A 226,781-nucleotide genomic window follows, 5' to 3' on the forward strand; every position below is an offset into this window, starting at 1 on the left:
CGGGGACGTCACCGACGCCGTGTACCGGCTGGTCGAGGACACCTGGCTGGACAACTGGTCCGCCGAGAAGTACGTCGGCACCATATTCAGGGACTCGGGCGAGGCCGCGCTCGTCGACGTCGCGGTGCTGCGGGTGCTGCGGATCATGCACCAGGTCGGCCCGGACGCCCCGGTCTCCGCGTACATGGGTCACCACGGCTGGCCGGAGGCCGTACGGGCCGCCCGCGACGCCCACGTACGGCTGGCCGTCAACGACGGCGAGGACCCCGACGTGCCGCCGCGCTCGCTGGACGTACTGCGGATCATGACCCGGTCCGTGTGACGGACCGGCGTCCTGCCGCCCGCCCCGAATGTGGCATCCTGCCAGGATGACCGACCAGTACGTCCTCACGCTCTCCTGCCCGGACAAGCAGGGCATCGTGCACGCCGTTTCGAGTTACCTGTTCATCACCGGCTGCAACATCGAGGACAGTCAGCAGTTCGGGGACCGGGACACCGGCCTGTTCTTCATGCGGGTCCACTTCTCGGCCGAGGCCCCGGTCACGGTCGACAAGCTGCGCGCGAGCTTCGCGGCGGTCGGTGACTCCTTCGCGATGGACTGGCACATCAACCGGGCCGACGAGCGCATGCGCGTCGTGCTCATGGTGTCGAAGTTCGGGCACTGCCTGAACGACCTGCTGTTCCGCACGCGGATCGGCGCGCTGCCGGTCGACATCGTGGCCGTGGTCTCCAACCACACCGACTTCGCCGAACTGGTCGCCTCGTACGACATCCCGTTCCACCACATCCCGGTCACCAAGGACACCAAGGCCCAGGCCGAGGCGGAGCTGCTGGAGCTGGTGCGCGCCGAGGACGTCGAACTGGTCGTCCTCGCCCGGTACATGCAGGTCCTGTCGGACGACCTGTGCAAGCAGCTGAGCGGCCGGATCATCAACATCCACCACTCCTTCCTCCCGAGCTTCAAGGGCGCCAAGCCCTACCACCAGGCGCACGCGCGGGGCGTGAAGCTGATCGGCGCGACGGCCCACTACGTGACGGCCGACCTCGACGAGGGCCCGATCATCGAGCAGGAGGTCGAGCGGGTCGGCCACGAGGTCACCCCGGAGCAGTTGGTCGCCATCGGCCGTGACGTCGAGTGCCAGGCGCTGGCGCGGGCGGTCAAATGGCACGCGGAGCGCCGCATCCTGCTGAACGGCCGCCGCACGGTCGTCTTCACGTAGGGGCTCCCGCCCCCGCGGACCCCTTGCCCCGTGGGCCGACCGGGTACCCGCCGCGAGGGCGCGCCCGCCCGGTCGCCCCGGGCGGGGGTGGTTTCCGCCGGCGCCCGGCTACAGGCGGCTGAGTGAGGCCGCGGCGAACAGGACGTCGCGGATGGCCTCGCGGTCGCCGTCCTGGCCGGCGGCGGCTTCCTCCGGGGCGATGTGCCCCGCCACCAGCTGGCAGAACTCCACGCCGTCCAGCGCCACCTGCGCGACCTTCCGGTCCCGGGAGCCGACGGCCGCCGGGGAGTCCAGGGCGATGTACCAGTCGCCGCCGCCCGAGCCCTCGACCTCCAGGTGGAGCGAACGGCCCGGCGCGCCCGCCGTCACTAGATGGCGTGCCGGGGCGGCGAGGCCCGCGCGGCGCCGCTGGGCGAGGGCCGCCGGCAGCAGGCGGGCCGCCAGGTCGATCATGCCGTGCAGGTGCGCGCCGCTGGGCGGTTCGTACGGGTAGTCCACGGCGTTCGCGATGTCGTCCGCGTGGACCCAGCACTCGAAGGCCCGGTCCACCAGCGCGTCCCGCAGCGGGAGCGAGAAGTCGCCGTAGGACACGGACAGTTCGGCCACGCCGCGACCCGCGAAGGACACCGTGCGGATCAGCGTGTGGGCCTGGTCCCGCCATGGTCCGCGGACCGCTCTGGTGGGCGGGTGGTGCGCGCCCCGCCAGTGGTCCTCGGTGCGCTCGGTGGGGGTCTTCGACGAGAGCGAGTCGTCCAGGCCGATCGCCGTCGCGACGAGACCGTCGACCGCCTGGAGGTGACCGATCACCCCCGCGACGGTGGTCCGGCGGCTCACGCTCCGGTCGCCCTCGAACCACTTGAGCCGCACCGGCGCGTGCCACTCGGAATCGCCGATGTCCCGCAGCAGCGCGTCCAGCCGGGCGGTCTCCGCGTCGTACGGGCCGGCCCAGTCGGGCACCGGGATACGCGCGGGGCGGCGGCCCAGGCAGTTCTCCAGCACCCGGGATCGCAGCAGCGGATCGAGGTCCAGGTCCCGCTCGTGGTGGAGCAGCCCCACCGCGTCCCGCAGCCGTAGGGCCTCCTCCGCGCAGGGGGCGCACTCGGTGAGGTGCTCCTCGACGGCGGTCGTCTCCTCGGGCGAGCACGCGGACAGCGCCCACGCCCCGAGCAGCGACTGGAGCACCTTGTGCGGCAGGGGCGGCGGCGCGCCCTCCGGCGCGGGCAGCGCCTCGTAGTTGTCGGCGGCCCGCCTGGGGGACGGTATGCGGGGCACTCCGCCCACCTCCTCGCGGCCCTCGTCGGGGCCACCGCCGTCGAGCGGCCCGGTCACAGCGCCCGCCCGTCCACCGGCCGGCTGTTCGCGGTGGCCAGCAGCTGGAGCCCGAGCCGCAGCCGGCGCCGCGCCTCGTCCTCGGTCACGCCCAGGTCCGCGGCGGTCTGGCGGTAGTCACGGCGCTGGAAGTAGGCCAGCTCCAGCGCGGCGCGCAGCGGCGCCGGCATGGACTGGACGATGAAGTCGGCGCGGGCGGACACCGCCGCGCGGCGCACCTTCTGCTCCAGCTCCTCCGGGGACCCGCCGCCCCGCTCCGCGTACGCCTTGGCCTCCGCCTGGCGCAGGCGGTGCACGGCCTGGCGGCGGGTCAGCTTCGCGATCCAGGAGCGCATGGAGCCCTCGCGCCGGGGGTCGTAGGCGTCCGGGTTCTCCCACACGTATCCGAACACCTCGCGGGTGACCTGGTCGGCGGCCGACTCGTCGTCGAGGACGCGGTGGGCGGTGTTGTGCACGAGGGAGGCGAAGCGGTCGTACAGCTCGCCGAGGGCGGCCGCCTCGCCGCGCGCCAGCCGCTGCTGCATCTTGCGGTCCCAGCGCGGCGGTGTGTCCTTCGCCATCCGGTGTGCCCTCCCGACCCGACTCCTCACGAATGTAGTGCGCCGTACCGACAACGCGCCCTTCTTTGTGCCAAGTGCCCCGCGTGCCGGTGCCGGATGGTAAGGAAATCGTCACTACGGGTGGATCGTGTTTCATGGGGGGACGATGGGGCAGCAGCGGCGCAAAGGAAGCACCGCTTCCGGTTCGGGGCCCGAGGGGATCGGCGAAGGGTGGGCGTGTGACGCTGACGGTGGACGAAGCCGAGCACGGTGCCTGGACGGTGCTGAGCATCCGGGGCGAACTGGACCTGGTGTCCTCGCCGGTCGTCCGCAGACGTGTGCACGACGCGGTCGCCGACGGCAGGCACGAGGTGGTCCTGGACCTGTCCGACGTGCTGTTCTGCGACTCCAGCGGCGTGGGCGTGCTGATCGCGTCCCGCCGGCTGCTGCACTCCTGCCGGGGCCGGCTGCGGCTGATCCTGCCCGCGCGGGGCGCCGTGGAGGGCTCGCACGTCAACCGGGTCCTGGCGGCCCTCGGCGTACGGCGCCTGTTCGCGGTGTACGCGGACGTCGCCTCGGCCACCGGCGAGGAGGACGAGCAGCTCTCCGCGTGACGGCGCTCCCTTCCCGTCGTACCCTCCCGGCATGGACGCAGAGGAGTTGTACCAGCACCGGATCGCCTCGCGGTTCGCCGCCTTCGACCAGGACGGCAACGGCTATGTCTCCCGCGAGGACTTCACCTCCGCGGCGGGCCGCCTGCTCGAGGAGTTCGGCACCTCGTTCCGCTCGGACAAGGGGCAGGCGCTGGCCGCCGGGGCCGAGGCATTCTGGCAGGGGCTGGCCGGCATGGCGGACGTGGACGGCGACCAGCGGGTGACGCGGGGCGAGTTCGTGGGTGCCGCGGTGAAGCGGCTGCGTGACGACCCCGGCCGGTTCGCGGAGATCGCCCGCCCCTTCGTGAGCGCGGCGCTCGCCGTCGCCGGCGGGGACGGCGACGGGAAGGCGGGGACGGCGGAGGTGGAGCGCGCGCTGCGGGTGCTGGGCGTCGAGGCGCACACCGCCGCGCTCGCCGCGGAGTCGCTGGACCTGGACCGCGGTGGGGTGGTCGACGAGGAGGAGGCCGTCACGGCCTTCGCGCGGTACTTCATGACCCAGGAGCCGTGAGCCCGGCTCGGTGCGCCCACGCGTGCTGACGAGCCGTCAGGTGGGCTGCCGGCCGCCGCGGGGCGGGTAACGGGCGGCGGCGCGGTGGGCGGCCGTCCGGGCCCGCGGCGGGGGTGGTCACGCAGCGTCGTCGCCGGGTCGTTGCCCCGGTGCGGCTCGTCACAACCCGGAGTCGGTGCCCGCCTCCGGTACTCTCCGTGGCGTGCGCGTGGTGCGGAGGCCGGGATGTTCCGGGGATGCCCGTGCGGCGGCCCCACGCCCGGGAGTGCCCGCCGCTCGTGCCCTCGGGCGGCGCTGTGCGCCCCTCTGTTCGACTACTCGCAGGGCGCGTCGCACAGTATGCAGGACGCGTACTCCTTCACGCGGGAATATGCCCGAAGCGCTTGTTGCGGTGACTGTACGTCAACCATGCTGTGCCACAGGGAAATCACGTTCAGTGACGACTGTTAAGGCTGTGGTCGCTGTGAGTCGCGAGGCGTTGTGTCCGCCGGTTCGGATGGTGTGAGCGGTGCAGGTGCTTCAGGTGCAGTTGGAGATCGGCCCGGATCCGGCAGAGGTCGGACGTGCCCGGAGATGGGCGCGTTCACGGCTCGCCGGTTCCGGGATAGGGGATGACGAGCCGCTGGCCGAGACGCTGGTGCTGCTCATCTCGGAACTCGTCACCAATGCCGTGGTGCACACCGGTTGTCCGGCGGTGCTGCGGATGCTCTTCGGCGCGGGCGCCGCGGAGGCGGGGACGGTGCGCGTGGAGGTCACGGACAGTAGTGCCCGCCCGCCGCGCCCCCGTCATGCCGACGGTGACGACACCAACGGCCGGGGGCTGGAGCTGGTCGACGGGCTCGCCGACCGGTGGGGGTGGCAGCGGGAAGGTGCCGGCAAGAGCATCTGGTGCGAAGTGGACCGGGGGGCTCCGGTGGTGACGGGGGTGGTGCGTGAGGCCGGGGGGTACGCGCCGTCGTGCGCCATCACAAATCTGGCATAACGGACGTATACCGGAATGGGTGTTGACGACCGGTGTGCGGTTGATCACCCTTGGAGCAGCGATTCGTGGCGAGGGGACGCCGAGGGCTTGACGCCCTCGGCGAGTGCGGGTCGCGGCTCGGTGGAGGCTCCGTGTCGGGGCCCTCAAGGGTGACACCCGCCGGAGCCGGGTGGCGGCCGCCGTGCCGTGCTCGGGGCGCGCATGTGTGCGCCGCCACCCACGATGCGCGCTCCCGGTCCGGATTCCGAAGACATGGAGCGCGCACCTCCGCTTCTGTGCACAGGCTGTGGACAGGGCGGATGGCGTGAAGAGGGTGGACGGGGGTGGGCCGTCCGAGCCGATCCGGCTGCGGCCCCGACGTCACAGGCTGCGGGCCGTGATGTCGCCGTACGCGGTGGTCGCGTGGATGCTGAGACCGGCGGCGGCACCGTCGGCGTTCCTGAGCGCGTTGTGGACCCGGCCGCAGGTGGTGCCGGCGTCCAGTGAGGCGGAGGCACCGCGCGCAGCGCCGACCGAGATCCCGCCGTGCTGGGTGCGGAGCGTGACCGTGCCGCGCACGGCCTCGGTGATGCGGAGGTCGCCCTTCTGGGTGCTGATCTCCGCCGGGCCGCCCAGGCGGCCGACCGAGACGTCGCCGGACTGGAGGGTCAGGCGGGCGCTCGCGGCCTCGTCGAGCTTGACCGAGCCCAGCGCGCTCTCGAAGGTGACGTCGCCGAGTCGCCCCACGCCCCGGAACTCGGCGCCGGCGGCCTTGCCCTCGATCCGGGAGCCGGCGGGCAGCTGGACCGTCACCTCGACCGAACCGGAGGGGCCGAAGAGCTGGTTCTTCGCCGCCGGGGACTCGATCCGCAGGACGCCGTCGCCGTACGCGACCTGGATCTCCTCCGCCGCCTTCACATCACGGCTCCTGGAGGCGTCCGCGGGCCGGGTGTCGACCGTGGTGTCGGTCCGGTCGGCGGCGATGAACTGGATGCGCCCGGCGGGGATGTCGAGGACGACGGAGACCGGGGCGGGGGTGGCGAACGTCTGCATGGTGGGCTCCTTGGGTGTCGCGCACCTTCGCGGTGCGCTGCGTGTTGTTTCCAACAAGAGAAAAGCTACGTTGCGTTCATGAATGCAGCAACGGTCTTGTTGCGACGAATTCGGGTATATGCAGGTCACTGGAGATTTTTCATTGCAATGGCTTGCCGTGTAACGCAACAGGCAGGAGGGTCGTCGTTGCAATGGTTGGTGGATGAACGCTATGGTGGGGCCACCATGGACCCGAAAGGAGACACGCGATGCCGGGAGGCAGGCTCACCCAGCAGGAGCGCCAGCAGATCGCGCTGGGACTGGCCGACGGCCTCGCCTACGCGGAGATCGCCCGACGCCTCGACCGCCCCACCTCCACCGTGACGCGTGAGGTGATGCGCAACGGCGGTCCCACCGCCTACCGTGCCGACCTCGCCCACCGCGCCACCGAACGCCGCGCGCAGCGCCGCAGGAAGACCGCGCCCCGGGCGCCCGGACGCACGCCCCGGCCCGCCGACGGGCGCGACGCCGAGGAGGTGCGGGAGTACGAGGAGACGTTCACCACCGTCTTCATGCAGTCTGGCCTGCCCAAGATGACGGCCCGCGTGCTGGCCGGCCTCTACATGACCGACGCCGGCAGCCTCACCGCCTCGGAGCTCGCCGGGCGCCTCCAGGTCAGTCCCGCGTCCGTCTCCAAGGCCGTCTCGTTCCTCGAAGGACAGGGCCTCATCCGGCGCGAGCGCGACGAGGGCCGGCGCGAGCGGTACGTCGTCGACGACGACGTCCTGTACCAGTCGACGATGGCCAGCGCCCGGTCCACCGCCCACCTCGGCGAGATCGCCCGCCAGGGCGTGCACGTCCTCGGCCCCGGCACCCCGGCCGCCGCCCGCCTGGAGAACATCGCCCGCTTCGTCGACTTCGTCTCCGAGAGCATCGCCCGCGCCGCGATCCAGGCCCGCGACGTCCTCCACGCGAAGCCCCAAGCACCCCAAGCGCCCCAAGCGCCCTCGGACGGCGCCCGGTAGGCCCGCTACGACCGGCCGGCCGGCGTGCGGCGGGTGTTCGCGGCGGGCGTGGCGCCCGTGCGGCCGGTGCGGAAGGTGCGGCGATAGGCGATGGGCGGGACACCGAGCGTGGCCTGAAGGTGTTGCCGCATCGACTGGGCGGTGCCGAACCCGGCGTCGGCCGCGACCCGGTCGACCGGCAGGTCGGTGGACTCCAGCAGGTGCCGGGCGCGCTCCACCCGCTGCTGGGTGAGCCACTGGCCGGGGCTGAGCCCCACCTCCTCGCGGAAGCGGCGCGTGAACGTCCGTACGCTCATGGCCTCCCGCTCCGCCATGTCCCGCAGCCGGATGGGCTCGTGGAGGTGCTCCAGGGCCCAGGCGCGTGCCTTGGTCGTGGTGGCGACCTGCGGCTCCGGCACGGGCCGGCGCACGTACTGCGCCTGGCCGCCGTCCCGGTGCGGCGGCACCACGGTGCGCCGCGCGACCTCGTTGGCCACCGCCGACCCGTGGTCGCGGCGCACGATGTGCAGGCACAGGTCGATCCCGGCGGCGACCCCGGCGGAGGTGAGGACGTCACCGTCGTCGATGAACAGCACGTCCGCGTCGACCGAGACCGCCGGGAACAGCCGCTGGAAGTGCTCGGCCGAGGCCCAGTGGGTCGTCGCCGGCCGGCCGTCGAGGAAGCCGGCGGCGGCCAGGACGTACGCGCCGGTGCAGATGGAGACCAGCCGGGTGCCGGGCCGGATGCGGGCGAGCGCGGCGGCCAGCTCGTCGGTGAGCCTGCCCTCCTCGTGGACGGGCCCGAGCTCGTACGAGGCGGGCACGACGACCGTGTCGGCGGTGGCGAGCACCTCGGGGCCGTGCTCGACGGAGATGAGGAAGTCCGCGTCGGTCGCGACCGTTCCCGCGGCCACCCCGCACGTGAGGATCTCGTACAGGGGGTGGCCCCGGGCGTCCTTCGCGCGGCCGAAGATGCGGTGCGGAATGCCCAGCTCAAAGGGGAGGAGCCCGGCGAGGGCGAGGACGACGACGCGGTGCGGGACGGGCCGGCTCATGGCCCGATCCTAGCGATGGACGTCATTCGGGCCACTGGTACGGTGCCCGCGCGCTCGCGATCCTGACTGACGTGACCCAGACAACGCCCACCCCCGCTCCGGCCGTCCCTGCCCCCGGCCGGCCGCCCGTGCGTCCGTCGCGCGTCCACCGCGCCTGGTTCGTCGCCGCCGTCACGTTCGTGACGATCATCGGTGCGGCGGGCTTCATCTCGTTGCCCGGTCTGCTGATCGAACCGCTGCACGGGGAGTTCGGCTGGTCGCGCGGCACCATCGGGTTCGCCGTCTCGGTCAACCTCGCGCTGTACGGCCTGACGGCGCCGTTCGCCGCCGCCCTCATGGACCGGTTCGGCGTCCGCCAGGTCGTGGCGCTGGCCCTGACGGTCATCGCCGTCGGTTCGCTGCTGACCGTGTGGATGACGGCGGCCTGGCAACTCGTCCTCTACTGGGGCGTCCTCGTGGGGCTCGGCGGCGGCTCCATGGCTCTCGCCTTCGCCGCCACCGTCACCAACCGGTGGTTCACGGCCCGGCGCGGCCTGGTGACCGGCATCCTCACCGCCGCCGGCGCCTCGGGCCAACTGGTGTTCCTGCCCCTGCTGTCGTGGCTCGTCACCCACCACGGCTGGCGCCCCGCCGCCGTCACGGTCGCCCTGTCCGCGCTCGTCGTCGTCCCGCTCGTGTGGCTCCTGTTGCGCGACCACCCGGCGGACGTGGGCCTCAAGCCGTACGGCGCCGACGACTTCGTACCCAAGCCCCCGCCCGTGCCGGGCGCGGCGCGGCGCGCGGTCACGGTGCTGGCCTCCGCGGCCCGCACCGGCCCGTTCTGGCTGCTGGCCGGTACCTTCGCCATCTGCGGCGCCTCGACGAACGGCCTCATCAAGACCCACTTCGTGCCCGCCGCCCACGACCACGGCATGCCGATGACGGCCGCCGCTTCGCTCCTCGCCGTGATCGGCGTCTTCGACGTCGTCGGCACCATCGCCTCCGGCTGGTTCACCGATCGCTTCGAGACGCGGCGGCTGCTCGCCGTGTACTACGCGCTGCGCGGTGTCTCGCTGCTGTTCCTGCCCATGCTGCTGGCGCCGTCGGTGCACCCGCCGATGGTCTTCTTCATCGTCTTCTACGGGCTCGACTGGGTCGCCACGGTGCCGCCGACGATCGCCCTGTGCCGCGAGCACTACGGCGACGACTCGGCGATCGTCTTCGGCTGGGTCCTCGCCTCCCACCAGGTCGGCGCGGCGGTCGTCGCCTTCGCGGGCGGGTGGGCGCGGGACGTCTTCGGCTCGTACGACGTGGTCTGGTACGCCTCGGGCGCGCTGTGCGCGGCCGCCGCCCTGATGGCCCTGGTCATCCGCCGACGTCGGCCGGCCCCGGCCTGAGGTCCCCGGCGGCGTACCGCGTGGCCGTTCCGGCCGGCTGGCCGGTGACGTCCACCGCCGTCCCGTACAGGCGGCCCACCCGCAGGCGTACGACCACGCGCCGTTCGGCGACCCGGTCCTCGAGGAACTCCTCCGAGGAAGCGTGGTGCGGGACCTTGGGTCATGACGTGGCCGACTCCCTCTCCGCGGCCGGGTGTTCCGTGCTCACCCCTCAGGTCGGCGGCAGGCACAACTGTGCCGTGACGATCTCGTGGAGCAGGTCCGGGTCCACGAACTCACCCGCGACGGGCGGGCCGCAGCGCCAGGACAGCGGATACGTGTTGCCGTGCGGTGCCGGAATGCCCACGTACTGGTCCCGCGCGCACGGCCCGAAGCAGGCGGCACCCGGCGGCCAGTCGTACTCCTTGCTGCTGCCCGGCGGGATCAGGAAGTACGTCCACCGACCACCGGAGACCTCCCGCACCACGGGGCCGGGCCGCCCGTCGGTGGCGTCGGCCAGGTGGTGCAGCACGGCCTCGCCCCGGACGCCGCGTACGCGGACGGCGTCGAAGTGGATGCCGGCGAGGCGGAGTCGCAGGCCGGACGCGGGGACCCAATCGGGCACATTGTTGCTCGTCATGGCCACGAGCATCGCGGCGGTCGCTTAGCGTGACCAGGGGGACACGATCCACTTCGGGGCGGTGTGGGAAGGACGGTGGCGGTTGTGGGGTCGAGTGGTGAGCCCTCGCCGGCGCGGCGGCACGTGGGCGAGCTGGTGAAGAAGTTCCGGAGCATGGCGGACCTGACGCAGAAGGACCTCGCGGACCGGCTGCTGATGTCGGAGTCGCTGGTGGGCGCGTATGAGCGGGCCGAGCGCATCCCGACGACGGCGTTCCTGGTCGACGCGGACGGGGCGCTGGGCGCGCAGGGGGTCCTGCGGTCGTGCGTGGAGCTGATGGAGGAGGAGAAGTACTCGCCGAAGTTCCTCAACTGGAAGCGCACGGAGGCGGACGCGGCGAGCATCAGCGCGTACGAGTGCATGGTCGTGCCGGGGTTGTTGCAGACCCCGGCCTATGTGCGGGCGCTGTACGAGACGCGGGTGCCGATGTACGAGCCGGACGAGATCGACCGGCATGTGCAGGCGAGGCTGGAACGGCAGGAGGTGCTGGACCGCAGGCCCAAGGCGATCGTCAGTTACGTGGTCGAGGAGTCGGTGTTCCAGCGGCCGATCGGCGGGGAGGCGGTGCTCAAGGAGCAGCTCCGGCATGTGCTGGACTCGGTCCGGGCCAGGAACCACCTGACGGTGCAGGTGATGCCGACGCAGCGGTCGGTGCACGCGGGGCTGATGGGCTCGCTGCAACTGCTGAGCACCCGGGAAGGACGGAATCTCGGGTACACGGCGGCGCATGGCGGCGATACGTTGATCTCGAAACCCGACGAGGTCAACCGGCTCAATGACCTCTTCGGTGCGCTGCGGGCCCAGGCACTCACGCCCTGGGAGTCCGTGGAACTGATCGAGAGGATGGCGGCGAAGCTATGACCCCCGGCCTGGTCTGGTTCAAGAGCAGCTACAGCGGCAACGAGGGCGACGCGTGCGTCGAAGTCGCCTACGCCTGGCGCAAGTCCAGCTACAGCGGCAACGAGGGCGGCGCGTGCGTCGAGGTCGCCGCCTGCCCGCACGCCGTGCATGTGCGCGACTCCAAGGTCACCGACGGGCCCACCTTCGCGGTGGGGGCGGACGCGTGGGCGGCGTTCGTGGCGGGGGCGGCGAGTCGCTGACTCGGGGGCGTCAGCCGCAGTCGCGGACCGGGCACAGGTCGACGCGGCTGACGCCCGGCAGCTTCTCCAGCTCCCGTTTCAGGGCCGCCCGTCGCTCCTCGGGCAGGTCGTCGGGGAAGCGGACCGCCAGGTAGAGCAGGTCCTCCGACGCGGTGCCCGTCACGCTCGTCGCCCCGAAGCGCTTCAGGTGGGCGTCGTGCTTCCCGAGGTCGGCGTAGAAGGTGTCGGGGTCGCTCACCGCGCGGTAGGTGTGCGGCTCCGCGAGGGCGGGGGCGACGGTGCAGTGCCAGTAGAAGGACCCGAAGGCGGCGAGGAACCACGCCAGGGCCAGCCCGCCGGCCGCGCCCATGATCCGGGCGCTCACGGGGCGGGCGTGGGGGTCGGCGAAGGCGGCCAGGAGCAGCAGCAGGGCCGACGGCCAGAAGAGGAACATGCCGAACAGGAACCCCGGCAGTCCGAGCGCCAGGAGCCCCAGTGCCAGGATCGCGGCCGCGCGGGCGAACGCCGGCGGGCGGCGCGGCAGGAACAGGGGGATCGCCACGGACAGGGCCGTCAGCACGAACAGCGGGAGCAGGTGGCTCGTCACCGTCCAGAGCAGAACCGGCACCGTGGCGACGACCGCGCCCGCGGCGAGTGCCATCTGGAGCGGGTGCACCCGCTCGTCCCGTGCCGCCATGGCCCACCGCCTCGTGTTGAACGCGTTCAGTCGAACGCGTTCAACCTATCCCACGGCCGGTCGGCGTTCGAGGTCCGGGTAGCCCCAGTCCAGGACGACCCTCGCTCCCGGGGCGGCCTCCTCGACCGCGAACCTGACATGGCTCTCGAAGTCCGGCTGCCACTGGTGGAACCGGCTGATGCTCAGCGGGAAGTCGGTCTCCCCGGACACGAACGCCGTTCCGTCCCCGTCCCAGGCGACGCCGAGGTTGACCTGGTCCTGGATGCGCTCGTCCTCCATGACCTCGTCCAGCGAGCGCACCACCTCCCGTGCCTGGGCCTCGTCGCGGAGGGCTGTGACGGTGAGGGTGAAGGTGATGTTGACCGACATGGCTGAAGCGTACGAGGTGGCCTAGAGGACCACGGTGGCGGCGGTCGCCGCGGTGATCGCGACCATCGCGGCCTGCATGTTCCGGATCGCCTCGCGCACCCCGTCGCCCGCCCACTGGCCCTCGGCGATCTTCGCCATGCGGGGCGCGACCAGCTTGCGCGGGATGTCGGGAAAGGCCAGCCGGTCCAGCTTGGCCGCGTGCAGCAGGGCGACGAGCCCGGACGTGCGGTCGTCCGGCTCCATGCCGTGCACGACGACCGACGTCAGCCGTGCGCGCAGCTCCCGCTCCACCGAGCCGTCCGCCTCCGGGTAGCGGCGTACGGGGAACAGGCCGAGCACCTTGCCGCGCTCCTCCACGACGAGGCCGCGCTCACAGAGGCTCTCCACGGTCGCGGCGACCGCCTTCGACTGGTCCTTCGTCAGCCAGTCGGCCACCTTGCGCGGGCTCTTGCGCCGGGTCCACTCCTCCAGTCGCGCGAGCCGTCCGTCGAGCAGCGCGTTGCCGGTGGGCGTCGGGTCGGTCACCGCCAGGCGGCCGTCCGACACGGTCACCCGCCCGGCCATCGCCAGCTCCAGCAGGATGCCGCCCGCGACGGCCCATCCGGCCGAGGACTGTTCCTTCGCGGCCCCCGACGCGTCGTCCAGCGACAGCAGTGCGACTTCCTCGGCCAGCGTGACGGTCATGGTCGTCTCCCCCTTGATCGTGTTCGGTCATCCGTATGAACGCGTCCACGATCCCACGGGGTTCCGCACCCGGCCCTTGGGCGGGTCTTTCGGATCTTGCCGGGCTCGCGTGCCCCGGCACGCGCGTCTGCGGCGTCGTCGCCGGTCGCCCATGCTCCGCGGTGGCTCCCTCCTCCGCCTTGCACCCGCACGCACCAGACCCCTCTTCCCGATCCGGCCTGATCGAAGGACACTCCCTAGGGCCAGAGCAAGTCACGGTCCCAGCGGCCGCCGGGAGCGCGGCGGTACCGGAGCCGGACGTGCCGGCGCAGGGCGTCGCCCTGGAAGAACTCGGCCTCGTCCGGTTCGAGCACGTACCGGGTCCAGGTCTCGACGTCCGCGTCCGGCTCCGCCTCGGCGCGCCGCCAGGCCGCCGCGCCGGCCCGCTCCAGCTCCTCCAGGGAGGGCAGCACCTCGCTCTGCCGCCCCACCAGCGCGGCGGCCAGCGCGCCTGTCGAGCGGGCGTGCAGGTCGGCGTACGCCTCCTCGGGCGTGCCGGACGAGACCCGTCCGCGCAGCCGCACCTGGCGGCCCTGGACCGGCCAGTAGAAGTGGAGCGCCGCGTGCGGATCGGCGGCGAGCTGGCGGCCCTTGGCGCTGGTGGCATGGGACGCGAAGTGCCAGCCCCGCTCGTCCGCGTCGTGCAGCATCACCGTCCGGACGTCGGGCCGCCCGGCCGCGTCGACGGTGGCCAGCGCCATGGTGTGCGGCTCCGTCTGTCCGGCCCGCGCGGCGGACGTGAACCACTCGCGGAAGAGGGGCAGGGGGTCGGCGGGCGCGGAGCCCGGGTCGAACGGGGGCAGCTCGGTGTCCCAGACGCGCAGGGCGCGGAGCGTTTCGTGGAAGCCGGTCATCGAACCATCATCCGCCTTCCGGTCCTGTCCGCCGCCGGACGCGCCCCGGGCACAGGCGCCGGTGACCGGGGGCGCCGCACCGGGAAAGGGAACGCCGACGGCGGTCGACGAGGTGGACCGCCATCGGCGCGACAGGACGTGAACGGGTGCGGGGTTACTTCGGCGGCTTCCTGCCGGTGATGCCCAGGTGGACCAACAGGGCGAGGTTCGGGCGGAGTTCGGCCGGCTTGACGCCCCAGGTCTGGAAGCCCTTCTGGTGCGAGGCGACCGCCGCCAGCATGGCGACCAGGGAGCCCGCCATGGCCGCCGGATTGACGTCCTTGTCGACCTTGTTCTTGGACTGGAGCTCCTTGACCGCGTCCGTCAGGGAGTTGGTGACCGAGTTGAGGATCTTCATGCGGATCTTGTAGAACCGCTTGTCGCCCTCGGCGGCACCCAGATCGATCACGCGGAGGATGGCGTCGTGCTTGCGCCAGAAGTCGAGGAAGCCCTCGACCAGTTCCTCCGAGGTCTGCCAGGCCGCCTTGCCGACCCAGGTGCGGCCGGAGACCAGTTCCGTCAACCCGGCGCCCTCTTTGGCCATTTCTTCCGCGATTTCGAGGACCGCGCCCTCGACGTCCGGGAAGTACTGGTAGAACGTCGCCGGGGAAGTGCCCGCCTTCCGGGCCACGTCGATGACTTTGACGTCCCGGTACGGCGAGGAGCTGAGCATCTCGCTGAGGCAGTCGAGCAGCTTCTGCCGCGTCGCCTGTCCGCGCCGACCGGCCACGCGGCCGTCGACGGTGCGTACTTGTCCTGTCATGCCGTCAGCTTACCGAGGGGTGATCTGCGCGCGATTCGGCCGACTGCAAATGGGGTGACGGCCCCGCGCGCGGGGCTTCCGGACGGACCTTTTCGGGCGTCCGCCCCTTGTCGGAGCCGGGTTGGGCGCAAGGTGCGGCGCGCATCGCGCGGAGGACTCCGTACGGCGCTTTTCGGCCACTTTTGGAGCCCCGCGTCACCCCGATAGGCTTATTAACAGCCTGTGGAAAACTTCGGTGGACAACGCACGCGGTCGCAGGCGGACGGCGGTCGTCCGGCCTCTCCATCGAACTCGTGCTCGAATTCTTTTCCTGCGCGGAACGCCCGGCGCCACTAGCGTGACCGTGACGGGCACCACACGCCCCGCCCGTACACGGAAAGGGACCAGGCCCATGTCCGCATTCACAGAGGGCACGCCCTGCTGGGCGGATGCGATGCTCCCCGACCTCGAAGCCGGCAAGCGCTTCTACGGGGAGCTCTTCGGCTGGACGTTCGAGGACGGCGACCCGGCCTACGGCAGCTACACCAACGCCTTCAGCGACGGCAGACGCGTCGCCGGTCTGGCCCCCAAGCGGGACGGCCGCATGCCCACCGTCTGGGGCGTCTACTTCGCCACCCCCGACGCCGTCGCCACCACCCGCAGGATCCGGGAGGCGGGCGGCCAGATGGTGACGGACCCCATGTCCATCGGCTCCTTCGGCACCATGGCCCAGGCCGTCGACCCCGGCGGCGCCGTCTTCGGCCTCTGGGAGGCCGGCGACCACAAGGGCTTCGAGAAGCAGGGCGAACCGTGCTCCTTCTGCTGGACCGAGGTCTACACGCGGGAGAAGGACGCCGTGGACTCCTTCTACGAGACGGTCTTCGGCTTCCAGGTCCGCGACCTCGACGACGCCGCGATCGACTTCCGCGTCTGGTCGCCCGCCGGCACACGGGCGAGCGACGAGACGGCCATCGGCGGCCGGAGCGTGATCACCGACGCCTTCCCCGCCGAGATGCCCGCCCACTTCCTCATCTACTTCGCGGTCGAGGACTGCGACGACACGGCCGCCCTCGCCACCGGCCTCGGCGGACGGGTCACCGAGGAACCCTTCGACACTCCGTACGGCAGGATCGCCCTGATCGCCGACAACCAGGGGGCCGTCTTCGCCGTCCTCGCGGAGCCGAAGGCCGCCTGAGAACACCCGCGGAGGTGTCCGGATCGAGGTGAGACACCCCGATCCGCCCCCGGGTTCGCAACCACCGCCCCGGACAGGAAGAATCAGGGGGCATGGGGCCGTACTCTCATGGCCCTGACGGGGAGGTGGCAGGCAAGTGGAACAGCTGACGCAGCACGACCCGAGACGGATCGGCCCGTTCGAGGTGCTGGGCCGGCTCGGTGCCGGAGGCATGGGCCTGGTCTATCTCGCACGATCGGCGTCGGGGCGGCGCGTGGCGATCAAGACGGTGCGGACCGAGCTCGCCGAGGACCAGCTGTTCCGCGTCCGCTTCACGCGCGAGGTGGAGGCCGCACGGGCGGTGTCCGGCTTCTACACCGCGGCCGTCGTGGACGCCGATCCCCGGGCGGCGGTGCCGTGGCTGGCGACCGCGTACGTCCCGGCCCCCTCGCTCGAAGAGATAGTGAATGAGTGCGGGCCGCTCCCGGCCCAGGCGGTGCGCTGGCTGGCCGCCGGGATCGCCGAGGCCCTCCAGTCCATCCACGGCGCCGGCCTGGTCCACCGCGACCTCAAGCCGTCCAACGTGCTCGTCGTCGAGGACGGGCCGCGCGTCATCGACTTCGGCATCGCGTCCGGCGTCTCCAACACCCGGCTGACGATGACCAACGTCGCCGTGGGCACGCCCGCCTACATGTCACCCGAACAGGCGAAGGACTCCCGCAGCGTGACCGGCGCGAGCGACGTCTTCTCGCTCGGCTCCACGCTGGTCTTCGCGGCCACCGGACACGCCCCCTATCACGGGGCCAACCCGGTCGAGACGGTCTTCATGCTGCTGCGCGAGGGCCCCGACCTGGAGGGACTGCCGGACGAGCTGCGGCCCCTGATCGAGGCGTGCATGCAGATGGAGGCGGGGCTGCGGCCCTCGCCCGCCGACCTCCAGGCGCAACTGGCGCCGCACCTCTTCTCCGGCAGCGACGACAGCGGTACGGCGTCGGCCTGGCTGCCCTCCCGGGCGACCGCCATGATCGAGACCCGCAGGGGTGGGCGCCCCAGCGCCCCGCCGCCGCTCCCCGCGCCGCCCACCGCCCCGCCCCCGGCGCCGCCGACCGCGCCGCCTCCCGGCCCCCGGCACGGCCGCGAGTGGGACCCCCCGCACCGGGGCGGAAACGGCGACCCCCGGACCGGGCAGGCGGCGCCCGCCGCTCCCGTACGGCTGCCCGGCGCCCCGCTGCCGATCGGCCCCGGGCCGCGCGTCGCCGACACCCGCGCCGCGATCGCGGTGGACGCCGGGCCGACCACCGGCTGGATCCGCCGCCCGCCGGGCGGCCCCGCCGGCAACGACCCGGCCCCCTCCGCCCCGGCCAGCCCCGCCCCGCCGACGGGCCCGCCCGTCCCCGCCCCCGCCCAGGAGCCCGCCGGGCCCGGGCACTGGCGGCCGTGGCGGTTCCGGATGTCCAACGACGTGTGGGGCACCCCGGTCGTCTCCGGCGACCTGCTGTACGTCACGTCCTTCGAGGTCCACGCGCTGGACGTGGGCACCGGCCGCCGCCAGTTCAAGACCCGGGACGTCGCCTGGTCCATGGCGGTGGCCGACGGGCGCATCCACGCCTCGGACGGGCCGTCGCTGTACGCCCTCGACGCCCTCGACGGCGGTGAGCGGTGGCGGCTGCGGACGGACGCCTGGGTGTACAGCCTCCGGGTCGACCGGGGCACCGTCGTCACCGGCACGCGCGGCGGCGGCGTACAGGGCTGGGAGGCCGCCAACGGCGCCCGGCTCTGGGAGATCGCCGGCGCGCAGACGGACTTCGAGACGCCCGAGGGCGGCCCGGTCATCCACGGTGACACCGTGTACGTGTGGCAGGACGCGCGGCTGCGCGCCCTGGACGCCCGCACGGGCACCGAGCGCTGGTCGTACCCGATCGGCGACGCCGCCTCCTGCGGCGGGGTCCCCGTGCGCGTCACCCCCGCCGAGGACGGTTACGTGTACGTGGCCGCCGGCACCCGGGTGCTGTCCGTCGACGTCATGTCCGGTCACGTCCGCTGGCACTTCGAGGCCCCGGCGGTCTTCCTCTCGCCCCCCGCCTTCGCCCCCGGGCCGGCGGTCACCGGCGGCGGCGTCTACCTCGCCGACTACCTGGGCACGGTGTACGCGCTGGACGCCACGACCGGCAAGGACCGCTGGCGCATCGCCACCGAGTCCCGGCAGTCGGCCGAACCGGTGCTCGTCGCGGACGGCAACGTCCACGTGGGCAGCGGCAGCGCGGTGTACACGCTCGACGCGGTGACCGGCACCCCGAAGTGGCGGTTCCCGGCGGGCGGGCCGATCATCGGCGCCCCGGTCGTGGCGGACGGCCGCCTGCACTTCGGGTCGGCCGACCACGTCCTGTACACGCTCGACGCGAGCGGCGGCCAGCTGCGCTGGAAGCTCACCACGGGCGGCGAGATCACCGGCTCACTGGTCGCGCGGGCGGGTGTCGTCTACGCGTGCAGCAAGGACCGCTGCGTCTACGCGCTGGACGCCGTCAAGGGCACGGCGACCGGCCGGGGCGCCGGCCGCTAGCGCCGCCCGGGGGGCGGTCCGTCGTCCGGACGGCCCGGCCGGTCGTCGTACCGGTCGTCAGGGCGCGGGTCGTCGTAGCGCTGGTCGTGCCGCTGGTCGTCGTACCGCCCGTCCTGGCGGGGGTACTCGGCGGTCGGGGCGTCGCCCGCGTACGGGCGCTGCCCGTACGGCTCCCGGCCGGGCTCGGCGTACGGCTCGCCGTAGGGGTCCGTGTACGGCTCCCCGTGGTGGTCGGGCTCGCCCGCCGGCCGACCGCGCCGCCCGTGGCCGTGCAGCCGGCCGTGCCCGCGCGGTTCACCGGTGTCGTGCGCCAGACGTCGGCGCCCGGCCATCAGCGCGGCGCCCAGCAGCAGCAGGACCCCGCCGGCCGCCGCCAGGGCGACGCCCTGGCCGAGGCCCGAGCCGTCGGACTCGACGCTCAGCCCGCCGGCCTTCTGGCCCTGGCGGACCATCCACAGGACGGTGAAGCCGAGCACGATCAGCCCGGCGAGGGCGACGAGGACGCGGGACCGCAGGACCAGTCCCACCAGCGTCACCAGCGCGGCGAAGGCGAACGGCAGCAGGAGCGAGGTCCACAGGTCGGCGTTCGCGCCGGTGATGCCGCCGAACAGGTCGGCGATGCGGTAATCACGTCCGTGACGGCCGTCGTACCAGGCACGGAAGGGGCTCCAGACGGCGGCCGCCGCTCCGACGAGAGCGAGGATCGAGCCGATGACATTACGGATCATGCTCGGCCTCCCAGGGGGGTGCGGCTCTCGATCACGACGCTACGCCGCCCGGGGGAGGGGCGCCACACGGCGGGCGCGCCCGGCCGCCCGCCCCGGTCTCCGGCGGACCGGAGGTGTCCCGGGGCGCTGCTAGGGTGACGTGCGCCCGTCAAGATCGGGCACCACTCACTCACACTTCAACGGGGGTTGAACGTGAAGCTCCGCCATGTCCGCGCCGTCGCCGTCTTCGGTATCGCGATCGTCGCACTCACCGGGGCCCGTGGCTCCGGCGGTGGTTGCAGCAGCAACAGCGGTAGCGGCAGCCACAGCTCGGGCTCCGACTCCGGCAGCAGCACCACCGGAGGCGGCCACGACAACGACGGCAGCGGCAGCTCGGGCGGCGTCTCCGTCCCCGGCGGTTCCAGCAGCGCCGACAAGGCCGCGCGCGACATCAAGATCGACGAGTGCCGGATGGACGACTCGGGCAAGAACCTCGTCGCCCGGCTCACGGTCACCAACAGCGGGTCGCTCGACTACACGTACAACATCACGATGAAGTTCCGCGGCGACGCGACCTCCGGCACGACGACGGCACGCGCCGACGTGACCGGTGTGACCGTCAAGGCCGGCGCCTCCCAGCAGGCCGAGGCCACGACCACGTACACCGGCACGGGCAACGGCAGCGAGTACAAGGAGTGCGTCGTCGACAGGGCGACGAAGACCGCCCTCTGACGGCAGTCCGCCGCCGGGGCCCCGCCCCACCGCACGCCGAAGGGCACCGGACCACCACGGTCCGGTGCCCTTCTCGCGCTCAGCCCCGCGGGGGCGCCGGCAGGTGGTTGTCACCCAGGGTCGTCATGCCCCCGAGGGCAGCCGGTGCCGGTACCGGTGCCGTGTCGGCGCGGCCGGCCGCCGCGATCGTCGCGGTGCCCGCGGCGACCACCGCGGCGATCACCGCGACCGCCAGCAGGCGCGTGGTGCGAGTCATTCCTTCTCCACTCGGATGATGTGCCGGGCATGTCGCGGCCGCGACGGCTCCCCCTCCGCGCCGCCGCGGCCGCACCCCCGTCGGGACGTACGGATCAGGAGCCGGCGGGCGGGGCCGGCATGTGGTTGTCACCCATCGTCGTGAACTCGCCGTCCTTGGGCGGGGCGGGCATGTGGTTGTCCCCCATGGTGACGAGGGCGCCGTCCTTGGGCGGGGCCGGCATGTGGTTGTCCCCCATCGTCACGAGGGCGCCGTCCTTCGGCGGGGCCGGCATGTGGTTGTCGCCCATCGTGACGATCTCTTCGCTCTTGATCGCGTCGCTCATGGTCATCTCCCCGTTGTCCTTGCGCGGTGCGGTGATGGAATGCGCCCGCTCGGCCACTCCCCCGAGGATTTCCGAACGGGCGCACCAGGACCGCTCACCCTAGCGGTGGTGATCCCGCGATCCGTCTGCCCCCCGACGCGACGGACCGATGGGTAAGAGAGTGCCGGACGGGCATAAACAAACGCTGAACGCCGCCGTCGCCGCAGCTCAGGCCGCTGCCGACAGAGCCAGCAGGGACCGCACCTCGGCGGCCTCCGACACGTCCGACTCCTGGTAGAGCGCGAGCGCCTCCTGCCAGCAGGCCCGCGCGCGGTCGCTCTGGCCGAGGGCGTCGAGAGCCTTGCCGAGCACGGTCAGGGAGTTGCCGCGCATGCGGTCACCGCCGATGCAGCCCATCGCCAGGGCCTGTTCGGCGTGCTGGGCGGCGTGAGCCGGGCGCCGGGACTTCAGGTGGGCCTCCGCCAGCCGGAAGTGTGTGGCGCCCTCCCAGAGCCGCTGACGGTTCTTGGCGAAGATGCGCAGGGCCTCGAACAGCTCCTTGAGCGCCTCGGCGTTGCGGTTGGCGTGGGTGAGCGCGACCCCCAGCGCGTAGCGGCCGTTGGCGAGCCGCAGCGCGAGGTCCATGCGGTCGTAGATCTCGATGCCCTGACGCGCCAGGTCGATGGCCGTCGCCGTACGACCGGTGAGCAGGTGCAACCGGGAGAGGTTGCACAGGGCGCTCGCGGCACCGGGCAGGTTCCCGTCCGCGCGGGACCCCTCCACCGCCGAGGCCAGGTGCTCCTCGGCTTCCTGGTGCCGGCCACGGATGGCGGCGATGATCCCCCGGTCGTTGTCCGCCCAGTACACCGGCGCCGTGTCGCCCACCCCGACGGCCAGCGCCCGCGCGTTGCGCGCCTCCTCGTCGGCCTCGTCGTACCGGCCCGCCACCAGGTGGACGTTGGTGAGGGCCGTACGGGCACGCGCCTCGGCGCGGAGGTCGCCGGCGCGGCGGGCCGCCTCGCGGGCGGCCACCGCGGCGGCTTCGTACTGCTTGGAGTTGGCGCCCGACTCCGCGAGGTCCTTCGCCGCCCACAGCAGGTCCACCGCGCGGCGCAGGCCGGTGCCGGCCGTCGACTGGCGGGCGCACGCGAGGAGGCAGTTGGCCTCCGTGTAGAGCCAGTCGAGGGCCGCGTGGCGGTCGGTGAAGGTCAGACCGGCGTACGTGGTCGGTTCCAGGTGGTCGACCAGGCGGTCGCCCGGGCGCTCGATGGCGTAGACCCGGGCCGCCGTCGCGAGGTAGAAGTCCAGCAGCCGGGAGAGGGCCGACAGGCGCTCCGTGGGCGGCTGTTCGTCGCGGTCGGCGCATGCACGCGCGTAGAGGCGGACCAGGTCGTGGTAGCGGTAGCGGCCGGGCGCGGCCGACTCCAGGAGGGACGTGTCGACCAGGGACTCCAGGAGGTCCTCCGCCTCGTGGAGGGGGAGGTCCAGGACGGCCGCCGCCGCCGCGAGGGAGATGTCCGGGCCGTCGGCGAGGCCCAGCAGGCGGAACGCGCGCGCCTGGGCGGGCTCCAGCTGGCCGTAGCCCAGTTCGAAGGTGGCCTTGACGGCGAGGTCGCCCGCCTGGAGCTCGTCCAGACGGCGGCGCTCGTCGGCGAGCTTGGCCGCGAGCACGGTGACCGTCCACGTGCGGCGCGCCGCCAGGCGGGACGCGGCGATACGGATGGCCAGCGGTAGGAAGCCGCACGCGGCGACCACGTCCAGCGCCGCCTCCCGCTCCGCCTGCACCCGCTCGGCGCCCACGATCCTGGTGAAGAGCTGGAGCGCCTCCTCGGGCGACATCACGTCCAGGTCCACCAGGTGCGCGCCCGCCAGGTCGACCATCCGGACCCGGCTGGTGACCAGCGCGGCACACCCGGCCGTACCCGGCAGCAGCGGCCTGACCTGCGCGGCGTCCCGCGCGTTGTCCAGCAGGACCAGCACCCGCCGCCCGGCGAGCGTGGACCGGTACAGCGCGGCCCGCTCGTCGAGGGTGTCGGGGACGGCCGAGTCCTGGATGCCCAGCGCCCGCAGGAAGGCGCCCAGCACGGTCTCGGGCTCCGCCGCCCGTGCCCCCGCGCCCTGGAGGTCCACGTACAGCTGCCCGTCCGGGAAGCGGGGGCGTGCCGCGTGCGCGACGTGCACGGCGAGCGTCGTCTTGCCGACCCCGCCGATGCCCGCCAGCGCCGACACGGCCATCACCGAGCCCTCCGCGGTGACCAGCCGGTCGCTCAGCTCCCGTACGAACGCCACCCGCCCGGTGAAGTCCGGGACCGTGGCGGGCAGTTGCGCGGGGCGTGAGACGGCGGGGGCGGGGGAGGGGTCCTCGACCGGGCGGGCCAGCTCCGCGTCCGCCCGCAGGATGCGCTGCTGGAGCCGTGCCAGCTCCGGGCGAGGATCGACGCCCAGCTCGTCGGCGAGGAGCCGGCGCGTGTCGGCGTACACGGCGAGCGCCTCCGCCTGCCGCCCGCTGCGGTACAGGGCCAGCATCAGCAGCTCCCGCAGCCGCTCGCGCAGGGGGTGCGCCGCGGTGAGAGCCGTCAGCTCGGACACCGCCTCCGCGTGGTGCCCGCACTCCAGGTCCAGGTCGAGCCGGGTCTCCAGCAGCTGGAGCCGCCACTCCTCCAGGCGGGCGCGCTGCGTCTCCGCGTAGGGACCGGGCACGGACGCGAGGGGCTCGCCGTCCCACAGGCCGAGCGACTCGTCGATCAGCACCCGGGCCCGCACCCGGTCGCCGCCCACCCGCGCCTTCTCCGCCTCGGCGGCCAGCTCCTGCGCGACGCTCAGGTCCAGGGCGTCGGAGCGGCCCCGGATCGCGTACCCGCCCGACTCGCTGACGAGCACGCCCGGCGGGAGGACCTTGCGCAGCCGGGAGGCGTACGTCCGTACCGCCGCGAGGGCCTGCGAGGGCGGCTCGTCGCCCCAGATGGCGTCGATCAGCTCGGCGGCCGTCGCCGTGCGCCCGTCGCGCAGCAGCAGCGCGGCCAGCAGGGCCCGCTGCTGCGGGGAGCCGGACGGCAGGGCCGCGTCGTCGCGCCAGGCGCGTACCGGACCGAGCACGGCGAACCGCAGGTCGGCGTGCGCGTCCTGCCCGTCGCCGCGCGGGCCGTCGCCCTGGTCGCCGCCCACGCGCGGGCCGTCGTGCTCGCCGTGCGGGCCGCCGCGCCGGCCGCGCGCGCCGGCGTCGCCGCCCGCGGCGGGACCCGGCTGCGGAGCGCGCTGCTCCGGCACTCGTGGCCCGTCTTCACGGTCCATAGCTCCCCCTGCCCGTACCCCGCTGGTTCCGCCCTCGACAGTCTGCCTTGTCGATGGCGTTTGCGTCAGCAGTGGGTGACGCTCTGCACAAGGTCGTGACACGATCTCCCGGCCATTGACCTGACGATCCGTCAGGGCGAACCCGGCGCGGGCCCGGTCCTCGTTGTCGGTGGCGGCCGCTTCAATGGGCCGCATGGTGAACGCACGCGATCTCGTCGTCCGTGGTGAGGACTGGTACGCCCGGAAGCTGGGCCCCGGTACCGCGTACACGGGCTGCACCTTCTACGACACGGACTGGACGGAGGTCGTGAACGAGGGGGCGGTCTTCGACGAGTGCGTCTTCTCCGGCGTGCGGTTCAACGCCTCGCGCCACACGGGCGCCGCCTTCACCAACTGCACCTTCCGCACGTGCGGCTTCTTCGACGCGCGCTTCGAGCGGTGCAAGGTCGTCGGCAGCCGTTTCGAGCGGTCGACGTTCGGGCTCCTGGGGGTCTCCGGCGGCGACTGGTCGTTCGCCGGCTTGCGGGGCGCCGACCTGCGGAAGGCCGACTTCGACGGCGTGCGGCTCCGGGAGGCGGACCTGACCGGCGCCCGGCTGGACGGGGCGACCCTCGTCCGCTGCGACCTGTCCGGTGCGGCCCTCCACGGCGCCCGGCTGAAGGGCGCGGACCTCCGGGGCAGCGACCTGTCGTCGCTGGACCCCCTGACGGTGGAGCCGGCGGGCGCCCGGATCGACCTGGAACAGGCGGCGGTCATCGCCACGGCGCTGGGGTTCGAACTGGGCTGACGTACGCCTCGGCCGGTTTCGGCGGCGGGCCGCGGCGGCAGCATCCCGGCATGACTCTCACGCTCGCCGAAGCCGACAAGATCCTCGCCGACAACTTCGCCCCCTGGGTGCTGGAGCTGGGGCTGTCCGTCGTGGAGGCGGGCGAGGCGCACGCCGTCCTGCGGCTGCCGTGGGACGGACGGCTGGCGCGCGAAGGGGGCGGGCTGTCGGGGCAGGCCCTCATGGCGGCCGCCGACACCGCCACGGTGATCGCGGTGTCCTCGGCGCGCGGGGCGTTCGTGCCCATGACCACCGTGCAGCAGTCCACCAGCTTCATGCGGGCGGTGACCGGCGCGGACGTCCTGGTGGACGCGCGGATCACCAAGCTGGGCCGGCGGATGGCGTTCGCGGACATCACCATGACCGCGGAGGGTGCGGCGGAGCCCGCCGCCCGTTCCTCCACGGTGTACGCGCTGCTCGGCTGATCCCCGCCGCCCGGCGGGCGGCGGGCGGGCCTCATCGGCCGGGGCGGCCGGGGCGGCCGGTCGGCCGGAGGGCGTACACGATCGGGCGTACCCCGGCAGGGTGGTTCGGGGCGGTCGGCGGCGGCCCGGAAGGGCGGTGCGGGGCGGGGCGCCGGGCCCCGCCCCGCGTACGCGCACGGCGAGCGGCGGGCGGTCGTGTGGCCCGGCCGAAAACAGCGCGGGAAAATTTGGAAACGGGCAAAACGGGCGCGGCTGCGGTTCCCGCATATCGAACGGTGCGGTTTTCACCTACCAATCGGTCGGCGTGGGTCGGAGGCAATCTTTCATTCGTTGTCAGAAGGGGCCTCCACCCCCCGCAATGCAAGGAAAAGATCGCGGAGTTCCTTCTTCCGGATGTGGAAACCGCAGCACCTAACGTCCTCTGCATGACTCAGGTAGAAGCGCGGCCCCAGGCCGGAGACACGGTAAGGGGCGTCACCATGTCGGGTGGCACCGGTGACGTACGAACCAAGGGACTCGGCGGCAACTCCGTCGGACTGGTGGGCAGTGCCGTCATCGGCATCTCGACTGTCGCCCCCGTCTACTGCCTGACCTCCACGCTGGGCTCCACGGCCGGAGAGGTCGGCGTGCAGATGCCCGCCGTCTTCCTGGCCGGATTCCTGCCCATGCTGCTGGTGGCGTTCGCGTACCGCGAGCTCAACAAGGCCATGCCGGACTGCGGCACCTCCTTCACCTGGACGGTCAAGGCCTTCGGCCCCAAGGTCGGCTGGATGTGCGGCTGGGGCCTCGTCATCGCGACGATCATCGTCCTGTCCAACCTGGCGGGCGTCGCGACCTCCTACTTCTGGCTCCTGGCCGGTGAGATCAGCGGCAATCCGGACGTCGCCGCACTGGACGACAACAAGGGCGTCCACATCCTCACCACCCTGATCCTCATCGCCATCGCGACCGCGATCAGCTACCGGGGCATGACGGCCACCAAGAGCGTGCAGTACACGCTCGTCGGCCTCCAGCTGGTCGTGCTGGGCGTCTTCGTGGCCCTGGCCTTCTCCAAGGTCGGCAGCCCGGAGTTCCCCACCGGCACGGAGTTCTCCTGGTCCTGGCTGGACCCCTTCGCCGTGGAGTCCTTCTCCGCCTTCACCGCGGGACTCTCCCTCGCCATCTTCATATACTGGGGCTGGGACGCCTGTATGGCGACCAACGAGGAGACGACCGGCAGCGCCAAGACCCCCGGCCGCGCCGCGCTGATCACGATGATCGTCCTCATCGGCTCCTACCTGGCCACCGGCATCGCCGCCCAGATGGTCGTCGGCGCCGGCGACAAGGGCCTCGGCCTGGCCAACCCCGAGACCTCCGACAACGTCTTCGCCGCCCTCGCCGGCCCGGTCATGGGCAGCGCCCTCGGCGTCGCCCTCTTCGTCGCCGTCTTCGCCTCCGCCACCGCGAGCCTCCAGACCACCTTCATCCCGGTGGCGCGCACGGTCCTCGCGATGTCGACGTACGAGGCCCTGCCGCACTCCTTCACCAAGGTCCACCCCCGGTTCAAGACCCCGGGCCTGGCCACGGTCGTCGCGGGTGCGGCCACCGGTGTCTTCTACGCGGTGATGACCCTGGCCAGCGAGAACGTCCTGGTCGACACCATCTACGCGCTCGGCCTGATGATCTGCTTCTACTACGCGCTGACCGCCTTCGCCTGCGTGTGGTTCTTCCGCCGGGAGCTCACGAACTCCGTGAAGGACGCGCTCTTCAAGGGCGTCCTGCCGGCCCTCGGCGGCCTGATGCTCACCGCCGTCTTCGCCAAGACGCTGTACGACATGTGGGACCCGGCCTACGGCTCCGGCTCCTCCGTCCTCGGCATGGGCTCCGTGTTCGTGATCGGCGTCGGCCTGCTGCTGCTCGGCGTGGTGATCATGCTGGTGATGCAGCGCCGCAGCCCCGCGTTCTTCCGGGGCGAGGTGCTCAAGAAGGAGACCCCGTCGCTGATCGTCGCGGACTGACGCACACCTGAGCCGGAAGGGCGGGCACCGTGGGACGGCACGGTGCCCGCCCTTCCGTATGCGTACGTTCCGGCAGCGGGGCAAGGTGGACGGTATGTACGACCTCAACGCCATCGCCGAGGAACACCTCGTCAACGCCCACGCCGACGAGCACGGCCGCAGCGCCAACCTGATCCTGCGCGACCCGCCGCTGCGGCAGAGCGTCATCGCCCTCACCGCCGGCACCTCGCTCGACGAGCACAACACCCCGCCCGCCGCGTCCCTCCAGGTCCTGCGCGGCGTGGTGCGGGTGACGGCCCAGTCCGGTGACACGGAGCTGAGCATGGGCTCCCTGTACCTGCTGCCGCCCGAACGGCACGGCGTGACGGCGGTGACCGACGCGGCGGTCCTGCTCACCGCCGTCAACGACTGAGGCGCCGCCCGCCGGGCGGGCGGCACCCTGGGCCGGGCGCGCCGCCGGCCGCCCCGCCGGCCGGCGTCAGTCCCGCGGGCTCAGCTCGGCCATGGCGTTCCAGCCGTGCTGGTCCGGCAGCTCGACGTTGACGATCTCCGGCGTGGCGGCGATGGCACCGGCCATCGCCTCCAGCCCGGCCGCGAAGTGGTCCGAGGCGACGTGCGCCGCGCCCGCCTCCCCGTCGGCGAAGGCCTCCAGCAGCACGAACCGGTTCGGGTCCTCGACGTCGCGCGACCAGTCGAAGAAGAGGTTCCCGGGCTCGGCGCGGGTGGCCCGGGTGAAGTCGCCGACCAGCGTGAGCCACTGCTCGGCGTACTCGGGGCGGACGGTGAACCTCACGGCGATGAAGATCATGCCGTCACGGTGCTCCCCGCCCGGCCCGCCGTCCAGCTCACGCGCCCGTGTTTCCGGCAGCGTCGGAAAAGGCCCGCACCGAGCGGGCCACCGCCGCGCGCACCCGACCGTGCCGGTGGCGGAACTCCGCCGTCGGCAGCGACACCGACAGGGCGTGCCGCACCTCCGCGGCACCGGGCAGCACCATCGCCAGGCAGGTGTACGCCGGGTCCGCCTCCCCCACCGACACGGCGAACCCCCGCCCCCGCACCCGCGCCAGCTCCGCCTCGAACCGCTCCGCCACCGTGATCGTCCGGTCGGTGAAGCGGGCCATCCCGTGCTCGTCCAGGTACCGCCGCCGCACGCCCCGCGGCACCTGTGCCAGCAGCGCCTTGCCGTGCGCCGTGGCGTGCGCCCGCATCTCCGGGCCGGGTACGAAGGGGTGCGCCGTGTCCGTGACGGGCGCCGTGCTGTCCACCACGGTGATCCGCCCGTCCCGGTACGCGGAGAAGTACGCCTCCGCCCCGCTCTCCCGCCGCAGCCGCGCCAGCACCTCGGCCACGCCCGGGGCGACCCCCACGTGCCGCTGGAACGCCCGGTGCAGTGCCGCGACCCGGGGCCCCGGCGCGTACCCGCCGCCCTCCGCGCGTACCAGGTGCCCGCGCGCCACCAGCGGCCCCAGCAGGTGGTACACGGTCGACAGCGAACACCCCAGCCGTCGCGCCAGCGCCTGCGCCCCGACGGGCCCGGCCGCGTCGGCCACCACGTCGAGGATCTCCAGCGCGCGGTCGACGGACCGGGGACCGGGGGTCGTGCTGCTCATGCGCACGACCTTACGGGGCCGCTCCCAGGAACACCGGGTTGGTGAACGCCGCCAGGGCTCCCGGCAGCCCCGGCAGCGCGGGCGGGTGGCGGACCTCGGCGCGGACGTGGGCGGCGTACGCGGCCGTGGTCGTCCACTCCACCGCGCCCGTGCCCGACGCGGGCAGCGGCGCCGTGTGCAGGAGGCCCTGGTCCGTGACCAGGTGGGCCGTGCAGCCGGGGGCGCCCGTCACCTCCAGGCGGACCGTCACCGGGGCGCCGGGCGGGGCGGGGAGCCGGTCGCCGATGCCCGCGCGGGCGCCGCGTCCGCCCGTCGCGGAGAACGCCAGGGACACGGCGGCCGACTCGGCGACGTAGGAGCGGCCCGCCCGCAGGCCGGCCAGGACCGCCTCACGGGTCAGGTCGTCGGCGAGGACGACCGTCTGCGGTTCGCCCACCGCCTGCGGCTCGCGGTGCGCGTCGCTGCCGCCCATCGCGGGGACCCAGCGGCCCCGGCCGGTGAGCGTGGCGTCCCAGTCGGCCAGCGTGACCTCGTCGTCCGGGGTGTAGGGGCCGTTCCACACTTCCACCGCGTCCGCCTCGCCGAAGCCGAACCTCCAGGAGCAGCCGACGCACGTGGCGTGCGGGTGCGCCGGCACGACCAGGCCCCCGGCCCGCCGGATCTCGCGCGCGAAGTGCCCGAAGCGGTTGTCGCGGGCCCGGTAGCGCCAGTCGACGAACGTTCCGGGGTCGGTGCCGACCGCGACGACGTGACCGGTGCGCGTGGTGACCTCCTCGCCGGTGAGGATCAGCAGGTCGTCGCCCCACAGCCCGTCCCACGCCCGGTGGGCGGCGTGCGTGTTGTGCTCGGAGCTGTTGATGAAGTCGAGACCGGCGGCCCGTGCGGCGGCGGCGACCTCGGCCGGCGTGCGCCGCCCGTCGGAGTACACCGTGTGCAGGTGGCAGTCGCCGCGGTACCAGGCCCGGCCCCGCCCCCTGGCCCGCCCCGGCGGGTACACCGGGCGCGGCGTCCGCCCGGCGGGTCCGTACGCGAGGCGGACCGTCACCGTGTACGCCAGGCCCCCGGGCGCGACGGTGTAGGGGCCGAGCGCCAGGTGCCAGGTGCCCGCGCGGACCGGCCCCGGGAGGTAGCCGGGCGTGGCGTCGTCGGCGCGGAGGAAGAACTCGGCGCGGGCGCCGCCCGACCAGCCCCGGAAGCCGCGCCCGCCCAGCTCGGTGCCGCGCTCGTCGAACACGCCGATGTCCAGGGCGTTGCCCCGCGTGCCCGGCGGCACGGCGGGCCGCTCGTACGCGTACGAGACCCGGATCTCCCGCACCCCGTGCGGCACCTCGACCGGCAGGTACACGTAGTCGGGCGAACCGGGCGGCAGGGTGCCGCGCAGCACCCGCTCGGTCCGCCCGGCGGCGAAGCTCACGCCCGGCGTCACGAACGCGTCCGCCGCCAACGCCCCTGCCGTTCCCGCCGTTCCCGCCACGAACCCTCGCCTGCTCAACATGGCTTCCACCCTCCTCGCGGCCGGTGAACTCCCCGCCGATCCAGGGCGACGGTCTCGGAATTCGGCGCCGAGCGCCATACGTTGGGCCGTCATGCGCATCGCGACGACGATTTTCCTCACCGACCAGACCATCACCCCGGTACGGCTCGCGCGCGAACTGGAGCAGCGCGGCTTCGCCGGCCTCTACCTCCCGGAGCACACCCACATCCCGGTCGAACGCACCAGCCCCTACCCGGCGGGCGGCGACCTGCCGCCCGAGTACGGCCGGACCCTCGACCCCTTCGTCGCGCTCGGTCAGGCGGCGGCCGTCACCGAGCGGCTCGGGCTGGGCACCGGCATCACGCTCGTCGCCCAGCACGACCCGATCGACCTCGCCAAGCAGGTCGCCACCCTCGACCACCTCTCCGGTGGCCGCTTCACCCTCGGGGTCGGGTACGGCTGGAACCGCGAGGAGGCCGAGGACCACGGCGTGCCCTGGGCCACCCGCCGCGAGCGCACCCGCGACCGGATGGCCCTGATGCGCGCCCTGTGGGCCGCCGAACCCACCGCGTACCAGGGCTCGACCGCCTCCGTGCGCGCCTCCCACGCCTTCCCCAAGCCCGCCGGCGGCGCCCCCCGCACCCTGATCGGCGGCGCGGCGGGACCGAAGCTGTTCGCCCACATCGCCGCGTACGCGGACGGATGGCTGCCCATCGGCGGCCGGGGCCTGGGCGAGGCGCTCCCGGTGCTGCGCGAGACGTGGGAGAAGGCGGGCCGCGATCCCGGCGCCCTCCAGGTCGTCCCGTACGCCGTCCGCCCCTCGGAGGGCAAACTCGCCCGCTTCGCCGACCTCGGGATCACGGAGACCGTCGTCCAACTCCCGCCGGCGGGAGAGGCCGAGGTGCTGCGGACGCTGGACGAGTACGCGCGGTACGTGTAGACGCCCCGCACTCGTATGCTCGGGGCCATGACCGATGACCAGCCCGGACGTCCCACCGCCAACGCCATGCGACGCGCCCTGAAGCGGGCCAGGGACGGGGTGGCGCTGGACGTCACCGAGGCCGCCGTCCTGCTCCGGGCGCGGGGCGCGGACCTGGAGGACCTGGCCGCGTCGGCCGGGCGGGTGCGGGACGCCGGGCTGGCGGCGGCGGGGCGGCCCGGCGTCATCACGTACTCGAAGAGCGTGTTCGTCCCCCTCACCCGGCTGTGCCGGGACACGTGCCACTACTGCACGTTCGTCACCGTGCCCGGCAAGCTGCGGCGCGCCGGGCACGGGATGTTCATGTCACCCGACGAGGTGCTGGACATCGCGCGCCGGGGCGCCGCGCTCGGCTGCAAGGAAGCGCTGATCACCCTGGGCGACAAGCCCGAGGACCGCTGGCCCGAGGCGCGGGAGTGGCTGGACGCGCACGGCTACGACGACACGATCGCGTACGTGCGCGCCATGGCGATCCGCGTCCTGGAGGAGACCGGGCTGCTGCCCCACCTCAACCCCGGCGTGCTGTCGTGGACCGACTTCCAGCGGCTGAAGCCCGTCGCGCCGTCCATGGGCATGATGCTGGAGACGACGGCGACCCGCCTGTGGTCCGAGCCCGGTGGCCCCCACCACGGCTCGCCCGACAAGGAGCCCGCCGTGCGGCTGCGGGTGCTGGAGGACGCGGGCCGCTCGTCGGTGCCGTTCACCAGCGGGCTGCTCATCGGGATCGGCGAGACGTACGAGGAGCGGGCGGAGTCGCTGTTCGCGCTGCGCCGGGTGGCGCGGGCGTACCACGGCATCCAGGAGCTGATCATCCAGAACTTCCGCGCCAAGCCGGACACGGCGATGCGGGGCATGCCGGACGCCGACCTGGACGACCTCGTCGCCACCGTCGCCGTCGCCCGGCACATCATGGGCCCCTCCGCCTGCCTCCAGGCTCCGCCGAACCTGGTCGACGGGGAGTACGGGCGGCTGATCGCGGCGGGCATCGACGACTGGGGCGGGGTGTCACCCGTCACCATCGACCACGTCAACCCCGAGCGCCCCTGGCCGGCGATCGAGGCGCTGGCGGAGAAGTCGGCCGCCGCCGGGTTCGCACTGCGCGAACGGCTGTGCGTCTACCCCGAGTTCGTGACGCGCGGCGAGCCCTGGCTCGACCCGCGCCTGCTGCCGCACGTCCGCGCGCTCGCCGACCCGGAGACCGGCCTCGCCGACCCGGACGCGCCGGTGCGGGGCCTGCCGTGGCAGGAGCCCGACGAGGGCTTCACCACCACCGGCCGCACCGACCTGCACCGCACCATCGACACCACCGGCCGCACCACCGACCGGCGCGACGACTTCGACGAGGTGTACGGCGACTGGGAGGCGCTGCGGGAGGCCGCCGCACCCGGCATGGTGCCGCAGCGCATCGACACCGACGTACGCGAGGCCCTCGCGGTCGCCGCCGGCGACCCGACCCGCCTCACCGACGACCAGGCCCTCGCCCTGCTGCACGCCGACGGGCCGGCGCTGGACGCACTGTGCCGGATCGCCGACGACATCCGCCGGGACGCAGTCGGCGACGACGTGACGTACATCGTCACCCGCAACATCAACTTCACCAACGTCTGTTACACCGGCTGCCGGTTCTGCGCCTTCGCCCAGCGCCGCACCGACGCCGACGCCTACACCCTGTCCCTGGACCAGGTCGCCGACCGCGCCCAGCAGGCGTGGGACGTCGGCGCGGTCGAGGTCTGCATGCAGGGCGGCATCCACCCGGACCTGCCGGGCACGGCGTACTTCGACATCGCCCGCGCCGTGAAGGCCCGCGTCCCCGGCATCCACGTGCACGCCTTCTCGCCGATGGAGGTCGTCAACGGCGCCACGCGCACCGGCCTGTCGATCCGCGAGTGGCTGACGGCGGCCAAGGAGGCCGGACTGGACTCCATCCCCGGCACCGCCGCCGAGATCCTCGACGACGAGGTGCGCTGGGTCCTCACCAAGGGCAAGCTGCCGGCGGCGACCTGGACCGAGGTGGTGCGGACCGCGCACGAGCTGGGCATCCGCTCGTCCTCGACGATGATGTACGGCCATGTCGACCAGCCCCGCCACTGGCTCGGCCACTTCCGCACGCTCGTGGAGATCCAGCGGGAGACCGGCGGCTTCACCGAGTTCGTCACCCTGCCCTTCATCCACACCAACGCCCCCGTCTACCTCGCGGGCATCGCCCGCCCCGGCCCCACCACCCGCGACAACCGGGCCGTCACCGCCATGGCCCGCGTCCTGCTCCACCCGTACATCCCCCACATCCAGACGAGCTGGGTGAAGCTCGGCACCGAGGGCGCCGCCGAGATGCTCCGCTCCGGCGCCGACGACCTGGGCGGCACCCTCATGGAGGAGACCATCTCCCGTATGGCGGGCTCCGGTTACGGCTCGTACCGCTCGGTCAAGGACCTGGTCGCCATCGCCGAGGCCGCCGGCCGCCCGGCCCGGCCCCGCACCACCCTGTACGGCGAGGTTCCCGAGGAGCGGCGGCGGGCGGCGGCGGCGTCCGACGGGCACCTCCCCGAACTGCTGCCCGTACTGGAGTGAACTTTGCGAGACTGACCCCATGGCCAGGGGCTCCCGATCCAGACCGTCGATGTCGCAGCTGCTCCAGCAGCACCAGCGGGCCGGGTTCGTCGGTCGGCAGCGCGAACTGTCCCTGTTCACGGGCAACTTCGCCGTGCCACCGGAGGACCCCGGGCACCGGTTCGTCTTCCATGTGCGCGGCATGGCGGGGGTCGGCAAGACCACGCTGGTCCGGCGGCTGGAGGAAGCCGCGCGCGAACACGGCGCGCTGACCGCGTACGCCGACGAGACCGCGCACGACGTCCCCGCCGTGATGGCGGCGATCAGCGGCTGCCTGGACCGGCAGGGGCACCCGCTCAAGGCGCTGGACCGCCGGCTCGCCGCCTACCACCGCTCCCGCCACGAGGCCGAACTCGCCGCGCTCGCCGCACCGGAGGAGGGCCCGCCGGGCGGCGCCGCCGTCCCGCCCGGCCCGCCAGGTGGCGCGCCCGGCGTTCCGGCCGGTCCGTCGGCCGGCAGCCTGGCCGCCGCGCAGGCCGGCCTGATCGGCGTCGGCATGCTGCCGGTCGTCGGGGCCTTCGCCGGCGGCGTCGACCCCGCGCTCGTGGCCCGGGGCGCCGACCGGCTGCGGGCGTCGCTCGGCCCGCGATCCCGGTCGCGCGCCGCCGACGACACCCGGCTCGCCCTCGACCCGGTACCGGTCCTCGCCCCGCTGCTGGTCGCCGAACTGAACCGGGTCGCCGGGAGCGTCCCGTGGATCGCGCTCTTCCTCGACACCTACGAACGCACCGGACCGGTCCTCGACACCTGGCTGCCGGACCTGATCGCGGGCGAGCGGTACGGCCCGCTGCCGGGGAACACCGTCCTCACCCTGGCCGGGCGCGACCGCCTGGACCCCGGCCGCTGGGCGCGGCTGTCCCACGCCGTGCGGGACCTGCCGCTGGAGCCCTTCACCGAACCGGAGACGCGGCACCTGCTGACGGCACGGGGCGTCGTCGACGAACCGGTCGTCCAGGACGTCCTGCGCCTGTCCGGCGGCCTCCCGGTCCTGGTCTCCACCCTGGCCCAGCACCCGGGCGAGCCGAACAGCGCGGGCGCCACCGCCGTCGACCGGTTCCTGAGGTGGGAGGACGACCCGGCCCGCCGCGCCGCCGCGCTCGCCTGCGCGCTGCCCCGCCGGCTGAACGAGGACGTCTTCGCGGTGGCCGTCCCCGGCGGCACGGACCCGGCGGAGCTGTACGGGTGGCTGCGCACCCTGCCGTTCGTGGGCGAGCGCGACGACCACGCCCAGTACCACGACGTCGTGCGCGCCCCCATGCTGCGCCTCCAGCGGACCGGCTCCCCGCAGCGCTGGCGCGAGGCGCACACCCGGCTCGCCGACGCCTACGCGGCGTGGGCGGCGGCGGCCGGGCGGGGCGTGGCCGCGTACGAGCGGTGGGAGCACGAGGACTGGCGCGCCCTGCGGCTGGAGGAGCTGTACCACCGGCTGTGCGCCGACCCGCGCACGGCGGTCGAGGACGCGGTGCGCGACGGGATCGGGGCGTGCCACGAGGGTCCGGTCCAGGCCCGCCGCTGGGCGCGGACGCTCGCCGAGGCGGGCGAGGACACCGGCGACGCGGCCGCGCACCGTCTCGGCGCGGCCTGCCTGGAGGCGCTGGACGACCCGGCCCGGTCGGTCGTCGGCGTACTGGACCTGCTGGTCGCCGGCGCCCGTGCCGACGACCGCGCGTACGCCCTGACCTCCCGCGGCCGGGCGCTGCACGACGCGGGCCGGTACGACGAGGCGCTCGCCGACTTCGACCGGGCGATCGGCCTCGGCGCCTCCGCCCGGGCGTACACCGGGCGGGCCCTGGCCCACCGCGCGCGCGGTGACTTCGACCGGGCCCTGGAGGACCACGACCGGGCCGTCGAAGCGGCGGTGACCCCGGTGCGTCCCCTCGCCCACCGGGGCGAGACGTACCGCAGGACGGGCCGGTACGCCGAGGCCCTCGCGGACCTGGACCGGGTGGTCGCGCTGGACCCGGCATGGGTGTGGCCCCGGGCGAGCCGCGCCCAGGTCCGGCACGCCCTGGGCCGGCCCGCCGAGGCGCTGGCGGACCTGGACATCGCCCTGAGCCTGGACCCGGACCACCGCTGGAGCCGGGTGCGCAGGGCGCAGGTCCGCCGCGCGCTGGGCGACGTGGCGGGCGCGCTGCGCGACCTGGACCACGCGCGGGCCCTCGCCCCGGCCGACCCCTGGATCCTGGGCGAACGGGGCGAGGCGCTGCGGGCGTCGGGGCGCCACGCGGACGCAGTGGCCGCGTACACCCGGGCCCTGGACCTCGATCCCGGCTACGCCTGGGCGCTGGGCAGCCGCGCGCTCGCCCACGAGGCGCTGGGCGACACGGCGGAGGCGCTGGCGGACCTGGACCGGGCGCTGGCGATGGACCCGCGCTACGTGTGGGCCGCCGAGCAGCGCGAGCGCATCGCCACCGCCGCCGCGCTCGCCGGGAGCAACGCGGAACCGGGGCCGAACAACGAGCAAAACCCCACCTGACGGGCGTCCGCACCCATAACACTCCGGGCCCGGGGCGCCCCGTTTCCTTCGATTACAGTGCTGCGCGCCGGACGTACGACGACGGGCGAGGGAGGGACGCGAGGTGAGTGCAGCAGCCGCGGCTGTCTGGGGCCGGGCCGAGCAGCAGGACTTCCGCGCCCGGGTGCGGGGCTGTCTCCTGGGCGCCGCGATCGGGGACGCCCTCGGGGCGGGGGTCTCCGCGCTGTCCGTCGAGGCGATCCGGGCGGCGCACGGGCCGGACGGGCCTGCGGACCTGGCGCCCGCGTACGGGCGGCGCGGGGCCGTGACGTCCGCGACCCAGCTGTCGCTGTTCACCGTGGACGGCCTGATACGCGCCCAGGTGCGCCGCGACACCGGCGCCTGGCACCCGCCCACCGACGTGCACCGCGCCCATCTGCGGTGGGCCGCCACCCAGCGCGACTGGGGTCCGGACGAGCGCCGCAAGGACAACGGCTGGCTGGCCTGCGAGGAGTGGCTGTACGCCCGCCGCGGCCCCGCGCTCGCCACCCTCACCGGGCTGGGCGACGAGATCCTCGGCACCCTCGACCGACCGAAGAACCCGACCGCCCGGGACGCCGGCGCCCTTGTGCGGTCCGCCCCCTACGGGCTGCTCGTCGGCTGGGAACCGCAGCTGGTGTGCCAGCTGGCCGTCGAGTGCGCGGTGCAGACCCACGGGCACCCCACCGCCTACCTGTCGGCCGGTGCCTTCGCCGTCGTCGTCCACGGCCTGGCGCGCGGCGAGTCCGTCGACGGCTCGGTGCAGCGGGCGCTCGCCCTGCTGGCGGCCCGCCCCGGCCACGAGCCGGTCAGCGAGGCGCTGAAGCACGCCCTCGGCGCCGTACGCCAGGGCATCCCCGGCCCCGCCAGGATCGCCTCGCTGGGGGACACCGACGGGGAGCACGCCGAGGACGCCCTGGCCATCGCGGTCTACTGCGCGCTCGTCGGCGAGGACGTGCGGCACGGGCTGCGCCTCGCGGTGAACCACGACGGCCCGTCGGAGACCACCGGCACCCTCACCGGCGCGCTGCTCGGCGCCCTGCACGGCGAGACCGCCCTCCCGCCGGCCTGGCTGGCCGAGCTGGAGGGGCGGCCCACGATCCTGGAGCTGGCGGACGACTTCGCCATGGAGATGACGCAGGGCCCGGCCCTGCACAGCCCGGCCGCCTCCGCGCCGGGCTGGCTGGCCCGCTACCCCAGGGGCTGACGCGCGGGGGCCGCCGCCGGGCTGCCGTCGTCGGAGTGCAGCTTGTCCAGCACCGCGTCCCGTTCCGGGGTGTCCTCCGGCTTGACGAAGCCGATGACCACGTACAGGACCAGCGAGGTCGCCAGTGGCGAGACGATCTGGATCTGGAGCTCGACGCCGTCGAGGCCGTAGTTCGTCAGCCAGAACGCGAACAGTCCGGCCGCCCACGACACCAGCGCCGCCGTCGGCCCGGACCTGCGGAACGACCGCAGCAGGCCGAGCATGAACGGGATGGCGATGGGCCCCATCAGACCGGCCACCCACTTGATGACGACGGTGATGATGTCCTTAAACGCGGGGGAGTTGACCTGCGTGGCGACCGCCATGGACAGGGCGAGGAACGCGACGGTGGACCAGCGGGCCGCCAGCAGCCCCGCCCGGTGCGACCAGCCACGTGCCGACTTGCTCAGCGCCGGGGCGATGTCACGGGTGAAGACGGCGGCGATGGCGTTGGCGTCGGAGGAGCACATGGCCATGGTGTGGGAGAAGAAGCCGACGATGACCAGACCCAGCAGTCCGTGCGGCAGCAGCTGTTCCGTCATCAGCGCGTAGGAGTCGGAGGCGTCCGGCTTCTCGGGCTTCACCAGCAGCGGGGCGCACCACATCGGGAAGAACAGCACCAGCGGCCAGACGAACCACAGCAGCGCCGACAGCCGCCCGGAGCGGGTGGCCTCCCGGGCGGTGGGCGTGGCCATGTACCGCTGCGCCTGGTTCCACATGCCGCCGCTGTACTCGAAGGTCTTGATGAAGAGGTACGCGAGGAGGAAGGTCACCGTGTACGGGCCGGCGGTCGGCTCGGTGTGCCCCTGGAGCTCGGGCCGGTCCCACACGGTCCACAGCGCGCTGAAGCCGCCGAGCTTCGCCATGACGGCGACGAGCATCGCGACACCGGCGAACAACTGGATGATGAACTGCCCGAGTTCGGTCAGGGCGTCGGCCCACAGCCCGCCGACGGTGCAGTAGATGCCGGTGATGACACCGGTGATGAGGATGCCCTGGTTGAGCGAGATCCCGGTGAACACGGACAACAGGGTGGCGATGGCCGCCCACTTGGCCCCGACGTCGACGATCTTCAGCAGCACGCCGGACCAGGCGAGGGCCTGCTGGGTGGGCAGGTCGTAACGGTTCTTCAGGTACTCCAGCGGCGAGGCCACGTGCAGGCGCGAGCGCAGGCGGTTGAGCCGGGGCGCGAAGAGGTGGGCACCGATGGCGATGCCGATGGCGATGGGGAAGGACCAGGTGACGTAGGACGTGACGCCGTACGTGTAGGCGATGCCCGCGTAACCGGTGAACATCACCGCGCTGTAGCCGGACATGTGGTGGGAGATGCCCGACAGCCACCACGGCATCCTGCCGCCCGCGGTGAAGAAGTCGCTGACGTTGTCGACGCGTTTGTGCGACCAGACGCCGATCGCGACCATCACACCGAAGTAGCCGATGAGCACGGCCCAGTCGAGACTGTTCATGTGCCCCCTCCAGGGGTCCGCCTTGTGAACGTCGAAGCGCGTCGTCAGTACGTCCGGTCAGCGGCGCCCCCGTGCGGGAGCGGGGACTTCGGGGATTGAACCGTCAGTTCGGGCGGACGGTCAAGGGTTCGATTGGTCACGAATATGAACGCAGATCAGAACGTCGAACGTTTTTACTCGTTCTTGACCTTCCGGCCCGTTGTCGCGCCCGTGATGGCGGCCACACGATGATCGGGCGCTTCGTCAGGTCCGTACGCCACGCCACACGACACAGCGACCGCACGGGACGCGGGTCCCGTGCGGTCGGCGAAGGGAGGGGTCGCCACGGCGCATCACAGGGGCACCGCCACGCTGTTCGCCGGTACTGCCGGTACTGCCGGTACAGCCGGTACTGCCGGTACAGCCCGGGGGTCACCACCCCGTCGGCTCGTCCGTGTCGTCCGCGTTCCCGTGTCGACCGCCGGCGGCCGGCCTCGCGCGGGGTCCGTCCCCGCCGGGCGGCGCGCTGTCGCCCCACATCCGCTACGGCCCCCGGCGTGCCCGCCGGCGAGTGCCCCGCGTACCGGCGCCTGTCCGTCGGCGGCGCCCCCGGGGAGCGGGAGCCTCACCCCCCGGGGTCGCTGCCCGCCGTCCGCGGAGGCGGCGGCAGCACATGACCGAGCCCCCTCGGCCGGGACGGCGGACCAGTCGAGAGGGCTCATCGGTGACGCGTGGGAAGGCTCAGAGGGCTCCCGTGCCCACTTCGCGCACGAACGCGTTCCATGTCTCGGGGACGAACGTGATCGACGGACCGGCGGGGACCTTCGAGTCCCGAACCGCGATCGACGCGACGACGGGGGACTTGACCTCGACGCACGCGCCGTTCCCGCCGGAATACGAGGACTTGGTCCAGGTGTCCGTGGCGCCCTGAATGATTGCCATCTTCTCCGCTCCGGTTCTCGACAGTGACAGCAGTGACTCACACCGGCCTGACCTGCAGGCTGGCGTGATCGACGCTACTCGTCGGGATCTCCGCGCGGGACGGACGTTCACTCGACTGGATGGCATATTCCATGCGGGTCTTCCGCTGGAAGCCGGCCGGGGTGTACCGTACCGGCTTCTTCCCCGGCGGGCCGGGCGAACCCCCGCTATCACGGGCGAAACCGGCATGCGCGAAGGATCGTTACGAAAGCCGCGTCAACGTGTCGCGTCCGTGTAGTCCTTGATGACCTCGCCGATGAACTGCCGCGTCTGCTCCACGTTCAGCGCCTGAGCCCGCAGGTGCTCGTACATCACGCTGTACCGCTGCACGTCGTTCGCCTTCTCCAGGTACAGGTCACTGGTGACCCCCTCGATGTAGACGACCGAGGAGTCGGAGGCGTCCGGGAACTCCAGGATCGCGTAATGACCGCTGATGCCGGGGTGCGCGCCCATGTCGAACGGCAGCACCTGCACGGTGACGTGCGGCAGGTGGGACTGCTCGACCAGGTGCTCCAACTGCTCGATCATCAGCTGCCGGTCGCCGACCACCCGGCGCAGGGCCGACTCGTCGATCACCGCCCACAGCCGCAGAGGCGTCTCCGCGTCCCGGATGCGCTCCTGGCGCCGCGCGCGGACGTTGACCCGCTTCTCGATGTCGGCGGCCGACGACTCCGGCAGCGCGCCGGTGATCAGCGCCTCGGCGTACTGCCGGGTCTGGAGCAGACCCGGCACGACCTGGGGCTCGTACACCCGCAGCGATGCCGCGTCCGTCTCCAGGCCGATGTAGACGCTGTACGGGATGTCTCCGAACGCGTGCCACCAGCCCTGCTGGCGCGAGTCCTTCGCCATCTGCATCAGCGAATCGACGATACGGTGGTCCTCGACCTCGTACACCCCGCACAAGTCACGGACATCGCGCTGGCTGATGGACCGGCGGCCGTTCTCAAGGCGGCTGATCTTCGACTGCGAGACGAGCAGGCGCTCCGCCACCTCCTCCGCCGTCATGCCCTTGAGCTCACGCAGCCGGCGCAACTCCTGGCCCAATCTGCGTCGCCTGACGGTGGGGTTGACGTTGGACGCCACGGGAAACTGCACCTCCGGCTGTTCGGCTGCATAGCTGGCGTAGCTCTGCGTATCTACTGCTCAGCAGACTGCCACCAATGGGCTTTGCGCGCTGGAAAACGGCCACACGCGCCCCACGCCGTACTCACGTGCGGGCACGCGAGCGCGCGGGGCGGCATGATGACCGCCCCGCGCGCGATGCGGCTCCCGAACCGGGCCGTGGGGTGTGTTGCCTGGTGCTCGTGCGGTGCGCGTGCCCAGCCTTGCTCATGGGGTTTCGGGGTCCCTGCGGTTCCCCTAGGTGGCCCGCGTGCCGCTCAGTGCGCCACGGCGCGGGCCATCGGCCCGCTGCGTGACTGCGGCTGCATCGGTACGGCCGTGGCCGGGCGGCCACCACCTCCCGTGCCGGGGTTGCGGCGGGGCTGTGCGCCCACGCCGTTCTGGACGTCCATCACGGCGTGTGCCACGAGTCCGCCCATCGGGTCGTGCCGGATCAGATCCCGGAGCCGGGAGCGCGAGGAACGCCCCTCGTTGCCGGGATAGAGGTGCTTGCCTAGACCGACCGCGTGGGCCAGCGCGGCGAGCGCCGCGGTCCGCGGGTCCGGCGGTACACCGGTGCGGATCGCACTGTCGAGCCGGGCTCTGATCTCCCGGCTGATCGCCGTCTCCGTCGCCTGGTAGCGCGTCGTCGGCAGCACCCCGCACATCTGGCCCTCGACGGCATGCACCATGCCGCACCGTTCCAGATGCGAGAGATACGTCTGGCGCAGCCCCAGTCGGGGCCCGCCGATCCAGTGGACGGCCCGCACCGGACTGCCACGCCTGCGCAGCAGCTCGAGCGCGGAGTCCAGTGTCGGATCTCCGGTCGGCCGTGGCATCACCACGGCGATACGATCCCCGTCAGGGGCTATCCGTCCTGCCAGAGCCAGCTCCACTAGCTGTGCTCCGGCCAGGCCGAGGTCGAGCGACTGCGGCTGCGCTGTGGTACCCGTGGCCGGGTCCAGAGCGAGCAGCAGAAGCTCCTCCGGAAGTGTTCTGCGGCTCCTGCCCATCCATGCCTCCCCGCGTGGATGAATGACAGGGTGACCCCTCTCACATTGGTCTGTCGAGAGCGCCTGGGTGCTTCGGGCGGGAACCGGTAGGTATGTCGTTCTCGTCTTGCACGGGAGCCAAGCGCTCACACAGGACACTGGTACATGGTTCGGGCAGTGCGTTGATTGAAGGAGGCACGGTGGCGGGCGAGTCCCCCGACAAGTCGGAGCAGCAGAAGTCGTCGGGGGAGACGGCTTCGGGCGAGCGCGATCCGAGGCTTGCCGTACGTGGTGACACCGCGTCGCCGGACGGGGACGCGAAGCGGCCGGTCGACCAGCCGGCAGCGGTGTTCAAGGCGGTCCCGAACGACCGTGACGGCGACGCCCGTCTCCGGGACGCCGTCGCGGCCTGGGTCACCAAGGGGGACGAGCCGGACGAGTCTGACGAGTCTGACGAGTCGGTGGGGCCGGCCGGGTCGGGTAAGCCGGTGGGTTCGGGCGGGTCCGGCGAGTCGGGTACGTCCGGTGAGGCGGCGGGTTCGGCCGAGCCGAAGCGGTCGGGTACGTCCGGTGAGCCGGTGAAGCCGGGCGGAAACGACCCTGCTGCCTCCGAGGACGCGGTTTCCGAGGCTGTCGAGCCGGCGGCCGAGCCTGTGAAGTCCGTCGAGCCGGCTGCCGCTGCCCTGGAGCCCGGCCGGTCACCTGCGAAGGGTGCGGTGCCGGCCGCCGAGCGCCCGGCGGACGCGGACGAGGCGGACGATGTGCCCGCGCCGGCGGCGGAGGCGGCTACCGAGGCCCCTGAGGCCCCTGAGGCCCCTGAGGCGCCCGAGCCCGCCGCCGGGGCCGGTGAGGCCGCCGCGAAGGGCACCGACGCCCCCGCCGACGCCCCCGCCCCCGCCGAGGCCGGCGAGCCCGCGAAGGAGGGCGCGCGCCGGCCCGTGGACCAGCCCACCGCCGTGTTCAGAGCCGTCCAGCGCAAGCCCGTGGACCAGCCGACGACCGCGCTGAAGGCCGTCACGCCCAAGGCGACGCCCGGCGGGGCTGCCGGAACGACCGACGCCGCCGGAACGGCCGACGCGGCCGAGTCCCCCGCCGAGCGGACGAGCAAGTTCGTGCCGCTGCGCCCCGACGACGTGCGCCCGGCCGGGAAGAAGCCCGGAGCGACGGCGCCCGCGCCCGCCGCCACGCCCGCGACGCCCGCCGCCACGCCCGCCGCGACGCCCGCCACGCCCGCGACGCCCGCCGCGACGCCCGCCGCGTCGGCGGCGCCCGCCGCGCTCACCGAGCCCGAGCGGACCAGGCAGCAGCCCCTGCCGCCCCGGCCTCCGCTGGACATGCTCGCCGAGCTGACGAACACGCCGCCCCCGCCGGAGACCCCGGTCCGCACGGCGGTCCGGCGCGTCAAGATCTGGACCCCGCTCGTCCTCCTCCTGGCGATCATCTTTGCGATCGTGCAGTTCGTGCGCCCGCTGCCCGCGCCCACGCTGGTGATGACCGCCAAGTCGTCGTACGCCTTCGACGGGGGCAAGCCGTCCCTGCCGTGGCCCAACGAGGGCCAGGGCTACATGTCGGCGACCGGCCTCGGCACCGTGGACTCCTTCGGCGAGCAGAAGCCCGTACCGATCGGCTCCGTCGCGAAGGCCATGACGGCCTACGTGATCCTCAAGGAGCACCCCCTGAAGAAGGGGTCCAAGGGCGAGATGATCGAGGTCGACGCCCTCGCGGAGAAGGAGGGTGGCTACGACGCGCAGAACGAGTCGACCCTCAACACGGTCAAGGCCGGCGACAAGATCTCCGAGTACGACGCCCTCGCCGCCATCATGATCCCCTCCGCCAACAACATCGCCCGGCTGCTCGCCCGCTGGGACGCCGGCTCCGAGGCCGCGTTCGTCAAGAAGATGAACGACACCGCCAAGGAACTGGGGATGAAGAACACCACGTACACCGATCCCTCGGGCCTGAACCACACCACCGTCAGCTCCGCCGAGGACCAGGTGAAGCTGGGCGAGAAGCTGGTGGAGATCCCGTCGCTGGTGGAGATCACCGCCATGCCGTGGTGGACGGACCCGTCCGGCAAGAAGTGGCGCAACTACAACGACCTCGTGCCGTACGACGGGGCGCTGGGGATCAAGACCGGCAGCACCACCAAGGCGGGCGGCAACCTGCTCTTCGCCGCGCACAAGAAGGTCGGTGACACGGACCAGCTGATCGTCGGCGCCGTCCTCGCCCAGTACAAGACGCCCATCCTGGGCAGCGCGATCGCCGCCAGCAAGGAGGCGATGCTCGCCACGCAGGAGTTGCTGGAGGACCGGACGGTCGTCAAGAAGGGTGATGTCGTCGGGCACGTCGACGACGGCCTCGGCGGTACGACACCGGTGGTCGCGACCAAGGACGTGAAGGTCGTCGGCTGGTCGGGCCTGACGGTCAGGCTGGAGCTGGGCAACGGCGGCCGCGCGCTGCCCCACTCGGCGCCCGCCGGCACGCAGGTCGGCACCCTGACCGTGGGCGAGGGTGCCAGCCAGGTCCGGGTCCCGGTGGCCCTGCGGAGCGCCCTGGCCGAACCCGGCCTCGGGGACAAGCTCACCCGTATCGGCTGAAATCTCCCTGGGCGCCCCGGTTTTCCGGGGCGCCCCCGTGTTAGCGTCCGGACACGTCCGGGCAACGGACGACGCCGGAACGACGTCTTCGCAGACAGCACGTGGCAAGGGCGTGGGGGACGACGCAGAGAGCAGAGAGCCGCAGTGACCACCACTGAGCCGACCAGCGCTGAGCCGGCCCGCGCGGAGAGCGCCTCGACGTCTCGGGCGCGAATAAGGCCACCGGCTGCGGTGCCCGAGGTGCCAGGGGTACCGGAGGTGCCGGAGGTGCGCCGGGTGCCTGAGGTGGAAGAGATGCCCGGGACGGTTCCCGACGCATCGGACGCACTCGACGCACCCCCCGTACCCGGTGGCCCCGACCGCTCCACCGCCACGCCGCCCCCCGCCCCCGCCACACCCACCGCTCCCGTACCCGTGCCGGTACCGGCGCCGGTGCGCCGGAGCCGCACCCGGGCGGAGTTCCTGCGCCACCCCGTCACGGTCGCGACGGGGCTCGCCGCGCTCACCCACGTCGTCTGGTTCTTCGTCTTCGCCAACAGCGGCGGCGACCTCGCCGCGCAGGACGCGTGGGCCGAGTTCGTCGGGCGGCACCCGGACTCCGCGTACAACTTGGCCTGGTACGGCGGGATGCACCCGGTGTCGTACAGCGTGGTGTCCCCGTACCTGATGTCGCTGCTCGGCGTCCGTACGACGATGATGATCGCCGGTACGGCGTCCGCCGCGCTGACCGCGCTGATCCTGGTGCGCGTCCGGGCGGTGCGCAATGCGGTGGCGTGCTCGCTCGCCGGGGTGTTCGCGTTCCTGTGCAACGCGCTGTCCGGCCGCGTCACCTTCGGCCTCGGCATGATGTTCGCGCTGGGCGCGGTGGCGGCCGTGTTCTGCTGGCCGTACCGGTGGCGCCGGAAGCGGTGGGCCAAGGCCGCCGTGGCCGCCCCCCTCGCGGGGCTGGCGACCGCCGCGAGTCCGGTCGCCGGGCTGTTCCTGGGGGTGGCGGCGGCGGCGCTGTTCCTCAATAAGCGGCGTCCCGGAGCGTACGCGCTCGGCCTCGCGCCGGTCGCCGTCGTGGCCCTGTCGTCGTGGCTGTTCCCCTTCTCCGGTACGCAGCCGATGTCGTTCGCGTCGACGATGCTGCCGTTCGCCTTCGGGGTGCTCGTCCTCGTCCTCGTACCGCGTGACTGGCGCACCGTCCGGACCGCCGCGGCCGTCTACGCGCTCGGCACGCTCCTCACCTGGCTGATCGACTCGCAGATCGGGTCGAACGTGTCGCGGCTGCCCATGCTGTTCGCGGGCGTCGTCCTGCTGGCCGCCCTGCCGTACACCGCCCGCCGCACCCGCAGGTGGTACGCCCTGGTCCTCGCCTTCGCCGTACTGAACGTGTGGATCGGCTTCAAGAGCGCCGACGACATCGTCCGTACCGCGCCGGACGCGTCGTGGGCGCGTGAGGCCGCGCCGCTGATCAACCAGCTCCAGCAGCTGGGCGCGGAGAAGGCGCGGGTGGAGGTGGTCCCGGCGCGCAGCCACCGCGAGGCGTCGGCGCTGACCCCGTACATCAACCTCGCCCGCGGCTGGAACCGGCAGGCGGACATGGAGCGCAACCCCGTCTTCTACGACGACACCCTCAACTCCGCCACCTACCGCGACTGGCTGCACCGCTGGGCCGTGCACTACGTGGTGCTGCCGAAGGGCGACCCGGACACCGGGGCCGAGCAGGAGGCGGAACTGGTGAAGGACGGCCAGCCGTACCTGCGCCCGGTGTGGTCCGACGCCAACTGGCGGCTGTTCGCCGTGGAGGACCCCACGCCGCTGGCCGATCCGCCGGCGACGGTGGTCCGGGCGGGCGCGGGCGAGGTGACGATCCGGGTGCGGTCGGCCGGGCGGGTGCTGATCCGCGTGCCGTACTCGCCGTGGCTCGCGCTCCTGGACGAGGAGGGCAGGAAGGTGGAGCCGCCGCGGGAGACGACGGCCTCGCAGGAGCGCGAGGGCGGCCCCAGGACCTTCCTCAACCTGCACGGCTGCGTGCTGAAGGCGGAGGAGGACCGGGAGGGCGACGAGTGGACGGAGCTGCTCGCGCCGAAGCCGGGGGTGTACCGGCTGGCCGCACCGTACAAGATCTTCCCGCGTGGCACACCGTGCCCTGAGGAACTGCGCTGACCCTCACGGTTACCGGGAGTCGCGCCGCATAGTGGTCCGGCATGGCGAGCGTACGCACTGTGTCCGCAGCGGGGTCCGTCGTGGCCGCGGGCTGCCTGATCGCTGCCGTGGCCCTGCTGGGCGGCGACGTCCTGCCGGACCCGGACCGGAACCGGGGCCCGGACCGGGGCGGGGACCGGGAGGGCGGCGGCCGGCTGCCGGAGCGGAGCCTGCCGTCCCGAATCGCCCCGCCCCGTGCCACCCCGCCCCGTGCCATCCCGTCGGGCAGCGCTCCGCCGGGCCCGCCGGTGTACGCGGTGTGGGCCGGCCCGGGATGCGCGACCGGCACCACCTACCGGGAGGGCGGCCGCGTCGAGAACGGTGACGCCGCCTGGTACACGGTGGCGTCCGGCGGCTTCCGGGACGGCGGCTGCGACGGCCGGTTCACCGCCCTGCCCATGTCCGGCAGCCCCGACAGGGACGGCACGGGCACGGCGACGTGGACCTGGCCGGTCGGCGACGCCTACACCCGGTGCGCCCTCGCGGTGTTCGTCCCGAAGGGCCCGCGCGACACCGACGTCGCCGGCGACCCCACGGTCTACCGGGTCCTCGCCGACGCGGACGACCCCACGTCCACGTACGCGGCCTTCGGCGTCCTCCAGACCGCCCACCGCGGGACCCTGGTCCAGGTCGGCACCTACCCGGTCAGGTCCTCCACCTTCACGGTCCGCCTCACCGACCGCGGGCGCGACTGGGGTGCCCGCTCCCGGCTGGGCGCCCACCACGCCGCGTCCCAACTCCGCCTCACCTGCCGGGAGTGAGCGGAGGGTCAGGAGTCCAGCAGGGTTCCCGGCAGGTCGAACCGCTTGGTCTCGCCGGTGGTGAGGTTCACCCGGGTCACCGACTCCTCGGCGTACACGAGCCAGCCGGCGGAGGTGGGGGTGATGGCCGAGGACGCGGCGAGGTCCTCGACCCGGGCGCGGCGCAGTTCCTTCCCGCCGGCCGCGTCGAGCTCCACCAGCTCGGTGTCGTTGCCCGCCGCCGCCGCGACCACGATCGACGTGTCCGTCGCCGCCACGGCATCGACCCTGCCGCCGTCCACCGTCACCACCGTGGCGGAGGTGGTGCGGTCGAGGGAGACCTTGATGCCGCCGGACTTCGCCGATGCCGGGGAACCGACGATGACGGGGTGGCCGGAGGGGCAGGCGAGGTCCTTGACGTCCAAGCCGCTCGGCACGGGCACCGGGGTGACCTTGCCGCCGGCCAGGTCCGCGACGGAGACGCGGGTGCCGGCGCGGGAGCCGTCCTCCGTCGAGCTGCCCAGGCAGACCGTGTCCGAGGCCCGGTCGGAGGCCGCGAAGTCGACGGTGCCGGGGACGGTCAGCTCGCGCTCGGTCGTCCACCGGGCGGGGTCCCGGACCAGCACGCTGGAGCGGGCGGCACCGTCGGCCGACTTGCCGTCGGGCAACCCGGCGACCTCGGCGACCAGCGTCTTGCCGGGCAGGATCCGGCGCAGCCGTCCGTCGCCGCTCATCCCGTCCAGGGTGTGGTCCTCGACGTCGAGCTCGTAGCGCCGGTCGGGCTTGCCGCCCTTGCGGGGGACGGTCACCACCCAGCGCCCGCCGGCGAGTTCCACCAGCTGCGGACTGACCGCGTCGTCGTCGTCGGCCTGCTGGGGCACGACGGCCAGGCTTTCCGCCCGAGGCTTGTCCGGGTTGATCCCGACGACCGTCACCAGTCCGTCGACGTTGGCGAGTGCGAACGTACGGGAGCCCTTCCAATCGGTGCCCAGGTCCACCCCTCCCGGCCCGGAACAGGCCGCCGTCACCGCGAGGGCGCTCAGGAGGAGGGTCGCGCGGACCGGGCCGGCCGGCCGGGTGCGGTGCGCGTTGTGCTTGCTTGTCGTGAGGTACGGCATGGGGGGTGGTTCACCAGTCCTTCATCGCATCGGTGGGGGACATGCTCGCCGCTCTGCGAGCCGGTGCCAGCGAACCCATCGCCACCACCAGCACGGTCAGGCCGAGGAGCAGAAGCAGGGTGCCCGGGGACGGCAGCAGCACCCAGCCCCTGACGTACGGCGCCAGGTCCGCGTTGCCCCGGAGCAGCGCGGCGGCACCACCGCCGAGCGCCGCGCCGAGCACGGTGCCGATCAGCGCGGCCAGGGCACCGACCAGCGCCATCTCGGTGACCAGCATCGTCAGCACCGACCTGGTGCGGAAACCCACCGCCTTGAGGACACCGATCTCCTGGGCCCGCTGCCGCGACAGCGCTCCCGTCACGGTGACCGCTCCGACGAACGCGAGCACGCCGAGGACGCCGAGCAGCACCTGGCCGACCACCCTGATCATCTCCAGCACCGCCGGGAGGGCGTCGAGCTGCTGCTGGAGGGTGATCGCCGGGTAGCCCAGGTCCTGCACCGACTTCATGACGGCCGGCACGTCCGCCGCCGACCTCGCGACGACGGTCAGCTGGTCGTAGCCGATGGTGGAGAGGTAGCTGCCCTTCGGTTCCCCGGACCGCTCCGCCGCCCACGTGATCACGGTGGCGTCGGCGGCGTACGCGGCGTCCGGGTTGTCCAGCTGCCAGGTCGGATCGTAGACCCCGACGAGGCGGGCGTGACCGCTGACGCCGGTTCCCTCGCCCTGGCGGACGTAGCGGGTGGTCTCTATGTCGATCTCCTGGCCCACGAGCGAGGTCAGGTCCACGCCCTGGGAGGCGGCCGGGGCCACGATCTCGCCGGGGCGCAGCGGGAACAGGTTCTTCCGTACGGACTTGGTGACCGGCGGGGTCAGCGCCGGCCGGTGGGTCGTCGCGTACAGGAGAACGGTGTCGCCCGCCTCGGTGAGCACACCGAACGAGACCTGGGCCCGGTGCTGCACCGACTCCACGTGCGGCAACTTGGCGAGCCGGGCGGCCGTGCCCTGCGTCAGCTGCGGTGTTCCGGGGCGTCCGTCGGGCCTGTCGACGGTGATGCTGCGGTTGGCGCTGCTCTCCTTGACGTCCGCGTCGGCCGCGCCCTGGGCCCGGTCGGCGATGCCCAGCGCGCCGAGGCAGACCGCGGCGGCCACCGAGACCAGCGCCACCAGGCCGAACAGCCGGCGGCGAAGGGCGCGGACGTTGGTCAGGGCCAGACTGAAGACGTTCATTCCGCGCTCCCCGTCTCCGTGCGCTCGGCGGCGGCCGTATCCGTCCGCACGCCCTCGGCCGGGGTCGTGAACGCCCCCTTGTCCAGGCGGTGCACGACATCCGCCGCAGCGGACACCGCCGGGTTGTGCGTCACGAGGAGTACGGCCCGGCCCTCGTCGGCCAGCTCCCGGAAGAGGCCGAGGAGCATCTCCTCGCTCTCCGTGTCGAGGTTGCCGGTCGGCTCGTCGGCCAGCACCACGGGAGGGTCGTTGACCAGCGCCCGCGCCAGAGCCACCCGCTGCTGCTCGCCGCCCGACAGCTCACCGGGCAGATGGTCGGCACGCTCGGCGAGCCCGACCCGCGCCAGCAGGGCGCGTGCCCGCGCCTCGCTCTCGTGCCGGCGGCCCAGCGACGGCAGGACGACGTTGCGCAGCGCCGTGTGCTGCGGCAGCAGGTTGTACGACTGGAAGACGAACCCGAGCCTGCTTCGGCGCAGATCGGCCAGCGCCCCGTCCGGCAGGCCCGTGGTGTCGACGGCCGGCGCGCCGTCGGCGCCCCCGATGAACACCCGACCGCCGTCGGGCGGGGTCAGCAGCCCCAGGATGTGCAGGAGGGTGGTCTTCCCGGAACCCGAGTGGCCGACCAGGGCGGTGACCTCGCCCCCTCTCACGGCGAGGTCGACGCCACGAAGCACGTCGACCCTTCTCCCGCGCAGGGTGTAGGACTTGCCCACGCCCTCGGCCCGCAACAACGTACTCACCGAAATGTCGCTCACTTTCCGTTCCTCGGGCTTCCGCTCGGCAACCACTGCATGGCGCCGTCCAGTTGCCGGTCCAGGGACCACACGCCCCAGGTGGTCTTCAGGTCGCAGGCGGAGTCGCCTCCGCCGACCTGGTACAGGTCGGGCAGCCCCGGGCACCCCCGGTACCGCGTGACGCCGCGCCCGAGGGCTTCGCTCAGCGCCGCGTCCAGTCCGCCGCCGCGGAGCACGTAGGCCCGTACGACGAGGGTGTAGTCGTAGACGGAGGTGAACCGGCCCGGATCCAGGGCCCACCGCCGCAAGGCGTCCGCGGTGATCCAGGACGGGACGGCGTCGGGGCGGCGGTTGTCGGCGAACCCCACGGCGACCGTGGCCGCGGCGACCACCCGCTCCGGGGTGTCCAGGGCCCAGGTGCCGACGTCCGGATCGGGGACCGGGGCGCCGGCGTCGGCGCAGTTGAGGGTGGTGCGCTGCCATTGGGTGGCGTTGTGCTCGGTCACGGTGGCCGGCAGCACCCGGGGGTCCGTGCACAGCCGCCGCGCCCGTTCGCTCGTGCCGCCGCCCGCGGTGACCCTGCGCAGGGCCGCCCGGTTCAGCTGCTCGGCGCCCTGCTCGCTGATGTCGCCGGACTTCTCCTCGCGGTCCAGTGCCGCCAGGAGACCGGGGTCCTTCCGTGACCAGCCGGCCGCTGCCCGCAGCCGCTGTACGAAGAGGGAGGCGTCCGGGTTGCCGATGTAGGCGTCGGGGTCACGGACCGTCCCGTCGTCGAGCCGGTCACCGTCGAGCCTCTTCAGGACCGGCGCGAACACGGACGCCGGCGAACCGGCCGCCTTCAGCACGTGGACCACTTGGTACAGCTGCTCGTGGGAGAGCGTCGCCGCGCCGTCCCGGAGCACCGCCTCCCAGACCCGGCGGTTCACGGCGGGCCGCTTCCCCGCCGCCTCCTGGATCAGTACGTGGCTGTACGTGTCGGCAAGCCGGGTCGCCCTCTCGTCGGCCGTGAGGGCCGCGAAGTCGTCCGTGCGCGGTGCCGCGATCCGGGTGAGAGCGCCTGGGACGGGTTCCCCCAGCAGCTGGAGGGAGCGGGCCAGGGCACAGCTCTGGTCGAGCGCACGGGGCTTCCCGGCCAGTGCGCGCAGCCATGTGACGGTGGCGGCCCGGTCGGCCGCCGGGAGGTCGTCCAGACGACCGAGTGCGTCGAGTACGCCGAGGGCGGCCCAGGTGGCGCCGAGGCGCGCCGCGTCGCCGTCGTCGCCGAGGGCGGAGTCCACGTACCAGCCGCCCTTGTTCCGGGAGCCGTTGACGGCCACCGCGTCGTCGTTGCCGAGCGCTTCGTCGGCACCGGCCCGGCGCAGAGGGACCAGCCACTCGCGGCCCCAGAGCGAGGACGTCTGCAGCGCTTGCCGGCGCAGCGACCTCGCCTGGTCCGGGGCAAGGCTCGTCTTCGGGGCGCGGCCCAGTTCTGAGAGCGTTCGCAGAGCGAAGGACTGCGCTTGTGCGCCGGCCGGCTGCTCACGCAGGAACGGGTGGTAGTAGTAGCCGTTCTGTTCACTGACAAGGAGGTCGAATTCCCGGCCGGGGGCGGAATCGCGCGCCCCGGACCCGCCGGAATTCGTCATGCATGACGTCATGAGGGCGGCACATGTGACCGCCCCGACAAGCCCGGACGCCAGCCTTCTGCCGCGCGTCGCCGCATCGAATTTCATTCCCACGCCCCCGTGCGTTTTTCCCAGCCCGCGAAAAAGTGCCACACCGCCGGGCCCTGGCGGTGTGACACCCCTACTCGCTCATACCGCGCATCCGTTCAGCGGAAGCGGATCAGGCGGCGCCCGCGTAGGCGCACTTCTCGCTGATGTTGATCGAGTTGGTCACCTTGGCCGAACCACAGCTCTTGGTCGACACGTAGGTGGTGGCACCGCCAGGACGCATCTGGCCGTGGGTGTCGGAGATGTTGGCGTTGGTGTTCTTCCAGCGCACCTCGCCCATGGACCGGCTCTTCATCGTGAGCGTGGCCTCGGGGTTCTTGGAGATGGTGATGGAGACACTGACGCCGTGGGCCCGCAGCTCGGCGCGGTTCTGGATCCACTTCGCCTTGCGCGGGTTCGTCCCCGACATCTTCGTGGACGCCTTCCAGTCACAGGCGGTCACGTAGAAGCCGCAGTGCCAGGCGTTGACCGAGATCTTGTTGCCGCCAGGAATGCCCACCGAAGTGGACGACGAAGTGGCGTGGGCCGGCGACGCCGTCAGCACGAGGGCCCCGGCCGCGAATGCGGCGGCGGCCCCGGACATCAGGCGCATACGTATGCCCTTGTTCATTCGATTGTCTCCCCGTGAGATACCGAGAACGGTTTCCGGATGAAACCGTAAACGCGCGGCGCCATTGAATCCCCAGGCGCAGCACGCGTTCCTTATTCGTACATGACATTGATCTTGGGGGGCAAACCGCCAGGTCGCCGACAGGGATGGGGTACATCACGACGGAAACACGGAACCGGACCCCGTGAAATAACGTCACGGTCCCGGTCGGCCTGGCGCCTTTCCCGGAAAGAGGTAATCAAGTGCCTTGCGCGTCACGCCCGTTGAAGCGAAAAGGGCGCACCCCGGCACCGCGCGCGGCACGCCCGCGCGCCGGCGCGCCGAGGACGGCATGCCCGTCCCGTCCCGGAGCCGGGGCCTGAGCACGGCGGCGATGGGGCGGCAGCCCCCCCCGGGCCTGCGACCCGGGTGCTCCACAGGCGCGGCGAGACCGGAGGCCCCGCCGTCCACTCGGACGACGGGGCCTCTGACCTGCGTTTCTCTGTGCCCCCGGCAGGATTCGAACCTGCGACACCCGCTCTAGGAGTTCGGTTGTGGGGTCCTGGCCGGGGGAGGGGCGCTGCCGACGGTTGCTGCGGCTAGCCGGGTGCGACCGCCCCCGTTCGCCGTCGTTGATGTCAGCCGTGGATGTCAGACCGGCCTGACATCCTGCGCCCGTGAGAATGACATGGGCCGACTTCTGGGCGCTGATTGCCACCCTGAACGGCGAAGCGACTGAAGAGAGCTGCCAGCGCCTCGCCGAGGAGCTGAGCCGCCGCCCCGTCTCCGACATCGTCGGCTTCGCGGAACGGCATGCCGAGGCGCTCTACCGCCTGGATCAGGAGAAGTTCGGCACTCTGCCGGTGGTCGACCTGACGGCCCGGTTCGGTAGCCCGTTCCCGCAGTCGTCCGACGTGTTCCTGTACGCGCGTTGCGCTGTGGTGGCCGCGGGGCAGGCCGTGTGGGAGAGCGTCTTCTTCGACGCCGACAAGTTCGCGCCGTACACCTCAAGCGAGTGTGAGGAGTGGGACCGCTCCACCCGGTACTGCTCCGAAAGCTACTCCGACCGGGACGGTTGGCCAGACCTGCGGGACTGAGTCGAGCTACCGCTTGATCGGGATCTCGTAGACGATCTCGCAGTGGGCGGCGGGCACGATGATGTCGGCAGTCTCGACGGGACGGCCCTCGTCGCTGTAGTACGTCCGCCGAATGTGCGTGACGAGTGCGGCCTTCTGGATCCCGAGGAGTGACGCCTCTTCGGCGGAGGCCTGCCGCGGTTCGGGCTGCTCGACGGCATGGCTGACTGCTGACCGTGCCCTAGGCCATGGCCCGGCTCAAGCTCGGACGCTCCACCGTCTACGACCTCATCCGCTCGCGCCGCCTCACCTCGATCACCGTCGGCCGCGCCCGCCGCGTCCCCGTCGACGCCGTGCGGGACTTCATCACCCACGAGATCGGAGAGGCCGCCTGATGCCCGCCAAGCGCAAGCGCAACCCGAACGGCGCTGGCACCATCACCCAGCGCAAGGACGGACGCTTCCAGGCCGCCGTCTACGTCCTCCAGCCCGACGGCACCCGCGCCCGCAAGTTCGCGTACGGCAAGACCTGGGCCGAGTGCGACGCCAAGCGCCGCGAGCTCCTCGACAAGGCCGACAACGGCATCCCCGTGCCGACCCGCTCGGCGAAGCTCTCCGAGTGGCTCCCGTACTGGCTGGACAACGTCGTCCAGCCGCGCCGCAAGCTCAGCACGTACGACAAGTACGAGACGCACGTTCGTCTCCACCTCGTCCCGGGGATCGGCTCCAAGCGGCTGGAGTCCCTGAGCGTCGCCGACGTCCGGCGTTTCCTCGTCCAGCTGGAGAAGAAGACCACCGCCGCCACCGCCAAGGAGTCCCACCGCGTCCTGCGGACCGCCCTCACCGCTGCCTGCCGCGAGGAGCTGATCACGCGCAACGTGGCCACCCTCGTCGAGCCGCCCCGGTCGAAGGCACGGGAGCTGAGTCCCTGGTCCCTGGACGAGACGCTCGATTTCCTCGCCGCCGCCCGCCGGGACCGGCTGTACGCGGCCTTCGTCCTCGCCATCGCCATGGGGCTGCGCCGGGGCGAGCTGATCGGCCTCCGCTGGGCCGATGTGGACCTGGACCGTCGCGTCCTCTGCGTTCGCCAGCAGATCCAGCAGATCCAGCAGATCCAGCGGCGCCGGGGCGTCCTGTAAGACGACGATCCCAAGGGGCGCCGCCGGCGTGCCGTACCGCTGCCCGCCATGTGCATCGCACTCCTCCGCTGGCATCGGATGCGGCAGAACGATCAGCGGGCCAAGGCGGGGGAGAAGTGGAAGGGGAGCGACTACGTCTTCACGACGCGCACGGGCAGCCCGGTCGAGCCGCGGAACGTGTACCGCTCCTTCACCCGCGTCGCCGCCTCCGCCGGGCTCCGCGTCATCCGGCTCCACGACGCTCGGCACGGGTGCGCGACCCTGCTCACCGCCGCCGGCGTCGCGCCCCGCGTGGTCATGGAGATCCTTGGGCACAGCCAGATCAGCATCATGATGGACGTCTACACGCACGTCGTCCAGGACACGCAGCGTGAGGCAATCAGTCACATGGACCGGCTTCTCAAGAGGCGGCCTGGCCGCTCTGACTGTCGAAATGAAAGCCAAAGGGCACCTCCTGAGCCAGGAGGTGCCCTTTGGCATCCGTGCCGCCTGGGAAGGAGCCGAAGTATGGCGCCCGCTAGGCTAATTGGAGTCAGGAAACGGCCAGAGAAGTGACGCTCCCACTGAACTCAAGAAATCGAATTCTTCCTGTTCGGACTGACTAAGGGCGATCACTTCAACGGGCGGCGAAAAGTTCAGCGTCCTGTATCTTTCGGCCACGCGGTGGGCCAACTTTAGTGACCCTTCTGGGTAGATGATGGCGATGTCAGTATCCTGCGGATTAGAGACCCCTCTGATTGTCGACCCGAACAGGTAGATTTTGAAATCAGGGCTCTCTTTAAGGAGTCTATCGGCGACGGTCCTCAGGTCCCGAATACTTGATGAATGCATCGCCGTCATAGTTTAGTGCCCCCATTAGCTCGCCAATTTTGAAGAGCGCTACCCCTGCATCCTTTGCGTGTCGCAGTGCGGATCCGGTTGGCCTGCCGTTAGGGTTTGAGTTCAGCACGACGTCAGCCCCCGGGTGTCGCTTGAGGGCTCGCACGAGTGCTTCTTCCGTGAACTCGTACTCGTACTCAATGGCTACCAGCTTGTCGGAAGCTCCGCCAAACCGAATGATCTTCATGCTGGCCTCGCAGCGCATTTCGAGGCGTTCTACGCGGTTGTGCTGCTCCAGTCGATCTTTTGCGTACCCTACATTCTTGTCGATATGCCCCCGAGGATCTTCCCAGCCGAGAGAAGAGTACAACTCCTTCACGGTCTGCACGTCGGATTCGAGGTCTCCGGCTCTTTCCCGAGCCTCCCAGCTGTAGTGGGAATCCTTAGGGATGAGGCAGATGACTGCCGCTTTTTCCGCCTCAAGGATTGTTTTGACGTGATCGATATCGAGCCAATCGATCGATACGGGAGCTACGACGATCGAGGGGCTATGTTTGCGTTCTAGCAGTACACAGCCGGATTGAAGCTCCGATGCGGAGGTCACGGCCGAGTGGTCGGAGATTGTGCGAATGAACCAACTAGTTGAGTACTTCACGCTGAATCTCCTTTGAAGATGTTTTCCACTTCTGAAGGAAACCTTGATGCAGGTCCTTCCAGGGTTCTATCTCGATGCTTTCGCTCAAGGTCGTCGGTATGTTGCCTGAGGAGCTCGATCGCCTCCAGGTCGTCGGTGGACGCAAATTCGCTGTTTGCATCTACCAGAGCTAGGATTAGTCGATTGTTTGGGATGATTTCGGTCCGAACGCGCCGTGACCAGGTTTGGGCTATTTCTGTAGATTCCGTAGACCCGTCTTCCGGACTCGGTCCGTACCGTTGGAAAATAATTCGATTCCGGATCAGGATGCGCTGTACTGCCTTCCGGGCTTCGGTGGCATCGGAGAATTTTTGCGCCCCTCCAATGTTTGCCACGAGCTGCTTGCGTGCCTGTTTGGCGTCCAGCAGGTCCTGCGCTGGATATTCTTCTGGGGCTTTATCTACCATGGTGTGGCAGGTCGGGCAGAGGAGTGCAATATTTTCAGGAGCTGCCCGTTCTGAATCGGCGAGCGAGGGGTCAGCCCTGGGGCCATCATCACTATGGGCGATGATGTGGGCCCGTTCTGCGATGGGAATAGACCTCTTTCTTCTTGGGTCCTTGGGGAACAGGCTCGTGGAGCAGAGAAGACAGGTGCCCGCGCTCTCTGAAAATAGTTCTCGATCTTGATCGTCGCTAAGTTTCGGTCTGCCTGATGTGCAAGCCATCAATTCCCTCCCCTTTGTCCAAGTTGGCGCCCATGCTTATGGAGCGTCATTTGTCATTATTAGCAGATGTTCCGTGGTGGCGGAGAGGGTTCGGTCATAACGTGACCCCTACCAGGGGGAGCGGTTAACTGTGTAGCTGGGCATCGCTCGTACACCGGGCCGTCGGGCGACCGGCCGCTAAGGCAGACTCGTGCTTGGTGCAGACGGCTATGAGTCGCTCGCAAACCTTGTGGGGGATGCGCATGCAACGTGGGTGAGGCCGTGACCGGCAGCCTGCTCTGTTCCCGCTGGCGTCACCGTCTCAGTCGAGCCTCGCGTTCCCCAAGTGCCGTGACGCACTGACGCGCGCCACAGTTGCGGCGGCCATCCTTGATGACGACTACCGTTCCACGCCGCATCGTCCGTGACGTGCAGTGCGAGGATCGCACGGGGGAGCTGCTCAAGGTCGCTCTTGGTGCTCTGCTGTTGATGTCAGGGGTAGATGTCAAAGCCCCGGACCATGATCGGTCCGGGGCCTTTGTGCTGGTGCCCCCGGCAGGATTCGAACCTGCGACACCCGCTTTAGGAGAGCGGTGCTCTATCCCCTGAGCTACGGAGGCGTGCGGCGCCGTGAGCGGCACCGGCGCCAGTGTACCGGGTGGCGTGCTCGGTGCACGGAGGGATATGGCCGACCGGGGATCTTGTGCCGGACTGCCGGACTGCCGGACTGCCGGACTGCCTGGGTGCGGGGTGGCGAGGGGCGGGGGACCGGCCGGGTGGTCCGGGTGCCGGGGGATCCCGTCCACCGCCGTGTGCACCTGCGCGGGGTCGGTGACATCCCGGTGGAGCCCCAGCACCCCTCGGCCGGTGAAGAGGACGTGGTCCCCACCGGGATGCTCGTGCTCGACCTCGCAGTCGGCGGACAAACGGCGCCGTCGACCAGCGCGTTGCCGGTGTGCCCGGTACGGGGCGCGGGCAGCTCCTGGGCGGCGGTGCCGCGGGGTCGGCCGTGGGAGGCGAACCGGCCGGACAACTCCTCCTGCCCGCTTCCCAGCACGTTGACGGTGAACGCCTGGTTCTGCTCCATGTGGCGGCCCGGTCGTCTGGCGGCCCCGATGCTGAGCAGGAGCAGGAGCAGGAGCAGGAGCAGGAGCAGGAGCAGGAGCAGGAGCGGGACGAGTGAGACGGATGTGACTGAGCTGACGGTCAGGATCTCGCTCTCGTCACCGGAGCCCGGGGTGATGACCGTGACTCCGGTGGGAAGCAGGCCCGTCGCCGCCCGGTAGTGAGGGCGGGCGAGGTGACGCCCGGGGCGATCTGGTCGGTCTTCAGGGACGAGTACCTGCCCAACCGGGACAACCCGTGGGCCGTATCCGGCTGCGTTCGGGTCAGAACACGATCGACAAGGACGGCACGGACGCGCTGACCGTCGAGGCGGTCGTCGACGGTGCCGAGACGGTGCTGACCGGGTCCGGCAACGGCCCGATCCCGGCGTTCTTCGCCGCGCTCCAGGCCACCGGCGTCGATGGGCGTCGATGAAGGCGTTCGTCTCGGCCGTCAACCGTTTCTACGACGGCATGCCGGGTGTGGTCCACTTCGACGCACCACGCATCAGCGCCCACACTTCCTTGGCGGCCTGATCGGCGGTGGGCCGTTCCGGGGTGGACACCCACTGGGTGAAGACCCCGACGAAGGCGCCGGCCAGGTAGTGGGCGCGCAGCCGGGCGAGCGCCTGCGCGGTCGGCGCCGCCGCGTCCGTGTCCTTCTCCCCGTGGAGCTGGGCCTCGACCTCCTGGGCCAACAGACCGCGAAGTTCGTTGATGAAGCGTGCCGCACCGCTCGGCCCGAGCATCCGCCGGTACAGCGTGGCGTTCGCCTCGACGTGGCGGAACAGCTCTACGAGCTCCGCGGGGGTGCGGCCGGCGGGGCGGGTGAGGGGGCAGCGTGCCGCCGCGTGGGCGAGCCGGCCGATCTCTTCCTCCATGGCGTCCAGCAGCAGCGCGTCACGGTCCTTGTAGTGCTGGTAGACCGTGGCACGGTTCACCGTGGCGCGCTCCGCGATGTCCGCGATCGTCAGCGTCTCCACGTCGCGTTCCGCGGCGAGTTCGAGCGCCGCGGAGCGCAGGAGGGCCCGGGTGCGACGGACCCGGGGGTCCACGCGCCGGCCGGCTTCGACAGTGGGGGTCTTCTTCGGCATGCGGCCAGCATACGTATTCCGCGACACCCGATGTGTAGCCGACGGTAGTCGCGGAACGCTCGGACAGGCCGGCTGCGGCCAGGTGATGAGACGTCTCACCCCCGCCGGTTCACCGTCGGCTGTTGTGAAAGCAACGCCTGTCGTATAACTTGCGGGGCATGCGAATCGAAATCTGGGCAGACGTGGTCTGCGCCTGGGCCTACATCGGTAAGCGCCGCCTGGAGCGGGCCCTTGAGGGGCGTGACGGCGTGGAGGTGGTCTGGCGCCCCTTCCGTATCGACCCGACGGCTCCCGCGCGGGCCATTCCCCTCGCCGAGGCGCTGCGGGACCCGCTCATGGACGAGGCGGTGCGCGCCTGCGCCCCGGACCTGACCCCGGCGGAGAACCGGGTCCGGATCTCCGCGGTCGCCGCTGCGGAGGGGCTGGGCCCCCGTTGGGGTGCTGGCTGGCGCGCCAACAGCCATGACGCTCACCGGCTCGTCGCCCTGGCCTACGACCACGGCGGCGCCACCCTTCAGGACGAGGTGGTGGAGCGCGTCCTGCACGCCTGCTTCGTCGAGGCCCTCGACATCAGTGACCGCGCCGTCCTCGCCGGGATCGCGACCGAGGCGGGCTTCTCGCAAGGTGCCGGGCTCCTCGCGACCGACGCCGGTGAGGTACGCGTCCGCGAGCTGCTCCTCGAAGGCAAGGCGCGCGGCGTCAAGACCTCACCGTCCCTGGTCGTGGGCGCCCGGGCGCTCGCCGGCGCCCAGGCGCCGGAGGTGATCCGGGACTTCCTGGACGGCTGCCACGGCGCCGCCGAGGTGCCCGCCGAGGTCGCCCGGATGCGCTGGGCGGAGGCGCTGCTGGACCTGCGCGACCCCTTGGGGGCGCTGACGATGCTCCGCCCGCTCCTGGAGGAGTTCGCCGGCGACCGCGGGGTGCGCACCGTCGCCGCACGCGCCTACTTCGCCTCGGCGCAGCTCAAGCGGGCCGAGGCGGAACTCGCGGCGCTGGTCGAGGCGTACCCGGACGACGCGTACGCCCGGCTGCTCTACGGCCGCACCCTGCAACGACAGGGCCGGACCGAGCAGGCCGAGCCGCACCTGCGGCTCGCGGTGGCCGAGAAGGTCTGAGCCGCGGGCCGGTTGCCACGTGGGTACCGGCCCCGCGACAAGCACGGTCACACGGGGGCGGACAGAGCCGGCGAGGGGCGAACGATCAGGCGGGAGGGGGCGTCGAGGACGCGTACCGCTCTCACCACCGCCGCCGCGGAGAGGTTCGCCGAGGGCGGTCGCGTGCCGGGAAGCGGGAGGGGCGCGGGGGCCGGTCCGCCGTGATGGCGAAGGTGTCGTCCGGGGTCGGCTCGTGGCGTGACGGGAACACCTGGTCCGGGTCGTCCTCGTGGGCGAGGCCCCGCGGAACCGAGGCAAGTGGTGTTCTGCGTAGGCTGCTCGCCTGCGAGGGGCAGTAATATAGCGAGCGTTCTTTTTAATGCCGACGGGTCAAGGGTGGACGCATGGGGCAGCCGAAGCAGGAACGGGCGGTGCAGACCCGTTTGGCGCTCATGCGAGCCGCCGCCGAGGTCTTCGACGAGTGCGGGTACACGGGCGCCGGGATCAACAAGATCCTCAAGCGGGCGGGGCTGACCGCGGGTGCGCTGTACTTCCACTTCGGGTCGAAGGAGGGCCTCGCGAAGGCCGTCATGAACGCCCAGCAGGACACCATCGAGCCGCTGCTCGACTCCCGGGGACTCCAGCGTCTGGTGGACATCACGCTGGTGTGGTCCCACCAGTTGGCTGCCGACCCGCTGCTGCGCGCCGGTGTGGAGCTGTCGCTGGGACACGAGAAGTTCGTGGACGAGGCGCCGTTCGAGGGCTGGCGCGAGCTGATGACCGGATACCTGCGCGAGGCGCGGGACCTGGGTGAGCTGCGCGAGGGCGTGGACCCCGAGGTCGTCGCCCGGTTCGTGGTGGGGGCGTGCACCGGCGTACAGCTGTACGCGCGGCAGGTGGACGGCCGCGCCGGCCTCCCGCGGCGCGTCACGGAGATGTGGGACTGCCTGCTGCCCGGCATCGCCGCGCCCGGTACCGCGCACACCTTCGACACCGGCGTCGCGCGCGGCAAGCGGCTCAGCCGCCGGACGGGGACGACGGGGACGGGGGCGGGGGAGTGACGGCGGACGGACGCAACCGGCCGGTGGTCGCCGTCACCGGAGCCACCGGGACCGTCGGCCGGCTCGTCGCACACGGGCTCGCCGCCGACGGGAGTGCGGAGGTACGGCTCCTCGTGCGCGACCCGGGCAAGGCGGTACGGGAAGGGCTGCCGGGTCACGCCGTCGCGGTGGACTTCGGCGAACCCGGGCCGCTCCGGGAGGCGTTGCGCGGCGCGGAGGCCGTGCTCCTCGTGACCGGCGACCCCCTGCGGCCCGAGCACGACGAGAACGCCCTCGCCGCCGCCCGCGCCGCCGGGGTGCGCCGCGTGGTCAAGCTGTCCGCCCTCGCGGTGCTCGACGCCGGAGCCCAGGACCCCCTCACGCGCTGGCAGCGCGACAACGAGGAACGGCTGCGCGCCTCGGGGCTCGACTGGACGCTGCTCCGGCCGAGGGCCTTCATGTCGAACGCCCTCGGCTGGGCCGCCTCCGTACGTCAGGAGGGTGTCGTCCGGGGGCTGTACGGCTCGGCGCGCAACGCCTGCGTCGACCCGCGCGACGTCGCCGACGCGGCGGTACGGGCGTTGCTCGACCCCGCGTGCGCCGGGCGGACCTACGCCCTGACCGGGCCCGAACCGCTGTCCGCCCGGGAGCAGACCGAGGTGCTCGGCCACGTGCTGGGCCGGAAGCTGGAGTTCGTCGAGCTGACGGAGGACCAGGCGGTGGAGCGCTGGCGCACCCGGTGGCCCGAACACATGGTGCGGGTCCTGCTCGAAGGGGCCCGGCGGCAGCGGGACGGCGCCAAGGCGGCGGTCGCCGACGGCGTACGCGAGGCCACCGGGCGGCCCCCGCGCGGCTTCGCCGACTGGGCGCGGGCGCACGCGGAGGCGTTCGGCCCCGCCGTGTGACGGCGGCGCCCGAGGGCGGACCCCGGACCGCGTTCCGCCCGCGCGGGGCGGGCGCGGTCGACTGCCGTCCGGGTGAGCGGAGGTGCCCCCCGTGGGCGCCGGGGCGGGCGGGGGCGGTGGTGATGTCGTCACGCCGGCGGGGGCGGTGGGCCCGGCGGGTGTGTGCCCCCAGGGTGCCGGGGTCGGTGACGGTGCCGGCCGGGTTGCTGGGGTCGGCGGGGGAGCAGGGGCGGGAGGGGCGGCCGGAATCGCCAAGCGGGCGGAGCCCCCGGCGGGTTGCCGGGGGCACTCGGGGCGCCGGGGCGGGGCGGAGCGGGGTGACGGGACTGCCGTTGCAGCCGCGCTCGGCGGGGTCGATGGGGCGCCCGGTGTCCCCGACGGGGTTCCTGGGGGCGACGTGGTCGTCGGGGTTGCCGGAGGCAACGGGGCGGGCGGGGCTGCCGGTTGTGGGATGGGCGCCCGTCCGCGTGACCGCCCCGGTCGTGTGAGGGGCGCCACTCCGCGCGGGTGAGGGGCGCCCTCGCCGGGGCGTGCGCGCGGCGGCGGGGGCGACGGGCGGCGGGCCGCCGCGGTCCCGCTGCCTCGGGAAAACGGCTCGTATCGGTTCGCGCGCCCTCCGGCGCCCTCCGGCGGGTCGGCGCCACGGTCACTTCGGGAAGTGGCGAAGGTCTTAACAGAACCGCGTAGATGGTTTGTTTAACTGGCCCCCAGGGTGGCAAACTGGCCTTCGGGGGTGGGTCGGCGGCCGAGTTGGCGCTGAATCTCGTCCCCGTTGTCATACCAAGAGGTTGGTTTTCACTGTCGTCCCGGCGAGAGGGGTGGGGCTGTGGCGAAGCAGGAGAGGGCCGAGCGGACCCGTGCGAATCTGATCCGGGCGGCCGCCGCCGTGTTCGACGAGGTCGGCTACGAGCGCGCGACCCTCGCGGTGATCAGTGACCACGCCCAGGTCACCAAGGGCGCCCTGTCGTTCCACTTCGCGGCCAAGTCCGATCTGGCCCGCGCCGTGCAGGCCGAGGCGTGCGCCACGTCGGGCGCGGCGCTGAAGGTGTGCGCCGAGCGTTCGGGGCCGGCCTTCCAGGCGGTGGTCGACATGACGTACACGCTCGTGGGGCTGCTGGAGAGCGATGTGGTCACCCGCGCCGGGGTGCGGCTGGCCCGCGAGCTGGAGACGCCGGAGGACCCGGCCCTGCACTGCCACGTCAACTGGCTCGGCAGCCTGTTCCAGGCCCTGCGCCGGGCCGAGGCGGACGGGACCGCGCTGCCCGGTGCCGACGCCCGCTCCGCCGCCGCGCTGGTCATGTCGGTCATCGTCGGCGCCGAGACGATGGCCCGCACGCGTGCCGACCGGGCCTTCGGCGAGGCCCGGCCCGCCCCGCGCGAGACTGCGCAGGAGTGGCTGGGGCGCATGTGGCACGTCGTACGGCCGGTGCTGGCGCCCGCCGCCTGACGCCGGCCGCCCGAGGCGCGCGACATCGCGGTCGCGGACGGGCGGGATGGGGCCGAATATAGGTGGCTGGTACACGGACCTTGACGGGGCGCGGTCGGGCGCATAGCGTCGCACGGGAGCACTGAGCGAGCGCTTAGGAAGAGGCGATCGTGCCGCACACCGATCCGTCCCCGCACCACCCGGCGTCCCCGACGACCCCGTCAGCGACCCCGCCGTCCACGGACGCGGTACTCACCGCGCCCGGCGCGCCCTTCGCCGTCGTGACGGCCGGGGACGGGCGGCCCGTGTACGCCGCCGGACCGCGCACCCTCCGGGAGTTCGCCGAGGTCACCTGGGCGTTCGGCGAGCAGCCGTTCCTCGTCGCGGAGGACCGGACGTACACGTACGGGGAGTTCTTCGCCGCCGCCTGCGTCCTCGCCCGCCGCTTCACCGACGTGTACGGGCTGCGCCCCGGCGACCGGGCCGTCGTCGCCATGCGCAACCACCCCGAGTGGCAGGTCGCGTTCTGGGCCGCCCAGCTCGCGGGGCTGGTGGCCGTCCCCCTCAACGCCTGGTGGACCGGGGACGAGTTCACCTACGCCCTCGACGACTGCCGCCCGCGCGTCCTGCTCGTCGACGGCGAGCGGGTGGAGCGCGTACGGGCCTGGGCGGCCCGCGAGCGGGTGGCCGTCCTGACGTTCCACGGGGACGCCGGGCAGGGTTTCGAGCGGTACGAGGACCTGCCCGCCCCCGATCCCGCGCTCGGCCCGCCGGACGTGGAGGTCCGGCCCGAGGACGACGCGACCATCATCTACACGTCCGGCACCACGGGGCGTCCCAAGGGCGCGGTCGCCACGCACCTCGCGCAGGCCGGCGCCGCGATGAACCCCCGCTTCCACGCCGCCGTCGCCGCGCTGGAGCGGGGGGAGGTCCCGGGCACGGGCCCGGCGCCCGTGTCGCTGACCACGTTCCCGTTCTTCCACGTCGCCGCCTTCACGTCGTTCTACTCGGTGATGGCGGCGGGCGGCACGCTCGTGCTGATGCGCAAATGGGACGCCGCGAAGGCCCTGGAGCTGATCCACCGGCACGGCGTCACCCACTACGCCGGGGTGCCGACCACCGCGCTCCAGCTGCTGGACGCGGCGGGCGACGGGGGCCTCGGACCGCTGACGCACCTCAACACCGGTGGCGCCGCCGCACCGCCCGGCCTCGTCGCCCGCTGTCCGCGGGGCGTCGAGCCGCGCAACGGCTACGGCCTCACCGAGACCAGTGGCGGCGTGCTGGCCCACTTCGGCGCCTCGTACCGGCGCTTCCCCGGCAGCGTCGGACGGCCCACCCCGGTCACCGAGGTGCGGATCGCCGCCCCCGACGGGCGGGCGCTGCCCGACGGCGAGGTGGGCGAGCTGTGGCTGCGCGGGCAGTCCCTGGTGCGGGGGTACTGGGGGGACCCGGAGGCGACCGCCGCCGCGTTCACCCCGGACGGCTGGTTCCGCACCGGTGACCTCGCCACCGTGCGCGAGGGCCGGGTCAGCGTCGTCGACCGGCTGAAGGACATGGTGATCCGGGGCGGCGAGAACGTGTACTGCGTGGAGGTCGAGGCGGTGCTGTACGACCACCCCGACGTGACCGACGCGGCCGTGCTCGGCGTCCCCCACCCCGAACTCGGGGAGGAGGTCGCCGCCGTGGTGCGGCTGCGGCGGGGCGCCACGGCGGACGCCGAGGACCTGCGGGCGCACGTGGCGCGGAGTCTGGCGGCGTTCAAGGTGCCGGCGCACGTCCTCGTCCAGGACGCGCCGCTGCCCAGGAACGCCACGGGCAAGGTGCTCAAGCGGGATCTCCGCCAGGACGTGGCGGCCCGGGTCCGGGCGCGCGGCTGAGCGTGGGCCGGTGGGGCCGGCCGGGCGGCCGGCCCGGGGGATGCGTGCTGCGGGTGCTGGGTCCGGCACCGGGTTCCCGGCGCCGGACCGTGTTCCCGGCTCGGACCGTGTTCCCGGCGCCGGACCGTGTTCCCGGCTCGGGACCGTGTTCCCGGCTCGGGACCGTGTTCCCGGCGCCGGACCGGGTCCCGGGGTCAGTCGCGAGTGACGCGGACGCGGTACGTGCCGGTGTCGGGGTCCTCGGACAGGACGGTGATCCGTACCCCGCTCTCGCGGTCGGTGAAGGACTCGCCGGGGCGGTACGGGGCGTCCGACAGTTCGGCGTGCACGTTCGGGCGGCGCGTGCAGCCGCCGCTGTCGCGGTCGCTGTCGACCACGGTGACCGGGCCCTGCCCGGTGTCCACGTCCGACTGCACGTGGTAGATCAGCACCCCGGGCTCGCACACCGCCTCGTCGTTGCCGTCGCGGGTGCGCACCTCCACCGCGTACCCGGACTCCGGCGTGAGCGGTACGAAGGCGAGCTTCGGCCCGCCCTTCCGGGCCAGTGAGGTGAGCGTGTAGTCGCGGGAGCCGGAGGCCGAGGCGCAGCGCACCTGGCTGTTGTCGAGCCAGCCCAGCTTCCACTTGTGCCAGCCCAGCAGGTCGTTGTTGGCCCCCCAGTCCTCGGACATGATGTCCCAGTGCCCCACCGCGCCGCCGCCCTCGGCGGTGTACAGGTCAGGGAGCCCGAAGACGTGGCCGTTCTCGTGCGGCAGGACCCGGAAACCGGTCTCGTGGTACGAGCCCGAGCCGTCGTCCTGGCGGCTGTAGACGAACGAGGTGTTGGCGAGCGGCGCCCCGTCGGCGTGCGGGGCCTCGCCGTTGCCGGAGAAGGTGACGGACAGGACGGTGTCCAGGGCCGAGGGGCCGGCGTTCGGGGTGACGAGGATGTTGACCAGGTCGTAGTCGCCGAAGTCGACCTTCGGGTCGGCGGCCGTCACGATGTCCTGGACGAGCTGCCGGTAGCCGGGTTCGTACGGTGAGCCGCGCCCGATCCCGTACGCGTCGAACGGCATCGGCATCCGCAGCCAGTCGCGCAGCGGTGTCTCCGGCCGGTAGCGCAGCCGGCCGTACGAGCTGATGCGGAACCAGTCGGTGGTCTGCGGGAAGAACTCGGAGAACCGGCTCATCGCCGGGCCCTCGCCAGGGGCGTCGGGGAAGTCGACCATCAGGGTCAGGGCCCGGACCTCGCCGGTGGAGCGGGCGTAGTCCGGGCCCGTGGGTATGCCTTCCGACAGCTGGATCCCCACGGCCGTCGTGATCCGGCACGGCGCGAGCCCCGGCTCGTCCGCGGCACGGGCCGCCACGGGGCCGGCCGACGCGCGGGTCGGGTCCGGGAGGGTGGAGCTCGCCGTGGCCAGGCCCGCCATGGCCAGGGTGGTGGCGGCCGCCCCCAGGGCGACCGGTCTGCGTATCCGCCGGCGCGTCTGCTGCATGCGTGCTGATCGCCTTCGGTCGGCGGCAGCCGGCCGGGTCCGGGCTGCTCTCCGTCCGATCAGCCTCTGCCGGGCCCGAGGGGGGCGCCCGCCGGGTGCGGCCGAACGTGGGTTACCCGCCGGAAAGTGAGTGGTGTACGTCACATCGTGAGCGGGATTAACCGGGGACGGTCTCCCCGTTTAACCCGGTGTCGCTGACAAACGGGGAAACCGTCCCCGGTTGGGCGCGAGGAGAGGGAGCCGACCGTGACGAGCGCGAGCCCCAGCACCAGCGGCACCACCGGCGCCGCCCCGCGCCCCGCGCCCCGCCCCCGGGCGGACGCCCTGCGCAACCGGGAGCGGATCGTGACGGCCGCCCGGGAGATGTTCGTGGAGTTCGGCCCCGACGTGCCGTTCGACGAGGTCGCCCGCCGGGCCGGGATCGGCAACGCCACGCTCTACCGGCACTTCCCCGACCGTGACGCCCTCGTCCACGAGGTCGTCCTGTCGGTCATGTCCCGCACCACCGAACGGGCCCTGGAGGCGGCCGCCGAGGAGGGCGACGCCTTCCAGGCGCTGCGCCGTTTCACCCACGCCGCCGCCGACGAGCGGATCGGCGCCCTGTGCCCTATGCTCTCCGGCGCCTTCGACCGGGAGCACCCCGAGCTGCTCGCCGAACGCGGGCGCCTGGAGGAGGCCGTACAGACCCTCTTCGACCGGGCGCAGGCCGAGGGCCGACTGCGCACCGACGTCGCCGTCGGGGACCTGCTGGTCGGGCTCTCCCAGCTGACCCGGCCGCTGCCCGGCTCGGCGTGCCCGAACTTCGACCGCTTCGTACACCGCCATCTGCAGCTGTTCCTGGACGGCCTGGAGACGCCCGCGCGCTCCGAGCTGCCCGGGGAGGCCGCGACCCTGGAGGACCTGCGGCGCGAGCTCTGAGCCCGCCGGTCCGTTCCGGACTTCTCGCCCCTGCCCCTGCCCTCACCTCTTCGTCCGTTTTCCGCCGTTCCGAGTCCCTAGGTGGCTGCTCCCATGCCGAAAACCGCTTCAGGCCCTCTCTCCGCCGACCTCGCCCCTGATCCCAGCCGCTGGAGAGCGCTGATCTTCATAGCCCTGGCCCAGCTCATGGTCGTGCTCGACGCGACCATCGTGAACATCGCGCTGCCCTCCGCCCAGCTGGACCTGGGCATCTCCGACGGCAACCGCCAGTGGGTCATCACCGCCTACGCCCTCGCCTTCGGCGGCCTGTTGCTGTTCGGCGGACGCATCGCCGACCTGTGGGGCCGCAAGCGCACCTTCGTCGTCGGCCTGCTGGGCTTCGCCGCCGCCTCCGCGCTGGGTGGCGCGGCCACCGGGGAGGCCATGCTGCTCGGCTCACGCGCCCTCCAGGGTGCCTTCGGCGCGCTGCTCGCGCCCGCCGCGCTGTCCCTGCTGGCGGTGATGTTCACCGACGCCAAGGAGCGCGCCAAGGCCTTCGGCATCTACGGTGCGATCGCCGGTGGCGGTGGCGCCGTGGGCCTGATCCTCGGCGGTGTCCTGACCGAGTACCTCGACTGGCGCTGGACGTTCTTCGTCAACATCCCCTTCGCCGTCGTCGCCGCCGCGGGCGCCTACTTCGTGATCCGTGAGCCGGCCGGCGGACGCAACCGCTCGCCGCTCGACATCCCCGGCGTCGTCCTGTCCACCCTGGGCCTGGTCTCCCTGGTGTACGGCTTCACCCGCGCCGAGTCGCACGGCTGGTCCGACGCGAGCACCGTCGGCCTGTTCGCCGCCTCCGTCGTGCTGCTCGCCGCGTTCCTCGCGGTCGAGGCGAGGGTGAAGTCGCCGCTGCTGCCCCTGCGCGTGATCACCGAGCGGAACCGGGGCGGTGTCTACCTCTCCCTGGGGCTCGCCATCATCGCGATGTTCGGCCTGTTCCTCTTCCTCACCTACTACCTCCAGGTCGTCAAGGGCTTCTCGCCGGTCAAGACCGGCTTCGCCTTCCTGCCGATGATCGCCGGCATGATCACGGGCTCGACGCAGATCGGCGCCCGCCTGATGACCCGCGTCGCGCCCCGCCTGCTGATGGGCCCCGGCTTCCTGACCGCCGCCACCGGCATGCTGCTGCTGACGCAGCTGGAGGTCGGCTCGTCGTACGCCGGGCTCATCCTGCCCGCGCAGCTCCTGCTGGGTCTCGGCATGGGCACCGCCTTCATGCCGGCCATGTCCCTGTCGACGCACGGGGTCGAGGCCCGCGACGCCGGCGTGGCCTCCGCGATGGTCAACACCTCGCAGCAGGTCGGGGGCGCCATCGGTACGGCGCTGCTCAACACCATCGCCGCGTCGGCGACCACCGCGTACATCACCGACCACGCGGCCGCCGCGACGTCCCCGCAGGCGCAGCGGCTGCTCCAGCTGCAGGGCATGGTGGAGGGCTACTCCGCCGCCATCTGGTGGGCGGTCGGCATCCTGGTCGTGTCCGCCGCGATCGCGGTGACGTTCATCAACACCGGCCGCCCGGGCGCCGGTTCGGAGCCGGTCGCGGGCGGCGGCGAGGGTGGCCTCGCCGAGGACGCGGTGCGGATCCCGGTCGTCGCGCACTGACGCCAGGGACGGATCGGCGTACGCGACGGGGTGCCGGGGTGCGGCACCACCGACGGACGGACGGACGGACGTGACGGCTTGACGACGTGACGGAAAGGGGTGTTCTCCGCCACCGCGAGTGGCGGGGAGCGCCCCTTTCCGTACCCCAATTTCCGCTTATGCTTTCGACGTGTTCGACTCCCGGTACATCAAGACCTTCCATGAAGTGGTCAGGACCGGTTCGTATACGGCGGCCGCCCGCGCCCTCGGGTACACCCAGCCGGCCGTCAGCCAGCAGATGAAGGCGCTGGAACGGGACGTCGGCACACCGCTGTTCACCCGCGTCGGGCGCGGCCTGCGGCTCACCGAGGCGGGAGAGGCCCTCACCCGGCACTCCGGGACGATCCTCGACAGCCTGTCCGCCGCGCAGCAACAGATCGACGCCATAGCCAGGTTGCGCTCCGGCCGGGTGCGCGTGTGCGCCTTCCCCAGCGCCGGAGCGACGATCCTGCCCGAGGCCATGGCCCGGATGGCGGCCCAGCACCCGGGCATCAGGGTGGAGCTTGTGGAGAGCGAACCGCCCGAGTCCCTGCGGATGGTGGCCCGGGGCGAGTGCGACATCACCCTGGCCTTCAGCTATCCGGGCCTGCGGGTCGACGTCCCCGAGGAGCTCGACGAGTTCCGGCTGCTGGAGGACCCGCTGACGGTCCTCCTGCCCACCGGGCACCCCCTGGCGCGCCGCCGCGCCGTGCAGCTGACCGACCTGACCCACGAGCGATGGATCGCCGGGTGCGCACGCTGCAACGCCAACTTCCTGCACGCCTGCGCCGAGGCGGGCTTCAGCCCCGACATCGCCTGCACCACGGACGACAACCTGGTGATGCAGAGCCTGGTGGCGGCGGGCGTCGGCATCGCCATGGTGCCCGCGCTCGTCCTGTCGTTCCTCTGCCACGACAAGGTCACCGGCCGGATCGTCGAGCCGCACACCCGGCGCCAGGTGTACGCGTACGTCCTGCGCGACCACCTCAGGATCCCCGCCACCGCCCTCATGCTCGACGAGCTCGTCGCGGTGGCCGAGTCCAAGGTCGGTTGCTGAGCCGGGACGGTCGCTGAGCCGGGACGGCTGGGCCGAGGAACTCGACCGGCCCCCCGACCCATAAGCGATCGTTGGGTACCCGGCAAAGAACCCTCCTTGGACGTGATGGGTCGGCCGGGCGGACGCTGCCGCCATGACGACGACCCCCGTTGCCGCCGCCGGCCCGACCACCGCCCGCCTGCGCGCCCTCGTCACCGCCGTACGCGAGACCGTCGACCGCGGGCTGGCGCCCGAACCGACCTCCCGGCTCGTGGCCGAGCGCATCGCCCCGCACCTCGGCGCCCCGGACCTGCTCACCCCGGAGCAGTGCGCGCCCGACCCCGTCCACTACCGCCAGCACGTCCTGCACGCCGAGCCCGACGGCAGCTTCTCCGTCGTCGCGATCGTCTGGCTCCCGGGGCAGTCCACGCCCATCCACGACCACGTCTCGTGGTGCGCGGCCGGCGTCCACCGGGGCGAGGAGCACGAGCGGCGCTACCAGCTCGTGCCGGACGGCACCTCCGCCCGGCTGGTCGCCACCGAGGACGTGGTGAACCGGGCCGGCGAGGTGGCCGCCTTCGCCCCGCCCGGCGACATCCACTCCGTACGCAACAGCGGTGACGGCACCGCCCTGTCCCTGCACGTCTACGGGGCCGACATCACCCGCCTGGGCACCAGCGTGCGGCGGCTCTACCGGCTGCCCGCGGACCGCTGATGGCGCTCGTCGGCCCGCGCCTGCGTCCGGTCGCGGCGGGTGGCCGGGTGGGGCCGGGACCCCTGCCCGGGCTGGCGCTCGCCGCCGCCGGGGTCGCCGCGGCCCGGCTGGCGCACCTCGCCGTGCCGGCCGTTCCGATGCTCACCGCCACCGTGGTCCTCGGGGTCGCCGCAGCCCATGTGCCGTGGCTGCGCGACCGCGTCCGGGGCGGCTGCCGGCCGGGGCTCACCCTGGCGGCCAAGCGCCTGATGCGCGTCGGGGTGGTCCTGCTCGGCCTGCGGCTGAGCCTCGGGGACGTCCTGGGCGTGGGCTGGTCGACCGTCGCGATGGTCCTCGGCGTCGTGGCCGCGACCTTCGGCGGGACCTGGTGGCTGGGACGCCGCCTCGGGCTGCCGGGCGACCAGCCGGTGCTCGTCGCCGCGGGGTACGCGATCTGCGGGGCGTCGGCGATCGGCGCGGTCGGCGCGGTGCGGGACAGCGACGAGGACGACGCGGCCACCTCGGTGGCCCTGGTCACCCTGTGCGGCACGCTCGCCATCGCCGTCCTTCCCCTGCTGCACGGTCCCCTGGGCCTGAGCGACGCGCAGTTCGGGCGCTGGGTGGGGGCGGGGGTGCACGACGTGGGCCAGGTGGTCGCCGCCGCGCAGACCGCCGGGTCCGGCGCGCTCGGCGAGGCGGTGCTGGTCAAGCTGATGCGGGTCGCGCTGCTGGCCCCGCTGGTCGCGGCGATGGTGGTGGCGGCGCGGCGCCGGGGGCGGGCCGCGCCGGGGGGCCGCCGCCCGCCGCTGGTGCCGCTGTTCGTGGCGGGGTTCCTCGCCATGGTGGCGCTGCGCACCACCGGGTGGCTGCCGGAGCCGGTCCTCGGGGCCGCCGGGACGGCTCAGGAACTGCTGCTGGCCGCCGCCCTGTTCGGGTTGGGCAGCGCGGTGCACCTGCCGACGCTGTCGCGGACCGGGGCGCGGGTCGCCGTGCTGGGGCTGACCGCCTGGGTGCTCGTCGCGGCGGCGTCGTACGCGGGTGTGGTGCTGACGACCTGAGGCGGCCGGCGGCCGGTCAGCGCAGCCAGGGCAGGTCGGCGTCGGGGTCCGAGGGCTGGAGGCCCTCCGCCATGAGCCGCATGATCTCGCCGAGCTGGCCGACCTGTTCGGGGCTGAGCCGGTCGAACACCGCCTGCCGGACGGCGGCGACATGGCCGGGCGCGCTGCGCTTCAGCACCTCGTAGCCCTCGTCCGTCAGGTAGGCGTTCTGGCCTCGCCTGTCGGAGGGGCAGTCCTCACGGCGTACCCAGCCGCTCCGCTCCAGCCGCGCCACGGCGTGCGACAGCCGGGACCGGGTGATCTTGGCGTCCTTGGCCAGTTCGGTCATCCGCATGCGGCGGCGCGGGGCCTGGGAGAGCTGGACCAGCAGGCCGTAGTAGATGTGCGGCATCCCGGCGTCGCGCTGGAGCTGGCGGTCGAGGTGGTCCTCCAGCAGCGTGGTGGCGTGCCGGTACGCGCGCCACACGCGCTGCTCGTCGTCGCTCAGCCAGCGCGGTCGCTCGTCCCCGCCGTTCGGTGCCGTATCCATGTATCCCACTGTACGGCTTCTTGAAAGTTGAACAAAGCCTCGGTAGGCTTGCGGCGAACCTGCTTGAAGATTCAAGTAAGTAGGATGGAAACAGCACGTCAGGAGCCGCCGTCATGACCGCCGCCTTCGAGAAGCCAGTCCAGCGCGGGACGGCGCCGACGCCCGCCCACGCGCGGATGCCCGCCCTGTACCTCTCCCACGGCGCCCCGCCGCTCGCCGACGACCCCGTCTGGCCCGGCCAGCTCGCGGCCTGGTCGACCGGCCTGCCGAAGCCCGCCGCGATCCTGATGGTCTCCGCCCACTGGGAGGAGGCCCCGCTGGCCCTCGGCGCCACCGTCACCGCGCCGCTGGTGTACGACTTCTGGGGCTTCCCCGGGCACTACTACCGGGTGCGGTACGCGGCCCCCGGCGCGCCCGCCCTCGCCGATTCGGTGCGCAAGCTGCTGCGCGGACCCGGTACGCCCGTGCAGGACCTCCCCGACCGGGGGCTGGACCACGGGGCGTACGTCCCGCTCGTCGAGATGTACCCGGACGCCGACGTGCCGGTCCTCCAGATGTCCCTGCCCACGCTGGACCCGGCCCGCCTGATGGACATCGGGCGCAGGCTGGCGCCGCTGCGCGACGAGGGCGTACTGATCGTCGGGAGCGGGTTCTTCACCCACAACCTGGCGGCGCTGCGGCACGCGGGCGTGCCGGGCTGGTCGGCCGAGTTCGACGACTGGGGCCGGCGGGCGCTGGACACCGGCGACGTGGACGCGCTGCTGGACTTCGCGCACGCCTCGCCCGCCGGTGCGCTCGCCCACCCCCGTACCGAGCACTTCGCGCCCCTGTTCGTGACCCTGGGAGCCGCCGACGCGGCCGGTGACCTGGCGGGCGGGCGCAGCGTCATCGACGGCTTCTGGATGGGCCTGGCGAAGCGGTCGGTCCAGTTCGGGTAGCGGGTGGCGTGGTTCTTCAGGTGCTCACGGTCCTCACGGTCCTCACGGTCCTCACGGTCCTCACGGTCCTCACGGTCCTCGCGATCCCTGTGTCGCGGGCGCCCAGCAGGCGGTGGGGGCCCTCCTCGGGCCGTCCTCCGGGTGGGAGCGCAGCCGGGGGCGTCGCTCCTCCGGGGTGAAGGGGACGGTGTCGAATGTGATGGCCGTCTCACGGACGTAGTGGTTGGAGATGTCCGTGAGGGCTATGAGGTCAGCGTCCGTTCCCGGTCTGACCTGCACCTCTTCGTCTTCGCGCGGCATCCGCCCTCCCCCGGTGGCGCGACAGGGTACTGCAAGATCTCGGGAATCGGCGGGCGGCATGGGAATTCTGTCCGGATTCCAGTCGTTGTTTCCGTCGGATGCAGGGCACCCGGGAGGGTGTCGCGACCTACTCAGCAAGGGAGCTCGCATGGCAACCCGTGCCGTCGCCCGTCGTCAGTCCGCCGGCAGTGAGACCAGGACCAAGGACCGGGCAAGCAGCGTGCGCGCCGTGGGCGGGGAGATCGCCGACCGCGACCTGGTCGGCATGTACCTCGACGAGATCGCGCGCACGCCCCTGCTCGACGCCGCCAAGGAGGTCGAGCTGTCCCAGACCATCGAGGCGGGCGTGTTCGCCCAGCAGATCCTCGACGGTGAGGTGGACTCCGACGCCGCGGGCGCGTCCCGCGAGGAGCTGGAGCGCCTGGTGGCCGAGGGCGAGCGCGCCAAGGACGTCTTCATCCGGTCGAACCTGCGTCTCGTCGTGGCCGTCGCCCGCCGCTATCCGCGCAGTGGCCTGCCCCTCCTCGACCTCATCCAGGAGGGCAACGCCGGCCTGGTGCGCGCCGTGGAGAAGTTCGACTACGCCAAGGGCTTCAAGTTCTCGACGTACGCGACGTGGTGGATCCGCCAGGCCATCACACGGTCGATCGCCGACCAGTCGCGCACCATCCGCCTGCCCGTGCACCTGGTGGAGGAGCTGGGCCGCATCCGCCGCGTGCAGCGGGAGTTCAACCGCGAGCACGGCCGGGACCCGGAGCCGGCGGAGGTCGCCGCCGAGCTGGGCTCCAACCCGGAACGGGTCATCGACGTGCTGGACTGGGCGCGCGACCCGGTGTCGCTGAACATGTCGGTGGACGACGCCGGTGAGACCCAGTTCGGCGACCTCCTGGAGGACACCTCCGCGGTGTCGCCGGAGCAGTCCGTGCTGACGCTGCTGCGCAGCGAGGAGCTGGACGACCTGATCGCCAAGCTGGACAACCGGACGGCCTCGATCATCCGCATGCGGTACGGCATCGAGGACGGCCGTGAGCGGACGCTGACCGAGGTCGGCAAGGAGCACGGACTGACCCGCGAGCGGATCCGCCAGATCGAGAAGCACGCGCTGCTCGAACTGAAGCGCATGGCCCGCGACACCGGTTTCGACGCGGCGGCCTGAGCCCCAGCCCCTCCGGGGGCCCGGCCCGAGCCCCTAGCGGGGCGCCGTGCCGGCGCGTCCCCCCCCCCGCTTCGTCAGCCGTGCCGACGTCTGAGTCGTACGTCTGAGTCGTACGCCTGCGACGTGCCGCCGCCTTCGCCCTGGCCCCCCGGGGCCGTCCGCGCGGCGTGCGCCGGGCGCACGCTCCGATTGGCCTGTTGGCCCCGCCCCCGTGGCGGGGCCGCCGCCGTCGTACGGCCGCCGTCGTACGGCCGCCGTCGTACGGCCGCCGTCGTACGGCGGGCGTCGTACGGCCGCCGTCGTACGGCGGGCGCGCGCCGCCCGTCGCCGCCCGTGGGCCACGGCACGCGGGCCCGGGGCCGGGATCAGGGCGCGGCGGGCACCGAGCGCGTCAGGCGGCCGGCCAGGGCGGCGACGTACCCGGCCAGCGCGTCCGGGCCGTGCACGGTGAACTCGCAGTCCACCAGCGCCAGGCGCAGCGCCAGCCACTCCACGGAGTCCGCCGACCGGGCGCGCAGCCGGCACGTGTCCTCGCCCGTCGGCGTGGGCGCGAGGTGCGCGGGCAGCCGGGCGGTGACGAACCGGGCGGGCGCCGCGAAGGTGACGTCCAGGTCGTGCTCGGGCTGCGCGCGCGACGCGGTGTGCGACAACAGCTCCGCCGCGTCGCCCGTCGGCAGCTCGCGCGGGGTGAAGCGGGCGGCCGTGGCGAACGGCTCGGTGACCCTGTCCACGCGGAACGTCCGCCAGTCCTCGCGCTCCAGGTCGTACGCCACCAGGTACCAGCGGTGGCCGGTCGACACCAGGCGGTACGGCTCCACCTGCCGCTTCGACGCGGTCCCGTCGCCCGCCCGGTAGCCGAACCGGACGCGCTCGTGGGCGGTGACCGCCGCCGCGAGGGTGGTCAGCGTCGACGGGGCGACGGTCGCGCCGTCACCGCGCGTCAGCGGGATCGTCGCGTGCTGCAGGGTGGCCACCCGGTGCCGCAGGCGGGACGGGAGCACCTGCTCCAGCTTGGCCAGCGCCCGTACCGCCGCCTCCTCCACGCCTTCGATGGCGTGGCCCGCCCCGGCGCGCAGCCCCACGGCGATGGCCACCGCCTCCTCGTCGTCCAGCAGCAGTGGCGGCATCGCGGCGCCCGCTACCAGCCGGTACCCGCCGACCGCGCCCCGGCTCGCCTCGACCGGGTAGCCGAGGTCCCGGAGCCGGTCGATGTCGCGGCGGATCGTGCGCGGGCTGACGCCCAGCCGCTCGGACAGCTCGCTGCCCGGCCACTCGCGCGGGGTCTGGAGGAGCGACAGCAGATTCAGGAGTCGTGCCGGGGTGTCCGTCATGCCTTCCAGCATGCGCGCCCACTAGGACACGAGCTGACCTATATACGGATTAGATTCCCGGTCATGACCTCCTCCACCACCAGTACCAGCAGTACCAGCGGTACGGCGCCGACGGCGGCCGATCGCCGGCGATGGCTTGCGCTCGCCATCGTCATGACGGCCGCGTTCATGGACCTCGTCGACGTCACGATCGTCAACATCGCCATTCCCAGCATCGAGCGGGACCTGTCCGCCTCGTTCGGCGCGATCCAGTGGATCACCGCCGGTTACGCGCTGGCGTTCGCCGCCGGTCTGATCACCGGTGGGCGGCTGGGCGACATCTACGGTCGCAAGCGGCTCTTCCTCCTGGGTATGGCCGGCTTCACCCTCGCGTCCGCCCTGTGCGGATTCGCCGCCGGCCCGGAGATGCTCGTCGCCTCCCGGCTGTTGCAGGGCGCGATGGCCGCGATGATGGTGCCGCAGGTGCTGGCGATCATCCACGTCACCTTCCCGGCGCACGAGCGCGGCAAGGTGTTCGGGATGTTCGGCGCGATCGTCGGGCTCGGGGCCGTCTCCGGACCGCTGCTCGGCGCGCTGCTCACCCAGTGGAACCTGTTCGGGCTGGAGTGGCGGCCGATCTTCCTCATCAACCTGCCGGTCGGTGTCGCCGGGCTGATCCTGGGCCGGAAGTTCATCACCGAGTCGCGCGCCGACCGGGCGATGCGGCTGGACCTGGTGGGCGTCGCGCTGGTCACGCTGGGCCTGCTCATGCTGATCTACCCGCTGACGCGCGGCCGCGAGCTGGGCTGGCCGCTGTGGGGCCATGTGTGCATGGTCGCCAGCCTCGCGGTGTTCGGCGCGTTCGTGGCGTACGAGAAGCACAAGACGCGCAAGGACGGGTCGCCGCTGGTCGAGCTGTCGCTGTTCCGGGTCAAGAGCTTCGCCGCGGGTATCGCGGTGCAGCTGACCTTCGGTGTCGTGATGGGCATCTTCTTCCTGGTCTGGACCCTGTACATGCAGATGGGACTGGGCTGGAGCCCGCTGAAGGCCGGTCTGACCGGAGTGCCCTTCTCGATCGCGGTGTCCGCCGCCGCCGGGATGTCCGTGCAGAAGCTGGTGCCGCGGTTCGGGCGGAAGGTGCTCCAGGCCGGCGCGCTGACGATGATCGCCGGGGTGCTCCTCTACATCTGGGCGGCCGGGCGGTACGGGACCGGGATCGAGCCCTGGCAGATGGCCGCGCCGCTGATCGTGATGGGCGCCGGCATGGGCCTGATCGTGGCGCCGCTGACGGACGCGGTGCTGTCGGACGTGCCGCGCGAGCACGCGGGGTCCGCGTCCGGCCTGATCAACACGACCGGACAGATGGGCACGGCACTGGGCCTCGGCCTGGTCTCGGTGGTGTTCTTCGGTGTGATCGACGAGGAGCGGCTCGTGCCCGCCGGGGTCGGGGCCGCGTTCGCGGACGCCTTCCGTGGCTCGCTGTGGTGGGTCGTCGCGGTTCTCGTGGTCATCTTCGCGGTGATGTTCGCCCTGCCGGGGCGCCCCAAGCAGCACGTCGAGGGCGCGGCGGTGGCCGAGGGCGCAGCGGTCGGCGAGCCGGAGCCGACGCTCACCTGGTGATCTGGCGCTCGCTGACGGGGCGACGGGGTCAGGGCTCGCCGCCCCGCCTGGCGCGGCGTCAACCGTTATGGCAATACCTCCGTTGCGGGCCGACGGGTGTGCGGCGCTCGGGGACTTGGGGGGAACTTGAGATTCAGCGGCTGAGACACATCGTCCGTTTTGCCCGATAAGACGCCCTGGCTTGTCTGCATTAGGGCTGGTTGGTCACATTCTGCGAGGAATGGGATTCGGTCATCGCCAGCTGTCGATCTTTCGTTCGAGTAATGGTGTGCATATAGTGCTTGATGCTTCGTCAAACGGATTAGGGGAGGGATTGTCTGTGTTGAAGAAGGCTCGACGTACTTCCAGTGCACTCAGTGTCGCAGCCATGGTTGTGGGTGGCGTGATGCTCAGCACGGGGTCGGCTTCGGCGGCTGCTTACTGCAGTAGCGCCGGTTACCCGGAGCCGGGTTTTCCGATGTCGCGCTGCACCGTTCTCGGTAGCGGCACGCTGTTTCATCAGAAGTTCAATGCCAGCGCGACCAAAACTCAGATTACGACCTGGTACACGAAGGACTCGGGAGACCCGATTACGGCCAAGTTCGGCTATAGCCACAGCGGTACGGATTACTGGGCTGGCAACTTCAATCAGTCGAAGGGGACGACCAAGTCGACCAGCTGGTTCAGCTACACTCCGGACTTCCGCTGCGCCACTACAGTGGGGCTGCTGAGTGTGGTGGGACAGGGTCGGTATCAGACGCCTCCCGCGAACTGTGGCTAAGGCCTCCTTCGGTCAAGCGGCGTGACCTCATAGCGTGCCCCAGGGTGTATCGGTCCTGGGGCACGCTCGCTCATGCTGTGGAAACTCGAATGGGTGAAGTTTGCTCTTCGGAACAGCTACTGGTGGGGCGTAGGGTGTTCAAGTTCTCTGGAAAACCGCTGCGTGAGCGGAAGCGCGCAGTGAAATCTGGCACGCTCTGTGGTGCGGTCCTGGCGGTCGGAATGAGTCTATTTGTTCTACTAGGCGAATCGACTCCAGCCTCCGTGGACCACTCACGGGGTAAATCGGCTAGCGAGATTTCGGTGGCTCGAAAGGAGATCCAGGCTGCCTTTGGGGATCGTTATGACGTAACGGGGGCAAAGATCATGGAGGAGGAGCCCACTGCGAAACTGCTCATCTCTTTCGATGGCCCAGGAATGGCCGAGCTGTCGTGGCCGGATGCGACCCGTCTTACAGTCCAACTTGAGGCCTCTGATATTCCGGGCCCGAACAGCTATTCCCTGGATCCGGCGCCGCCGGCCCCGAGGGGCAAGGAGGCGGCCTATAAAATAGCGGTCCAATATGTGAAAGATCGCTATCCGTGGGCTCTGACGGCTCAACATCATGAGACGCACCCCGTGGGCGAGAAGGCGGCATTCGGCTGGATTACGAGTTGGCGGTGGGTGAGGAATGATGTTCTCATGCCGCGGAGCATTGACGTGCAAGTGAATCGCGCGGGAAGAATATCGCAGCTCTTGGTAAATCAGGCTCCCGGTGAGCTCGATTTGCCGAAGCCGACCGTGACTGAAGAGGAAGTAGAAAATTTGGTGCGTCATCGTTTTGCTTCGCGCAGCAGCACCGTGAGTGCTGTGACCCTAAGGGCGGAGAAGCGGGGAGGCGCGTGGAGAGCTGAGTGGAGGGTGGCGATCACAGAGTCGAATAAGGAACCGGTTTTGGTTTGGGTGGACGCGCAGAGCGGCCGAGCATGGGAAACACCGCCCGTCTGATCTTAAGATCTAGTTGGCGCTGGGAGCGTGTTCGGCTTGCTCTGCTTTTCGAGTGACCGTGAGCACTGCACTCGGGTGACGTCCTGCTCCAGCCGAGCGGCAACCCGACCTTCTGCGCGAGCATCTTTCGCCGGCGTGCTGACCGCTGCCCCTGCTCTCTTCCTGAGGCGGCACATTCGCCGGCTTCCGACAGGGGTAACGGAGGGCGGCCCGGGGGAGGCCCCTCAGGTCGTCCCGCAGCCGGGCGGTTCCGTCGGTGCGGGCGACCGGCGCCAGGGTGTAGGGATTCGGAGGCGGGGCGCGGCCGGCGCACCCGTCAGCGCACGCGACCCCGCACCCGCGCGCGGAGCTCCATGGCTTCGCGCGCGGCGTGCTCGTCCTCGTACACCTCGCACATGTGCCGGCCGTCCGGTGTCGCCGTGTGCTCCACCTCCCAGACGCTCATCTCGCTGCCGTCCATCAGCAGGAACGCGTGCTCGTACAGCGTGAACCCGGCGTCCTTGCCGGCCACGGCGCACTGCCGGCCGAAGACCTGCTTGATGTGGTGCGCGAACGCGCCCCGCAGCCGCGCCGCCACCGCCTCGCCCGGCCGGTCCGCGTTCTCCGCGCGGCGCAGCACCCGGCGCGCGTGGTCCGCCGAGTCGTCCGGCTCGTACACCACCGGGGCCGGGGCCACCGGCCGGGTCAGTAACGCGCCCAGCAGCTCCAGGTCCGCGTCCAGGTCGACGTCCAGGTCGTCCTCCGGATCGGGGAGGCCGGCCGGCAGGCGGGAGGCGGCGAGCCGTACGTCGGTCTCGTCCGCGTACAGCTCGTGCTGCTCGCGACCGTCCCGCCCGGTGTTGTGCACCAGTTCCCAGAGCGTCAGCGACGATCCGTCGGCGAGCAGGTACGTATGCCGGTACGTCACCCGGTGGAGCGCCGCGCTGTGGTGCGACGAGTGCAGCGAACTGGCGTGCGCCAGCGCGGAGTCCAGTCGCTCGACCAGCGCGTCGGGCAGGTCGAAGGAGTTGAGCGCCCGCCCCAGGAGGCGCTCGGCGTGCATCTCGGTCGTCTCGTCGTTCGGAACGTTCAAGAGGGGTCTCCAGGCCGTCGCCGCGTGTCACTCGATGCTTGCTTAAGGTAGTGCCTGGGTCTGACAACGCGTCCGACTTCCACAAAACGAGGGGCGCGCGGCCCGGGTTCCCGCGCGCCCCGCCCGACTCCGCCCCGCGGGGCCTCAGTCGAGCCGGTACAGGTCCCGGTACGCGGGGTAGGCGCCGCCCGGCCCCGACACCGACGTCGCCGCCCGCACCGCGCGGACGATCGCCCTGGTCACGACCGTGGCCCCGGCCGCCAGCACCTCGTTCAGCGCCAGCGGTCCCCCGGTGTCCGGGAGCGGGCGCGCACCCGTCGCGAGCGTGAACACGGTGTCGCCGTCGTTGAGCAGGTGCACCGGCCGGACGGCGCGCGCGATCCCGTCGTGCGCCGTCCCCGCCAGCTTCTGCGCCTGCGCGCGGGTCAGCTCCGCGTCCGTACCGACCACCGCGAGCGTGGTGTTCAGCGGCGGCCAGTCGTTGCGCTCCAGCGCCTCGGCCAGCCGCCGTGCCGCCGCCGCGTGCACCTCCGGGTCCGGGAGCGTGACCAAACCGTCGCCGTACGCCCCGTACAGCGCGCCGGTCAGCGGATCGACCGCCGAGCCCACCGCGTTGGCCACGACCAGCGCGCCGACGGTGATCCCGGACGCCAGCACCGTGCCGGCCGTACCGACCCCGCCCTTCATCCCGCCGATCACCGCCCCGGTCCCGGCACCGACGGAACCGCACTCCACGGGCGCGCGCGGGCCCGTCGCGGCCGCCGCCTCCACCGCCGCGCGCCCGGTCGAGGCGTCCGGGCGGGCCTTCCAGTCGCCGCCGCGCCCGAGGTCGAACAGGCACGCCGCGGGGACCACCGGCACCACGTGCGACGGGTCGGGGCCGACCCGCACGCCCCGGCCGCGCTCCTCCAGCCAGGCCATCACCCCGGCCGCCGCCTCCAGCCCGTACGCGCTGCCGCCCGTCAGGACGATCGCCTCGATCCGCTGGACCAGATTGCGCGGGTCGAGCGCGTCCGTCTCCCGGGTGCCGGGCCCGCCGCCCCGGACGTCCACGGCGGCGACCGCCCCGCCCTCGGGCGCGAGGATCACCGTGGTGCCGCTGAGCGCGTTGTCGCCCGGTACGCGCGCGTGGCCGACCCGCAGGCCGGTCACATCCGTCAGTGCGTCAGTCATCCCCCTTGCGTACCACGCTCGGTACCGGCGGTGAGCGCGACTCCGACCGCGACGGCCGCCGCCGCCACGAGCCCGGCCGCGAGGACGCCCCAGCGCCCCGCGAACGTGCAGAGCAGGATCCCGAGCGCGGCGCACGGCAGCACCAACTGCTGCGCGATCCCGAACTTGAAGTGGCGCGAGTGCAGCATCCACACCACGAGCAGGAACAGCGCCGCCGGGAGCGTCACCGCGGCCGTCGCGGCGGTCGCCGACAGGTGCGCCTTGCCGACCGCCTGCTCGACCGCGACCTCGATGCCCGCGCCGATCGCCGCCGCCGACGCCAGGATCAGGTAGTGGCCGTAGCCCCACAGGAACGCCTGCCGGTTGGACAGCAGCCGCTGGTGGACAGGGACGACGAAGTAGATCCACCACGCCGCGAAGATCAGCAGCAGCCCGCCGGCCGCGACCGGCAGCAGGTCGCCCAGCGCGTCGTGCTCCTCGACGCCCGTCCGCACGGCGACGGTCGCCGCCGCGATGGTCTCGCCGAGCACGATGATGGTGAACAGCCCGTACCGCTCGGCGATGTGGTGGGCGTGCCAGCTGGAGGTGAAGTCCCGCTCGGCGAGCGGCGGTACGGCGAGCTCGGCCACCACCAGGGCCAGGAAGATCCACGGTCGGGCCTCCTCGGGCGCCGGCACCAGGGCCGTCCACCCGACCTGGCACAGTGTCACTCCGGCCGCGTACCGAAGCGCCATGGTCCGTTCCGGTCCGGTCGCCGACCGGGCGGCGCGCAGCCACTGCGAGGCGAGGGCGAGCCGCATCACCACGTAGCCGAGCCACACGAGGAGGAAGTCCTGCTCCTCGAACGCCCGGGACACCCCGGCGGCCAGGATCAGGACCCCGGCGATCTGGACGAGGGTCACCACCCGGTAGAGGGCGTCGTCGTTGTCGTACGCCGAGGCGAACCAGGTGAAGTTCATCCACGCCCACCAGATGGCGAAGAAGACCATGGCGTACCGGGCGATGCCGTCCCCGGCATGCCCCTCGGCGACGGCGTGCACCAACTGGACGCCCGCCTGGGCGACCGCCACGACGAAGCACAGGTCGAAGAACAGCTCCAGGGGCGTGGCGGCGCGGTGCGTCTCGTCGCGACGGCGTGACACCAGGGGCCGCATGGGCCGCGGGGGGCGGGGAGGAGTGGTCATCCCCCCAGGACAGCAGAGCTGCCACCGCCGGGAGCCGTCCGTGGGACGCGGTGACCCCCGAAGTCCCCACAACGGGCGAACCGTCCCGTAAGCCTCTACGGTGGCCGCGTGACCGAGCCCACCGAACCCCCGGCCCCTCGCGACGCCCCCGCTCCGGCGGACCCGGCCTCCTCCGGCCCGCCCGCCCCCGGGGGCGAGCCGGCTCCTCGCGAGGCGCCCGCGCCCACGGGTGAGCCGATCCCGGACGCCCCGCCCGCTCCCACCGGCGACCCCGATGACGACTCCGGCCTCAGCACCCCGCCCACCCCCACGGACGACCCGGCGCACCCCGCGCCGGCACCCGGCAGGGCCCCCGCCCCCACGGGCGACCCGGGTCCGCACCCATGACCGGGTCCCCGCGCAGCCGGGGCACCGGTTCCGGACCGGGCGCCGGCTCCCGTCGGCGGCCGGAGCGGTCACTCGCCCCCGACGACCGCTGAGGACCGGCGTACGCTGGGAGCATGAGGACCGCCCCCGCCCCCGGACCGCGTGCTGCGAAGACCGCATCGGCGCCGGAGGACGAGAAGAACAACCCGCAGAACCCGAACAACCAGAAGAACACGCAAGGCCCGGACAGCGAGGACGCGGACCACAACGGTCCGGACAGTCCCCGTGTCCCGGCGGGTCCCAGGAAGAGGACACCGGCGCTGATCTTCGACGATCCGCTGGACCAGCCGTCCGCGGACGATACGGACCGTGGGTGGGGCGAGCGGCCTCCGGCCGGCGACAGCGCGGCCGACCTCGCACGCTTCCTGGACGAGAAGCCGCCGCACCACCTTTGAGCCGGCGTGCTCACGAGGCGTCGCGCCCGGCTCCCCGCTGGGCGACCAGGGCGTCCCGGATGTCCTTCAGCAGCTCCAGCTCCGTGACCTCCAGGGTCTCCTCCACGCCCTGCCTCTCCTTCTGCAGGGCCGCCCGGCGGGCCAGGTACCGGGCCATCGGCAGCACCATCAGGAAGTAGACGATGGCCGCGGTGATCAGGAAGCTGAGCGTGGCACTGAGCACCGAGCCCCACAGGATCGCGATGCCCTGGACGACCTCGCCGCTGTCGTTCACCTGGCACGGGCTCTTCAGGCAGGACCGGTAACTCTCCAGGTTCTTGGTGCCGAACGCGCCGACGACCGGGCTGATCACTCCCTTGACGATCGCGTTGACGATGTTGGTGAAGGCGGCGCCGATCACCACCGCGACCGCCAGGTCGATCACGTTCCCGCGCAGGAGGAAGGCCTTGAAGCCCTCCAGCAGGTTCTGGTTCTTCTCCTGGCTCACCATGGTGCCTTTCGTCGCGTGTGCGGTGGGCTGAGCCATTACGCCGCGCACCGCGCGTAACCGTCCAATCCCTACACACGGACAGGTGACGTCCCAGGTCCTCCGTACGACGGCGGGCGACCGCCGCGGGCCGGCTCAGCACAACGTCACCGCCAGACGGGACGTCGTACCCGCGCCGGCCAGCTCGGCGGCGACGGCCCGCGGGACGGACAGCACCACGAGCGCGCCGCCGTCCGGCGACCTGTCCTGCCCGTGCGGCACCTTCTCCACGCGGGCGCCCCGGGCCACCACGCGGGCGCCGCGCTCCCCGTCCGACGGCGGCGGGGGCGGCGACGCGATCACGTCGACGCGGTCGCCGGGCCGCAGCAGCCGTACCGTCGCGCCGTCGGCGATCCGTACCGGGGCGGCCACCATCTCGACCGGCTTCCGCTCCCGCTCCGGGGCCGCGGCGGCCTGCGGCCGGTCGGCCTCGGCGGGGCCGCGGGACCCGGGGGCGGAGGCGGCCAGCGCCGCCGCCGTCATGGCGAGCCCCGCCGCCATCGCACGCCGCCGGCGCCGCACGGCCCGGCGCAACCGGTGCCGCCCGCCGCGCACCCGCAGCGGCGCGAACTGCGGCACCCCCTGCGTCTCCGGCACCGGCATCGCGATCCCCCGCGCGCCCGGGAAGCCGATCGGCGGAGCGGCGGACGGTGTCGCGGAGTACGGCGGAGAGCAGGGCGGGGGAGCGGGAGAGGACGAGGGCGGAAGACCGGGAGAGGGTGAGGAGGGGAAAGCGGGAGAGGGTGAGGAGGGGGAACGGGACGTCATGGCGACCACCGCCTGCCTGAGGGACCGGGACCGGGCATCAACTCGCCGGCTGTCCGCCGACGCCCTCACGATCCCGTGCCCGCGCCGATCCCGCTCGGGCCTGTGGACAACCCCGGCGATGGGGAAAAGCCCGTCACCCGCCGGAGGGGCAACCCGCCGGGTCGCCCGCCCCGTTGGCCCGTCACCGCACCCGCCCGCCCCAGGCACCGGTCCGGTCGCCACCGCACCCGCGTGCCCCCGGCGGCCCCGGTCCGGCCGTCACCGCACCCGCGTGCCCCCGGCGGCCCCGGTCCGGCCGTCACCGCACCCGCCCGCCCCAGGCACCCGGTCCGGTCGCCACCGCACCCGCCCGCCCCAGGCACCCGGTCCGGTCGCCACCGCACCCGCCGGGCACGGTGGCCGCCGGACGGTCACGGCAGTTCGATGCCCAGGTCCCAGCCGTCGTGCGCGTGGGTGCACAGGCAGGCGCGGCTTTCCGTCTCGGGCAGCCCCGCGACCGCGTCGAAGAGCACCTCCCGCAGCCGGCCCACGTTCTCGCCGAAGACCCGCAGCACCTCGGTGTGCGAGACGCCCTCGCCGGTCTCGGCGCCCGCGTCCAGGTCCGTCACCAGCGCCATCGACGTGTAGCAGAGCCCCAGCTCACGAGCGAGGTAGGCCTCGGGGTGCCCGGTCATGCCGACCACCGACCAGCCCATCGCGGCGTGCCACCGCGACTCGGCGCGCGTGGAGAAGCGGGGGCCCTCCACGACGACCATCGTCCCGCCGTCCACCGCCTCCCAGCCACGTCCCTGCGCCGCGGCCAGGGCCACCTTGCGCCCGTCGGGGCAGTACGGGTCGGCGAACGAGGTGTGCACCACGTTCGGCACGGTCCCGTCCGGCAGCGGCTCCCCGTCGAAGTAGGTCTGGACGCGGTTCTTCGTCCGGTCCACCAGCTGGTCGGGGACCAGCAGCGTGCCGGGCCCGTACTGGGGTCGCAGACCGCCCACCGCGCACGGTCCGAGGATCTGGCGCACGCCCACCGAGCGCAGGGCCCACAGGTTGGCCCGGTAGTTGATGCGGTGGGGCGGCAGGTGGTGGCCGCGCCCGTGCCGGGGCAGGAAGACCACCCGGCGCCCGGCCAGCTCGCCGAAGAACAGCGAGTCGCTGGGACTGCCGTACGGGGTGGTCACCGGGACCTCGGTGACGTCCTCCAGGAAGGAGTAGAAGCCGGAACCGCCGATGACGCCGATGTCCGCCCGCAGACCGGCACCGTCCCCCCGACGGCCGCCGTCACCGCTGCCACCCCCCGCACCGCCGTCGCCGCCGGTGCCGTTGCCTGCCTTCGCTGCGTTCGCCATGCGGCTCACCCTAACGGGGGCCGGATACGCCGAGGACCCCGCCGTAGGGAACGGCAGGGTCCGGGGAGAGCCGGGTCAGGCGGCGGAGCTGGAGCTTCCGGCCGCGCTGGACGTGGCGGGCTTGGAGTCCGACGACGAGGAGCCCGAAGAGGAGCTCGACGCGGAGCCGGACGAGCTCGTCGAGGCCGAGGAGCCCGGCTTCGACGCGGGCGAGCTGCTCGACGACGCGCCACGGCTGTCGTTGCGGTAGAAGCCGGAGCCCTTGAAGACAATGCCGACGGCCGAGAACACCTTCTTCAGGCGTCCCTGGCAGTTCGGGCACTCGGTCAGGGCGTCATCGGTGAACTTCTGCACCGCCTCGAGGCCCTCGCCGCACTCGGTGCACTGGTACTGGTAGGTCGGCACTTGTCTTCCTCCTGGCACTCTCACTCATTGAGTGCTAACGACAGACCATACTGACGTATTCCGCGGGATCAGTCCACCGTGACGGGTACGCGGTGACCGACGCCACGTGCCACGGTCCGGGTCGCCGGACGCGGCGCGAGCCGCGACCGCAGCGCCACCAGGGTGGCCAGCGCCATGGCGGTACCGGCCAGCGGGACCAGGAAACCGGTGCTCGCGCCGTACCCGTCCGCGAGCTGGCCGGCCACCGTCACGGCGGCCGCCTGGCCCAGAGCCACGGCTCCCGTCAGCCAGGTGAACGCCTCGGTGCGGGCGGACGCCGGCACCAGCGACTCGACCAGTGTGTAGCCGGTGATCAGGGCCGGGGCGATGCACAGGCCCACGACCAGGCCGAGCGCGCCGAGCAGCACCGCGGAGTGCGCGGACCACAGCAGCGACGCGGCGATGGTCAGGCCCGTGTAGCCGAGGATCAGACGGCGGCGGGGGCCGGACTTCCAGGCGATGGCGCCGACGGCGATGCCGGCCAGCATGTTGCCCGCGGCGAAGAGCCCGTACAACAGGCCGTTCATGCCCGGCTGTCCGATCTCCTCGGTGAACGCGGTCAGCGAGACCTGCATGCCGCCGAAGACGGAGCCGATGCCGAGGAAGGCGATCGCGAGGACCCGTACGCCGGGCACCGACAGCGCGGAGACCCGCTCCACGCGCGTGTGTCCGGCGGACAGGCCGTGCGCGGGCTGGGTGCGGCGCTGGGCGGCGAAGAGCAGCCCGCCGGCCAGCGTCAGCGTCGCCTCGGCGATCAGGCCGGCGGCCGGGTGGACGCCGGTGCACAGCGCGGTGGCGAGGACGGGACCGACCACGAACGTGAACTCGTCCGTCACGGATTCGAAGGCCGCGGCCGTGGACATCAGCGGCGAGCCCTCCAGCTTGGCGGCCCAGCGGGACCGCACCATGGGCCCGACCTGCGGCACCGAGGCGCCGGTGGGCACCGCGGCGGCGAACAGCGCCCACAGGGGGGCGTCCGCCAGCGCGAGCGCCGTCAGGGCCGACACGGAGACGGTGTGCAGCAGGACGCCCGGGACCAGTACGGCGCGCTGGCCGAAGCGGTCGGCGAGCTTGCCGCTCTGCGGTGCGAACAGCGCCATGGAGACGCCGGTGAACGCGGCGACGGCGCCGGCGCTGCCGTACGAACCGGTGGTGTGCTGCACCAGCAGGACGATGCCGATGGTCAGCATCGCGAAGGGCTGCCGCGCGGCGAACCCGGGGAGCAGGAACGTCCACGCGCCGGGTGTGCGCAGGAGCTGTCCGTAACCGGGACGCCGAGCGCCGTCCGGGGTGGTGACCGTGGCTGTGTCTACAGCGGAGGGCACGGCCCGTGCCTTTCTGCCGCCTGGTAGCGCTCCCCTGGGTGTCGGGAGCCGCCGAGAGCTGTCCTCTTGCGCGGAACTGCGGTAGATGCCGGGCTCCACTACGGGGGAGCGTCACGGCCGCCATACGGTCGCGCCAGCTCTGCGTCAGGCAGAGTTGGTCGATCAGTGTGCCTTCATGATACAGGGCGGAACGGGAGTGGCAGCTGTGAAATGGCCGATACGCGAATGCCTCACCTCCGATTAACCGGACGTTCACCTTCCGCTTCGTCCCGCCCTGGCGTGCCCCGCTTCCGTACCGGCCCGGCCGGCCGTCCTCACCGCCCGGCGTCCCCGCCCGTGCCCAGCCAGCCGGCCAGCTTGCCGCCCTGGCCCACCGCCCGCAGGCGCCGCTCGGCGGCGTCGCGGACCGGGTCCGTCGCCACCACCAGCAGCTCGTCGCCGCGCCGCAGGACGGTCGTCGGCGACGGCACGAAGCTCTTGTCGTCCCGTACGACGAGGGTGACGGCCGCCCCGGGGGGCAGCCGCAGCTCCGCGACCTCCACGCCGTGCATCCGGGACCCCTCCGGGATGGCCACCGACAACAGGTGCCCGCGCAGCCGCTCCAGTGGGGCCGACTCGACGCCGAGGTCGGCGGCCCCGGCCGAGTCGCCCAGCCGCAGCGCCTTGGCCAGCCAGGGCAGGGTCGGGCCCTGCACCAGCGTGTACACGACGACGAGCACGAAGACGATGTTGAAGACCTTCTCGCTGCCCTCGATGCCGGACACCATGGGGATGGTCGCCAGGATGACGGGCACCGCGCCCCGCAGTCCCGCCCAGGACATCAGGGTCTGCTCCTGCCAGGGCACGCGGAACGGCAGCAGGCTCAGGAAGACGGAGAGCGGCCTGGCCACCGCCGTCAGGGCCAGCCCGACCATCACCGCCGGCCAGAAGTCGTCGATCAGTTCGTGCGGGGTCACCAGCAGACCGAGCAGGACGAACATGCCGATCTGGGCGATCCAGCCCAGGCCCTCGGCGAATCCGCGGTTGGCGGGGGCGTGCGGCAGCCTGGCGTTGCCCAGGATCACCGAGGCCAGGTAGACCGCGAGGAAGCCGCTGCCGTGCGCCATGGCGCCGGCCGCGTACGCCACCACGGCGATGGCCATGACGGCGATCGGGTACAGGCCGGAGGCGGGCAGGGCCACGTGCCGCAGCCCGAACGAGCCCAGGAGGCCGACCAGCAGTCCGATGGCCGCGCCGATGGCCAGCTCCAGCGCGATCGTGCCGAGCAGCGTGTACCAGTGGGCGACCGGGCCGGTCGTCGAGAAGGCCACCACCAGGATCAGGACGGGTGCGTCGTTGAACCCGGACTCGGCCTCCAGGGTGCCGGTCACGCGCGCGGGGAGCGGCACCTTGCGCAGGACGGAGAAGACGGCGGCGGCGTCCGTCGAGGAGACGACCGCGCCGATGATCAGGGCCTGCCGCCACTCCAGGCCCACCCAGTAGTGCGCCGCCGCGGCCGTGACCCCCACGCTCACCGCGACGCCGGCGGTCGACAGGACGGCCGCCATGGGCAACGCGGGTTTGATCTCCTTCCACTTGGTCCCCAGACCGCCCTCGGCCAGGATCACCACAAGCGCGGCATAGCCGATCACCTGGGTCAGTTCGGCATTGTCGAAGTGGACGTTGCCGATCCCGTCCTGCCCGATGGCGACCCCGATCCCGAGGTACAGCAGCAGGCTGGGGAGCCCGCTCCGGGAGGAGATCCGCACCGCCGCGACGGCGACGAGCAGCACGAGCGAGCAGATGAACAGGAGTTCGTTGAGCTGGTGGACAGTCAGTGGGCCGACCCTTTCCTCATGTGCGCGCCGGAGCGTTGCAGCAGCGGTACTTCGTTACCTTACCTAATCATTAACGCTTCCTTGATGCCGGGTCCCGGGCCCGTGGCGCCCGTGCCGGGTCCCCGGGAGGGGGTCCCTTTACTGACACCGCGTCCGGGCCGGGCGGGCGCTGCGCCTATGGTTGCTCCAGCACTCCAGGACCAGCCTGCGCCTCGAAGGACAGCGATGCCCGCCAACACCACCGCCGCTTCCACCAAGAAGAAGGGGCGACGCGCCCGTCTGCTCGTGATCGCCCTGGTGCTGGCGCTGGTCGCGGGAGTCGGCTACGGCGCCTACTGGGGCGTCAGCACCGTGCGCGCCCCCTTCCCGCAGACCACCGGCACCCTCAAGCTCGACGGCCTCTCCGGGCCCGTCGACGTGAAACGGGACGACTACGGCGTCCCCCAGATCTACGCCTCCACCGACGAGGACCTCTTCCGCGCCCAGGGCTACGTCCAGGCGCAGGACCGGTTCTGGGAGATGGACGTCCGCCGGCACATGACGGCCGGGCGCCTGTCCGAGATGTTCGGCAAGGAGCAGGTCGAGACCGACGCGTTCCTGCGCACCCTGGGCTGGCACCGGGTGGCGCAGGAGGAGTACGACAAGCTCCTGTCGCCCGACACCAAGAAGAACCTCCAGGCGTACGCGGACGGCGTCAACGCCTACCTGAAGGGCAAGGAGGGCCGTGACATCTCGGTCGAGTACGCCGCCCTCGCCTTCGGCAACGACTACGCGATCGAGCCGTGGACGCCCGTCGACTCCGTGGCCTGGCTCAAGGCCATGGCCTGGGACCTGCGCGGCAACATGCAGGAGGAGATCGACCGTTCGCTGATGACCAGCAGGCTCAGCGAGCAGCAGATCAAGGACCTGTACCCGGCGTACCCGTACGACCTGCACCGCCCGATCGTCGACAAGGGCGGCGTCGACGAGGCCACCGGGAAGTTCGACCCCTCCGCGCGGAGCGGCGGCCAGGACGCGGACACGGACGACGGCCAGGGCGACGGCACCGGCCAGAGCACCGGCCAGAGCACCGGCCAGGGCGACGGGACCGGTCAGAGCGCCGGCCAGGGCGACGGGACCGGTCAGGGCGACGGCACCGGCCAGAGCACCGGCCAGGGCGACGGCACCGGCGCCGGCACCGCCCAGGGCGCCGCCCAGGGCCTCCAGTCCCAGCTCTCGGCACTGTCCGCCTCGCTGGAGAAGATCCCGGCCCTGCTCGGCCCCAACGGCAACGGCATCGGGTCCAACTCCTGGGTCGTCTCGGGCAAGTACACGACGACCGGCAAGCCGCTGCTGGCCAACGACCCGCACCTGGCGCCCCAGCTGCCCTCGCTCTGGTACCAGATGGGCCTGCACTGCCGCTCCGTCTCGGACAAGTGCCGTTACGACGTGTCGGGCTACACGTTCTCGGGGATGCCCGGCGTGGTCATCGGCCACAACCAGGACATCGCCTGGGGCTTCACCAACCTGGGCGCGGACGTCAGCGACCTGTACCTGGAGAAGATCACCGACAGCGGGTACGAGTTCGACAAGAAGGAGATCCCCTTCGTCACCCGCAAGGAGGTCATCAAGATCGCCGGTGAGGGCCCCAGGACCATCACCGTCCGGTCGACGAACAACGGCCCCCTGGTGTCCGACCGCAGCAACGAGCTGGAGAAGGTCGGCGACGAGGCTCCCGTCGACGCCCTCGCCCCGGACCGCGGCGACGGCTACGCGGTCGCCCTGCGCTGGACCGCGCTCGACCCGGGCAAGTCCATGGACGCCGTGTTCAAGCTGAACCGGGCCACCGACTTCGCGCAGTTCCGCGAAGCCGCCCGCGACTTCGAGGTGCCCTCGCAGAACCTGATCTACGCCGACGCCAAGGGGGCCGAGGGCAACATCGGCTACCAGGCGCCCGGCAGGATCCCGGTCCGCCAGAAGGGCCACGACGGCACCATGCCGGCGCCCGGGTGGGACAAGAAGTACACCTGGAAGAAGACGTACGTCCCCTTCGACGAGCTGCCCTACGAGGAGAACCCCGAGCGCGGCTACATCGTGACCGCCAACCAGGCCGTCGTCGACTCGGGGAAGTACCCCTACCTGCTCACCGGGGACTGGGGCTACGGGTCGCGCAGCCAGCGCATCAACGACCTGCTGGAGTCCAAGACCAAGGACGGGGCCAAGGTCTCGACCGAGGACATGCGCACCATGCAGATGGACAACAGCAGCGAGATCGCCAAGCTGCTGACGCCCTACCTGCTGAAGATCGACATCTCCGACCCGCACGTCCGTGAGGCACAGAGGCTCCTGGAGGGCTGGAACTACACCCAGGACGCGGACTCCGGAGCGGCCGCCTACTTCAACGGCGTGTGGCGCAACGTCCTCAAGCTCGCCTTCGGCAACAAGCTGCCCAAGGAGCTGCGGGTGAAGGGCGAGTGCCTCAACGTCCGCCCGGCCGACTCCACCGGACCGGTCGACGAGCAGAACCGGCTGGTGCGGGAGTGCGGCCAGCGCGACTCCGACACCGCCCAGCCGGACGGCGGCGACCGCTGGTACGAGGTGGTCCGCCGGATCCTGGCGGACGAGAAGAACGAGTGGTGGCAGTCGCCGCGCAGCCGGACGCACGAGGGCACCGACACCCGGGACGGGCTGCTGAAGCGCGCCATGGAGGACGCCCGCTGGGAGCTGACCTCCCAGCTCGGCAAGGACGTCAACAGCTGGAGCTGGGGCCGGCTGCACCAGCTGACCCTGAAGAACCAGACCCTCGGTACCGAGGGGCCGGGCTTCATCCAGTTCCTGCTCAACCGGGGACCGTGGAACCTGTCCGGCGGTGAGGCGGCGGTCAACGCCACCGGCTGGAACGCGGCCGGCGGCTACGGGGTCGTGTGGGTGCCTTCGATGCGGATGGTGGTGAACGTCGGCGACTGGGACAAGTCCCGCTGGATCAACCTCACCGGCGCCTCCGGTCACGCCTACAACGCCCACTACACCGACCAGACGGACAAGTGGGCCAAGGGCGAGCTGATCGACTGGGCCTACCGCGAGCAGGCGGTGGACGCCAGGACCGTCGACAGGCTCGTGCTCACGCCGTAGCGGGCACCGGTGGCGGGGGCCGGTGCCGGGCCTCAGGCACGGAAGCGGAGGGTGACCTCCGGGGTCACCACCGCGTGGACGGGGTGGTCGTGCGGTTCCTCCGGGACCCGCGCGACCACCTCGTTCGCGTACAGGAGCACCACCAGGGCCGGATCGAGCCCGGACCGGACGACGCGGGCAAGTACCCGGTCGTACGAGCCGCCGCCGCGGCCCAGCCGCATGCCCCGCGCGTCCACCGCCAGGCCGGGCAGGAGGACCGTTTCGGCCGCCAGGACGGCGTCCACGCCCAGCCGGGGCCCCGCCGGCTCCAGGAGGCCGCGCCGGGCCCGTACGAGCCGCTCGGTGCCCTCGTAGGCCGCCCAGTCGAGGTCGTTGTCCTCCAGCAGGACCGGCAGCAGCACGCGGACGCCCCGCGCGTGCAGCGCGTCGAGCAACGCGCGCGTGCCCGGTTCGCTCCCCATGGAGACGTACGCGGCGACCGTCCGGGCCCGGCGCAGCTCGGGCAGGTTCAGGGCCGCGTCCGCGAGAACCGCGGCGGCCTTCTGGACGTCATCACTGGTCAGGAGGGCACGCACGGCCAGCAGTTGACGCCGCAAAGCAGCCTTTTCGGACATGTTGCCGGTCATCAATACCTCACAAAACTTCTCATAGCAGGTCGTACGGGCGCGAAGTCGGCCGGACCCACATCTTCATCGCATACCGACCGGATATGGTGCTCCGCATGAACGAGTCGCACCCCAGGATCAGCAAGGCTGTCATCCCCGCCGCCGGCCTCGGCACCAGGTTCCTGCCGGCCACCAAAGCCACTCCCAAAGAGATGCTGCCTGTGGTCGACAAGCCCGCCATCCAGTACGTCGTCGAGGAGGCCGTCGGCGCCGGCCTCTCCGACGTGCTGATGATCACCGGCCGCAACAAGCGGCCCCTCGAGGACCACTTCGACCGCAACTACGAGCTCGAAGAGGCCCTTATCAAGAAGGGCGACCAGGAACGCCTCGCCAAGGTCCAGGAGTCCAGCGACCTCGCCACGATGCACTACGTCCGCCAGGGCGACCCGCGGGGCCTCGGCCACGCCGTCCTGTGCGCCGCCCCGCACGTCGGCAACGAGCCCTTCGCCGTCCTCCTCGGCGACGACCTCATCGACCCGCGCGACCCCCTGCTGGCGCGCATGGTGGAGGTCCAGGAGCGCGAGGGCGGCAGCGTCGTCGCCCTGATGGAGGTCGAGCCGTCCCAGATCCACCTCTACGGCTGCGCGGCCGTGGAGCCCACCGGCGACGCCGACGTCGTGAAGGTGACCAACCTGGTCGAGAAGCCCGACCCGGCCGAGGCGCCCAGCAATTACGCCGTCATCGGCCGGTACGTCCTCGACGCCTCCGTGTTCGGCATACTGCGCGAGACCGAGCCCGGCCGGGGCGGGGAGATCCAGCTGACCGACGCCCTCCAGAAGCTCGCCGCCGACGAGTCGGTGGGCGGGCCGGTGCACGGCGTGGTCTTCAAGGGGCGCCGCTATGACACCGGCGACCGCGGGGACTACCTGCGGGCCATTGTCAGACTCGCGTGCGAACGTGAGGATCTGGGACCGGACTTCCGGAACTGGCTGCGCGGTTACGTCACCGAGGAGATGCAGGGACTGTGAGTACGACCTGGTCGGTGGACGAGCACCTGGAGGACATCCTCCAGGCGGTCCACCCGCTCGACCCCATCGAGCTGCCGCTGCCCGACGCCCAGGGCTGTGTCCTGGTCGAGGACGTCATGGTGCCCGTCGCCCTGCCGCCCTTCGACAACAGCTCCATGGACGGGTACGCGGTACGGGTCGCGGATGTCACCGGAGCCACCGAGGAGTTCCCCGCGGTGCTCACGGTCATCGGCGACGTGGCGGCGGGCAGCGGGGAACTGCCCACCGTCGGCCCCGGCCAGGCCGCCCGCATCATGACCGGCGCCCCGCTGCCGCCCGGCGCCGAGGCCGTCGTCCCGGTCGAGTGGACCGACGGCGGCACCGGCGGCGCGCCCGCCACCGGCATGCGGGCCGCGAGCGCCGCCCCCGAGGGCGCCACCGGCGAGGTCCGCGTCCACCGCCCGGCGCTGCCCCGCGCCCATGTCCGCGCGCGGGGCAGCGACGTGCAGGCCGGCGACCTCGCCCTGGAGGCCGGCACGGTGCTCGGCCCGCCGCAGATCGGCCTGCTCGCCGCGATCGGCCGCGGCGCCGTGCGGGTGCGCCCCCGCCCCCGGGTGGTCGTGATCTCCACCGGCAGCGAGCTGGTCCAGCCCGGCGAGGTGCTGGGCGAGGGCCGGATCTACGACTCCAACAGCTTCGCCCTGGCGGCCGCCGCGCGCGACGCGGGCGCCATCGCCTACCGGGTCGGCGCCGTGACCGACGACGCCACGACGCTGCGGGCCGCCATCGAGGACCAGCTGATCCGCGCCGACCTGCTGGTCACCACCGGCGGGGTCAGCGTCGGCGCCTACGACGTGGTCAAGGAGGCCCTGTCCTCGGTGGGCGACGAGGACGAACCGGGCAGCGGCATCGACTTCCGCAAGCTCGCCATGCAGCCGGGCAAGCCGCAGGGCTTCGGCTCCATCGGCCCCGAGCACACCCCGCTCCTCGCCCTGCCCGGCAACCCGGTCTCGTCGTACGTGTCCTTCGAGCTGTTCGTCCGGCCGGCGATCCGCGCCCTGATGGGCCTCGGGGACGTCGAGGACACCCAGCGGCCACGCGTGCGTGCCGCCCTCGCCGCCGGCGCGCCGCTCTCGTCGCCGCCCGGCAAGCGCCAGTTCCTGCGCGGCACGTACGACGCCGGGGCCGGCACCGTCACCCCGGTGGGCGGTACCGGCTCCCACCTGATCGCGGCCCTCGCGCACGCGGACGCCCTGCTCGTGGTCCCCGAGGACACCACCACGGTCGAGCCGGGCGACGAGCTGGACGTGGTCCTCATCGGCTGACGGGCCGGGCGTGGCGGTACCGTGTCTGCCGCTGTGCCTTCCCGGGGGACCACCCCCGGCCCTCGCCGGCGCGACAATGGCCGTGCGGGGCAATCGGCGCCGGAACACGCGAGGCGGAGTTCAGCAGTGAGTACGCAAGGCAGCCTGACGCACATCGACGAGTCGGGGGCGGCCCGCATGGTCGACGTCTCCGGGAAGGACGTCACCGCCCGCACCGCCCGCGCCACCGGCCGGGTCCTCGTCTCCCCCCGGGTGATCGAGCTGCTGCGCGGCGAGGGCGTCCCCAAGGGCGACGCCCTCGCCACCGCCCGCATCGCCGGGATCATGGGCGCCAAGCGCACCCCCGACCTCATCCCGCTGTGCCACCCGCTGGCCGTCTCGGGCGTGAAGCTGGACCTGTCGGTCGCGGACGACGCGGTCGAGATCGCCGCGACCGTGAAGACCACCGACCGCACCGGGGTCGAGATGGAGGCCCTCACGGCCGTGTCGGTGGCCGCGCTGACCGTGGTCGACATGATCAAGGCCGTCGACAAGGCGGCCGTCATCACCGACGTACGGGTGGAGGAGAAGACGGGCGGCAAGTCCGGCACCTACCGGCGCGCCGAGGGCGAAGGGGCGCGGGCGTGACGCCCCGGGCCGGGCACGTCCACGGCGCGCACGCCCATGAGCCGGAGCGCGCCGCCGCCCCGCACGCCCCCGAGCCCGCCCCGCCCGCCCACCGGCCGGAGCACGCCCTCGAGTCCGAGCACGCCCCGGCCGATGCCGGGCCCGCCGGCGGCGCCCCCTACCGGGCGCTCGTCGTGACCGCCTCGAACCGGGCCTCCGCCGGGGTGTACGAGGACAAGGGCGGCCCCCTCCTCGCCGAGGGGCTCGCCAGGCTCGGCTTCACCGTCGACGGGCCCCGGGTCGTCCCCGACGGCGACCCCGTCGAGGCCGCGCTGCGCGCCGGGGTCGAGGCCGCGTACGACGTCATCCTCACCACCGGCGGCACCGGCGTCTCGCCGACCGACCGCACCCCCGACGTCACCCGCCGGGTCCTGGACTTCGAGGTCCCCGGCATCCCGGAGGCCATCCGCGCCCACGGCCGCGACAAGGTCCCGGCCGCCGCCCTGTCCCGGGGGCTGGCCGGGGTCGCCGGCCGGACCCTGATCGTCAACCTGCCCGGCTCCACCGGCGGCGTCCGAGACGGCCTGGCCGTCCTGGAACGGCTCCTGGTCCACGCGGTGGACCAGCTGCGCGGCGGCGACCACCCCAGACCGTCATGAACCCGTCCTGGCCGGTGACGCTGGCGGACGGCCCGGTGCTCCTGCGGCCGATAAAGCTGCGCGACCAGGGGGAGTGGCGCGAGGTCAACCGGCGCAACCGCGAATGGCTGCGTCCGTGGGAGGCGACGATCCCCCCGCCCGCCCCGGGCGTGCCGCTCGCGCAGCGCCCGACGTACCGCCAGATGGTCCGCCACCTGCGCACCGAGGCGAACGCGGGGCGCATGCTGCCGTTCGTCGTCGCGTACGAGGGCCGGCTCGTGGGCCAGCTGACGGTCGCGGGCATCACCTGGGGCTCGATGTGCTCGGGCCACGTGGGCTACTGGGTGGACCGCGAGGTCGCCGGCCGGGGCGTCATGCCTACCGCCGTGGCGCTCGCCGTGGACCACTGCTTCCGCACCGTCGGCCTGCACCGGATCGAGGTGTGCATCCGGCCCGAGAACACCCCGAGCCGGCGCGTCGTGGAGAAACTCGGATTCCGCGAGGAAGGGCTGCGTCCGCGATACCTCCACATCGACGGCGCCTGGCGTGACCACCTGGTCTTCGCGCTCACCGCGGAGGAGGTCCCCGAGGGCCTGCTGCGCCGCTGGCACCGCACCGGCCGGGGAAGTCCCCGGTGACGAGCGCCCGGCAATCCGATAAATAAAATAAATGTTCGAATTCGGTCACCGATCTGCCGGAACCGGTCCGACCAATCACAAAAAAATTCAGTGATATCAGCCAGATCGTGCGACACACCGGCCCAATTGGCCGATGGCCGGATGCGAACCCCTCTACGGTGTGAGGCGTGAGCAGCAGCGGCCTCATCTACGCAGTCATCGTCGGGGCCTGGGCCGCCTACCTGGTGCCGATGTGGCTCCGCAGGCAGGACGAGCTGAACGAGGCCCGTCCGACGGAACGCTTCAGCACCGCCATCCGGCTCCTTTCCGGACGGGCGGGCATGGAGCGCCGGTACGCCAAGGAGTTGCGCGAGCGGGGCGCCGAACAGGCGGCCGAGCCCGACGTCGACCCGGACGCCGAGACCCAGCACCTCAGCTCGGTCGACGTCCGGGCCTTCGCCGCGCCCCCGGACCGTACGGAGGCGCGCCTGGAGGTCCCCGCGGCACCGCCCGCCGGGCCACGCCCCGCGCGGCGCCCCCGGCCCGCGGGGGCGGCGGGGGCCGCCGCCGAACGGGCCCGGCGCTCGAAGGTCCTGGCCCGGCGCAGGCGCACCACGGTCGTCCTCTTCCTGGCGTTCACGCTCGGCGCGATCGTCGCGGCCGTCGGCGGCCTGGCGTTCCTGTGGGCCCCGGGCGTCCCCGCCGTCCTGCTCAGCGCGTACATCGTGCACCTGCGGGCCCAGGAGCGGCGGCGCTTCGTGTACGTCATGGACCGGCGCCGCGCCGAGGCCGCGGCCCAGCGCCTGCGGGAGAACCGCCCCCAGGGCCGGCCGGCCCCGGACCGGGCCGAGGCGCCCGAGGTCCGCCACCCGGAGCCCGAGCCGGAGCCCGCCCCGGCGCTCACCCCGCAGGAGGCCGGGCGCCGCGCGCTGGTCGAGCAGACCGACCACGCCGAGTGGGTGGACCAGCAGCGCGACCACGGCCCCACCCGGGGCGACAGCTGGGACCCGGTCCCCGTGCCGCTGCCCACGTACGTCACCGCGCCGGTCGCCCCCCGCGCCACCGGCGGCGTCGACGTCACCGACCCGGAGACCTGGAGCGCGGCGCGCTCCTCCGCGGCGGAGCCCACCCCGCCGCCGGCCACCCGGCAGAACCCGCACCCGAGCCCGCACCCGCCGCGCCGCTCCCACGACCACGGCAGGACGCCCCTCTTCGACCAGTACGCGGACGAGGACCGCCCGCGCGCGGCCAACGAGTGAGGGCGTCGTGACGCCGTCCGTGGCCGCCGGGCAGGACCGGATTTCCGAGCACCCGGATCGGGATGCTAATGTTTCACACGTCGCAAGGGCCTGTGGCGCAGTCTGGTAGCGCACCTCGTTCGCATCGAGGGGGTCTGGGGTTCAAATCCCCACAGGTCCACGCAACATCGAAGCCCCCGCCGGAGAAATCCGGCGGGGGCTTCGAGCTGTTGTACGGCGGCGCAGTGCGGCGATCGCTGCGGATCCGGCCTGTCCGGGCGGTCCCGCTCACCACCCGGCGTGCCGGCGCCGTACGGGTCGTGATCTCCGGCCCCATGACCCCACCCACCCCGCACCGGTCCCGCGCTGATCCGGCCGGCCCGCCGCCGGCGACGTCCGGCCGCCCGGTGTCCTCCACCCGCGTCGGCTCGTCCGGCGAACCGTATGGCGAACCGTCCGGCGGGGTGGTGGCGATCGCGGGCGGCCGGGCGGGGTGGGGCCCGCGCGGGTGGAATGGGGGCGGAGGCGGCTTGGCGGCGGAACTCTTGTTCCATACCGGCGGGTTATGGAAAGCTGTGCAGCCCTACCGGCCCAACAGGGCTTTTTCGAGCGGCAGTTCCCATTACGGGATGATGTCGGCCCTCAAAAGGGAATCGTGCCGACCCAGGTATGTACCAATCAGGCTGCGTTCACCTTCAGCCCCCCATCGCAATGCCCTGAACGGAAAAACACCCATGCCCTTTCCCCGTCCCGAGCATTCCGTCCCGCCGCCGCCCCCCTACGCGCCCACGTCCGGAGGGTCGGACACGGCGCTCGCCGGCCTGCTGGGCGCGGCGCCCGGCAGCCCGGCCGGTGCGGCGGCGGACGCCTACCCGGCGACCGCGCTCATGGCGCGGCACTGCGGCGCGGTGAGCGACTACGCCACACTGCTCACCGGCTCGCGCGCCCACGCCTCGATGGCGGTGTCCGCCGCCTTCGCACGGGTCCTGGACGAACTGCGGGACGGTGACGCGGCAACGGCGCAGGCGGCGCTGCGGCCCCGGCTGCTGGTGGCCGTGCGCCGTACCGTCGCGCAGTGGGCGGGGGACCCGCGCGTGGCCGCCCTGCTGACCGGGGTGTCCGCCCCGTCGGAGCCGGGGCCCGACCGGCAGCTCCTCGCCCGCGCCTTCGCGGCATTGCCCGGACCGGCGCAGGTACTGCTGTGGCACCGTGAGGTCGAGGCGGAGGGGATATCCATTCCGGCCGCATTGCTGGCCGTCGATCCCCGAACCGCCACGGCACGACTCGAAGAGGCCCGTGAACTGTTGCGCGCCGGCTGTCTGCGCGCTCACGCGGAACTCGCGGCGGACCCGGAATGCCGGCACTACAACCGGCTGCTCGACATATCGCTGCGCCGGGGCGGCGAGCTGATCCCGGACATCCGCCGGCATTTGTCGAAGTGCCGGCACTGTCGTTACGCGGCGGACCAGTTGAGCCATTCCGACGGGCGGCTGGCGCTGCTGCTGGCCGAGGCCGTCCTCGGTGAGGGCGCCGCCGGGTACGTCGCCTCCCGGCCGGCCCGCTCCCGTCCGCGTACCGGAACGGACGCCGGGGCCCCGGCGGAGGCGCGCCGGACCGGGCGCCACTCCCGGGCCGTGCCGGCGGGCGCCGCCCGGCGTCTCGCGGGGGCGGTGCCGGGAGGGGGAGCGCTCCTGGTGGGGCTGGGGCTGGTGATGACCGGTGTCCTGGGTGTGGCCGCCGTGGCGGCCCTGTGGGAGGGCCCCGATGGCGGCGGGCGCGGCGCCGGGGCGGTGGCCCCGCCGGGCGGTGCCACTCCGGTGCCGGGCTCGCCGCCCGGCGCCGCGTCCCGGCCGCCCGCGTCCGCCGGGCACGCCACCGGGACGCTGAACACCCGGCTGCGCAACGCCGCGACGGCGCTGTGCCTGGACATCCGGGACGGCCGGCCGCTGGTGGGCGCCGAACTGACGCTGGCGTCCTGCTCGGGGTCCCCGACGCAGGGCTGGCGCTACGAGCGGGACGGGCTGCTGCACAGCGTGGCGGCCCCGGATCTGTGCCCGCACTCGCAGGAGCCCTCCGGGGTGGCGGTGCTGCGGCTGTGCGCGACGCAGGCCGCGGTGACCGTGCGCTACGACCTGAGCGTCCGGGGGGACGTGGTGCCCCGGTGGCACGCGGGCCTGGGGCTGGTGCCGTCCGCCGCGCGGGCGGGGGCGACCGTGGTGGTCAAGGTGCGGGACGGGTCGCCCGAGCAGCGCTGGCTGACCGACGGCGCCGGCACCGCGCCCTCGCCCCGCCGGGCCGTCGATGACATCGATGCCACCGAGGGCGCCGGGGCGGTGGGAGGGGACGCCGCTCCGGGCTCGGCTCGGGGGTCGGTTCCGGGTTCCGTCCAGGGCCCCGCCGAGGGTACGGGCGGGGGCTCGGTGCCCCATTCCGCCCCCCGCTTCGCCAAGGATCCCGCGCCGGGAGCGGCCGGCGGGGCCGTGCCGGGCGAGCGGCCCGGCGTCCGGGGCGTCAGCGACCCGGCCCCCGGCGCGGAGTCCGGTGCCGTGCTTCCGCGCGCCGCGGCCGGCGCGCGCTGAGCGCCGGCGGGGGCAGCCCCGCCGGCGCCGCCGCACCCGCTACGAGACCTGGGCCTTGTCGTACAGGGCCTTGGCCTCGTTGCCGAAGTACGGACCGAACATCCGGTTCGGCAGGAAGGTGTAGCCGAAGCTGTTCACCGAGACCTGGAGGCCCGTGCCGGCCGTCTCGCTGAAGCCGGTGAACCAGGGTCCGCCGCTGGAGCCGCCGGTCATGTTGCAGCCCAGGCTGTGGTCCTGGGAGAAGAGGAAGTCCTTGGAGGAGTTTCCGCTGCAGTAGACCAGCTTGGAGCCGTCGTACGGGGAGGCGGCCGGGAAGCCGAAGGCGTACATCGGCTTGTTGTAGCCGCCGTTGAACTGGATGCCCTGGGCGCCGGTGACGGAGGTGAGCTGCTGTCCGTTCAGCGGTGCGACGACGGCCGCGCCGATGTCGTGGTTGATGTCCTCGCTCGCCTCCCACTGGGGGGTGGTCAGCGTCTTGGCCGCGGTCCACTGGCCGTAGGGCGCCTGACCGTTGGCGTACGCGGGGACGAACACCCAGTTGGTGTGCCAGTTGCCCTGGTACTTCACGCAGTGCCCGGCCGTGATCACCGTGCTGCCGTTCTGGCTGGTCACGGCGTTGCCGGAACAGGAGGCCGTACGGCCCTGCATGGTGAAGAAGACGCGCCCGGAGGTCTTCACCACGGCGCCGCCGCCGGTCCAGGCGCCGCCCGCCTGGGGGAAGGCGGTGGGGGCGACGGTCGTGGGGGTGCCGCCGGGCCGCGGGGCCCTGAGCTTCTTGGCGGCGCCGGGGGTGAGCCGCAGGTCGAGCGGGGTGGCGGCGCGCATCCGCTCGGCGGTCCAGAAGGTGCGCGCCCGGTGCTGTTCGGTGGTGGTGACGGTCCTGGTGGCGGGAGCGGGGGTCGGGGCGGGTGCCGGCGGGGCCGCGGTGGCGGCGGTGGCCGACAGGGTGCCGGTGATCAGGGCTCCGACGGTCAGCAGGACGCCCGTGGCGGTGCGATGGCCTCTCACGCATGTCTCCTTCTGCCGTGCCCGGTGCGCGGCCGGCGCGGCCGGGCAGGGTGGGGGAACGAAGAGCGGTGCGGATCGACGTGCGTGAGGCAGGGTGCCATGAACAGCGCCGCTTTGTCAGGAGCGCATCACCGTGAGTTCACCGGACGGCCCATTCGGCCGTCACTCCGGGCGTACGGCGTCACTTCAGCGGCTTGGCGAAACAGCGACTGCTCTCGTACTCGCGGTAGTAGCCGAACTTGGCGCAGGGCGCGTAGCCGCTGGACACGTACAGCGCGATGGCCTCCGGCTGGGCGTCGCCGGTCTCCAGCACCATCCGGGTGCGGCCGGCGGCACGGGCGTCGTCCTCCAGGGCGGCGAGGACGCGGCGGGCGAGACCGAGGCCGCGGGCCTCCGGGATCACGTACATGCGCTTGAGCTCGGCGTCGCCGTCGGCGTACCCCTCCTCGTTCCGCTCCTGCGAGCGCCAGCCGCCGGTGGCCACCGGGCGCTCGTGCTCGTCGTACGCGATGAGGTACAGGCCGCGCGGCGGGCGGAACATCGACGGGTCGAGCGGTGTGAGATCGCCCTCGTCGCCGTACCGCTCGGCGTACTCGAGCTGCACCATGTCGTTGAGCTTGCGGGCGTCGGGGTGGTCGAACGGCCGGGTCTGAATAATCATGCGGGGCATCGTACAATCATGCGGAGTGGTCTTCGAGGCGCTGTCGGTAGGGTTCGCGCATGCTCATTGTGACGTCCGTGAACGTGAACGGTCTGCGTGCCGCCGCCAAGAAGGGGTTCGTGGAGTGGCTGGCCGCCACCGAGGCCGATGTGGTGTGCCTCCAGGAGGTGCGGGCCGAGGAGTCCCAGCTGCCCGAGGCGGTCCGCGCGCCCGAGGGCTGGCACACCGTGCACGCCCCGGCCGCCGCGAAGGGCCGCGCGGGCGTAGCGATCTACAGCAGGCGTGAGCCGGACGCGGTACGCATCGGGTTCGGGTCGAGTGAGTTCGACGCCACCGGCCGGTACGTCGAGGCCGACCTGCCCGGCGTCACGGTCGCCAGCCTGTACCTGCCCTCGGGCGAGGTCGGCACCGAGCGGCAGGACGAGAAGACCCGCTTCATGGACGAGTTCCTGCCCTACCTGAAGGGGCTCCGCGAGCGCGCGGCGGCCGACGGCCGCGAGGTGGTCGTCTGCGGCGACTGGAACATCGCCCACCAGGAGGCCGACCTGAAGAACTGGAAGGCCAACCGGAAGAGCTCCGGCTTCCTCCCCGAGGAGCGGGAGTGGCTGACCCGCGTCTTCGACGAGGCGTCGTACGTGGACGTCGTACGCGCCCTGCACCCCGGCCAGGAGGGCCCGTACTCCTGGTGGTCCTACCGCGGCCGGGCGTTCGACAACGACGCGGGCTGGCGCATCGACCTCCAGGTGGCGACGCCGGGCCTCGCCGCCCGCGCGGCCAAGGCGTGGGTGGAGCGCGCCGCCGCGCACGGTGAGCGGTGGAGCGACCACGCCCCGGTGACGGCGGCGTACGAGCTGTGAGGCCGTCGCGCGGAAGCGGGAGCGGCTGATCCGCGTCCGCAAGTGAGGGTGTGTCAGCGCTGGTGTGGCGAAGCTCACTTCGGGGGATGCTTCTGGCAAGGTGAGGCGGTGTGCGATTCACCGCCGTGCGGACGCCGCTGAAGCCAGCCCTGATCGCGGCCGTCGCGTGCGGCGCGCTGATCGCCGCCACCGTACAGACGTCGGCCACCGTCCCGGTTCCCGCCGCCGCGATCCCCGCCGGGACGCCCGACGTCCTCCTCACCGACCAGGCCTCCAAGCGCGTCCTGCTCCTGGACGGCGGGCGGCGCGCGTGGGACCCGGGTGCCGATCCGGCCGTCGTGAAGTGGGCGTTCTCGCCGGTCGGGGACGCCCGGTACGCGGACCTGGAGCCGGAGGCCAGCTGGGTGCACCCCAGTGAGGCCAAGGTGCGCAGGTGGCGCGGCAGGACGTACGTGCTGACGGTGGCCTCGTTCGGATTCGCGGCGGTGGTCGCGTACCCCTCCGGCGCGCGGTACTGGGGCGCCGCGCTCTCACCGGGCACCATCCGGCACAACCCGCACAGCATCGAGCTGCTGCCGGACGGGAACGTCGCCGTCGCGGGCAGCACCGGCGGCGTCGTGCGGCTGTACGCCGCCTCCCAAGGCCGGGCCGGCGTGCCGTACGTCGACCACCCCCTGAAGGACGCGCACGGGCTGCACTGGGACGGCGGGCGGCGGGTGCTGTGGGCGCTGGGCGGCGACCGGCTGGTGGCGCTGCGGGTGGGCGGCACGGCGGCGCGGCCGACGCTCCGGGAGGTCGCCGGGGCGCGGCTGCCGGCTCCGCACGGCCACGACCTGGGGCCGGTGGCGGGCGACCCGGACCGGCTGTGGGTGAGCAGCGGCTCCGCCGTCCACCAGTACGAGAAGAGCACCGGGACCTTCCGGCGCGACTTCCCGGGCGCGGCGGGCATCAGCAGGGCGCGGGTCAAGGCGGTGGGCGACGACCCGGTGACCGGGCAGGTGATCTCGACGGTGCCGGAGCGGGGCCTGGGGGAGACCTGGTGGACGCGGACCGTGGCCGTGCACCGCCCGGCCGGGCGCTACCGGTTGGCGGGCGGGGGCATCTACAAGGCGCGCTGGTGGACCGCGTGGTGCGACCGGTGGGGCGGGGCGGGTGGTGGGGGTGGTTCAGGCGGGCCGGGTGGTTCCGGCGGGCCGGGCGGGTCGGTCGGTTCAGGCGGACCGGGGGGCCCGGGGACGTCGGCCGTGGCGGTGGTGCCCGGTGGGGCGTTCGCGGCGGGTGCGGCGGTGGTGCCCCGGGCGGTGGGTATGTCCGGCCGGGCCGGTGGGGCGGATGCGCCGGGCGCGGGCGGTGCGGGCGGTGCCGCGGGGTGGTGGTGCCGTCCGTAGGGGCCGGTTCCCCGGGCCCGATCCGCCCCCCGCCGGCCGCGGTCAGTTGTCGGGGGAACGCAGGCGGCGGTCCAGGGCCATCGAGACCTCCGCATCCACCACGCTCTTCGCCAGCGGGCGCAGCCGTACGGCGTCGGCGGCCCCCGCCGCGTGGGCGCGCAGCAGGTCGGCGAAGAGGGAGGCGAGGGCGTCGGCGTGGGCGCGGACCCGGGCCGCGGCGGCCAGGACCGCGGACAGCGGGACGCCCTCGCGGACGAGGGCGGCCGAGACCTCCAGCAGCCGGCGGCTGACGTGGACGATCTCCTCGCCGTCGGTGGCCAGGTAACCGAGCTCCAGGGCGGCGGCGAAGTTCTCGGGCGTGACCTGGTCGCCGAAGTGGTCGGCCAGCTCCTCGGGGGTGAGCCGGACCGGCTCCTCCTCCGTGGGCTCGCCGAGCCCGAGCACCTCGCCGACGTCCCGGCCGCTCTCGAAGGCGGCGGCGAGGTCGGCGATGCCGTTGAGGGTGTGTCCGCGCTCCAGCAGCGCGGCGATCGTCCGCAGCCGGGCCAGATGCTGCGGCCCGTACCAGGCGATGCGGCCCTCGCGGCGGGGCGGCGGGATCAGTCCGCGCTCGCGGTAGAAGCGCAGCGTACGGGCGGTGATGCCGGCCGCCTCGGCCAGCTCCTCCATGCGGTACTCGCGCCCGCCGTGGGCCCCCTCGGCCCCGCCGTCCGCGGGCTCGTGGGCGGCGCCGCGCGATCCGCCCCCCGCCGGGCCGTCGGCCCGGACCTCCGTGCCGACCGCCGCCCCGGTGCCCGCCCGGTCGTCCGCCGGTCGGTCCACCCGCCGTTTCGCCCGCTGGTTCGTCACGCCCGCAACCCTATGTCGTACCGCCGGTAACTTCCTTGGCTCCACCCCTACCGCTCGGTATGCGCCTGCTCTACTCTCCCATCAACCGTGCCAGTGATTGCTGGCAGAGTTTTGCGGACCCGGATTTCCGATGCGGAGGCGGCATGAGCCAGCACGAGCATGTACGAGTGGCGGTGATCGGATCCGGATTCGGCGGCCTCGGTGCCGCCGTCCGGCTGCGCCGCGAGGGGATCACCGACTTCGTCGTCCTTGAGCGGGCCGACTCCGTCGGCGGCACCTGGCGCGACAACAGCTACCCCGGCTGTGCCTGCGACGTACCGTCACACCTCTACTCCTTCTCGTTCGCGCCCAACCCCGAGTGGCCGCGCACCTTCTCCGGGCAGCGCCACATCCGCGCCTACCTGGAGCGGGTCGCCGACACCTTCCGGCTGCGCCCGCACATCCGCCTCGGCCACGAGGTGCTGATGATGCGCTGGGACAACGACGAGCTGCGGTGGGAGATCGAGACCTCGCGCGGGACGCTCACCGCCGACGTCGTGGTCTCCGCGACCGGCCCCCTGTCCGACCCCAAGATCCCGGACGTCCCGGGGCTCGCCTCCTTCGAGGAGGCGGGCGGCAAGGTCTTCCACTCGGCCCGCTGGGACCACGACTACGACCTGACCGGCAAGCGCGTCGCGATGATCGGCACCGGCGCCTCCGCCATCCAGATCGTCCCGGCGATCCAGCCGAAGGCCGGGCGGCTGACGCTGTTCCAGCGCACCCCGCCGTGGGTCATGCCCCGTATGGACCGCGCCATCAGCGGCGTCGAGCGCTGGCTGCACCGGCAGGTGCCGCTGACCGGCACGGCCCGCCGCGGCCTGCTGTGGGGCATCCGGGAGCTCCAGGTCAGCGCGTTCACCAAGCGGCCGAACGAACTGCGGCTCGTCGAGTCGATCGCCAAGGCCAACATGGCGAGGGCCATCAAGGACCCGGCCCTGCGCGCCAAGCTGACTCCGTCGTACCGCATCGGCTGCAAGCGGATCCTGCTGTCCAGCGAGTACTACCCGGCGCTCGCGAAGCCCAACGTGGACGTCGTCGCCTCCGGGTTGGCGGAGGTGCGCGGCTCGACCGTCGTCGCCGCCGACGGGACGGAGACCGAGGTCGACGCGATCATCTTCGGCACCGGGTTCCGCGTCACCGACATGCCGATCGCCGAGCGGGTGGTCGGGGCGGACGGGATCACGCTCGCCGAGGCGTGGAAGGACGGCATGGAGTCGCTGCGCGGCGCCACGGCCGCCGGCTTCCCCAACTGGATGACGATCATCGGGCCCAACACCGGTCTCGGGAACTCGTCCATGATCCTCATGATCGAGTCGCAGCTGAACTACATGGCCGACTACCTCCGGCAGCTGGACGGGCTCGGCGACCGGGCGGCCCTCGCGGCGCGGCCGTCCGCGGTCGCCGCGTGGAACCGGCGCGTGCAGGCGCGGATGGAGCGGACGGTGTGGAAGGCGGGCGGCTGCGACAGCTGGTACCTGGACGCCAACGGCCGCAACACCACGCTCTGGCCGGGCACCACGTCCGAGTTCCGGCGCGCGACGAAGGCGGTGGACCTGTCGGAGTACGAGGTGGTCCGCGCCGGCTCGCTGGCCGGGTCGAAGGAGGCGGCGGCATGAGGATCGTCCCCGCCGTCTCCGCGGACGGATCGACCCTGCACGTCGAGGTGCACGGGCCCGAGGACGCCCCCGCGGTGGTCCTGTCCCACGGCTGGACCTGCTCGACGCTGTTCTGGGCCGCCCAGGTGCGCGACCTGTCCGCCGACCACCGGGTCATCGTCTACGACCAGCGCGGCCACGGGCGCACGCCGGCCGTGGGACGCGCCGGATACACCACGGACGCCCTGGCCGACGACCTGGAGGCCGTGCTGGCAGCCACGCTCGCGCCGGGCGAGAAGGCGGTGCTCGCCGGGCACTCCATGGGCGGTATGACCCTCATGGCCGCCGCCGGGCGGCCGGGCCTGCGGGAGCACGCGGCGGCCGTCCTGCTGTGCAGCACCGGCCCGTCGCGGCTGGTCGCCGAGTCGCTGGTGCTGCCGCTGCGGGCCGGCCGGCTGCGGACCCGGCTGACCGGCGCCGTCCTGGGCGCCCGGGCGCCCCTCGGGCCGGTGACGGCCGTGTCAAGGGCCCTCCTCAAGTACGCCACCATGGGGCCCGGTTCGGCGGCCGAACGGGTCGCGGAGTGCGCCCGGATCGTGCACGCCTGCCCGCGCGCGGTGCGGGTGGCGTGGTCGCGGGTGCTCGCCGGACTCGACGTGGAGGCGAACCTGCGGGAGCTGACCGTGCCGACGGCGGTGATCGTCGGGACGGCCGACCGGCTCACCCCGCCCGTGCACGCGAAGGCGCTGGCCGCCGCGCTGCCCGAGTGCGTCGGGCTCGACGAGCTGACGGGCGTCGGCCATATGACGCCGGTCGAGGCGCCGGAGGCCGTCACGGGCCGCATACGCGCCCTGGTGACGACGTACGTCCGTACCGAGCGGAAGGAAGTCGCATGAGCAGGATGAGCCTGGAGGGGCAGGTCGCCGTCGTCACGGGCGGCGCGCGCGGGGTCGGCGAGCTGCTGGCGCGCAAGCTGTCGGCGCGGGGCGCGAAGGTGGCGCTGCTGGGCCTGGAGCCGGAGCTGCTCAAGGAGGTCTCGGGGCGGCTGCACACCGAGAGCGACTGGTGGCACGTCGACGTCACCGACCACGAGGCGATGGCCCGCGTCGCGGCCGAAGTGAAGGAACGATTCGGCAAGGTGGACGTCGTCGTCGCCAACGCGGGCGTCGCGGCGGGCGGTCCGTTCGCGGACTCCGACCCGGTCGCGTGGCGGCGGGTCATCGAGGTCAACCTGATCGGCGGCGCGGTGACGGGCCGGGCGTTCCTCCCGGTGCTGATGGAGAGCCGGGGGTACTTCCTCCAGATCGCGTCGCTCGCCGCGATCACCCCGGCGCCGATGATGAGCGCGTACTGCGCGTCCAAGTCGGGCGTGGAGGCGTTCGCGCACAGCCTGCGCGCCGAGGTCGGGTACAAGGGCGTCCGGGTCGGTGTGGGCTACCTGTCGTGGACCGACACCGACATGGTGCGCGGCGCCGACGAGGACGACGTGATGCGGGAGTTGCGGCAGCGGCTGCCGTGGCCGTCGAACCGGACGTACCCGCTCGGCCCGGCGGTCGACCGGATCGTCGCCGGCATCGAGCGGCGCTCGGCGCACGTGTACGCCCAGTGGTGGCTGCGCGGCATGCAGTCGGTGCGCGGCTACCTGCCGGGGCTCATCGCGACGGTCGGGCAGCGCGAGATGCGGCGCTTCGATCCCAGGCTGGGGAACGTGCGCAAGGGGCTGGTCGGAGCGGGTGGCGCCGCGGACGAGCAGGTGCGCACGGGGAGTGACCACTCGATCACTCGATGATCGAAATGCGCGGTATGTCCGGGCGTGTCAGGCTGGTCGAGGCCGGGAGCCGACGACGGTTCCCGTCAGTCCCCCACACCCTTTCAGGAGAAACCTCGATGGGTATCGCAGACCAGTTCCAGGACAAGGCGCAGGACATGAAGGACCAGGCCAAGCGGAAGGCCCAGGACGCGAAGCGCGAGGCGCAGGAGCGTACGCAGAAGGGCCAGCAGAAGAGCCGCCCGCCGCGTGACGAGCGGCGCCAGGGCCTGCGGGACGAGCAGGGCACGCCGCGCGACCCGATGGACGTCTGACCGACGTCACGGCAGCGGTGAGGGCGCACCCGGGACGCCGGGTGCGCCTTTCGTCGTGCCCGGCCGGGCGGGCCGGGCGCTCCCTGGCGCGGGACGTACGGGGCCGGGCCGGACGCTCCCACGGATCTCGGGTCCCGGTCAGGTGCCGGGTCGCGGCGGGAGCTTCGGGCGGGTGAGGGAGGGGACCTGGGAGTAGTCCGGGGGGCGGGACGCCGGGTGGGCGGAGAGGAGGTCCATCGCGACCTCCACCGCGTCGGCGAGCTGGCGGTGGCGGCCCTCCGCCCAGTCCAGCGGGGTGCGCAGGATCTCGATGTCCGGCGCCACGCCGTGGTTCTCGACGGACCAGCCGTACTCGTCGAACCAGGCCGCGTTCATCGGCACCGTGATCACCGTGCCGTCGCCCAGCCGGTGGCGGCCCGTCATGCCGACGACTCCGCCCCAGGTCCGCTGTCCGACCACGGGGCCGAGGCCCAGCAGCTTGAAGGCGGCCGTGATCATGTCGCCGTCCGACGCCGTGGCCTCGTCCGCGAGCGCCACGACCGGGCCGCGCGGGGCGTTGGAGGCGTACGAGACGGGCTGGGCGCCCCGCGTGAGGTCCCAGCCCAGGATCCGGCGGGTGAGCTTCTCGACGACGAGCTCGCTGATGTGGCCGCCCGCGTTGCCCCGGACGTCCACGATCAGGGCGGGCCGGGACACCTCCAGCCGCAGGTCCCGGTTGAACTGCGCCCAGCCGGAACCACCCATGTCCGGGATGTGCAGGTACCCGCACGTGCCGCCGCTCAGCTCCCGCACCACCTCGCGGCGCTTGGCGACCCAGTCCTGGTACCGCAGCGGCCGTTCGTCGACCAGCGGGACGACGGCGACGCGCCGGGCGCGGCCCGCGCCCCCGTCGGGGCGGAACGTCAGCTCGACCGTCGTCCCGCCCGCCCCGGCCAGCAGGGGGTACGGCCCCGCCACCGGGTCCACCGGGCGGCCGTCCACGTGGGTGAGGACGGCGCCCTCCCGGATGCCCGTACCGGCCAGGGGCGAGCGCGCCTTGGAGTCGGACGACTCGCCCGGGAGGATCCGCTTCACCGTCCACCGGCCTTCCCGGCACACGAAGTTGGCCCCCAGCAGCCCCTGGGCGCGCTGGTAGTGCGGCGGGCCCTCGTTGCGGCGCGCGGGTGTGACGTACGCGTGCGAGGTGCCCAGCTCGCCGAGCACCTCCCGCAACAGGTCGGCGAACTCGTCGGGGGAGGCGACCCGTTCGACCAGGGGACGGTACTGGTCGAGGACGGCGTCCCAGTCGATGCCGCTCATGCCGGGGTCCCAGAAGTAGGCGCGGATGATCCGCCCCGCCTCGTCGTACGCCTGGCGCCATTCCGCGCCCGGATCGACCTCGTGCAGGATCCGCCGGGTGTCGACGTACACCGTGGTGTCGCTGTCGCCCGACTCGGTCGCCGGGACCGCCCGCAGGTCGCCCTCGTCGAAGACGACGAGCCGGGTCCCGTCACCGCTCACGGCGTACCAGTCCAGGTGGTCGACGAGCTCGGTCCTGCGGGCCTTCGCGAGGTTGAAGTGCTCGAGCGTGGGCCGCCCGGAGGTGTCGGCGGGGTTGACGAACGTCTCGCCCAGCGCCCCCGAGATCGGCCACCGCAGCCACACCAGGCCGCCGCCGCTCACCGGGTGCAGCGACGAGTACTTGGAGGCGGCGACGGGGAAGGGCGTCACCCGGCTCTCCAGCCCCTCGAACTCGACGACCACCGTCCCGTCGCCCTCCGCCGCCTCCTCCGTGAGGTCCAGCCCGCCCGCCGCCGGCCGCCCCTCGGGCGACAGCGCGAACGGCGACGGCGTGGTGGAGGCGAGGGGGACGAGGTGGGGGCGGCAGCCGAGCGGGAAGGACAGGTCGCCGGTGTGCACGTCGTACACCGGGTCGAAGCCCCGCCAGGAGAGGAAGGCGAGGTAGCGGCCGTCACGGGTGAAGACCGGACTCTCGTCCTCGAACCGGCCGTTGGTGACGTCGACGATCGTCCGGTCCTTGATGCGGGCGATCCTGATCTGCCGCAGGGACCGGCCGATGCCCGGGTGGGACCAGGTCAGCCAGGCGCCGTCGGGGGAGAACGCCAGGTCGCGGACCGGGCCGTTGACGGAGCGGGTCAGCTCCGTCAGCCCGCCGTCGGCCGGCCCGCCGCCCCCCGTGAGCCCGTCTCCCGCCCGGCCGCCGCCCGCCGAGCCGTCCTGCGGCCTCGCGCCCGGTCCCTCGGCAGCCGACGCCCCCACGTCCTCCACGTCCTCCGGGAACTCCCCGGGCCGCCCGGCCCCGTCGGCCCCGGCGCCCCCGCCGGCCCCCATGCCCGCCGCGGACCCCACAGCCTCGTCGGTCCCAGAGGCCCCCACGGCCCCCATAGGCTCCAGGTCCTCCACGGCCCCCGCGGCCTCCTCCGGCTCCTCCGAGACGTCCAGCAGCAGGAGCCGTCCGTCGTGCGAGGCGATCGCCAGCCGGTCGCCGTCCGGGTCGGCCACCATCTCCGTGACGTGACCCAGCATGCCCGCCGCCAGGCGCCTCGGCGGCCGGTCGCCGCTGACGCGCGGCAGGTGGGCCACCTCGACGGCCTCCTCGCCCTCGGCGTCGGTGACGTACGCGATGCGCCCGCTGCCGCCGAGCATCACCGGCAGCCGCACCCGCACGCCCGGGGTGTCGGCGATGGTCCTGGCGGGCCCGTCCCGGTGGGTGAGCCAGTACAGGCTGCCGCGTACGGACACGGCGCTCGCCCGGCCCGTCTCGTCGACCGACACGGCGTCCACGTTGCTCGCCGCCGGCACCTGGTAGGTGCGCCGCCCCGCGCGCGGCCCGCCGAGCCGCACGGCCAGCCTGCGCGGCACCGAGTCCGGGGTCAGCGCGTCCACGATCCACAGGTCGCCCGCGCACTGGTACACCACGCGGCGCCCGTCGGAGGAGGCGTGCCGGGCGTAGAAGTCGTCGTGGTCGGTGTGCCGCTGGAGGCCGGTGCCGTCCGGCAGGCAGGAGTAGAGGTTGCCGACGCCCTCGTGGTCGGAGAGGAAGGCGATCCGGCCGCCGACGAACATCGCGCAGTCCAGGTGGCCGCCGAGGTCCGGCAGCAGCCGCTCGCCGTGCAGCCAGAGCCGCCCCGTCGCCCCGCCCCGGTACCGCTTCCACGCGGCCGGCTCGTGCGGCGGCTTGCCGGTCAGGAGGAGGGTGAGGTGCTGCCCGCCGACGTCCGCGACCGCGATGTCGGACACCGGCCCCCACGGCAGGCGCCCACCGGGCGAGCCGTCGGCCGGCACCTTGTACGCCCAGGAGAAGTGCGAGAACGGCTGGCCGTGCGAGGCGACGGCGAGGATCTCGCCGTCCGGCGTCCACCCGCACACCCGGGTGTCGAGCGCCCCCCAGTAGGTCAGCCGGCGCGCGGGCCCGCCGTCGACCGGCACCAGGTGGATCTCCGGGTCCAGGCTGCGCCAGGTCGTGTACGCGATGTGCCGCCCGTCCGGGGAGAAGCGCGGGTGCCCGACGCGTGTCCGGTCGACCGTCACGCGCCAGGCGCGGTCCGGGGGTTCGCCGTCCGGGGCCAGGGGGGCGACCCACAGGTCGTCCTCGGCCACGAAGCACAGCAGGCCGTCGTGGAGGTGGGGGTAGCGGAGGTACGCGCCGTCGCTGCTCACACAGCCATGCTTTCCGCGCCGAGGGGGCCCGGCAACCCGATCACGTGATCCAGCACACGTACGAAACGGTTTCGTTTCGCAGCGCGAAGCCGTACGCTCCAGGTGTACGAAACCGTTTCGTCTCGATGGGAGTCGGAGGCATGGCACGCGGAAGGCTCACCCCGGAGCGCGAGGCAGAGCTGTACGAAGCCGTGCTCGACCTGCTCCGCGAGGTCGGTTACGACGCCCTCACCATGGACGCCGTCGCCGCCCGCACCCACTCCAGCAAGGCCACCCTCTACCGCCAGTGGGGGAGCAAGCCCGAGCTGGTCGCGCACGCCCTGCGGCACAACAAGCCGGTCGACATCGCCGAAATCGACACCGGCTCGCTGCGCGGCGACTTCCACGAGTTGCTCGCCCGGTCCGACGACTGCCAGATGGAGCGGGACTCCGCGCTGATGCGGGGCCTCGCCCATGCCGTGCACGACAACCCCGACCTGCTCCAGGCGCTGCGCGACCTGCTCGTCGAACCCGAGATGACCGGGCTCGACGAGGTGCTGGGCCGCGCGGTGCGGCGCGGGGAGGTCAGCGCGGACAACCCGGCGCTCCGGCTGGTCCCGCACATGTTCATCGGTGCCTTCGTCGCCCGGCCCCTCATCGAGGACCGGCCGGTCGACCGGGCCTTCCTCACCGATTACGTCGACGCCGTGGTCCTCCCCGCCCTGGGCGTCTGACAGTCCACCGCACCACCGGCGTCACCGCGTACGACGGACACCACCGCGTACGCCCCGCACGACGCACCGCCGGCCCCGCACCACCGCCGGCCCCGCACCACCGGCAGTCCCGCACCACCCGCAGCACCTGACACGTACCGCTCACGCTGTCGGGCCGACTCCCCATGTCCTTGTCCCACCCATCACCGGGAGACGCCCCCGTGGCAACGTTCCTCTACCGACTCGGCCGGTCCGCCTTCCGGCGCCGCCGGCTCGTGGCCCTGATATGGGTCGCGCTGCTGGCGCTCGCCGGGGCCGGAGCGGCCTCCGCGCCCGTCGCGACGTCCAGCTCCTTCTCCATACCGGGGACGGAGGCCCAGAAGGCCTTCGACCTCCTCGAAGAGCGCTTCCCGTCCGCCGGCGCCGACGGCGCCACCGCCCGGGTCGTCTTCAAGGCCCCCGACGGGCAGAAGATGACCGACCCGGCCCACAAGGCCGCGGTCGGCAAGGCCGTCGGCGAGCTGAAGAGCGGCTCCGACCAGGTCGCCGACGTCACCGACCCGTACACCGTCCAGGCGGTCTCCCGGGACGGCAGCACCGCCTACGTCCAGGTGTCCTACAAGGTCAACGGCATGGAGCTGACCGACGCGACGCGCGAGGCGCTGAAGGAGACCGGCGAGGAGGCGCGCGCGGGCGGGCTCACCGTCGAGATCGGCGGCGACGCCCTCCAGACCGTCCCGGAGACCGGGGCGGGCGAGATCGTCGGTGTGGTGGTCGCGGGCATCGTCCTGGTCGTCACCTTCGGGTCGCTGGTCGCGGCCGGTCTGCCGCTGCTCACCGCGATCATCGGTGTCGGCATCGGCGTCTCCACGATCACGGCACTGGCGTCCGTCCTGGACCTCGGCTCCACCACCTCCACCCTCGCGATGATGATCGGCCTCGCGGTCGGCATCGACTACGCGCTGTTCATCGTCTCCCGCTACCGCGCCGAGCTGGCCGAGGGCCGCGAGCGGGAGGAAGCGGCCGGACGGGCCGTCGGCACCGCCGGCTCCGCCGTCGTCTTCGCCGGTCTCACGGTGGTCATCGCCCTGGTCGGCCTGGCCGTCGTCAACATCCCGATGCTGACGAAGATGGGCTTCGCGGCGGCCGGCACGGTCCTGATCGCCGTCCTGATCGCCCTCACCCTCATCCCCGCGCTGCTCGGGTTCGCCGGAAAGCGCGTGGTGGGCCGCAAGGCCCGCAAGGCGGCCGAGGCGGCCGAGGCCGCGGAGGCCGCCGGAGGCGCGCCCGCCGGCGCCAGGCCCAACCTGGGCACCCGCTGGGCCCGCTTCGTGCTGCGCCGCCCGGTCGCCGTGCTGCTCGTCGGCGTCATCGGCCTCGGCACCATCGCCGTACCGGCCGCCTCGCTGGAGATGGGCCTGCCCGACGACGGCGCCCAGCCCACCTCCACCACCCAGCGCCGCGCCTACGACCTGCTCTCGGACGGCTTCGGGCCCGGCTCCAACGGGCCGCTGATGGTCGTCGTCGACGGCGACAAGGCCGCCGCGGACCGTACCGTCACCGACATCAAGGGACTGGAGGGGGTCGCCGCCGTCACCCCGCCCACGCCCAACGAGGCGGGCGACACGTCGATCATCACCGTCGTGCCGAAGGACCGCCCCTCCTCCGTCGAGACGGAGGACCTGGTCCACTCGATCCGGGACACCACCGGCGACGACGTGCTGGTCACCGGCGCGACCGCGATGAACATCGACTTCTCGCAGAAGATGAACGACGCCCTGCTGCCCTACCTGGCGCTCGTCGTCGGCCTGGCCTTCGTGCTGCTGATGGTGGTCTTCCGGTCGGTGCTGGTGCCGCTCAAGGCCGCGCTCGGCTTCCTGCTGTCGGTGGTCGCCGCCCTCGGCGCGGTCGTGGCCGTCTTCCAGTGGGGCTGGCTCGGCTCGCTCTTCGGGGTGGAGCAGACCGGCCCGATCATGAGCATGATGCCGATCTTCATGGTGGGCGTCGTCTTCGGCCTGGCGATGGACTACGAGGTCTTCCTCGTCACCCGGATGCGTGAGGCGTACGTCCACGGGGAGCGGCCCGGCGAGGCGATCGTGACCGGCTTCCGGCACGGGGCGCGAGTCGTCACCGCCGCCGCCGTCATCATGATCGCCGTCTTCGCGGGCTTCATCGGCTCCAGCGAGCAGATGGTCAAGATGATCGGCTTCGGCCTCGCGGTCGCGGTCTTCTTCGACGCGTTCGTGGTCCGCATGGCGATCGTCCCGGCGGTCCTCGCCCTGCTCGGCCGCCGGGCCTGGTGGCTGCCGCGCCGGCTCGACCGCGTCCTGCCGAACGTGGACGTCGAGGGCGAGGGCCTGCGCGAGGAACCGGCGGCCGGCGAGCCCGAGGACGGCGAGCGGGAACTCGTACGCGCCTGACACCGGTCCCCGGGGCGGTCTCCCGAGCGGAGGGGCCGCCCCGGTCACGCGCCCGGACCGCGGTGGGGACGGCGGGCGGGCGCGTACGTCACGCCGCCGCCGCGTGGTGCCGTGCCCCGGGTCCTACCGGGTGACGGTCGACGCGGTGGCGGCGTACGTACGCCGCAGGAAGCGCAGCAGCGCGGAGGAGTCGAACTGCACCACGGCCACGCCGTCCGGCGCGTGGAACTCCACGATCGTCTGGACCCGGCCGCACGGCCAGATCCCGATCTCACCGCCGCGGGCCGGTGCGCGCAGCCCGGACTCCAGCAGGGTGCGCGGGAAGCTCCACTCGGTGCCGCCCGGGAAGCTCAGCCGTACGGTGGCGGGCCCGGCGTCCGGTCCGGCGGCCGGTTCGTAGCGCACCGCGACGGGGACGGGGCGGGAGAGGGGGCCGTCGGTCACGATCAGCGCTTTGGTGTGGACTATGACACCTTCCTCGGCGGGGTACATGGGCCGACTCCTCACACTCGCCTCGTTTGTCTCTAATGTCCCACCATTCCGTGGTGTGCGCCCGCCCCGCTTCTGTGATGCGGACGCTCTTGCAAGTCGTTCGCAAAAGGACCCATCATCAGAGCCGTTCCTGTCCGCCTGTCCGAAAGCGGTCCACGCATGCATGTCCCCGACGGATTCATCGACGCACCCGTCTCCGCGGCTGCCGGTCTCGCCGCCGCCGGTGCCGTCGCGGCAAGCCTGCGCGGGGCCAGGAGGGAACTGGACGACCGGACCGCGCCGCTCGCCGGCCTGGTCGCCGCGTTCATCTTCGCGGTGCAGATGCTGAACTTCCCGGTAGCCGCCGGGACCAGCGGGCACCTGCTCGGCGGCGCGCTCGCCGCGATACTCGTCGGCCCCTGGACGGGGGTGCTGTGCATCGCGGTCGTCCTGCTGATGCAGGGCGTGCTGTTCGCCGACGGCGGGCTCACCGCGCTCGGCGTCAACATCACCGTCATGGGCGTGGTCACCGTCCTCGTCGCGTACGGGCTCTTCCGCGGCCTGGTCAAGGTCCTGCCGCGCTCCCGCCGGTCGGTGACCGTCGCCTCGTTCGTCGCCTCGCTGGTGTCCGTACCGGCCGCCGCCGCCGCGTTCACCGCGCTGTACGCGATCGGCGGCACCACCGACGTGCCCGTCACCAAGGTCCTCACCGCCATGGTCGGCGTGCACGTCCTGATCGGCCTCGGCGAGGCGGTGATCACCACGGCGACCGTCGGTGCCGTCGTCGCCGTACGCCCCGACCTGGTGTACGGGGCCCGCGGCCTGTCCGCGCCGCTGAAGCTGCGGGTGGGCGGCAAGCTGGTGGACGCCGTGCCGGTGCCGGCCCCCGCGGTGCCCGCGGCCCGGTCCACCAGGACGGTGTGGATCGCCGGCCTGGCCACCGCCCTGGTGCTGGCCGGCTTCGTCTCCTTCTACGCCTCCGCCAGCCCCGACGGCCTGGAGAAGGTCGCCGCCGACCAGGGCATCGACCGCAGGGCGCAGGAGCACGCCGCCGCCGACTCGCCGTTCGCCGACTACGGCGTCAGCGGCCTCACCGACGCCCGCCTGTCCGGGGGGCTGGCGGGCACCCTCGGCGTCGGCGCGACGGTCGTGGCGGGCACCGCCGTCTTCTGGGCCGTCCGCCGCCGCCGCGAGGACGCCCGTACCCGCCAGGACGCCGCCACCCGTGCCGACGGCCGTACCCAGGAGAACGTCTGACGTGGGCGCCGGCCACGCGCACCGGCTCTACCGGCACGGGCACTCGCCCGTGCACCGGATGCCGCCGCACTGCAAGCTCGCCGCCGTCCTCGGCTTCGTCGTGGTCGTCGTCTCCACGCCCCGGGAGGCGGTGTGGGCCTTCGCGGCCTACGCCGTGCTGCTCGGCGCGGTCGCGACGGCCGCCCGGGTCCCGCCCGGGTTCCTGCTGCGGCGCCTGGTGATCGAGGTGCCGTTCGTCGCGTTCGCGTTCCTGATGCCGTTCGTCGTACCCGGCGAGCAGACGCGGCTGCTCGGCGTCAGCGTCTCCGTACCGGGCCTGTGGGGCGCCTGGAACGTGCTCGCCAAGGGCACCCTGGGCGTCGCCGCCTCGGTGCTCCTGGCCGCCACCACCGACCTGCGCGCGCTGCTGCTCGGCCTCCAGCGGCTGAGGCTGCCGCCCCTCCTCGTCCAGATCGCCTCCTTCATGATCCGGTACGGCGACGTCATCACCGACGAGATGCGGCGCATGTCCATCGCCCGGCGCTCGCGCGGCTTCGAGGCCAGGGGCGTCCGCCACTGGGGGGTGCTCGCCAAGACGGCGGGCGCCCTGTTCATCCGCTCCTACGAACGCGGCGAACGCGTCCACCTGGCGATGGTGAGCCGCGGTTACGCCGGCTCCATGCCCCTCATCGAGGAGGCGCCCGCCTCCCGGGCGCAGTGGTCCTCGGCCGCCGCCCTCCCCCTCACGGCCCTGGCCATCTGTCTGCTGGGATGGACGCTATGAGTCTCAACTTCGTGCCGTCGCTGGACGTCCGCGGCCTCGCGTACGCCTACCCCGACGGCCACCAGGCGCTCTTCGGCGTCGACCTCACCGTCGAGCGCGGCGAGCGGGTCGCCCTCCTGGGCCCCAACGGCGCCGGCAAGACCACCCTGGTGCTCCACCTCAACGGCATCCTCACCGGCGGCGCCGGGACGGTGACCGTCGCCGGACTGCCCGTCGCCAAGGCCCACCTCGCGGAGATCCGCCGCCGGGTCGGCATCGTCTTCCAGGACCCCGACGACCAGTTGTTCATGCCGACCGTCCGGGAGGACGTCGCCTTCGGCCCGGCGGCGGCCGGACTGCGCGGCCCCGAACTGGAGGCGGTCGTGCGCAAGGCCCTCGCCCGGGTCGGCATGGAGGAGTACGCCGACCGGCCCCCGCACCACCTGTCCTTCGGCCAGCGGCGGCGGGTCGCGGTGGCGACCGTCCTCGCCATGGAGCCGGAGATCCTCGTGCTCGACGAGCCGTCCTCCAACCTGGACCCCGCCTCCCGCCGCGAACTCGCCGACATCCTCCGCTCCCTGGACGTCACCGTCCTGATGGTCACCCACGACCTGCCCTACGCGCTGGAGCTGTGCGGCCGCGCGGTGGTGCTCAGCGACGGCGTCATCGCGGCCGACGGCCCGACCGGCGCCCTGCTCGCCGACGAGGACCTGATGCGCCGGCACCGCCTGGAGCTTCCCTTCGGCTTCGACCCCACCCGGAAGCCGGCCACCCGCTAGCGCGTTGCACCATGGGGTGAAGGAACGCGAGAGGAGCGTGGGAGCGTGGACGAGCAGGCCGTCCGGGGCACGGTGCAGGCGGGTTTCGAACCGGTCAGGGACGCGTTCGTCCGCAACTTCCGGCAGCGGGGCGAGCGCGGGGCCGCCGTCGCCGTCTACCGCGACGGCCGCAAGGTCGTCGACCTGTGGGCGGGCACGCGGGACGTCGACGGGACCGCCCCGTGGGCCGTGGACACCGCCCAGGTCGTCCGCTCGGCCACCAAGGGCGTCGCCGCCGCCGTACCGCTGCTGCTGCACCAGCGCGGGCAGCTCGACCTGGACGCCCCGGTCGGCACGTACTGGCCGGAGTTCAAGGCGGCGGGCAAGGAGCGGGCGCTGGTGCGCCACCTGCTGTCGCACCAGGCGGGAGTCCCGGCCCTGGACCGGCCGCTGACCCCGGCGGAGGCGGCCGACCTGCCGGTCGCGTCCGACGCGGTCGCCGCGCAGGCGCCCGCGTGGGAGCCGGGCACCGACCACGGCTACCACCCGCACACGTACGGCTTCCTGCTCGGCGCGCTGGTCCGGCGGGTCACCGGCCGGACCCTGGGCCGCTGGGTCGCCGAGGAGATCGCCCGCCCGCTGGGCCTCGACCTGTGGATCGGGCTCCCCGAGGACGAGGCCCACCGGGCCGGCCGCATCGGCCCGGTCGAGGAGCCCGCGGCCGGCGGCGCGCCGAAGCTGCGCCCCAAGCGCTCGGTCGCCGACGCGTACGCCGACCCGTCCTCGCTCACCCGGCGCGCCTTCGGCGCCGTCGTCCCCGCCCCGGACGAGAACGACCCGGCCCACCGCGCCGCCGAACTCCCCGCCTCCGGGGGCGTCTCCACCGCCCGCGCCCTCGCCCGCTTCTACGCGGCGACGCTCGGCCCCGTGGACGGCCACCGCCTCTTCGCCCCGGCGACCCTCGCCATGGCCCGCACCGAGGAGTCCGCCGGCCCCGACCGGGTCCTGGTGGTCTCCACCCGCTTCGGCCTCGGCTACATGCTCCACGGCCCCGCGTCGCCGCTGCTGGGCCCCGGCTCCTTCGGCCACCCCGGGCGCGGCGGCTGCCTGGGCTTCGCCGATCCGGAGTCGGGCATCGCGCTCGGCTACGTCACCAACGGGATGCGCAAGGGCGTCACGGCGGACCCCAGAGCCCAGGCCCTGGTGCGGGCGGTAAGGGAGGCCATCGGCGCGTAGGGCCGCGCACGGACCGCGCAGGGGCCGTGCGCGCACCGGGCGGGACGGCCGGGCCGCGAGCGGGCGTGCGCGCGCCCCGCGAGGACCCGGCTCAGGCCGTGCGGGGCGCGCTGTGCGAAAGGTTTTCGGCGGGCAGCCGGCGGAGACGGCCCGGGGGCCGGACCGCCGGAGGATGGGGATCCGGCCCCTACGATGGCAGTGGGGCCGGGGCCGTTCCATGGGGAGAACTGCGTATGGACTGCGGAGGGGCCATGCCGTACCTGGGCAAGGACGACTACGAGCGGATGCTCGGTCTCGCCGTCGGCGTCCTGGAGAGCCGACAGCCCGAGACCGTCTGGCAGTTGGTGGCCCACGAGCTCCTGCGCGCCCTCGACGGCACCGTGCTGCTCATGAAGGACGAGGAGTGGACGCCCTCCAGCGGCACGGTCGACGCGTGGCTGCGGGACGCCCCCGCGCCCGTCGAACCGGTGGGCCGGACGGCGGGGTTCGTCAGGTCGGGCTACCCGTTCGCGACCCACTACGGCATCCACACCGACCGGGAGCCCCGCACCGCCGCGCAGCTCGTCGGGGACCACGCCTGGCGGAACAGCGAGACGGCGAGCGCCCTGCGCGAGTCCTACGGCACCCGCCACATGCTGGGCCTGCCGCTCCCCGACCGCGACGGCGCCGTCCGCGGCTTCATCGTCCACCGCGCCGGGCCCGACTTCGACGCCCAGGACCTCCTGTACGCCGCCCGCGTCCAGCCCCTCCTGTCCGCCGCCGCGGCCCAGTGCCGGCTGCTGGCCCGCCGCCGTCCCGCCGGCGTCCCGGCACCACCGCCCGGCGCCCCGGACGCGGCGGGCCTGACACCGCGCGAGACGGCCGTCCTGCTGACCCTCGCCGAGGGGCTCCCCGCCACCGCCATGGCCCGCCGCCTCGGGGTGTCGGTACGCACGGTGCACAAGCACCTCCAGAACCTCTACCGCAAGCTGCACACCGCCGACCGCCTCGGCACGGTCCTGCGCGCCCAGGAACTCGGCCTGCTGCCGCGATCCCAACCCCCGGCCGCCGCCACGCCCTCCCGCTGAGCCACCGGCCGGCCCGCCACGCTCGTGGCCCGCGCGTCGGCGGCGGGTGTGCGGGCCACCGCGTGGGTCACCGGGCCCGGAGCACCGAGGCGACGAGGGGGCCGGCCGCGTCCCCGCCGTGGCCGCCCGACTGGACGACCGCGGCGGCCGCCAGGTCGTCGGCGAATCCGGCGAACCAGCTGTTGGAGTCGGCCTGCCCGCCGACCTCGGCCGACCCGGTCTTGGCGCCCTTGTCGCCGCCGACCCCGGCCATCGCCGAGGCGCCCGTGCCGCTGGTCGCGGTCGCCCGCATCATGTCGCGCAGCTGCTGGGCGGCGGAGGGTTCCAGAGGCCGGGAGGCGGTGGCGATCGGGCGGTCGTCCAGGTCGCGCGGGACGATGACCGGCTGCTTGAAGGAGCCGTGCTTCGCGGTCGCGGTGATGGAGGCGACGTCGAGGGCGTTCATCTGGACGGTGCCCTGCCCGATGTACTGGGCCGCCGCCTCGCCGCCGGTCTCCGCGGGCACGGCGCCGTCCCAGGTGGACACGCCCGTCTGCCAGTCGAGGCCGATGCCGAAGACGTCGCGGGCCTCCTTGGCGAGCGCGGCGTCGTCCCCGACGTCGTCGATCAGCTTGATGAAGGCGGTGTTGCAGGAGCGCTTGAAGCTCTCCCGGAAGGTGCTGCCCTCGGGGAGGTCGAAGTGGTCCAGGTTGTGGAAGGTCCGGCTCTGGTACAGGACCTCCTCGGGGCACGGCGCCGGCCGGTCCGCGCCCACCAGGCCCCTCTCCAGCAGCATGGCCGCGGTCACGATCTTCATTGTCGAGCCGGGTGCCTGCTGCCCCTGGAGCGCCGCGTCGAAGGCGTCCTTCCGGTTGTTGGCCACCGCCCGGATCTCGCCCGTGGACGGCTTCACGGCCACCACCGACGATTCGCCGTACCGTTTCACCGCCCGCTCGGCCGCCGCCTGGACGTCCGCGTCGAGCGTCGTGCGCAGCTTGCCCTCGACGCCCTTGTCGAGCGTGAGGAGCGTCCGGTCGGGCACGCCCCCGGCGGTGGAGTCGATCCACGTCTCGACGCCGGGCCGGCCGCCCGCCGCGGAGCCGTACCTCTCCCGCAGCTGCTCCAGGACGGACTTCAGCGACGGGTACTTCTCCGGCGTCAGTTCCACGCCGGCGTGGTCGACCGCCTTGACCGGCGGACGGGACGCCTCGCCGGTGCGGAGCACCGACTGCGCGGTCAGGGCCGGGTGGATCACCGACGGCGCCCAGTGCACCAGCGGCAGGCCGCTGGTGGCGCCCCGGACGACGGTCAGCTCCGAGGCGTACCTGAGGTGCTTCGACCGCCCCTCGTACGTCACCGTCGCGTCGACCGTGAACGGCACCTTCGGCCCGACCGGTGCGCCCGGCGTGATGACCGCCTTCGACACGTGGGCCCGGTCGCGGAAACCGGCGACGGCGGACGTCGCGGTGGTGGCGTCGTCGGTCAGCCCGCCCGCCGCCGTCTCGTCGCCCTTCGCCCACGCGGCCAGGAAGTCCTCCGCCGTTCGCCCGGTCTCCTCGGCGGTCACCGGCCCCGTACCGGCCTCGCGGGGCGCCGCGGCGGACCTGGTGGTGGCCTCTTGGTTCCCGCCCGTGATCCCGCTGTAGACGTTGTACGCCCCATAGCCCACGCCACCGGCCACGAGGGTGAACACCCCGCCTATGACGGCGACCTTCGCTCCACTGCGCATCGTGCGGTCCCCCTCCCCAGGAGCGGCTTGAACGCGTTCAAGCCCATAACGGGAGTCACCTTACGGGACGGGGGTGACGCCAGGGACCGGTCGTTACCCGACCGGAACGTGCGCCGGCATGCGCCGGCCCCGGACGTCCGCACGACGCCCGGGGCCGGGTTCACACCCAGGTGTCCAGCCACATCCGGTCGCGCCAGTCGTCCATCGGGATCGACTGGCCGGTGTAGAGGGGCCAGAAGTAGATGAAGTTCCAGACGATGAGCAGCACCAGCACCCCCGCGCCCACCGCGCCGATCGTGCGGCGCCGTTCGGCCGCCTCGCCGGTGCCCGGGGGGCCCAGCAGGGCGCCGATCATCATGGCGACCGCCAGGCAGAGGAAGGGCACGAACACCACCGCGTAGAACAGGAAGATGGTGCGCTCCTGGTAGTGGAACCACGGCACCCACCCGGCCGCCACCGCGCACGCGATCGCGCCCGCGCGCCAGTCGCGGCGGAAGAACCAGCGCCAGAGGACGTACAGGAGGGCGAAGCACGCGGCCCACCACAGCAGCGGCGTACCGATCGCCAGCACCTCGCGCGCGCACTTCTCCGCCGTGTCGGCCGGGCAGCCGTCCTTCCCGGCCGCCGGGTCCTCGTAGAAGTACGAGACGGGCCGGCCCAGCACGATCCAGCTCCACGGGTTCGACTCGTACGTGTGCCCCGACGTCAGGTTGACGTGGAAGCCGTACACCTCGGACTCGTAGTGCCACAGGCTGCGCCACCAGTCGGGGAACAGCCACGACCAGGAGCTGTCCCTGCCCTCGGTGACGGCCCAGTTCCGGAAGTACCCCTTGTCGGAGAGGATCCAGCCCGACCAGGACACCACGTAGGTGGCGATCGCCACCGGGACCGTCGAGACGAACGCGGGCAGCAGGTCCCGCCGCAGCACGCTCTCGTACGGCCGGTACGCACCGGCCGTGCGGCGGGCGCCCACGTCCCACAGCACCGTCAGCACGCCGAACGCCGCCAGGATGTACAGGCCGTTCCACTTGGTGGCCGCCGCCAGGCCCAGCGTCAGCCCGGCCGCGATCCGCCACGGCCGCCACCCCAGGCGCAACGTCGCCGCGATCCCCGCGTCCGGCCGCAGCAGCCCGTCCGCGTCCACCGGCAGCGCCTCCGCGAGGCGCCGCCGCGTCCGGTCGCGGTCCACGAGCAGGCACCCGAACGCCGCCAGGACGAAGAACATCAGCACCTGGTCGAGCAGTGCCGTGCGGCTCATCACGAAGTGCAGCCCGTCCACGGCCATCAGCGCGCCCGCCAGGCAGCCGAGGAACGTCGACCGGAACAGCCGCCGCCCGATCCGGCACAGCATCAGCACCGACAGCGTGCCCAGCACCGCCACCATGAAGCGCCAGCCGAACGGAGTGAATCCGAACAACTGCTCACCCAGGCCGATGACCCACTTGCCGACCGGCGGGTGCACCACGTACCCCGGGTCCACCGGGACGGCCACCGCGTCGGGGTTCCTCAGGATCGACGCGTCGACGTCCTTGGGCCACGCCCCCTCGTAGCCCTGCTCGATCAGCGCCCTGGCGTCCTTGGCGTAGTACGTCTCGTCGAATATCACCGCATGGGGCCGGCCCAGGTTCCAGAAGCGCAGCACCCCCGCGACGAGCGCGACCAGCAGCGGCCCGCCCCACGCCGCCAGCAGCCACAGCCGCCGGGCCGCCGCCGGCGGCGCGCCGAGCACGGTCCACAACCGGTCGGAGGGGCGGGCGTACGGGGGCACCAACCGCTCGCGCAGGCCCGTCACCGGCCGCGGCACATAGCCGAAACGGCGCAGGCGCCGCTGCCACGGGGGCGGCGCTTTCCCGGCGTCCTGCCCGCGCAGGGCCTCATGAGCAGTACTGGTCACCGCGCCATCGTAGGGAACGCGCCTGTGCGAGTCGCCCGTCCGGGCTGCGAGGATGGCACCGTGACAGGAACGGTGACCGGAACGCTCGTACTCGCAGGAACCCCGATCGGGGACGTCCAGGACGCCCCGCCCCGCCTCGCCGCCGAGCTGGAGACCGCCGACGTCGTCGCCGCGGAGGACACCCGGCGGCTGCGCCGGCTGACGCAGGCGCTCGGCGTCCACACGACCGGCCGCGTCGTGTCGTACTTCGAGGGCAACGAGTCGGCCCGTACGCCCGAGCTGGTCGAGGCCCTGGTGGGCGGCGCGCGGGTCCTGCTGGTCACCGACGCGGGCATGCCGTCCGTCTCCGACCCCGGCTACCGGCTGGTCGCCGCCGCCGTCGAGAAGGACATCAGGGTCACCGCCGTGCCCGGCCCGTCAGCCGTCCTGACCGCGCTCGCCCTGTCCGGCCTGCCCGTCGACCGCTTCTGCTTCGAGGGCTTCCTGCCCCGCAAGGCGGGGGAGCGGCTGTCGCGGCTCCGGGAGGTCGCCGCCGAGCGGCGCACCCTCGTCTACTTCGAGGCCCCGCACCGGCTCGACGACACGCTCGCCGCGATGGCCGAGGTGTTCGGCGCGGACCGGCGGGCCGCGGTGTGCCGGGAGCTGACCAAGACGTACGAGGAGGTCAAGCGCGGCGGCGTCGGCGACCTGGCGGCGTGGGCGGCCGAGGGCGTACGGGGCGAGATCACGATCGTCGTCGAGGGCGCCCCCGAGGCCGGACCCGCCGACCTGGACGCGGCCGAGCTGGTGCGCCGGGTGCGGGTGCGCGAGGAGGCGGGGGAGCGTCGCAAAGAAGCCATCGCGGCCGTCGCCGCCGAGGCGGGCCTGCCCAAGCGCGAGGTGTTCGACGCCGTGGTCGCGGCAAAGAACGCGTCTGCCGAAGGCCCCGCGGCCGGTAAAGGACTATCGTGAAAGGCAAAGACCGGACCGTGCGGCAGGCCGTTCGGCATGGGAAGCCCCAAGTCCGCTCCAACATTCGGCAGGTGCCTGCCCACTCCCGCCCGTAGAGGCGTCCACTGGTCGCAGTGGAAAGGAGCTGGCATGAGCGAGACCACAAGCACACCGGTCGGCCATGAGGCATATGCCTTCGCCTGCATGAACTGCGGGTACGGCTGGGAGCAGTCCTACGACATCGAGCACCACACCGACATCGGCGGTCACGAGTTCATCGTCTACAAGGCGGGGGGCCACCGGGTGCCGTCGCCGCTGTCCAACCCCACCTGCCTCAACTGCGGGCGGCACGTCGTCCGGATCATGCGGGCCGGCCAGGTCTCCTCGGTGCTCGAACTCCTCGCCCGGCACCAGCCCGAGCCCAGCAAGGGCTCCGTCGGCGCGGCCGGACCGGCCCTGGGCCAGGAACGGACCGGGGCCGCGGCCCCCGCCGGGACGCCGGTCGCCGGGACGCCGGTCGCCGGGGCGCCCGCCGACGGTCCCGGCGGACCGCCCGCCGGGGCCACGGAGGCCGTGCCGGCCAAGGAGCCGCACCACTGGCACCTGTCCGACCTGCTGCACGCCTTCCACCGGAAGTAGGCCCCGGCCCCTTCCGTACGATCGGGGCATGAGTTCCAAGGACGCCCCGCCGCCGCTGCCCGAACCCCTCGGGGTGCCGGTCGCCGATTCCCACACCCACCTGGACATGCAGTCCGGCACCGTCGAGGAGGCCCTCGCCAAGGCCGCCGCCGTCGGCGTCGACACCGTGGTCCAGGTGGGCTGCGACCTCAAGGGCTCCCGTTGGGCGGCGGAGACGGCCGCCGCGTACGACAACGTCCACGCCGCCGTCGCCCTGCACCCCAACGAGGCCCCGCGCATCGTGCTCGGCGACCCCGGGGGAGAGGGGTCCCGGCGGGGCGCCCGCGAGGCGGGCGGGGACGCGGCGCTCGACGAGGCGCTCGCCGAGATCGACCGGCTCGCCGCCCTGCCGGAGGTCAAAGCGGTCGGCGAGACCGGCCTCGACTTCTTCCGCACCGGCCCGGAGGGCCGGGCCGCCCAGGAACGGTCCTTCCGCGCCCACATCGAGATCGCCAAGCGGCACGGCAAGGCGCTGGTCATCCACGACCGCGAGGCCCACGACGACGTCCTGCGCGTCCTCGCCGAGGAAGGCGCCCCCGAACGGACGGTCTTCCACTGCTACTCCGGTGACGCCGCCATGGCCCGCGTCTGCGCCGAGGCCGGGTACTACATGTCCTTCGCCGGGAACGTCACCTTCAAGAACGCCCAGCCGCTGCGCGACGCGCTCGCCGTCGCCCCGCCGGAGCTCGTCCTCGTCGAGACCGACGCGCCGTTCCTCACGCCCGTGCCGTACCGCGGACGGCCCAACGCCCCGTATCTCGTTCCGATCACGGTCCGCGCCATGGCGCGGGTCCGGGGGATCGACGAGGAGGCCATGTCGACCGCGATCGCCGTCAACACCGCGCGCGCCTTTGATTACTGACCGATAACGAACACCGGCCGCCCAGGGTAGCGGCGGCACCCTCTGTAGTCGAGTCGCTTTGGACAGTGACCGCCCCTCCGCTAGGGTCCCGGCCTCGTGAGCAACTCCCAGGGCAGTCACCGCGCCCCCGCCCGGGGCGCCCGCCACGCCGCCGGGGCGCCCGCCCCCGCCCCGGTCGCCGAGGCCGGGTACCGGGAGTGGGACGTCACCCTGCCGAGCCCCGCGCCCCCGCCCGGTACCGCGCCGGTCGCCGTCTACCGGGCGCTGCCCCGCCAGGCGGCGGGCGCCGCTGCCGGCGCCGGCGCGGACCCCCAGGCGCCCACCCTCACGGCCGTCCCCTCCGAGGGCCGCGCCGGTACCCGCCGCGCCGGTACCCGCCACGCCGCCCGCCGCCGCGGGCCGGCCGGGTCCGGCGCCCCCGAAGGCCTGCGCCGGCTCGTCCCGCAGGCCCTCGTCGTGGCGTTCCTGGCCGGCGGCACCAGCGCGTTCGTCGCCGACGACAAGGCGGTGCGGCTCAGCGTCGACGGCGTGCCCCGCACCCTGCACACCTTCGCCGACGACGTCTCCGAACTCCTCGCCGACGAGGGGCTGGCCCTCGGCGAGCACGACCTCGTCGCCCCCGGTCCCCACCAGGCCATCGCCAGCGGCGACGAGGTCGTCCTGCGCTACGGCCGCCCCGTCACCCTCACCCTGGACGGACGGCACCGCCGCGTCTGGACCACCGCCCGCACCGTCGACGAGGCGCTGCGCGCCCTCGGGGTCCGCGCCGAGGGCGCCTACCTGTCGGTGTCCCGCTCCGCCCCCATCACCCGCGGCGGCCTCGCCCTCGACGTACGCACCGAACGCACCGTGACCTTCATGGCCGACGGCCGCGAACGCACCGTGCGCACCAACGCCGCCACCGTCCGCGAGGCGGTGGACCAGGCGGGCATCACCCTCAGCGGCCGGGACACCACCTCCGTACCGCCCGACAGCTTCCCGCGCGACGGACAGACGATCACCATCATGCGGATCACCGACACCCGGGAGATCCGCGAGGAACCCATCCCCTACCAGGTCCAGCGGGTGGAGGACCCCACCCTGTACAAGGGCACCGAGATCGTCGAACGCCAGGGCCGGCCGGGAGCGCGCCGGATCACCTACTCGCTGCGCACGGTCAACGGTGTCCGGCACACCCCCCGCAAAATCGCCGACGAGGTGGTGCGCGAACCGGTCCACCGGCGGGTCCTCGTCGGCACCAAGACCATGCCCGCCTCCGTCGACGGCGCCGACCACCTGGACTGGGACGCCCTCGCCCAGTGCGAGTCCGGCGGCCGGCCCGACGCGGTGGACGCCTCCGGCACCTACGGCGGGCTGTACCAGTTCGACCCCGGCACCTGGCGGGCCCTCGGCGGCACCGGCGTCGCCCAGGACGCCCCCGCCGGCGAACAGACATACCGGGCGAAGAAGCTCTACGTGCAACGGGGGGCGAGCCCGTGGCCGCACTGCGGCCGTAGGCTGTATCGGTGAGCACCACTGAGCCCGACGCCCTCCTCGGCCCCGCCGACATCCGCGAACTGGCCGCCGCGCTGGGCGTACGCCCCACCAAGCAGCGCGGCCAGAACTTCGTCATCGACGCCAACACCGTCCGGCGCATCGTCCGCACCGCGGAGGTCCGCCCCGACGACGTCGTCGTGGAGGTCGGACCCGGGCTCGGGTCGCTGACCCTGGCGCTGCTGGAGGCCGCGGACCGGGTCACCGCCGTCGAGATCGACGACGTCCTGGCCGGTGCCCTGCCCGCCACCATCGCCGCCCGCATGCCGGCCAGGCAGGACCGCTTCGCGCTCGTCCACTCCGACGCCATGCACGTCGAGGAGCTGCCCGGCCCGCCGCCCACCGCGCTCGTCGCGAACCTCCCGTACAACGTCGCCGTGCCCGTCCTGCTGCACATGCTCGACCGCTTCCCGACCATCGAGCGGACCCTCGTCATGGTCCAGGCCGAGGTCGCCGACCGGCTGGCCGCGCGGCCCGGCAACAAGGTGTACGGAGTGCCGTCGGTCAAGGCCAACTGGTACGCCGAGGTCAAGCGCGCCGGCGCCATCGGCCGCAACGTCTTCTGGCCCGCCCCCAACGTCGACTCCGGGCTGGTGTCCCTGGTCCGCCGCTCGGAGCCGGTGCGGACCACCGCCACCAAGCGCGAGGTCTTCGCCGTCGTCGACGCCGCCTTCGCCCAGCGCCGCAAGACGCTGCGCGCCGCGCTGGCCGGCTGGGCCGGCTCCCCGGCCGCCGCCGAGGCCGCGCTGGTCGCCGCCGGGGTCTCCCCGCAGGCGCGGGGCGAGGCCCTCACCGTGGAAGAGTTCGCACGCATCGCGGAGGCCAAGTCAGCGTGACCGAGAGCATCACCGTGCGCGTACCCGCCAAGGTCAACGTCCAGCTGGCGGTAGGCCCGGCCCGCCCGGACGGCTTCCACGACCTGGCCAACGTCTTCCTCGCCGTCTCCCTGTACGACGAGGTGACGGCGACCCCGGCCGGCGGGCTGCGCGTCACCTGCTCCGGCCCCGACGCCGGCCAGGTGCCGCTCGACACCACCAACCTGGCCGCCCGCGCGGCGCTCGCCCTCGCCGAGCGGTACGGCGTCCCCCCGGACGTCCACCTCCACATCGCCAAGGACATCCCCGTCGCCGGCGGCATGGCCGGCGGCAGCGCCGACGGCGCGGGCGCCCTCCTCGCGTGCGACGCGCTGTGGGGCACCGGCGCCTCCCGCGAGGAACTCCTCGACATCTGCGCCGGGCTCGGCAGCGACGTGCCGTTCAGCCTCGCCGGCGGAGCGGCGCTCGGCACCGGCCGCGGCGAGCGGCTGGAACCGCTGGAGGTCGGCGGCACCTTCCACTGGGTGTTCGCCGTCGCGGACGGCGGGCTGTCGACGCCCGCCGTGTACGGGGAGTTCGACCGGCTCGCCGCCGGCACCGACGTGCCCGCCCCGGCGGCCTCGCCCGCCCTGCTGGACGCCCTGCGCGCCGGCGACGCCGCGCTGCTGGCGGGGGCCCTCGTCAACGACCTCCAGCCCGCCGCCCTCTCCCTGCGCCCCTCACTGGCCGCCACGCTGGCCGCCGGCACCGACGCGGGCGCCTTGGCGGGCCTCGTCTCCGGCTCCGGCCCGACCACCGCGTTCCTGGTCAAGGACGAGGAAGCGGCCCGGACGGTCGCCGGAGCGCTGCTCGCCTCCGGCACCTGCCGCACCGCGCGCGTGGCCACCTCCCCCGCGCCGGGAGCTACTCAGATCCGCACCTGAGTACGAGAGCGCTGACGCCGGTACGGCCCCCTCCGGGACCGTACCGGCATGGCAATCAGCGTCCGAGAGCTCGCCGCCCGTACCCCCGTCACCCGCGACCGGTACATCGACCTGCTGCGGGTCGCGTCCCTGGCGACCGTGGTGCTCGGCCACTGGCTGATGGCCGCCGTCACCGCCGGCGGCTCCGTCGGCAACCTGTTGGCCGTCGTCCCGGAACTCCAGGTCCTGACCTGGGCGCTCCAGGTCATGCCGGTCTTCTTCTTCGTCGGCGGCTTCTCGCACGCCCTGTCGTACCGCTCCCGCCCCGGCTACGCCACGTTCCTGCGGGCCCGCCTCCAGCGCCTGCTGCGCCCGACGATGGTGTTCATCGGCGGGTGGACCGCCGCCGCGCTCGCCCTCCGGCTCACCGGCGCGGACGGCGGCCTGACGGGCGTGGCGCTGCGCCTGGTCGCCCAGCCGCTGTGGTTCATCGGCGTCTACCTCGCCATGGTGGCGTTCACCCCGCCGCTGCTGAGGCTGCACGAGCGGTACGGGTGGGGCGCGTTCGCCGCGCTGGTGGCGGGGGCGGTGGCGGTGGACGTGCTGCGGTTCGCCGCCGGGGTGCCCTACGTCGAGTTCCTGAACTTCGCCTTCGTGTGGCTGGCCGTGCACCAGCTGGGCTTCCTGCGGGCGGACGACCGGATCCGGCTGCCCGCCGCCCTGGCCGCGGGCGGCCTGGTGGGCGCCGCCGCGCTGGTGGCCCTCGGCCCGTACCCGCTGTCCATGGTCGGCATGCCGGGCGAGAAGGTCTCCAACATGGCCCCGCCCACCTTCGCGCTGCTGTGCCACGCCCTGTGGCTGGTGGGCGCGGTGGAACTGCTGCGGGGCCCCGGCGGCCGGCTGGCGCGGCGCCCCGCCGTGTGGCGGGCCGTCATCGCGGCGAACGGGGTGGCCATGACCGCGTTCCTATGGCACCTGACGGCGATGCTCGGCGTGTACGGCGCGATGCTCGCGCTGGACGTGCCGCTCCCGGAGCCGGCGACCGGCGCGTGGTGGGCGCAGGTGCCGGTGCGGCTGGCGGTCGCGGCGGTGCTCACGGCCCTGCTGGTCGCGGTCTTCCGCGCGGCCGAGCGGCCGCCGGAGCGCCGGGCGGCGGGGCGCCGGGCGGCGGGGCGCCGGGAGGCGGGGCGCCTGGGGTCCGCGCCCGAGGCGCCGGAGGACACGGGGCGCTCGGGGCCCGTCGCGGCGCTCGGCATCACACTGTGCCTGTTCGGCGTCCTGGGCCTGTCGATGGTGGGCTTCGGAGGGCTGCTGGAGGGGCGTACGGCCCTCCTGGTCGCCGTGCCCGTCACCGCCCCGGCGGCGGTCGGCATGGCGCTGGTGGGCTGGCTCCTGGTGGAACGGGCGGGCCGCGTCACCTGACGCCCGCGCGGGCGGCCCGGTGGGTGCGGGGCGCGGCCTGGTTCGTGCGGGTCCGGCCCGTGCGGGGCGCGGGTGCGCGGGGGTCAGCCCGCGAGCGCGGTCGTCCGCTTCGCCAGCTCGTACGCCGGGAGCATCGCCCGGTGCTCCCCGGCGTCCAGTCCGCCCAGGTGCACCACCACCGCGCCGCTCGGCGTGGTGACGGCGAACGCCCGCTCCGGCTTGGGCCCGTCGGTGAACTCGTCGCTGACCGTGTACGTCACCTCGGCGGCCGGCAGGCCGCCCGCCCGGGTCTCGGTGTACGCGGCCTTCGCGGCGTTCTCCTCGGCCCCCACGTACGCCTCCAGCACCTCGCGCGGCGCCGCCCCGGGGTCGTCTCCCGTCCAGACGCGGAGGAAGCCGATGTTCCCGGCCGGCTTGGCGTCGACCTCGCACGAGAGGGTGACCGTGCCCTGCTCGGCGAGCGCCGCGAAGTCGGGGTCCCCGGACACCGTCACCTTCTCGGGGGTCCACTCCGGCGGCGTCTCGAACGTCACGGGCAGCGGGCACGGCGTGCCCCTGCCGCCGATCACGACGCCCTTCGCCGCCCCCGGGCCGCCCCCGGTCGCGGCGGTCGCCCCTGGCCCCTTGACCGAAGGCCCGGCTTCGGGCGCCCCGGCCGAGCACGCCGTCAGCACCATCCCGGCCGCCGTCATCACCACGGCGCCCCGCAGCATCCCGTACCGCCCCATGACCATCCCACCCCCGGGCCCGATCGAACGCCGCACGCTACCGCACCCCCGGCGGCGACTACCCTGGTAGGTCGGCCCGTCCCCCTGCACAGGAGTGAAATGGCAGTCAACCTCGTCAATGTCGAGGCAGTCAGCAAGGTGTACGGCACCCGTGCCCTGCTCGACGGTGTCTCCCTCGGCGTCTCCGAGGGGGACCGGATCGGTGTCGTCGGCCGCAACGGAGACGGCAAGACCACCCTCATCCGGATGATCGCCAAGCTGGAGGACGCCGACACCGGGCGGGTCACGCACAGCGGCGGACTGCGCATCGGGGTGCTCACGCAGCACGACTCGCTCGACCCGGCCGCCACGGTGCGGCACGAGGTCATCGGGGACCTCGCCGACCACGAGTGGGCCGGCAGCGCCAAGATCCGGGACGTGCTGACCGGGCTGTTCGGCGGGCTCGACCTGCCGGGGTTCCCGCAGGGGCTCGACACCGTCATCGGGCCGCTGTCGGGCGGCGAGCGGCGCCGTATCGCGCTCGCGAAGCTGCTGATCGCCGAGCAGGACCTGATCGTCCTCGACGAGCCGACGAACCACCTCGACGTGGAGGGCATCGCCTGGCTGGCCCGCCACCTCCAGGAGCGGCGCTCCGCGCTGGTGTGCGTGACGCACGACCGGTGGTTCCTCGACCAGGTCTGCACCCGGATGTGGGACGTCCAGCGCGGCTCGGTGCACGAGTACGAGGGCGGCTACTCCGACTACGTCTTCGCACGGGCCGAGCGCGAGCGGATCGCCGCCACGGAGGAGGTCAAGCGGCAGAACCTGATGCGCAAGGAGCTGGCCTGGCTGCGGCGCGGCGCCCCGGCCCGTACCTCCAAGCCGCGCTACCGCATCGAGGCCGCCAACGAGCTGATCGCCGACGTGCCGCCGCCGCGCGACACGAGCGAGCTGATGAAGTTCGCCAACGCGCGGCTGGGCAGGACCGTCTTCGACCTGGAGGACGTGACCGTCACCGCCGGGCCGAAGGTGCTGCTGAAGCACCTGACCTGGCAGCTCGGGCCCGGCGACCGCATCGGCCTGGTCGGTGTCAACGGCGCCGGCAAGACCTCGCTGCTGCGTGCCCTCGCGGACGCCGCCACCACGCGGGGCGAGGAGCAGCCGGCGGGCGGGCGGATCGTCGTCGGCAAGACGGTGCGCCTGGCCTACCTGTCGCAGGACGTCGCGGAACTCCCGGCGACGCTGCGGGTGCTGGAGGCGGTGCAGCAGGTGCGCGACCGCGTCGATCTCGGCAAGGGCCGGGAGATGACGGCGGGGCAGCTGTGCGAGCAGTTCGGCTTCACCAAGGAGAAGCAGTGGACCCCGGTGGGCGATCTGTCCGGTGGTGAGCGCCGCCGGCTGCAGCTGCTGCGGCTGCTGATGGACGAGCCGAACGTGCTGTTCCTCGACGAGCCGACGAACGACCTCGACATCGAGACGCTCACACAGCTGGAGGACCTCCTCGACGGCTGGCCCGGTTCGATGGTCGTCATCTCCCACGACCGGTTCTTCATCGAGCGGACGACGGACAAGACGTTCGCCCTGCTCGGCGACGCCACGCTGCGGATGCTGCCGCGCGGCATCGACGAGTACCTGGAGCGGCGCCGGCGGATGATCGAGACGGCCGCCCCGGTACCGGCCGCCGCCGCGTCCGCGCCGGTCAGGGAGAAGTCGGCGGGCGACTCCCGGGCCGCGAAGAAGGAGCTCCAGAAGATCGAGCGCCAGCTCGACAAGGTCTCCGAGAAGGAGGCCGCGCTGCACGCCCGGATCGCCGAGAACGCCACGGACTTCGAGCAGGTGGCGAAACTCGACGCGGAGCTGCGGGAACTGGCGGCCCAGCGGGAGGACTTGGAAACCCGGTGGCTGGAACTCGCCGAGGACGCGTAGCCCCACCGGTACGTGGGGAAGCCGTGGAGAGCGGATAACGACGGCATCACAGGCCGGTCCTCCCTTGGGAACAGGGGCGGACCGGCCCCTTTCGTGTCGGTGTCGAGTGATAGAAAGAAGCCCCGCTCGACTCACGCAACACTGCGGAATCCATGTCCGATTCGCTCCTTTCCGGTGGTACGTGCGCGCCGGAATCGCGGGGGAGGCCGGTCGGGCAGCGGGCCGCACGAAGGGGGAAGCGCTGATGACTCAGCCGCCCAGCCAGCAACCGCCGCAGGGGGGCTCCGGGTCTCCGCAGGACCCGCACCAGCAGCCTCCCCAGGCACCGCAGCCGCCTGCCACCGCGCCCGGTCACGCGGCCCCGCCGCCGCCCGCCGGCCCGCCGTCGTCGCCGCCGCAGATGCCCCCCGGCCCGCCGCCGGCCGCCGCCCCGGGCTACGGCCACCCGCAGACGCCTCCCGGCCAGCCGGGGTACGGCCACCCGCAGACGCCTCCCGGCCAGCCGGGGTACGGCTACCCGCAGACGCCTCCCGGCCAGCCGGGGTACGGCTACCCGCAGACGCCGCCGGCCGCCGCCCCGGGGTACGGCTATCCCCAGGCTCCCGGGCAGCAGCCCGGTCCGTACAAGGTGCCCGGACCCTACGACCAGCAGCCGGGCCCCTACGGCTACCCGACCCAGCCGCAGTACCCCGGGGTGCCCACCCCGCCGCCCGCCGGCCCGCGCGGGCCGTTCAAGGGCAAGCCGGCCGCCGTCGTCGCGGCGGCCGTCGCCGCCCTGCTCGTGATCGGCGGCGGCACCTACTTCGCCCTCAGCGGTGACGACAGCGAACCCAAGAAGCCCGACGCCAAGGGTTCCAGCGCCGCGCCGGCCCCGTCGGGCAGCGGCGAGGTCGACCAGGGCGACGGCACCGGCGGTGGCCGCGACGCCGACGACGACCTGAACGCCGGCCGCAAGGACGGCGAGGCCAAGGTCGAGTGGCTGGCGACCAACGACGTGGACCTGCCGCGCAACGGCGCGGACGTGTACGGCCCGTGGGTCGTCGGCGACACCGTCGTCAAGGCCATGTACAAGAGCGTCGTGGGCTACTCGGCGGCCGACGGCAAGAAGAAGTGGGAGGTGCCGTTCACCACCGAGGTGTGCACCGCCCCGGTCGCGCCCGCCGCGGACGGCACGATCGTCCTCGGGCTCAACGACAAGGCCGGTGAGAAGGCCGACTGCGTGGTGCTCCAGCAGATCGACCTCAAGACCGGCAAGGCCGGGTGGAAGAAGCCCGTGCCGCAGGGCACCGGCTTCAACGCGCTGTCCGACATGACGCTCGCCATCAGCGGCAACACCGTGACGGCCGCCGGCACCGGAAACTCCCACGGCTTCTCGCTCGCCGACGGCAAGCAGCTGTTCGGCACGCCGGACGCCGACTGCAAGCCCTTCGCCTTCGCGGGCGGGCCGAAGCTGATCGCCGCGTCCCGGTGCCGTACCGGCGACTACAACAAGACCCAGCACCAGGTCAGCGAGGTCGACCCGGCGACCGGCAAGCCGAAGTGGACGTACCGTCTGCCGGCCAACTGGGAGGTCACCAAGGTCTTCTCGGTGAGCCCGCTGGTCATCTCCACCGAGGAGCCCGACAAGAAGACGTGGAGCATCGTCGCGCTGACGGACTCGGGCAAGCTGCGCTCGACGCTCGACGGCGGCAAGGACAAGTTCAACCCGAAGTGCGGCGGCTCCTTCGTCGTCTTCGGTGAGAACCTCCAGGGCTGCGTCGGGGTCGCCGCCGACGCCGGCACGTTCTACATGTCGACGGAGCCCACCCAGCTCACCAACGGCACCAACGACGTGGTGGCGTTCGACCTGAACACCGGCAAGGCCAAGTGGCGCGCCCCCGCGGGCCCGCAGCGGACGATGACCCCGCTGCGGATGGAGGGCGGCGACGTCCTGCTGTACATGGAGGGCTCCTGGGACCGCGGCGGCGCCGTCGCGACCCTCGCCCCGACCGGCGGCGCGCCGAAGGTGCTGCTCCAGCACCCGGCGTCGACGGCCGAGATCGAGAGCGACTTCTACTCGCCCAAGTACGCCTACGCCGACGGACGCTTCTTCATCGCCAGCGGTCGCGTCAGCGCCCGCAACGACACCGAGGAGAAGCAGACGAAGACGATGATGGCCTTCGGCAAGTGAGCCCAGGGCCCGTCCGATGAGTCAGCCGGGCACCCCGCTGTCGGCGGCTCCGCCCCGGCGCCCGGGGAAGCCCGGTCCGGCCCCGTCTCCTCGACCGCGCCGGGCCTGGACCAGGCGGTGGCCGGCCGGGTCGACGCCGCCCGCGGGGCGGACGAGACCGTGCTGCCGTACCCGCGGGAACACCGTGGACGACCCCGGCTCCGGCGCGGACGTCCACGGCCCCTGCGGGTGGGCGACACCGTCGTCATCGCCAGGCGGCTGTCCGACCCGAAGCCGCCGCACCCCGCCGGCCGCCACCTCCTCGTCGACGGCCGCGCCGGCGGCTTCGGCGACGAGCCGGAGCGGGGCACGGCGATCACGACGGCCTTCGGCACGTGACCGCGTCCTGACTCCCCACGCCCTGAACCGACACCCTTCACTCCCAGAGGTACGCATCCCATGACGCAGCCACCACCGCCGCCCAACCAGCCGCCGAACCAGCCCCCTTCGGGTGGTTTCGGCGCCCCGCAGGACCCTCCCCCTGGCTCCGCCGGGGGGACGCCCACCCCCGGCGGGTTCGGCGCCCCGACGCCCCCGCCCGGCCCGGGCTACGGCTACCCGCACGCCCCCCAGCCGCCGCAGACGCCGCCCCCGGCCCAGCCGCCCGGTTACGGCTACCCGCAGGTGCCCGGCCCGTACCCGCCGCAGCAGCCCGGCTACGGCTACCCCACGGCTCCGATGCAGCAGGCCCCGCAGCCGATGCCGCCGCAGTCCGGGGCCGGCGGGGGCGGGAAGCTGTCCACGCAGATGCAGATCATCATCGCGGCGGCCGTCGCCGTGGTCCTGATCGTCGGTGCCGGCATCTGGTACGCCGGTTCCCAGGACGACCCCGCGAACGACGCCAAGGGCTCCACCGGGACCAGTGAGAGCGGCGGCCAGGGGACGGGCGGCACCGCCCCGGGCGGCAGCGGCAAGGAGAAGCCGTCCGCCAACACCAAGGCGAAGGTGGCGTTCCAGCTGCCGCTGCCGAAGGTCACCGACATCACCAACGTCACCGGCTCCTGGACCACCGACAAGGCGTACGTGAAGACCGGCATCGAGTCGGTGGTCGGTTACGACATCGCCAAGGGGACACCCCTGTGGACGACCGCGCTGCCCGGCCAGGTGTGCGCGGCCTCGCGGCACGTCAAGGACAACAGGACCGCGATCGTCTTCGAGGCGGCCAAGCGCGTGCCGCCGAAGAACTTCCAGCCCTGCACCGAGGTCGGCGCCATCGACCTGACCACCGGCAAGCTGCTGTGGCGCAAGTCCGTCGCGACCCCCGACTCCGGTGACGAGAAGGCATCGTTCGACGAGGTGACCGTCGGCGCCGGCACGGTCGCCGCCGGCGGCCTGGACGGCGGCGCCGCCTGGGACCTGGCCACCGGCAAGGAGCTGTGGAAGCCGCAGATCGACGCCGAGGAATGCGAGGACCGGGGCTACGGCGGCGGCGAGGCGCTGGTCGCGGCTCGGCTGTGCGGTTCGCTCGACAACGGGTACCTGCTCATCCAGAACCTCGACCCGAGGACCGGCGCGCCCCTGTCGTCGTACAAGATGCCGGCCGGCGTCGAGGACGCGGGCATCGTCTCCACCAAGCCGCTGGTGGTCGCCGCCGACGTCGGCGACACCGCCGGTGACGGCTCCGGCATCTCCGACTTCTTCTCCATCGACGAGAAGACCGGCAAGCTCAAGGTGAAGATCGCGGCCGACGCCGAGCGGTACGCCGCCGAGTGCGACTCGACCGGCGTGGAGGTCTGCCACCGGGTGGTCGTCGGCAACAACCGGCTCTACCTGCCCACCGAGGACCACGAGGGCGGCGGCGAGTACGGCGACACCAACGAGATCGTGTCCTTCGACCTCACCACCGGCAAGCCCACCACCGACAAGGCCGACGCGGGCGACCGGTACTCGATGTTCCCGCTGCGGATGGACGGCGGCAACATCATCGCCTACAAGAAGCCCCCGTACGACGCGGGCGGGCAGGTCGTGAGCATCGACGGCGGGACGTTCAAGCAGACCCTCCTGCTGCAGAACCCGTCCGACAAGGCCGTGCGCGACGCGGAGTCGTCCTTCGTCCTGGACTCCGCCGAGATCCGCTACACCGACGGCCGGCTGTTCATCGCCGACAACCTGTTCGACGCGCCGAGCGGCACGTCCACCGACCGGAAGGAGTACCTGGCCATCTCGTTCACCACGAGGTGACCCGTACCCAGCGGTCGGCCGACGGCCCGGCACCCCGGAGCATCCGGGGTGCCGGGCCGTCCACTTGGTGAAGCGCCTGTCGCCCTGTGCGGCGAACTATTCGACAATCCGGGGGGCTTTCGCCACGTAGGGGGCGCGCTCCGTCGAACAAGCGTGTAGCTTGCCGGGTCAACAGTGCCGGGGGTGGCGGGGGGCCGGGCCCCCGGGGGATGGGGGATGGTCGATGGGCGTGCGGCTCATGGTGGTCGACGAGCACCGGCTGCTCGCCGAGGCGCTCGCCTCGGCGCTCAAACTGCGCGGGCACCGGGTGCTCGCCGCCGCCGCGCCCACCGCGGGCGCGGCCGAGCTGGTGGTGAGCCGGGCGCCGGAGGTGTGCCTCCTGGGGACGGCCGCGCCGGCCGAGCCGGGGGTCTTCGACCCGATCGTGACGATCAAGAGGGAGCGCCCGCAGGTGGCGGTGGTGGTGCTCGGCCCGGTGCCGTCACCGCGCGGGATCGCGGCGGCGTTCGCGGCCGGTGCCTCCGGCTACGTACGCCATGACGAGCGCATCGAGGGCGTGGAGCGGGCCATGATGAAGGCCCGGGCGGGGGAGGCGGCGGTGGCGCCGCAGCTCCTCCAGGGCGCCTTCACCGAGCTGCTCAATCCGGTGGCGCAGCCGGACGACGAGGGGCAGCGGCTGCTGCGGCTGCTCACCCCGCGCGAGGTGGAGGTGCTGGTGCGGGTGGCGGAGGGCGAGGACACCCGGCTGATCGCGGCCGGGATGAGGATCGCGCCGAGCACCGCGCGTACGCATGTGCAGCGGGTGCTGATGAAGCTGGGCGTCGGGTCGCGGCTGGAGGCCGCCGCCCTCGCCGCCCGTACGGGACTGCTCGACCGGGCGGCGTCCTCGGGGACGGTGGTGGCGCCCCGGGCTCCTCGGGCGCCTGGGACTACTGAGACACCGGTGGCTGCCGAGACTTCGGGGGCGCCCGAGGCCCCTCGGGCGCTTGAGACCCCCGGGACCCCCGGGACGCCGCAGGGGCCGGACATCCCCTGATGTCCGGCCCCGGGTTCACTCGGCGGGCGGCGCCGGCGCGGGGGTCGGCGGGGCGACCGGACGCAGCCAGAGCCAGATCAGGAAGAACAGCCCGAGCGCGAGCATGCCCAGTCCCGTCCAGAGGTTGATGTTGACGCCGACGGCCTTCTCCAGGTCCGCGTCGGACGCCGTGAGCCCGGCGACGGTGACGATGATCCCGTAGACCGTGAACAGGCCCCCGATGATGCGCCGGATGTCGAAGAGTCGGGCGGCGGTGGCGGACTTCTTCTCCAGCTCGGAGACTTCACGCTGCAGTTCGGACATGGCTCGGTGCCTCCGGGGCGGTCAGAAGGAGTACGGCAGGTAGCAGGCGGCGGCCAGGAGGACGGCTCCCCAGCCGAGCAGGGCGGGGCGCCGGTACCAGGCGTCGTCGCCCTCGGACGGCGCCTCCTCCATGCCCGGCGACCTCGTCCCGTACACCAGTCCCGCCAGCTGCGCCTCGGGCTTGGGGGCGGTGAAGAGGGTGACGGCGACCATCACCACCGCGCCGGCGACGAAGCCGACGATCGCCGAGACGAAGTTGGCGCCCTGGTCGGTGGGGATGGCGATGACGCCCTGCTTGTAGATGACGAAGTAGTTGACCATCGCGGCGACCGTGCCCGCGACCAGGCCCCAGAACCCGGACTTGACGGAGGCGCGCTTCCAGAACATGCCGATGATGAAGACCACGAACATCGGCACGTTGAAGAAGGAGAACAGGGTCTGGAGGTAGCCCATGATGTTGGAGAAACTGGCGGCGAGGAACGCGGTGCCGATGGAGGCCAGGACGCCGACGGCGGTGACGATCCGGCCGAAGCGCAGGTAGTACGTGTCGTCGCGGTCCCTGACCACGTACTTGGCCCAGATGTCGGCGGTGAAGACGGTGTTGAACGACGACACGTTCGCCGCCATGCCGGCCATGAAGGCGGCGAGCAGTCCGGTCACGGCGATGCCCAGGACGCCGTTGGGCAGCAGCTCCTGCATCAGCAGCGGGATGGCGTCGTTGTAGGTGAGACCGGAGCCCGCCGTGCCGATCTTCGGGACGAGGACGGCGGCGACCAGGCCGGGGATCATCACCACGAACACGATGAAGATCTTGGGGAAGGCGGCGATCAGCGGAGTGCGCTTGGCGGCCGACAGGTTCTTCGCGGACAGGGCGCGCTGCACCTCGGCGAAGTTGGTGGTCCAGTAGCCGAAGGAGAGCACGAAGCCGAGGCCGAGGACGATGGTCAGCCAGTTGGCACCCAGCGGGTTGGCGTCGCCGATGCCGGTGCCGCCCCAGGCGGAGAGGAAGTCGGAGCCGTGGCTCTTCTCCAGTGAGCCGGTCAGGCCGTCCCAGCCGCCGACCCGCTTCAGACCGAGGACGGTCAGCGGGATGAGCGCGGCGAGGATCACGAAGAACTGGAGCACCTCGTTGTAGATCGCGGAGGACAGGCCGCCGATGGTGATGTACGCCAGGACGAAGAACCCGGCGACGACGATGGAGACCCACTGCGGCCAGCCGAGCAGTGCCTCGACGACGATCGACAGGGCGTAGAGGTTGACGCCCGCGATGAGGATGGCGGCGAAGGCGAACAGCACGGAGCTGAGCAGGTGCGCGGGCCTGTCGAACCGCTGGAGCAGGAACTCGGGTACGGAGCGGACCTTGGACCCGTAGTAGAAGGGCATCATCACCAGGCCCAGGAAGACCATGGCGGGGATGGCGCCGATCCAGTACCAGTGGACGACCGCCACGCCGTACTGGGCGCCGGTGGCGGCCATGCCCAGGATCTCCGTCGCCCCCAGGTTGGCGGCGACGAACGCCAGCCCGGTGACCCAGGCGGGCAGGGAGCGGCCCGAGAGGAAGAAGTCGAGGCTGGTCCTCACGCTCGCCCGGGCGGCGAAGCCGATGCCCAGGACCACGGCGAAGTAGATCGCCAGGATCGTGTAGTCGAGCCCGTTGGTGGGGAGCCGGAGCCCGTCGGCCAGGTACGGCCCGTCGGCCAGGTGACGCATGAGTACTCGCTTCGTCGCGTGAACTGATCAGGCCGGAACCTACGCCTCCCCCTCCATGATCTGAACAGTTCTGTTGGCTTTCTTTGTTTGATTGTGATCGGGTGAGGGGAAATGTCCGCAAGCAAGCGCTTGCATCTCCAAGGTCATGGCCGGGTCGCGGCGGCGGGCTGCGGGGCGGTGCCGCCTCGGGCCGGTCGTTGACGCGGCCTGTTGGCTTATGGTTGATTGTGTTTGCTTCTGTTGGGGGCATAGGTGCGAGCGTGCGAGGAGCCCGAGTGAAGAAGACGTCGACCCGGCTGGCAGACGGCCGCGAGCTGGTCTATTACGACGCCCGGGACGACGTCGTGCGCGACGCCGTCGACCGGCGGCCCCTCGACCCGATCTCCACCACCTCGGAGATCCGCCGCGACCCGCTGCTGGGCGACTCCGTCGCCATCGCCTCGCACCGCCAGGGCCGCACCTACCACCCCCCGGCCGACGAGTGCCCGCTGTGCCCCTCGCGCGACGGACGGCGCAGCGAGATCCCCGACGAGGACTACGACGTGGTGGTCTTCGAGAACCGCTTCCCGTCCCTCGCCGGTGACGCGGGCCGCTGCGAGGTCGTCTGCTTCACCTCGGACCACGACGCCTCGTTCGCCGACCTCACCGAGGACCGGGCCGCGCTGGTCCTGGAGGCCTGGACCGACCGCACCGCCGAACTCGCCGAAGTGCCGGGCGTACGACAGGTGTTCTGCTTCGAGAACCGGGGCGCCGAGATCGGCGTCACCCTCGGCCACCCCCACGGCCAGATCTACGCGTACCCCTTCACCACCCCACGCACGGCGCTGATGCAGCGCTCCGCCGCCGCCCACCGCTCCGCCACCGGCCGCAACCTCTTCGACGACGTCGTCGGGCGCGAGCGCGCGGAGGCCGAACGGGTGGTCCTGGAGACCGGTGAATGGGTCGCCTTCGTGCCCTACGCCGCCCACTGGCCGTACGAGGTGCACCTCTACCCCAAGCGGCGGGTGCCGGACCTTCGGGCGCTGGACGACGCGGCGCGCACGGAGTTCCCACGGGTCTACCTGGAACTCCTGCGGCGCTTCGACCGGATCTTCGACGCGCCGGCCGGCGTTCCGGGCGGCCCGGAGCAGGAGGGACGGGGCGAATCGCCCACGCCGTACATCGCCGCCTGGCACCAGGCGCCGTTCGGGGACCCCGAGCGCGACGAGTTCGCGCTGCACCTGGAGCTTTTCACCATCCGGCGCACGTCCGGCAAGCTGAAGTTCCTCGCGGGCTCCGAGTCCGGTATGAGCGTGTTCATCAATGACGTGCCGCCGGAGGCCGCGGCCCGCCGACTGCGAGAGGTAGCGACGAAGTGAGCACAGCCAAGTACCTGGTGACGGGCGGGGCCGGCTACATCGGCGGGGTGGTCGCCGCGCACCTGCTGGAGGCCGGGCACCGGGTGACCGTCCTGGACGACCTGTCGACCGGCTTCCGCGAGGGCGTCCCCGGGGGCGCGGACTTCATCGAGGGCCGCGTCCAGGACGCCGCCCGGTACCTGGACGCCTCCTACGACGGCGTCCTGCACTTCGCCGCCTTCTCCCAGGTCGGCGAGTCGGTCGTGGACCCGGAGAAGTACTGGGTGAACAACGTCGGCGGGACGATGGCGCTGCTGGCCGCCATGCGCGGCGCCGGCGTGCGCCGCCTGGTGTTCTCCTCCACGGCCGCGACCTACGGAGAGCCGGTCTCCACCCCCCTCACCGAGACCGACCCCACCGCCCCCACCAGCCCCTACGGTGCCTCCAAGCTCGCCGTGGACCATATGATCACCGGCGAGGCCGCAGCCCACGGCCTGGCCGCCGCCTCGCTGCGGTACTTCAACGTCGCCGGGGCGTACGGGCGCCACGGCGAGCGGCACGACCCCGAGTCCCACCTCATCCCGCTGGTGCTCCAGGTCGCGCTCGGCCGACGCCCGTCGATCTCGGTGTACGGGGACGACTACCCGACGCCGGACGGCACCTGCGTGCGCGACTACATCCACGTCGCCGACCTCGCCGAGGCGCACCTGCTCGCCATGGACGCCATCACCCCGGGCGAGCACCTGATCTGCAACCTCGGCAACGGCAACGGCTTCTCGGTCCGCGAGGTCATCGAGACCGTGCGCGAGGTGACCGGTCACCCGGTGCCCGAGGTCCTTGCCGCCCGCCGCGGCGGCGACCCGGCGGTGCTGGTCGCCTCGGCCGCCACCGCGCGCGACCGGCTCGGCTGGAAGCCGTCGCGTCCGGAGCTGGCGGACATCGTGGCGGACGCCTGGGACTTCGCCCGGGCCGTCGGGGCGGAGCGGGGGGCATGAGCGTCGCGGAGGAGTTCCACCGGCTGTACGGGTACGCCCCCGAGGGGGTGTGGGCCGCGCCCGGCAGGGTCAACCTGATCGGGGAGTACACCGACTTCAACGACGGGCTCGTCATGCCGCTGGCGCTCCCGCACACCGCCGTGGCCGCCGTGTCGCGGCGCGCGGACGGGCGGTTGCGGGTCCACTCGGCCGACACCGGCCAGGGCGTGGTCCAGCTCGACACCGGCACCCTGGAGCCGCGCGCCGACACCGGCTGGGCGGCCTACCCGGCCGGGGTGCTGTGGGCGCTGCGCGAGGCGGGCCACGCCGTCGCGGGCGCCGACATCCACCTCGCCTCCACCGTGCCCACGGGCGCCGGGCTGTCGTCGTCGGCCGCCCTGGAGGTCGTCACCGCGCTGGCCCTGAACGACCTGTACGGGCTGGGGCTGTCGGCCCCGGAGCTGGCCGTCCTCGGCCAGCGCGCCGAGAACGCGTTCGTGGGCGTGCCGTGCGGCGTGATGGACCAGATGGCGTCGGCGTGCTGCACCGAGGGCCACGCCCTGTACCTAGACACCCGGGACCTGTCGACGCGCCAGGTGCCGTTCGACCTCGACGCCCGGGGCCTGCGGCTGCTGGTCGTCGACACCCGGGTGAAGCACGCGCTCGGAGACGGCGCGTACGCCGAGCGGCGCGCCGGGTGCGAGGCGGGCGCGCGGGCGCTCGGCGTGCGCACGTTGCGCGAGGTGGAGTACGCGCAACTGCCCGACGCCCTGCGGAGGTTGGGTGACGAAACGGTTCGCTCGTACGTCCGCCACGTGGTGTCGGACAACCACCGGGTCGAGCGGACGATCGCCCTGCTGGACGCGGGGGACGTGCGGGCGGTCGGGCCGGTCCTCAGCCAGGGGCACGCCTCGCTCCGGGACGACCTGCGGGTCTCCTGCCCGGAGCTGGACCTGGTGGTCTCGGCCGCGACCGGCGCCGGGGCGCTGGGGGCGCGGATGACCGGCGGCGGGTTCGGCGGATCGGCGGTCGTGCTGGTCGACGCGGACATGGCGGACACGGTGACCAAGGCGGTCACGGAGGCGTTCGCGGCGGCCGGGTTCACGGCTCCGCGGGTGTTCCCGGCGGTGCCGTCGGCGGGGGCGCGCAGGGTCGGCTGAGCGCGGCGCGGCCGGCGCGCGGGGGCGGTGAGTTTGCGCAACTCCCCTTCCTCGCGGGCCGTACCGCCGTACCCTGATGCACAGCACCGGTGGGGGCCGGTGCTGATCAGGGGGCGAGACAGCCGGGTACGACGCCCTGGGCGGGGGTAACAGTCACCGCACGGCGGCGGCCGCGCGACCACTGATGCCTCGGACTCCGGGCGCCGTACCCGCAGCTGCTCCGTTTCCTCGACCCATGGGGGTGTCAGTGGTCCGTATCCGGGTTCTGGTGGTGGACGACCACCGCATCTTCGCCGAGTCGCTGGCCGCCGCTCTGGCGGCCGAGCCCGACGTGGACGTCGTGGCGGCCGGCAGTGGCCCCGCCGCGCTGCGCTGCCTGGACCGGGCGGCGGCCGAGGGTCGCAGGTTCGACGTGCTGCTCGTCGACGCCGACCTGGGCGTCGCGAACGCCCCGGCGGTCGCGCGTGCGGTGCCGGACAACGGCGAGGGCGTCGTGGACGGCATCTCTCTGGTGGCCGGGGTCCGCGAGGGCCGCCCCGAGGTGCGCACGGTGGTGCTGGCCGAGAAGGACGACCCGGGCCGGGCGGCGCTGGCCCTCCAGGCGGGGGCCTCGGGCTGGGTCGCCAAGGACTGTTCGCTCCAGCGGCTGCTGACGGTGATACGAGGCGTGCTGCGCGACGAGACGCACCTGCCGCCCGCGCTGCTCACCGGGGTGCTGCGGGAGCTGACGGCGGCGCGCAAGCACCGCACCGAGAGCGAGCGGCTGGTGGAGTCGCTGACCCCGCGCGAGCGGGAGGTGCTGCGCTGCATGGTGGCGGGCCTGGGCCGCAAGGCGGTGGCCGAGCGGCTGTTCCTGTCCCCGCACACGGTGCGTACGCATATGCAGAACGTGTTGGGGAAGCTGGGCGTGCACTCCACGCTGGCGGCGGTCGCGCTGGCGCGCCGGGCGGGGGTGGGGCCGGCGGAGCTGGGGTCCGGCCTAGCCGGGGATGTTGTCGAACGGGGCGGTCAGCTGGCGTAGCAGGCCGGCGAGCTCGCCCCGCTGGGAGCGCGACAGCTCCGCGAGGATGGCCCGCTCCTGCGCGAGGAGCCCGGCGAGCGCCTGGTCGGCGCGGTCGCGGCCCTCGGGGGTGAGGCGGACCAGGACGCCGCGGCGGTCACTGGGGTCGGGCAGCCGCTCGACGAGGCCCTTCTTGGCGAGCCGGTCGATGCGGTTGGTCATGGTGCCGGAGGTGACCAGCGTCTGGGTGAGCAGCTGGCCGGGGGAGAGCTGGTAGGGCGCGCCCGCGCGGCGCAGCGACGTCAGGACGTCGAACTCCCAGGGCTCCAGGTTGTGCTCGGAGAAGGCGAGCCGCCGGGCCCGGTCGAGGTGGCGGGCGAGCCGGGAGACGCGGCTGAGTACCTCGAGCGGTTCCACGTCGAGGTCCGGGCGCTCGCGGCGCCATGCAGCGACCAGACGGTCGACCTCGTCCTCCATGGCGATCAGTGTAGGCGATCTGTCGACGTGAAGTCTCTTGACGTCAAGAAATATGTGGCTGGACCCTTGGGCATGACGGGGCCGGGACTCTGTTCCGCTTCGGCACTTCGTTCCAGCAAGGGGGCTCCAACATGTATTCCGCACCGATCTGGGATCCACAGCAGTACCTGCGCCATTCCACCCACCGCACCCGACCGTTCCTCGACCTGCTCGCCCGCATACCCGAACTGCCCGCCGTCACCGAGGGCCGCTCGCCCCGCATCGCCGACCTCGGGTGCGGGCCGGGCAACGTCACCGCGCTGCTCGCCGACCGCTGGCCGCACGCCCGCATCACCGGCTACGACCTCTCGCCCGAAATGCTGGAACAGGCGGAGAAGCACTACGCCGGCACCACCGAGGGGGGCGGCTGGCTCGACTTCCGCCCGGCCGACGCGGCCCACTGGACGCCCGACGAACCGTACGACCTGATCATCTCCAACGCCGCGCTCCAGTGGGTGCCCAACCACCCCGAATCCTTTCCCGTCTGGACCCAGGGGCTCGTCCCGGGCGGCACCCTCGCCTTCCAGGTCCCCGCCAACTTCACCTCGCCCAGCCACGCGCTCCTCGGCGAACTGTGCGAGACCCCCCAGTGGCGCGCCCGGCTCACCGGCCACGGCCGCCGCTTCGTCCACATCCTCGACGCCGCCGACTACCTCACCCGCCTGGCCGATCTGGGCCTGACCGTGGACGTCTGGGAAACCGTTTACTCACAGCTCCTCCAGGGGGAGGACCCGGTGCTCGACTGGGTGAAGGGCACCGCCCTGCGCCCCGTCCTCACCGCCCTCGACGGCGACCGGGAGGCGGTCGCCGCGTTCCTGGCCCAGTACCGCGACCTGCTCCGCAAGGCATACCCGCCCGGCGCGCACGGCACGGTGTTCCCGTTCCGCCGCGTCTTCGCGGTCGCCACCAGGAGGCAGGAGCCGGCCCGGGAGCCGAGCCGGGATCCGAGCCGGCGGCCGAACCAGGGGCCGACGGGGTGACGCCCCACTTACCGGCTACCCCGCCGCGTCGGGGCGCGCCGCGCGTCCGCGCCCGCGCCCCGACCCGGTCCGGCCGGGCCCGCTCAGCTCTTGCGGTGCCCTATCAGGCGCGGCTTCTGCTCCAGGCCGTCCAGCCCGTGCCACGCGAGGTTCACCAGGTGCGCCGCGACCTCCGCCTTCTTCGGCCTGCGGGCGTCCAGCCACCACTGGCCGGTCAGCGCCACCATGCCCACCAGCGCCTGCGCGTACAGCGGCGCCAGTTTCGGGTCGAAGCCCCGGGCCTTGAACTCCAGGCCCAGGATGTCCTCCACCTGCGTGGCGATGTCCGAGATCAACGACGCGAACGTGCCCGTCGACTGCGCGACCGGCGAGTCCCGCACCAGGATGCGGAAACCGTCCCTGTACGTCTCGATGTAGTCCAGCAGCGCGAACGCCGCCTGCTCCAGCAGTTCACGCGGATGGCCCGCCGTCAGGGCGCCGGTCACCATGTCGAGCAACTGGCGCATCTCCCGGTCCACGACGACCGCGTACAGCCCTTCCTTGCCGCCGAAGTGCTCGTACACCACCGGCTTGGACACGCCGGCCTTCGCGGCGATCTCCTCCACCGACGTGCCTTCGAAGCCCCGCTCGGCGAAGAGCGTGCGGCCGATGTCGAGCAGTTGCTGCCGGCGCTCCGCGCCCGTCATCCTGACCCGGCGCCCGCGCCTGGGTTTGTCGCTGCCACTCGTGCCACTGCCGTCGATCGCCACATCGTCCATCATGCCGCGTTCGCGGCCCGGTCCTGGCGTCGGGCTTCGATCCTGGAGGCGGTGGGCCAGCGCACGTCGTAGGCCCAGCCCAGCTTCTCGAACCAGCGGATCAGGCGCGCGCTGGAGTCGATCTGTCCCCGCATCACACCGTGCCGCGCACTCGTGGGGTCCGCGTGGTGCAGGTTGTGCCACGACTCACCGCACGACAGCACCGCCAGCCACCACACGTTCCCGCTGCGGTCCCGCGACTTGAACGGGCGCTTGCCGACCGCGTGGCAGATCGAGTTGATCGACCACGTGACATGGTGCAGCAGCGCCACACGCACCAGGGAGCCCCAGAAGAACGCCGTGAAGGCGCCCCACCACGACCACGTCACCAGACCGCCCACCAGCGGCGGGATCGCCAGCGACAGCACCGTCCAGCCGATGAACCAGCGGGAGATCGCCCGGAGCGCCGGGTCCTTGATCAGGTCGGGCGCGTACTTGGCCTGCGGAGTGCGCTCCTCGTCGAACATCCAGCCGATGTGCGCCCACCACAGGCCCTTCATCAGCGCCGGCACGGTCTCGCCGAACCGCCACGGCGAGTGCGGGTCACCCTCCGCGTCCGAGAACTTGTGGTGCTTGCGGTGGTCCGCCACCCAGCGCACCAGCGGCCCCTCCACCGCCAGCGAACCCATGACGGCCAGCGCGATCCGCAGCGGACGCTTGGCCTTGAACGACCCGTGGGTGAAGTAGCGGTGGAAGCCGATCGTGATGCCGTGGCAGCCGATGTAGTACATCGCCACCATCAGCCCCATGTCCAGCCAGCTCACCCCCCACCCCCACGCCAGCGGTACCGCCGCGAGCAGGGCGGCGAACGGCACCGTGATGAACAGCAGCAAGGTGATCTGCTCGATCGAACGCTTGCTGTCGCCGCCGAGCGTGGCGGCCGGCAGGTCCGGGGAGGGAGCGGTGGACGGGTCCGAGTTCTCGAGCACGCCGGGGCTTGTGGTCATGGGGTCCCCTGGGGGGTGAGGGATGAGACGGAAGCCGAGGCTACGGTTCCGTAACCTACGGCGACGTAAGTATGGCAGCGGTTCGGCACGCGGCAAGAGGGCTGGCGACGGCGCCGCCGAAAGCGACACCTATCCTGGGTCTCGTCGGACAGCGCGGTCCGCAGCCTCCAAGTACCCCTCCAGACGTGCTCAAACACTGCAAGGAGCCGCACCTGTGAGCAGTGCCGACCAGACCCCCTCCGCCAGCGCCGAGCTGCGCGCCGACATCCGCCGACTGGGCGACCTGCTGGGCGAGACCCTCGTCCGCCAGGAAGGACCGGAGCTTCTCGACCTCGTCGAGAAGGTCCGCCACCTCACCCGCGAGAACGGCGAGGCCGCGGCCGCACTCCTCGGCGACACCGACCTGGAGACCGCCGCCCGCCTGGTGCGCGCCTTCTCCACCTACTTCCACCTGGCCAACGTCACCGAGCAGGTCCACCGAGGCCGCGAACTGCGCGAGCGGCGCGCCGCCGAAGGCGGCCTGCTCGCCCGCACCGCCGACATGCTCAAGGACGGCGACCCCGAACACGTACGCGAGACGGTCAAGAACCTCAACGTCCGCCCCGTCTTCACCGCGCACCCCACCGAGGCCGCGCGGCGCTCCGTGCTCAACAAGCTCCGCCGCGTCGCCGAGCTGCTCGAGACCCCCGTCATCGCCTCCGACCGGCGCCGCCACGACCTGCGCCTGGCCGAGTCCATCGACCTCATCTGGCAGACCGACGAACTGCGCGTCGTCCGCCCCGAGCCGACCGACGAGGCCCGCAACGCGATCTACTACCTCGACGAGCTGCACGCGGGCGCCGTCGGCGACGTCCTGGAGGACCTCGCCGCCGAGCTGGAGCGCGTCGGCGTCGAGCTGCCCCCCGGCACCCGCCCGCTGACCTTCGGCACCTGGATCGGCGGCGACCGCGACGGCAACCCCAACGTCACACCCGCCGTCACCTGGGACGTGCTGATCCTCCAGCACGAGCACGGCATCACCGACGCCATCGAGCTCGTCGACCACCTGCGCAGCCAGCTGTCGAACTCGATCCGCTACGCCGGTGCCACCCAGGAGCTCCTGGACTCCCTCCAGCGGGACCTGGAGCGGCTCCCCGAGATCAGCCCCCGCTACAAGCGCCTCAACGCCGAGGAGCCCTACCGGCTCAAGGCCACCTGCATCCGCCAGAAGCTGGTCAACACCCGCGAACGCCTCGCCAAGGGCACCGCGCACCGGGAAGGCCGCGACTACCTGGGCACCGCCGAGCTGATCCAGGACCTCACCCTGATCCAGACCTCGCTGCGCGAGCACCGCGGCGGCCTGTTCGCCGACGGGCGCATGGACCGCACCATCCGCACCCTGTCCGCGTTCGGCCTCCAGCTGGCCACCATGGACGTCCGCGAGCACGCCGACGCCCACCACCACGCCCTCGGCCAGCTCTTCGACCGCCTCGGCGAGGAATCCTGGCGGTACGCGGACATGCCGCGCGACTACCGGCAGAAGCTCCTCGCCAAGGAGCTGCGCTCCCGCCGTCCGCTGGCCCCCTCGCCCGCCCCGCTCGACGCGGCCGGTACCAAGACCCTGGGCGTCTTCCACACGGTCAAGCAGGCATTCGAGCGCTTCGGCCCCGAGGTCATCGAGTCCTACATCATCTCGATGTGCCAGGGCGCCGACGACGTCTTCGCCGCCGCCGTCCTCGCCCGCGAGGCCGGGCTCATCGACCTGCACGCCGGCTGGGCGAAGATCGGCATCGTGCCGCTGCTGGAGACCACCGACGAGCTCAAGGCCGCCGACGTCATCCTCAACGACATGCTCGCCGACCCCTCCTACCGGCGCCTCGTCTCCCTGCGCGGCGACGTCCAGGAGGTCATGCTCGGCTACTCCGACTCCTCCAAGTTCGGCGGCATCACCACCAGCCAGTGGGAGATCCACCGCGCGCAGCGCCGCCTGCGCGACGTCGCCCACCGCTACGGCGTCCGCCTCCGGCTCTTCCACGGCCGCGGCGGCACCGTCGGCCGGGGCGGCGGCCCCTCCCACGACGCGATCCTCGCCCAGCCCTGGGGCACCCTGGAGGGCGAGATCAAGGTCACCGAGCAGGGCGAGGTCATCTCCGACAAGTACCTCATCCCGTCACTGGCCCGGGAGAACCTGGAACTGACGGTCGCCGCGACGCTCCAGGCATCCGCCCTGCACACGGCGCCCCGCCAGTCCGACGAGGCTCTCGCCCGCTGGGACGCGGCCATGGACGTCGTCTCCGACGCCGCCCACACGGCCTACCGGAGGCTCGTCGAGGACCCCGACCTGCCGACGTACTTCCTGGCCTCCACACCCGTCGACCAGCTCGCCGACCTGCACCTCGGCTCGCGGCCCTCCCGCCGCCCCGGCTCGGGCGTCTCGCTCGACGGACTGCGCGCCATCCCGTGGGTGTTCGGCTGGACCCAGTCGCGGCAGATCGTTCCCGGCTGGTTCGGCGTCGGCTCCGGGCTCAAGGCCCTGCGCGAGGCCGGCCTCGACGCCGTGCTCGACGAGATGTACGAGCAGTGGCACTTCTTCCGCAACTTCCTGTCCAACGTCGAGATGACCCTCGCCAAGACGGACCTGCGGATCGCCCGCCACTACGTCGAGACGCTCGTCCCCGAGAACCTGCGGCACGTCTTCGACGACATCGAGGCCGAGCACGCGCTCACGGTCAGCGAGGTCCTGCGGGTGACCGGCGGGGAGAAGCTGCTCGACTCCAACCCGGTCCTCCAGCAGACCTTCGCCATCCGCGACGCCTACCTGGACCCGATCTCCTACCTCCAGGTCGCCCTGCTCGCCCGCCAGCGGGCCGCCGCCGAGCGCGGCGAGGAGCCCGACCCGCTGCTCTCGCGGGCCCTGCTGCTGACGGTCAACGGCGTGGCCGCCGGCCTGCGCAACACCGGCTGACCCGTACCGCCGCACAACGAAGGGGGCGCCCGGCACTCGCCGGGCGCCCCCTTCGCCGTACCGCCCGCTCAGAGCGCGAGGAACGTCCCCACCAGCAGCGCCCCGCCCAGCGACGCCGACACCCACGCCAGCCTCGGCAACCGCATCCCGCCACCGATCACCAGCGCCGCCAGCACGAGCGCCCCGCCCAGCGGCAGCCAGGCGTGCAGCCCGCCCGGCCACCCCGTACGCACCAGCTCCGTCGTACCCGGCTTCACGACCACCGGGTACCGGCCGCCCCGCTCCACCGCCACGGACCGGTCGATCGTCATGTCCGTACGCGGCCCCGCCGACCCCGCCGGCCCCTCCGGGTCGAACCGCCCCGTGCACACGTCCACCGAACAGCCCGTGACCGTCAGCGTGCCGTGTTCGCGGCCCTTGGACAGCAGCACATGCTGCGCCGCGCCCCACGAGGCCCACACTCCCGCCACCACCAGCAGCGACGCGACCAGCGCCATCGCGGCGGCACGGGCGTACGGGAGGGCTGAGGTCCGCTTCTTGCTCATGGGGCGCGATCCTCGGGCACACGACCACACCCGGTCAATTCCGGTCGCGTACGGTCAGGAGTTGTATGCCGACTGAGCCCGCTCCAGCCCCTCCGTCACCAGGCACTCCACCGCGTCGGCCGCCCGGTCGACCAGGAAGTCCAGCTCCTTGCGCTCCGTCGACGAGAAGTCCTTCAGCACGAAGTCGGCGACCTGCATCCGGCCCGGCGGACGGCCGATGCCGAACCGCAGCCGGTGATAGTCCGGGCCCATCGCCTTCGTCATCGACTTCAGCCCGTTGTGCCCGTTGTCCCCGCCGCCCAGCTTCAGCCGCAGCGTCCCGTAGTCGATGTCCAGCTCGTCGTGGACCGCCACCACATGCGCCGTCGGCACCTTGTAGAAGTCCCTCAGCGCCGTCACGGGACCACCCGACAGGTTCATGTACGACATCGGCTTGGCCAGGATCACCCGGCGGTTCGCCGGCCCCGGAGGACCGATACGGCCCTCCACCACCTGCGCCTGCGCCTTCTGCGCGCGCTTGAACTTCCCGCCGATCCGCTCCGCGAGGAGATCGGCCACCATGAACCCGACATTGTGGCGGTTCGCGGCGTACTCCGGCCCCGGGTTGCCCAGGCCCACGATCAGCCAGGGAGCGCCGGCCTCCGTCGCCGTCGTCATGTCGTCAGTCTCCTCGTGTGCGTACACGGACACAGAACAGGGAAACGGGGTGGCGGGCCGCAGCCCACCACCCCGTCAAGCAGAGCCCAGGACGGCTCAGGCCTCGGCGGCCTCGTCACCCTCGGCGCCCTCGGCGGCCGGCTCCTCGGCCTGCGCGGCCAGGACCTGCAGCACGACGGTGTCACCGTCGACGGCCAGCGTGGTGCCCTTCGGCAGCGCGATGTCCTTCGCCAGGATGGAGGCACCGGCCTCCAGGCCCTCGACGGAGACCGACACGGACTCGGGGATGTGGGTGGCCTCGGCCTCGACCGGAAGCGCGTTCAGCACGTGCTCCAGCAGGTTGCCACCCGGGGCCAGCTCGCCCTCGGTGTGCACGAAGATCTCCACGTTGACCTTCTCGCCACGCTGCACGAGCTGGAGGTCGACGTGCTCCAGGAAGCCCTTCAGCGGGTCGCGCTGCACGTCCTTCGGGATCGCCAGCTCCGTGGACTTGCCGTCGATGTCCAGGGAGATCAGGACGTTCGGCGTACGCAGCGCCAGCAGCAGCTCGTGACCCGGCAGCGTCAGGTGGATCGGGTCCGAACCGTGGCCGTAGAGAACACCCGGAACCTGCTTCGCGCGACGGATGCGGCGGGCGGCGCCCTTGCCGAACTCGGTGCGGGTCTGAGCGGTGAGCTTCACCTCGGACATGTGCACTCCTCGTAAGTGACAGACGGATCAACGGTCGTGGTCACCCGGCCACGACTGGACTTGGCCTGCTACGAAGAGCGCGTCGATAACGGACCGCCGCACCACGTACGGATGCGGCCTCCCTCGCCGAGCAACTACAGCAGTCTAACCGAAAGCGAAAGGCCGCCCCGACCGGTGAAGGTCGGGACGGCCCCGGGGACCGGACGATCAGGCGGCCGGCGCGGTGATCAGCTCTGCTCCTCGAAGAGGCTCGTCACCGAACCGTCCTCGAAGACCTCACGCACCGCGCGGGCGATCGTCGGCGCGATCGACAGCACCGTGATCTTGTCCAGCTCCAGCTCGCCCGGCGTCGGCAGCGTGTTCGTCAGCACGAACTCGCTCACCTTCGAGTTCTTCAGCCGGTCCGCCGCCGGACCGGACAGGATGCCGTGCGTCGCGGTGACGATGACGTCCTCCGCGCCGTGCGCGAACAGCGCCTCGGCGGCGGCGCAGATCGTGCCACCCGTGTCGATCATGTCGTCGACCAGGACGCACACCCGGCCCTCGACCTCGCCGACCACCTCGTGGACCGTCACCTGGTTCGCGACGTCCTTGTCACGGCGCTTGTGCACGATCGCCAGCGGAGCGTCCAGCCGGTCGCACCAGCGGTCGGCGACGCGGACCCGGCCGGCGTCGGGCGAGACCACCGTGAGCTTCGAGCGGTCGACCTTGGCACCCACGTAGTCCGCGAGCACCGGCAGCGCCGTCAGGTGGTCCACCGGGCCGTCGAAGAAGCCCTGGATCTGGTCGGTGTGCAGGTCCACCGTGAGGATCCGGTCCGCACCGGCGCACTTCAGCAGGTCCGCCACCAGACGCGCCGAGATCGGCTCGCGACCGCGGTGCTTCTTGTCCTGCCGGGCGTAGCCGTACGACGGGATGATCACGGTGATGCTCCGGGCCGAGGCCCGCTTCAGAGCATCGATCATGATCAGCTGTTCCATGATCCACTTGTTGATGGGAGCCGTGTGGCTCTGCATCAGGAAGCAGTCCGCGCCACGGGCCGACTCCTGGAACCGGACGTAGATCTCACCGTTGGCGAAATCGAACGCCTTCGTCGGCACCAGGCCGACACCCAGCCGGTGCGCGACCTCCTCGGCCAGCTCGGGGTGGGCGCGGCCGGAGAAGAGCATCAGCTTCTTCTCGCCGGTCGTCTTGATCCCGGTCACAGCACTGTCTCCTCAGACGTGTCCTCTGGCCGCGACCACTTTCGCGCGAACCAGCCGAATTTGTGTGCACGTATCACGGTACGCCGAGTCGGACGCACCCGTTTCCGGTCAGCCCTCGTGAGAAGCCTGCTCGGAGGCCGTCGCGGCAGCCTGCGCGGCGGCACTTCCGGGCCGCTTCCGCGCGACCCAACCCTCGATATTCCGCTGCTGGCCACGGGCGACCGCCAGCGAACCGGGCGGCACGTCCTTCGTGATGACCGAGCCGGCGGCGGTGTACGCGCCGTCCCCGACCGTGACGGGAGCCACAAACATGTTGTCCGAGCCGGTACGGCAGTGCGACCCGATGGTCGTGTGGTGCTTGCTCTCGCCGTCGTAGTTCACGAACACGCTCGCGGCGCCGATGTTCGAGTGCTCACCGATCGTCGCGTCCCCCACGTACGACAGGTGCGGGACCTTCGACCCCTCGCCCACCCGGGCGTTCTTCATCTCCACGTACGTACCGGCCTTCGCCCGCGCGCCCAGCACCGTGCCGGGACGCAGGTACGCGTACGGGCCCACGGTCGCACCGTCGCCGACCTCCGCGCGGTCCGCCACCGTGTTGTCCACCCGGGCGCCCCGGCCGACCCTCGTGTCCTTCAGCCGGGTGTGGGGGCCCACCTCGGCGTCCTCCGCCAGGTGCGTCGCACCCGTCAGCTCCGTGTTCGGGTGCACCACCACGTCCCGCTCGAACGTCACCGTCACGTCCAGGAACACCGACGCCGGATCCACCACCGTCACACCGGCCATCATCGCCCGCTCCAGGAGCCGGTCGTTCAGCAGCCGCCGCGCCTGAGCGAGCTGCACCCGGTTGTTGATGCCGAGGATCTCGCGGTGGTCGCCGGCGACCGACGCGCCGACCCGGTGCCCGGCCTCGCGCAGGATCCCCAGCACGTCGGTGAGGTACTCCTCGCCCTGGCTGTTGTCCGTACGGACCTTGCCCAGCGCGTCCGCCAGGAGCTTCCCGTCGAACGCGAACACCCCGGAGTTGATCTCCCGGATCGCCCGCTGCGCGTCGGACGCGTCCTTGTGCTCCACGATCGCCGTCACGGCACCCGTCCCGGGGTCCCGCACGATCCGCCCGTACCCGGTCGAGTCCGGGACCTCGGCCGTCAGCACGGTCACGGCGTTGCCGTCCGCGGCGTGCGTCCGTGCCAGGGCGGTCAGCGTCCCGCCGGACAGCAGCGGGGTGTCACCGCACACCACCACGACGGTTCCGTCCAGGGCTCCGGCGCCCAGCTCCTCCAGCGCCATGCGCACCGCGTGACCGGTGCCGTTCTGCTCGTACTGCACGGCGGTGCGGGTGCCGGCGTAGAACTCGTCGAGGTGCGCGGTCACCTGCTCACGGGCGTGCCCGACGACGACGCAGAGGTGCTGGGGGTCGAGCTCGCGTGCGGCCGAGACAACGTGTCCGACGAGCGAGCGCCCGCAGATCTGATGCAGGACCTTGGGGGTCTTCGACTTCATGCGGGTGCCCTCACCCGCTGCGAGGACGACGACGGCTGCCGGGCGGTTGGCGCTCACGGGAATGCCCTTCGGCTTCGGGTGGTGGACACCCGCAGGATACCGGGGGGTTTCGGAGCGGAAATGAGGGCGGGTCCCGACGGTTGAGGTCAGGACCCGGCATGAGCTCCCGGGGGAGGACTCGAACCCCCATGATCAGAACCAAAATCTGACGTCTTGCCCTTAGACGACCCGGGATGGGCTGGCGTCCGATCCCATGATTCCGGAGCGGACGCAGCCCCTACTATGCCGTACCACCGGCCCTCGATGCGACGGTGGAGAACCGGTGGTCCTCCGGACCGCCCCCGGCCCGGGCCGCCACGGGGGACCGGCGGGTGCCGAGGGCGCGGGACGGCCCCTGCGGTGCTGCCGGACGGCCCTCGACGGGGCCGTCGCGCGGGCTCTCGTGCGGCCGTCGTCCGGGCGGCCGGCCGGCCGTCGGGCTGACCGGAAAACGGGTCGCGCCCGCCCGTAGGCTGGAGGACATGACCACAACGGGGGCGCACCAGGAGGCCGCGGGCGTGACTGCCCGGGGCCGGTGGTGGTGGGGGCGGCGGCGCAGTGCCGTGCTGGACGTGGGGCTGGGGGCGGTCTCCGCCCTGGAGTGCGCGGTCGAGGGGGTGGGGTTCGCGGATCGTGCCGCGCTGCCGGTGCCGCTCGGGGTGCTGTTCGGGCTGGTGGCGGGAGCGGCGCTGGTGGTGCGACGGCGGTGGCCGGTCGCCGTGGTGCTGGTCTCGATCGCGATCACGCCCGCCGAGATGGGCTACCTCATGGGGATCGTCGGGCTGTACACGCTCGCCGCCTCCGAGGTGCCCCGGCGGATCATCGCCGTGCTGGCGGGGATGTCGCTGGCCGCGGTGCTGATCGTGACGTTCGTGCGCGTGCGGCAGGACATCGGGTCGGCCGACTTCGACCCCGGGCCCTGGTACGTGCTGCTGATGGCGGTGATCCTGGCGCTCGGGATGAACGCCCCGCCCGTGTTGTTCGGCCTGTACATAGGGGCGCGGCGGCGGCTGCTGGAGAGCCTGCGCGAACGGGCGGACAGTCTGGAGCAGGAGCTGTCGCTGCTCGCGGACCGGGCGGAGCAGCGGGCGCAGATGGCGCGGACCGAGGAGCGGACGCGGATCGCGCGGGAGATGCACGACGTGGTGGCGCACCGGGTGAGCCTGATGGTGGTGCACGCGGCGGCGCTCCAGGCGGTGGCGCTGAAGGATCCGCACAAGGCGGCGAAGAACGCGGCGCTGGTGGGGGACATGGGCCGGCAGGCGCTGACGGAGCTGCGGGAGATGCTCGGGGTGCTGCGGGCGGCGGACCCGGCCCCGGTGCGGGGACCGGCGCCACGGGCGGCGGTGGAACGGGTGGCGGCGGTCGCCGCCGCCGCTCCCGCCGCGGAAGCGGAGGGCGCGGGTTCGGCGGGCGTGGGGTCCGGCGCGGGGCCGGACGGCGACCGGGAGGACGGGCCGTGCCTGGATGCCGTGGTGGAGCTGGTGGAGCAGTCGCGGCAGGCGGGGATGGTGGTGGAGTTGCGGGTGATGGGTGAGGCGCGGCAGTGCGGGGCGGCCGTGGAGCGGACGGCGTACCGGGTGGTGCAGGAGGGGCTGACGAACGTCCACAAGCACGCGGCGGGCGCGAAGGTGGTGGTCCGGCTGGCCTACCGGGACGGTGAGGTGGCGATGCAGGTGGAGAACGGGCCGGCGGACGGGCGGACCGCGGACGCGGGCCTGCCGAGCGGCGGCAACGGCCTGGTCGGGATGCGGGAGCGGGTGACGGCGCTGGGCGGGGTGTTCGTGGCCGGGCCGACGGACGAGGGCGGCTTCAAGGTGTCGGCGGTACTGCCGGTGCCCGCCGCCTGAGCGGGCGCGGGGCGGCCCGGGGGCCTGGGGGCCCGGGGGCGCTGGGTGGACCCGGGCCCGGGGCCTGAGGGGCTCGGGGGCCGGTGGCCTTCGGGCCCCGGGGCGGCCCGGGCGGCAGGGGGCGGGGGTTCCCGAGGGGCTGGGCCCTGGGGCGCTGGGTGGACCCGGGGCCTGCCCGGGGTGGAGCGAGGGGCGACGGCGGGCCGGGGGTCAGGTCGAGGTGAGGCGCGCGGGCTGGGCGCCGGTGATCAGGGTGGCCAGGGCGTGGTCGATGCCCGGGCCGAGGAACCAGTCGCCCGCGTGGTCGAGGCTGTAGACGCGGCCTTCGGCGTCGATGGCGAGGACGGCCCGGTTGTCGGCCTCCTCGCCGAGGGGCGCCAGCTCGGTGGCGAGCGCGCGGCCGAGGTCGGCGAGGCTGCGGGCGTGGTGGAGGCCGGCGAGCGGGTCGAGGTGGACCGGCGTCGGGGCGATCTGGCGTCCCGGTCCGGGCGCGGTGATGTGCAGGCCGCCGAATTCGGCCCACGCTTCGACGGCGGCCGGGAAGACGCTGTGCCGGTGACCGGCGGGGGAGACATGGGCGCGCAGGGCGTCGGCCCAGTGTTCGGCCTGCCTGATGTCCCAGCGGCCGGGCTGCCAGCCCGCCTCCCTCAGGGCTGCGTCGACGGCGACGGGGAAGCGGGTGGTGTTCAGGTCGGGCATGGGTATGCGGTCAGCCGTTCTGGGCGGTGGCGGGGTCGACGGGGCGTACGCCGAAGTGGGCGAGGAGCGCGGCGCAGGAGCGGCAGGGGGCGGCGTAGCTGCCGTGGAGGGGGTCGCCGTCCTCCCGGATGCGGCGTGCGGTGATCTTGGCGTTCTTGAGGGACCGGCGGGCCTCCCCCTGGCTGAGCGGTTTGCGCTGGGCGCGCCTGGAGCGGTTCGCCTCGGTGGCCGCGAGGTGGCGGGAGAGCAGGATCGCCTCGGGGCAGCGGCCGGTGAAGCGTTCGCGCTGGCCGCTGGTGAGGGTGTCGAGGAAGTCCTGCACGAGGGGGTGCAGCGCGGGTGGCCGGTCGCCCCGTCCGGCGGTGCAGGTGAGGGTCTCGCCGCGTACGGAGAGTGCTGCTCCGACGGTGGGCAGGATGCCGTCGCGGCGGTGGCGGAGTATCGGGGTGAGATCGGGGCCGGTGCTGCTCCAGCTGAGGCGCGGGTCGCCGGTGGTCGCCGTCGTGCCTGGTCGGGCCGTGTGCATGATGTGTGTCGTCCCCTCTGCAATCCCCCGAGTTGCGTGGGACAGCCTGCCAAACGGGTGAGCTGATGGGGAAGCGGGGGCGCTGAAATGTGTGATCGGTGTGTCGCGTGATGGTCATTGGGTCACCTGAAGGTGACGGTTGGTCACCGGTGCGGAGGGCGGGTCCCCCCTGTCGGCCCACCGCATAGGCTGTGCGGACCAGCCAGCAGCAGCAGGGGGCATCCGCCATGACGACAGGTCGGCTCGGGCAGCAGAGTGCCGCGCCACCGAACGCGGCCTACGCCGGGCAGGTCGTGCACTTCCCGGACCCGGTCCGTGCCGCCCGGCATCCCGGTGGGGTGCGGATGGACGCGAACGGCCATCCGGACTTCTCGCCGTACGCCCGTGCCGCGGCGGAGATCGCCGAGCCGCCGGAGGGGTTCGGTGTGGACGAGCTGCGGCTGACGGACTACGTGTCGGCGAACGCCGCGCTGTCCGCGGCGGGGCACGAGCTGTGGGACACGGTGCCGGCCGTGGCGACGCCGCACGGCTGGACGTGGCACCACGTGGCCGGCACGCGGCGCATGGAGCTGGTGCCGGTGGAGGTGAAGGCGCTGCTGAGGCACCACGGCGGGCTGGCGACCGCCGCGGTGGACCACGGCAAGCGCGGCACGCGCCCTCTCCAGGAGACCCGCCCGGCGCACTTCGGGCTGCCGAAGGGCGCGCTGTCGGTGTCCGAGGCGCAGCTGCAAGGCGTGGAGGAGGACCTGGGGTACCGGCTTCCGGGGGCGTACCGGTCGTTCCTGAAGGCGGCGGGGGGCTGCGCGCCGGTCGGCGCCGCGCTCGACGCGGAGCTGGGGCTGCTGGTCGACCAGCCGTTCTTCACGGTGCGGGACGAGGCGGCGGTCAACGACCTGGTGTACGTCAACAAGTGTCTGCGCGATCACCTGACGAAGGACTTCCTGGGCGTGGCGTTCGTGCAGGGCGGTCTGCTGGCGGTGAAGGTGCGGGGCGGCGGTGACGTGGGCTCGGTGTGGTTCTGCGCGTACGACGACGCGCGGGACCGGGACGCGCTGACGGTGCGGGACCGGGTGGACCGGTTGCTGCTGCCGTGCGGGGCGGACTTCGACGAGTTCCTCCAGAGGCTGGCGGGCAACCCGCCGGAGCTGGAGACGGTGGCGAACCTGATGGTGGACGGTGGCTTCGCGCGAGCCGTCCCGGTGGGGGTGTGAGCGTTCGATGGTGACCTTCGCGCAGGCGCAGGAGCGGGCGGAAGAGTGGGTCAACGGCGACGTGCCCGTGTACCAGCACCGGGAGGTGCGGGTACGGGAGTTCGACCTGGGGTTCGTGGTGTGGGCCGAGGACCGGGACGGAAGCCGCGGGGGCCCCGCGACGGACGGGGGCCGTCAGCGGCTGGTGATCGCCCGGGACAGCGGTGAGGCCACGCTGTGGCCTGGGCTGCCGGTGGGTGAGGTGATCCGCCGGTACGAGGAGGAGTACGGGGTGCCCGCGGGCGCGCCGGCTCCGGTGGCGGCCGCGCCGGAGCGGATCGACCTGAACCAGACGTCGTTCCTGCTGACGCCGCCGGAGTGGTTGCAGGACGCGGCGGACAGGGTGGGCATTCCGGACCGGCGCGCGGAAACCGCGGCCACGTCGGGCGGGGACGCCTCGGCGCGGGACACCTCCGGTGGGGTCGCCCCGGGTGGGGCGGGCGGTGGGGACAGCTCCGCCGGCGTGGCCTTCGGCGCCGAGCCGGGTGCCGGGACTCCCGCCGACGCGGTACCGGCCGACGCGGCGCCCTCGGCGCCCGCGCCCGCGCCTGGGCCCATGCCCACGCCCGCGCCCGCGCCCGGGTCCGTGCCGCCCGTGGCCGGGCCCACGCCCGCGCCCGGGGCCGTGCCGCCCGTGGCCGGGCCGCAGTCCGGCGACGCCCCGGAGACGTCCGGGGGCGGGTCGCGCGCCGGTGCCACCGTCTGGCCGGCGCCGCCCGCCGACCACGAGCCGACCGCTCAGGACGGAGTGCCCGCGTCGCCGCCGTGGAGCGACGTCAACGCGCCCGGCACCGGCGGCGACGACGCCTCCGTGCCGCTGCCCGCGACGGTGTTCGCGCCGCCGCTGTCCGGGTCGGACGACGACGACACCCCGCCGCCGGCCGTGGGCGCCGACGCCCCGACCGCGCTGATGTCGGGCGGCAGCCAGTTGCCGCGTACCGCGATCGTGCCCGCCCTCGACCAGTCCGGCGGCCCCGCCGCGGGCGACATCGCGGATGCCGCCACCAGCAAGGCCGCCCTCCCGCACGGCGCCAAGCCGTCGCGCGGGACGGGCCCCACGACTCCGCCGCCGCCCGGCGCTCCGGGCACCCCCGGCGCGCGCCCGCCCGCGACGGGCCCGGGTGCGCCCGGCGCGCCGGCCGGGGGCTACGTACCGACGCAGCTGGTGTCCCAGCTGCCGCCCGGCGCGACGCCCCCGCCGGGCCCCCCGGCGCCCCCCGCCCCTCCCGGCGCTACGCCGCCCCCGGGTGGCGGGGTGCACCACGCGGCCACGATGCTGGCGCAGCCCGGCCCGGGCACGCCCCCTCCGCCCGGCCCGCCGCGCCCTCCCGGCGCGACGCCCCCGCCGGGGCCCCCGGCTCCCCCCGCTCCTCCCGGCGCGACGCCGCCCCCGGGTGGCGGGGTGCACCACGCGGCCACGATGCTGGCGCAGCCCGGCCCGGGCATGCCCCACCCGCCCGGTCCGCCGGGCGCGCCGGGCGCCGGCCCGGGTGCTCCACCGCCTCCCGCGCCCCCGGGCCCTCCCGGCGGCGGGGTGCACCACGCCGCGACGATGCTGGCCCAGCCGGGCCCGGGCGTCCCCGGGCCGCTTCCGCCCGGTCCCGTCCCGCCGGCTCCGGTGCCGCCCGCGTACGGCTACCCGCAGGCGCCGCCCACCGGTCTGCCGACCGTCGGTCCCGGCTACCAGGCGGTGCTGCGCTACCGCGCGCCCGACGGGTCCGAGGCGCAGCTGATCCGCCGCTCGGCGCCCGGTACGCCGCATCCCGAGTGGCAGATCCTGCACGAGCTGCGCGCCATGAACGTGCCGCCGCAGCAGGTGCTGGAGCTGCACACCGAGCTGGAGTCGTGCGAGCTGCCCGGCGGTTACTGCGCCCGGATGATCCGGGAGACGTGGCCGCAGGCGCGGATCACGTCGATCGCCCCGTACGGGCGCGACCACGCGAGCCGGCAGCAGGGCATGGCGCAACTGATCGCCCACCAGGGGGAGTTGCACCAGGTGGCGGACGGTCCGGCCCGTCCGGCCCCGTTGCGGGTGCCGTTGCCTCCGGTGCAGCCCGCGCCGCCGGTTCCGCCGGAGGCGGTCGCGCAGGAGCTGGTGGGCGCGTTCGGGCCGCAGGGGATCTGCCGGTTCGACCAGCGGGCCGTGTCGCGCCAGGGCGTGCCGGAGCTGGTGGCGCGCACGCTGGTGTGGGCGGGGCTGCCGGCGGACTTCGGACCGTTCTTCTGGGCGCAGCCGGCCCAGCCCGTGGTGCCGACGCTGGCCGAGCTGGCGGCGCAGCGGCAGGTGCGCCCGGCGTCCGACGCGGGGTCGTACCTGGTGATCGGGTCCGACTTCGGGCGGGCGATCTGTGTCCAGTACGGGACGGCGCACATCGTGGCCGTGCCGGTGGAGGCGGGTCCGGACGGGCGGCCGGTGGCGCCGCAGTTCGTCAACAGCGGGCTGCCGGAGTTCACCCGGTGCCTGGGTCTGCTGGGGCGGATGTGGCGGTTGCGGTTCGGGCTGACGCCGGAGCAGGCGGGTCGCTGGACGGTCGACTTCCAGGCGCAGCTGGCGATGCTGGACCCGGCGGCGCTGTCGTCGCCGGAGAGCTGGTGGTCGGTGCTGCTGGAGCAGATGTGGGACGGGCTGCTCTAGGCCCTGCCCGGTGGGTGCGGCGGGTGCCGCCGGCCTCGCCGGGCCCTCGCTGTGTTTCCGGCCGGAGCTTGGCGCACGGGCGCCCCTTTTCCGGGGCCCGGGTTGTTGCATCCTGGATCCGGGGAAAGGGGCGTCAGTCATGAGCGGTTTCGCTGTCGTATGGGGGCGTGGCTACCGGACCGAGCAGGTGGACCGGGCCGTCGCCGGGCTGGAGTCGGACCGGGACGCCGCGCGGCGCCGGGCGGACGAACTGGCCGCCAGGGCCGGGGAGCTCGCGGCGGAGGCGGAGCGCCTGCGGGAGTTCGTGGCGGAGCTGCCGCCGCAGCGGTACGAAACCCTGGGGCGGCGGGCGCAGCGGATCCTGGCGCTCGCCGAGGAGGAGGCCGACGCGCTGCGGGCGGACGCGCTGGAGGAGGCGCGGCGCCTGGCGGACGAGGCGGACGCGGCGGCCCGGTCCTCGCGGGAGGCCGCGCGCGAGGCCGCGGCGGCGGTACGGGGCCGGGCCGAGGAGCGGGCGGAGGAGACCCTCGCGGCGGCGCGGACCACGGCCGCCGAGCTCGCGGCGGGCGCGCAGGCCGAGGCGGAGGAGCGGCGGGGCGAGGGGCTGGCCGCGCTGCGGGAGGCGCGGGAGCGCGCGGAGCGGCTGCTGGCCGAGCAGGAGGCCCGGCACGCCGAGCGGTGGCAGGCGGTGGAGCGCGAGGCGGCCGGGCGGGAGGCGGAGCTGGCGCGGCGGCACGCCGGGCTGCTCGGCGCGGCCGAGGAGCGGCTCGCCTCGGCGGAGCGGCTGCTGGCGGAGGTGGCCGAGCGGGCGCGGCACGATCAGGAGGAGGCGGACGCGCGGGCCGGGGCGCTGCTGGCCGAGGCACGGCTGCGGGCCGAGCGGGTGGAGCGGGAGACGGAGCGGATCCTGCGGGAGCACGAGACGGCCCGCGACGACGTACGGGCGCACATGGCCCATGTCCGCAGCAGCCTGGCGGCGCTGACGGGCCGTACGGAGTGAGTTCCGCGCCCCGCCCCCGCTCCCGCCCCCGCTCGACCGCGTCCGACCGCCCCGCTCGGCCGCCCCGGTAGGGCGCCGTCGCGAGCCCCCGGCCCGTGGGCCGTGCGCCCCGGGCCGTGCGGGTCAGGCGGGCCGGTCGTCGTCCCGGAGGACGGGGAAGCGGCGCGGGGCGAGGGTCAGGAGGACCACCAGCGCCAGGGCCCCGGCCGCGGCGGCGCCGGCGAACACGTACTCCACCGCGGTGTCCACCGCCCTGGGGGTGAGCGTGCCGGGGTCGTCGAGGCCGCCCTCGGTGAGGCGGGTGGCGAGGACGGCGTTGGCGACGGCGCCGAAGATGGCCGCGCCCAGGCTCTGGCCGACCTGGCGGCAGAAGAGGACGGACGCGGTGGTGGTGCCGCGCTCGGCCCACGGGACGGTGGACTGGACGCCCACGATGAGCGGCAGCTGGAACAGGCCCAGGGCCGCGCCCAGCAGCAGCATGATGAGGGCCGGCTGCCACGGTTCGCCCGGGTAGGGCAGCAGCGGGAAGGCGAGCAGGACCAGGACGGCGAACGACATGCCGGTCACGGCCGTGAGGCGGAAGCCCATGCGGTTGTACACGCGGTCGGACAACGCCGCGGTGACCGGCCACGACAGGGTCATCGCGGACAGGACGAAGCCCGCGGCGATGGGCCCGAGGCCCAGCACGGTCTGCGCGTAGGTGGGGAGGAACACCGTCGGCGCGACCATCAGCAGGCCCAGCGCGCCGAGGGAGAGGTTGACCGCCGCTATGGTGCGGCGGCGCCAGACCCAGCCGGGGATGATCGGTTCGGCGGCGCGGCGTTCGATCAGGACGGTGACCGCCATCAGGACCGCCGCGCCCGTGAACAGCGCCAGGGACGGCGGCGAGAGCCAGGGCCAGGCCACGCCGCCCTGGACGAGGGCGGTCAGCAGCAACGTACCGGTGCTGAAGATCGCGAGGGCGCCCGGCCAGTCGACCCGGGCCCGGGTGCGGCGCTCACGGGCGGGTTCGGCGAGGTGGCGGACGATCAGCCACAGGGCGACGCCGCCGACGGGCAGGTTCACCAGGAAGATCCAGCGCCAGTCGGCGTACCCGGCGAGCAGGCCGCCGAGGGCCGGTCCGGCCACGGACGAGGTCGCCCAGACGGTGGAGAGCCGCGCCTGGATCCTGGGTCGCTCCTTGAGCGGGTACAGGTCGGCCGCGATGGTCTGCACGGTGCCCTGGAGCGCGCCGCCGCCCAGGCCCTGGACGATCCGGAAGGCGATGAGGGACTCCATGCTCCACGCGGCGGCGCACAGCAGCGAGCCGGCGAGGAACAGCACGATGCCGGCGATCAGGACGGGCTTGCGGCCGAAGGTGTCGGAGAGCTTGCCGTACACCGGCAGGGTCACGGTCACGGCGAGCAGGTAGCCGGAGAAGAGCCAGGAGAAGAGGCTCAGCCCGCCCAGGTCGCCGACGATCTGCGGTACGGCGGTGGCGACGATGGTGCCGTCCAGGGCGGCGAGGGCCATGCCCATCATGAGCGCCGCGACGACCGGTCCGCGCCGGCGGGGCGCGGCGGCTCCGGGGTCGTGCGCCCGGCCAGGGGTGGCGCCGTCCTCGGTACGGTCTGCTCGGCCGGCGGCGCCGCTCACGTTCCCCCCAGACGTCAGGATGCATGTATGAGGCAGCATTCCATGCGGGGTTGGTGGCGTCACGGGGTCTGCCGGCCCGTGGACCGGGGGCCGTCAGGTGCGGCGTTGCAGGAGCAGGTAGCCGCCCGCCTCGCCGGCCAGGCGGTAGCGGGCCGCCGGGTGGAGCTGCCGGGCGTAGGCGTGCGGGTCGCGCACCCAGCCGGAGCTGTTGTCGAGCGCGATCCAGTCGGGCGTGACGCCCCGGGTGGCGCCGACCCACAGGACGCGGCACCGGCCGGCCAGGCGGCTGATCGGCCCGACGTTCGCCTCGACCGTCGCGCCGTCGGGGACTTGGGCGAGGAGCTCGCGGGCCGCGACCACCCGCGGGGACGTGCGGTAGGTGGCGGCGTCGGTGAGCGCCGAGAGGGGCAGCGAGGGGGTGAGGGCGAGCGCGGCGGCGGCCGCGCAGGCGGGCAGCCGGTCGGCGTACGCGCGCAGCCAGGGGCGGGCGCTGCGGCGCGAGGTGTCGGCGGCGTCGGCGAGGGCGAGGAACAGCACGGGCATCAGCACGGCGCTGTAGTGCCAGTCGGTGGACCAGTAGTGGTCGTCGCCGGACAGGAACCGCCAGCCCAGGGTGGGGGCGCCGGCCAGCAGGAGCGGGGAGCGCAGGGCGAGCAGCCCGGTGGTGGGCAGCAGGAGCCAGGCGAGGGTGCGCAGCTTGGTGTCGGCGCCGGCCAGGGGCGAGGGCCCGTCGCCGACCTTGGTCCAGTAGTCGTAGCCGCCGGTGGTGTTGAAGGCGGGGATGACGGCGGTGAGGGTGAGGATCGTGGCCGCCGCGCCGAGGACGGCCACTCCGGTCGCGTACACGGCGGCGCGGGGCGAGTTCCCGCGGGCCCGCCAGGCCACCACCAGGGCGATCGCGGCGAGGGTGGCACCCAGGTCCTCCTTGACCAGGACCAGCGGCGCGGCCCACAGGAGCGCGGGGCGCCACCGCCGGAGCAGGACGGCCTCGAGGGAGAAGGCGATCAGCGGGACGGCGAAGCAGATCTCGTGGAAGTCGAAGTCCACGGCCTGCTGGATGCCCCAGGACAGCCCGAACGCCACGCCGGTCGCCGGGCCCGACGCCCGGCCCAGCAACCGGGTGGCGGCGCGGGTGACGGGTATCGCGGCGAGGGCGAACAGCGCGGCCTGCGCGAGGAGGAGGGTGACGGGGGTGGGGAAGAGCCGGTAGGCGGGCGCGAGCAGGGCGGTGACGGGGCTGAAGTGGTCGCCCAGGATGTTGGTTCCCGGGCCCTTGAGATCGGCGACCGGTGCCTGCAGGTGCGCGTAGCCGCGGACGGCCTGTTCGAAGATGCCCAGGTCCCAGGAGCGGGTCTCCATGCGGCGGTGGCGCAGCACGGAGAGGGTGCCGTACGCGGCGAACAGCGCGAGCGCGAGGAGGTACGGCGCGCGGTCCGGCCAGGATCCCCGCGGGGTTCCGGGCGGGGACGGACGGCGCGCGCCGGGTATTCGGATCGGTCCGGTGCCGCCGGAGGGCGGGGCGAGGACGGCTCCACGCATGGGTGAGGGGCTCCTTCGGGTCGCTTGCGGGTGCGGGACCCGGTGGGGGTCGGTGGACGTGGGGTACGGGGGTCGGCGCGCCCGCAGGGGACGGCGACCCCCGGTCGGGTCGGGGCGGACGGTCGGGCGGGCTCCGGTGCGGGACGGCGCCCCCCCCGGTCGGGTCGGGGCGGCAATCGGGCGGGGCGTGGGCAGTCGGTTGGGCGGTTGGGCGGATCCCTGACGGGGCGGTCGGTCGGGTTCGGGCGGGGCCGGAGAGGGGTCCCCTGGCGTATACGTCCGGGGGGACGGTTCCGGTTGACACTTTGCCGCACGTGTTTTCGGACGCTTCAGGGGCCGCCCCGTGGGGCGGGAGAGGTTTCTGGGGGCGGCTGTCGGACCGACGTCGTAGGCTGGAAACCCCCGGCCCGTGAGACGTGTCGGGCGGTTCGCGTTGCCCACCCCCCCCGGATGGAAGCCTTCATGAGCTTGCACGGTCTGCTCGACGCCGTCGTCAAGGACCCCGCCCTCGCCGAAGCGGTCAAGGCCGCCGCCGACGGTCACCGGGCCCACGTCGACCTGGTCGGCCCGCCCGCGGCCCGCCCCTTCGCGCTCGCCGCGCTGGCCAGGGAGGCCGGCCGCCCGGTGCTCGCCGTGACGGCGACCGGCCGGGAGGCGGAGGACCTGGCCGCCGCGCTGCGCACCCTGCTGGACCCGGACACCGTCGTGGAGTACCCGTCCTGGGAGACGCTGCCCCACGAGCGCCTCTCGCCCCGCTCCGACACCGTGGGCCGCCGCCTCGCCGTGCTGCGCCGCCTGGCGCACCCGTCGGCGGACGACCCGGCGACCGGCCCGGTCTCGGTCGTCGTGGCGCCCGTCCGCTCCGTGCTCCAGCCGCAGGTCAAGGGCCTGGGCGACCTGGAGCCCGTGTCGCTGCGCACGGGGCAGCAGGCGGACCTGAACGACATCGTGGCTGGCCTCGCCGCCGCCGCGTACGCGCGCGTGGAGCTGGTCGAGAAGCGCGGCGAGTTCGCGGTGCGCGGCGGGATCCTGGACGTGTTCCCGCCGACGGAGGAGCACCCGCTGCGCGTCGAGTTCTGGGGCGACGACGTCGAGGAGATCCGGTACTTCAAGGTCGCCGACCAGCGGTCCCTGGAGGTCGCCGAGCACGGCCTGTGGGCGCCGCCGTGCCGCGAGCTGCTGCTGACGGAGCCGGTCAAGGCGCGGGCGGCGGCACTCGCCGAGGCCCACCCGGAGCTGGGCGAACTGCTCGGCAAGATCGCCGAGGGCATCGCGGTGGAGGGCATGGAGTCCCTGGCCCCGGTCCTGGTCGACGACATGGAGCTGCTGCTCGACGTGCTGCCCAAGGGCTCCATGGCGGTGGTGTGCGACCCGGAGCGGGTACGCACCCGGGCGGCCGACCTGGTGGCCACCTCGCAGGAGTTCCTGCACGCCTCGTGGGCGGCGACCGCGAGCGGCGGCCAGGCGCCCATCGACGTCGGCGCCGCCTCGCTGTGGGGCATCGCCGACGTCCGGGACCGGGCGCGCGAGCTGGGCATGATGTGGTGGTCGGTGTCGCCGTTCGCGGCGGACGACGAGCTGGACGACGACACCCTCAAGCTGGGCATGCACGCCCCCGAGTCGTACCGGGGCGACACCGCCCGTGCCCTCGCCGACACCAAGGGCTGGCTGGCCGACGGCTGGCGCACGGTGTACGTCACGGAGGCGCACGGCCCGGCGGCCCGCACGGTCGAGGTGCTGGGCGGCGAGGGCATCGCCGCCCGCCTGGACGGCGACCTGAGGGACATCTCGCCGTCCGTGGTGCACGTGGCGTGCGGCTCGATCGAGTACGGGTTCGTCGACCCGGCGCTCAAGCTCGCCGTCCTCACCGAGACCGACCTGTCCGGCCAGAAGGCGGCCGGCAAGGACGGGCAGCGGATGCCGACGCGGCGCCGCAAGACGATCGACCCGCTCACCCTGGAGGCCGGGGACTACATCGTCCACGAGCAGCACGGCGTGGGCCGCTACATCGAGATGGTGCAGCGCACCGTGCAGGGCGCCACCCGCGAGTACCTCCTCGTCGAGTACGCGCCCGCCAAGCGCGGCCAGCCCGGCGACCGCCTGTACATCCCGACCGACCAGCTGGAGCAGGTCACCAAGTACGTCGGCGGCGAGGCCCCGACCCTGCACCGGCTCGGCGGCGCCGACTGGACCAAGACCAAGGCGCGCGCCAAGAAGGCGGTCAAGGAGATCGCCGCCGACCTGATCAAGCTGTACAGCGCCCGCATGGCGGCGCCCGGCCACGCCTTCGGCCCGGACACCCCGTGGCAGCGGGAGCTGGAGGACGCCTTCCCGTACGCGGAGACCCCCGACCAGCTGTCCACCATCGCCGAGGTGAAGGAGGACATGGAGAAGACGGTCCCGATGGACCGGCTGGTCTGCGGCGACGTCGGGTACGGCAAGACGGAGATCGCGGTGCGCGCCGCGTTCAAGGCGGTGCAGGACGGCAAGCAGGTCGCCGTCCTCGTCCCGACGACCCTCCTGGTGCAGCAGCACTTCGGCACGTTCTCCGAGCGGTACGCGCAGTTCCCGGTCGTCGTCCGCGCGCTGTCGCGCTTCCAGACGGACACGGAGGCGAAGGCGACGCTGGAGGGCCTGAAGGACGGCTCGGTCGACATCGTCATCGGTACGCACCGGCTGTTCTCGTCCGAGACCAAGTTCAAGGACCTGGGCCTGGTCGTCGTCGACGAGGAGCAGCGCTTCGGCGTCGAGCACAAGGAGCAGCTGAAGAAGCTGCGCGCGAACGTCGACGTGCTCACCATGTCCGCCACCCCCATCCCCCGTACGCTCGAAATGGCGGTGACCGGCATCCGGGAGATGTCGACGATCACCACGCCCCCGGAGGAGCGGCACCCGGTCCTCACCTTCGTCGGCCCGTACGAGGAGAAGCAGATCGGCGCGGCGATCCGCCGCGAGCTGCTGCGCGAGGGCCAGGTGTTCTACATCCACAACCGGGTGGAGTCCATCGACCGGGCGGCGGCCCGCCTGCGCGACATCGTGCCGGAGGCCCGCATCGCGATCGCCCACGGGCAGATGTCCGAGCAGGCACTGGAGCAGGTCGTCGTCGACTTCTGGGAGAAGAAGTTCGACGTCCTGGTCTCGACGACGATCGTCGAGTCGGGCATCGACATCTCCAACGCCAACACCCTCATCGTCGAGCGCGGTGACAACTTCGGGTTGTCGCAGCTGCACCAGCTGCGCGGCCGGGTGGGCCGGGGCCGGGAGCGGGGGTACGCGTACTTCCTCTACCCGCCGGAGAAGCCGCTCACGGAGACCGCCCACGAGCGGCTCGCGACGATCGCCCAGCACACCGAGATGGGCGCCGGCATGTACGTCGCCATGAAGGACCTGGAGATCCGCGGCGCGGGCAACCTGCTGGGCGGCGAGCAGTCCGGCCACATCGCGGGCGTCGGTTTCGACCTGTACGTCCGCATGGTCGGCGAGGCGGTCGCCGACTACCGCGCATCCCTGGAGGGCGGCGTGGAGGAGGAGCCGCCACTGGAGGTCAAGATCGAGCTCCCGGTCGACGCGCACGTCCCGCACGACTACGCGCCGGGCGAGCGGCTGCGCCTCCAGGCGTACCGGGCGATCGCCTCCGCCAACTCGGAGGAGGACATCAGGGCGGTGCGCGAGGAGCTCACCGACCGCTACGGCAAGCTCCCCGAGCCGGTGGAGAACCTCCTGCTGGTGGCCGGTCTGCGGATGCTGGCCCGCGCGTGCGGCGTCGGCGAGATCGTCCTCCAGGGCCCGAACGTCCGGTTCGCCCCCGTCGAGCTGCGGGAGTCGCAGGAGCTGCGCCTGAAGCGCCTCCACCCCCGTACGGTGATCAAGGCACCGGCCCGCCAGATCCTGGTTCCCCGCCCGACCACGGGCAAGATCGGTGGCAAGCCGGTGGTGGGCCGTGAACTGCTGTCGTGGACGGGGGAGTTCCTGACGACGATCCTGGGGTCGTAGGGCCCCGGTGCACGGCACCGGACGGGGCGGCTTCCCTCGAAGGAGGGCCGCCGCCCCGGTGTCCGGCGCTACGGGCCGTCGAGATCGATGACGAAGTCCACCACGGTGGTGTCACCCCGCCGCACGATCGGGTGCGCCACCTCGACGACGCGACCCGTGTCCGCGATGTGTCGGCACGTGTACCGCAGGACGGGGACGCCGGTGCCGATACGCAAAGTGGTCGCCTCGTCCGTGGTGGGCATCCCGCACACGAACGACTCGGTGATCCGGCTGACCGTGATGCCGAGCGAGGACAACCGTGCTCGCGTCCCGCCGGGCCACGGCTCGTTGATCGGATCCGCGACAGGAGTCCCGGCGACGCTTCCCCGGTGTGGACCAGCCCGGCGAACATCCCCGCCCTCGGTCACGAGGACGACCGCTGTCGCCGCCTCGCCGAATACCTGGCCCGGCCTTCCCGGCGTCGGCACGGTGCGCTTCGGAGCACGCCCGTATCCGTTCGCCGTGCGGCGGCGTTGGCAGAGGGGCGTTTTGATGGCGGACGGCGGGAGAGGGCGGCATGCTGCAGGTCTCGGTCGAGGACACGGAGATCCGGCCCGGGGAGGCGCACCGGTGGTACCTCGTGCCGGTGTCCGGTGACGGACCGCCGGTCGTGCGGCGGATGGCGGGCTACAACCAGGCGAAACACTTCACCGTCGCTCAGCACGCGCGGAGCCTGAACGAGCCGGTCCGCTCCTACGTCGCCGCGACGTTCGAGATCACCGGGCCGGTGGACCTGGACGCCCTCGAAGACGCCCTGCTCCATCTGGTACGCCGCCACGAGGTGCTCCGCGCGTACTACGAGCCGCTCGGCGAGGACCTGTCCTGCGAGATCCTCGCCCCCGGCGAGGTCGCCCTCAAGCATGTCGAGTCAGGCCGGCTGGAGGCGCCGCGGGTCGGTGCCCACCTGCACCAGGCGTTCCGGGAGGTGGAAACCCTCTCCTGGCCACTGATCGCCATGGGCGCGGTGGTTCGGGACGACTCGGCCACGGTGTGGTTCTCGTGCGACCACCTGGTCACCGACGGATTGTCCACCGCCATCGCCGTCAACGACATCGCCGGCGCCTACCGGGCTCTCACAGCCGGCGAGGCCCTCACACACGTGGAGGCGGGCAGCTACCTGGAGTTCAGCCGGAGCCAGCGCCGCAGGAACCAGGACCTGCACGCCGACGACCCGCGACTGGACTACTGGCGGGACTTCATCCGGCGCAGCGGCGGCCTGTTCCCACGCTTCCCCCTCGATCTCGGCACCGAGCCCGGCAGGTTGTACGCCCCGGTCACCACCACGGAGCGGCTCCTGGACGCACCGGGCGTCGAGGCGTTCGAGGCGGCGTGCAGGGCCCGTGGCGGGAGGCTGTCGATGGGGCTGCTCGCCGCACTGGCCACCGCAGTACGGGCGGAGGGAGGGCCTGCGGTATACCGGGGTCTCGTGCCGGTCAACGAGCGGGGCAGGGGCGTCTACGAGCAGTCCATGGGTTGGTTCATCAACACCCTCCCCATCGAGTTCGCCGTGGGGAGGGCTGAGGAATTCGCCGACACCCTGGCTGCCGCCCAGACCGCGTACGCACACATGCAGGCCCATGCCGGGCCGCACTTCGTACAGGCCTGGCGGCTGCTGGCCCCGGCCGAGTACGCCAGGTTGCACTACTGGCCGCATGCGGTGAACTTCTACTCGTACATCGACTTCCGGCGGATGCCCGGCGCCGCACACCACGCCGGGCAGCGGGCCCGAATGCATGTGTGGGTGTCCGGGTGCAATGGCATCCTCCACTGGTTCCACCGGACCCAGGACGGCCTCCACGTCAACAGCATCCACGTCGACACCCCGCAGGCCCGCACCACCCAAGAGGCCCTGCTCCGCACCCTCGCCCGCACCGTCACCACGGCCTCGCGGTAGCGCGCGGACGGCCCTACGGCCGGCCGGCTCGTTGGCGTGGCCCGCTGCGTGGCCCGCTCCCCTCGCAGGCGTACGACACGGGGTCGTCTCCCCGGCCGCCGTCCGGCTCGCCGTCCTGGGCAGCGGGCTGCTGCCGGCCGAGAACACCCTGGGGGTGGGGAAAGTACGGGCGCCCGCCTAACATGCACGGATGCGTGCGCCCCGGAACATCCTGCTGCCGGCCCTCGCCGTCCTCCTGGCCGTCGGATGCGACGTCCTTCCGGAGGAGAACCCCTCCTCCGGGCCCCCGGCACGCACCGGCGCGGCCGCTCCGCTGGACAACCCGGACGGTACGAAGCCGGGCCTCGCGCCCCTCACCTCGGACACCGACCGGGCCGAGGCGCGGCGGGTCCTCGAAGCGCTCACCGTGAAGGGACGCGGGCCGAAGACCGGTTACGACCGGGACGAGTTCGGCTACGCCTGGATGGACACCGCCGACGGCGTACCGCTGGCGCGGAACGGCTGTGACACGCGGAACGACTTGCTGAAACGCGATGGCCGGGAGATCAGGTTCCGTACCGGATCGGACTGCGTGGTCGTGGCGATGACCCTGCACGACCCGTACACCGGCAAGGACATCGCCTGGAAGAAGGCGGAGGCGGTACAGGTGCAGGTGGACCACGTCGTCCCGCTGTCGTACAGCTGGCAGATGGGGTCCTCCCGCTGGCCGGAGCCCAAGCGGGAGCAGTTCGCCAACGATCCGCTGAACCTGCTGCCGGTGGACGGCCCGACGAACAGTCGCAAGGGCGACTCCGGCCCCGCGTCCTGGCTGCCGCCGGACAAGGGGATTCGCTGTGCGTATGTGGTGCGGTTCGCGCAGGTGGCGGTGAAGTACCGGCTGCCGGTGGCCGCGGCGGACAAGCGCACCATGCGTGCGCAGTGCGGTGGTTGAGCCGCGGCGAAAATGGGTTGGGCCCGCCGGAGGGGCTGTTTAGCCTGCCCGGATGGAACTGCGCATAACGACGCTCGCCGAACGCCCCGAACTCCAGGGCCCCATGTGGCAGATGGCGGACCTGTGGCCCGCGTTCATGCTTCACGACCCGATCGGTTGGGCGAACATCGGGCGGATCGTCGCCGAGCTGCCCGAGTACGTGTTGGTGGCCACCGACTCCGAAGGGGCGGTGGTGGCCCGGGCGTTCAGCGTTCCGTTCCAGCTGCGGGCGGAGGGGCGTGGTGAGCTGCCGGCGACCGGCTGGGACCAGGTGCTGCTATGGGCGTTCTCGGACCGGAGGCACGGGCGCATCGCCGACACGGTGAGCGCCATCGAGGTCGCCGTCGACGCCCGCGTACAGGGCAGGGGCGTGTCGGCCCGGATGCTGGCCGCCATGCGGGACAACGCGCGGCGGCTGGGCTTCCGGGAGGTCGTCGCGCCGGTCCGGCCCAGCGGCAAGCACCTGGAGCCGGGTGTGCCGATGGGGGAGTACGCCTTCCGTACGCGGGAGGAGGACGGGCTGCCGCACGATCCGTGGCTGCGCGTCCACGTCCGCGCGGGCGGGGTCGTGGAGGCGGTGGCGCCCGTGTCCATGACGATCGCGCACTCGGTGGAGCGCTGGCGGGAGTGGACCGGGCTGCCGTTCGACACGGACGGTCCGGTGCAGGTGGAGGGCGCGTTGGTACCGGTGCGGTGCGAGGCGTCGAGCGGGTACGCCGTGTACGTCGAGCCCAATGTGTGGGTGCGCCACCGGCTGTAGGCGCATCGGGTCCCGTGGACGCACGGGGGAGCCGGACAGGCCGCCCCCTCCGACGGTCCGTCCGGCTCCCCCGTGCCCCCCGTGCCCCCCGTGGGCCTCGTTACTCCGCCCCGAGCTCGTCGAGGTCGAGTACGTCCTCGGCGGCCGGCTTCTTCGCCGGGACCGGCTTGTCGTAGTCCTTGAAGGACATGGTCCCGGGCTCCTTGCCTCCCTTCTGCTCGATCTTCAGCAGGTACGGCTCGCCCTCCGCGGCGACGTAGATCTTGTACGTGGCGTCGCCGTCCTTCTCGGTGAGCGTCAGCGCCTTCTCGCCGTTGACGGTGGTCTCCTCGCCCCGCTCGGCGACGTTGATGCCCGTCTCGAACTCGGCCAGCAGCGTGTCCAGTTCGCACATCTCCAGGCCGTCCTTGAACTCCGGGTCCGTGGTGTCGCTCTTCACCCACCGGCCCTTGAGCATCTTCAGGACCGCTTCCGTCTCCTCCGGCGATCCGCCCTTGTTCTGTTCACGCAGGAAGGACTCGTCGAAGCGCATGTAGGCGAGCTTGCCGTCCCTGATGAGCTCCATGGTTCCGGTGGAACCCATGGTTATGGTCCCGGCGCACTGCCCCTTGGTGTCGAGGGCCATGAAGGCCCTGATCTGGCCGTCGGCGGTCTTGAGGTTCGCGTCGAGGGTGAGGGAGTCGGCCGTCTTGGTGGCCTTGATGGCCTTGTTGGCGATCTGCGGGCCGGACAGTCCGGGGAACGGGCCGGCGTCCTTCGCCTGGCCACCGGAGGAGCCGGACGGGCCGCAGGCCGTGAGGGCGAGGGCGGCGGCGGCGCAGAGGGCGGCCAGGGCGGAGCGCTTGAGGGTGCGGGGGACGGTGGAAGACATGGGAGTGCTTTCTCCGGGTGAGGGGAGCGGGGAGCTGACGGGGAAGGCCGGGGGGCCGGGCGCCGGGGTGCCCGGGGGCCGGAGGTTCGGGAAGACGGGGAGGACGGGGAGGACGGGGAGGACGGGGAGGACGGGGAAGACGGGGAAGGGGAGGGGCCTGGCGCGCGGGGTGGGGACGGTCAGAGCTTCAGGTCCCACTGGGCGGCGTCGTAGTCGAAGCCGGGGGTGACCTCGACGGTCAGCGACCCGGCGTCGGCGGGGGCGTCGAAGGCGTACTTCACGGTGGCCTTCTTGCCGGGCAGGACGCTGCCGGTGAATCCGGTGCCGTACGTCTCGCCGTCGAAGATCTCCTCGGCGGTGACCCCGTTCTCACCGGCGCGGGCCCCGACGGTGAGGCCGTCGGTGGAGAACTTCTCCTTGCCGGCGTTCTCGACGGTGATCGTCACCTCGTACACCTTGTTGCCCTCGGTGTGGCCGATCGCGAACTCGCCCGCCTTGACGGACGTGGCCGCGGAGACGGTCACCTGGAGGTCGTCGTCGTAGACCGAGGTGTCGCCGGCGGCCAGGGGCTCGCCCTTGTCGGCCTTCCCGGTGGCGCCGGCGGCGGGGGCGCCGCTCCCGCCGGCGGCCGGGTCCTTCGGGGCCGTGCTGCTCGATGCCTTGGTGGCTTCTTCGTTCACCGCGTCGTCCACGACCTTGTAGAGGAGGACCGCGCCGACGACCGACAGGATCATCGCGATCAGGCCGAGGACCGCGCCGGCCGTCGTGGCGCCCTTGTTGGTGGCCTCCCCGCGCTTGACGCGGCCCCGGCCGACGAGGCCGAGGACGAGGGCGATGAGGCCGAGGACGCCGGCCAGCCAGAACATCAGCGGCACGACGCCCGCCAGGGCGCCCAGGATGCCGAGGATCAGTGCCGCCGTGCCCAGTCCGTTGCGTGCGGGCCGCGACGGCTGCTGGTGGACCGGGGCGCCGTACTGGCCGGGGTCCCCGTACTGGCCGGGGTCCCCGTACTGGCCGGTGCCGGGGTAGGGCTGCGTGCCGTGCTGGGGCTGCTGCGAGAAGTCGGACATGGGTGCCCTCCGGGACATGACATGGCTGTGTACCGGGGCTGTGCGGCTGCCCCGTGTGGCGACGGGTCAATAAGACCAGAGCCTGTGAACCGAGTCAACACGATTCACAGAGAAGTACGCCGACCACATTGTGAAGTCGTGGTTCTTGTGTACGGCTGTAGGATCGGCGCCACATGCAGCAGGTGGGTGAGGGGAGTCGGCCGGTGCCGGACAACGCAGCAGAGGTGACCGCGGCCGGGATCGCCCGCCTCGCCGGAGTGGGACGAGCCGCGGTCAGCAACTGGCGGCGCCGGCACGCGGACTTCCCCAAGCCCGTCGGCGGGACCGAGACCAGCCCCTCCTTCGCGCTCGCCGACGTCGAACAGTGGCTGCGCGCCCAGGGCAAGCTCGCCGAGGTGCCCCTGCGTGAACGGGTCTGGCAGCAGGTCGCCGGCCACCCCGCCGGACCCGTCACCGCCCTGGTGCACGCGGGCTGCGCCCTCCTCCTCGTACGGGAGAGGTCCAGCGGCTGGCTGGAGATGACCGCCGTCTCCGACGAGCGCATGGCCGAACTGCTGCCCGCCGCCCTGGAGGAGATCCTCACGCTCCGCCTCGGCCCCGAGCGGACCGTCCCCACCCCGAACCCGACCGGCCTCTCGCCCTCCGTCCCGCTGCTGCGCGCCGCCACCGAGCTCGCCGCCGAGACGGGCGCCCGGCAGGCCTTCGAGTTCCTCCTCGGCCGCCACCTGGACGCCAATCCGCGCCAGTACACCCTCACCCCGCCCGGCCCGGCCGCCCTGATGGCCGAACTCGCCGGGCCTGCCGACACCGTGCTCGACCCCGCCTGCGGCACCGGCGCCCTGCTGCGCGCCGCCGCCCGGCCCGCCGCCCTGTACGCCCAGGAGACCGACCGCGACCTGGCCGCGCTCGCCGCGCTCCGCCTGGCCCTGCAGTCCGGCGCCGACGTCCGCGCCCAGGCCGGCGACTCGCTGCGCTCCGACGCCTTCCCACGGCTCACCGCCGACGCGGTGCTCTGCCACCCGCCGTTCAACGAGCGCAACTGGGGCCACGAGGAACTGGCCTACGACCCACGCTGGGAGTACGGCTTCCCCGCCCGCACCGAGTCCGAACTGGCCTGGGTGCAGCACGCCCTGGCCCGCCTGCGCCCCGGCGGCACCGCCGTCCTGCTGATGCCCCCCGCCGCCGCCTCGCGCCGCTCCGGCCGCCGCATCCGCGCCGACCTGCTGCGGCGCGGCGCGCTGCGGGCGGTCGTCGCGCTGCCGGCCGGCGCGGCACCCCCGTACGGCATCCCGCTCCACCTGTGGGTGCTGCGCAAGCCGGTCGCGGGCGCCCCGGCGTCGCCCGCGCTGCTGGTCGTCGACACCGCCGAGCACACCGACGGAGGCCGCGACAAGCTCGACTGGCCGGCCGTCCACACCGCCGTGCTCGACGCCTGGCAGCCCTTCGACAAGCACGGCACGGTCGCCGAACGACCCGGCGCCCACCGCTGCGTCCCGGTCATCGAACTGCTCGACGACGACGTCGACCTCGCCCCCGCCCGCCACCTGCCGCCCCCGGCCGCCGCCGGCGGCGCGGAGGAACTGGCCGGGGTGCGCGACCGGCTGACGGCCGTGCTGCGCCGTACCGGCGAGCTGACCCCGCCGCCCGCCCGCACCGCCGCGCACCCGGAGGCCGCCCGCCTCCCCGGCGTCACCGTGGGCGAACTGGCCCGCACCGGCGCCCTAGAACTGCGCGCGGGCGGCTCGGGAACCGCCCTCGGGACCGGGACCGGAGCCGCCCCCGGGACCGCGACCGGCTCCGCCGTACCCGTCCTCACCGAACAGGACGTCCTGGCCGGACAGGCGCCCTCCGGGACCCTCCCCGAAGGCACCGGCGAGGAGCCCGTGCTCGTCCGCGCCGGGGACGTCGTCGTCCCGGTCCTCGGCGGCGGGTCGGTCGCCCGCGTCGTCGACGACGCCACCGAAGGCGCCGCCCTCGGCCGCAACCTCCAGCTGCTGCGCCCCGACCCGGCGGCGATCGACCCCTGGTTCCTGGCCGGCTTCCTGCGCGGCACCGCCAACAACCGGCAGGCCAGCAGCTACGCGTCCACCGCGACCCGGCTCGATGTGCGGCGCCTCCAGCTGCCCCGGCTCCCGCTCGCCGAACAGCGGCGGTACGGCGAGACGTTCCGGGCGCTCGCCGAGTTCGAGGAGACGCTGCGCCTCGCGGGACGGCTGGGCGAGCGGCTGGTGCGGGGCATGTACGACGGGCTGACGGACGGCACGGTCGAGGCCGCACCGGTCGACTGATCATTTCGACAACGGTTCGTACAACCCCGGCGCCGCTGTCGGAGTCGATGTATACGCTCGTCCTCCCGCCCGACTCGCCAGGTCGGCAACACGTCCTCCAGGAGCAGTAATGCACGGCCACGGCTACGCACCGCCTCAGCCAGGGCGCCCCGCCGACGGCACGCTGGTCGTCCTGCGCACGCTCTTCGTGGCGCTCACCGTGCTGAGCTGCGGTTTCCTGGCCTGGGCCCCGCTGCTGAGGCTGGCCGTCATCACCCGCAAAATCCTCGACCGGGTCCTGTTCTGCGTCGCCCTGCTGTCCACCGTCGGCATGTTCGTCTTCCTGGGGCAGACCGTGCCGGAGGACGAGAAGCAGGAGATGAGCGACGGGTCGGCACTGACCTTCGGGGGATGGATGCTGATCACCATCCTGGGCGTGACCATCTACTACCTGGTCGCCGAGATACGGCACTACGGGCGCGCGGGCGCGCCGGCCGCCGCCTTCGCACCGCCGGGGACCACCGGATACGGCTACCCGCCCCTCGCTCCCCCGGCCCAGCCGGCCTACGCGCAGCCGGTGCCGCCCCGACCGCCCCACCCGACACCGCCGCCCGCGCCGGGCCCGGCCCTGTCCCAGCAGCCGCAGCCGCAGCCGCAGCCGCAGTCCCAGCCGCACCTGCCGCCGCAGCAGACGCCACCGCGCCCGCAGGTCTCCGCCAAGCCCACGTCGCAGCGCATCGACCAGGTGCGCGCCGAGCTGGACGAGCTCAGCGACCTCCTCCGCCGGGAGCCGCAGGACCCCTGGGAGCAGGACAGGTGAACGGCCGGGTGATCGCCGGGCGGTACGAGCTGTCGACCGTCATAGGCCAGGGCGGCATGGGCCAGGTGTGGACCGCCTACGACGGGCGGCTCGACCGCCGCGTCGCCGTGAAGCTGCTGCGGCCCGACCACATGGCCGCCGCCACCGGGGCCGAGGAGATGCGCCGCCGCTTCGTCCGCGAGTGCCGGGTCACCGCCCAGGTCTCCCACCCCGGACTCGTCACCGTGCACGACGCCGGCAGCGACGGCGACGACCTGTACCTGGTGATGCAGTACGTCGAGGGCGCCGACCTCGCCGACCACCTCGCCGAGCACGACCCGTACCCCTGGCAGTGGGCGGTGTCCGTCGCCGCGCAACTGTGCGCGGTGCTCGCCGCCGTGCACGCCGTGCCGATCGTCCACCGCGACCTCAAGCCGCGGAACGTCATGGTCAAGCCCGACGGCACGGTCACCGTCCTCGACCTGGGCGTCGCGTCCGTCATCGACACCGACACCACCCGCCTCACGCACACCGGCTCGCCCATCGGCAGCCCCGCCTACATGGCGCCCGAACAGGCCATGGGCGGCGCCGTCGGCCCGTACACCGACCTGTACGCGCTCGGCGCGCTGCTCCACGAACTGCTCAGCGGCAACGTGCCGTTCGCCGGCTCCACCGCCCTCGGTGTGCTCCACCGCCACCTGTACGAGCCGCCGCTGCCCGTCCGCCAGCTCCGCCCCGAGATCCCCGACGCGCTGGAGGCCCTGGTCCTGCGGCTGCTCGCCAAGGACCCGCAGCACCGTCCGTCCGGCGCGCAGGAGGTGTACGAGACGCTCGCCCCGCTGCTGCCGGAGCGCGGCGTCCCGACCGGCCCGCTCGACCCCACGCGCCCGTTCCTGCGTCCGCACGCCCCCTGGCCCGACCGGGTCACCACGCCCGCGCCCGTGCCGCGTCCGCCCGTCGCGCCCGCCGCGACCCGCCCCGACGTCGCGGCCGCCGTGGAGGAGGTCAAGCGGCTGCTCGGCGAGGGCAGCATCACGCAGGCGGTCGACATCCTCGGCGGGATCCTCCCGGCCGCCGCCGCCGAGCACGGCGAGCACTCCCCGGTCGTCCGGATCCTGCGCAAGCAGTACGCGACGACGCTGATGGACGACGGTCAGTTCCGCCGTGCCCTGCCCGAGCTGCGGCGGCTGGCCGACGACCGGGCGGCCGAGGCGGGCCCGGCCGATCCGCAGACGCTCCAGTTCCGGTACGAAGCGGCGCTGTGCCTGGAGCAACTGGGCGAGACGGCCGCCGCGCTCGCCGAGTACCGCGCGGTCCTGCCGTACTGCATGAGCAGCGGGACCGGCGCGTCCGACCCGGCCCGCGCGTTCGACATCCGGCACCGCATCGGACACCTGCTCCTCGCGATGGGCGACCACACGGCGGCCGAGCAGCAGCTCCAGAACCTGTTGTACGACACGGAGCGGGCGTACGGCCCGTACCACCCGCTGCCGGCGGAGCTGCGCCGGGCCCTGGAGCGCCAGCGGCGGATGCGCGGCGTGTGACCCCCTCCGGATCCCTCCCCGGCGCCCGCCCGGTCCCTCCCGGGGTCAGGCCGCCCGGCAGTACACCGAGTCGGCGACCCGCCCGAGTCCGGTGAGTCCCGCCGGGCGCGGCTGGTCGCCGAGGACGACGACCGCGCCGGGCGCCGCCAGGTCCCGCACGGCCGCCAGGTCGTGCGAGCCGTTCACCACGATCACGCCGTAGCGGCGGTCGGCGATCCGTCCCCGTACGTCCGGGTCGTCGAACCCGCCCCGCTCGATGCGCGCCGCGTCCGCCGGACCCGCCCCGCCGCTCAGGATCAGGTTGCCGCGCACCTCGTCCTCGCGGGTGGGGGAGCCGTCCAGCGGGTCGACGATCGTCAGCCGCGCCTCGACCCCGCCGCGCCGCAGCATCCGTCGCAGCGCGGCGGCGAACAGCCCGTGCGCGGTCCCGATCTCCAGCACCTCGCCGTTGGGCGGGGCGAGCAGCGGGACGGTGGTGAGCCGCCCGCACACGTCGGTGACCGTGCCGGCCAGTCCGCCGGCCCCGAGCGCCTCCAGCGCCACCAGGTGCCGGTAGGCGACGGTGACGTCGTGCCGGGCCCGCTCGCCGTCGTCGCCGGTGACGGCGCGCACTTCGCGTACGAGGGTGTCGACCTGGGTGGCGGTGGGCATCCGGTGCCCGTCACGTCCGGCCCGGTCCAGCAGCAGGCCGAGGCCGTAGCTCTGGCGGCGCAGGTCGGCCACCGCGTGGTGCAGGGCGTCGAGGTCGGTCTGGAGCGCGCTGGTCGCGCGCTCCATGCGCTGCTCGACCAGGGCGAACGCGGGGCGCATGACCCGCTTCGCCAGCCGGTTGCTCAGTAGAGAGGGCATGCGGGGCAAGCTACGCCGCCCCACCTGCCGTACGGGTCACGGCCCGGTGGTGCGGCGGTGAAGTCTTGGTGGCGCGCAGGCGACCCGCCGCCCACGGGCGCCCCTTGCGCGGGTCGCCCGGGGACGACGGCCGCCCCGCGGCCCCCCGCCGCGCCCGGCGCCCGTCCCACGCGGGGCCGCCCCTCCAGCAGGCACCCCGTCCCACGCGGGTGCCACCGGACATGCGGCCCTGCCGGTGACGGGCACGGCACTCGGCGGGGTGCGCACGGTGAAGCCGGGACTCGTCGGGGAGTATGTGGGCCGTATCCGTCACGACCCGCCCGTACCGCACCGCCGACCCCGTGGGGAGTTCGTACGCCGATGACCGTCCGCGGCCAGATCGTCAGGTTCGCGCTGGTGGGTGTGGTGAACACCGCCGCCTACTACGGCTTCTACCTGTCGCTCCTGGCGCTGGGCCTGCCCTATGTGGCCGCCCACGTGGTCGCCTTCCTGCTGGCCATGACCGGGTCGTTCTTCCTGAACTGCCGCTTCACGTACCGGACCCGGCCCACGTGGCGGAAGTTCCTGCTGTTCCCGCTCACCAACGCCGCGAACTTCGTGATCACGACGAGCGGCGTCTGGCTGCTGGTCGACGTGGCGGGTTTCTCCAGCCGCTGGGCGCCGCTGCTCGCCGCCGCCGCGGCCATTCCCATCACGTTCGTGGTCTCGCGGACGATCATGATGAGGCCCGAGACCCCCCGGACCGGTGAGTCGTTGATCGAAGCAGTGGCCTCGAAGTAGTGGCCTGAGCCACATTCACTGCCTACCATCGATCACCGCAAGGTCGTTCACGCCCGCCCGTCACCCGACCACCACCCCTCAACGAGACGCTTCGCGTCGCACCCGCTGAACCGACCAACGCCGGGAGGCTCCTTTGCACCGCCTGCATCGCCGCCGTCGCACCGCGCTCTCCGTCTCCGCCGCGCTCCTCGCCGCGGCTCCGCTCCTGGCCGCCTGCGGAAGCGACGCCCATCCCGGCGCGGCGGCCGTCGTCGACGGCGACCGGATCGAGGTGTCCGCGCTCCAGGCCCAGGTCAGGGAGGTACGCAGCGCCCAGGAGGCGTCGCCGCAGGCGAAGCAGCTGATCGAGGCGACCGGCGACCTCAACCGCGAGAAGCTGAACGGCATGATCTTCGACCGGGTGGTGGAGAAGGTCGCCGCCGGCCAGGGGATCACCGTCAGCCGCAAGGAGGTCCAGGAGACCCGGCGGGCCGCGGCGGCGCAGAGCGGCGGTGAGGAGCAGCTCGCCGCGATGCTGCTCCAGCAGCAGGGCGTCGCGCCGGACGAGATCGACGACGTGGTGCGGCGCAATGTCCTCATGAACAAGATCGCCGCGAAGCTGGGCGCGGGGAACACCCCGGAGGGGCAGCAGAGGCTCACCGAGGTCTTCGCCGCCGCGTCCAAGGCGCTCGACATCGACGTGAACCCCCGGTACGGCACCTGGGACAACGACAAGATCCAGCTGGGCGAGTACAGCGCGCCCTGGCTGCGTCAGCCGGCCGGGAAGCAGCAGATGTAGGTTCGAGGGGTGAACGCCCACACCCCCGACACCCCCGACATGACCGGTACGTCTACGTCCGGCGCCCCCGTCGCCGGCAGCCCCGGCGCCGGCGACGCCCCCGGCCGCGTCGTCCTGCTCACCGCCAGCCACCGCGTCGCGCCCGGGCTGCTGTCCTGGCCGGCGTGGCGGACGCTGCACGCCGCCGACCGCGTGCTGTGCGCCGACGACGCGCACCCGCAATTGCCGTACCTGCGCGAGGCGGGCGTCGCCGTGGAGATCGCCGCGCCCACCGCGCGGGAGCTGGTGGACGCCTGCGCGGGAGGCCGCACGGTCGTGGTCGTGGCGGGCGGTGAGGGGGACGGCGCCCTGACCGACGGGCTGGCCCGGATGGCGGGCTCCGGCCGGGTGGCGATGCCCGACCTGGAGCTGCTGCCGGGGTCCTACGACCTGCCGGGCGCGCGGCTGCTGGACCTCGTCGAGGTCATGGACCGCATCCGCCGCGAGTGCCCCTGGTCGTCGCGGCAGACCCACGAGGGCCTGGCCAAGTACGGCATCGAGGAGGCGTACGAACTCGTCGAGGCCATCGAGGACGGCGACCGCGACGAGCTGCGCGAGGAGCTCGGGGACGTCCTGCTCCAGGTCGTGTTCCACGCGCGGATCGCCGAGGAGCACGAGGAGGAGCCGTTCTCGGTCGACGACGTGGCGGCCACGATCGTCGAGAAGCTCATCCACCGCCACCCCCACGTCTTCGGCGAGGAGCGGGCCGAGACGCCGGAGGAGGTCAAGGCGCACTGGCTGCGCACCAAGGCGATCGAGAAGCGGCGCACCTCGGTGACCGACGGCGTCCCGCTGGGCCAGCCGGGCCTCGCGCTGGCGGCCAAGCTCGCGAGCCGGGTCCGCACCGCGGGCCTGGACGTCGCCCCGCCGGCCGGCGAAGGCATCGGCTACGAGCTGCTGGCCCTCGCCGTACGGGCGGAAGCAGCGGGCGTGGACCCGGAAGCGGCCCTGCGCGCGGCTGGCCGCGCCTACCGCGACGCCATCCGCGCGGCGGAGGGCCCCGGGGCGCCGGATACCGTCGAGGGGTGAACGCCCCGCACGACGACGCCCCGCACGACGACGCCCCGCGCCGCCCCGGCCCCCCGCCGGCCGGTGCCCCCGAGGCCGGCCCGCCCGCACACGGCGCCGCGCCCGCCCCCCGGGCCGCCGCCCCTGACGCGCCGGACGCCCCTGACGCGCCGGACGCCGCCGACGCGCCGGACGCCCCTGACGCGCCGGACGCCTCTGACGCGCCGGACGCCGCCGACGCGCCGGACGCCCCTGACGCGCCGGACGCCCCGGGGGACGGGGCGCGGGGGTGCCCGGCAGCGCCCGCGCCCCCGCTGTTCAGCTGGGAGTTCGCGACCGACCCGTACCCCGCCTACGCCTGGCTGCGGGACCACGCGCCCGTGCACCGCACCCAATTGCCCAGCGGGGTCGAGGCGTGGCTGGTCACGCGGTACGCGGACGCCCGGCAGGCGCTGGCCGACCAGCGGCTCAGCAAGAACCCGGCGCACCACGACGAGCCCGCGCACGCCAGGGGCAGGACGGGCATCCCGGGCGAGCGCAAGGCCGACCTGATGACGCATCTGCTGAACATCGACCCGCCGGACCACACCCGGCTGCGCCGGCTGGTGTCGAAGGCGTTCACGCCCCGCCGGGTCGCCGCGTTCGCGCCGCGCGTGCAGGAGCTGACGGACCGGCTCATCGACAGTTTCGCTACAAAGGGGAGCGCGGACCTCATCCACGATTTCGCCTTCCCGCTCCCCATCTACGCCATCTGCGACATGCTCGGGGTCCCCCGCGAGGACCAGGACGACTTCCGCGACTGGGCCGGGATGATGATCCGGCACGGCGGCGGGCCGCGCGGCGGGGTCGCCCGGTCGGTCAAGAAGATGCGCGGCTACCTCGCCGAACTGATCCACCGCAAGCGGGAGAGCCTGCGGGGGGAAGGGGACGACGACCTGATCTCGGGGCTCATCAGGGCCTCGGACCACGGCGAGCACCTCACCGAGAACGAGGCCGCCGCGATGGCGTTCATCCTGCTGTTCGCGGGCTTCGAGACGACCGTGAACCTGATCGGCAACGGGGTGCACGCCCTGCTCCGCCACCCGGACCAGCGGGAGCGCCTCCAGAACTCCCTCGCCGCCGGCGAGACGGGGCTGCTGGAGACGGGCGTGGAGGAACTGCTGCGCTTCGACGGCCCGGTGGAGCTGGCGACGTGGCGGTTCGCCACCGAGGCCCTCACCATCGGCGGCGAGCGGATCGCGGCCGGCGACCCCGTCCTGGTCGTCCTCGCCGCGGCGGACCGCGACCCGGAGCGGTTCGCCGAGCCGGACACGCTCGACCTGTCGCGGCGGGACAACCAGCACCTGGGTTACGGGCACGGCATCCACTACTGCCTCGGCGCGCCGCTCGCCCGCCTGGAGGGGCAGACCGCGCTCGCGACCCTGCTGACCCGGCTGCCGGACATCCGGCTCGCGGGGGATCCTGCCGATTTGCGGTGGCGCGGGGGGCTCATCATGCGTGGATTGCGCACGCTCCCGGTCGAGTTCGCCCCTTTGGCGAAGGACGTGAACTGACGGGCCGTCATTTCTGTGATCTTCGCGTGATCTCCGCTGCATCGACTTGTGACTGACGTTCGAATGCCGCTACGTTCACCGTCACCTCAGCAGTCACGCGAAAGGCAGCACCGCATGCGCTCCGGGAACGGCCGGCACCGACGACCCCGTCAAGCCCCCGCCATCGTCGTCGCGGCAGGGGTGACCGGATCCGCCATCGCGCTCCCGCTGCTCGGCGCGGGCTCCGCGACGGCGGCCGACGCCACCACCTGGGACCGGGTGGCCGAATGCGAGTCCGGTGGTCTGTGGAGCGCCGACCTGGGCAACGGCTTCTACGGCGGCCTCCAGATGTCGCAGGCGACCTGGGAGGCCCACGGGGGCCTGGCGTACGCCGCGCGGCCCGACCTCGCCAGCCGCACCGAGCAGATGGCCGTCGCCGAGAAGGTCTACGCCGCCACGGGCACCACGACCTGGGAGACCTGCGCCCCCGTCGCGGGCCTCGGCGGCGCCACCGCGACGCCGGACGCCGACCCCACGGGCACCGCCCCGGCCACGCCCGAGGCGGTCGACCCGGCCGAGACGCTGGAGGGCCCGACCGCGCCCGACGCGTCCTCGCCCGCCGACCCGCTCCTGCCCGGCGAGCCCGCCCCCGCGGCGCCCGACGCGCCGCGGAGCCCGGCGTCCGGCACCGGCAAGCACCGCGGCGAGCCCGCCAGGGAGGAGGCCGCGGTGACCGATCCGGTCGCCCCCGCCGACCCCACGGCACCGGCGGCCCCCGCCGATCCCACCGCGCCGGTCACTCCCGGCACTCCGGGGGGCGAAAGCACCCTTGAGCCCACCGATCCGGCGAATACCGGCAATTCGGTCACCGACCGCGAGGAGGACGGGCATCCCTCCCGGGGTGACGGGGCGACGCGCGACCCGGGGACCGTCGGCGTCGGCGCGTACACGGTCCGGCCCGGCGACAACCTGTCGGTCATCGCGGACGAGCACAAGGTCCCCGGCGGCTGGTCCGCCTTGTACGAGGCCAACCAGGACACCGTCGGGGCCGACCCGGATCTCATCCTCCCTGGTCAGAGTCTGGAGCTGACGCCGGATCAGCCGAAGGAGCAGGGCTGAATGTCCGCTTCTGTGTAAGTGAGACATGAATCTCTTCGCCCCGGTGGGCGTGTCCCCACCGTCCGAATCGCACAATCCGCCCTTCACCTGCGTAAACGCCCGTCAAAGGCAGGCAAGTAAGGGCGGATTGACCCCCGATGTCCGTCTTTGAACTTCGGGAAGGTCTGTGGCTACGGTCGTGACCGCTCGCCACCGCGGGCCCCATCGACCGGAACGCCGAATCCTGCCGCCGGTCGACGGGAACAGTCGTCGCGTCATGCGCCGAAGGCAGGAGCGGGGGACCCAAGGTAAGTGCCGGGTCCGGCCATGGAGACATGGCGGGAACCGGCTTGGGGTGAAGCCGAGCGCACAGCGGTGCGCACGGCCGGGCCACTCACTCGCCCGAACCCGACAGCTCACCTCGCAGGCGTCGGTGAGGAGATGTCCCATGCTGTTCTCCGGCAAGTCCAAGCACCGTCGCCCCTCCAAGGCCGCCCGATTCGTCGCCTTCGCCGGTATCACCGGTGCCGCCGTCGCCGCCCCGCTGATGGGCGCCACGACCGCCTCGGCCGCCACCACCGCCGAGTGGGACAAGGTCGCCCAGTGCGAGTCCGGCGGCGACTGGTCCATCAACACCGGCAACGGCTACTACGGCGGCCTGCAGTTCTCGGCCTCCACCTGGGCCGCGTACGGCGGCACCGCGTACGCCGCCACCGCCGACCAGGCGTCCAAGTCGCAGCAGATCCAGATAGCCGAGAAGGTGCTCGCGGGCCAGGGCAAGGGCGCCTGGCCGAGCTGCGGCGTCGGCCTGTCCGGTGCCGCGTACGACGGCGGCGGGGCCGAGCAGGCCCAGCCGCAGCCGCAGCAGGAGCGCCAGGCCGAGCAGCCCACCACGCGCAGCCAGGAGCGCACCGCGCCGCAGGCCGAGGCCGCGCCCCGGACCGAGTCGAAGAAGACCGAGCCGAAGAAGACCGTCACCACCCCGACCGGCGAGAAGGTCGAGAAGGGCGACGGCGAGTACAAGGTGAAGGCCGGCGACACCCTCAGCACCATCGCCACCGAGAAGAAGGTCGCCGGCGGCTGGGAGAAGCTCTTCCAGCTGAACAAGGACATCGTCGACGACGCCGACCTGATCTACCCGGGCCAGCAGCTCCACCTGAGCTGAGCCCCGGGCGGCCCCGGCCCGCGCGTTCCTCCCCCTCCGTAGTCCACCGCGGGCACGGGAGGGACGGCCGCGGCCGGGGCTTCCCCGTTCCCGGGCCGGGGCGGCTTCCCGTGCCGGAGCCGGCTCGGCCGCGCGCCCCTGAGCGGGCCCCCGCACACCCCGACTACCGACTGGTAGGTTTCGCGGCGTTTTGCCGGTAATGCGGTTTCGTGAGCCCTTTTTCGTCCCAGGAGGCGGGCGTCGGCGGGCTCGGGCCCCCCGGCCGGTTAGGCTCTTGCCGCAAGGCCGAAGAGACCCTGCACCGCATGCGTCACATTTTGCGTCACATCCCAGAAGGAGATGCTCGTGCCGTCCATCGACGTCGTCGTAGCCCGGGAAATCCTGGACTCCCGAGGCAACCCCACGGTCGAGGTCGAGGTCGGCCTCGACGACGGCAGCACCGGCCGTGCTGCCGTTCCGTCCGGTGCCTCCACCGGAGCGTTCGAGGCCCTCGAGCTCCGCGACGGGGACAAGGACCGCTACCTCGGCAAGGGTGTCGAGAAGGCCGTCCTCGCCGTCATCGAGCAGATCGGCCCGGAGCTCGTCGGCTACGACGCCACCGAGCAGCGGCTGATCGACCAGGCGATGTTCGACCTGGACGCCACCCCGGACAAGTCGTCGCTCGGCGCCAACGCCATCCTCGGCGTGTCCCTCGCCGTCGCGCACGCCGCCTCCGAGGCGTCCGACCTCCCGCTGTTCCGCTACCTGGGCGGCCCGAACGCGCACCTGCTGCCCGTTCCGATGATGAACATCCTGAACGGCGGCTCGCACGCCGACTCCAACGTGGACATCCAGGAGTTCATGATCGCGCCGATCGGCGCGGAGTCCTTCTCCGAGGCGCTGCGCTGGGGCGCCGAGGTCTACCACACCCTGAAGAAGGTCCTGAAGGAGAAGGGCCTCTCCACGGGTCTGGGCGACGAGGGCGGCTTCGCGCCGAACCTCGACTCCAACCGCGCCGCCCTGGACCTCATCCTGGAGGCCATCAAGCAGGCCGGTTACGCCCCGGGCAAGGACATCGCCCTGGCACTCGACGTCGCCGCGTCCGAGTTCTACAAGGACGGCGCCTACGAGTTCGAGGGCAAGTCCCGCTCGGCCGCCGAGATGACGGACTACTACGCGGAGCTCGTCGACGCCTACCCGCTGGTCTCCATCGAGGACCCGCTGTTCGAGGACGACTGGGACGGCTGGAAGACCATCACCGAGAAGCTGGGCACCAAGGTGCAGCTGGTCGGTGACGACCTGTTCGTCACCAACCCCGAGCGCCTGGCCCGCGGTATCGACGAGGGCGCCGCGAACGCGCTGCTGGTCAAGGTCAACCAGATCGGTTCGCTGACCGAGACCCTCGACGCCGTCGAGCTGGCCCAGCGCAACGGCTTCAAGTGCATGATGTCGCACCGCTCCGGCGAGACCGAGGACGTCACCATCGCCGACCTGGCCGTCGCCACCAACTGCGGCCAGATCAAGACCGGCGCCCCGGCCCGCTCCGAGCGCGTCGCCAAGTACAACCAGCTGCTGCGCATCGAGGAGATCCTCGACGACGCCGCCGTGTACGCGGGCCGCTCGGCCTTCCCGCGCTTCAAGGGCTGATCCTTCCCAGCCCGGGCTACGTACGTCCCCGGCCGCGGTCCCGTACCGTGTCCGGGGACGTACGTACGTGATGGGCAAGGGGAGGCGGGTACAGCACATGGCCCGGGACCGGTTCTCCACCGCGACCAGGCTGCGGCTGCTCGGCGAGCAGACCGCCGCCCGTGTCTATCGCTCCCAGACCCGCCGGCAGGCCCGCCGCTCGCGGCTCACCGGCCGGGCGGCGTTCCTCGCGCTGGTCGTCTGCTCGCTGGTGGTGGCCCTGGCCTACCCGATGCGCCAATGGGTGTCCCAGCGCGCGGAGATCGCCGAGCAGCAGCGGCTGGCGGCGGAGGCGGGCGAGCGCGTCGAACGGCTGCGCGACGAGAAGGCGCGGCTCCAGGACGACGCGTACGTCAGACGCCTGGCGCGCGAGCACCTGCACTACGTACTCCCGGGCGAGACCGGCTTCACGGTCATCGACCCCGACGCGGTGCGCGAGCGCCGCACCGACCAGGGCGCGGCCGACCGCCCCTGGTACTCCAACCTCTGGGACGGCGTGGACACCGCCGACCGCACCGACCGCAAGTAGAACCCAAGGCAGGCATGGAAACGCCCCCTCCGCAGACCGAACGCACCGAGCCCACCGAGGCGGACGTCGCGGCGTTCGAGGAACAGCTCGGCCGCCCGCCGCGCGGCCTGCGCGCCATCGCGCACCGCTGCCCGTGCGGCAACCCGGACGTGGTGGAGACCGCGCCCCGGCTCCCGGACGGCACGCCCTTCCCGACGACGTACTACCTCACGTGCCCGCGCGCGGCCTCCGCGATCGGCACGCTGGAGGCGAACGGCGTGATGAAGGAGATGTCCGAGCGGCTGCAGTCCGACCCCGGGCTGGCCGCGGCCTATCGCGCCGCGCACGAGGACTACATCGCCCGCCGCGACGCCATCGAGGTGCTGGAGGGCTTCCCGAGCGCCGGCGGCATGCCGGACCGTGTGAAGTGCCTGCACGTGCTCGTCGGCCACTCGCTGGCCGCCGGGCCGGGTGTGAACCCGCTGGGCGACGAGGCCATCGCGATGCTGCCGGAGTGGTGGGCCAAGGGCCCCTGCGTCTCGCCCGGCGCCCCCGGGGAGGCCGGGGAATGACCCGCGTCGCCGCGATCGACTGCGGTACGAACTCCATCCGCCTGCTCGTCGCCGACATCGACCCGGCGACCGGTGAAGTCACCGACCTGGACCGGCGGATGACGATCGTCCGGCTCGGGCAGGGCGTGGACAGGACCGGCCGGCTCGCGCCCGAGGCGCTGGAGCGGACCTTCGCGGCCTGCCGCGAGTACGCCGCCGTCATCGAGGAGCACGGCGCCGGGAAGCTGCGCTTCGTGGCCACCTCGGCCTCACGCGACGCCGAGAACCGCGACGAGTTCGTCCGGGGCGTGAAGGACATCCTGGGGGTGGAGCCGGAGGTCGTCAGCGGTGACCAGGAGGCCGAGTTCTCCTTCATCGGCGCGACCAAGGAGCTGACGGGCGGCGGCGCGGACGGGGACGGCGAGTACCTGGTCGTGGACATCGGCGGCGGGTCCACCGAGTTCGTGGTCGGCGCCGCCCACGCGCGCGCCGCCCGGTCGGTCGACATCGGCTGCGTACGCCTGACCGAGCGTCATGTCCGCGGCGACCCGCCGTCCGAGGCCGAGGTGGCGGCGATCCGGGCCGATGTCGAGGCCGCGCTGGACCTGGCGGAGGAGACCGTCCCGCTGCGCGAGGCCAGGACGCTCGTCGGGCTGGCCGGTTCGGTCACCACCGTCGCGGCGATCGCCCTGGGGCTGACGGAGTACGACTCCGAGGCCATCCACCGCTCGCGCGTCTCCTACGAGCGGGTCGCCGAGGTGACGGCACGGCTGCTGGCGGCCACGCATCAGGAGCGGTCGGAGATCTCCGTGATGCACCCGGGCCGGGTGGACGTCATCGTCTCCGGAGCGCTGGTGCTGCTGGCCGTGATGGAGCGGACCGGGGCCCGCGAGGTGGTCGTCTCCGAGCACGACATTCTGGACGGAATCGCCCTCTCGCTCGTCTGATCGACGGCCGTACGCGGTGCCGCCGGACGGGCCGCCGGGAAAGTTCGTGAAGTTCTTCACAAGGAAAAGGGCCCTGAGGGGGGTCGCGGAGCCGCTCAACGGCCTCCGGAGCCCCGCTCGGGGCCCTTTCGCAGGCCGGGAAGCCACCCTCGTCTGTGTTTCGCAGGTGTGAACTCCGGTGGCGGTCCACGGTTAAAAGGTGCTCGCCGTCCCAGTTCAACAGGGGTGAACAACGTCTTCCGTTACACCGGGGTTCCCCTGGGGCGCCATGACCTCGGTCACGTGGGCCGCGCAGTGTAGCAGAGGTACCCCAGGAGCTTGTGAAGGGGTGCACGAGCGACCCCCCTCGACCGGGTGGATACTCGATGGCATGAGCACCACGGAGCGTCCCAGGATCCTCGTAGTAGGCGGTGGGTACGTAGGCCTGTACGCAGCTCGGCGCATTCTCAAGAAGATGCGCTACGGCGAGGCGACCGTCACGGTCGTCGACCCCCGGTCGTACATGACCTACCAGCCCTTCCTGCCCGAAGCCGCCGCCGGCAGCATCTCGCCGCGGCACGTCGTCGTACCCCTGCGACGCGTGCTGCCCAAGGCAGAGGTGCTCACCGGCCGGGTCACCACCATCGACCAGGACCGCAAGGTCGCCACGATCGCGCCGCTCGTCGGCGAGTCGTACGAGCTGCCCTTCGACTACCTGGTCATCGCGATGGGCGCGGTCTCCCGCACCTTCCCGATCCCCGGCCTCGCCGAGCAGGGCATCGGCATGAAGGGCATCGAGGAGGCCATCGGCCTGCGCAACCACGTCCTCGAGCAGCTCGACAAGGCCGACTCGACGACCGACGAGGAGGTCCGCCGCAAGGCGCTGACCTTCGTCTTCGTGGGCGGCGGCTTCGCCGGCGCGGAGACCATCGGCGAGGTCGAGGACCTGGCGCGTGATGCCGCCAAGTACTACAAGAACGTGAAGCGCGAGGACATGCGCTTCATCCTGGTGGACGCCGCGGACAAGATCCTTCCCGAGGTCGGGCCCAAGCTCGGCGCGTACGGCAAGGAGCACCTGGAGGGCCGCGGGGTCGAGGTCTACCTCTCGACGTCCATGGACTCCTGCGTGGACGGCCACGTGGTGCTGAAGAACGGCCTCGAGGTCGACTCCAACACCATCGTCTGGACCGCCGGCGTCAAGCCGAACCCGGCGCTGACCCGCTTCGGCCTCCCCCTCGGCCCGCGCGGCCACGTCGACTGCGGCGCCACGCTCCAGGTCAACGGCACCGACTACATCTGGGCCGCCGGCGACAACGCCCAGGTTCCGGACCTGGTCGGCCGCAAGGCCGGCAACCCCAACGCCTGGTGCCCGCCGAACGCCCAGCACGCGCTGCGCCAGGCCAAGGTCCTCGGCGACAACGTGATCTCCGGCATGCGGGGCTTCCCGCAGAAGGAGTACAGCCACGCCAACAAGGGTGCGGTCGCCGGTCTCGGCCTGCACAAGGGCGTCGCGATGATCGTCATGGGCAAGGTGAAGATCAAGCTCAAGGGCCGTCTCGCCTGGTACATGCACCGCGGCTACCACGGCATGGCGATGCCGACCTGGAACCGCAAGATCCGGGTCTTCGCGGACTGGACGCTCGCGATGTTCCTCAAGCGCGAGGTCGTCTCGCTCGGCGCCATCGAGTCGCCGCGCGAGGAGTTCTACGAGGCCGCGAAGCCGGCCCCGGCCGCTGCGGCCGCCTCGAAGCCGGAGAAGGCCAAGGCATCCTGACCGGTCTCCCCGGTCACCCGCGCCCCCAAGGGGCCGCCCGCCATCCGTGGTGCGGGCGGCCCCTTCCGCGTCCCCGGGCGGCGCGTGGCCGGCGGCGGTGGGTGGACGGGCGGGCGACGGGCCGGGACCCAGCCCCCCCGGGGGCGGCGGGGGCCCCGTGGAACGGACCGGGGCGGTGGGGGTGGCTCCGGCGGACTGAGGGAGCGTCAGAGGGAACGGGGCCGGTCAACGGCTCGCATTTTGCCGTGGCATTGCTCGGTTTCGGGACTGCGCCGGCGCGCCCCGGGTGTTTTCGTGGTGTTGAGCATTTCTGGGACTCCTCATCACGGAGGTGTGCACCATGGCCGACGCCGCGTCGCGGCTCACCACGCTTGCCGAGGATCTGCTGGGCGTTCCGCTGCCGGTCGCGATCCGCGCCTGGGACGGCAGCGAGGCGGGGCCGCCGGGAGCGCCCGTCCTCGTCGTCCGCAGCCGCCAGGCGCTGCGGCGGCTGCTGTGGAAACCGGGGGAGCTGGGACTCGCCCGCGCCTGGGTGGCGGGGGAGCTCGACGTGGAGGGCGACCTGTACGAGGCCCTCGACCGGCTCTCCGGCCTCGTCTGGGAGCGCGGCGACGGCACCGGGGGCACCGGGCGCGCCGCCCGTGCCGTACGCGCCGCCCGTGCCGTGCGCGACCCCCGGCTCCGGGAGGCCGCCGGCGCCCTGATCCGCCTGACCGGACCCTTCCCGCCGCCCCGGCCGCCCGCCGAGGAGGTCAGACGCCGCACCGGTCCGCTGCACACCAAGCGGCGCGACAAGGAGGCCATCAGCCACCACTACGACGTCGGCAACGACTTCTACGAGCTGGTCCTTGGGCCGTCCATGGTCTACTCGTGCGCCTATTGGTCGCCCGGCGGCACCCTGGAGGAGGCGCAGACCGCCAAGCTGGACCTCATCTGCCGCAAGCTGGCCCTCCGGCCGGGCGACCGGCTGCTCGACGTGGGCTGCGGCTGGGGCTCGCTGGCCATCCACGCCGCCCGGGAGTACGGCGCCCGGGTCGTCGGCGTCACCCTCTCCGCCGAGCAGGCCGCCTACGCCCGCAAGCGCGTCGCCGGCGAGGGCCTGACCGACCGGGTGGAGATCCGCGTCCAGGACTACCGGGACGTCGGGGACGGCCCGTACGACGCGATCGCGTCCGTCGGGATGGCCGAGCACGTCGGCCAGGTCCGCTACCGCGAGTACGCCGACGACCTGTACTCCCTGCTCCGGCCCGGCGGCCGGCTGCTGAACCACCAGATCTCCCGCCGCCCGGAGAAGAACGAGGCGGCGTACCGCGTCGACGACTTCATCGACCGGTACGTCTTCCCCGACGGCGAACTCGCCCCCGTCGGCCGGACCACCACCGCCCTGGAGGAGGCCGGCTTCGAGGTGCGCGACGTCGAGGCGATCCGCGAGCACTACGCCCTCACCCTGCGGCAGTGGGTGGCCAACCTGGAGGCCCGCCTCCCCGAGGCGGAACGGCTCACCTCACCGGGCCGGGCCCGCGTCTGGCGCCTCTACATGGCCGCCTCCGCCGTCTCCTTCGAACGCAACCGCATCGGCGTCAACCAGATCCTCGCCGTGCGCACGCCCGACGGCGGGGCCTCCGGCCTGCCGCTGCGGCCCCGGGCCTGGACCGAGCGCCCGGACCGCTGACACGCCGAGGGCCGGGCCCCCGTCACGGGGACCCGGCCCTGTCCTCGCCGGGGCTACTCGGCCTTGATGGCGTTCAGCATGTTCAGCCTCGCCGCGCTGCGGGCCGGCCACATCGCGGCCAGGACGCCCACCAGGGCGGCCAGGAGCAGGAAGATCCCGATCCGGTCCCAGGGGATGACCAGCGCGTAGCCCGGCAGGCTCGACTTGATGGTCTGGCCGATCGCCCAGCCCAGGAACGAGCCGAGGCCGATGCCGACCACCGCGCCGAAGACCGAGATCACCACGGCCTCCAGCCGCACCATGCGCTTCACCCGGCGTCGGTCCAGGCCGATCGCCCGCAGCATGCCGATCTCCTGCTGCCGCTCGAAGACCGACATGGCCAGCGTGTTGACGACGCCCAGCACCGCGATGATCAGGGCCATCGCCAGCAGGCCGTACATGATGTTCAGCAACATGTTGATCATGCCGCCGAACTCGTCGCGGATGTCCTGCTTGTCCATCACGCTGATCGCCGGGTTGTCGCCCAGGGCGCTGACCAGTGCCTTCTCGTTAGCCGCGGTCTCGCCGCCGTCCATCTTCACGAAGATCTGCGGGATGAACGGCTTCACCTCGTGCGGGGCGACGACCTTGGTGTCCACCAGCACGGGGGACAGGAACTCGGTGTCCTTGTAGACCGCGCCGAGGGTCAGCCGGCCCTTCTTCTCGTCGGAGAACGTGACCGGCAGGGTGTCGCCGACCTTCCAGCCCTGCTTGCCGGCCGTCTTCTCGGCGACCGCCATCCGGCCCTCGCCCAGCGAGGCCAGCGAGCCGTCGACCACCTCGACGTTCAGCACCCGCTCGACGTCGCCGGGCGTGATGGCCGAGGCGGACACCCACTCGCCGTCGATCTCGAAGGAGGCGGCCTGCTGCGGCGACACCGCCGTGGCGCCCGGCGCCTTCTCCAGAGCGGTCAGCGCGGACCGGTCGAGGTCGCCGCCGCTCGCCATGACGACCATGTAGTCGGCCTTGATCTGGTCCGTGGTCATCTTGTCCAGCGCCGCGCCGACCGTGACGCCCAGCACCGACAGCCCGGTCACCAGCGTGAGGCCGATCGCCAGCGCGGAGGCGGTGGCACCGGTGCGGCGCGGGTTGCGGACCGCGTTCTGGGCGGCCAGCTTGCCGGAGACACCGAAGGCGCGGACCATCAGGGGCCGTACGAGGGCGATGACCGGACGGGACAGCAGCGGGATCAGCACGATCACGCCGATCAGCGCCAGGAACGCCCCGCCGGCGATGGTCCACCGGCCGTCGGAGCCGGTCGAGGCACCCACCACGATCAGGGCGGCGCCCACGGCGGTGATGACGGCGCCGATGGAGTTGCGCACCACCAGCGACTTGGTGGTCGCGATCGCGTGGACGCTGCTCATCGCGGCGACCGGCGGGATCCGGGCGGCGCGGCGGCCGGGCAGCCAGGCGGCGAGCATCGTGATCAGCACGCCCACGCCCAGGGCGGCGATCAGCGGCGTCGTACCGATGACGAGCGCCCCCTCGGGCACCTTCATACCGAACGCGGCCATCCCGGAGCGCAGGCCGGCGGCCAGCCCGATGCCGAGGGCGAAACCGACCACGGAGGCGACCAGGCCGACCACACCGGCCTCCGCGAGCACCGAGCGGGTGATCTGCTTGCGGGAGGCACCGACGGCGCGCATCAGCGCCAGTTCCTTGGTGCGCTGGGCGACCAGCATGGTGAAGGTGTTGGAGATCAGGAACACGCCGACGAAGAGCGCGATGCCGGCGAAGCCCAGCAGCATCTGGTTGAGACCGCTCAGCCCCTCCTCGATCGCCTTCGCCTGCTCGTCGGCGAGCGCGGCACCCGTCTGCGCCGTGGCGCTCTCCGGTACCAGCGGCTGTACGGCGGCCAGGATGCGGTCGTCGTCGGCACCCGGCGCGGCGGTGACGGTGAGGTTCGTGAAATAGCCGGGCTGCAGGTAGAGCGCCTGTGCGACGGGGGTGTCGAAGAGCACCAGGCTGCCGCCCGCGTTGACGGCGCCGTCGTCGGTGGTGAAGACACCGGCGAGCGTGTACTCCTTGACCGGCCCGTTCGTGGCCACCCGGACCCGCTCGCCGACCTGGTACCCACCCTCGGCGGCGGTGTCCTTGTCGAGCGCGATCTGGTCGTCCCGGACCGGGCCGGTGCCCTGGACGAAGTCGTAGGCGGTGTCCTTGCCGCCCTTGCCGGGGGAGAAGTTCGACCCCTTGTTGGACCAGCCGGCGCCGATCAGCTTGCCGTCGGGGCCGGCGACCCCGGCGAAGCCGTCGACCCGCCCGGTGACGGAGGCGACCCCGTCGAGCCCGGCGATCCGGTCGAGGGTCTTCTGGGAGAGCCCGGCCTGCTGGGCGTCGTTCTGGTCGGCGTACGTGGTGACGGCGACGGCGACGTCGTCGTAGCTCTTGGCGGACTGGTTGCGGAAGGCGCTGGACAGGGTGTCGGTGAAGACCAGGGTGCCGGAGACGAAGGCGACGCCGAGCATGACGGCGAGGACGGTCATCAGCAGCCTGGCCTTGTGCGCGAGCACGTTGCGCAAGGCGGTTCGGAACATGAGGTGTGAGTCCTGGGGTGAAGAGGGATCGGCGAGGGCCGGAGCGCGGCCGGGGTCGGACCGGGGAGTCGTGGGGCTCACGCCCCGGCGGGCGTCAGCTCGTGCGGCCCTTGGCGTCGAACTCCTTCATGCGGTCGAGCACGCCGTCCGCGGTGGGGTGCAGCATCTCGTCGACGATCCGGCCGTCCGCGAGGAAGATCACGCGGTCGGCGTAGGAGGCGGCCACCGGGTCGTGGGTGACCATCACGACGGTCTGGCCCAGTTCGCGCACCGAGTTGCGCAGGAAGCCCAGGACCTCGGCGCCGGAGCGGGAGTCGAGGTTTCCGGTCGGCTCGTCACCGAAGATGATCTCCGGGCGGGAGGCCAGCGCGCGGGCGACGGCCACGCGCTGCTGCTGGCCGCCGGAGAGCTGGGCGGGCCGGTGGCTCAGCCGGCCGGACAGGCCCACCATGTCGATGACCTTGCTCACCCACTCCTTGTCGGGCTTGCGGCCCGCGATGTCCATGGGGAGCGTGATGTTCTCCTGCGCGGTCAGCGTGGGCAGCAGGTTGAACGCCTGGAATATGAAGCCGATCTTGTCGCGGCGCAGCTGGGTGAGCTGCTTGTCCTTGAGGGAGCCCAGCTCGGTGTCACCGATGCGGACCGATCCGCCGCTGAAGGTGTCGAGCCCGGCGACGCAGTGCATCAGCGTCGACTTGCCGGAGCCCGAGGGGCCCATGATCGCGGTGAACTCGCCCTGGTGGAAGTCCACGGTGACCCGGTCCAGGGCGACCACCTGGGTCTCGCCCTGTCCGTAGACCTTGGACAGATCCGTGGCGCGGGCGGCTACCGCGGTGGCGCGGTAAGCGGTGGGGGTCGTGGTCACGAGGAGGGCTCCTGTCGAGGACTGTTCTGCGAGGACCCCTCCATCGTCCTGGCCCGCCACCCCGCCGGGCGTCCGTCCGGGTGCCCGTTCCCGGGGCCCCCTGGAGTCGGACCGGGGAGCGCGCGACTCCTCCTGAGGTATGACGGGATCCCTGACTCCCGCCCCGATTCACCGACCGGGTGACACCGGGCGACGACTTTCCGTCATTCCTTTGCGTACGTTTTTGCGGCCGCGATCCCCGGCAGTCTGCTGGGCAACGCCGCCCACCAGCGCTGACGCACCCTCAGACGTCAATAAAATAAGACAACATCGGGCCACCGTTCCGCTGTTCGGGGGACGCGCCCCGATAGGCTCATGTGCCAACGCGGAGCCGCGGGGTAACGCCCGGATGGTGGAATGCAGACACGGCGAGCTTAAACCTCGCTGGCCTTCGGGCCGTACCGGTTCGAGTCCGGTTCCGGGCACTCCCGACCCCCATCACGGGAGCGGTCCCACAAAAAACCGGACGACCGGCAGGAATCAGCCACAGCACCAGTGTGACCGGAGGGAAAGATCCTCCCCGAGCACTAGGGTGTTTCTTTTGCTCGCCCATTACTCTTGTTCCAAGGCCGCGCACGGCGGCCACGGAGGAGTGAGATGAGGAGCAGCAACCCGGTCTTCTCGCGACGGGGGTTCAGCCGCGACAACGGCTATGCGGGCTTCAACGCGCAGCAGCCGCAGGCCGGGGGCCCCGCCGCTGGAACCACCCCGTACGCGACGAACCCGTACGCGACCAACCCGTACGCCCAGGACGCGCAGCTCGGCGCGCCCACCCAGGCGCCGGTGCGCTCGGGTGCGATGACCATCGACGACGTGGTGTCCCGCACCGCGATCACGCTCGGTACGGTCTTCGTCACCGCCACGCTCGCCTGGTTCCTGATGCCGGTCGACCCGGCGAACATCAACACGTCGTACGGCATCGGCATCGGCGCGGCCCTCGTGGCCTTCGTCTTCGCCATGATCCAGTCCTTCAAGCGCAAGGCGTCCCCGGCGCTGATCCTGCTGTACGCGGCGTTCGAGGGCGTCTTCCTCGGCGTGATCTCCAGCGCCGTCTCGACGTACGTCTCTCCAGGCGTCGTCCCGCAGGCGGTGCTGGGCACCATGGCGGTCTTCGCCGGTGTGCTGATCGCCTACAAGATGCGCTGGATCCGCGTCACCCGCCGTTTCTACGGCTTCGTGATGGCGGCGGCGCTGGGCTTCATCCTGCTGATGGCGGTGAACGCGCTGTTCGCCCTGTTCGGCGGCGGTGACGGCCTCGGCTTCCGCAGCGGCGGCCTCGGCATCATGTTCGGTGTCATCGGCATCATCCTCGGCGCGTGCTTCCTGGCCCTGGACTTCAAGCAGGTCGAGGACGGCATCGCCTACGGCGCTCCGCGCGAGGAGTCATGGCTGGCGGCCTTCGGCCTCACCATGACGCTGGTGTGGATCTACCTGGAGTTCCTGCGGCTGCTGTCGATCCTCCAGGGCGACGACTGACCCGGACCCCGGCCGTGAGCACACGGCCGTGACCGTACGAAGGGCCCGTCCGGCGACCGCCGGGCGGGCCCTTCGGCGTGACCGGCCGGTGGTCAGAGCAGCTTGCGGGCGGCCCGCCGCAGGTCGTACTCGTGGATGATCGCCTTGGCGTGTCCGTAGCTGAGGTCGTGCTCGCCCCGGAGCCAGCTGACCTTCTCCTCGAAACGGACGAGGGAGGGGCCTTCCTCGACGGTGCGGAGCCACTCGGACACTTGCCTGCCCGTGCAGTGGGGAATGCGGGAGAGCAGATTTCGATGGGTCTCTTCGGAGAAGACTTGGGACATCGGCGCCTCCGGACGCTTCGCGCGTGTGCTCCTTCCCGTCACCGTGCCCGAGCGGGCGCCCGTTGGCAACAGTCCCGCCCCGGCGCATAGGGTCGCGGCGTGCTCGATACGACAGAACTGACCGCCGCCGTCGACCGCCTCGCCGACCGGCTGCGGGCCGCGCCGCAGAGTCGGCTGCAACGGGGAGCGGCAGCCGCGGGACTGGCCCTGGCCAGGGAACTGGCGGTGCGGGCGCAGCGGCTGGAGGCACCGGACGCGCCGCCCCGGACCATGCCGGACGCCGGGGTGTTCGCGGTCGCGGACCAGCTCGTGGTCGCCGGCAACGACCTGGCCGAGATCCTGCGGACGGCCCCGGCCGGCCCCGCGTTCCGGCGGGAGCTGGACGAGGCCGTGGCGGCGGTGCGGCGTACGGCGGCTACAGCGACGCTATGACGCGGTCCGCCAGGATGTAGACGTTCTCGGCGCCGGCGTGGCTGCCGCACGAGAAGGTCAGCGCGTACGCGCCGGAGACCCCCGAGCCGCCCAGCAGTACGGGCGTCTCGCCGTCGCGCAGGGCCTCCGCGAGGCGCTCGGCGGTCTCCCGGTGGCCGGGCGTCATGCACAGGGTCGTGCCGTCCGCGAAGACGTACACGTCCAGGGTGCCGAGGGGGCCGGGCCGTACGTCGGTGAGCGCCGTACCGGTCTCGGCGAGCTCCTCCAGACGGGCCACGGTGCGCTCGTGGTCGGTGACGACGGGCGTCTGGACCGGCACGAAGTCGGGGTGCGAGGGGTGCCGGCGGCGGGCTGCGGCCAGCTCCGGGGAGTCCTCGGGGAAGGCGTTGTCGGTGATGCCGGGCATGTCGGGCAGCTCGGCGAGCGAGTCGAGGGCGTCCAGCCCGTCGCCGTACTCGGCGTAGTCGGCGCCCGGCTCCAACGCGTCCAGCGCCTCCAGGCCCGCGAAGTCCGCCTGACGAGGCACGAAGAACGGCCCGTCCTCGCCGGGGTGGCCCACCGGGTGGCCGGGCAGGCCGCTCAGCCCGCCGAGCAGGCCCCCGGGGCCGTCGCCGGCGTCCCGCGCCTCCTGGGCCGCCCAGAAGGCCCGCGCCTCGGCCAGCTCGCGCTCCCGCTCCTCGGCGAGGGCTTCGGCGACCGCCGTGCGTATGTCCTCGGTGGTGCGGGCGTGGGGCACGGTCGGTGTGCGTTCGGCGGTGTTCACGGCGGCGAGCTCCGTGCGCAGCGCGGTGACCTGGCGGCGCAGCCCGTGGGCCGCGTGCAGGGCAGCGGCGCCCACGGCCGTGGCGGTGGCCGTGGTCAGCAGCAGGGCGAGAGACATGGCGCTCACTGACTTACTCCCGGTTTCAATCGATCCCCCGCACTTCCTACATCAGCTTGTCGTGCCTCCGCGCCCCCTGTCAGTGCATTACGTCACGAAATGGACAGGTCTTTTGCCGCGTGGTTTTTCGCCATCCACGGCCTGACCTGCACAAACGAATCTCCCCCAGGAGATAGGTCACATCCTGGGGGAGATTCGGTCACGGCTGGGACGCGGAGCGGTTGAGCGGCACCCCGACGGGCCCGGCGCGGCTCAGCCGGCTCAGCTCGGCCGCGCGCTGTTCCCGGTCGCGCTGCGCTTCGCCACCGCTGCGGGCAGGTGCCGTCCTCGTGCCTCGGACGACCCCTACCCTCCGCTCCGGCTCAGCTCAGCCGCTCGATGACCATGGCCATGCCCTGGCCGCCGCCCACGCACATGGTCTCCAGGCCGAACTGCTTGTCGTGGAACTGGAGGCTGTTGATCAGGGTGCCGGTGATGCGGGCGCCGGTCATGCCGAAGGGGTGGCCGACGGCGATGGCGCCACCGTTGACGTTCAGCTTCTCCAGCGGGATGTCCAGGTCGCGGTAGGACGGGATCACCTGGGCGGCGAACGCCTCGTTGATCTCCACCAGGTCGATGTCGCCGATGGTCAGCCCGGCGCGCCGCAGCGCCTGCTTGCTGGCCTCGACCGGGCCGTACCCCATGATCTCGGGCGACAGGCCCGAGACGCCGGTGGACACGATCCGGGCGAGCGGGGTGAGACCCAGCTCCCGCGCCTTGGTGTCGCTCATGATGACCAGCGCCGCGGCGCCGTCGTTGAGCGGGCAGCAGTTGGCGGCGGTCACCATGCCGTCGGGGCGGAAGACCGGCTTCAGGCCCTGCACGCCCTCCAGTGTCACGCCCGCGCGCGGGCCGTCGTCCTTGGAGACGACGGTGCCGTCGGGGGTGGTGACCGGCGTGATCTCCCGCTCCCAGAAGCCGTTCTTGATGGCTTCCTCGGCGAGGTTCTGCGACCGGACGCCGAACTCGTCCATGTCCTGACGGGTGACGCCCTTGAGCCGCGCCAGGTTCTCGGCCGTCTGGCCCATCGCGATGTACGCGTCGGGGATCTGGCCGTCCTCGCGCGGGTCGTGCCAGTCGGAGCCCTCCTGCTCGGCGCGGGCCGCGGTGCGGGCCTCCGCCTCGGCGAAGAGCGGGTTGTGGGTGTCGGGCAGGCCGTCGCTGGTGCCCTTCACCGAGCGGGAGACCATCTCGACGCCGGCCGAGATGAAGACGTCGCCCTCGCCCGCCTTGATGGCGTGCAGCGCCATGCGGGACGTCTGGAGCGACGAGGAGCAGTAGCGGGTGATGGTGCAGCCGGGCAGGTGGTCCATCCCCATCTGCACGGCGACGATACGGCCCAGGTTGTGCCCCTGCTCGCCGCCGGGCAGGCCGCAGCCGAGCATCAGGTCGTCGATGTCGCGCGGGTCGAGCTCGGGCACCTTCGCGAGCGCGGCCTGGATGATCGTGGCGGTCAGGTCGTCCGGCCGCAGGTCCTTCAGCGAGCCCTTGAAGGCCCGGCCGATGGGGGAGCGGGCGGCTGAGACGATCACGGCTTCGGGCATCACGGCTCCAGAGGGGCGAGGGGCAGGACTGAGAGGGAAGTTACCCGTACGTACCGCCCGGGTCATCGGAACGGGCGTGTGATGCGGACCGCATTTCTAAGCGCTCGCTCAGTCGCTCGGGTCCCGGCCCGCCACCCGGTGCCTTCCCGGAACCGGACGTTTCACCCCTGTACGCCCCAGTACGTCCCTGTACGCGTCCGGACGTCACACCGCGCGGCGCGCCCCGCACCGGGCCGGGCGGCACCGGGCGCCCCGCACACCGGGCGGACGGCCGGTACGGGCCCGGCCAGGGCGTCAGGGGCGGACGTCCGGGAGAGGCGCGGGTTCCTGGACGGAGGGCAGGCGCCGACGGCGCCGGTGCTTGAGCAGCGCCCACGGGGCGCGGGCGCCGGTGACCTCCGTACCGGCCTCCTCCACCGCCTCGGCCGCGGCCTTGGCGACCGGCAGCATGCCCTCCCTGCGGTCCGCCTCCAGCCGCTCCTCCTCCGGCCACACGCCCAGGACCGCGCAGAGGGTCGGTAGCACCGCCATCGCCGCCGTCGCGTACCCCTCCGCGGACGGGTGGTAGTTGTCGGCGCCGAACATCTCCCGCGGGTTGGCCGCGAACTCCGGCCCCAGCAGGTCGCCCAGCGACACCGTGCGCCCGCCCTGCTCGACGACCACGATCGTCTGGGCGGCCGCCAGCTGGCGCGACACCCGCCGCGCCAGCCACCGCAGCGGCTGGTACACCGGCTCGATCGTGCCCAGGTCGGGACACGTGCCGACCACCACCTCCGCGCCCGCCGTACGCAGGCGGCGCACGGCCGTCGCGAGGTACCGCACCGACTGCGTCGCCGACATCCGGTGCGTCACGTCGTTCGCGCCGATCATGATCACGCACACGTCGGGGGTCCGCCCCGGATGGGCCAGCAGCAGTGTCACCTGCCGCTCCAGGTCGTCCGACCGGGCGCCGGGGAGCGCGACGTTCCGCAGCTCCACGGGGCGCTCGGCGACCGCGGCCAGCCCCGAGGCGAGCAGCGCGCCCGGTGTCTGGCCCGCGCGCCGCACCCCCTGCCCCGCCGCCGTGGAATCACCCAGGAGGGCCAGTCGCAGGGGCTCGGCGCCGCCCCCGTACCCCCGGCCGTACAGCCCGTCGGCCGCAGGCGGCAGCGGCGCCACACCACCGCCCACCGAGCGCTTCGCCAGCCGCACCTCCGCCAGCAGCACCCCGACCGCCGCCGCGCCCAGCAGGCCGATGCCGCCGCCCCCGTACGCCGCGCCGGCGGCGATCCGCCGTGCCACCCTCGCCCTCGACATAGGGACAGCCACCTCCTCGTTCCGGTACAAGAGCTAACTGCCCCGAACTCGACTCCGACTACGCATACGCTGGCGTGACCATTACGGAGACCCCGGAGACTAACGGTGCAATACCACGATTCGATGATCAGCCTCGTCGGCAATACCCCGCTGGTGAAGCTCAACAGTGTGACCGAGGGCCTGCAGGCCACCGTCCTGGCCAAGGTCGAGTACTTCAACCCCGGCGGTTCGGTCAAGGACCGCATCGCCCTGCGCATGATCGAGGCGGCCGAGGAGAGCGGCGCCCTGAAGCCCGGCGGCACGATCGTCGAGCCCACGTCCGGCAACACCGGCGTCGGCCTCGCCATCGTGGCCCAGCAGAAGGGCTACAAGTGCGTCTTCGTCTGCCCCGACAAGGTCTCGACCGACAAGATCAACGTGCTGCGGGCGTACGGCGCCGAGGTCGTCGTCTGCCCCACCGCCGTGGACCCGGAGCACCCCGACTCGTACTACAACGTGTCCGACCGTCTCGTCCGTGAGACGCCGGGAGCCTGGAAGCCGGACCAGTACTCCAACCCGAACAACCCCCGTTCGCACTACGAGACCACCGGTCCCGAGCTGTGGGACCAGACGGACGGGAAGATCACCCACTTCGTCACGGGCGTCGGCACCGGCGGCACCATCACCGGCACCGGCCGCTACCTCAAGGAGGTCAGCGGCGGCACCGTCCGCGTCGTCGGCGCCGACCCCGAGGGGTCCGTCTACTCCGGCGGCTCGGGCCGCCCGTACCTCGTCGAGGGCGTCGGCGAGGACTTCTGGCCCTCCGCGTACGACCGGACCGTCACGGACGAGATCGTCGCCGTGTCGGACAAGGACTCCTTCCAGATGACCCGCCGCCTCGCCAAGGAGGAGGGCCTGCTCGTCGGCGGCTCGTGCGGCATGGCCGTCGTCGCGGCGCTGCGGGTCGCCGAGGGACTCGGCCCCGACGACGTCGTGGTCGTCCTGCTGCCCGACAGCGGCAAGGGCTACCTGTCGAAGATCTTCAACGACGAGTGGATGGCCGACTACGGCTTCCTGGAGGAGGCCGGCCCGTCCGCCAGCGTGGGTGACGTCCTGCGCCACAAGGAGGGCGACATCCCCAAGCTCGTCCACATGCACCCCGAGGAGACGGTCGGCGAAGCCATCGACGTCCTGCGCGAGTACGGCGTCTCCCAGATGCCCATCGTCAAGCCGGGCGCCGGCCACCCCGACGTCATGGCCGCCGAGGTCGTCGGTTCGGTCGTCGAGCGCGAGCTGCTGGACGCACTGTTCACCAAGCGCGCCTCGCTCGACGACGCGCTCGAGAAGCACATGAGCGCGCCGCTGCCCCAGGTGGGCTCCGGCGAACCGGTCGCCGACCTCATGGCCGTACTCGGCTCGGCCGACGCGGCGATCGTGCTGGTCGAGGGCAAGCCGACCGGTGTGGTGAGCCGTCAGGACCTGCTCGCCTTCCTCGCGAAGGACGGCAAGTAGCCCCGAGGGAACGCCGCTTCGCGCAATCGGTACGAGCCCGACATGTGGCGGCAGCACACGCTTAACACGCGCAGTGCATCGTGATCCGTGTCGGCGTCACGGACTTCCGGAGCGGCTCCCGGACCTCCTGATACGCCGCGGACGCGGAGACCGGCCCTGACCCGGGCCCGTGTCCCTCGCGGGGACCGCCGTCGTCCCGCCCCCCGGCAACGGGGGTGCGGCGGTCCCCGCGCCACCTTCCCCGCCGGGCGCCCCGCGTTCGCCGGGATGACGGGGCCGTTTCCTCGCCGGATCGAGTGTTGTGAGGGTCTCGCGCAGAAGGTGGGCGCGGGCGCCCGCCGGTCGCTCAGCGGTCCTCGTCCTCCGCCCGCCGGGAGTGGCGCCAGGGCGCGGTACGGGCGGCCTGGAACGCGTTGACGCCGACTATGCCCGCCCAGGTGACGATCAGGCCCTTCAATCCCGCGTTGGCCACACCGATCGCGGACAGGGGTATCGCGAGGACGAGCGAGATGATGGCGAAGCCGAAGCGCTCGCCGAAATTCTCGCCGAAGTGGTCCCCGGCCCCGGGGGGCCGGCCGCCACGGGCGACGACCATCCGCTGCTCGGCGACCTGACGGCGGACGCGGCGGTCGACCGTGGCGTCCAGGCGCTGTTCGACCTTTTCGAGGAACGACTCGACGAGGGCCGGCTCGTACTCCGTCCCCAGTTCGCGGCGGGCCTGGAGGGTGGCGTCGAGCTCCTTCTCGAGCTCCGTGTCGCGGGCTTCCATGTCTTGTACGGTACGGAGGCCAAGCCGCCCTGTCGCTGGGGTTAACCCCCCTTTCCGTCCCCCTGGCCGCCCCCGTACCCGTCCGGGCCGCTTGCCCGGCTGCATATCCTCATGCAGAGTTTTGGGTGACTGAATAACCGGGTCGGGAACGAGGGGGACGGGATGAGCGACAGCCCTGCCGCACGGCTGCAGGCGCTCTTCGAGGGGCACCGGCTGACGCCCACGCAGCGCCGGATCGCCCACTCGATGGTGCGGCGCGCCGCCGACGTACCGTTCCTGTCGAGTGTGGAGCTGGCCGACCTGGCCGGCGTCAGCCAGCCGTCCGTCACGCGCTTCGCCGTGGCGCTCGGGTTCGACGGCTATCCGGCGCTGCGCAAGCACCTGCGCGAGGTGGCCCCCGCCGAGCCGGCCGCCGGGGACGAGTCCGCGTACAACGAGTACCAGCAGGCCGTGCTGGGGGAGATCGAGAACCTGCGGCACCTCGCCGACCTGCTCGCCGACCCCGAGCCGGTGGAGCGGGCCGGACGACTGCTCGCCTCCTCCCGGCCGCTGCCCGTGCTGGGACTGCGCGCCGCGTCCTCGCAGGCGCGCGGTTTCGCGTACTTCGCGGCGAAGGTCCACCCGGACGTGCGGCTGCTCGACGAGGGCGGCACGATGCTCACCGACCGGATCGACGCCGCCGTGCGCGCGGGTGCCACCGTGCTGCTGTGCTTCGCGCTGCCCCGGCACCCCCGCGAGGTCGTGGACGCCCTGGCGTACGCGCGCGACGCGGGGCTGACCGTCGTCACCGTCGCCGACTCCGCGTTCGCCCCGGTCGCCAAGCACAGCGACCTGCTGATCCCCGCCGCGGTCGGCACCGGCCTCGCCTTCGACACCGCGTGCGCGCCGATGCTGCTGGGCCGGGTGCTGCTGGAGGCGATGTGCGACGGGCTGCCGGACGCGCAGGCGCGGCTGGAGCGGTTCGACGCGGCGGCGGCCGCGCGGGGTCTGTTCGTGGAGTAGGGGAGCCGTCGGCCGGGTCGACGGCGGTGGACCCGGGCCGGTCCCCGCCGGTGGACCGACCGGCGTCCACCCTCCTGGCCGCCGTCCGCCTCCGACGCGTGGAGCTACGCGCGCCGTGGGCGCCGTCCCGCGCGGTGGTGCGTCCGGCTCCGAAGTGGTGGCGTCACATGGCGCCAGGCAGCACCGGGCGGCGCCATGTGGCACCACGCGGCACCACGCGGCACCACGCGGTGCCATGCGGTGCCACATGGCGCCGCAGGCGGTCATCCGCGATGTCGAAGAGTGTCGTCGGGTTCCCGGCGGCCGGGAAACGATGGTCACTTCTCTGGAGTTTCCGCAGGTCAGCCGAGTTGGTTGCCGGTCGGGCGCCAGCGCGGTGCCGTCAGGGCTTGCAGATGGCGCCATTGTGGTGCCATGATGGCGTTATGGATCTGACCCCCTATGTCGACAACCTCCGCCGTGAACTCGCGGTGGCCGCCGAGGCCGGCGGTGACGAAGCCCGCGAGCTCGCCGAGCGGCTCACCGCCCCGCTGGAGTCGGCGACCCGGCTGACCATGCTCAACGTCCTCTCCGCCGCGATGGCCGAGGTCACCCGCGAGCTCGCCCCCGGCTCGGTCGACGTACGGCTGCGGGGGCTGGACCCCGACTTCGTGGTGACACCGCCGCCCGCCGAAGGCGGCGCCCCGGCGGAGCCGTCCGTGTCCGGCGAACCGCTCGGGAGCGGCCCGGCGCCCGCCGAGGGCGACGAGGGCGGTACCGCCCGCGTCAACCTGCGCCTGCCGGCCCACCTCAAGGCGCGCGCCGAGGAGGCCGCCGGCCGCGAGGGCCTGTCGGTCAACGCGTGGCTGGTGCGCGCCGTGTCGGCCGCGGTCGACGGCGGCGGCCGACCGCGTACGACGGAGAGGACCCAGGCCGTCGGACAGAGCTTCACGGGCTGGGTGCGCTAGGGCCTGTCTTTCGGATCATGCCGGGCTCGCGGGGTCTGGCACGCACGCTCGCCGCGTTGCCGTCGGTCGCCAACGCTCCGCGTTGGCTCCCTCCTCCGCCTTGCGATCGCACGCGCCAGACCCCGCTCCCTGATCCGGCCTGATCCGAAAGACGGACCCTAGCCGCACCCTGCCCGCACCGCTTCACCTCACACCACGTCCCACCAGCGGGGACGCCCCCAAGACCCAAGAGGACGGGACAGCCATGCCTTCTTTCGACACGCCCGCGTCGATCTCGGTCACCGCCCATGTGGAGGCCGGTTCCATCCAGTTCACCGCCGGCGACCGCCCCGACACCGTCGTCGAGGTCCGCCCCCGCGACCCGAAGAAGGACGTGGACGTACGGGCGGCCGACCAGACCCGGGCGGCGTACGCGAACGGCGTGCTGACCATCAGGACGCCCAAGGGCAACCTCCTCGGCCTCGGCCGCACCGGTGTCGTCGACGTGACCGTCGAACTGCCCACCGGCTCGCACGTCGAGCTGACCGGCGCCTGGGCCCAGGTCATCGGCGAGGGCCGGCTCGGCGAGGTTCGCGTGAAGACCTCGTCCGGCGACGTACGCCTCGACACGACCGGACCGCTGAAGCTGACCGCCTCGCACGGCTCGATCACCGTGGACCGTATCGAGGGCTCCGCCGAGATCACCACCAGCTCCGGCAGCCTGCGCGTCGGCCTCGCCGACGGCCCCGCCGTCCTGAAGAACTCGCACGGCACCACGACCGTCGACGCCGCGACCGGCGAGCTGCGGGTGAGCGGCGCCAACGGCGACATCGAGATCCGGCGCGCCGAGGACTCGGTCACCGCGACCACCGCCCACGGCACCCTGCGCGTCGGTGACGTGGCCCGGGGCACCGTCCAGCTGGAGACCTCCTACGGCGCCATCGAGGTCGGCGTCCGTGAGGGCACGGCCGCCTGGCTCGACGTCAGCTCCGGCGCTGGTCAGGTGCGCAACGGCCTCACCGAGTCCGGCGCCCCCGGGGTGACGGAGGACACCGTCAAGGTCCGCGCCCGCACCCGGTTCGGCAACATCGACATCCGCCGCGCCCGGGTCTGACCACCCGCGCCGTCCCCCGCCCGGGCCGACCACCCGCGCCGCCCCGCCGCGTCCGCGCCCGGGCCGACCACCCGCGCCGCCCCGCCCCGCCTCCTCCATCCCTGTCACCCCACCCCTCGAACGGGAGGGCTCCATGCCTTCGTCTGTCATGCCCACGTCTAAGCGTGGTGATGGTCCGCAGCCGTCCGCCACCACCCCCGCCGCGGTCACCGCCGTCGGCCTGCGCAAGTCCTACGGCGACAAGACCGTCCTCGACGGCATCGATCTGCGCATCCCGGCCGGGTCCGTGTTCGCCCTCCTCGGGCCGAACGGCGCCGGCAAGACCACCGCCGTGAAGATCCTGTCCACGCTCATCACCGCCGACGGCGGGCAGGCCCAGGTCGCGGGCCACGACCTCGCCACCGACCCGCAGGCCGTGCGTGCCGCGATCGGCGTGACCGGGCAGTTCTCCGCCGTCGACGGGCTGATCACCGGCGAGGAGAACATGCTCCTCATGGCGGACCTGCACCACCTGTCCCGCCGCGAGGGCCGCCGCACCGCCGCCGAGTTGCTGGCGCGCTTCGACCTCACCGACGCGGCGAGGAAGCCCGCCTCCACCTACTCCGGCGGCATGAAGCGCCGCCTGGACATCGCCATGACGCTGGTCGGCGACCCGCGCGTCATCTTCCTCGACGAGCCGACGACCGGCCTCGACCCGCGCAGCCGCCACAACATGTGGCAGATCATCCGGGAACTGGTCACGGGCGGCGTCACCGTCTTCCTCACCACGCAGTACCTGGAGGAGGCCGACGAACTGGCCGACCGCATCGCCGTGCTGAACGACGGCAGGATCGCGGCCGAGGGCACCGCCGAGGAGCTGAAGCGGCTCGTCCCCGGCGGCCACGTGCGGCTGCGGTTCTCCGACCCGGCCGCCTACCGGTCCGCCGCCTCCGCGCTGCGCGAGGTCACCGCGGACGACGAGGCGCTGACGCTGCAGATCCCGAGCGGCGGCAGCCAGCGCGAGCTGCGCTCCCTCCTCGACGGGCTGGACGCGGCCGGCATCGAGGCGGACGAACTGACCGTACACACCCCCGACCTCGACGACGTGTTCTTCGCCCTGACCGGCGGAACCGGCCGAACCGACAAGAAGGGCACGACCGTCCGATGAGCTCCCTCTCCCTCGCCGTGCGCGACTCGTCCACGATGCTGCGCCGCAACCTGCTGCACGCCCGGCGCTATCCCTCCCTCACCCTCAACCTCCTGCTCACGCCGATCATGATGCTGCTGCTCTTCGTCTACATCTTCGGCGACGTGATGAGCGCGGGCATGGGCGGCGGCGCCGACCGCTCCGCGTACATCGCCTACGTCGTGCCGGGCATCCTGATGATGACGATCGGGGGCACCGTGGTGGGGACCGCGGTGTCCGTCTCCAACGACATGACCGAGGGCATCATCGCCCGCTTCCGCACGATGGCGATCCACCGCGGGTCCGTGCTCGTCGGGCACGTCGTCGGCAGCGTGATCCAGTCCGTCGCCAGCGTGGTCCTGGTGGGCCTCGTCGCCGTGGCCATCGGCTTCCGCTCCACGGACGCCACGGCCCTGGAGTGGCTGGCGGCGTTCGGGCTGATGGCGCTGGTCGCCCTGGCGCTCACCTGGATCGCGGTCGGGATGGGCATGGTCAGCCCGAACGTCGAGGCGGCCAGCAACAACGCGTTGCCGCTGATCGTCCTGCCGCTCATCTCCAGCGCGTTCGTCCCGGTCGACGCGATGCCGGGCTGGTTCCGGCCGATCGCCGAGTACCAGCCGTTCACGCCGGCCATCGAGACCCTGCGCGGGCTGCTGCTCGGCACCGAGATCGGCCACAACGGGTGGCTCGCCGTCGCCTGGTGCCTCGCCCTCTCCGCGCTCGGCTACTTCTGGTCGAAGGCGGTCTTCGACCGCGACCCGAAGTAGCCGGGCGACCCCCGGCCGGCCACCGGGCCGGCCGCGAAACCCCCGCCCCCGGGAGCCAGGCCCCCGGGGCGGGCCCCGAAGTTCCTTCCGCCCGGGGGCGGCGCGCACCGGCACCGGGCCGGGGCGCGCCGCCCTCGGGCGCGTCCGGCCCCTCCTCTCAGGAGACTTTAAGGAAGGGGCGCTAGCCTCCCGCCGCACCCGGACGGATGGGACAGGGAGGACACGTGGCACGGGGCGGACAGTCGCTGGCGAGAGTGGCCGTGGTGGTACGGGCGGGGGCCGCGCCCCTGTGGTGGGCGGGCCTCCTGGCCGCCGGTGCCGAGGCGCCGGTGCCCGGGCTCACCGAGTGGCGCACCGGGCTGACGGCCGGCGCCGCCCTGTTCCTCGTCACCGCCGCCGTCGTGGCCCTGGCGCGGCGCGGGCGCTACACGCGGCTCGCCGACGGGGCGACGAGGGCGGCCCGGGCGGACTTCCTCCAGGACCGGGCCGTGACCGTGCGGGTACGGCGGCGGGCCCGCCGCTGGTGGCTGACGGGCGCGTTCGTCGCCGCCCTGGCCTCCTCCCTCGCGCTGCCGGGCGCCGGAGGTCTGGCCCTGGCGGGGGCGGGGACCGGCCTGTGGCTGAAGGCGCGGTGGCTCGGACGCCGGGAGCGCACCGGGGAGACGCTGTGGTGGGTGCGGACCGACCGGCTCGCCGAGGGGCCGGCCGGCGGGCCCGTCGAGGCGTACCGCTCGACGGGCATCGCGGCCGGCGACGCCGCGCCGGGCGGGGCGCGGCGCCGCTGAGCCCACGTCAGATCTCCAGCTCGGCCTCGATCTTCTTGAGCTGGTGGCGGGCCATCGCCAGGTTGGCGCGCTGCTTGTCCAGTGCCAGGTAGAGGAACAGGCCGTTGGCGCCCCGGCCCTTGAGGAGCCGGATCAGGTGGTACTGCGTCCCCAGCGTGATCAGGATGTCCTCGATCTCCTCCTGGAGGCCGAGCATCTCCATGGTGCGCACCTTGGCGCGTACGACGTCGGTGTTGCCCGCGGCGGCGACCGTGAGGTCGAGGTCCTTGCCGCCGCCGATCGTGCCGAGGGCCATGCCGCTGGTGTAGTCGACGAGAGCCGCGCCCAGGGCACCGTCGATGACGGTGGTGGCTTCCTTGAGGGCGGTTTCCGTGTTGGCCATGGGGGTCACGCTTCCTTCGGTTTGTGGGACGGGAGGGGCGGAACGGCTTGTCGGGTGGGCAGGGGCGCGGCGGGGACCGCCGTGGCCGAGTGGGCGGGCGCGGGGTGCGGCTCGCTCCGCGGGGTACGCCGGTGCAGGGCGCCGTCGACCAGCTCACCGATGCGGGCGCTGGACCGGCGGGCCTCCAGGTGGAGCCGGCCCACGTTGATGCGGGGCTCGGCGAGGAGCGTCAGGACGGCGGAGGTCCCGGCCGCGTACGTCGCGACGTAGCCGTGCTCGCCGCGGACCAGCAGCTCCCGGAACCCGCCCTGCCCGGTGGCGTCGGTGAGCCGGAGCGCGACGCCGAGCGCGGCCGCGGTGAGCGCGGCGACGCCCTCCGCCGCGTCGGCGTCCGCCGTGTCCCTGGCCAGGACCAGTCCGTCGGTGCTGGCCGCGAGTGCCCCGGTCACCTGTGGGACGCGGGCCCGCAGGCGCCTGAGCTCGCCGAGCACCTCGGCTTCGGCCGCCGTCATCAACTGTCTCCTCTCACTCCTCTCACTCCTCTCACTGTTCGCACTCCTTTCGCTTCTCTCGGCGCGCTGTCGCAAGGCGCGCCTCATGAGTGCGCACGGGGCGTACGGGTGGTCACAGGTGGGCCTCCAGGGCGTCACGGAGCCGGCGGAGCAGGGCGATGTCCGGTTCGGGTGCGAAGCCGGCGGGGTCGTGGAGCGGGGGCTCGCGCGGGACGGCCCGGTACGGGACGGCCCCGTGCGTCATGGCCTCGTACGGGACGGGCGGGGCCGGCTCCGGCGGGGTCGTCACCAGGCCGGCCGCGGCCAGCCGCCGGATCTCCAGCAGGACGTGGAACGCCGGGCGGCCCAGCGCCCAGGCGAGCTGTGCGGGGGTGCGCAGGCCGTCGGCGTGGGCCAGCAGGTCCCGTTGGCGGGGGGTGACGGTCTGGCCGGGGGCGGCGGGGCGCGGGACGACCGGCGCGGCGTCGACGGCGGGGTAGGGCCACACGGTGTCGAGCAGCTCCCGGCGGCGCAGGGTCTCGCGCTCGATGTCGGCCGCCGGGACCGGGCGTACCGCGGGCGCGGCGGGCGTCCCGTGCACGGCGCCGTACTGGAAGCGGGCCGGGCCGCGGCCGGGGGCGAGGGCGAAGAACGCCGCGTCGAACAGGGCGCCCAAGTGGCAGATCTCCAGCTCGCCGGCGGATATTCGGCCCTGTCGCGGCTGCCGGCCGCCCGCCGTCAGCAGGACGTCCGCACCGGGCGCGACCGGGCTCCGCGCGTGCGCGACCCGCCCGTCGACGAGGTACAGCGTCCCGTGGTCCCGTATCAGCGCCCCGGTGGCGTGCTCCCTGGCCAGGCGCAGCAGCATGGGGGACACGACGGCCCCGGCGGCGCGCGCGCTCATACCAGTACCAGCCGTTCGGCCAACTCCCGCAGGCGCAGTCGGGCCAGCGCCAGGTTGCCGGTGGACCGGTCCAGCCACAGGTGGAGGAACACGCTGCTGTCGAAGGTCGTCTCGACGAACCGCAGTACGTGGTAGGCGGTACGGGTGGTCACGATGACGTCCTCGACGGGTGGCGCCTTGGGGTCCACGCCGATCGGCGGCGCGGCCGGGAGCGGCGCGGCGGTGCCCGGGCCCGCCGGCGGGGCGGGGCGGTCGCCCGCTTCCGGTGCTCCGGGGTGCGGGCCGCCGGCCGGTCCGCCCCGCGGTCCCCGCCCGCCGGGGGCGCCCGGCGTGGGCACCGGGGTGGGGCCCGGCACGGGCACCGGGGTGAGGCCCGAAGGGGGCCCGGAGGCCGGGTCCGCCGCGACGGCCGGGCCGGGTGCGGGGCCCGGCGGGCACCCGGGCGCCCGCGCGCCGTCCACGCCCGGCGCGGACCCGGGCGACTTCCTGTCGGGGACGCCCGGGAGCCCGGCCGCCCGGGCCGGCGCCGGGGGGAGGGCCGCCGGTATCGCGTCCGGCGAGAACGACTCGTACTCCCTGGCCGCCCGCGCCAGTTCGGCCGTCTCCGCCGCCGTCGTCTCGTGGTCACCCACCGGGGACCGGCCGGCCGTGCCGAGGGCGAGGCCACTGGTCCAGTCGACGAGTGCCGCTCCCAGCGCGCCCGGCAGGCTCATCGCTTCGCGCAGGCACTCGTCGATTCCGGGCACGCGGGCTCCCCTCCCAGTTCCCCGTTGCGCATCCAAGGCTGTGACCACGACGCTACGCAACGTTCGCCCTCCTGGTGGGAGTTCTGGCATTTTCCGCAGGAACGTGCCCGGGACGGGATAGGGTCGCCGGTTACACCTCTCCGCGTACCCGCATCACCACCCGGTTGACGGCCCACAGCCCCACGCCGATCACCACCAGGACGGCCGCGCGGACGTACACCTCCGCGTCCCGGTCGGCGAGCGGGCTCGCGAGGACCAGGGCGGTGATCGCGCCCAGTACCGGCAGCGCCGTCGGCGTACGGAAGTGCGCGTGCTCGACCCGGTCGCGGCGCAGCACCAGTACCGCGATGTTGACCACCGCGAAGACGCACAGCAGCAGGAAGGCCGTCGTGTCGCCCAGCCCCTCGATCTCACCGGTCGTCACCAGCCCGACCGCGAGGAGGGACACGAAGACGATGCCGACGACGGGGGTGCGGCGGCGGGGCAGCACCCGCCCCATGGCGCGCGGCAGGATGCGCTCGTTGGCCATGCCGTAGCAGAGCCGCGAGGCCATCATGATGTTGATGAGCGCCGAGTTGGTGACGGCGAACAGGGCGATGAGCGCGAAGACCTTGGGCGGGAAGTCCAGGCCGCCGGCCCTGACGACCTCCAGGAGCGGCCCGCTGGACTTCTCCAGGGTGCGGTGGTCGACCAGGAGCGAGGAGATCAGCGCCACCAGGACGTAGAGGGTGCCGGTGACCGCGACCCCGATGAAGATCGCCCGCGGGAAGGTGCGGACCGGGTCGCGCGTCTCCTCCGCCATGTTGACGGAGTCCTCGAAGCCGACGAACGCGAAGAAGCCGAGCGCCGTGGCTCCCAGCACACTGGTGAGCAGCGCGTATCCGGTGCCGTCCGCCTGGAACTCGCCCAGCCGCGACGGTTCCCCGCCGCCCGTGAGCACCGCCCACGCGCCGACGGCGAGGATGACCGCCAGGCCGGTCAGCTCCACCGCGGTGAGGACGACGTTCGTCTTCACGGACTCCGAGACGCCCCGCAGGTTCAGCGCGGCGAGGGCGAGGACGAAGAGGACGGCGACCAGGGTGGGCGGCACCGCGCCCCCGGTGAACTCGGCCAGGTAGTCGCCGCTGAAGGCGCGGGCCGCCGCGCTCGCGGACGACAGGCCCGAGCACATGACCATGAAGGCCACGATGAAGGTCAGGAAGGGGACCTTGAACGCCTTCTGGGTGTAGAGGGCGGCCCCGGCCGCCTTGGGGTACTTGCCGACGAGTTCGACGTACGACGCCGCCGTCAGGATCGCTACGGCGAAGCCGATGACGAACGGCAGCCAGAGCGCGCCCCCGACCTTCCCCGCCACCTTGCCGGTGGTGGCGTAGATCCCGGTGCCGAGGATGTCGCCGATGACGAAGAGGACGAGGAGCCTCGGCCCGATGACCCTTTTGAGCGCCGGCACCTCGTGAGCCCCCGTGGGCTGTTCGGTGGTGGTCATGGGGTGGTTCTGCCCTCGCCGTGCGGACAGATGCCGGTCACCCCGACAGCAGCGCGCCGGGGTGTGCGCCGCCCGCCTCCGCGACGATCTCGGCGACGGTCTGCGGCGGGCGCACGGTCGCGAAGCGGACCGCCCCGTCCTCCCCGGCGACGAAGCCGTACACACCGGGCCGGGTGAGGGAGTTGTAGGCGTAGTGGTGCGCGAAGTAGTAGGCGCCGGTGTCCAGCGCGGCCACGATGTCACCGGGTTCGAGGAGCGGCAGCGAGCGCTTCACGGCGAGCAGGTCACCGGCGAAGCAGGCCGGTCCGGCCACGTCCTGCTCGACGGCCGGGCCGCCCTCCTTGGGCCGCCCCCCGGCGTCGTAGACGGCGATCCGCAGCGGCCAGGAGACGGGGTCGTACACGGTCCGGGTGGCGACCTGCACGCCCGCGTGGGTGACGGCGATGGGGCGGGACCCGGACGTCTTGGTGTACTCGACGCGGGCGAGGACCGTGCCGTGCTTGGCCAGCAGCGACCGGCCGAACTCGGTGACCAGGCCGTAGCGCCCGTCGAACAGTCCCGGCACCTCGTCGGCGAGCAGCCGGGCGTAGTCGGCGTACGTCGGGGTCTGATCGTCGGAGGTGAAGTTCACCGGCAGGCCGCCGCCGATGTCGAGGGTGTCGACCTGGTGGCGTCCGGCGGCCGCGTTGATCTCCTCGGCCAGCTCGTACACCTCCCTGACGCCGGTGACGAGGAGCGACAGGGGCAGGCCCTGCGAGCCGGAGTGGGTGTGCAGGCGGGTGAGCCACGGGCGGTCGAGGTAGGCCCGTACGACGCGGGCGCGGGCGCCCTCGTCGCGCAGGGCGATGCCGAACTTGGAGGTGGCTGTGGCGGTGGACAGGGCGTCGATGGTGCCGCCGCCGATCTGCGGGTTGACCCGCAGCCCGAGCGGGGAGCGGGTGGGCGCCCGCCGGACGAGGGCGTCGAGCCGGGCGAGTTCCTGCGGGTTGTCGGCGTTGACGGCGATGCCGAGGTCCAGGGCCTCGCGGAGCTCGGCGGGGGTCTTGGCGGGGGAGTCCAGGACGACGCGGTCGGCCGGGACGCCCGCGGCGCGGGCCAGGGCGAGCTCGCCGGGGCTCGCGACCTCGGCGCCGAGGCCCGCTTCGTACAGCAGGCGCAGGACGGGGACGAGCGGGGACGCCTTGACGGCGAAGGCGTGCAGGACGGGCGCGTCGGTGACGGCGGCGAAGGCGGCGCGCAGGGCGGTGGCGGAGGCGCGGACGCCGGCGACGTCGAGGAGGGCGGCGACGGGCCGGTCCTCGGTGAGGAGGGCTTGGCCGACAGCTGCTCGTACGGCCCGGTCGCGACGGTCTGAAGCCATGTCCTCCAGCCAATCACCCGGCGGTGGACGCCGCAGCCGTTGACTACATCTATTCAGACCGCCAGTATGTGAATAACTGAATCTGCAACCGCAGCCGACCATCTGCGACCGAGGAGGCATCCCCATGTCAGGACCCCGACCCGTACGGGCCCCGCGCGGTACGGAACTGAGCGCCCTGGGATGGCAGCAGGAAGCCGCCCTGCGGATGCTGCAGAACAACCTCGACCCCGAGGTCGCCGAGCACCCCGACAAGCTCGTCGTCTACGGCGGCACCGGCAAGGCCGCCCGCGACTGGCGCTCCTTCGACGCGATGGTCCGCACGCTGCGGACGCTCAAGCAGGACGAGACCATGCTCGTCCAGTCCGGCCGGCCCGTCGGCGTCATGCAGACCCACGAGTGGGCCCCCCGCGTCCTGATCGCCAACTCCAACCTGGTGGGCGACTGGGCCAACTGGGAGGAGTTCCGGCGGCTGGAGCAGCTCGGCCTGACCATGTACGGCCAGATGACCGCCGGCTCGTGGATCTACATCGGTACGCAGGGCATCCTCCAGGGCACCTACGAGACCTTCGCCGCCGTCGCCGCGAAGAAGTTCGGCGGCACCCTCGCCGGGACGATCACCCTCACCGCCGGCCTCGGCGGCATGGGCGGCGCCCAGCCGCTCGCCGTGACCATGAACGACGGCGTCGCCATCTGCGTCGACTGCGACCCGCGCGCCATCGAGCGCCGCATCGAGCACCGGTACCTCGACGTCCGCGCCGACTCCCTGGACCACGCGCTGCGACTGGCGGTCGAGGCCCGCGACGCCCGCCGCCCGCTCTCCATCGGCCTCCTCGGCAACGCCGCCGAGCTGCTGCCCCGGATGCTGGAGATGGGCGCCCCCATCGACATCGTCACCGACCAGACCTCCGCCCACGACCCGCTCGCCTACCTCCCCCTCGGCGTCGACTTCGACGACATGGCCTCGTACGCCGCCGAGAAGCCCGCCGACTTCACCCGGCGCGCCCGCGAGTCCATGGCCCGGCACGTCGAGGCCATGGTCGGCTTCATGGACGCCGGCGCCGAGGTCTTCGACTACGGCAACTCCATCCGCGGCGAGGCGCAACTCGCGGGTTACGACCGGGCGTTCGACTTCCCCGGCTTCGTCCCCGCCTACATCCGCCCGCTGTTCTGCGAGGGCAAGGGCCCCTTCCGCTGGGCCGCCCTGTCCGGCGACGCCGCCGACATCCACAAGACCGACAAGGCGATCCTCGACCTCTTCCCCGAGAACGAGTCGCTGGCCCGCTGGATCAAGATGGCCGGCGAGCGCGTCCACTTCCAGGGCCTGCCCGCCCGCATCTGCTGGCTCGGCTACGGGGAGCGGGACCGCGCCGGTGAGCGCTTCAACGACATGGTCGCCTCCGGAGAGCTGTCCGCCCCCCTCGCCATCGGCCGCGACCACCTCGACTGCGGCTCCGTCGCCTCCCCGTACCGCGAGACCGAGGCGATGCTGGACGGCTCCGACGCCATCGCCGACTGGCCGCTCCTCAACGCCATGGTGAACGTCGCCTCCGGCGCCTCCTGGGTCTCCCTCCACCACGGCGGCGGCGTCGGCATGGGCCGCTCGATCCACGCCGGCCAGGTCACCGTCGCCGACGGCACCCCGCTCGCCGGCGAGAAGATCCGCCGCGTCCTCACCAACGACCCCGGTATGGGCGTCATCCGGCACGTCGACGCCGGCTACGACCGCGCCGACGAGGTCGCCGACGAGCGCGGCGTCCGCGTCCCGATGCGGGAGGGCGACCAGTCGTGACCGGCCCTGACGGCACCCGCCCACCCGCCGGCGGGCAGCCGCCCTCCTTCCACACCATGTGGGCCGAGCTGGCCCCCGTCGGCCGCCACCCGGCGAGCGGCGGCTACCGGCGCCACGCCTGGACCGGTGCCGACGCCGACTGCCGGACCTGGTTCCAGGAACAGGCCGAGGCACGCGGGCTCACCTACGAGACCGACCGCAACGGCAACCAGTGGGCCTGGCTCGGCGACCCCCTCGGCGAGGACGCCGTCGTCACGGGCTCCCACCTGGACTCCGTCCCGGACGGCGGCGCCTTCGACGGCCCGCTGGGCGTCGTCTCCTCCTTCGCCGCGCTCGACGAGCTGCGCCGCAGGGGCGTCGGCTTCCGCAGGCCGCTCGCCATCACCAACTTCGGCGACGAGGAGGGCGCCCGCTTCGGCCTCGCCTGCGTCGGGTCCCGCCTCACGGCCGGGCAGCTGACGAAGGAGGCGGCCCACCGGCTGCGCGACGGCGACGGCGTGAGCCTGCCGCAGGCCATGGAGGCCGCCGGGTACGACCCGGAGGCCATCGGCCCCGACCCCGAGCGCCTCGCCCGCATCGGCGCGTTCGTCGAACTCCACGTCGAGCAGGGCCGCGCCCTCGACCTGACCGGGGACGCGGTCGGCATCGCCTCCGCGATCTGGCCGCACGGCCGCTGGCGGTACGACTTCCACGGCGAGGCCAACCACGCCGGCACCACCCGGCTCGCCGACCGGCGCGACCCGATGCTCACGTACGCCGAGACCGTCCTCGCCGCCCGCCGCGAGGCCGAACTGGCGGGCGCCGTCGCCACCTTCGGCAAGATCGCGGTCGAACCCAACGGCGTCAACGCCATCCCGTCCCTCGTGCGCGGGTGGCTCGACTCCCGCGCGGCCGACCAGGCGACGCTGGACACGGTCGTGGCGGGCATCGAGGCGGCCGCCCACGAGGCCGCCGCCCGCCAGGGCGTCGACCTCACCGTCGTCCGCGAATCCTTCACCCCCGTCGTCGAGTTCGAGCACGCCCTGCGGGACGAACTCGCCAAGATCCTCGGCGGCCGGGTCCCGGTCCTCGGCACCGGAGCGGGCCACGACGCCGGCATCCTGTCGGCGTCCGTCCCCACCGCCATGCTGTTCGTGCGCAACCCCACGGGCGTCTCCCACTCCCCGGCCGAGCACGCGGCCGAGGACGACTGCGTGGCCGGCGTCCTCGCGCTCGCCGACGTACTGGAGGGACTGGCATGCGGGTGACCTACTGGTGCGAACACGCCTGGCTCGGCACCCACACCGAGCCGGGCGTCGCCCTGGACGTGTCCGACGGCCGCCTCACCGCCGTGCGCACCGGCGCCGACACCCCGCCGCCGGACGCCGTCCCCCTGCGCGGCCTGACCCTCCCCGGTCTGGCCAACACCCACAGCCACGCCTTCCACCGGGCGCTGCGCGGCACCGTCCAGGTGGGCTCCGGCACCTTCTGGACCTGGCGCGAGGTCATGTACCAGGTCGCCTCCCGCCTGACGCCCGACAGCTACTTCGCCCTGGCCCGGGCGGTGTACGCGGAGATGGCGCTGGCCGGCATCACGGCCGTCGGCGAGTTCCACTACCTGCACCACGCACCCGGCGGCACCCCGTACGCCGAACCCAACGCCATGGGCGAGGCGCTGATCGCGGCGGCCGGCGAGGCGGGCATCCGCATCACGCTGCTCGACACGGCGTACCTCTCCTCCGGGTTCGGCGCCGCCCCCGACCGGCACCAGCGGCGCTTCTCCGACGGCACCGCCGAAGCCTGGGCGGAGCGCGCGGCCGGCCTGAAGGACCGGGACGGCGTCCGCATCGGCGCGGCCATCCACTCCGTACGCGCCGTCCCCGCCGACCAGCTGTCCACCGTCGCCCGGTGGGCCGCCGACCGACGGGCCCCACTGCACGTCCACCTCTCCGAGCAGACGGCGGAGAACGACGCCTGCCTGGCCGCACACGGCCGCACCCCGACCCGGCTGCTCGCCGACCACGGCGTGCTCGGCCCGCGCACCACCGGCGTCCACAACACCCACCTCACCGACGAGGACATCGCCCTGCTCGGCGGCACCGGCACCGGCACCTGCATGTGCCCGACGACGGAACGCGACCTCGCGGACGGCATCGGCCCGGCCGTCGCCCTCCAGCGGGCCGGCTCGCCCCTGTCGCTGGGCAGCGACAGCCACGCGGTGATCGACCTCCTGGAGGAGGCACGGGCGATGGAGCTCGACGAGCGCCTGCGCTCCCGCACCCGGGGCCACTGGACGGCCGCCGCGCTGCTGCACGCCGCCACCGCCCAGGGGCACGCCGCCCTCGGATGGCCCGAAGCGGGCCGCCTCGAAGCCGGGGCGCTCGCCGACTTCACGACGATCGCCCTCGACACGGTCAGGACAGCGGGACCGGTGCCGCGTCTGGCAGCTGAGACAGCGGTATTCGCCGCGTCGGCCGCGGATGTGCGCCATACGGTCGTGGGCGGGCGCCACGTCGTGCGGGACGGGGTTCACCGCCTCGTGCCCGACGTGCCCCGGGCACTGACGGAATCGATCGCCGCGCTGCACCGCTGAAGGAGACGCCCCGCACCATGAACAGCATGAACAGCGGCCCCGACACGACGAACAACCCCCCGGCCACGGCCGCCCCCGCGACGGCGAACAACGCCGTCGCGGCGACGGCCACCGCCATCACCAACATCGCCAGCCTGGTCACCAACGACCCCTCCCTCGGTGATGGATCCCCCCTGGGCCTGATCCAGGACGCGGCCGTCGTCATCGACGGCGACCGCGTGGTCTGGATCGGTGAGACAAGCAAAGCACCCGCCACTGACAACCGGTTCGACGCCGGCGGCAGGGCCGTCGTACCCGGCTTCGTCGACTCCCACTCGCACCTGGTCTTCGCCGGCGACCGCACCGCCGAGTTCAACGCCCGCATGTCCGGGCAGCCCTACGCCGCCGGCGGCATCCGCACCACCGTCGCCGCGACCCGCGCCGCCACCGACGAGGAGCTCGAAGCCAACGTCACCCGCTACCTGCGCGAGGCCCTGCGCCAGGGCA

General features: G+C 73.0%; 200 protein-coding genes, 4 tRNA genes, 5 pseudogenes and 1 riboswitch (2 of these 210 running past the window's edge). Of the genes and pseudogenes, 121 read left to right on the forward strand and 88 right to left on the reverse strand.

Going from position 1 to position 226,781, the window contains the following annotated elements:
• Together IE109_RS09485 and purU are read left to right on the forward strand one after the other, a co-directional pair.
• Window positions 1–322, forward strand: partial view of an SCO4402 family protein gene (locus tag IE109_RS09485; protein WP_444545558.1) — the 3' portion only. 125 nt of this gene lie to the left of the window's left edge; only the last 322 of its 447 coding nucleotides appear in the window; its start codon lies beyond the left edge, outside the window; its stop codon occupies window positions 320–322.
• A gap of 46 nt (window positions 323–368) precedes the next feature.
• On the forward strand, window positions 369–1,220 hold the full coding sequence (gene purU, locus IE109_RS09490) for a formyltetrahydrofolate deformylase (RefSeq protein WP_189550334.1): 852 nt from the start codon (window positions 369–371) through the stop codon (window positions 1,218–1,220).
• Between the two features lie 108 nt (window positions 1,221–1,328).
• Here the strand turns inward: purU and IE109_RS09495 are convergent, their stop codons facing one another.
• Together IE109_RS09495 and IE109_RS09500 are read right to left on the reverse strand one after the other, a co-directional pair.
• A complete protein-coding gene (locus IE109_RS09495; protein ID WP_189550335.1) occupies window positions 1,329–2,549 on the reverse strand; it encodes a zf-HC2 domain-containing protein in 1,221 nt (406 codons plus the stop codon).
• Window positions 2,546–3,109: a sigma-70 family RNA polymerase sigma factor gene (locus IE109_RS09500; protein ID WP_189550336.1), complete on the reverse strand. Its 564-nt coding sequence runs from the start codon at window positions 3,107–3,109 to the stop codon at window positions 2,546–2,548. Before IE109_RS09500 ends, IE109_RS09495 begins: the two co-directional genes overlap by 4 nt.
• Before the next feature lie 218 nt (window positions 3,110–3,327).
• Here IE109_RS09500 and IE109_RS09505 point away from each other — a divergent pair, with 218 nt between their 5' ends.
• The 3 genes from IE109_RS09505 to IE109_RS09515 all read left to right on the forward strand — a co-directional run bounded on the left by IE109_RS09505 (window position 3,328) and on the right by IE109_RS09515 (window position 5,234).
• Window positions 3,328–3,702 (forward strand): STAS domain-containing protein, encoded by a 375-nt coding sequence (locus tag IE109_RS09505; protein WP_189550337.1) that lies wholly within the window; start codon window positions 3,328–3,330, stop codon window positions 3,700–3,702.
• A gap of 31 nt (window positions 3,703–3,733) precedes the next feature.
• Window positions 3,734–4,252: an EF-hand domain-containing protein gene (locus IE109_RS09510; RefSeq protein WP_189550338.1), complete on the forward strand. Its 519-nt coding sequence runs from the start codon at window positions 3,734–3,736 to the stop codon at window positions 4,250–4,252.
• Window positions 4,253–4,760: 508 nt separating this feature from the next.
• Entirely contained in the window at window positions 4,761–5,234 is a 474-nt protein-coding gene (locus IE109_RS09515; RefSeq protein WP_189550339.1) for an ATP-binding protein, read from the forward strand.
• A gap of 360 nt (window positions 5,235–5,594) precedes the next feature.
• On the opposite strand, the gene IE109_RS09520 is transcribed toward IE109_RS09515, so the two are convergent.
• Window positions 5,595–6,266: a DUF4097 family beta strand repeat-containing protein gene (locus IE109_RS09520; RefSeq protein ID WP_189550340.1), complete on the reverse strand. Its 672-nt coding sequence runs from the start codon at window positions 6,264–6,266 to the stop codon at window positions 5,595–5,597.
• A gap of 248 nt (window positions 6,267–6,514) precedes the next feature.
• On the opposite strand from IE109_RS09520, the gene IE109_RS09525 reads away from it, so the two are divergent.
• Window positions 6,515–7,270: a GbsR/MarR family transcriptional regulator gene (locus IE109_RS09525; RefSeq protein ID WP_189550341.1), complete on the forward strand. Its 756-nt coding sequence runs from the start codon at window positions 6,515–6,517 to the stop codon at window positions 7,268–7,270.
• A gap of 5 nt (window positions 7,271–7,275) precedes the next feature.
• Here the strand turns inward: IE109_RS09525 and IE109_RS09530 are convergent, their stop codons facing one another.
• The gene (locus IE109_RS09530) at window positions 7,276–8,304 is read right to left on the reverse strand and encodes a GlxA family transcriptional regulator (protein WP_189550342.1); all 1,029 of its coding nucleotides are present in this window, start codon (window positions 8,302–8,304) and stop codon (window positions 7,276–7,278) included.
• 71 nt (window positions 8,305–8,375) lie between these two features.
• Here IE109_RS09530 and IE109_RS09535 point away from each other — a divergent pair, with 71 nt between their 5' ends.
• Window positions 8,376–9,680 (forward strand): MFS transporter, encoded by a 1,305-nt coding sequence (locus IE109_RS09535; RefSeq protein ID WP_189550343.1) that lies wholly within the window; start codon window positions 8,376–8,378, stop codon window positions 9,678–9,680.
• Between the two features lie 211 nt (window positions 9,681–9,891).
• Here IE109_RS09535 and IE109_RS09540 read toward each other — a convergent pair whose 3' ends face one another.
• Window positions 9,892–10,299 carry a hypothetical protein gene (locus IE109_RS09540; RefSeq protein WP_189550344.1) on the reverse strand — a complete coding sequence of 136 codons (408 nt, stop codon included), beginning with the start codon at window positions 10,297–10,299 and terminating at the stop codon, window positions 9,892–9,894.
• A 135-nt stretch (window positions 10,300–10,434) separates the two neighbouring features.
• On the opposite strand from IE109_RS09540, the gene IE109_RS09545 reads away from it, so the two are divergent.
• Window positions 10,435–11,199, forward strand: coding sequence for a helix-turn-helix domain-containing protein (locus tag IE109_RS09545; protein WP_268251466.1), 765 nt, complete (start codon window positions 10,435–10,437; stop codon window positions 11,197–11,199).
• On the forward strand, window positions 11,196–11,438 hold the full coding sequence (locus IE109_RS09550) for a DUF397 domain-containing protein (RefSeq protein ID WP_189550345.1): 243 nt from the start codon (window positions 11,196–11,198) through the stop codon (window positions 11,436–11,438). The genes IE109_RS09545 and IE109_RS09550 overlap by 4 nt, the downstream gene beginning before the upstream one ends.
• Window positions 11,439–11,448: 10 nt before the next feature.
• Here the strand turns inward: IE109_RS09550 and IE109_RS09555 are convergent, their stop codons facing one another.
• The 5 genes from IE109_RS09555 to IE109_RS09575 all read right to left on the reverse strand — a co-directional run bounded on the left by IE109_RS09555 (window position 11,449) and on the right by IE109_RS09575 (window position 14,862).
• Entirely contained in the window at window positions 11,449–12,114 is a 666-nt protein-coding gene (locus IE109_RS09555; protein ID WP_189550346.1) for a hypothetical protein, read from the reverse strand.
• Window positions 12,115–12,159: 45 nt separating this feature from the next.
• Window positions 12,160–12,483, reverse strand: a complete 324-nt coding sequence (locus IE109_RS09560; RefSeq protein WP_189550347.1) for a hypothetical protein — start codon at window positions 12,481–12,483, stop codon at window positions 12,160–12,162.
• A gap of 21 nt (window positions 12,484–12,504) precedes the next feature.
• Complete coding sequence (locus IE109_RS09565; protein ID WP_189550348.1) at window positions 12,505–13,167, reverse strand: GOLPH3/VPS74 family protein; 663 nt, start codon at window positions 13,165–13,167, stop codon at window positions 12,505–12,507.
• A gap of 236 nt (window positions 13,168–13,403) precedes the next feature.
• Window positions 13,404–14,060: a pyridoxine/pyridoxamine 5'-phosphate oxidase gene (locus IE109_RS09570; RefSeq protein ID WP_189550349.1), complete on the reverse strand. Its 657-nt coding sequence runs from the start codon at window positions 14,058–14,060 to the stop codon at window positions 13,404–13,406.
• A gap of 154 nt (window positions 14,061–14,214) precedes the next feature.
• The gene (locus tag IE109_RS09575) at window positions 14,215–14,862 is read right to left on the reverse strand and encodes a TetR family transcriptional regulator (protein ID WP_189550350.1); all 648 of its coding nucleotides are present in this window, start codon (window positions 14,860–14,862) and stop codon (window positions 14,215–14,217) included.
• A gap of 391 nt (window positions 14,863–15,253) precedes the next feature.
• Here IE109_RS09575 and kbpA point away from each other — a divergent pair, with 391 nt between their 5' ends.
• Window positions 15,254–16,036 carry an AfsK-binding protein KbpA gene (gene kbpA / locus IE109_RS09580; protein WP_189550351.1) on the forward strand — a complete coding sequence of 261 codons (783 nt, stop codon included), beginning with the start codon at window positions 15,254–15,256 and terminating at the stop codon, window positions 16,034–16,036.
• A gap of 136 nt (window positions 16,037–16,172) precedes the next feature.
• Window positions 16,173–18,575, forward strand: coding sequence for a protein serine/threonine kinase AfsK (gene afsK / locus IE109_RS09585; protein ID WP_189550352.1), 2,403 nt, complete (start codon window positions 16,173–16,175; stop codon window positions 18,573–18,575).
• Here the strand turns inward: afsK and IE109_RS09590 are convergent.
• Window positions 18,572–19,303 carry a hypothetical protein gene (locus tag IE109_RS09590; protein WP_189550353.1) on the reverse strand — a complete coding sequence of 244 codons (732 nt, stop codon included), beginning with the start codon at window positions 19,301–19,303 and terminating at the stop codon, window positions 18,572–18,574. The genes afsK and IE109_RS09590 overlap by 4 nt on opposite strands.
• A gap of 192 nt (window positions 19,304–19,495) precedes the next feature.
• Here IE109_RS09590 and IE109_RS09595 point away from each other — a divergent pair, with 192 nt between their 5' ends.
• Window positions 19,496–20,014, forward strand: a complete 519-nt coding sequence (locus IE109_RS09595; RefSeq protein WP_189550354.1) for a hypothetical protein — start codon at window positions 19,496–19,498, stop codon at window positions 20,012–20,014.
• Between the two features lie 79 nt (window positions 20,015–20,093).
• On the opposite strand, the gene IE109_RS09600 is transcribed toward IE109_RS09595, so the two are convergent.
• The 3 genes from IE109_RS09600 to afsR all read right to left on the reverse strand — a co-directional run bounded on the left by IE109_RS09600 (window position 20,094) and on the right by afsR (window position 23,865).
• The gene (locus tag IE109_RS09600) at window positions 20,094–20,270 is read right to left on the reverse strand and encodes a hypothetical protein (protein ID WP_189550355.1); all 177 of its coding nucleotides are present in this window, start codon (window positions 20,268–20,270) and stop codon (window positions 20,094–20,096) included.
• 94 nt (window positions 20,271–20,364) lie between these two features.
• Entirely contained in the window at window positions 20,365–20,595 is a 231-nt protein-coding gene (locus IE109_RS09605) for a hypothetical protein (RefSeq protein WP_189550356.1), read from the reverse strand.
• Window positions 20,596–20,802: 207 nt separating this feature from the next.
• On the reverse strand, window positions 20,803–23,865 hold the full coding sequence (gene afsR, locus IE109_RS09610; RefSeq protein WP_189550357.1) for an SARP-family global regulator AfsR: 3,063 nt from the start codon (window positions 23,863–23,865) through the stop codon (window positions 20,803–20,805).
• A gap of 193 nt (window positions 23,866–24,058) precedes the next feature.
• Here afsR and IE109_RS09615 point away from each other — a divergent pair, with 193 nt between their 5' ends.
• The 4 genes from IE109_RS09615 to IE109_RS09630 all read left to right on the forward strand — a co-directional run bounded on the left by IE109_RS09615 (window position 24,059) and on the right by IE109_RS09630 (window position 27,525).
• Entirely contained in the window at window positions 24,059–24,652 is a 594-nt protein-coding gene (locus IE109_RS09615) for a pentapeptide repeat-containing protein (protein WP_229890823.1), read from the forward strand.
• A gap of 50 nt (window positions 24,653–24,702) precedes the next feature.
• Window positions 24,703–25,116, forward strand: a complete 414-nt coding sequence (locus tag IE109_RS09620) for a PaaI family thioesterase (RefSeq protein WP_189550359.1) — start codon at window positions 24,703–24,705, stop codon at window positions 25,114–25,116.
• Window positions 25,117–25,541: 425 nt separating this feature from the next.
• Window positions 25,542–27,113, forward strand: a complete 1,572-nt coding sequence (locus IE109_RS09625) for an APC family permease (protein WP_189550360.1) — start codon at window positions 25,542–25,544, stop codon at window positions 27,111–27,113.
• Window positions 27,114–27,207: 94 nt separating this feature from the next.
• The gene (locus IE109_RS09630; RefSeq protein ID WP_189550361.1) at window positions 27,208–27,525 is read left to right on the forward strand and encodes a cupin domain-containing protein; all 318 of its coding nucleotides are present in this window, start codon (window positions 27,208–27,210) and stop codon (window positions 27,523–27,525) included.
• Between the two features lie 66 nt (window positions 27,526–27,591).
• On the opposite strand, the gene IE109_RS09635 is transcribed toward IE109_RS09630, so the two are convergent.
• Genes IE109_RS09635 through IE109_RS09645 form a run of 3 tightly spaced genes read right to left on the reverse strand, consistent with a single transcriptional unit; the run spans window position 27,592 to window position 30,218 of the window.
• On the reverse strand, window positions 27,592–27,921 hold the full coding sequence (locus IE109_RS09635; protein WP_189550362.1) for a putative quinol monooxygenase: 330 nt from the start codon (window positions 27,919–27,921) through the stop codon (window positions 27,592–27,594).
• 37 nt (window positions 27,922–27,958) lie between these two features.
• The gene (locus tag IE109_RS09640) at window positions 27,959–28,723 is read right to left on the reverse strand and encodes an IclR family transcriptional regulator (RefSeq protein ID WP_189550363.1); all 765 of its coding nucleotides are present in this window, start codon (window positions 28,721–28,723) and stop codon (window positions 27,959–27,961) included.
• Window positions 28,724–28,733: 10 nt separating this feature from the next.
• Window positions 28,734–30,218 (reverse strand): CehA/McbA family metallohydrolase, encoded by a 1,485-nt coding sequence (locus tag IE109_RS09645; protein WP_189550364.1) that lies wholly within the window; start codon window positions 30,216–30,218, stop codon window positions 28,734–28,736.
• 91 nt (window positions 30,219–30,309) lie between these two features.
• Between IE109_RS09645 and IE109_RS09650 the strand changes: the two genes are divergently transcribed.
• The 4 genes from IE109_RS09650 (at window position 30,310) to IE109_RS09665 (ending at window position 37,484) form a co-directional block, all read left to right on the forward strand.
• The gene (locus tag IE109_RS09650; protein ID WP_189550365.1) at window positions 30,310–31,137 is read left to right on the forward strand and encodes an LLM class F420-dependent oxidoreductase; all 828 of its coding nucleotides are present in this window, start codon (window positions 30,310–30,312) and stop codon (window positions 31,135–31,137) included.
• A gap of 27 nt (window positions 31,138–31,164) precedes the next feature.
• Complete coding sequence (locus IE109_RS09655; protein WP_189550366.1) at window positions 31,165–33,744, forward strand: bifunctional FO biosynthesis protein CofGH; 2,580 nt, start codon at window positions 31,165–31,167, stop codon at window positions 33,742–33,744.
• A gap of 49 nt (window positions 33,745–33,793) precedes the next feature.
• On the forward strand, window positions 33,794–36,259 hold the full coding sequence (locus IE109_RS09660) for a tetratricopeptide repeat protein (protein WP_189550367.1): 2,466 nt from the start codon (window positions 33,794–33,796) through the stop codon (window positions 36,257–36,259).
• A 103-nt stretch (window positions 36,260–36,362) separates the two neighbouring features.
• Window positions 36,363–37,484, forward strand: a complete 1,122-nt coding sequence (locus tag IE109_RS09665; RefSeq protein WP_189550368.1) for an ADP-ribosylglycohydrolase family protein — start codon at window positions 36,363–36,365, stop codon at window positions 37,482–37,484.
• Here the strand turns inward: IE109_RS09665 and IE109_RS09670 are convergent.
• From IE109_RS09670 to IE109_RS09685, 4 genes are all read right to left on the reverse strand, one after another.
• A complete protein-coding gene (locus tag IE109_RS09670) occupies window positions 37,469–38,989 on the reverse strand; it encodes a sodium:solute symporter family protein (protein WP_189550369.1) in 1,521 nt (506 codons plus the stop codon). The genes IE109_RS09665 and IE109_RS09670 overlap by 16 nt on opposite strands.
• Before the next feature lie 720 nt (window positions 38,990–39,709).
• The gene (locus tag IE109_RS09675) at window positions 39,710–39,910 is read right to left on the reverse strand and encodes a DUF397 domain-containing protein (protein WP_189550370.1); all 201 of its coding nucleotides are present in this window, start codon (window positions 39,908–39,910) and stop codon (window positions 39,710–39,712) included.
• Window positions 39,911–40,165: 255 nt separating this feature from the next.
• The gene (locus tag IE109_RS09680) at window positions 40,166–41,032 is read right to left on the reverse strand and encodes a helix-turn-helix domain-containing protein (RefSeq protein ID WP_189550371.1); all 867 of its coding nucleotides are present in this window, start codon (window positions 41,030–41,032) and stop codon (window positions 40,166–40,168) included.
• 296 nt (window positions 41,033–41,328) lie between these two features.
• Entirely contained in the window at window positions 41,329–42,063 is a 735-nt protein-coding gene (locus IE109_RS09685; protein ID WP_189550372.1) for a GOLPH3/VPS74 family protein, read from the reverse strand.
• A gap of 179 nt (window positions 42,064–42,242) precedes the next feature.
• Here IE109_RS09685 and IE109_RS09690 point away from each other — a divergent pair, with 179 nt between their 5' ends.
• The 3 genes from IE109_RS09690 (at window position 42,243) to IE109_RS09700 (ending at window position 47,590) form a co-directional block, all read left to right on the forward strand.
• Entirely contained in the window at window positions 42,243–44,639 is a 2,397-nt protein-coding gene (locus tag IE109_RS09690) for a D-alanyl-D-alanine carboxypeptidase family protein (RefSeq protein WP_229890825.1), read from the forward strand.
• Window positions 44,640–44,783: 144 nt separating this feature from the next.
• The gene (locus IE109_RS09695; protein WP_189550374.1) at window positions 44,784–46,790 is read left to right on the forward strand and encodes a DUF8823 domain-containing protein; all 2,007 of its coding nucleotides are present in this window, start codon (window positions 44,784–44,786) and stop codon (window positions 46,788–46,790) included.
• Window positions 46,791–46,831: 41 nt separating this feature from the next.
• Window positions 46,832–47,590, forward strand: coding sequence for an adhesin (locus IE109_RS09700; protein WP_229890827.1), 759 nt, complete (start codon window positions 46,832–46,834; stop codon window positions 47,588–47,590).
• An 8-nt stretch (window positions 47,591–47,598) separates the two neighbouring features.
• Here IE109_RS09700 and IE109_RS09705 read toward each other — a convergent pair whose 3' ends face one another.
• From IE109_RS09705 to IE109_RS09725, 5 genes are all read right to left on the reverse strand, one after another.
• Complete coding sequence (locus IE109_RS09705; RefSeq protein WP_189550376.1) at window positions 47,599–48,687, reverse strand: hypothetical protein; 1,089 nt, start codon at window positions 48,685–48,687, stop codon at window positions 47,599–47,601.
• A 10-nt stretch (window positions 48,688–48,697) separates the two neighbouring features.
• Window positions 48,698–49,915, reverse strand: a complete 1,218-nt coding sequence (locus IE109_RS09710) for an ABC transporter permease (protein ID WP_189550377.1) — start codon at window positions 49,913–49,915, stop codon at window positions 48,698–48,700.
• On the reverse strand, window positions 49,912–50,670 hold the full coding sequence (locus IE109_RS09715; RefSeq protein ID WP_229890830.1) for an ABC transporter ATP-binding protein: 759 nt from the start codon (window positions 50,668–50,670) through the stop codon (window positions 49,912–49,914). Before IE109_RS09715 ends, IE109_RS09710 begins: the two co-directional genes overlap by 4 nt.
• Complete coding sequence (locus IE109_RS09720; protein ID WP_189550378.1) at window positions 50,667–52,274, reverse strand: hypothetical protein; 1,608 nt, start codon at window positions 52,272–52,274, stop codon at window positions 50,667–50,669. Before IE109_RS09720 ends, IE109_RS09715 begins: the two co-directional genes overlap by 4 nt.
• A gap of 199 nt (window positions 52,275–52,473) precedes the next feature.
• Window positions 52,474–52,971, reverse strand: coding sequence for a hypothetical protein (locus IE109_RS09725; RefSeq protein WP_229890832.1), 498 nt, complete (start codon window positions 52,969–52,971; stop codon window positions 52,474–52,476).
• A gap of 662 nt (window positions 52,972–53,633) precedes the next feature.
• Between IE109_RS09725 and IE109_RS09730 the strand changes: the two genes are divergently transcribed.
• A complete protein-coding gene (locus tag IE109_RS09730; RefSeq protein ID WP_189550573.1) occupies window positions 53,634–54,047 on the forward strand; it encodes a DUF4240 domain-containing protein in 414 nt (137 codons plus the stop codon).
• A gap of 6 nt (window positions 54,048–54,053) precedes the next feature.
• Here IE109_RS09730 and IE109_RS09735 read toward each other — a convergent pair.
• A pseudogene (locus tag IE109_RS09735) lies at window positions 54,054–54,254 on the reverse strand (UTRA domain-containing protein); the annotation flags it as partial.
• 20 nt (window positions 54,255–54,274) lie between these two features.
• On the opposite strand from IE109_RS09735, the gene IE109_RS09740 reads away from it, so the two are divergent.
• Window positions 54,275–54,421 carry a helix-turn-helix domain-containing protein gene (locus tag IE109_RS09740; protein ID WP_189550379.1) on the forward strand — a complete coding sequence of 49 codons (147 nt, stop codon included), beginning with the start codon at window positions 54,275–54,277 and terminating at the stop codon, window positions 54,419–54,421.
• Window positions 54,421–55,584, forward strand: a pseudogene (locus tag IE109_RS09745) (tyrosine-type recombinase/integrase); the annotation flags it as partial. The gene IE109_RS09740 and the pseudogene IE109_RS09745, both read left to right, overlap by 1 nt.
• Window positions 55,585–55,686: 102 nt before the next feature.
• Here the strand turns inward: IE109_RS09745 and IE109_RS34005 are convergent.
• From IE109_RS34005 to IE109_RS34010, 5 genes are all read right to left on the reverse strand, one after another.
• Window positions 55,687–56,004, reverse strand: coding sequence for a nucleotidyltransferase domain-containing protein (locus IE109_RS34005; RefSeq protein ID WP_373297673.1), 318 nt, complete (start codon window positions 56,002–56,004; stop codon window positions 55,687–55,689).
• On the reverse strand, window positions 55,952–56,638 hold the full coding sequence (locus IE109_RS09755) for a hypothetical protein (RefSeq protein WP_189550381.1): 687 nt from the start codon (window positions 56,636–56,638) through the stop codon (window positions 55,952–55,954). The genes IE109_RS34005 and IE109_RS09755 overlap by 53 nt, the downstream gene beginning before the upstream one ends.
• Complete coding sequence (locus tag IE109_RS09760) at window positions 56,635–57,342, reverse strand: HNH endonuclease family protein (RefSeq protein ID WP_189550382.1); 708 nt, start codon at window positions 57,340–57,342, stop codon at window positions 56,635–56,637. The genes IE109_RS09755 and IE109_RS09760 overlap by 4 nt, the downstream gene beginning before the upstream one ends.
• A 523-nt stretch (window positions 57,343–57,865) precedes the next feature.
• Window positions 57,866–57,941: transfer RNA gene (locus IE109_RS09765), tRNA-Arg, on the reverse strand.
• Window positions 57,932–58,588 carry a flavin reductase family protein gene (locus IE109_RS34010; RefSeq protein WP_189550574.1) on the reverse strand — a complete coding sequence of 219 codons (657 nt, stop codon included), beginning with the start codon at window positions 58,586–58,588 and terminating at the stop codon, window positions 57,932–57,934. The genes IE109_RS09765 and IE109_RS34010 overlap by 10 nt, the downstream gene beginning before the upstream one ends.
• A 27-nt stretch (window positions 58,589–58,615) precedes the next feature.
• Between IE109_RS34010 and IE109_RS09775 the strand changes: the two are divergent.
• Window positions 58,616–58,854: pseudogene (locus tag IE109_RS09775) on the forward strand (alpha-isopropylmalate synthase regulatory domain-containing protein); the annotation flags it as partial.
• A 34-nt stretch (window positions 58,855–58,888) separates the two neighbouring features.
• Here the strand turns inward: IE109_RS09775 and IE109_RS09780 are convergent.
• On the reverse strand, window positions 58,889–59,518 hold the full coding sequence (locus IE109_RS09780) for a TetR/AcrR family transcriptional regulator (RefSeq protein WP_189550383.1): 630 nt from the start codon (window positions 59,516–59,518) through the stop codon (window positions 58,889–58,891).
• A gap of 158 nt (window positions 59,519–59,676) precedes the next feature.
• Between IE109_RS09780 and IE109_RS09785 the strand changes: the two genes are divergently transcribed.
• The 5 genes from IE109_RS09785 to IE109_RS09805 all read left to right on the forward strand — a co-directional run bounded on the left by IE109_RS09785 (window position 59,677) and on the right by IE109_RS09805 (window position 65,860).
• Entirely contained in the window at window positions 59,677–60,633 is a 957-nt protein-coding gene (locus IE109_RS09785) for a DsbA family oxidoreductase (RefSeq protein WP_189550384.1), read from the forward strand.
• A 383-nt stretch (window positions 60,634–61,016) separates the two neighbouring features.
• Window positions 61,017–61,673 carry a ScbR family autoregulator-binding transcription factor gene (locus tag IE109_RS09790; RefSeq protein ID WP_189550385.1) on the forward strand — a complete coding sequence of 219 codons (657 nt, stop codon included), beginning with the start codon at window positions 61,017–61,019 and terminating at the stop codon, window positions 61,671–61,673.
• Complete coding sequence (locus tag IE109_RS09795) at window positions 61,670–62,557, forward strand: NAD(P)H-binding protein (RefSeq protein WP_308431345.1); 888 nt, start codon at window positions 61,670–61,672, stop codon at window positions 62,555–62,557. The genes IE109_RS09790 and IE109_RS09795 overlap by 4 nt, the downstream gene beginning before the upstream one ends.
• 826 nt (window positions 62,558–63,383) lie before the next feature.
• A complete protein-coding gene (locus IE109_RS09800) occupies window positions 63,384–64,004 on the forward strand; it encodes a ScbR family autoregulator-binding transcription factor (protein ID WP_189550386.1) in 621 nt (206 codons plus the stop codon).
• Window positions 64,005–64,153: 149 nt separating this feature from the next.
• A complete protein-coding gene (locus IE109_RS09805; RefSeq protein ID WP_373297674.1) occupies window positions 64,154–65,860 on the forward strand; it encodes a class I adenylate-forming enzyme family protein in 1,707 nt (568 codons plus the stop codon).
• A gap of 194 nt (window positions 65,861–66,054) precedes the next feature.
• On the opposite strand, the gene IE109_RS09810 is transcribed toward IE109_RS09805, so the two are convergent.
• Window positions 66,055–67,335 (reverse strand): M6 family metalloprotease domain-containing protein, encoded by a 1,281-nt coding sequence (locus IE109_RS09810; protein WP_189550387.1) that lies wholly within the window; start codon window positions 67,333–67,335, stop codon window positions 66,055–66,057.
• Window positions 67,336–67,581: 246 nt separating this feature from the next.
• On the opposite strand from IE109_RS09810, the gene IE109_RS09815 reads away from it, so the two are divergent.
• The 5 genes from IE109_RS09815 to IE109_RS09835 all read left to right on the forward strand — a co-directional run bounded on the left by IE109_RS09815 (window position 67,582) and on the right by IE109_RS09835 (window position 72,703).
• Window positions 67,582–68,253, forward strand: coding sequence for a TetR/AcrR family transcriptional regulator (locus tag IE109_RS09815; protein ID WP_189550388.1), 672 nt, complete (start codon window positions 67,582–67,584; stop codon window positions 68,251–68,253).
• A gap of 93 nt (window positions 68,254–68,346) precedes the next feature.
• On the forward strand, window positions 68,347–69,897 hold the full coding sequence (locus tag IE109_RS09820) for an MFS transporter (RefSeq protein WP_189550389.1): 1,551 nt from the start codon (window positions 68,347–68,349) through the stop codon (window positions 69,895–69,897).
• Window positions 69,898–70,066: 169 nt separating this feature from the next.
• Complete coding sequence (locus IE109_RS09825) at window positions 70,067–70,972, forward strand: LysR family transcriptional regulator (protein WP_189550390.1); 906 nt, start codon at window positions 70,067–70,069, stop codon at window positions 70,970–70,972.
• Window positions 70,973–71,105: 133 nt separating this feature from the next.
• On the forward strand, window positions 71,106–71,666 hold the full coding sequence (locus tag IE109_RS09830) for a cysteine dioxygenase family protein (protein ID WP_189550391.1): 561 nt from the start codon (window positions 71,106–71,108) through the stop codon (window positions 71,664–71,666).
• A complete protein-coding gene (locus IE109_RS09835) occupies window positions 71,666–72,703 on the forward strand; it encodes a YeiH family protein (protein WP_189550392.1) in 1,038 nt (345 codons plus the stop codon). Before IE109_RS09830 ends, IE109_RS09835 begins: the two co-directional genes overlap by 1 nt.
• Window positions 72,704–72,719: 16 nt before the next feature.
• On the opposite strand, the gene IE109_RS09840 is transcribed toward IE109_RS09835, so the two are convergent.
• Window positions 72,720–73,232, reverse strand: coding sequence for a MarR family winged helix-turn-helix transcriptional regulator (locus tag IE109_RS09840; protein WP_189550393.1), 513 nt, complete (start codon window positions 73,230–73,232; stop codon window positions 72,720–72,722).
• A gap of 176 nt (window positions 73,233–73,408) precedes the next feature.
• Between IE109_RS09840 and IE109_RS09845 the strand changes: the two genes are divergently transcribed.
• Complete coding sequence (locus IE109_RS09845) at window positions 73,409–74,170, forward strand: dioxygenase family protein (protein WP_189550577.1); 762 nt, start codon at window positions 73,409–73,411, stop codon at window positions 74,168–74,170.
• A gap of 108 nt (window positions 74,171–74,278) precedes the next feature.
• On the opposite strand, the pseudogene IE109_RS09850 reads toward IE109_RS09845, so the two are convergent.
• A pseudogene (locus IE109_RS09850) lies at window positions 74,279–74,470 on the reverse strand (GNAT family N-acetyltransferase); the annotation flags it as partial.
• Between the two features lie 148 nt (window positions 74,471–74,618).
• Here IE109_RS09850 and IE109_RS09855 point away from each other — a divergent pair.
• On the forward strand, window positions 74,619–75,626 hold the full coding sequence (locus IE109_RS09855) for a sigma-70 family RNA polymerase sigma factor (protein WP_189550394.1): 1,008 nt from the start codon (window positions 74,619–74,621) through the stop codon (window positions 75,624–75,626).
• 365 nt (window positions 75,627–75,991) lie between these two features.
• On the opposite strand, the gene IE109_RS09860 is transcribed toward IE109_RS09855, so the two are convergent.
• Window positions 75,992–76,957 (reverse strand): helix-turn-helix transcriptional regulator, encoded by a 966-nt coding sequence (locus IE109_RS09860; RefSeq protein WP_189550395.1) that lies wholly within the window; start codon window positions 76,955–76,957, stop codon window positions 75,992–75,994.
• A gap of 63 nt (window positions 76,958–77,020) precedes the next feature.
• Here IE109_RS09860 and IE109_RS09865 point away from each other — a divergent pair, with 63 nt between their 5' ends.
• The 3 genes from IE109_RS09865 to IE109_RS09875 all read left to right on the forward strand — a co-directional run bounded on the left by IE109_RS09865 (window position 77,021) and on the right by IE109_RS09875 (window position 80,302).
• Window positions 77,021–78,556: an MFS transporter gene (locus IE109_RS09865; protein ID WP_189550396.1), complete on the forward strand. Its 1,536-nt coding sequence runs from the start codon at window positions 77,021–77,023 to the stop codon at window positions 78,554–78,556.
• Window positions 78,557–78,776: 220 nt separating this feature from the next.
• Window positions 78,777–79,316, forward strand: a complete 540-nt coding sequence (locus IE109_RS33070; RefSeq protein ID WP_229890837.1) for a hypothetical protein — start codon at window positions 78,777–78,779, stop codon at window positions 79,314–79,316.
• A 134-nt stretch (window positions 79,317–79,450) separates the two neighbouring features.
• On the forward strand, window positions 79,451–80,302 hold the full coding sequence (locus tag IE109_RS09875) for a hypothetical protein (protein WP_189550397.1): 852 nt from the start codon (window positions 79,451–79,453) through the stop codon (window positions 80,300–80,302).
• A gap of 316 nt (window positions 80,303–80,618) precedes the next feature.
• Here IE109_RS09875 and IE109_RS09880 read toward each other — a convergent pair whose 3' ends face one another.
• From IE109_RS09880 to IE109_RS09890, 3 genes are all read right to left on the reverse strand, one after another.
• Window positions 80,619–81,344, reverse strand: a complete 726-nt coding sequence (locus IE109_RS09880) for a DUF6227 family protein (protein ID WP_373297679.1) — start codon at window positions 81,342–81,344, stop codon at window positions 80,619–80,621.
• A gap of 174 nt (window positions 81,345–81,518) precedes the next feature.
• The gene (locus tag IE109_RS09885; RefSeq protein ID WP_189550399.1) at window positions 81,519–82,547 is read right to left on the reverse strand and encodes a P1 family peptidase; all 1,029 of its coding nucleotides are present in this window, start codon (window positions 82,545–82,547) and stop codon (window positions 81,519–81,521) included.
• On the reverse strand, window positions 82,544–83,731 hold the full coding sequence (locus IE109_RS09890; protein WP_189550400.1) for a low temperature requirement protein A: 1,188 nt from the start codon (window positions 83,729–83,731) through the stop codon (window positions 82,544–82,546). The genes IE109_RS09885 and IE109_RS09890 overlap by 4 nt, the downstream gene beginning before the upstream one ends.
• Window positions 83,732–83,839: 108 nt before the next feature.
• Between IE109_RS09890 and IE109_RS09895 the strand changes: the two genes are divergently transcribed.
• Both IE109_RS09895 and IE109_RS09900 read left to right on the forward strand, forming a co-directional pair.
• Window positions 83,840–84,118, forward strand: a complete 279-nt coding sequence (locus IE109_RS09895) for a hypothetical protein (RefSeq protein WP_189550401.1) — start codon at window positions 83,840–83,842, stop codon at window positions 84,116–84,118.
• A gap of 113 nt (window positions 84,119–84,231) precedes the next feature.
• On the forward strand, window positions 84,232–84,552 hold the full coding sequence (locus IE109_RS09900; protein ID WP_189550402.1) for a hypothetical protein: 321 nt from the start codon (window positions 84,232–84,234) through the stop codon (window positions 84,550–84,552).
• A 10-nt stretch (window positions 84,553–84,562) separates the two neighbouring features.
• Here the strand turns inward: IE109_RS09900 and IE109_RS09905 are convergent, their stop codons facing one another.
• The 6 genes from IE109_RS09905 to IE109_RS09930 form a co-directional block, all read right to left on the reverse strand.
• A complete protein-coding gene (locus tag IE109_RS09905; RefSeq protein WP_189550403.1) occupies window positions 84,563–85,042 on the reverse strand; it encodes a large conductance mechanosensitive channel protein MscL in 480 nt (159 codons plus the stop codon).
• A gap of 132 nt (window positions 85,043–85,174) precedes the next feature.
• Window positions 85,175–85,681, reverse strand: coding sequence for a hypothetical protein (locus tag IE109_RS09910; protein WP_229890838.1), 507 nt, complete (start codon window positions 85,679–85,681; stop codon window positions 85,175–85,177).
• 575 nt (window positions 85,682–86,256) lie between these two features.
• Entirely contained in the window at window positions 86,257–87,183 is a 927-nt protein-coding gene (locus IE109_RS09915; protein WP_189550405.1) for an S-methyl-5'-thioadenosine phosphorylase, read from the reverse strand.
• Between the two features lie 75 nt (window positions 87,184–87,258).
• On the reverse strand, window positions 87,259–87,588 hold the full coding sequence (locus IE109_RS09920) for an FmdB family zinc ribbon protein (protein WP_189550406.1): 330 nt from the start codon (window positions 87,586–87,588) through the stop codon (window positions 87,259–87,261).
• Between the two features lie 68 nt (window positions 87,589–87,656).
• Window positions 87,657–88,952: an MFS transporter gene (locus IE109_RS09925; protein WP_189550407.1), complete on the reverse strand. Its 1,296-nt coding sequence runs from the start codon at window positions 88,950–88,952 to the stop codon at window positions 87,657–87,659.
• A 314-nt stretch (window positions 88,953–89,266) separates the two neighbouring features.
• Window positions 89,267–90,724 (reverse strand): potassium/proton antiporter, encoded by a 1,458-nt coding sequence (locus IE109_RS09930; protein ID WP_373297675.1) that lies wholly within the window; start codon window positions 90,722–90,724, stop codon window positions 89,267–89,269.
• A gap of 270 nt (window positions 90,725–90,994) precedes the next feature.
• On the opposite strand from IE109_RS09930, the gene IE109_RS09935 reads away from it, so the two are divergent.
• A complete protein-coding gene (locus IE109_RS09935) occupies window positions 90,995–93,880 on the forward strand; it encodes a penicillin acylase family protein (protein WP_189550408.1) in 2,886 nt (961 codons plus the stop codon).
• Window positions 93,881–93,912: 32 nt separating this feature from the next.
• On the opposite strand, the gene IE109_RS09940 is transcribed toward IE109_RS09935, so the two are convergent.
• Entirely contained in the window at window positions 93,913–94,506 is a 594-nt protein-coding gene (locus tag IE109_RS09940) for a 5-formyltetrahydrofolate cyclo-ligase (protein ID WP_189550409.1), read from the reverse strand.
• A gap of 95 nt (window positions 94,507–94,601) precedes the next feature.
• Here IE109_RS09940 and galU point away from each other — a divergent pair, with 95 nt between their 5' ends.
• The 8 genes from galU to IE109_RS09980 all read left to right on the forward strand — a co-directional run bounded on the left by galU (window position 94,602) and on the right by IE109_RS09980 (window position 102,495).
• Window positions 94,602–95,513: a UTP--glucose-1-phosphate uridylyltransferase GalU gene (galU, locus tag IE109_RS09945; protein ID WP_189550410.1), complete on the forward strand. Its 912-nt coding sequence runs from the start codon at window positions 94,602–94,604 to the stop codon at window positions 95,511–95,513.
• Entirely contained in the window at window positions 95,510–96,817 is a 1,308-nt protein-coding gene (glp, locus tag IE109_RS09950; RefSeq protein ID WP_229890840.1) for a molybdotransferase-like divisome protein Glp, read from the forward strand. The genes galU and glp overlap by 4 nt, the downstream gene beginning before the upstream one ends.
• 126 nt (window positions 96,818–96,943) lie before the next feature.
• Window positions 96,944–97,444 (forward strand): cyclic pyranopterin monophosphate synthase MoaC, encoded by a 501-nt coding sequence (moaC, locus tag IE109_RS09955; RefSeq protein ID WP_189550411.1) that lies wholly within the window; start codon window positions 96,944–96,946, stop codon window positions 97,442–97,444.
• A gap of 173 nt (window positions 97,445–97,617) precedes the next feature.
• The gene (locus IE109_RS09960) at window positions 97,618–98,082 is read left to right on the forward strand and encodes a MogA/MoaB family molybdenum cofactor biosynthesis protein (RefSeq protein ID WP_189550581.1); all 465 of its coding nucleotides are present in this window, start codon (window positions 97,618–97,620) and stop codon (window positions 98,080–98,082) included.
• Complete coding sequence (locus tag IE109_RS09965; protein ID WP_189550412.1) at window positions 98,079–98,699, forward strand: GNAT family N-acetyltransferase; 621 nt, start codon at window positions 98,079–98,081, stop codon at window positions 98,697–98,699. Before IE109_RS09960 ends, IE109_RS09965 begins: the two co-directional genes overlap by 4 nt.
• Window positions 98,700–98,866: 167 nt before the next feature.
• Window positions 98,867–99,937, forward strand: coding sequence for a divisome protein SepX/GlpR (gene sepX / locus IE109_RS09970; protein ID WP_189550413.1), 1,071 nt, complete (start codon window positions 98,867–98,869; stop codon window positions 99,935–99,937).
• 86 nt (window positions 99,938–100,023) lie between these two features.
• Window positions 100,024–100,097: transfer RNA gene (locus tag IE109_RS09975), tRNA-Ala, on the forward strand.
• A gap of 553 nt (window positions 100,098–100,650) precedes the next feature.
• Window positions 100,651–102,495, forward strand: a complete 1,845-nt coding sequence (locus IE109_RS09980) for an RICIN domain-containing protein (RefSeq protein ID WP_189550414.1) — start codon at window positions 100,651–100,653, stop codon at window positions 102,493–102,495.
• Between the two features lie 39 nt (window positions 102,496–102,534).
• Here the strand turns inward: IE109_RS09980 and IE109_RS09985 are convergent, their stop codons facing one another.
• Entirely contained in the window at window positions 102,535–103,503 is a 969-nt protein-coding gene (locus tag IE109_RS09985) for a trypsin-like serine peptidase (RefSeq protein WP_189550415.1), read from the reverse strand.
• A 181-nt stretch (window positions 103,504–103,684) separates the two neighbouring features.
• The gene (locus tag IE109_RS09990) at window positions 103,685–104,164 is read right to left on the reverse strand and encodes a GNAT family N-acetyltransferase (protein WP_189550416.1); all 480 of its coding nucleotides are present in this window, start codon (window positions 104,162–104,164) and stop codon (window positions 103,685–103,687) included.
• A gap of 59 nt (window positions 104,165–104,223) precedes the next feature.
• On the opposite strand from IE109_RS09990, the gene IE109_RS09995 reads away from it, so the two are divergent.
• Together IE109_RS09995 and IE109_RS33700 are read left to right on the forward strand one after the other, a co-directional pair.
• Window positions 104,224–105,021 carry an exodeoxyribonuclease III gene (locus tag IE109_RS09995; protein WP_189550417.1) on the forward strand — a complete coding sequence of 266 codons (798 nt, stop codon included), beginning with the start codon at window positions 104,224–104,226 and terminating at the stop codon, window positions 105,019–105,021.
• Window positions 105,022–105,131: 110 nt separating this feature from the next.
• Window positions 105,132–106,409 (forward strand): DUF6528 family protein, encoded by a 1,278-nt coding sequence (locus tag IE109_RS33700; RefSeq protein WP_268251465.1) that lies wholly within the window; start codon window positions 105,132–105,134, stop codon window positions 106,407–106,409.
• A gap of 42 nt (window positions 106,410–106,451) precedes the next feature.
• On the opposite strand, the gene IE109_RS10005 is transcribed toward IE109_RS33700, so the two are convergent.
• Window positions 106,452–107,078 carry a MerR family transcriptional regulator gene (locus IE109_RS10005; RefSeq protein WP_189550582.1) on the reverse strand — a complete coding sequence of 209 codons (627 nt, stop codon included), beginning with the start codon at window positions 107,076–107,078 and terminating at the stop codon, window positions 106,452–106,454.
• Between the two features lie 323 nt (window positions 107,079–107,401).
• On the opposite strand from IE109_RS10005, the gene IE109_RS10010 reads away from it, so the two are divergent.
• The 4 genes from IE109_RS10010 (at window position 107,402) to IE109_RS10025 (ending at window position 110,974) form a co-directional block, all read left to right on the forward strand.
• Window positions 107,402–108,913, forward strand: coding sequence for a flavin-containing monooxygenase (locus tag IE109_RS10010; protein WP_189550418.1), 1,512 nt, complete (start codon window positions 107,402–107,404; stop codon window positions 108,911–108,913).
• Window positions 108,910–109,788 (forward strand): alpha/beta fold hydrolase, encoded by an 879-nt coding sequence (locus IE109_RS10015; RefSeq protein ID WP_189550419.1) that lies wholly within the window; start codon window positions 108,910–108,912, stop codon window positions 109,786–109,788. The genes IE109_RS10010 and IE109_RS10015 overlap by 4 nt, the downstream gene beginning before the upstream one ends.
• Window positions 109,785–110,681, forward strand: a complete 897-nt coding sequence (locus tag IE109_RS10020; RefSeq protein WP_189550420.1) for an SDR family oxidoreductase — start codon at window positions 109,785–109,787, stop codon at window positions 110,679–110,681. Before IE109_RS10015 ends, IE109_RS10020 begins: the two co-directional genes overlap by 4 nt.
• Before the next feature lie 98 nt (window positions 110,682–110,779).
• Window positions 110,780–110,974: a YtxH domain-containing protein gene (locus IE109_RS10025; protein WP_189550421.1), complete on the forward strand. Its 195-nt coding sequence runs from the start codon at window positions 110,780–110,782 to the stop codon at window positions 110,972–110,974.
• A gap of 138 nt (window positions 110,975–111,112) precedes the next feature.
• Here the strand turns inward: IE109_RS10025 and IE109_RS10030 are convergent, their stop codons facing one another.
• Window positions 111,113–114,634, reverse strand: a complete 3,522-nt coding sequence (locus tag IE109_RS10030) for a S41 family peptidase (protein WP_189550422.1) — start codon at window positions 114,632–114,634, stop codon at window positions 111,113–111,115.
• A 140-nt stretch (window positions 114,635–114,774) separates the two neighbouring features.
• On the opposite strand from IE109_RS10030, the gene IE109_RS10035 reads away from it, so the two are divergent.
• On the forward strand, window positions 114,775–115,347 hold the full coding sequence (locus IE109_RS10035; protein WP_189550423.1) for a TetR/AcrR family transcriptional regulator: 573 nt from the start codon (window positions 114,775–114,777) through the stop codon (window positions 115,345–115,347).
• 200 nt (window positions 115,348–115,547) lie between these two features.
• Window positions 115,548–117,746 carry an MMPL family transporter gene (locus IE109_RS10040; protein WP_189550424.1) on the forward strand — a complete coding sequence of 733 codons (2,199 nt, stop codon included), beginning with the start codon at window positions 115,548–115,550 and terminating at the stop codon, window positions 117,744–117,746.
• 123 nt (window positions 117,747–117,869) lie between these two features.
• Here IE109_RS10040 and IE109_RS10045 read toward each other — a convergent pair whose 3' ends face one another.
• Entirely contained in the window at window positions 117,870–118,238 is a 369-nt protein-coding gene (locus IE109_RS10045) for an SsgA family sporulation/cell division regulator (protein ID WP_189550425.1), read from the reverse strand.
• A 159-nt stretch (window positions 118,239–118,397) separates the two neighbouring features.
• Here IE109_RS10045 and IE109_RS10050 point away from each other — a divergent pair, with 159 nt between their 5' ends.
• The 5 genes from IE109_RS10050 to IE109_RS10070 all read left to right on the forward strand — a co-directional run bounded on the left by IE109_RS10050 (window position 118,398) and on the right by IE109_RS10070 (window position 123,277).
• Window positions 118,398–119,474 carry an energy-coupling factor ABC transporter permease gene (locus IE109_RS10050; RefSeq protein ID WP_189550426.1) on the forward strand — a complete coding sequence of 359 codons (1,077 nt, stop codon included), beginning with the start codon at window positions 118,398–118,400 and terminating at the stop codon, window positions 119,472–119,474.
• Between the two features lies 1 nt (window position 119,475).
• Window positions 119,476–120,237 (forward strand): cobalt ECF transporter T component CbiQ, encoded by a 762-nt coding sequence (cbiQ, locus tag IE109_RS10055; RefSeq protein WP_189550427.1) that lies wholly within the window; start codon window positions 119,476–119,478, stop codon window positions 120,235–120,237.
• Window positions 120,234–120,995, forward strand: coding sequence for an energy-coupling factor ABC transporter ATP-binding protein (locus IE109_RS10060; protein ID WP_189550428.1), 762 nt, complete (start codon window positions 120,234–120,236; stop codon window positions 120,993–120,995). The genes cbiQ and IE109_RS10060 overlap by 4 nt, the downstream gene beginning before the upstream one ends.
• A gap of 45 nt (window positions 120,996–121,040) precedes the next feature.
• Window positions 121,041–122,210, forward strand: a complete 1,170-nt coding sequence (locus IE109_RS10065; protein ID WP_189550429.1) for a serine hydrolase domain-containing protein — start codon at window positions 121,041–121,043, stop codon at window positions 122,208–122,210.
• A 233-nt stretch (window positions 122,211–122,443) separates the two neighbouring features.
• A complete protein-coding gene (locus tag IE109_RS10070) occupies window positions 122,444–123,277 on the forward strand; it encodes a helix-turn-helix transcriptional regulator (RefSeq protein WP_229890842.1) in 834 nt (277 codons plus the stop codon).
• Between the two features lie 67 nt (window positions 123,278–123,344).
• Here IE109_RS10070 and IE109_RS10075 read toward each other — a convergent pair whose 3' ends face one another.
• Both IE109_RS10075 and IE109_RS10080 read right to left on the reverse strand, forming a co-directional pair.
• Window positions 123,345–124,985, reverse strand: coding sequence for a penicillin-binding transpeptidase domain-containing protein (locus tag IE109_RS10075; protein ID WP_189550430.1), 1,641 nt, complete (start codon window positions 124,983–124,985; stop codon window positions 123,345–123,347).
• Window positions 124,986–125,145: 160 nt separating this feature from the next.
• Window positions 125,146–126,879, reverse strand: coding sequence for a dolichyl-phosphate-mannose--protein mannosyltransferase (locus IE109_RS10080; RefSeq protein WP_189550431.1), 1,734 nt, complete (start codon window positions 126,877–126,879; stop codon window positions 125,146–125,148).
• 60 nt (window positions 126,880–126,939) lie between these two features.
• Between IE109_RS10080 and rsmI the strand changes: the two genes are divergently transcribed.
• From rsmI to IE109_RS10115, 7 genes are all read left to right on the forward strand, one after another.
• Window positions 126,940–127,830, forward strand: a complete 891-nt coding sequence (gene rsmI / locus IE109_RS10085) for a 16S rRNA (cytidine(1402)-2'-O)-methyltransferase (protein WP_229890844.1) — start codon at window positions 126,940–126,942, stop codon at window positions 127,828–127,830.
• A 129-nt stretch (window positions 127,831–127,959) separates the two neighbouring features.
• On the forward strand, window positions 127,960–128,448 hold the full coding sequence (locus IE109_RS10090) for a hypothetical protein (protein ID WP_189550432.1): 489 nt from the start codon (window positions 127,960–127,962) through the stop codon (window positions 128,446–128,448).
• Window positions 128,449–128,476: 28 nt separating this feature from the next.
• Window positions 128,477–129,349: a TatD family hydrolase gene (locus tag IE109_RS10095; protein WP_189550433.1), complete on the forward strand. Its 873-nt coding sequence runs from the start codon at window positions 128,477–128,479 to the stop codon at window positions 129,347–129,349.
• A gap of 96 nt (window positions 129,350–129,445) precedes the next feature.
• Window positions 129,446–130,858, forward strand: a complete 1,413-nt coding sequence (locus IE109_RS10100) for a resuscitation-promoting factor (RefSeq protein ID WP_308431347.1) — start codon at window positions 129,446–129,448, stop codon at window positions 130,856–130,858.
• Window positions 130,855–131,718 (forward strand): 16S rRNA (adenine(1518)-N(6)/adenine(1519)-N(6))-dimethyltransferase RsmA, encoded by an 864-nt coding sequence (rsmA, locus tag IE109_RS10105; protein WP_189550434.1) that lies wholly within the window; start codon window positions 130,855–130,857, stop codon window positions 131,716–131,718. Before IE109_RS10100 ends, rsmA begins: the two co-directional genes overlap by 4 nt.
• Entirely contained in the window at window positions 131,715–132,620 is a 906-nt protein-coding gene (locus tag IE109_RS10110; RefSeq protein ID WP_189550435.1) for a 4-(cytidine 5'-diphospho)-2-C-methyl-D-erythritol kinase, read from the forward strand. The genes rsmA and IE109_RS10110 overlap by 4 nt, the downstream gene beginning before the upstream one ends.
• Window positions 132,621–132,668: 48 nt before the next feature.
• The gene (locus IE109_RS10115) at window positions 132,669–134,021 is read left to right on the forward strand and encodes an acyltransferase family protein (protein WP_189550436.1); all 1,353 of its coding nucleotides are present in this window, start codon (window positions 132,669–132,671) and stop codon (window positions 134,019–134,021) included.
• An 83-nt stretch (window positions 134,022–134,104) separates the two neighbouring features.
• On the opposite strand, the gene IE109_RS10120 is transcribed toward IE109_RS10115, so the two are convergent.
• Window positions 134,105–134,749, reverse strand: a complete 645-nt coding sequence (locus IE109_RS10120) for a lipoprotein (protein WP_189550437.1) — start codon at window positions 134,747–134,749, stop codon at window positions 134,105–134,107.
• A 99-nt stretch (window positions 134,750–134,848) separates the two neighbouring features.
• Between IE109_RS10120 and IE109_RS10125 the strand changes: the two genes are divergently transcribed.
• From IE109_RS10125 to IE109_RS10145, 5 genes are all read left to right on the forward strand, one after another.
• Complete coding sequence (locus IE109_RS10125) at window positions 134,849–136,654, forward strand: ABC-F family ATP-binding cassette domain-containing protein (RefSeq protein ID WP_189550438.1); 1,806 nt, start codon at window positions 134,849–134,851, stop codon at window positions 136,652–136,654.
• Between the two features lie 244 nt (window positions 136,655–136,898).
• Complete coding sequence (locus IE109_RS10130; RefSeq protein WP_189550439.1) at window positions 136,899–138,824, forward strand: outer membrane protein assembly factor BamB family protein; 1,926 nt, start codon at window positions 136,899–136,901, stop codon at window positions 138,822–138,824.
• Window positions 138,825–139,052: 228 nt separating this feature from the next.
• Window positions 139,053–139,202, forward strand: coding sequence for a hypothetical protein (locus tag IE109_RS10135; RefSeq protein ID WP_189550440.1), 150 nt, complete (start codon window positions 139,053–139,055; stop codon window positions 139,200–139,202).
• Between the two features lie 60 nt (window positions 139,203–139,262).
• Window positions 139,263–141,044 (forward strand): outer membrane protein assembly factor BamB family protein, encoded by a 1,782-nt coding sequence (locus IE109_RS10140; RefSeq protein ID WP_189550441.1) that lies wholly within the window; start codon window positions 139,263–139,265, stop codon window positions 141,042–141,044.
• A 223-nt stretch (window positions 141,045–141,267) separates the two neighbouring features.
• Window positions 141,268–142,080 carry a response regulator transcription factor gene (locus IE109_RS10145; RefSeq protein WP_229890845.1) on the forward strand — a complete coding sequence of 271 codons (813 nt, stop codon included), beginning with the start codon at window positions 141,268–141,270 and terminating at the stop codon, window positions 142,078–142,080.
• Between the two features lie 15 nt (window positions 142,081–142,095).
• On the opposite strand, the gene IE109_RS10150 is transcribed toward IE109_RS10145, so the two are convergent.
• Complete coding sequence (locus IE109_RS10150; protein ID WP_189550442.1) at window positions 142,096–142,383, reverse strand: hypothetical protein; 288 nt, start codon at window positions 142,381–142,383, stop codon at window positions 142,096–142,098.
• A gap of 21 nt (window positions 142,384–142,404) precedes the next feature.
• Entirely contained in the window at window positions 142,405–144,093 is a 1,689-nt protein-coding gene (locus IE109_RS10155) for a sodium:solute symporter family protein (RefSeq protein WP_189550443.1), read from the reverse strand.
• 275 nt (window positions 144,094–144,368) lie between these two features.
• Between IE109_RS10155 and galT the strand changes: the two genes are divergently transcribed.
• From galT to IE109_RS10175, 4 genes are all read left to right on the forward strand, one after another.
• On the forward strand, window positions 144,369–145,451 hold the full coding sequence (gene galT / locus IE109_RS10160) for a galactose-1-phosphate uridylyltransferase (protein ID WP_189550444.1): 1,083 nt from the start codon (window positions 144,369–144,371) through the stop codon (window positions 145,449–145,451).
• Window positions 145,448–146,425: a UDP-glucose 4-epimerase GalE gene (gene galE, locus IE109_RS10165; RefSeq protein WP_189550445.1), complete on the forward strand. Its 978-nt coding sequence runs from the start codon at window positions 145,448–145,450 to the stop codon at window positions 146,423–146,425. The genes galT and galE overlap by 4 nt, the downstream gene beginning before the upstream one ends.
• Entirely contained in the window at window positions 146,422–147,564 is a 1,143-nt protein-coding gene (gene galK / locus IE109_RS10170) for a galactokinase (RefSeq protein WP_189550446.1), read from the forward strand. The genes galE and galK overlap by 4 nt, the downstream gene beginning before the upstream one ends.
• A 235-nt stretch (window positions 147,565–147,799) precedes the next feature.
• Window positions 147,800–148,585, forward strand: a complete 786-nt coding sequence (locus IE109_RS10175) for a LuxR C-terminal-related transcriptional regulator (protein WP_189550447.1) — start codon at window positions 147,800–147,802, stop codon at window positions 148,583–148,585.
• Here the strand turns inward: IE109_RS10175 and tamR are convergent.
• Window positions 148,544–149,041: a MarR family transcriptional regulator TamR gene (gene tamR / locus IE109_RS10180; protein ID WP_189550448.1), complete on the reverse strand. Its 498-nt coding sequence runs from the start codon at window positions 149,039–149,041 to the stop codon at window positions 148,544–148,546. The two genes, IE109_RS10175 and tamR, sit on opposite strands and share 42 nt — an antisense overlap.
• Before the next feature lie 131 nt (window positions 149,042–149,172).
• Here tamR and IE109_RS10185 point away from each other — a divergent pair, with 131 nt between their 5' ends.
• A complete protein-coding gene (locus IE109_RS10185) occupies window positions 149,173–150,060 on the forward strand; it encodes a trans-aconitate 2-methyltransferase (protein WP_189550449.1) in 888 nt (295 codons plus the stop codon).
• An 83-nt stretch (window positions 150,061–150,143) separates the two neighbouring features.
• Here the strand turns inward: IE109_RS10185 and IE109_RS10190 are convergent, their stop codons facing one another.
• Window positions 150,144–150,821: a TetR/AcrR family transcriptional regulator gene (locus tag IE109_RS10190; protein ID WP_189550450.1), complete on the reverse strand. Its 678-nt coding sequence runs from the start codon at window positions 150,819–150,821 to the stop codon at window positions 150,144–150,146.
• Entirely contained in the window at window positions 150,818–151,804 is a 987-nt protein-coding gene (locus tag IE109_RS10195; RefSeq protein ID WP_189550451.1) for an acyl-CoA desaturase, read from the reverse strand. Before IE109_RS10195 ends, IE109_RS10190 begins: the two co-directional genes overlap by 4 nt.
• Window positions 151,805–152,018: 214 nt before the next feature.
• Here IE109_RS10195 and ppc point away from each other — a divergent pair, with 214 nt between their 5' ends.
• Window positions 152,019–154,748, forward strand: coding sequence for a phosphoenolpyruvate carboxylase (gene ppc, locus IE109_RS10200; protein WP_189550452.1), 2,730 nt, complete (start codon window positions 152,019–152,021; stop codon window positions 154,746–154,748).
• 68 nt (window positions 154,749–154,816) lie between these two features.
• Here ppc and IE109_RS10205 read toward each other — a convergent pair whose 3' ends face one another.
• The 6 genes from IE109_RS10205 to IE109_RS10230 form a co-directional block, all read right to left on the reverse strand.
• On the reverse strand, window positions 154,817–155,293 hold the full coding sequence (locus IE109_RS10205; RefSeq protein WP_189550453.1) for a hypothetical protein: 477 nt from the start codon (window positions 155,291–155,293) through the stop codon (window positions 154,817–154,819).
• Between the two features lie 54 nt (window positions 155,294–155,347).
• Window positions 155,348–155,950: an aminoacyl-tRNA hydrolase gene (pth, locus tag IE109_RS10210; RefSeq protein ID WP_189550454.1), complete on the reverse strand. Its 603-nt coding sequence runs from the start codon at window positions 155,948–155,950 to the stop codon at window positions 155,348–155,350.
• A gap of 96 nt (window positions 155,951–156,046) precedes the next feature.
• Window positions 156,047–156,640, reverse strand: a complete 594-nt coding sequence (locus tag IE109_RS10215) for a 50S ribosomal protein L25/general stress protein Ctc (protein WP_189550455.1) — start codon at window positions 156,638–156,640, stop codon at window positions 156,047–156,049.
• 227 nt (window positions 156,641–156,867) lie between these two features.
• Window positions 156,868–157,845 (reverse strand): ribose-phosphate diphosphokinase, encoded by a 978-nt coding sequence (locus IE109_RS10220; RefSeq protein ID WP_189550456.1) that lies wholly within the window; start codon window positions 157,843–157,845, stop codon window positions 156,868–156,870.
• Between the two features lie 108 nt (window positions 157,846–157,953).
• On the reverse strand, window positions 157,954–159,405 hold the full coding sequence (gene glmU / locus IE109_RS10225) for a bifunctional UDP-N-acetylglucosamine diphosphorylase/glucosamine-1-phosphate N-acetyltransferase GlmU (protein WP_189550457.1): 1,452 nt from the start codon (window positions 159,403–159,405) through the stop codon (window positions 157,954–157,956).
• A gap of 106 nt (window positions 159,406–159,511) precedes the next feature.
• Window positions 159,512–159,582, reverse strand: a tRNA-Gln gene (locus tag IE109_RS10230).
• A gap of 287 nt (window positions 159,583–159,869) precedes the next feature.
• Here IE109_RS10230 and IE109_RS10235 point away from each other — a divergent pair.
• A complete protein-coding gene (locus IE109_RS10235) occupies window positions 159,870–161,237 on the forward strand; it encodes a sensor histidine kinase (protein ID WP_189550458.1) in 1,368 nt (455 codons plus the stop codon).
• Window positions 161,238–161,447: 210 nt separating this feature from the next.
• Here IE109_RS10235 and IE109_RS10240 read toward each other — a convergent pair whose 3' ends face one another.
• Both IE109_RS10240 and IE109_RS10245 read right to left on the reverse strand, forming a co-directional pair.
• Window positions 161,448–161,936 (reverse strand): SUKH-3 domain-containing protein, encoded by a 489-nt coding sequence (locus IE109_RS10240; protein WP_189550459.1) that lies wholly within the window; start codon window positions 161,934–161,936, stop codon window positions 161,448–161,450.
• A gap of 10 nt (window positions 161,937–161,946) precedes the next feature.
• The gene (locus IE109_RS10245; protein WP_189550460.1) at window positions 161,947–162,462 is read right to left on the reverse strand and encodes a YwqJ-related putative deaminase; all 516 of its coding nucleotides are present in this window, start codon (window positions 162,460–162,462) and stop codon (window positions 161,947–161,949) included.
• 227 nt (window positions 162,463–162,689) lie between these two features.
• Between IE109_RS10245 and IE109_RS10250 the strand changes: the two genes are divergently transcribed.
• From IE109_RS10250 to IE109_RS10260, 3 genes are all read left to right on the forward strand, one after another.
• Window positions 162,690–163,673 carry an SMI1/KNR4 family protein gene (locus tag IE109_RS10250; protein ID WP_189550461.1) on the forward strand — a complete coding sequence of 328 codons (984 nt, stop codon included), beginning with the start codon at window positions 162,690–162,692 and terminating at the stop codon, window positions 163,671–163,673.
• 7 nt (window positions 163,674–163,680) lie between these two features.
• Complete coding sequence (locus tag IE109_RS10255) at window positions 163,681–166,347, forward strand: SUKH-4 family immunity protein (protein ID WP_189550462.1); 2,667 nt, start codon at window positions 163,681–163,683, stop codon at window positions 166,345–166,347.
• 139 nt (window positions 166,348–166,486) lie between these two features.
• Window positions 166,487–167,347: a cellulose-binding protein gene (locus IE109_RS10260; RefSeq protein ID WP_189550463.1), complete on the forward strand. Its 861-nt coding sequence runs from the start codon at window positions 166,487–166,489 to the stop codon at window positions 167,345–167,347.
• 123 nt (window positions 167,348–167,470) lie between these two features.
• On the opposite strand, the gene IE109_RS10265 is transcribed toward IE109_RS10260, so the two are convergent.
• Window positions 167,471–168,982, reverse strand: coding sequence for an MFS transporter (locus IE109_RS10265; protein WP_229890847.1), 1,512 nt, complete (start codon window positions 168,980–168,982; stop codon window positions 167,471–167,473).
• A gap of 93 nt (window positions 168,983–169,075) precedes the next feature.
• Window positions 169,076–170,521, reverse strand: a complete 1,446-nt coding sequence (locus IE109_RS10270; RefSeq protein WP_189550465.1) for a DUF2079 domain-containing protein — start codon at window positions 170,519–170,521, stop codon at window positions 169,076–169,078.
• 462 nt (window positions 170,522–170,983) lie between these two features.
• On the opposite strand from IE109_RS10270, the gene mfd reads away from it, so the two are divergent.
• Window positions 170,984–174,514, forward strand: a complete 3,531-nt coding sequence (gene mfd, locus IE109_RS10275; protein WP_189550466.1) for a transcription-repair coupling factor — start codon at window positions 170,984–170,986, stop codon at window positions 174,512–174,514.
• A gap of 68 nt (window positions 174,515–174,582) precedes the next feature.
• Here the strand turns inward: mfd and IE109_RS10280 are convergent, their stop codons facing one another.
• Complete coding sequence (locus tag IE109_RS10280) at window positions 174,583–174,810, reverse strand: UTRA domain-containing protein (RefSeq protein WP_229890849.1); 228 nt, start codon at window positions 174,808–174,810, stop codon at window positions 174,583–174,585.
• A 260-nt stretch (window positions 174,811–175,070) separates the two neighbouring features.
• Here IE109_RS10280 and IE109_RS10285 point away from each other — a divergent pair, with 260 nt between their 5' ends.
• The 3 genes from IE109_RS10285 (at window position 175,071) to IE109_RS10295 (ending at window position 178,177) form a co-directional block, all read left to right on the forward strand.
• Entirely contained in the window at window positions 175,071–176,447 is a 1,377-nt protein-coding gene (locus IE109_RS10285; RefSeq protein ID WP_189550467.1) for a condensation domain-containing protein, read from the forward strand.
• 190 nt (window positions 176,448–176,637) lie between these two features.
• Entirely contained in the window at window positions 176,638–177,378 is a 741-nt protein-coding gene (locus IE109_RS10290; protein ID WP_189550468.1) for an HNH endonuclease family protein, read from the forward strand.
• 52 nt (window positions 177,379–177,430) lie between these two features.
• On the forward strand, window positions 177,431–178,177 hold the full coding sequence (locus tag IE109_RS10295; RefSeq protein WP_189550469.1) for an N-acetyltransferase: 747 nt from the start codon (window positions 177,431–177,433) through the stop codon (window positions 178,175–178,177).
• A 100-nt stretch (window positions 178,178–178,277) separates the two neighbouring features.
• Here the strand turns inward: IE109_RS10295 and IE109_RS10300 are convergent, their stop codons facing one another.
• Both IE109_RS10300 and IE109_RS10305 read right to left on the reverse strand, forming a co-directional pair.
• Window positions 178,278–179,048, reverse strand: coding sequence for a hypothetical protein (locus IE109_RS10300; RefSeq protein WP_189550470.1), 771 nt, complete (start codon window positions 179,046–179,048; stop codon window positions 178,278–178,280).
• A 179-nt stretch (window positions 179,049–179,227) separates the two neighbouring features.
• Window positions 179,228–180,118, reverse strand: coding sequence for a DUF4190 domain-containing protein (locus IE109_RS10305; RefSeq protein ID WP_189550471.1), 891 nt, complete (start codon window positions 180,116–180,118; stop codon window positions 179,228–179,230).
• Window positions 180,119–180,291: 173 nt separating this feature from the next.
• Between IE109_RS10305 and IE109_RS10310 the strand changes: the two genes are divergently transcribed.
• From IE109_RS10310 to IE109_RS10320, 3 genes are all read left to right on the forward strand, one after another.
• The gene (locus tag IE109_RS10310) at window positions 180,292–182,406 is read left to right on the forward strand and encodes an N-6 DNA methylase (protein WP_189550472.1); all 2,115 of its coding nucleotides are present in this window, start codon (window positions 180,292–180,294) and stop codon (window positions 182,404–182,406) included.
• Between the two features lie 109 nt (window positions 182,407–182,515).
• On the forward strand, window positions 182,516–183,205 hold the full coding sequence (locus IE109_RS10315) for a hypothetical protein (RefSeq protein WP_189550473.1): 690 nt from the start codon (window positions 182,516–182,518) through the stop codon (window positions 183,203–183,205).
• Window positions 183,202–184,728 carry a serine/threonine-protein kinase gene (locus tag IE109_RS10320; RefSeq protein WP_189550474.1) on the forward strand — a complete coding sequence of 509 codons (1,527 nt, stop codon included), beginning with the start codon at window positions 183,202–183,204 and terminating at the stop codon, window positions 184,726–184,728. Before IE109_RS10315 ends, IE109_RS10320 begins: the two co-directional genes overlap by 4 nt.
• 45 nt (window positions 184,729–184,773) lie before the next feature.
• Here IE109_RS10320 and IE109_RS10325 read toward each other — a convergent pair whose 3' ends face one another.
• Window positions 184,774–185,577 (reverse strand): class I SAM-dependent methyltransferase, encoded by an 804-nt coding sequence (locus IE109_RS10325; RefSeq protein ID WP_189550475.1) that lies wholly within the window; start codon window positions 185,575–185,577, stop codon window positions 184,774–184,776.
• Window positions 185,578–185,937: 360 nt separating this feature from the next.
• Between IE109_RS10325 and IE109_RS10330 the strand changes: the two genes are divergently transcribed.
• The 12 genes from IE109_RS10330 to IE109_RS10385 all read left to right on the forward strand — a co-directional run bounded on the left by IE109_RS10330 (window position 185,938) and on the right by IE109_RS10385 (window position 199,073).
• On the forward strand, window positions 185,938–186,357 hold the full coding sequence (locus tag IE109_RS10330; protein ID WP_189550476.1) for a GtrA family protein: 420 nt from the start codon (window positions 185,938–185,940) through the stop codon (window positions 186,355–186,357).
• Window positions 186,358–186,499: 142 nt separating this feature from the next.
• Entirely contained in the window at window positions 186,500–187,135 is a 636-nt protein-coding gene (locus IE109_RS10335) for a SurA N-terminal domain-containing protein (RefSeq protein ID WP_189550586.1), read from the forward strand.
• 39 nt (window positions 187,136–187,174) lie between these two features.
• A complete protein-coding gene (locus IE109_RS10340; RefSeq protein ID WP_189550587.1) occupies window positions 187,175–188,203 on the forward strand; it encodes a nucleoside triphosphate pyrophosphohydrolase in 1,029 nt (342 codons plus the stop codon).
• Between the two features lie 293 nt (window positions 188,204–188,496).
• The gene (locus tag IE109_RS10345; protein ID WP_189550588.1) at window positions 188,497–189,735 is read left to right on the forward strand and encodes a cytochrome P450 family protein; all 1,239 of its coding nucleotides are present in this window, start codon (window positions 188,497–188,499) and stop codon (window positions 189,733–189,735) included.
• 180 nt (window positions 189,736–189,915) lie between these two features.
• The gene (locus IE109_RS33855; protein WP_308431348.1) at window positions 189,916–190,833 is read left to right on the forward strand and encodes a transglycosylase family protein; all 918 of its coding nucleotides are present in this window, start codon (window positions 189,916–189,918) and stop codon (window positions 190,831–190,833) included.
• A 249-nt stretch (window positions 190,834–191,082) separates the two neighbouring features.
• Window positions 191,083–191,257: riboswitch (cyclic di-AMP (ydaO/yuaA leader) on the forward strand.
• Window positions 191,258–191,260: 3 nt separating this feature from the next.
• Complete coding sequence (locus tag IE109_RS10355; protein ID WP_189550478.1) at window positions 191,261–191,977, forward strand: LysM peptidoglycan-binding domain-containing protein; 717 nt, start codon at window positions 191,261–191,263, stop codon at window positions 191,975–191,977.
• 345 nt (window positions 191,978–192,322) lie between these two features.
• On the forward strand, window positions 192,323–193,603 hold the full coding sequence (gene eno, locus IE109_RS10360) for a phosphopyruvate hydratase (RefSeq protein ID WP_418962921.1): 1,281 nt from the start codon (window positions 192,323–192,325) through the stop codon (window positions 193,601–193,603).
• Window positions 193,604–193,700: 97 nt separating this feature from the next.
• Complete coding sequence (locus IE109_RS10365; protein ID WP_189550479.1) at window positions 193,701–194,171, forward strand: FtsB family cell division protein; 471 nt, start codon at window positions 193,701–193,703, stop codon at window positions 194,169–194,171.
• 14 nt (window positions 194,172–194,185) lie between these two features.
• The gene (locus IE109_RS10370; protein ID WP_189550480.1) at window positions 194,186–194,722 is read left to right on the forward strand and encodes a DUF501 domain-containing protein; all 537 of its coding nucleotides are present in this window, start codon (window positions 194,186–194,188) and stop codon (window positions 194,720–194,722) included.
• Window positions 194,719–195,648, forward strand: coding sequence for a Ppx/GppA phosphatase family protein (locus IE109_RS10375; RefSeq protein ID WP_189550481.1), 930 nt, complete (start codon window positions 194,719–194,721; stop codon window positions 195,646–195,648). Before IE109_RS10370 ends, IE109_RS10375 begins: the two co-directional genes overlap by 4 nt.
• Window positions 195,649–196,018: 370 nt before the next feature.
• Window positions 196,019–197,401: an NAD(P)/FAD-dependent oxidoreductase gene (locus IE109_RS10380; protein ID WP_189550482.1), complete on the forward strand. Its 1,383-nt coding sequence runs from the start codon at window positions 196,019–196,021 to the stop codon at window positions 197,399–197,401.
• Window positions 197,402–197,741: 340 nt separating this feature from the next.
• Window positions 197,742–199,073 carry a class I SAM-dependent methyltransferase gene (locus IE109_RS10385; protein ID WP_189550483.1) on the forward strand — a complete coding sequence of 444 codons (1,332 nt, stop codon included), beginning with the start codon at window positions 197,742–197,744 and terminating at the stop codon, window positions 199,071–199,073.
• A gap of 53 nt (window positions 199,074–199,126) precedes the next feature.
• Here IE109_RS10385 and IE109_RS10390 read toward each other — a convergent pair whose 3' ends face one another.
• Both IE109_RS10390 and IE109_RS10395 read right to left on the reverse strand, forming a co-directional pair.
• Window positions 199,127–201,652: an ABC transporter permease gene (locus IE109_RS10390; RefSeq protein ID WP_189550484.1), complete on the reverse strand. Its 2,526-nt coding sequence runs from the start codon at window positions 201,650–201,652 to the stop codon at window positions 199,127–199,129.
• Window positions 201,653–201,746: 94 nt separating this feature from the next.
• On the reverse strand, window positions 201,747–202,517 hold the full coding sequence (locus tag IE109_RS10395) for an ABC transporter ATP-binding protein (RefSeq protein ID WP_189550485.1): 771 nt from the start codon (window positions 202,515–202,517) through the stop codon (window positions 201,747–201,749).
• 382 nt (window positions 202,518–202,899) lie between these two features.
• On the opposite strand from IE109_RS10395, the gene IE109_RS10400 reads away from it, so the two are divergent.
• Both IE109_RS10400 and IE109_RS10405 read left to right on the forward strand, forming a co-directional pair.
• A tRNA-Leu gene (locus IE109_RS10400) sits at window positions 202,900–202,981 on the forward strand.
• A gap of 172 nt (window positions 202,982–203,153) precedes the next feature.
• The gene (locus IE109_RS10405; protein WP_189550486.1) at window positions 203,154–204,032 is read left to right on the forward strand and encodes a Bax inhibitor-1/YccA family protein; all 879 of its coding nucleotides are present in this window, start codon (window positions 203,154–203,156) and stop codon (window positions 204,030–204,032) included.
• A gap of 92 nt (window positions 204,033–204,124) precedes the next feature.
• Here the strand turns inward: IE109_RS10405 and IE109_RS10410 are convergent, their stop codons facing one another.
• Window positions 204,125–204,355, reverse strand: coding sequence for a DUF4287 domain-containing protein (locus IE109_RS10410; RefSeq protein WP_156693972.1), 231 nt, complete (start codon window positions 204,353–204,355; stop codon window positions 204,125–204,127).
• 99 nt (window positions 204,356–204,454) lie between these two features.
• Between IE109_RS10410 and IE109_RS10415 the strand changes: the two genes are divergently transcribed.
• Window positions 204,455–204,787 (forward strand): hypothetical protein, encoded by a 333-nt coding sequence (locus tag IE109_RS10415; protein ID WP_189550487.1) that lies wholly within the window; start codon window positions 204,455–204,457, stop codon window positions 204,785–204,787.
• Here IE109_RS10415 and IE109_RS10420 read toward each other — a convergent pair.
• The 3 genes from IE109_RS10420 to IE109_RS10430 form a co-directional block, all read right to left on the reverse strand.
• Entirely contained in the window at window positions 204,771–205,667 is an 897-nt protein-coding gene (locus tag IE109_RS10420) for a hypothetical protein (protein ID WP_189550589.1), read from the reverse strand. The two genes, IE109_RS10415 and IE109_RS10420, sit on opposite strands and share 17 nt — an antisense overlap.
• A gap of 362 nt (window positions 205,668–206,029) precedes the next feature.
• A complete protein-coding gene (locus IE109_RS10425; protein ID WP_189550488.1) occupies window positions 206,030–207,250 on the reverse strand; it encodes an acetyl-CoA C-acetyltransferase in 1,221 nt (406 codons plus the stop codon).
• 294 nt (window positions 207,251–207,544) lie between these two features.
• Complete coding sequence (locus IE109_RS10430) at window positions 207,545–208,546, reverse strand: SGNH/GDSL hydrolase family protein (protein ID WP_373297677.1); 1,002 nt, start codon at window positions 208,544–208,546, stop codon at window positions 207,545–207,547.
• Window positions 208,547–208,651: 105 nt separating this feature from the next.
• Between IE109_RS10430 and IE109_RS10435 the strand changes: the two genes are divergently transcribed.
• The gene (locus IE109_RS10435) at window positions 208,652–210,037 is read left to right on the forward strand and encodes a cystathionine beta-synthase (RefSeq protein WP_189550489.1); all 1,386 of its coding nucleotides are present in this window, start codon (window positions 208,652–208,654) and stop codon (window positions 210,035–210,037) included.
• Between the two features lie 346 nt (window positions 210,038–210,383).
• On the opposite strand, the gene IE109_RS10440 is transcribed toward IE109_RS10435, so the two are convergent.
• Window positions 210,384–210,806, reverse strand: a complete 423-nt coding sequence (locus IE109_RS10440; RefSeq protein ID WP_189550490.1) for a hypothetical protein — start codon at window positions 210,804–210,806, stop codon at window positions 210,384–210,386.
• Between the two features lie 162 nt (window positions 210,807–210,968).
• Here IE109_RS10440 and IE109_RS10445 point away from each other — a divergent pair, with 162 nt between their 5' ends.
• The 6 genes from IE109_RS10445 (at window position 210,969) to IE109_RS10470 (ending at window position 216,565) form a co-directional block, all read left to right on the forward strand.
• Window positions 210,969–211,808, forward strand: coding sequence for a MurR/RpiR family transcriptional regulator (locus IE109_RS10445; protein WP_189550491.1), 840 nt, complete (start codon window positions 210,969–210,971; stop codon window positions 211,806–211,808).
• A gap of 425 nt (window positions 211,809–212,233) precedes the next feature.
• Entirely contained in the window at window positions 212,234–212,755 is a 522-nt protein-coding gene (locus IE109_RS10450; protein ID WP_189550492.1) for a hypothetical protein, read from the forward strand.
• Between the two features lie 244 nt (window positions 212,756–212,999).
• Entirely contained in the window at window positions 213,000–213,848 is an 849-nt protein-coding gene (locus tag IE109_RS10455; RefSeq protein ID WP_189550493.1) for a DUF4097 family beta strand repeat-containing protein, read from the forward strand.
• A 133-nt stretch (window positions 213,849–213,981) separates the two neighbouring features.
• Window positions 213,982–214,995, forward strand: a complete 1,014-nt coding sequence (locus IE109_RS10460; RefSeq protein WP_189550494.1) for an ATP-binding cassette domain-containing protein — start codon at window positions 213,982–213,984, stop codon at window positions 214,993–214,995.
• Window positions 214,992–215,780, forward strand: coding sequence for an ABC transporter permease (locus IE109_RS10465; RefSeq protein ID WP_189550495.1), 789 nt, complete (start codon window positions 214,992–214,994; stop codon window positions 215,778–215,780). Before IE109_RS10460 ends, IE109_RS10465 begins: the two co-directional genes overlap by 4 nt.
• Window positions 215,781–216,004: 224 nt before the next feature.
• Complete coding sequence (locus IE109_RS10470) at window positions 216,005–216,565, forward strand: hypothetical protein (protein ID WP_189550496.1); 561 nt, start codon at window positions 216,005–216,007, stop codon at window positions 216,563–216,565.
• Window positions 216,566–216,572: 7 nt separating this feature from the next.
• Here the strand turns inward: IE109_RS10470 and IE109_RS10475 are convergent, their stop codons facing one another.
• From IE109_RS10475 to IE109_RS10505, 7 genes and pseudogenes are all read right to left on the reverse strand, one after another.
• On the reverse strand, window positions 216,573–216,947 hold the full coding sequence (locus IE109_RS10475) for a hypothetical protein (RefSeq protein WP_189550497.1): 375 nt from the start codon (window positions 216,945–216,947) through the stop codon (window positions 216,573–216,575).
• Window positions 216,948–216,952: 5 nt separating this feature from the next.
• Window positions 216,953–217,546, reverse strand: coding sequence for a roadblock/LC7 domain-containing protein (locus tag IE109_RS10480; protein ID WP_189550498.1), 594 nt, complete (start codon window positions 217,544–217,546; stop codon window positions 216,953–216,955).
• Window positions 217,547–217,571: 25 nt separating this feature from the next.
• Window positions 217,572–218,342, reverse strand: coding sequence for a transcriptional regulator (locus IE109_RS10485; RefSeq protein WP_189550499.1), 771 nt, complete (start codon window positions 218,340–218,342; stop codon window positions 217,572–217,574).
• Window positions 218,339–218,680 (reverse strand): hypothetical protein, encoded by a 342-nt coding sequence (locus tag IE109_RS34015; RefSeq protein WP_444545559.1) that lies wholly within the window; start codon window positions 218,678–218,680, stop codon window positions 218,339–218,341. Before IE109_RS34015 ends, IE109_RS10485 begins: the two co-directional genes overlap by 4 nt.
• 213 nt (window positions 218,681–218,893) lie before the next feature.
• Window positions 218,894–219,088, reverse strand: a pseudogene (locus tag IE109_RS10495) (roadblock/LC7 domain-containing protein); the annotation flags it as partial.
• Between the two features lie 130 nt (window positions 219,089–219,218).
• On the reverse strand, window positions 219,219–220,574 hold the full coding sequence (locus IE109_RS10500; RefSeq protein ID WP_189550500.1) for an APC family permease: 1,356 nt from the start codon (window positions 220,572–220,574) through the stop codon (window positions 219,219–219,221).
• Between the two features lie 37 nt (window positions 220,575–220,611).
• Window positions 220,612–221,934, reverse strand: a complete 1,323-nt coding sequence (locus tag IE109_RS10505; protein ID WP_189550501.1) for a type III PLP-dependent enzyme domain-containing protein — start codon at window positions 221,932–221,934, stop codon at window positions 220,612–220,614.
• Window positions 221,935–222,058: 124 nt separating this feature from the next.
• Between IE109_RS10505 and hutU the strand changes: the two genes are divergently transcribed.
• The 4 genes in view from hutU to hutI are tightly spaced (at most 56 nt apart) and all read left to right on the forward strand, a layout consistent with a single transcriptional unit that may run on beyond the window.
• A complete protein-coding gene (gene hutU, locus IE109_RS10510; protein WP_189550502.1) occupies window positions 222,059–223,723 on the forward strand; it encodes a urocanate hydratase in 1,665 nt (554 codons plus the stop codon).
• 56 nt (window positions 223,724–223,779) lie between these two features.
• On the forward strand, window positions 223,780–224,970 hold the full coding sequence (locus tag IE109_RS10515) for an allantoate amidohydrolase (RefSeq protein ID WP_189550591.1): 1,191 nt from the start codon (window positions 223,780–223,782) through the stop codon (window positions 224,968–224,970).
• A complete protein-coding gene (locus tag IE109_RS10520) occupies window positions 224,961–226,295 on the forward strand; it encodes a formimidoylglutamate deiminase (protein WP_189550503.1) in 1,335 nt (444 codons plus the stop codon). Before IE109_RS10515 ends, IE109_RS10520 begins: the two co-directional genes overlap by 10 nt.
• A 26-nt stretch (window positions 226,296–226,321) precedes the next feature.
• On the forward strand, window positions 226,322–226,781 hold the beginning of the coding sequence (hutI, locus tag IE109_RS10525; RefSeq protein ID WP_229890878.1) for an imidazolonepropionase. Its footprint extends 788 nt past the window's final position; 460 of the gene's 1,248 nt are visible here — the first part of the coding sequence; the start codon lies at window positions 226,322–226,324; the stop codon falls past the right edge of the window.

It is taken from the genome of Streptomyces lavendofoliae (genome assembly GCF_014649735.1).
Lineage (GTDB): Bacteria > Actinomycetota > Actinomycetes > Streptomycetales > Streptomycetaceae > Streptomyces > Streptomyces lavendofoliae.

Excerpts from the sequence above, each read along its gene's own strand:
- IE109_RS09655 (WP_189550366.1), top strand. The coding sequence starts at position 31,165 with ATGACCGATGACCAGCCCGGACGTCCCACCGCCAACGCCATGCGACGC.
- IE109_RS10440 (WP_189550490.1), bottom strand. The coding sequence starts at position 210,806 with ATGGAAGCCCGCGACACGGAGCTCGAGAAGGAGCTCGACGCCACCCTC.
- IE109_RS09905 (WP_189550403.1), bottom strand. The coding sequence starts at position 85,042 with ATGGTGAGCCAGGAGAAGAACCAGAACCTGCTGGAGGGCTTCAAGGCC.
- IE109_RS10315 (WP_189550473.1), top strand. The coding sequence starts at position 182,516 with ATGCACGGCCACGGCTACGCACCGCCTCAGCCAGGGCGCCCCGCCGAC.
- IE109_RS10260 (WP_189550463.1), top strand. The coding sequence starts at position 166,487 with ATGAGCGGTTTCGCTGTCGTATGGGGGCGTGGCTACCGGACCGAGCAG.
- IE109_RS09760 (WP_189550382.1), bottom strand. The coding sequence starts at position 57,342 with ATGGCTTGCACATCAGGCAGACCGAAACTTAGCGACGATCAAGATCGA.
- IE109_RS09910 (WP_229890838.1), bottom strand. The coding sequence starts at position 85,681 with ATGCCGGTGCCGGAGACGCAGGGGGTGCCGCAGTTCGCGCCGCTGCGG.
- IE109_RS09785 (WP_189550384.1), top strand. The coding sequence starts at position 59,677 with ATGCGAATCGAAATCTGGGCAGACGTGGTCTGCGCCTGGGCCTACATC.
- IE109_RS10035 (WP_189550423.1), top strand. The coding sequence starts at position 114,775 with ATGGCACGCGGAAGGCTCACCCCGGAGCGCGAGGCAGAGCTGTACGAA.
- hutU (WP_189550502.1), top strand. The coding sequence starts at position 222,059 with ATGTCAGGACCCCGACCCGTACGGGCCCCGCGCGGTACGGAACTGAGC.
- IE109_RS09615 (WP_229890823.1), top strand. The coding sequence starts at position 24,059 with ATGGTGAACGCACGCGATCTCGTCGTCCGTGGTGAGGACTGGTACGCC.
- IE109_RS10460 (WP_189550494.1), top strand. The coding sequence starts at position 213,982 with ATGCCTTCGTCTGTCATGCCCACGTCTAAGCGTGGTGATGGTCCGCAG.
- IE109_RS10255 (WP_189550462.1), top strand. The coding sequence starts at position 163,681 with ATGGTGACCTTCGCGCAGGCGCAGGAGCGGGCGGAAGAGTGGGTCAAC.
- IE109_RS10515 (WP_189550591.1), top strand. The coding sequence starts at position 223,780 with ATGTGGGCCGAGCTGGCCCCCGTCGGCCGCCACCCGGCGAGCGGCGGC.
- IE109_RS10115 (WP_189550436.1), top strand. The coding sequence starts at position 132,669 with ATGGCAATCAGCGTCCGAGAGCTCGCCGCCCGTACCCCCGTCACCCGC.
- IE109_RS09740 (WP_189550379.1), top strand. The coding sequence starts at position 54,275 with ATGGCCCGGCTCAAGCTCGGACGCTCCACCGTCTACGACCTCATCCGC.
- IE109_RS09620 (WP_189550359.1), top strand. The coding sequence starts at position 24,703 with ATGACTCTCACGCTCGCCGAAGCCGACAAGATCCTCGCCGACAACTTC.
- galU (WP_189550410.1), top strand. The coding sequence starts at position 94,602 with ATGAACGAGTCGCACCCCAGGATCAGCAAGGCTGTCATCCCCGCCGCC.
- IE109_RS09560 (WP_189550347.1), bottom strand. The coding sequence starts at position 12,483 with ATGTCGGTCAACATCACCTTCACCCTCACCGTCACAGCCCTCCGCGAC.
- IE109_RS10380 (WP_189550482.1), top strand. The coding sequence starts at position 196,019 with ATGAGCACCACGGAGCGTCCCAGGATCCTCGTAGTAGGCGGTGGGTAC.
- IE109_RS10060 (WP_189550428.1), top strand. The coding sequence starts at position 120,234 with ATGAGTCTCAACTTCGTGCCGTCGCTGGACGTCCGCGGCCTCGCGTAC.
- IE109_RS10410 (WP_156693972.1), bottom strand. The coding sequence starts at position 204,355 with ATGTCCCAAGTCTTCTCCGAAGAGACCCATCGAAATCTGCTCTCCCGC.
- IE109_RS10405 (WP_189550486.1), top strand. The coding sequence starts at position 203,154 with ATGAGGAGCAGCAACCCGGTCTTCTCGCGACGGGGGTTCAGCCGCGAC.
- IE109_RS10005 (WP_189550582.1), bottom strand. The coding sequence starts at position 107,078 with ATGGAGGAGCTGGCCGAGGCGGCCGGCATCACCGCCCGTACGCTGCGC.
- IE109_RS09820 (WP_189550389.1), top strand. The coding sequence starts at position 68,347 with ATGCCGAAAACCGCTTCAGGCCCTCTCTCCGCCGACCTCGCCCCTGAT.
- IE109_RS09705 (WP_189550376.1), bottom strand. The coding sequence starts at position 48,687 with ATGCCGTACCTCACGACAAGCAAGCACAACGCGCACCGCACCCGGCCG.
- IE109_RS09510 (WP_189550338.1), top strand. The coding sequence starts at position 3,734 with ATGGACGCAGAGGAGTTGTACCAGCACCGGATCGCCTCGCGGTTCGCC.
- IE109_RS09600 (WP_189550355.1), bottom strand. The coding sequence starts at position 20,270 with ATGACTCGCACCACGCGCCTGCTGGCGGTCGCGGTGATCGCCGCGGTG.
- IE109_RS09880 (WP_373297679.1), bottom strand. The coding sequence starts at position 81,344 with ATGCACGCCGAGCGCCTCCTGGGGCGGGCGCTCAACTCCTTCGACCTG.
- IE109_RS09935 (WP_189550408.1), top strand. The coding sequence starts at position 90,995 with ATGCCCGCCAACACCACCGCCGCTTCCACCAAGAAGAAGGGGCGACGC.
- IE109_RS09810 (WP_189550387.1), bottom strand. The coding sequence starts at position 67,335 with ATGCAGCAGACGCGCCGGCGGATACGCAGACCGGTCGCCCTGGGGGCG.
- IE109_RS09550 (WP_189550345.1), top strand. The coding sequence starts at position 11,196 with ATGACCCCCGGCCTGGTCTGGTTCAAGAGCAGCTACAGCGGCAACGAG.
- IE109_RS10045 (WP_189550425.1), bottom strand. The coding sequence starts at position 118,238 with ATGTACCCCGCCGAGGAAGGTGTCATAGTCCACACCAAAGCGCTGATC.
- IE109_RS10155 (WP_189550443.1), bottom strand. The coding sequence starts at position 144,093 with ATGCGTCACCTGGCCGACGGGCCGTACCTGGCCGACGGGCTCCGGCTC.
- IE109_RS09885 (WP_189550399.1), bottom strand. The coding sequence starts at position 82,547 with ATGACTGACGCACTGACGGATGTGACCGGCCTGCGGGTCGGCCACGCG.
- IE109_RS09855 (WP_189550394.1), top strand. The coding sequence starts at position 74,619 with ATGGCAACCCGTGCCGTCGCCCGTCGTCAGTCCGCCGGCAGTGAGACC.
- IE109_RS10195 (WP_189550451.1), bottom strand. The coding sequence starts at position 151,804 with ATGACCACAAGCCCCGGCGTGCTCGAGAACTCGGACCCGTCCACCGCT.
- IE109_RS09630 (WP_189550361.1), top strand. The coding sequence starts at position 27,208 with ATGTACGACCTCAACGCCATCGCCGAGGAACACCTCGTCAACGCCCAC.
- IE109_RS10185 (WP_189550449.1), top strand. The coding sequence starts at position 149,173 with ATGTATTCCGCACCGATCTGGGATCCACAGCAGTACCTGCGCCATTCC.
- IE109_RS09570 (WP_189550349.1), bottom strand. The coding sequence starts at position 14,060 with ATGACCGGCTTCCACGAAACGCTCCGCGCCCTGCGCGTCTGGGACACC.
- IE109_RS10095 (WP_189550433.1), top strand. The coding sequence starts at position 128,477 with ATGAGTTCCAAGGACGCCCCGCCGCCGCTGCCCGAACCCCTCGGGGTG.
- afsR (WP_189550357.1), bottom strand. The coding sequence starts at position 23,865 with ATGGACCGTGAAGACGGGCCACGAGTGCCGGAGCAGCGCGCTCCGCAG.
- IE109_RS09860 (WP_189550395.1), bottom strand. The coding sequence starts at position 76,957 with ATGACGGACACCCCGGCACGACTCCTGAATCTGCTGTCGCTCCTCCAG.
- IE109_RS09780 (WP_189550383.1), bottom strand. The coding sequence starts at position 59,518 with ATGCCGAAGAAGACCCCCACTGTCGAAGCCGGCCGGCGCGTGGACCCC.
- IE109_RS09990 (WP_189550416.1), bottom strand. The coding sequence starts at position 104,164 with ATGATTATTCAGACCCGGCCGTTCGACCACCCCGACGCCCGCAAGCTC.
- IE109_RS10245 (WP_189550460.1), bottom strand. The coding sequence starts at position 162,462 with ATGCACACGGCCCGACCAGGCACGACGGCGACCACCGGCGACCCGCGC.
- IE109_RS09670 (WP_189550369.1), bottom strand. The coding sequence starts at position 38,989 with ATGAACAGTCTCGACTGGGCCGTGCTCATCGGCTACTTCGGTGTGATG.
- IE109_RS10420 (WP_189550589.1), bottom strand. The coding sequence starts at position 205,667 with ATGTCTCTCGCCCTGCTGCTGACCACGGCCACCGCCACGGCCGTGGGC.
- IE109_RS10025 (WP_189550421.1), top strand. The coding sequence starts at position 110,780 with ATGGGTATCGCAGACCAGTTCCAGGACAAGGCGCAGGACATGAAGGAC.
- IE109_RS10010 (WP_189550418.1), top strand. The coding sequence starts at position 107,402 with ATGAGCCAGCACGAGCATGTACGAGTGGCGGTGATCGGATCCGGATTC.
- tamR (WP_189550448.1), bottom strand. The coding sequence starts at position 149,041 with ATGGAGGACGAGGTCGACCGTCTGGTCGCTGCATGGCGCCGCGAGCGC.
- IE109_RS09650 (WP_189550365.1), top strand. The coding sequence starts at position 30,310 with ATGCGCATCGCGACGACGATTTTCCTCACCGACCAGACCATCACCCCG.
- IE109_RS10455 (WP_189550493.1), top strand. The coding sequence starts at position 213,000 with ATGCCTTCTTTCGACACGCCCGCGTCGATCTCGGTCACCGCCCATGTG.
- IE109_RS09700 (WP_229890827.1), top strand. The coding sequence starts at position 46,832 with ATGGCGAGCGTACGCACTGTGTCCGCAGCGGGGTCCGTCGTGGCCGCG.
- IE109_RS10305 (WP_189550471.1), bottom strand. The coding sequence starts at position 180,118 with ATGTCCGACTTCTCGCAGCAGCCCCAGCACGGCACGCAGCCCTACCCC.
- IE109_RS10250 (WP_189550461.1), top strand. The coding sequence starts at position 162,690 with ATGACGACAGGTCGGCTCGGGCAGCAGAGTGCCGCGCCACCGAACGCG.
- IE109_RS10500 (WP_189550500.1), bottom strand. The coding sequence starts at position 220,574 with ATGACCACCACCGAACAGCCCACGGGGGCTCACGAGGTGCCGGCGCTC.
- IE109_RS10385 (WP_189550483.1), top strand. The coding sequence starts at position 197,742 with ATGGCCGACGCCGCGTCGCGGCTCACCACGCTTGCCGAGGATCTGCTG.
- IE109_RS09660 (WP_189550367.1), top strand. The coding sequence starts at position 33,794 with ATGTCGCAGCTGCTCCAGCAGCACCAGCGGGCCGGGTTCGTCGGTCGG.
- IE109_RS09530 (WP_189550342.1), bottom strand. The coding sequence starts at position 8,304 with ATGAGCCGGCCCGTCCCGCACCGCGTCGTCGTCCTCGCCCTCGCCGGG.
- IE109_RS09675 (WP_189550370.1), bottom strand. The coding sequence starts at position 39,910 with ATGGCAATCATTCAGGGCGCCACGGACACCTGGACCAAGTCCTCGTAT.
- IE109_RS10325 (WP_189550475.1), bottom strand. The coding sequence starts at position 185,577 with ATGCCCTCTCTACTGAGCAACCGGCTGGCGAAGCGGGTCATGCGCCCC.
- galK (WP_189550446.1), top strand. The coding sequence starts at position 146,422 with ATGAGCGTCGCGGAGGAGTTCCACCGGCTGTACGGGTACGCCCCCGAG.
- IE109_RS33070 (WP_229890837.1), top strand. The coding sequence starts at position 78,777 with ATGGGATTCGGTCATCGCCAGCTGTCGATCTTTCGTTCGAGTAATGGT.
- IE109_RS09965 (WP_189550412.1), top strand. The coding sequence starts at position 98,079 with ATGAACCCGTCCTGGCCGGTGACGCTGGCGGACGGCCCGGTGCTCCTG.
- IE109_RS09865 (WP_189550396.1), top strand. The coding sequence starts at position 77,021 with ATGACCTCCTCCACCACCAGTACCAGCAGTACCAGCGGTACGGCGCCG.
- IE109_RS10235 (WP_189550458.1), top strand. The coding sequence starts at position 159,870 with ATGACCACAACGGGGGCGCACCAGGAGGCCGCGGGCGTGACTGCCCGG.
- IE109_RS10430 (WP_373297677.1), bottom strand. The coding sequence starts at position 208,546 with ATGTCGAGGGCGAGGGTGGCACGGCGGATCGCCGCCGGCGCGGCGTAC.
- IE109_RS10075 (WP_189550430.1), bottom strand. The coding sequence starts at position 124,985 with ATGCGCAGTGGAGCGAAGGTCGCCGTCATAGGCGGGGTGTTCACCCTC.
- IE109_RS09500 (WP_189550336.1), bottom strand. The coding sequence starts at position 3,109 with ATGGCGAAGGACACACCGCCGCGCTGGGACCGCAAGATGCAGCAGCGG.
- IE109_RS10465 (WP_189550495.1), top strand. The coding sequence starts at position 214,992 with ATGAGCTCCCTCTCCCTCGCCGTGCGCGACTCGTCCACGATGCTGCGC.
- IE109_RS10130 (WP_189550439.1), top strand. The coding sequence starts at position 136,899 with ATGACTCAGCCGCCCAGCCAGCAACCGCCGCAGGGGGGCTCCGGGTCT.
- IE109_RS10145 (WP_229890845.1), top strand. The coding sequence starts at position 141,268 with ATGGGCGTGCGGCTCATGGTGGTCGACGAGCACCGGCTGCTCGCCGAG.
- IE109_RS09565 (WP_189550348.1), bottom strand. The coding sequence starts at position 13,167 with ATGACCGTCACGCTGGCCGAGGAAGTCGCACTGCTGTCGCTGGACGAC.
- IE109_RS09645 (WP_189550364.1), bottom strand. The coding sequence starts at position 30,218 with ATGTTGAGCAGGCGAGGGTTCGTGGCGGGAACGGCGGGAACGGCAGGG.
- IE109_RS09520 (WP_189550340.1), bottom strand. The coding sequence starts at position 6,266 with ATGCAGACGTTCGCCACCCCCGCCCCGGTCTCCGTCGTCCTCGACATC.
- IE109_RS09845 (WP_189550577.1), top strand. The coding sequence starts at position 73,409 with ATGCCCGCCCTGTACCTCTCCCACGGCGCCCCGCCGCTCGCCGACGAC.
- IE109_RS09900 (WP_189550402.1), top strand. The coding sequence starts at position 84,232 with ATGAGGACCGCCCCCGCCCCCGGACCGCGTGCTGCGAAGACCGCATCG.
- IE109_RS09835 (WP_189550392.1), top strand. The coding sequence starts at position 71,666 with ATGGCGCTCGTCGGCCCGCGCCTGCGTCCGGTCGCGGCGGGTGGCCGG.
- IE109_RS10310 (WP_189550472.1), top strand. The coding sequence starts at position 180,292 with ATGCAGCAGGTGGGTGAGGGGAGTCGGCCGGTGCCGGACAACGCAGCA.
- IE109_RS09725 (WP_229890832.1), bottom strand. The coding sequence starts at position 52,971 with ATGAACAAGGGCATACGTATGCGCCTGATGTCCGGGGCCGCCGCCGCA.
- IE109_RS09525 (WP_189550341.1), top strand. The coding sequence starts at position 6,515 with ATGCCGGGAGGCAGGCTCACCCAGCAGGAGCGCCAGCAGATCGCGCTG.
- IE109_RS10270 (WP_189550465.1), bottom strand. The coding sequence starts at position 170,521 with ATGCGTGGAGCCGTCCTCGCCCCGCCCTCCGGCGGCACCGGACCGATC.
- IE109_RS10355 (WP_189550478.1), top strand. The coding sequence starts at position 191,261 with ATGCTGTTCTCCGGCAAGTCCAAGCACCGTCGCCCCTCCAAGGCCGCC.
- IE109_RS09915 (WP_189550405.1), bottom strand. The coding sequence starts at position 87,183 with ATGGCGAACGCAGCGAAGGCAGGCAACGGCACCGGCGGCGACGGCGGT.
- IE109_RS09555 (WP_189550346.1), bottom strand. The coding sequence starts at position 12,114 with ATGGCGGCACGGGACGAGCGGGTGCACCCGCTCCAGATGGCACTCGCC.
- IE109_RS09625 (WP_189550360.1), top strand. The coding sequence starts at position 25,542 with ATGACTCAGGTAGAAGCGCGGCCCCAGGCCGGAGACACGGTAAGGGGC.
- IE109_RS10190 (WP_189550450.1), bottom strand. The coding sequence starts at position 150,821 with ATGATGGACGATGTGGCGATCGACGGCAGTGGCACGAGTGGCAGCGAC.
- IE109_RS10240 (WP_189550459.1), bottom strand. The coding sequence starts at position 161,936 with ATGCCCGACCTGAACACCACCCGCTTCCCCGTCGCCGTCGACGCAGCC.
- IE109_RS09980 (WP_189550414.1), top strand. The coding sequence starts at position 100,651 with ATGCCCTTTCCCCGTCCCGAGCATTCCGTCCCGCCGCCGCCCCCCTAC.
- IE109_RS10365 (WP_189550479.1), top strand. The coding sequence starts at position 193,701 with ATGGCCCGGGACCGGTTCTCCACCGCGACCAGGCTGCGGCTGCTCGGC.
- IE109_RS09685 (WP_189550372.1), bottom strand. The coding sequence starts at position 42,063 with ATGGGCAGGAGCCGCAGAACACTTCCGGAGGAGCTTCTGCTGCTCGCT.
- IE109_RS09890 (WP_189550400.1), bottom strand. The coding sequence starts at position 83,731 with ATGACCACTCCTCCCCGCCCCCCGCGGCCCATGCGGCCCCTGGTGTCA.
- IE109_RS10340 (WP_189550587.1), top strand. The coding sequence starts at position 187,175 with ATGACCGGTACGTCTACGTCCGGCGCCCCCGTCGCCGGCAGCCCCGGC.
- purU (WP_189550334.1), top strand. The coding sequence starts at position 369 with ATGACCGACCAGTACGTCCTCACGCTCTCCTGCCCGGACAAGCAGGGC.
- IE109_RS10330 (WP_189550476.1), top strand. The coding sequence starts at position 185,938 with ATGACCGTCCGCGGCCAGATCGTCAGGTTCGCGCTGGTGGGTGTGGTG.
- IE109_RS09830 (WP_189550391.1), top strand. The coding sequence starts at position 71,106 with ATGACGACGACCCCCGTTGCCGCCGCCGGCCCGACCACCGCCCGCCTG.
- IE109_RS10150 (WP_189550442.1), bottom strand. The coding sequence starts at position 142,383 with ATGTCCGAACTGCAGCGTGAAGTCTCCGAGCTGGAGAAGAAGTCCGCC.
- IE109_RS34005 (WP_373297673.1), bottom strand. The coding sequence starts at position 56,004 with ATGACGGCGATGCATTCATCAAGTATTCGGGACCTGAGGACCGTCGCC.
- IE109_RS09540 (WP_189550344.1), bottom strand. The coding sequence starts at position 10,299 with ATGACGAGCAACAATGTGCCCGATTGGGTCCCCGCGTCCGGCCTGCGA.
- IE109_RS10205 (WP_189550453.1), bottom strand. The coding sequence starts at position 155,293 with ATGAGCAAGAAGCGGACCTCAGCCCTCCCGTACGCCCGTGCCGCCGCG.
- IE109_RS10485 (WP_189550499.1), bottom strand. The coding sequence starts at position 218,342 with ATGAGCGCGCGCGCCGCCGGGGCCGTCGTGTCCCCCATGCTGCTGCGC.
- IE109_RS09575 (WP_189550350.1), bottom strand. The coding sequence starts at position 14,862 with ATGACAGGACAAGTACGCACCGTCGACGGCCGCGTGGCCGGTCGGCGC.
- IE109_RS10140 (WP_189550441.1), top strand. The coding sequence starts at position 139,263 with ATGACGCAGCCACCACCGCCGCCCAACCAGCCGCCGAACCAGCCCCCT.
- IE109_RS10450 (WP_189550492.1), top strand. The coding sequence starts at position 212,234 with ATGGATCTGACCCCCTATGTCGACAACCTCCGCCGTGAACTCGCGGTG.
- IE109_RS09640 (WP_189550363.1), bottom strand. The coding sequence starts at position 28,723 with ATGAGCAGCACGACCCCCGGTCCCCGGTCCGTCGACCGCGCGCTGGAG.
- IE109_RS10050 (WP_189550426.1), top strand. The coding sequence starts at position 118,398 with ATGCATGTCCCCGACGGATTCATCGACGCACCCGTCTCCGCGGCTGCC.
- IE109_RS09605 (WP_189550356.1), bottom strand. The coding sequence starts at position 20,595 with ATGAGCGACGCGATCAAGAGCGAAGAGATCGTCACGATGGGCGACAAC.
- IE109_RS10480 (WP_189550498.1), bottom strand. The coding sequence starts at position 217,546 with ATGAGGCGCGCCTTGCGACAGCGCGCCGAGAGAAGCGAAAGGAGTGCG.
- IE109_RS10070 (WP_229890842.1), top strand. The coding sequence starts at position 122,444 with ATGGACTGCGGAGGGGCCATGCCGTACCTGGGCAAGGACGACTACGAG.
- IE109_RS10125 (WP_189550438.1), top strand. The coding sequence starts at position 134,849 with ATGGCAGTCAACCTCGTCAATGTCGAGGCAGTCAGCAAGGTGTACGGC.
- IE109_RS10215 (WP_189550455.1), bottom strand. The coding sequence starts at position 156,640 with ATGTCCGAGGTGAAGCTCACCGCTCAGACCCGCACCGAGTTCGGCAAG.
- IE109_RS10290 (WP_189550468.1), top strand. The coding sequence starts at position 176,638 with ATGCGTGCGCCCCGGAACATCCTGCTGCCGGCCCTCGCCGTCCTCCTG.
- IE109_RS09710 (WP_189550377.1), bottom strand. The coding sequence starts at position 49,915 with ATGAACGTCTTCAGTCTGGCCCTGACCAACGTCCGCGCCCTTCGCCGC.
- IE109_RS10175 (WP_189550447.1), top strand. The coding sequence starts at position 147,800 with ATGGGGGTGTCAGTGGTCCGTATCCGGGTTCTGGTGGTGGACGACCAC.
- IE109_RS10120 (WP_189550437.1), bottom strand. The coding sequence starts at position 134,749 with ATGGGGCGGTACGGGATGCTGCGGGGCGCCGTGGTGATGACGGCGGCC.
- IE109_RS10520 (WP_189550503.1), top strand. The coding sequence starts at position 224,961 with ATGCGGGTGACCTACTGGTGCGAACACGCCTGGCTCGGCACCCACACC.
- IE109_RS09590 (WP_189550353.1), bottom strand. The coding sequence starts at position 19,303 with ATGATCCGTAATGTCATCGGCTCGATCCTCGCTCTCGTCGGAGCGGCG.
- IE109_RS09840 (WP_189550393.1), bottom strand. The coding sequence starts at position 73,232 with ATGGATACGGCACCGAACGGCGGGGACGAGCGACCGCGCTGGCTGAGC.
- IE109_RS10090 (WP_189550432.1), top strand. The coding sequence starts at position 127,960 with ATGAGCGAGACCACAAGCACACCGGTCGGCCATGAGGCATATGCCTTC.
- IE109_RS10295 (WP_189550469.1), top strand. The coding sequence starts at position 177,431 with ATGGAACTGCGCATAACGACGCTCGCCGAACGCCCCGAACTCCAGGGC.
- IE109_RS10015 (WP_189550419.1), top strand. The coding sequence starts at position 108,910 with ATGAGGATCGTCCCCGCCGTCTCCGCGGACGGATCGACCCTGCACGTC.
- IE109_RS10375 (WP_189550481.1), top strand. The coding sequence starts at position 194,719 with ATGACCCGCGTCGCCGCGATCGACTGCGGTACGAACTCCATCCGCCTG.
- IE109_RS10390 (WP_189550484.1), bottom strand. The coding sequence starts at position 201,652 with ATGTTCCGAACCGCCTTGCGCAACGTGCTCGCGCACAAGGCCAGGCTG.
- IE109_RS10505 (WP_189550501.1), bottom strand. The coding sequence starts at position 221,934 with ATGGCTTCAGACCGTCGCGACCGGGCCGTACGAGCAGCTGTCGGCCAA.
- IE109_RS09730 (WP_189550573.1), top strand. The coding sequence starts at position 53,634 with ATGACATGGGCCGACTTCTGGGCGCTGATTGCCACCCTGAACGGCGAA.
- IE109_RS09940 (WP_189550409.1), bottom strand. The coding sequence starts at position 94,506 with ATGACCGGCAACATGTCCGAAAAGGCTGCTTTGCGGCGTCAACTGCTG.
- IE109_RS10020 (WP_189550420.1), top strand. The coding sequence starts at position 109,785 with ATGAGCAGGATGAGCCTGGAGGGGCAGGTCGCCGTCGTCACGGGCGGC.
- IE109_RS10445 (WP_189550491.1), top strand. The coding sequence starts at position 210,969 with ATGAGCGACAGCCCTGCCGCACGGCTGCAGGCGCTCTTCGAGGGGCAC.
- IE109_RS10300 (WP_189550470.1), bottom strand. The coding sequence starts at position 179,048 with ATGTCTTCCACCGTCCCCCGCACCCTCAAGCGCTCCGCCCTGGCCGCC.
- IE109_RS10370 (WP_189550480.1), top strand. The coding sequence starts at position 194,186 with ATGGAAACGCCCCCTCCGCAGACCGAACGCACCGAGCCCACCGAGGCG.
- IE109_RS10425 (WP_189550488.1), bottom strand. The coding sequence starts at position 207,250 with ATGCCCGAAGCCGTGATCGTCTCAGCCGCCCGCTCCCCCATCGGCCGG.
- mfd (WP_189550466.1), top strand. The coding sequence starts at position 170,984 with ATGAGCTTGCACGGTCTGCTCGACGCCGTCGTCAAGGACCCCGCCCTC.
- kbpA (WP_189550351.1), top strand. The coding sequence starts at position 15,254 with ATGTCCGCATTCACAGAGGGCACGCCCTGCTGGGCGGATGCGATGCTC.
- IE109_RS10475 (WP_189550497.1), bottom strand. The coding sequence starts at position 216,947 with ATGGCCAACACGGAAACCGCCCTCAAGGAAGCCACCACCGTCATCGAC.
- IE109_RS10285 (WP_189550467.1), top strand. The coding sequence starts at position 175,071 with ATGCTGCAGGTCTCGGTCGAGGACACGGAGATCCGGCCCGGGGAGGCG.
- IE109_RS09720 (WP_189550378.1), bottom strand. The coding sequence starts at position 52,274 with ATGACGAATTCCGGCGGGTCCGGGGCGCGCGATTCCGCCCCCGGCCGG.
- IE109_RS09635 (WP_189550362.1), bottom strand. The coding sequence starts at position 27,921 with ATGATCTTCATCGCCGTGAGGTTCACCGTCCGCCCCGAGTACGCCGAG.
- IE109_RS09790 (WP_189550385.1), top strand. The coding sequence starts at position 61,017 with ATGGGGCAGCCGAAGCAGGAACGGGCGGTGCAGACCCGTTTGGCGCTC.
- IE109_RS09995 (WP_189550417.1), top strand. The coding sequence starts at position 104,224 with ATGCTCATTGTGACGTCCGTGAACGTGAACGGTCTGCGTGCCGCCGCC.
- pth (WP_189550454.1), bottom strand. The coding sequence starts at position 155,950 with ATGACGACGGCGACGGAGGCCGGCGCTCCCTGGCTGATCGTGGGCCTG.